Here is a 227,239-nt window from a genome sequence, read left to right as displayed (position 1 = left end):
GAACCTCCCGGACCCATGTGCCGGATGGTGCTGCCCATGAACCCGAACGCCGGGGTGACCGAGCTAAACGTGTCCTCGTCCCCTCCCACCATGATGCTTAGGGTGCCGTTTTCGGCGCCCACGGTGCCGCCACTGACGGGGGCGTCCAGGACCCGGACGCCATGTTCGCGAAGCATTCGTTCGCCAAAGGCCGCCACTGCCCCCGGCGAGACGGTCCCGTGCACGACGAGTATCGGCCGGGCAATGCCCCGGGCTGTCCAGCCGGCTATCAGGCCCTCTTCTCCCGGAAGCAACGATTCGACGTGGCTTAGGTCCGGCAACACCGTGAGAACGATGTCAGCGGCCGCCTCAAAAGGTGAGGTCGCAACGCGGGCGCCCAGGCCCACCAAGGCTTCGGCCTTCGAAGCAGTCCGGTTCCAGACTGTCAGCTCGCCGTAGCCCTCCAGCAGCCGGCGCGCCATGGGTTCCCCCATCGGCCCTAATCCCATCAGGGCAAGCGCTGTGTGGTCATGTTCAGGCATTGGGGATCCTTTAGCGATTAGGGCGTGCAGGACCAGCAATGTAGCTGCTGACGGTTTTCCGAATGGGGGAAGCCATGGTTGTCCTGTTTCTGTGACTGTATGGGATAGCGAACTGAGGGCAGGCGTTATTGGCTGGTCAGGAGATCAGCCGGCCACAGGATGAGCTGCGGGAAGATGGCCAGCATGACGATGGCAACCACCATGACCACGTAGAGCGGCACCGCGGCCTTCACGATCTTCTCCATCGGCAGCCCGCTGACATAGGACGCCGCGAACAGGCAAACACCGACAGGCGGCGTGACCAGGCCAACGGCAAGGGCAGCAACGAGGAAGACGACGAAGTGGATGGGATCCACACCGGAAGACACGGCCGCGGGCATGAGCACCGGTGTGCAAAGCAGGATGGCAGCGACTTTGTCCATCACGGTTCCGATGATGATCAGGATCAGGCCGATCAGTAGCATGACGATGGTGGGGTCAGTGCTGACGCTCAGCAACCAGCTGCTGACCTTTGCCGGCAGCCCGTCAATGGTGAAGATGTAAGAGGCGACGCCGGCGATCATGGCGATGAGCAGGATGGTGCCGGTGGTGAGGCCGGCGTCCACGATCATCCTGGGCATCTGGTGCCACTTCATGTCCCGGTAGACGTAGATGCCGACCAGCAGACTGTAGAAGACGGCGACGGCGGCAGCCTCCGTGGGCGTGACGAGCCCGCTGAACATGCCCACCAGGATGATCACGGGGCCGCCCATGGCCGGGATTCCCTCGAGGACGATCCTCAGGCCCTTCTTGAAAGGCGTCTTTGAGACCTCGCCGTAACCATGGCGTGCCGACAGGAAGAAATTCACGAGCATCAGGACGATGATCAGGACAATGGACGGTCCAAATCCTCCCGCGAGTGCCGCGCCTACCGAGACGTTCGCGGTCGAGGCGGCGATGATCATGAGGATGCTCGGCGGTATCAGTGAGGACAGGGTGGCGGTGACCATGGTCATCGCTGCCGCATAGGGCCGCGGGTACTTGTGGTCAGTCATGGCCTTGATCTCGATCCTGCCAAGGCTGACAATGTCGGCAACCGAGGAACCGGAGATGCCGCCGAAGATCGCGCTCGATGCAATGTTCACTTGGCCAAGGCCGCCACGGAAGCGGCCGAAGATGACTTCGGCGCCCCGGAAGATGCGGTCCGAAATACCCCCTCCGGACATGAGGTTGCCGGCCAGGACGAACAAGGGGACAGCAACCAGCAGGAAGCTGTTCATGGAGCTCATCATGGACTGCGGCAACAGCTCGAGGGGGATATCGAAGATCAGCAGCGTGGCGATGACGCCAATGCCGAGTGAGATTGAGAGCGGAACCCCCAACAGCAGCAGGAGCAGGAAAATGCCCAGCAGGGTCAGGCTCATGCGATCATCTCTCCTTCGAGGATCCTCTTACGCATGTACGGGGAGAAGTAGACGGTCGTGATATGGGCGACGATGGCGAGTGCCGCGCTGATCACAAGGGGCAGGGTTACCAGGAACATCTTGAGTCCCAGGGCAGGACTGGACTCTCCGGCGGCGTACTGCTGCAGCATCAGTTCCCACGTCTTGTAGGTCAGGACACTGAAGAACACGGTCCCGCAGACGGCGTAGAGATGCATGCTGACTTGCTTAAGCCAGGCTGGTCCCCACGCCACCGCGAAGTTCACCCGCGGGTGCACGGCGGCCCGGAAGCCTGCTGCCATCCCCAGGAAGGTGGTGTCCATGAACAGAAAACGGGTCAGTTCCTCGGTCCATGGCAGCGAGGCTCCCATTTGCCGGCTGACCATCTGGGCAGCAAGGCTGAGCAGCATCGCTGTGATCCCGACGAAGAGGAGAGCATCCACGGCCTTCCAGATCAGACCATGAGGTTCCGAGACTTCGCTGACCGGAAGCACTTTGATGCTATGTTCGGCCGCCTGGTGTTCGGCCGCCGGGTGTTCGGCCCCCCGGGTTGGGGTGGTTCCGTCATCATGCACTGAACCGGTCACCTTATCGTCCGAGGAATTCAAGGCTTGACTGGACGAATTCCTTGCCCACCTTGCCCTCAAGCTCGGGGTAGACCTTCTGCGCTGCCGCCTGGAACTTCTCCCTGGCTTCGGGCGTCAGCTCGTTGACCTTCACGCCTTCGCCCTTCAGCTTGTCGAGGGTTTTGGTGGCTTCGTCGTTGTCGTACTTTGTCTTGAAGTCAGCGGTCTCGTCTGCGGCTTCCTGCAAGACCTTCCGGGTGTCCTCATCGAAGGAGTCCCACTTCTTCTTGCTGAACCCGAGGACAAGGCCGTCGGAGATGTGGCCCGTCAGGGAGAGGTAGTCCTGGACTTCGAAGAACTTGTTGTTGACCGGAACTTCCAGAGGGTTTTCCTGGCCGTCGATAGTGCCGAGCTGCAGGGCGGTGTAAACCTCTTTGAAGTCCATCGGCGTCGGGTTGGCGCCCAGTGAGCCAAAGAACTTAACCCAGAGGTCATTCTGCGGTACGCGGAGCTTCAGGTCTTTGAAGTCCTCGGGCTGGGTGATGGGACGCACCGAGTTGGTGGTGTGCCGCGGAGTACGGGTCAGCATGGACACACCCTTGATGCCCAGCTTGTCCAGTGAGCCCAGCAGTTCTTTGCCCGGCTCGCCTTCAAAGTACTTCGTAACCTCCTCCGAGTCCTTGAAGAGGTAGGGAAGGCTGACGGCATTCATCTTCGGCTCGAAGGACGCGTACACCGAGGTGGACATGATGGTCGAGTCCAGCGTGCCGTTTCCAAGCAGGTTGACGGCGGCGTTCTGGTCTCCGCCGAAGAGGGTGCCGTCGGGGAACGTCTCGACCTTGACCTTGCCGTCGCTCAGCTCGGCAACCTTGTCGGCGAAGTGCTTTGCGCTGACGCCCATGGAAGAGGTTGCGGGGTCGCCGAGGCCGAGGCGGACGGTGGTGCTGGGCGCGCCGGCGCCGGGGGCCGCGCCCCCGCCGCAACCGGTGAGGGCAGTAGTAACGGTGAGTGCAACGGCCACAGCTGCGGCGGCCAGGATGCGCTTTGGCATCTGATTCTCCTTTGAATACTTGCTGAATCCTGGCCTATACGGACAGGGGTACTAATGCTTTGACGGCGGTGGTTATAGCGTCCTGGGCTGTGCGGATACGTTCGAGAAAGGCTGCTCTTGCTGCTTTCTCATCCCGCTTGCCCAGTGCCTTTCAGACGCGGCGGTGCTCGCGCAGGCTGTCTTCCCGCTGTGAATCATCCCGAAGTGGAACCGGTACACTTTTTTACCACAGGCGGGGCGCGGCTGTAAACCGTTAGGAGCGGATGACAGCTTGGAATTACTTCGAGAACTGCAGCCGTGCGACGCTGGACCGCTCGACCAGTTCGGCGGCTACGCGTATCACCGTAGGTTTTCCCGACGTCTTGCCCTGGGTATTGGACAAAGCGAGCTGCACGGAATGCCGGGCGAGCAGATCTATGGGCTGTCTGATGATTGTCAGGGCCGGGGTCATGAGTTCTGTCCAGGGTGAATCTTCAAAGACGATGACGGACAGCGTCCCGGGGATGTCGATTCCGGCATGGGAGAGGCGCCGCAAAACTTCCGTCACCTGGGCGGTATTTGCCACCACCAAAGCGGTGGGCGGCTCCTCGATGCCGAGCAGCGCCGACGCGGCATCTCCTCCCGCAGGCCCGCGGAACGCGGCGTGCCGGATGAGGAGCTCATCCGGCTCCAGGCCGGCTGTTTCCAGGGCTTGCCGATAGCCGGCAATCCGGTCCCTTCCGGTAGTGGACGAAGCCGGCCCCGAGATGATCCCGATGCGGCGGTGGCCGTGCGCCGCAAGCAGCGCCGTAGCAGACCGGGCAGACTCAAAGTTGTCGATGCTCACAACGTCAACTTCGGGGAGCGACGGTATTGATCGGTCGACAAAGACCACCTCAGTCCCCAGATCCTGAAGCTGCTTCCAAATCGCCAGGTTGTTGCCGGTCGGCGTCGCGATAATACCGCTGACCCTGCGTTCGATCAGTGTCGCCAGACGCTCTGACTCCAGGTGGTCATCCTCCTGCGTGGTCATCAGCAGCACCTGGATGCCGCGCGCGTGCGCCTCCTGCACCACCTGGTCGGCGAGTCGGGCGAAAAAGGGATTGGAGACATCGGCGAGCAGCAGCCCCAACGTAGTAGGCGGGCCAAACTTAAGCTCCCTGGCCGCCGTGCGGGGGTGGTAACCGAGATTCTTCATCACCTCGGTCACTCTGCCGCGGGTAGCTGCGGCGACCGGACCCGACCCCGGGTTCAGCACGCGGGAGACGACTGCAACGGACACCCCGGCCGCCTGGGCAACATCGCGGATGGTCGGTTGTTTCTGCACGCCTACTCCTTTGTCTGGCACTTCCTGGACATCTGGGAACTTTTTTCAGCTTAGGGCTTGACCTTGGGCCTACCCCTGTGACATAAAAGTGTACCGGTTCCACTTATTTTACCTTAGTTCGATTCCGCTTGTTCTGCAGCCTCACTACCAAGGGCGGAGCGAGCCGCAAGGTGAAAAAGTAAGAGCCCCAAAAGCTGCGGCTGATCCCACACCAGCCCGCATCCCTTCCGGAACAGCGCCGTATCCCTTGAAAGGCAACCCATGAATCTGCACCATCTCCTGACCCAGCGCGAGTCCGACGGAAAGCCCATCCGGGTCGGCCTGATCGGCGCCGGACGCTACGGGACAATGTACCTGGCCCAGGCAAACAACATTCCGGGCATCCACGTCGTCGCCATCGCGGACATCAACGTCAAGCGCGCTGAAGGTGCTTTCGAACTCGTTGGATGGCCCAAAGACCAGATCGCCCCCGACATAGCAACCGCTCTGAGGGACCGTTCAACCGCGATCGTGGCCAACGCTGATGAGCTTTTCGACGTCGACATCGACATCATCGTGGAAGCGACCGGCAACCCCATCGTTGGTGTCAAGCACGCGCTGCGCGCCATCGAAACGAAAAAGCACGTCATCATGGTCACGGTTGAAGCCGACGCCTTGGCAGGGCCCGCTCTTGCCAAGCGGGCAGAAGCAGCCGGCGTTGTCTACTCAATGGCATACGGAGACCAGCCGGCACTCATCATGGAACTTGTCGACTGGGCCCGCACCAGCGGATTCGACGTCGTCTGCGCCGGCAAGGGCGCCAAATTCCTCGAGCACTACCACGAGATGAACCCCGACAACGTCTGGGAAAACTGGGAATTCTCCAAGGAACTCACCGACTCCGGGCAGCTGAACCCCAACATGCACACCTCCTTCCGCGACGGCACCAAGGCCGCCATCGAAATGGCCGCCGTCGCCAACGGGGCAGGACTGGTACCCTCTGACGCCGGGCTGACGTTCACGCCGGGAGACGTCGAGGAAATCGCCTCAATCTGCCGCCCCGCCGACGTCGGAGGAGCCCTCGCACACGAAGGGACCGTCGACGTCATGTCCAGTGTCAAGCGCGACGGCACCTGGATACCCCACAACACCCAGGAAGGCGTATTTGTCGTCGTGAAGGCAACGAACGCCTACGTCTCCGGCTGCTTCAACGAATACCCCTGGCACCCGGACCCCACCGGCCAGTACGCCGCCCTGTACCGCCCCTACCACTACGTCGGCCTGGAACTGAACGTATCCATCGCCAACGCCGTCCTCCGCGGAATCCCCACGGGTTCACCCATCGGGTTCTTCGGCGACGTTGTCGCCACCGCCAAGAAAGACCTCAAAGCCGGTGAATTCCTTGATGGCGAAGGCGGATACACCGTGTGGGGCCAACTCGTCTCCGCGAAGCACTCTGTCACTACCGGCGCTCTGCCGGTAGCGCTGGCCCACCACGTGGAACTTCGCAATGACGTCGCCAAGGGCGGGATCGTCCGCTGGGAAGACGTCATCATGGACGACTCGCTCGCCCAGGCCCTCGAACTGCGCCGCGAAACCGAAGCCCTTGCCTTTGAAGCGGTTCCGGCACAATGATCGACCGGCGCTCATTCCTCTGGGCTGCCGGAGCCACTGACAGCCCGGCCACTGGAAACCTCGCCGCTCTCAGCTAAGCCCAAGGGAAACCCTGCGGATGTTCGCGCGGACCGACGGACTATGACCGCCGGTCCGCGCCGCGTCCCCCAAGGACCCTCCCACGCCCTCACGGCACCCGCAACACTAGGAGAACCTCACGATGACCATCGTCGTCACTGCAGCTTTTAGCCCCAAGGAAGGCGCCTTCGACCAGGTCGTCGCCGCCCTCTCCCCCGCAATCAGCGAAGTGCACCAGGAACCCGGCTGCCTGCTCTACGCGATCCATGAAGCCCCCAACAACCAGATCCTCATGATTGAGAAATGGGAATCAGCTGCGCTGCTGGACGCCCATGGCGAAGGTGAACCGGTCAAACGCCTGAACGCCTCCCTCGAAGGCCTGCTGGAAAAGCCTGTCGTAGTGACCCGGATGGTTCCGATTCCCGCAGGAACAGCACAACAGGGAGCGCTGTAGTGCATAGCCCTCTTGTCATCATGGGCGTGTCGGGCTCGGGAAAGACTACGGTCGGCGCGGCCCTGGCTGCCCGGCTCGGAGCAACCTTCAAGGACGCTGACGACCTGCACCCCTTGCCGAACGTAGAAAAAATGACAACTGGAGTACCGCTCACCGATGAAGACAGATGGCCCTGGCTTCGCCTGGTCGGCGCAGAACTCGCCGCCGAACACCCCCACGGGATCGTGCTTGCCTGTTCGGCCCTCAAACGCGCCTACCGTGACGCTATCCGCGCAGCCGCTCCTTCCGCCAGGTTCGTCCTCTTAAAGGTCGACCCTTCGGTACTGAAGGAGCGATTGGTCCAGCGCCCAGGACACTTCATGCCTGTATCCCTTCTCACCTCACAGCTGGAGACGCTCGAGGCCCTGGAAACGGCCGAAGCCGGAATGACCGTGACATCCGAAGGCGGCATTGAAGCACTCACCGATCAGATTCTCGCAAATCTGCGCCAAGGACATCTCGCAGTACCGGCCGGTACCTATCAGAACGACAGATGAGTTTCTCATCCGACGCCCTCGGGCGCCTTGGTACGTCAACTCAAGTACGCCCAAACCTGACGTCAGGAAGCCCCACAAACACTGTCAGGATAGGGTCCGAATCGTGTTCCCTAAAGCTTTCTGATGGACAGCTCAGATTCCCACCGGACACGTGGCAGCATTGCGTCCGCCCAGGCGTTTAGGCTTCCAAGGCGTTGGCCGAGTCAGACCGCGGCTCACACTTTGAAGTACTTCGCCTCCGGGTGGTGGAACACGAACGCGTCGGTGGACTGTTCGGGGTGCAGCATCAGCTCGTCGCTGAGGATCACGCCCATCCGTTCGGGCTTCAGCAGCTCCGTCACCTTGCGGCGGTCCTCCATGTCGGGGCACGCGGGGTACCCGAGAGAGAACCGCGCACCGCGGTACTCGAGCTTGAAGAGGCCGGCCTTGTCCTTCGGTTCCTCGGCGGCGAAGCCCAGCTCGGAGCGGATGCGCGCGTGCCAGAACTCCGCCAGCGCCTCGGTGAGCTGCATGACCAGGCCGTTGAGCTCGTAGTAGTCGCGGTAGTGGTCGCCGGCGAAGAGCTTGGCAGTCACCTCATCCACATTGCCGCCGGCGGTGACCAGCTGCACCGGCAGGACGTCAATCTGCCCCGATTCGCGCGGGCGGACGAAGTCTGCGAGGCACAGGTGCCGGTCGCGGCGCTGGCGCGGGAAGTCGAAACGCAGCCGCTCGGTGCCGATCGGACCCTCTGAACCACCGTCAGGGGCGAGGAGGCCCGCGGTGCCCAGGACGCCGTCGGGATCCGTGCCGTGGTGCAGCACCACCACCTGCTCCCCCTCGGAGACCACCGGGAAGTAGCCGTACGCCACGGAGGCGTCGAGCATGCCCTCGCCGAGGATGCGGTCCATCCAGTACCGCAGGCGCGGCCTGCCCTCGCGTTCCACCAGCTCCTCATACGAGGCGCCGTCCTCGCCGCGGCCGGGCTTGAGCCCCCACTGCCCCATGAAGGTGGCGCGCTCGTCGAGGAACGCCGCGAAGTCGTGCAGTGCCACGCCGCGGACGATGCGCGTGCCCCAGAACGGCGGCGATGGCACCACATTGTCAGTGACGACGTCGGACCGTCCGGGCATTGCCTCGGGTTCGGTCAGGGTGAGTGATGAGCCCTTGCGGTGGATCCGCTTCTTCAGCGCGGGCAGGCCGACTTCGGTGGGCTCTGCGCCGCGGGCCACCTTCACCAGCGGCTCCATGAGCGAGAGGCCTTCAAAGGCGTCCTTGGCGTAGCGCACCTCGCCGTCGAACTGCCCGGCGAGGTCGCTTTCGACGTAGGCGCGGGTCAGGGCTGCGCCGCCGAGGATGATCGGCCACCTCTTCGCCAGGCCACGGGACTGCAGCTCCGCGAGGTTTTCCTTCATCACCACGGTGGACTTCACGAGCAGGCCGGACATGCCGATCACGTCCGCGTTGTGCTTCTCGGCCGCGGCGATGATGTCGGCGATCGGCTGCTTGATGCCGAGGTTGATCACCTTGTAGCCGTTGTTGGTGAGGATGATGTCCACCAGGTTCTTGCCGATGTCGTGCACATCGCCGCGCACGGTGGCGATCACCATGGTGCCCTTGCCCGAGGAATCGGATTTCTCCATGTGCGGCTCGAGCAGCGCCACGGCGGTCTTCATGACCTCGGCGGATTGCAGCACGAACGGCAGCTGCATCTCGCCGGCGCCGAAGCGTTCGCCCACCACCTTCATGCCCTCGAGCAGCTGGTCGTTGATGATGGACAGCGGTGTCATGCCTTCGCTGCGTGCGAGGTCGAGGTCCTCTTCAAGGCCCTTGCCTTCGCCGTCGATGATGCGGCGCGCCAGGCGTTCGCCGGTGGGCAGCGCCGCAAGTTCCGCCGCGCGCTGGTCCTTGAGCGCTGCGGTGTCGACGCCGGCGAAGAGGTCCAGCATGACGTTCAGGGGGTCGTACGTGATGTTGCCGTCGGCGTCGTATTCGCGGCGGTCCCAGACGAGGTCCAGGGCAACCTTGCGCTGCTCCTCCGGCAGTGTAGCGAGAGGCACAATCTTGGCGGCGTCGATGATGCCGCTGGACAGGCCGGCCTCCACCGCCTCGTGCAGGAACACCGAGTTCAGGACCATGCGCGCTGCCGGGTTCAGGCCGAAGGACACGTTCGAGACGCCGAGCGTGGTGTGGATGCCGGGGTACTTGGCGTTGATCTGGCGGATGGCCTCGATGGTTTCGATGCCGTCCCGGCGGGTTTCTTCCTGGCCGGTGGCGATGGGGAAGGTCAGGGCGTCAACGATGATGTCCTCGACCCGCATGCCCCATTGGCCCACCAGGTCGTCGATGAGGCGGGAGGCGATGGCTACCTTGCCTTCGGTGGTGCGTGCCTGGCCGTGTTCGTCGATGGTCAGGGCGATCACGGCGGTGCCGTGCTCCTTCACGAGCGGCATGATGCGCCCAAAGCGGCTCTCCGGACCGTCGCCGTCCTCGTAGTTGACGGAGTTGATCACCGGGCGTCCGCCGATGTGTTCGAGCCCGGCCTGCAGGACCTGCGGCTCGGTGGAGTCGATGACGAGCGGGAGCGTGGAGGCCGACGCGAAACGCGAGACAATCTCCTTCATGTCCGCGACGCCGTCGCGTCCCACGTAGTCAATGCAAACATCGAGCAGGTGTGCACCGACGCGGATCTGCCCGCGGGCGATATCCACGCAGTCGTCCCAGCGCTCTTCGAGCATGGCCAGACGGAACGCCTTCGAGCCGTTCGCGTTGGTGCGCTCGCCGATGGCGAGGTAGGACAGCTCCTGGTCGAAGTTCACGTGCTGGTAGAGGGAAGCGACGCCGGATTCCCGCTCGGTGGGAACGCGGGAGCCGTCAGCGCCCCTCCCGCCGATGGCGACGGCGTCGGCAGTGCGGAAGGGCGCAAGACGTTCGACGACGGCGGCCATGTGTTCCGGCGTCGTACCGCAGCAGCCGCCCACTAGGCCCAGGCCGAATTCGCGCACGAACTGTTCGTGGGCGGTGGCGAGTTCGGTGGGTGAGAGCGGGTAGTGCGCGCCATTGGCGCCGAGCACCGGCAGGCCGGCGTTGGGCATGCAGGCGATGGCCACGGAGGACTGCTTGGAGAGGTGGCGCAGGTGCTCGCTCATCTCGTCCGGCCCGGTGGCACAGTTCAGGCCGATGGCATCGACGCCGAGCGGCTCGAGTGCGGTGAGCGCCGCGCCGATCTCGGATCCCATGAGCATGGTTCCGGTGGTTTCGACGGTCACCTCGACGAAGATCGGGAGCCGGACGCCGCGGGACACGATGGCCTGCTTGCAGCCGTTGACCGCGGCTTTGGTCTGCAGGAGGTCCTGGCTGGTTTCGATGAGGAAGGCGTCCGCTCCCCCGTCGATGAGGCCCTCGGCCTGCAGGGCGAAGGTCTGCTTGAGGTAGTCGTAGGTGGTGTGCCCGAGGCTGGGGAGCTTGGTGCCCGGCCCCATCGAGCCCAGGACCCACCGCATGCGTCCGTCTGTTTTTTCTGCCGCTTCGGCGCGTTCACGGGCGATCTCCGCGCCCTTCCGGGCGAGCTCCTCGATGCGGTCGTCGATGCCGTAGTCCGAAAGGTTGGACCAGTTCGCACCGAAGGTGTTGGTTTCGACAGCGTCGATTCCCACCGCGAAGTACGCGTCATGGATGTCCGCGAGTACATCCGGCCGCGTGACGTTGAGGATCTCGTTGCAGCCTTCCAAGCCCAGGAAGTCGCCCTCGAGCGAGAGTTCCCGGCCCTGCAGCATGGTGCCCATCGCGCCATCGGCAATGACGACCCGCTGGTTCACCGCGTCCAGCAGCTCCTGGGCGCGGACGGGACGGGGCACGGACTCAATATCAAGCGCAAAACGAGGCATCTAAACAGGTTACGGCCGGGGGCGGCAACGTTGCGCTGTGTGTCCATGTACTACGGCGGCGGGCGGGCTTCCGAGAATCCTCCTTAGCGGGTTTCCTCGGCTCACGGAATCGGGATTACGATCCCAGCACTCTTCCCGTAAGCGCCAGTTCTTGCCGTCCTTGGGCTTTTAAGGTCCCGATCACTTGCATCCGACCCGAGCGCTCCATGAGCCAGCCCGCGAGAACTCCAGCAGAAGAATTGTCCCCCAGCCAGCATCTTTAGACCCCTGTGCTGCTCCGGCACTCTCAGCGCGAAGATCCCCACCGCGAAAATTGTCATGTTTACGAATGCCCCCAGCGCTTCAATAGGGTCCTTCTCCGTCCTGGTCTTGTGCGGTCCAAGAACTCTTGAGTCGAGCAGTGACCTCGGATGATAGTTTCCTGCCTCAGAGCGGCGGCCGTGCGACGTCTAGCAGGATCCAAGCTGTCATCAGTCTGCTCTCGGAGAGATTTCGCCAGATTGAATGATTGATCAGCCAGAGCATAAGACCGTGATCGAGCACTGAAGAAACTCGTCACGCTGATTAAAAGACCGATCCCCGCCGCTCCCCCATCCCGCAAGCAGCCCCGGGGCGCAACGCTCGCGCGTCCATGTTTTAACTCCGTTTGTGAAGGCCTTCGGACGGGTCGCCAAAGCGTAGGCAAGCGCAGACGCAAGACCCCAAGGGTAGGCCGGAATAAGCCAGCGTTGTGTAGGTTCATTCAGTGGACCAACAGACTATTTCCCAGATCGTGACCGGTACCGTTGCAGTCGTGGCGGGCCTTGGTGGCGCCTCTTTAACGTCATTCATCAATCGTAAGAACACCAAGGACACCCTCAATGCGGCCCGTCTTACAAATGAGGAACAGTGGGAAAGGACGCAAGAGCGCGAGCACAGTGCCTGGGTCCGTGGACAAAAGCAGGAGGCATACGTCGAGTTCCTAACTACTGTTGACGCGGTATTCCAGCCGCCACTCCCTGACGCGCCTCGAGATTTTTGGACGTCAGAATTGCACGTCAGGAGCACGTTCAACAGGCTGAAACTTGTAGGTTCGATAGACGCAATCAACAGGGCCCAGCAGATCAAACTCTGCGCTACACAGGCAATAACTCATAATGACAACAGGCAACTGCTTCACGAGTTCCCGAACGCTAAACACCTCGAGGCCTTAAATGAAGCGGCCAACAAGAACATAATCCAGTACTCGGGCTTGGTGGAAGACTTTATTGACGCCGCACGGATTGAACTTGGGACTGAGATTTCGCCGGTTCCTGAACCCGCACCGCGCCTTGACTTCCACCCGCGCATGCCATATCCGGATGGTTTGAACTGCTCCCCGTCGTCGAACCTCTAGGAGGTCGGCAGCATCACCCTCTCGGGGGATCAGGTCCACAGCCTTCGTCTTGATCGATCGAAGGGCAGCCCTCACAGATTGAATGTCTTACTGCTTATTCGGTAGCGCTTTCAAGTTCGCGCAGCTCACGAGAAATCAACTGGGCGAGTCTCTTGATGCTGCTTCTGCTAATGACTTTCTGACTTTCTGACTCTGCGCGACTAAGTAGTCCACGAACCAAGGTGCGATCCCCACAATTTAGCTCTTGACTTGCCCACCGAATAAGGGTCTCAGCCCTGTGCCAGTGGCGCTCATCTGATTCGTCAAGGTTGACGGTCAGTGCACCCTCAAACGCTTGCCTTGCTTCATCAAACCGGCCCATTCGCATTAAAACGAGGCCGTGTCCTCGTAGTGCAAAAACTCTTTCCAGTCCCGAGTGCGCCCTACCCACGCCCTCCCGGAGTAGCGATTCAGCTTCTCGGAGATGACCGGCGCTTGAGAGTCCCGCGGCCACTGTTCGAAGCTGGTTCGTGGTCAGGCCGCCCCTGACGAGTTTTGATAGCTGCACTGCTTCGGAACACAATATTTCTCGCCGGCCATTTGAAACGGTATAGAGCGCAGCGGGAACTGTCCGTCGGCTCTCGATGTAAGAATCAGTGTCCTTATTCAACTCGTATGTAACTTTATTAAGTTCATCTACGACGGCATTGAGTCTTAGTTGCGTCTGCCTTCGGCTCTCAAGATTTTTGCTCCACACACTGTATATAGAGACCAAGAGTGCGATAACGCTAACTACAAATGGCGCCGCGTCCCCCATGATAGATACTCTCCTACGTTGATGAGCCGGAGCGGCGGACAGGTGCGCCTAGGTACCAGCATGAGTAAGCAGGATATATGGCTCATGCCCATTGCCAGCGCTGCATCGAGCTCGTGGATTCTGTAGTGGCTAACCTACCCTGCCGGGTAAACATGATCCACTGGAGATGTCGGCATCGCACTTTCTTGACTCGGATCCTTCCTCCAGCGGTTCCCCTCACAGAACAACCCCACCGAGACTTCAGCTGGCCAGGTCATCCCGCCCGTCATGCCCTTCCAGCAGGCAGGCTAAACCAAGTCTTGAGATGTGGACCTAGTCGCTGTTGTGCAGCTGTCTTTGAGACGGCCGTCGCCCGGTAGTTTTCTTCCCACGATGCGTACATCTCACCCGCGTTGTGTTCGGTTTCACGTCGGGCGGTTTCTGCTTCGATGGACTTCGCAAGGGGTGTCAGCTCTCGTTGAGTCGTCGCCCCCGGAAGCTTTTCTCCCCATGCTGGCTACATCTCGCCATGGTTATGTTCGGCTTCGCGTGGGACGAGTTTCTGCTTCGATGGCTCTTAGCAACGAATTGGGCCCAGGTGTTATTGCCTTCGACGTAGCTGGTCCCTCGCGGAAGTCCTGGAAAATTATCACTGATCGTAGCCACCCACCACTCATTCCATCGCTTCTTAGCAAGTGGCTTCTACTGATCGTTGGGCATTCTCGCACGCCTAAGGTTCGCTTGTCTGATACTGCTCGCATGGAACTTGCCGTCCTGGAGTTCGTACCAAAGAGTTGGCCTCAGCCAGCAATAGACAGCATCTTTGAAGATGGACAACATTGGGACGATCTGCCCGACAGCGAGCACCGAGTAAATCTGATCGAGAGTCGCTGCGTTGAGGTTGTACCGAAGCACGTCAGCGGATTCGAAGCACTCCCGAAAACTATGGGCAGCATCTGCGTCGGCGCACGTTTTTGACCACACCCAGTCGGGCGAGTAGAGAGCGTGCGCCAACTGGGCCAGGGCTAACAGCGCGAAAGCAATAGCAAGGGCAACTAAATAGTCGCTTCGCTGCTTAAGATCACCGTGTATCACAATGCCCCAAGCTCCGGCCAACACGCCAGCAGCTACTGCCATTGCCACGAGAATCTGGAGATAACTGTCACCATATTTAAGTAGCGGGGCGAGGGCTACGGCAGGGATTACAACGACAGCGCCGGCGACCATCATGCCAGCGATACGGATAAGCCAGTTCCTCTTCCACGCGGCACGGTCATCCCCACGCTGGCCCTCGGCATCCAAAGATTTGCCCATAAGAACACCTTTCAAGCAGGTCTGTGCCCATATTCGAAACCATCTGGACGAGTCGTTCCGTTTGCTCTTGTTGCATACAAAAAGCTGATCGAGAGGCTAGAACCGCTGGCCCTCGGGTGTCGCCATCTTCAAAGTCCAGCCGCTGGGGTCCATCTCCCTACGGCCGCCCCACCATCCCCCGTAGTTCCACGACTGTCCTTTGGCCATGTCTACGACTTCGAGAATTGAATCTGCGATCCTCTGACTAGAAATGTCTCCGAATATTTCTGCCCTGGCCTCCGGCTTATTTTCGATCGTTTGGAGCGCTGGCATGATCCTGTGCTGGTGATACGCGGCGCAGCTCGGATAGTAAGCAGCCGACGATGACACGTCTTCGTTAGACGCCAGCGACAAGCAGCACCAGAGGAAATCGAACTGACACAACGAGTCGAGGAAGACCTCGTCTGATTCTCCATCGTCAGCAATCTGCATGTCGGGTCGAAGGTCAGGACTGTGACGTAAAAGCGCGGCGGACATCGCAATGAGATTATCGCCCTTATCCGCTTCATCGGACCGCACCAGTAGGTTTGCCCTGGAAGCCTCCGTTAATGCATGCCGAATCCAGGACCTGTAGGAGTAGACATTGTCGCCTATTGACCTTAAAACAATGGTCGGCAGAGCCCCGTACAGGCCGTTCCGAACAGCGGCGGCACCGACGGCCATGACCCGGAGAATGATGTCTAGCCATTTAGCCTGGGCTCCTTGCTTACCTGCCGTTCTTCCTGGGGTGAGCAGATAACTTTCGTACAGGCTCGAAAGCACGTCCATGGCGAGCTTGACGGCGGCAATGTCGCCCACGATCACAGCTTCTACCGCAACTGCAGCAATCCTGTTGAGCGCTATCGTCCTCTGCTCCTCACCTTCTCCTCGGAGGTAAGCGTTTTTCGCCGCAACCAAGAACTTCCTGAGGGCACCAACGTTGCCGTCAGTCAGTGTCATGCTTACGGCGTCATTGAATGTGGCCGCGTCCATGGCCAGGTCGGGAACTATCATGGGCGAGGCTCCCGAGGTACCAACCATCTGCAGAGTTCTGTGGATAAGCGCGTCGACATCCTGACGAGATTCAGCACGTTGTTGGTTCCTGAAGTTAGCAAGAACGTTGCCCCACGTTCTGTGAGTGACCACGGCATTAGACGTTCCCTCGCGGGTGAATACAACCCCGCGATTGAAACGCGTAATGTTCAGGCCACTCGGGGCCTTGGCGATGCCGTCCTTTGCCATCACGGCAGGTATCCCGTCCGCCGGAGGCGCAATATAGATAACCGCCATCCGAGCAGGTGCGCCTGCCAGGTGCAGTGTGTGTACCTGAGCACGTATGTCGATTGGCGCATCGACATAGCCTCTGACAATTTCGGTGAGCGCAGCGGAATCAAACATCCCTTTCGTTGGAGCCAAGGACCCTGGGGCCGGCGTTCCATCGTCATTGGCACCGATGACCAAATACCCGCCCTGAGGTTGGTTCATCATGGCTGCGCAATCCTTGATGAAATCGAGCTTCTTCAACGGCTCATTGAGGTCCAGTTCCCTCTTGAAGTCCAAGGATGGGTGTTCCGCTCCAAAAGCAAGGAGCTCCGCAAGCTTTTCTTCTCCGACTTGGCCGTCATACGTAAAAGCTGGGGCTGGGCCACCTGGTGCTGGCGCTGTTTCGCTCATCAGTTCATCCTAGGAAGGATTTCCGCCGGATCGTGGAGGCTCGTGTCAGACGCGTCTGGAAAGCGGAAGGGCCGGCACTTTATGGGCCGACCCTTCCTGGTTTCCCTCTGCAAAGGAAGTCTGTTTCAACCTAGCTGAATTGGTGGTGCTGCCACCAAAGCTGGGGATCGTCGTTGTTCCTGGTCCCGCGGGGAATGGTTTTTGGGGTGGTGTCGGGTTGAGTGGCGGTCAGCCGCTGGTGAGTGGTTGCTGTCGTGTGTCCTGGGCGACGCACCGCCCCACTTTGGGAGGTTCCTGGCCGGCCTGCGGTGGGCGGCCCCTTGAGGTGCCCTGTTTCCTGCAGGCAGGGGGTTATGCGCCTTCGGTGGTGGTTTCCTTGCCACTGTGGATGATGATTGTTCGGTCTTAAATGCGGTGAATCCCCATGCCACATGCGGGGAAAACGGTCGTTGTATCCCCTAAACCTCCGCCACAGGCGCCGAGAACTGCGCCTCATACAACCGGGCATAAGCCCCACCAGCGGCCAGCAGTGATGGGTCCGTCCCCTGCTCCACGATTTGCCCGGTCTCCATCACCAGGATGAGGTCGGCGTCGCGGATCGTGGACAGGCGGTGCGCGATCACAAATGACGTCCGGTCCGACCGCAGGGCACCAGCACCTCGGTCCGGGTATCCACTGAAGATGTCGCCTCATCCAGGATCAGCACCGAGGGCCGGGCCAGGAACGCCCGCGCTATGGTCAGCAGCTGCTTCTCGCCGGCTGAAACGTTGGCTCCCTCGTCCTCCAGCACCGTGTCGTACCCCTCCGGGAGGGTGCGCCCGAACCGGTCCACATAAGTGGCCGTAGCCGCCTCCATGATCTCCGCCTCGGTAGCAGTGGGCCGGCCGTACGCGATGTTGTCCCGGATGGTCCCGCCGAACAGCCACGTATCCTGCAGCACCATCCCCAGCCGCGAGCGCAGTTCACGCCGCGGCACCGAGGTGATGTCCACGCCGTCGAGCGTTATCCGCCCGGCGTCGATCTCGTAGAACCGCATCATCAGGTTCACCAGCGTGGTCTTGCCCGCACCGGTCGGGCCCACAATCGCCACCGTCTGCCCCGGCTCCGCCACCAAAGACAAAGAAGAGATCAGAGGCTTGTCCGGCGAATACGAGAACGAGACGTCCGCGAACACCAGCCGCCCCCGCCCCGCCCCATCCGGCGAGGAACCCCCGGAAGCGGGATCCGGCGACTCCTCATCCTCATCCAGCAAAGAGAACACCCGCTCCGCAGAAGCAACCCCGGACTGCAGCAGGTTGGCCATGGACCCCAGCTGCGCCAGCGGCATGGTGAACTGCCGCGAGTACTGGATGAACGCCTGCACATCACCCAGCTGCATCGCCCCGGAAGCCACCTGCAGCCCGCCCACCACGGCAATCCCCACGTACAACGAAGACGGTTTCCGGATGCCGCGGGTGACGATGGCCTGAGGGTTGCCATGCGTCGGTCAGAAACAGTGGGAACTGACCTGCGACAGGAGCGAAGCCGGGTGCTGTTCTCACCCGGCTTCGCTCCTTCTGGCCTAGTTACTGGGTGGCGCCCCTAGCTTCGTCCTCGACGTCTTTAGGTGCCGTGAGATCCATCTCGAGCAGCGGCACTACTTTGGACTTGGTGATGTAGCGGTGACCGACCCATAGAACGATGAAGACAGGCAACCCGATGTACGAGGAAAGCACCTCCACGGACCGTCCAGCAAGCACAGCCTCGTAATTCTGTCCCGCGATAACCAGTATGAGCAGGGCGAATGCCAGCAGTGGCCCAATGGGGAACAGGGATGCTTTGTACGGCAGGTCGCTTACTTTGTTTCCCTGGGCCAGGAAGCCGCGCCTGAAACGGTAGTGGGAGACCGCGATTCCCGCCCAGACGATGAAGCCGCATAGGCCCGACATGTTCAGCAGCCAGGAGTAGGCTGCACCCTGGCCGACGATCGCGGAGAGGAACCCGAAGAGTCCCACGGCCGCCGTCGCGAGCAACGCCGCGATCGGCACACCGCGCGCATTGGTACGGCCGAAGATCTTCGGGGCCATGCCGTCATGGGCCATGGCGTAAAGCATCCGGGTGGAGGCATACAGTCCGGAGTTGCCCGCGGACAGGATTGCGGTCAGGATCACGGCGTTCATCAAGGCCGCCGCGAAGGCAATTCCGGCGCGATCGAAGACCAGGGTGAAGGGCGATGATGCAATATCGGACTCACCGGAGGCCAGCAGGCTCGGATCGGTGAACGGGATGAGGCAGCCGATGATAAAGATGGCGCCAATGTAGAAAAGCATGATGCGCCAGAAGACAGTGCGGATAGCCTTCGGCACCTCGCGGCGCGGGTTCTTGGCTTCGCCGGCGGCGACTCCAACGAGCTCGGTGCCCTGGAAGGAGAACCCGGCGACCATGAAGACCGAGATGATCGAGACCCAACCCCCGTGGAACACGTCGTCGCGGTTTTCCCAGTTGCTCAGTCCCGGGGAGTTGTCCCCGAGGATGCCGAAAATCATCAGCACGCCGGCGATCAGGAAGAGCACCACTGCGCTGACCTTGATCAGTGAGAGCCAGAACTCCGACTCACCAAAGGCCTTCGCCGAGAGGGCATTGAGCCCGGTCAGCACCAGCAGGAAGATCCCGGCCCACACCCATCCCGGGACCCCCGGAAACCAGAAGTCCATGATGATTCCGGCCGCGACCAGCTCTGCGGCCACAGTGATGGCCCAGTTGAACCAATAGTTCCAGCCGATCGCGAACCCAAAGGACGGGGAGACGAAACGGGTGGCAAAGGACTGGAACGAACCGGCAACCGGTATTTTGGCCGACATTTCGCCCAGTGACTGCATCAACAGGAACACCATCAGCCCGACCAGCGCGTAGCCGGCCAATGCGCCGCCGGGACCCGCCTGGGAAATGGTGCTGCCCGAGGCCACAAACAGCCCGGTACCGATCGCACCGCCGATGGCGATCATCTGCAGATGGCGGTGGTTTAGCCCGCGCTTGAGTTCGTTAGTGGATTCGCCGGAAGCGCGCTCTGCCGCTATCGCAACGGAAGACCCCTCTGTTCCAACGGGCTTGATTTCTGCGAGAGTTCCGCTCGGTGGTGTCATGCAGCACCGCCCTGGGACATCGTTGCGGGCCGGGTCTGGTACCCGGTGCCTATAGCGGCTCGACCGGTGCAGGCTTCTGCGACTGCACTTCTTTGCGTGTGGGAGCCAAGTCCCATGGTGCCTCCGAAAAGGTAGCTGCGGTGTATTTGGGCCTTCCTAAGCCCTCGGGCCGGGAAGGAGGTGATCAAGCTAACACACGCAAAGGAAGCGACATTTGGCGTGGGGAATGTTGCACGTCCCACGGGTCAAGTCCTTAGGCATAGGGGGCCGCAATCCAGCCTGAGCACAAGATTTGCTGATCTGACGTCGCCCGGGGGCTAAGCAGCTCTGATGATCTGGTATTGCGCGTCGACGGGCGGGAGTGGAGAATTCCACCGATGGCACAGGGGCAGTAGCCGAACCTCTGCCCGTCCCGAAACCGCTGCTCATTCGTCATGATGCGCCATTTCTGGGACGTCTTAAAAACACCGACCCACAGGTCAGACGCAGGCATCGCGCTGAAGAACAGTCCCCGAGCACAAGTATTTCTTATGCAAGCAGCAAGAATCATTCACGGATGCTTACGCACTGCTAGCTTCTTCAGGAATCCCCTCAACGGAAGGAACGGGCATGTCTGTAATCGCAATCCCTGAAGCGACAATCATCCGGGCAGAAGACCTCAAGGCGCTTCCCGCATGGCAGGCTCTGAAGGCAGCCGTCGTCGGGCTGCATCAGGTTCAAGTACAGGACGGTTCCGTTCCGGAACCCGCCGACCATGAGCAGGCCCGCCGGAATGTCGGCATCATTACGGACTCAATCAACGATCTGCGCCACCACCTCCCCCACGACACGGACTACCTTGAACTGCTCGTGCAGGACTTCCAACGGTGGGCGTCCGAGGGCTTCGTCGTACCGGATTTCCTCGACTCGTTGGTAGCCTTCCACCCCGAGCAGTGGCGCATCGACGGGCTGCCGCATCTGGTTCTGTTTCCCATGTACACGCAGAACGGCAGCACGAACCGCTACTTCGAGGCCGTCCTCATCGAGGTCATTTGGCCTTCATTCGTGGCTGACTTGGAGGCAACAAACTACTCCAACAAGCTGTTCGTCCCGATCAGCTTTATCGATTTCACGCCCGGCTACGACACAAACTCCGCAGTTCTCTTCCCCGAGAGCGTAGCGGTCCGGAGCACCCCTTCCTTCACGTGGGGAGGTATCTTCGCGGACCGCGAAGCTGCCCGGTTCCGTCGAGTCCTCAAAGCTGCTGCCGACATCACATCCCTGGACCTGCCGGCTGACGCCGCGGAACTCATCGACGACCAGCACCTCACGGAGAAGACCTTCGTGATGTGGGATCTGATCCATGACCGGACCCACATGCGCGGTGACCTGCCCTTTGACCCGTTCATGATCAAGCAGCGCATGCCCTACTTCCTCTACTCCCTCGAGGAGCTCCGTTGCGACCTGACCGCGTTCCGCGAGTCCGTCATCATCGAGAAGGACGAGAACGCTTCGGAGGATGCGCGCAAGCACGCCAAGCTGGTCCAGTACGCCGTCATCTTCGACCGCATCTTCCGCTTCGCGATTACCGGGAACCGGGTCCGTAACTACGACGCCGTGGGCGGCCAACTGCTGTTCGCCTGGATGCACCAGCACCGGGTCCTGCACTGGACCGACGGGAAGCTCAGCATCGACTGGAAGGACGTCGCCGGCGTCGTCGTCGAACTGGGAATCCGCATCGAGGAACTCTACTGGCGTTCCATCGACCGGCCGAAGACCGCACACTGGCTCGCTGCCTATGACCTCGTCTCGGAAACCCTCACCCCAAACCCCTCCTCCGTGTGGGCCAAGGGACCAGAGGCCCTTCCACTGGACGGTCCGCCCAAGGGTCTGACCGACCAGGTCCTGGACGACGAGTTCCCGCTGTCGATGTTCTATGAAGCGTTGGAGAAGAAGATGCGCCCCGTCATTGAATCAACTGCCGGGATCACCGGGCAGAGCCCTGTGAAGACCGACGGCGAGGCAGGCGCATGAGCCAGGACCTCTCGGGGCGTACGGTCGTCGTCGCCGGTTCGACAAGCGCCGCGGGCGCCGCGGTAGTCCGTGCCCTCTCGCAGGCAGGGGCACGCGTGGCCGCGGTGGACATCCTTGAGGACCGGGTGCAGGAGCTCGCGGCCGCGTACAACAACGTCACGGGCTACGTCTGCAACCTCGCGGACCTGCCGGCCGTTGAAGACCTGGCGACGTCGGTCCGGAACGATCTGGGTCCCGCGGACGGCCTGATCCATCTTGTGGGAGGGTGGCGGGGCGGTACCGGCATCACTGGCCAGACGGACGAAGACTGGGACTTTCTGCACACCAGCGTCCTCACCACACTGAGGAACACCAGCCGCGCTTTTTACGACGATTTGGCTGCCTCCCCTGCAGGTCGCCTGGCCGTCGTTTCCGCACAGTCCGCCTCCACGCCGACAGCGGGCGGCGCCGCCTATGCCGCCGTCAAGTCCGCCGCCGAGGCATGGACCCTGGCCGTGGCCGACGGATTCCGGAACCTGCAGGGAGGACATGAAAGCCCCCACTCCGCTCAGCACTCAGCCGCCCTGGTCTTCGTGGTCAAGGCCCTGGTCGATGACCGGATGCGCGCAGCCCAGCCGGAACGCAAATTTCCGGGCTACACCGATGTCAGTGTCCTTGCCGACGCTGTACAACGGATCTTCGATCTGGAGGCAGAACAGATCAACGGGCAGCGCTTGCCCCTCACGGCCGGCCACCTCGCGGGTGCACCGGCATGAGCGTCAGCGTTGAGACAAAAGCAGGCGTCCCACAGGTACTGGCGGGGCGCCTGCACGACCCCGCATACCGGGGCTTCGCCTCGGACAACTACGCCGGGGCGCACCCCGAAATCATCGAAGCAGTTCAGGCAGCCAACGAAGGCCATGTCACTGCATACGGCGAAGATGTCTACACAGCAGCGCTTCAGGTTCTCATCAAGTCCCACTTCGGGGCAGCTGCTACCGCCTATCCGGTCTTCAACGGAACAGGGGCCAATGTCCTTGCCCTGCAAGCCCTGCTCCCGCGTTGGGGCGCTGTCATCTGCGCAGCAACAGCGCACATCAATACCGACGAAAACGGCGCCCCGGAACGGATCGGCGGGATAAAGCTCCTCCCTGTCCCCACACCGGATGGCAAACTCACCCCGGAATTGATCGACGCCGAAGCCTGGGGGTGGGGAGACGAGCACCGGGCGCAACCGCTGGTCGTGTCGATCACCCAGACCACCGAACTGGGCACCTGCTACACGCCGGAAGAAATCCAACGGATTGCTGAACACGTCCATGCGAAGGGAATGAAACTGCACCTGGACGGAGCAAGGCTGGCCAACGCGGCCGCACATCTCGGGCTTCCTTTGCGGGCGTTCACCACTGACGTCGGTGTCGACGTCCTGTCTTTTGGCGGCACCAAGAACGGGCTGCTGTTCGGCGAAGCCGTCATCTGGCTCAACCCAGAGTCCGACCCAGGCATGAGCTACCTGCGCAAGATGAACATGCAGCTGGCCTCAAAGATGCGGTTTGTCTCTGCGCAACTCATAGCCCTGTTAACAGATGGGTTGTGGCTGCGCTCCGCCCGCCACGCCAACGAGATGGCTCAAAGTCTCAGCAAAGGAATCTCGGCCATTGACGGCGTCTCGCTAACGCAAGCCACACAATCGAATGGCGTCTTTGCCGTCCTTCCACCCGGGGCAGCGGGGAAAGTCCGGGAATCCTTCCGTTTTTATGACTGGGACCAGGCACGCGGGGAAGTCCGGTGGATGTGCTCGTGGGACACCACCGAGACCGACGTCCACTCTCTCGTTGCTGCAGTGAAGGCTGCCGTAGGCTCTCCGGCCGACGAAACGCCCAGATAAGGAGACGTAACTGCCATCCAGTGGCGGTACTTTCCAGCGGGCGCGGTCTCAAGAGGCCGCGCCCGTTCCCTAAACCTCCGCCACCGGAGCCGCGAACTGCGCCTCGTACAGCCGCGCGTAAGCTCCGCCCGCAGCCAGCAGCGAAGCGTGGGTCCCCTGCTCCACGATCTGGCCGGCCTCCATCACCAGGATGAGGTCGGCGTCCCGGATGGTGGACAGGCGGTGCGCGATCACAAATGAAGTCCGGTCGGACCGCAGCGCACTCATCGCCTTCTGCACCAGCACCTCTGTGCGAGTATCCACGGAGGACGTCGCCTCGTCCAGGATCAGCACCGACGGCCGGGCCAGGAACGCCCGCGCAATCGTCAACAGCTGCTTCTCGCCGGCCGACACGTTGGCGCCCTCGTCCTCCAGCACGGTGTCGTACCCCTCCGGCAGGGTCCGCACGAACCGGTCCACGTAGGTGGCCGTAGCAGCCTCCATGATCTCCGCCTCGGTAGCAGTGGGCCGGCCGTACGCGATGTTGTCCCGGATGGTCCCGCCGAACAGCCACGTATCCTGCAGCACCATCCCCAGCCGCGAGCGCAGTTCACGCCGCGGCACCGAGGTGATGTCCACGCCGTCGAGCGTTATCCGGCCGGCGTCGATCTCGTAGAACCGCATCATCAGGTTCACCAGCGTGGTCTTGCCTGCACCGGTCGGGCCCACAATCGCCACCGTCTGCCCCGGCTCCGCCACCAGAGACAAAGAGGAGATCAGAGGCTTGTCCGGCGAGTACGAGAACGAGACGTCCGAGAACACCAGCCGCCCCTGCCCGGCCCCGTCCGGCGAGAAACCCCCGGAAGCGGGATCCGGTGACTGCTCGTCCTCGTCCAGCAGCGAGAACACCCGCTCCGCAGAAGCAACCCCGGACTGCAGCAGGTTGGCCATGGACCCCAGCTGGGCCAGCGGCATGGTGAACTGCCGCGAGTACTGGATGAACGCCTGCACATCGCCCAGCTGCATCGCCCCGGACGCCACCTGCAGCCCGCCCACCACGGCAATCCCCACGTACACCAGGTTCCCGATGAACGTCATGGCCGGCATGATCAGCCCGGAGATGAACTGCGCGCCGAAGCTCGCGTCGTAGAGTTCCACGTTCTTCTGCCGGAACCGCTCCTCCACCTCGCGCTGCCGGCCGAACACCTTCACCAGCGCATGCCCGGTGTACGTCTCCTCGATCTGCCCGTTCAGCTCCCCCGTGTGCTTCCACTGCGCCACAAACAGCTTCTGCGAGCGCTTGGCAATCAGCGCCGTGATCCCCAGCGTCAGCGGCACGGTCACCAGCGCGATCAGCGCCAGCGTGGGCGAGAGGATGAACATCATCACCAGCACACCCACAACCGTCAGCACGGACGTGACCGCCTGGCTGATGGTCTGCTGCAGGCTCTGGGAGATGTTGTCGACGTCGTTCGTCACCCGGCTCAGCAGCTCACCGCGCTGGATGGAATCGAAATACCGCAGCGGCAGCCGGTGGATCTTCGCCTCGATCTCCTCGCGCAGCCCGAACACCGTCCGCTGCACCACCCCGTTCAGCACATACGCCTGCACCCACATGAACACCAACGCCAGCAGGTACAGCACCAGCGCCCACGTCAGCACACTGGACAGCGCCGCGAAGTCGATCCCCTCCGCCGGCGTCAGCGCCATCGGCGTAAGCATGTCCGCCTGCTGGTTCTGCCCCGCGGCCCGCAGCTGCGCGATCACCTGCTCCTTGGTCGCCCCGGCGGGCAGTTCGCGCGACACCACCCCGGCGAAAATCAGGTTGGTGCCCTCCCCCAGCAGCCGCGGCCCGATCACCGACAGCGCCACGCTCGCGATCCCCATCACCAGCACCAGCAGCAGCCACGCCCGCTCCGGACGCAGGGTCCCCAGCAGCCGCTTGGCCGACGGCCCGAAGTTCATCGCCTTCTCCGCCGGGACGTTCATCCCGGCGAACGGCCCGCCACGTCCGGGTCCGCCTGCCGGTCGGGGAATGCGTTCGACGACGGCGGGACCGGCTTTGGGGTCACCTGCGGTTCCGCCTGGCGCGGGGGTGTTGGGGGAACCAGCGCCCGACGGCGGCCGGTGCGGGGAGCTCATACCGTCTCCTCCGCAGACAGCTGGGAGGAGACGATCTCGCGGTACGTCTCCGAGGTCTCCAGCAGTTCACTGTGCGTTCCGTGCCCCACGATCCTGCCGCCGTCGAGCACTAGAATATGGTCGGCATCCACGATGCTGGACACGCGCTGGGCGATGATCACCAGCGTGGCGCCGGCGGTGCTGCGCCTGAGGGCCCGGCGCAGGCGCGCGTCCGTGCCGGTGTCCAGCGATGAGAACGAGTCGTCGAAGATGTACAGCTCGGGCCGTTTCACCAGTGCCCGGGCGATGGCCAGTCTCTGCCGCTGCCCGCCGGAGACGTTGGTGCCGCCCTGGGAGATGGGCGCATCGAGCCCGCCCTCCATCTCCTCCACGAAGTCCCGGGCCTGGGCGATCTCCAGCGCTGACCAGAGCTCGTCCTCGGTGGCATCCGGTTTGCCGTACTGCAGGTTGCTGCGCACGGTCCCGGTGAACAGGTAGGGCCGCTGCGGGACCAGGCCGATGTGCCCCCAGAGCAGGTCCGGGTGCAGCTCGCGTACGTCCACGCCGTCGATCCGCACGGAGCCGGAGGTGGCGTCGAACAGCCTCGGCATGAGGTTCACCAGGGTGGTCTTGCCGGAACCGGTGGCGCCGATGATCGCCGTCGTCTGCCCCGCCTTGGCAGTGAAGCTGATATTGGACAGGACGGGCTGGTCGGCACCCGGGTAGGCGAATCCGGCGTCCAGCATCTCCAGTTCCCCGCGGCGCACGGCGCTGCTCAGGGGATTGGTCGGCGGCCGGACGCTCGATTCGGTGCCCAGCACCTCGCCGATCCGGTCCGCCGAGACCGCGGCGCGCGGGATCATCACGGCCATGAAGGTGGCCATCATGACGGACATCAGGATCTGCATCAGGTAGCTCAGGAACGCGATGAGCGTGCCCACCTGCATGGAGCCGTCCTCGATCCGGAACGAGCCGAACCAGATCACCGCCACGCTGGAGACGTTCAGCACCAGCATCACCACGGGGAAGGCGAGTGCCATCAGCCGGCCGGCACGCAGCGCGGTGTCCGTGACGTCGTCGTTCGCCTGGGTGAAACGGGCAGTCTCGATGTCCTCCCGCACGAACGCCCGCACCACGCGGATGCCGGTGAGCTGCTCGCGGAGCCCCCGGTTCACGGTGTCGATCCGCTTCTGCATCTTCCGGAACAGCGGCACCATCCGGACGATGATGAACCCCACGGCGATCAGCAGCACCGGTACGGCGACGGCGATCAGCCAGGACAGCTGCACGTCCTGCCGGATCGCCATGATCACCCCGCCGATGGCGAGCATGGGCGCGGCCACCATCATGGTGGCACCCATCAGGACGAGCTGCTGGACCTGCTGGACATCGTTCGTGGAGCGGGTGATCAGGCTGGGCGCGCCGAACTTGGTCACTTCCTGCTCGGAGAACTGCCCCACGCGGGCGAAAATGGCGCCACGCAGATCCCTGCCTGCACCCATGGCGGCCTTGGCGCCAAAGTACACGGCAATCACGGCGCAGATGATCTGCAGCAGCGTGATCGCCAGCATCAGGCCGCCCAGGCTCAGGATGACCCCGGTGTCCCCCTTGGCCACACCCTCGTCGATGATGTCCGCGTTCAGGGTGGGGAGGTACAGCGACGCGATGGACTGCGCCAGCTGGAAAACGACGACGGCGATCAGCAGCTGCCGGTGCGGCCGCAGGTATTCGACAAGCAGTTTCCAGAGCATCCGGGCTCCAACCTGACACAGTGTCCACAAAGGTGGTGCGAAGGTCAGTTTACGTCCGCTGGCTGGGGATTCATCGGGGTGGGAGACGGGAAATCAGGCCGGTTCTCCCAGAGCGTAGCGGGGCGATCATGTTCCCGCCAAGAGCCCATCGCTGCGTCAAAATGCCGGGCTTAGTTGATGTCCTCGTCAACCCAGTCCATGGACTTCGTGACTGCCTTTTTCCAGAGCCGCAGTTGGCGTTCACGTTCGGCCTGGTCCATGTGCGGTTCCCAGCGCTTGTCCTCGGACCAGTTGGCTTTCAGTTCGCCCAGGTCCTTCCAGAAGCCGACGGCGAGGCCTGCGGCGTAGGCGGCGCCCAGGGCGGTGGTTTCCACCACTTGGGGACGGATGACCGGAACACCGAGGATGTCCGCCTGGAACTGCATCAACGCCTCGTTGGCCACCATGCCGCCGTCGACCTTCAACTCTGTGAGCGGCACGCCGGTGTCTGCGTTCACGGCGTCGAGCACCTCGCGGGTCTGAAACGCTGTGGCTTCCAGCGCTGCCCGGGCGATGTGGTTCCTGTTGACGAACCGGGTCAGGCCCACGATGGCCCCGCGGGCGTCCGACCGCCAATAGGGGGCAAACAGGCCGGAGAACGCCGGCACAAAATACACCCCGCCGTTGTCCGTCACCGCCGCGGCGAGCGTTTCCACCTCGGCGGCGTTCCCGATCATGCCAAGGTTGTCTCGCAGCCACTGAATCAGGGACCCGGTGACGGCAATGGAGCCTTCCAGCGCGTAGTGCGGTGCTGCGTCCCCCAGTTTGTACCCGACGGTGGTCAGCAGTCCGTTACTGGAGTGGACGATCTCCTCACCGGTGTTGAAGATCAGGAAGCAGCCGGTGCCATAGGTGTTCTTGGCCTCCCCCGCATTGAACGCCGCCTGGCCGAACGTGGCCGCCTGCTGGTCGCCGAGGATGCCGGCCACTGGAACTTCACGCAGCAGCTGGGACGTGTGGACGGTGCCGTACACCTCGGAGGAGGACCTGATGTCCGGCAACATGGACCGGGGAACACCAAAAATGTCCAGGATTTCGTCGTCCCACTGCAGTGTTTCCAGGTCCATGAACAGGGTGCGGGAGGCGTTGGTGACGTCGGTGACGTGGACGCCGCCGTCCACTCCGCCGGTGAGGTTCCACAAAACCCAGGAATCGGTGGTGCCGAACAGCAGGTCACCGGCGTCGGCCCGCTGACGTGCGCCGTCCACATTGTCCAGGATCCACTTGATCTTGGTGCCGGAGAAGTAGGTGGCGAGCGGCAGCCCCACCTTCGTCTTGAAGCGGTCAACTCCCCCGTCCATCGCCAGCTCGTCCACAATGTCCTGCGTCCGTGTGTCCTGCCAGACAATCGCGTTATAGACGGCCTCACCCGTGGTCTTGTCCCACACCACGGCGGTCTCACGCTGGTTCGTTATCCCGACGGCAGCGATATCGTGCCGCGTCACGTTCGCCTTCGATAGTGCGGAAGCAATCACCTCACGGGTATTGGTCCAGATCTCGGCAGGGTTGTGCTCCACCCACCCCGCCCTGGGGAAGATCTGCTCGTGTTCCCTCTGACCGGAGGACACGATGGCTCCCTGGTGGTCAAAGATGATGGCCCTGGTGCTGGTGGTGCCCTGGTCGAGGGCGATTACGTACTGGTTCATGGTGACGTCCTTGTCCGGTGATCGCTTTTCATACTAGGTGCAGCGGCTTTGCGGGCAGCCGGCCTAGGCAACCAGACTGTGTATTTCTACCCGGTGGAACCGCTTCAGTACGTCCTGGGCATGCCGGATCTCACCGGCGCGGGCCGCCGCGTCCCACTGCAGGGAATCGCCCAGTACCTCAGCTGCTTCGTTCAGGAGTTCGCCGGTGACAAGCCCCCGGAAGGCCAGGGAGGTCCTGCGGATGAGGACATCCACCAAGTGCCCCACCTGCTCATGGGCGGCCATGAACTCCAGCTCGCGCACGCTGAGCTCGTGGGTCGCACGCAGAAGCCGGTCCGGCCCGGCGTCGAGGTATGCCATGACTTCTTCCGCCCGTGTTCCGTAGCGGGTCAGCAGGCCGGCGGTGCGGTCCGCATCCCGTCCTGCGGTCAGGTGTGCCTTGATCCACTCCTGCTCCCCCGCTTCGTCGGCGGGGAAGCCGGCCCCGCCGCCGATAGCCAGCTGGGCTGTAGATACTTTTCGTGTCATGCCGAGTTCTGTCAGGACATCGTTGGTCATGTGTTCGGCCAGCGCGCGGAAGGTGGTCCATTTGCCGCCTACCAGGCTCAGTACGACGGCGCCCGTTCCGTTGTCCTTCGGACCGCGCCTTTCGATGCGGTAGTCGCGTGAGACGAAACCGGGCTGGGCGGCATCGTGCCGGGGCAGAGGCCGCACCCCGGAGAACGTGTACACGATCTGCTCCTGATTCACCGGAATGGCGGGAAACACGTGGCCGATCAGGTCGAAGAAGTACGCAATTTCATCCTCGGTGCAGACTGCGTCCTGCGCCATGTCGGCATAAACGTCGGTGGTGCCCACCAGGACCCGGTCTCCCATCGGGTAGATGAGAACGATGCGGCCGTCGGTGTGTTCGAAGAAGATTTCCCGGCCCCGGCACGCGTCCAGGAGTTCCTGGTTGTCCAGGACGATGTGTGAGCCTTTCGTGCCACCCATGAATGACGAGGCTGTTCCCATCGCGTCGTTGGTGAGGTCCACCCAGGCACCGGTGGTGTTCACAATGACGTCCGCGGTGAAGTCGAAGTCCTTCCCGGTCAGTTCGTCACGCAGGCGAACGGTGCCGCCCCTGCCGGTACCGGCGTTGGGCTCTGCGGTCATGGATTGCAGGGAAACGTAGTTGCTGGCCCGGGCGCTGCTGCTCTGGCCGATGGACGAACCGGCCCGGCCCGCCTTTTCGCCGTCCTGCAGCACGTCAAGGGTGAGGCGTTCGGGGTTGTGCACGGAAGCATCGAAATATGTGGCGGCGTACTTAACGTCGGGGCGCAGGCTGGGTAGTTCGGCCAGGGCGCGCTTGCGGCCGGCGAACTGGTGCCGCGGCACCGTGCCGCCGTCCCTGGAGAAGGAGTCATAGAGGCTGAGGCCGAGCTTGATGAGGAACGCGCCACGCTCCTTCGGCTTACCCTGCTGCTTGTGGGTGAGGAACCGCGCCGGCGCTGAAAGAACGCCGGAGAAGGTGCTGAAAATGGGGATGGTGGTTTGCAGCGGCTTCACATAGTGCGGAGCGATCCGCAGCAGCCGGTTGCGTTCCGCCACGGATTCCTGGACCAGGCGGAACTCGCCGTTCTCCAGGTAGCGGATGCCGCCGTGGATCATATGGGATGAAGCTCCGCTGGCGCCTTGGCAGTAGTCCCCGCGCTCAACGAGGGCCACGTCAACGCCCTGCAAGGCAAGGTCCCGGAAAGTGCCCACCCCGTTGATGCCGCCGCCCACCACCAGCACCCGCGCGTGCGGCCTAAGCCGCAGGTTCGTTACCGATTCCCGCCCGGCTGCACTGGCAGACGGACGGGCGGTTGGATCTTTGGGCACCAAAACGACTCCTTGAGAGTGTGGGATGCGGGCTGCCCTCCGGGCCGCCTTCACCTCTATTGTTTGAAGTATTGAAAATTGAAGTCAATGGCTGTGCACGAATGTGCAGAATGGACGTGTGATGGACCCTCTTCTTGACCCCAACCGGCATACGGAGGCCCTCAGGGCTGCACAAATGTACTACTTGCAGGACCTCACCATGGATGCAATCGCAAGGGAGCTCAGGACTTCGCGTTCCACGGTATCCCGGCTGCTGTCCGCCGCCCGCGGCACCGGCTTGGTCCAGATCCAGATCCGCAATCCCCTGGACACGGGCCCCGAACTTGCGGGGCGTATTCGCCAGCGGTATGACGTGGACGTGCATGTGGTTCCGGTACTCGAAACACTCAATGAGGCGGAGACCCTTGACCGCGTGGCCAAGCAGGCGGCGCGTACCATCGGACCGTTGGTCGATTCCAACGCGACCGTCGGCGTCGCCTGGGGTTCCACCCTCAGCGCTGTCAGCCGCCACCTGGCGAAGAAGAGCACGCACGGCAGCGTCATCGTTCAACTGAACGGCGCAGGAAACATGCACACGACGGGCATTACCTATGCGAGTGACATCATGCGCCGGTTCGGCACTGCCTATGACGCCAGGGTGGAGCAGTTTCCAGTCCCGGCGTTTTTTGACCACGCGGCCACTAAGACAGCCATGTGGAACGAGCGCAGCATCCAGCGGATTCTCGATCTTCAGGCGAAGATGACCATGGCTATCTTCGGAGTGGGTTCAGTGGATGCTGATTATCCCAGCCATGTCTACTCCGGCGGTTACCTGGACGAGGCGGACCTGAACATCCTTGCAACATCGGATGTGGTGGGAGACGTGGCGACGGTATTCTTTCGCGGCGACGGATCCTCCGACGGCATTGTCCTCAATGAGCGCTCCACCGGCCCTTCCCTTTCCCAGCTCAGGCAGGTCCGGCGCCGAATCTGTGTGGTATCCGGGGCTTCCAAGATCAACGGTCTGCGGGGCGCACTCGCGGCCGGACTTGCCACGGACCTGATCCTGGACGAGGCAACCGCCCGGCATCTGATCGCTTTGGACGACGACGCCTGATGAGCCGCTGCCGCGAAGACGCCTCGCCAGTGAGACAATGTCAAAGAATGTCGGAATTCCAACTTTTACTGGTCGGATTCCCCCATTTGGCGTTAAGATCGGAACAGGTCGCTTTTCAGCGGCTGCAAAGACTGCGAGAGGACACAACATGACGTGGCTGGACAGTGCCGCCCACGCCCGATGGCTCGAGGCGGAAACAGATCGCCTGATCAATTTCGCGGCGGGTTCAAAAGTTTCTACAGGCTTCGGTTGGCTGGACAACGACGGCGTGGTCTTTGCCGACAAGCCGACCCATCTCTGGATTACCGCCCGGATGGTCCACAGCTTCGCTGTGGGCGCCCTGATGGGACGCCCGGGTTGCGGGGCCCTCGCCGATCACGGCATTGCCGCGCTCAACGGAGCCTTTCACGATGATGAATTCGGCGGTTGGTACTCCGAGGTCGACGAAAACGGCCCGGTAAACGACACAAAGTCCGGTTACCAGCACTCCTTCGTGCTTCTCGCCGCTGCCAGCGCCGTTGCTGCAGGGCGCCCCGGAGCCCGGGAACTCCTCGACGAGGCGCTTCGTATCGCGGACACGAAGTTTTGGGACCACGAGGCCAACATGTGCTTCGACTCATGGAACCGTGACTTCACGGTAACCGAGGCCTACCGTGGCGGGAACGCAAGCATGCATTCAGTCGAGGCGTACCTCATCGTCGCCGATGTGACCGGGCAGAACCGCTGGCTCGAACGTGCCCTCCACATCGCCGAGGTGCTGATCCATAAGTTCGCGCGCAACAACAACTACCGGGTCTTCGAGCACTTCGACCCGGAGTGGAACCCGATGCCGGAGTACAACACGGACGACCGGGCGAGCCAGTTCAGGGCGTATGGCGGAACCCCCGGCCACTGGGTTGAGTGGGCGCGCCTGCTCCTCCACCTCCGTGCCGGGCTCGAGTCCCGCGATTTGGAAGTCCCGGCCTGGCTGCTCGAGGACGCACGTGGCCTGTTCGATGCCGCCATCCGCGACGCCTGGCAGCCGGACGGTCACCCCGGATTTGTCTACACCGTGGACTGGGAAGGCAAGCCCGTTGTCACCACCCGCATCCGCTGGGTCCCGGCCGAGGCCATCGGGGGCGCGGCCGCCCTCTACATAGCCACCGGCGAAAAGAAATATGCCGACTGGTACGAACGGATCTGGGACCACGCCCGCGACTGGTTCATCGACTACGAGCACGGCTCCTGGAAGCAGGAACTCGACGAAAACGGCAATGTCACGTCCACCGTATGGTCAGGCAAGGCGGACATCTATCACCTGTGGCACTGCCTGGTGGTCCCACGCCTTCCGCTGGCGCCGGGGCTTGCTCCGGCAGTCGCTGCAGGCCTGCTGGACGAACGGCTTAATGCAACCGCGCAAGTCAAGGAACCCGTCTCCCGCTGACATCCCCGTCTCACGCTGACATCGAGGTCCCGCGGAAGGCCCCTGACCAGGCCTTCTGCGGGACCGTGCCCGTTGGATGAATCCACCGGCTGCACTAATACAGACCTTCTGCCCGCGTTCCTGCAACCACCCCGGTTGCCCGGAACCGGGCCTTAACCATGCCGGGGCCCTGCCCCGGCCGACATAGGATAATGCGAATGACCAGCGAACAGACAACGACCTTTGATCTCTCGGCCGCCTTCAAGGCGTACGACGTCCGCGGCATCGTCGGGGAGTCCATTACTGCCGAAATCGTCGAAGCCGTAGGCGCCGCTTTCGTGGACGTCCTGCAGCTCCAGGGCAAGACCATCCTGGTGGGCGGGGACATGCGCCCCTCCTCGCCCGAGTTCAGCGAGGCCTTCGCCAACGGGGCAGCCACCCGCGGCGCGAATGTTGAGCTGCTGGGTCTGATCTCCACCGACGAGCTGTACTTCGCGTGCGGTTTCCTGAACCTTGCAGGTGCCGTCTTCACCGCCAGCCACAACCCCGCCGGCTACAACGGCATTAAGATGTCCAAGGCCGGCGCCGTTCCCATTTCGTCAGAGACCGGCCTTGAGGACATCAAGCGGCTCGCAGAGCAGTACCTCAACGCCGGCTCCATCCCCGCGGCGGGAGACGCCGGCCGGATCGGCGCACGGGACGTCCTCAAGGATTACGCCGAGTACCTTCGCACGCTGGTGGACCTCTCCGGTTCGCGTCCGCTCAAGGTGGTAGTGGACGCAGGCAACGGCATGGCCGGCCTGACAACCCCCGCCGTCCTGGGTGACGCGCTGCTTCCCAAGCTGCCGTTCGACATCGTTCCCCTGTATTTCGAGCTCGATGGCTCCTTCCCCAACCACCCTGCCAACCCGCTGGAGCCGGAGAACCTTCGGGACCTGCAGGCTGCTGTGATCGAGCATGGTGCGGACATCGGCCTGGCGTTCGACGGCGATGCCGACCGCTGCTTTGTGGTGGACGAAAAGGGCGCCTCCGTCTCGCCGTCGGCCGTCACCGGCATGGTTGCCCGGCGGGAAATTGCCCGGGCAAAGGCCCAAGGCGAGGAAACTCCGGCAATCGTCCACAACCTGCTCACCTCGCGCGCCGTGGCTGAGCTGGTGGAGCACGACGGCGGGCGTGCGGTCCGCACGCGTGTTGGCCATTCCTTTATCAAGGCAGTCATGGCGGAGGAAGGCGCGGTGTTCGGCGGCGAGCACTCAGCGCACTTTTACTTCCGCGACTTCTGGAACGCGGACACCGGGATGCTCGCGGCCATGCACGTCCTGGCTGCCTTGGCTGAGCAGGACGGTCCCCTGTCCGAGCTGGGCCGCGAATACGAGCCCTACGTCAGCTCCGGTGAGATCAACTCCGAGGTGGAGGACAAGGCGGGAGCCGTTGAGCGGGTCCGGGCAGAGTTCGCCGCAGAGGACATTTCGATCGACACCATGGACGGAAGCACCTTCACGGCAAACGACGGCAGCTACTGGTTCAACCTGCGCCCGTCCAACACCGAGCCCTTCCTGCGGCTCAACGTTGAAGCCACTGACCGCGCGGCCATGGAGCGCATCCGGGACCGCGTCCTGTCGATAGTGCGGGGCTAAGGCGCCGGCGCGGGGTCAGGCGACAGCGTCCAGCACGCCGCGGATGATCGTGGCGGCGGCTCCCAGGTAGGCAATGACAATGAGGACTATCTGGGCGATCCTGGGTGAAACGCGCTTGGCAAACAGTTCGCCGACTCCAAGACCAACCAGGCAGGCCACCGCGATCGCGGCCCACATCTGCCAGGGGATATCGGGAAACTGATCCGGTGTGGTTGCCGCCTTGGCCACCAGGGACAGCGAACCGATGGTGAAGAAGTACGGCTGCATCGTTGCTGCGAATGAGCGGTGCGGCCACCTGGTTGCCAGCGAGTAGATGCTGACGGCCGGCCCTCCGACGCCGGCAGAGGTGTTCATGAATCCGCTCAAAACCCCTGCGGTCCATAGGAACCGGCGTTTGGGAGGCAGTTGCGCTGACCGCATGACCAGGAGAACGGTCAGTCCTGCTGCCAGCAGGACACCGATCCCGATTTCCAGGACCGCGGCCGGCACCATCCTCACAGCGAACGAGGCGGGGATGATGCCGAGGACCGCGGCAGCGGTCAGCACGCCGTAGGTTTTCCAGTTCACGTCGCGGAAGACCCTGAAGATGATTGCGCCCGCGGTGACCGCGCCACACAGGTTGACCAGGATGACGCCTTCAACGGGCCCCAGAAGGAGAACAAGAAACGGCGCGGCCACCAAAGCGAAGCCCATTCCTGTGAAGCGCTGCATTCCTGCGCCCACAAAGACGGAAACCAGCACCAGGACAGTTGTGGTCATTACGGCTTCCAGGCCACGTACTGGACCTCCTCAAACTCCTCCATGCCCAGATCGGCACCTTCCCGGCCGAGCCCGGACTGCTTGACCCCGCCCATGGGAGCGTAGGCAACTGAGGGCAGGGGATCGTTCACGCCGACGATTCCTGCTTCGATCCGTTCCGGAAGGTCCCATCCGCGCCTGGCTGATTTTGTCCAGATATAGGCTGCCAGTCCCATTTCGGTGGCGTTCGCCTTATCGATGGCGTCCTGCTCATCCGAGAAGGTGACAACACCGGCCGCAGGACCGAAGACCTCTTCGGTGATCAGGCGTGCATCAGCCGGGACGTCTGCCAGGAGCGTCGGTGCAACGAAGGAACCGCCGGTTGGGACTTCTGTCCTGGTGGTGACGCGGCGGGCACCCCGGCCGATCGCGTCATCAATCAGGGCGTTGACTGCTGCTACCCGGTCCGCGTCGATGACAGGTCCAAGGTCCGGCACGTCAGAACCGTCGGTGGGGGCCCCGTGACCGATACTCATGGCATCGAAGCGTGCCCCCAGGCGCGCAGTGAACTCTTCAGCGACCCCTTCCTGCACCAGGAACCGGTTGGCGGCGACGCAGGATTGGCCGGTGTTCCGCAACCGTCCGAGAACCGCACCGTCCACGGCCAGGTCCAGGTCGGCGTCGTCGAAAACGATGTACGGGGCGTTTCCGCCGAGCTCCAGCAAAGGTCGGATAATGCGGCTGGACGCTTGTCCCATGATTTGAGCGCCGACACCGGTTGATCCTGTGAAGCTGACGGCCCTGACGGCAGGGTGCTCCATCAGGGCGGCCGTTGTTTCCCGCGAGGGTCCGTGAACCAGGTTGACCACCCCGGCAGGGAATCCGGCGTCGACAAGGACCTCGAACAGGCCAGTCGCTGCGAGGGGGGCTTTTTCCGAGACCCGGCCAACTACCGTGCAGCCGGCAGCGAGCATGGCAGCCAGCTTGCGGGCCTGGATGGATACCGGGAAGTTCCATGGCGTGAGGCTCAGTGCCACACCGATAGGCTTCCGCACCGACATGTGCCTGCGGCCGCCCATCTCGGGAGGGCGTATGGTGCCGGTGGCGCGGCGGGATTCTTCGGCGAACCAGCGGAAATACTCGACGGAGAAATCCACTTCGCCCTGGGCTTCGGGAAGTCTCTTGCCCGCTTCCAGGGCGAGCACGAGGGCGATCTCGTCCCTGCGTTCTGCCAGCAGGTCTGCAGCGTTTCGAAGAAGGTCTGCCCTGCCGCGTCCCGTGGACCGGGACCATGACGGGAAGGCAGCCGCGGCAGCGTCGGCTGCTGCAGCGGCGTCTGTTGCAGTTCCCCATGAGACCTGGCCGACGACATCGCCGTTGCCTGGATCAATGACGTCCTTGCCCTCGTCGCCGGCGTACCAGCTGCCGTTGACGAGGTGCTGGGCTTCTTTCAGGTTCACGTGTTTGTTCTCTTTTCTGGATTTCCAGGGCGTCGGGGCGGTCCCCCGGTATTTTGTTGACGGCCGTTGTTATGGGCGGGTAGGTGTTACGCCGTTGGCAGTAACACCTACCGCGTTATGCCTTCGTCGCTTATCCCTTGGAGGCTCCCGAGGTGATTCCGGCGACGAAGTAGCGCTGCAGGAAGATGTAAGCCACAACAACTGGAAGTGATGCCAGGATGACGCCCGAGAACAGCAGCGGGTAGTCGGTCTGGAACTCTCCCTGGAAGCTGAGCAGAGCCAGCGGCAGCGTCCTGTTTTCGGGTGACTGGATAAACAGCAGCGGATACAGCAGCTCGTTCCAGTGGATCACGAAGAGGAAGATGCCTGCCGCGGCCAGGGAGGGCGTGGAAAGCGGCATCACGATCGAAGAGTAGGTCTTCCACGGGCCGGTGCCGTCGATGGATGATGCCTCATACAGCTCCTTGGGAAGCGTCCTCATGAAGCCTCCCAGAATGAAGACAGCGATCGGCAGTGTTGAGACGACGTTTGCCAGGACGAGGCCGGCGAGGTTGTCAAGGAGCCCGAGGCGGCCGAAGAGTACGTAGAGCGGCACCATGTTGGCCTGTGCGGGGATGGCCATGCCCAGAACGAGGAAGCCGAAGATTGCAGCGGACCAGAATCCTTTGATCCTTGCCACGGCGTAACCGGCGAGGCTGGCGAGAAACAGGGTCAGGGGCACCGAGATGATGGTGACGATGGCGCTGTTCATAAACGACTGGCCCATGTCCTGGCCGCCGATAACCTCAGCGAAGTTGGCTGGGGCCAGGGACCGCGGGACGCTGAAGGGTCCTTCGAAGAGCTCCTGTGTGGACTTGAAGCTGCCGAAAATGACCACAGTCAGCGGGACGAGGATGATGACGGTATAGATGGCGAGGATACCGCGGCGTGATATTGAGGCGAGCATGACGCTATTCCTCCTTCTGGGTAAGGCGTAGGAGCCGCCGCTGGAGCCACGTGACGAGGGCAATCATGGCCATGAAGATAATGGACTGCGCAGCGGCGTAGCCGAAGTCCGAATTGGCGAAGGTGCTGTAGATGCGGGTGGAGAGGATATCCAGCGACTGCTTGGGCGGGTTGCCTGCAATGCCGAGGATCAGGTCAAAGGCCTTGAACGACTGAACCGTTGTGTAAGCCACCACGATTGCCGTTGCAGGGGCCACGAAGGGCCAGGTGATGGTTTTGAACTGCTCCCACTTGTTGGCGCCATCCATCTCAGCGGCCTCGTACAGCTCCCTGGGGATAGCCTGCAGGCCGGCGACATAGACCACCATCATCTGTCCGGCGTGGAACCAGACCTGGGTAACGGCGACCCAGTACAGCGCCTGCGCATCGTTGCCGAGGTAAGCGCCCTGCAGCCCCTCCAGTCCAATGGCTCCCAGCACGGAGTTCGCGAGCCCGAAGTTCGGATCGTAGATGAACTTCCAGATGAATGCCACGGAGACTGAGGAAAGGATCGTCGGGAAGAAGAAGATGGCCCTCAGTGCGACGCTGCTCCTGGAGTTTTTCGTCAGGAGCATCGCCAGTCCCAGCGAGAATGCTGTCTGTGCAATCACCACCACCAGCATGAACTTCAGGTTGTTCGCCATGGCGTTGGCGAACAGTGAATCGTTGGTGAACGCGCGGGCGAAGTTGTCCATGCCCACATAGTCAAAGGCCGCAGAGAAACCGTTCCAGTTGGTCAATGCGTACTGGAAGGCCTGCAGTGTCGGCAGGACCAGGAAGAACATGATGATGACGACAGCGGGCAATGGAAACAGGTAGAGAACGGGATTAACCCGGGTAGGCGACCGGCGCTTGCCTTTACCGTTCGACGGTGCGGGAGGGGATTTTTGCGCCTTGGCTACCTTGGCCTTCCCTCCGATATGGACGCTCATACCCGTTCATCCACGATCTTTTGGGCTGATTCTGCCGCCTGCTGGGGGGACGTACCGGAGATCACCGCAGTGGCGCTGGCTTCCACGGCGTTCCGGACGTCCAGGTTCTCGAACTGGAACCTCGGAGCCAGAGCCGTCTTCTTCTCCAGCCAAGGGCTCATGACGTTCAGGTCCTTGTTGGTGTACTTCACGCCCGAGACGGCGACGTGCTGTGCAGTCTCATTTGCGTAGTACGACGCGTTTTCCGGGTCGGACAGGAAGTCGACCCAGGCCATTGCGGCTGGCTGGACTTTGCTTGCCGAGTTGACACCGAGGATGAAGGTTGCGTTGTAAACACCTTCGTATTTGGGTGTTCCGGATTTGGTCGTCTGGGGGAACACCAGATCCATCGGGAACGTTGCGCCAAGTTTCCGTACTGCCGCGATGTGGTAAGAGCCGGTGGCGAGCATGCCGGCTTTCTGCTGGGCGAACAGGTTCTGTGCCGGCTCCACCGCCGTGCCGGTTGCGTTCGGCTGCAGGTAAGGGGCAAGTTCGCGGTACTGCTCAAGCATTGCGATGAACCAGTCATCGGTGACTTTGAGCTTTCCCTGCTCGATCTGTGCACACATGTCATCGACGGGTGCGTTGTTGATGACCATGCAGTTGAAGAGCTGGCCGCCGTTTCCGACGTCGCCCCCGGGCCAGGAAATGGGCGTTACGCCTGCGGACTTCAAAGACTCGCAGGTGCCCAGGAATTCATCCCAGGTTTTGGGAGCGGCGTTGGCGCCGGCCTTGTCAAACAGGTCCAGGTTCGCCAGCGGCATGGGGAAGACCACCTGGTAGGGCAGGCCAACAACCTTGTCCCCGTTCTTTCCTGCGGCCAGCAGCTCGTCCGTGTATTGAGATGCCGCCTTGGTGGACGTCAGGTCTGTGTAGATACCTGCCTCGTTGAAGTTCTTGAACTGCGATCCCCGGAAAGTGGCGAATGCATCACCGATTGAAGCACCCCTGACTTTCTGCAGGCCCTGGGCGTTGTAGTCATTCGAGGTGGAAATGTCCTGGGTGATGGTCGCCTTCGGGTTTGCGGCCACAAACCGTTTGATGAGCTCGTCAAATACGGCCTTGTCCTCGCCACGCCAGTGGGCGAAAGAAACCTCCCCGGTGATGTCTCCGGTGGCCGGGCCAGCGGCTCCTGCCGTGGTCGGCGAGACAGTCCCGCCGGGTCCTGCGCACGCGGCTGCGGCAACGCCGAAACCGGCAAGGCCGAACAGGCTGAGTGCACGTCTACGTGAAATCTGGCTCACGGTATTCTCCTCATTGAGTACTTTGATGCTGCTGATATGGGAAATGCATTCTTATGACACCGCCCGGCGGCGGGGGATCCACACCTGTGAATTGCGTGCTCCACCCCTGCCCAAACGCCAGGCCGGACCGTGGGCTTATGCGGTGGTCCGCTGGGCCGAAACCACTTCATCGACAACGTCGCAGAGATGGGTGAGCCGCTGCACGGCGTCCGTTTCCAGCGACTGGACTACGTCTTCAGATCCGATGCATGACAGCCACACTGCGCGGCCGGCAAGAAAACCGCTGGCCCCTTCAAGGCAGGCCCAGCGAACGGCCGTCGGGAAGATGTCCTCGGGGACGCCCGAAGACAGGACCACCCAGGGCCCATCCACTGCGCGGGTGATTTCGGCACATGCGGCGCGGACGTCGGACTCGGATGCCTGGCCGTGGAACGGGATCTCAGCCTTGTAGAGGTCCGCACCGAGTGAGCCCAGTTCCTTCGCCGCCTCGATGACTCCCTTGTCCCAGTCGAACTCGCCACCGTTGATCGGCTTACGGGAGAGCGGCTCAATGATACTGATGAGTCCTGCGGTGCGGCACCGCTCCACGAATTCCTTGACCATTGCGACCCTGCCTTCAGCAGGCTGGTCCGGACGGTAAAGGACGAGCAGTTTGAGCGCCTTGACGCCCAGTGCGGCGTACTTTTGGGGGTCAACCGAGCGGTCGATGGTGACTTCCCCCACCAGCTCACCGTGCGCGGACTCGAAGTGGTCTGCTGAGGCGATCAGCCCACACTGTTCCGCTACTACGCCGGCTTCAATGGCCTGATCCAGCGCAAACTGCTTGTCGATCAGTACCGCTGAGGCGTAGGGGGTGAGAATACGGGCCGCGTTCAACTTGAAGCTGGTCAGGTCGGCGTCGGTGACAGGCCCGTCCTGGTGTTCGGCAAACATATTGCGCATTGCTTCACGCTGGTCTACGGCGAGCATGGCGAACGCGCCTGACGGGCGCTGCAGGGGAGAAAGATTGGTGATAGTCATGGGCTGCTTCTTTCAGCTAGGCGGTGGGGTTGGCGGTAAGGACGGGGGTGATGGCCTGGCGGGGGATCATGGAGCGCCCGTCCAGGCCGGCGCAGGACGCGGAGGCGGTCCGCCCTGCAAAGATGGCGGCATCCACGAGCGGGAGCCCGGCGGCGACGGCGGCAAGGATGGCTCCGTGATAGACGTCGCCGGCGCCGAGCGTGGACACAATGTTGGCAGGCGTCGCGGGGACATGGACCGGGCTGCCGCCGCGGTCAAGGACCCAGGCTCCCTCTGACCCGGCCGTGGCGACAACGGCGGACGCGCCGTCGTCGATGGCCTTGTGCAGGAGAGCTTCAGGGGAAAGGCCTTCACCGTACTCGGCGCGGAGGCGTTCGATGGTGGGAACGTAGAGTGCGACACCCTTCGGGGTGAAGGAGGGAATAGCGTTTCCGGCGTCGACGCTGATCCGCAGGTTGGGTGCCTGGGCTACAGCGTTCCAGCCCAAGTGGTCGACGTGAACCCAGGCTGCGGCGCCCAGCAGTTCGTGAAAGTGGCTGCCTGCGGGGAAGGTGACTGCGGGCTGGGGCCTGGTGACGATGGCCCGGCTCTCGGTGGCCCGGCTGACCACAATCACGCTCGCACCGGTTTTGACGTTGGCGTCGCGAATAACGGCCGACGTGTCCACCCCTTCGGCTTCAAGCCCGCTGATGATGCGGTCGCCTTCCTCATCCACACCGACGACACCGGCGAAAGCAGTCTGGGCCCCGGCACGGGCTGCGGCCACAGCCGCTGTGGCTGCCGGCCCGCCGCCCGCAGTGACAAAGTCAGCAGCAACGGTGCGGCTGTCAGCGGTGGGGTATTCCTGCACCAGGGCGATGGAGTCAAGAGTGGCACACCCCACGAAGAGCAGGGTTTCAGATGACGGTCGGGGCACGTTCCACCTCGTTGTTGGTTCGGCTGGTAATGAAAAAATATACACACGCTATGTGTGAAAAACAACACATTCGGTATAGTGATGTTGGGGATGCAACGAATCCTCCCCCACTCAACGTAGAGAAACGGAGCAGCACATGTCTTTGCCTGCGGAAACGGTCCGAACCATTCGTTATGGCCTCATTGGAGCCGGCCACATGGCCCGCGAACACGTCCGGAACCTCGCCCTGATCCCGGGAAGCCGGATCACCGCAGTCTCCGATCCCACGCCGTCTTCCCTCGAAGAGACCGCCAGGGAGATCGGCTATGTGGTGCAGACCTTCCCCTCACACCAGGAACTGCTGGCCTCGGGCCTGGTGGACGCGCTGGTCATCGCCAGTCCCAACGACACGCATCTGTCCATCCTCAAGGACATTTTTGCCAGCGGGACCAACCTGCCCGTCCTCGTGGAAAAGCCAGTGTGCACCAGCGCTGACCAGGCGGACGAACTGGAAAAGCTGGCCGCAAACTACCCGGCGCCCGTGTGGGTGGCTATGGAGTACCGCTACATGCCTCCGGTTCAGGAAGTTATCCAGGCCGCACACGAGGGCAAACTCGGCAACATCTACATGCTTTCCATCGTGGAGCACCGTTTCCCGTTCCTCCATAAGGTGGATGCCTGGAACCGCTTCTCGGAACGGACCGGAGGCACCCTGGTGGAGAAGTGCTGCCACTTCTTCGACCTGATGCGCCTGATCCTGCAAGACGAGCCCACCCGCGTCTATGCCAGCGGCGGTCACGACGTAAACCACATGGACGAGGTGTACGACGGCCGCGTTTCGGACATGATCGACAACGCCTACGTCATTGTTGACTTCAAGGGCGGCAAACGCGCGATGCTGGAACTGTCCATGTTCGCCGAAGGATCCAAGTTCCAGGAACGTATCTCTGTGGTTGGCGATGCCGGAAAGATCGAAACTCTCATCCCTGTGGCTGCCAGCCACTGGATTGAGGGTGATGAATCTGAGGCCACTGTCGAGTTCAGCCCGCGTTCGCCGCTGGGGCCGGAAAAGCACGAGGTTCCGGTGGACGAAGCGGTTTTGGCCGCCGGTGCGCACCACGGTTCCACGTACTATGAGCACCTTGGCTACCGCAAGGCAATCCTGGGAGAAGGCCCCGTCGACGTAACGGTGGCGGATGGCCTGCAGTCGGTGCGGATGGGTCTTGCCGCAGAGCAGTCCATTACGGAAGGGCGTCCCATTGAGTTGCTCGGCGCGAGTGTTGGCGCGCGTAAGTAAGTAGAATCGTGTTGGATTTACAACATTCCGCCAGGTCGATGGTCGGCTCAGGGCAGGAAAGAGGGGGCCATGAGCATCGCACGGGACGAGGCGCCGCTGACACCACGTCAGCGGAATATCTTGGACGAGTTAGGGCGAAAAGGGTTCATCTCCACCGCAGATCTGGCGGGGACTTTCGCAGTGTCGGACATGACTGTCCGCCGTGACACCCGGGCCTTGTCCCAGTTGGGCTTGGTCAGGGTAGTCCACGGCGGGGTCAGCGCGGTCGAGGGTCACGGCCAAAACGCTGATTTCGCGGCACGTGTCCGGGAGGACGCCGCCGCGAAGCAGCGTATGGCCATGGCCTGCGTGGCCCTCATCGGGGAACGCGACGCAATCATCTTGGATGCGGGAACCACCACATACCAGATCGCGCAGGAACTGCCTGCGTCCTTTATGGGAACCGTCATCACGCATTCGGCTCCCGCAATCCAAAGGTGCCTGCAGCTGACGTCTGCCCGGACTATCTGCCTGGGCGGTGAACTGCTGCTGGACAGCCAGGCGTTCAACGGGCCTATGACGGTCAGCGCTGCCGAGGGGCTCCGGGCGAGGACAGCATTTATCGGGGTGAGCGGCATCCACGATGAAGCGTTTTACATCGAAAGGGACGTGGAGCGTGCCACCAAGCTGGCACTTATGGCCGCCGCAGAGCAGGTGGTCGTGGTGGCAACGCGTCAGAAAATGCTGCGGTATGCGCTCGCCCGGCTGACGGCCTTTGATGCAGTGGACATCCTGGTGACTGACGCAGCGCCACCGCCGGAGATTGCCGCGGCCCTGCAGGCGGCCGACGTGCAGCTGATCGTGGCGGCATGACGGTCCGGCTGCGGGTATGCCTCCCGGACCAGAGGCTGCTGGAGGCACTGGAGCCGATCGACGGCGTCGGATTCGTCCTCTGGGACCTCACAGGACCCGCACCCGAGGGGCGGCTGGACCTGCTGGTGCCCGGCTACATGGGCAACCCGCAGGCCCTCGCCGCGCTGGCGGGCATGGACATCGGGCTCATACAGAGCCAGTCCATCGGATACGACGGCGTGGCATCAGTCCTCCCCGAAGGTTGCACTTTCGCCAACGCAGCAAGCGTCCATGAGCCCTCGACGGCAGAGCTGGCCATAGGCATGATGATCGCCAGCCAGCGGGGAATCCCGGATTTCGTCCGCAATCAGGCCACGGGAAAGTGGGACAACAGCCCGCGCCCCAGCCTGGCCGACCGCCGCGTTCTGCTGGTGGGATACGGCGGCGTAGGCAAAGCCATCGAGGCCAGGCTGCTGCCCTTCGAGACCGAAATCACCCGGATGGCAAGCCAGGCACGTGAAGACGACGCCGGGACCATCTACGGAATCGACGACCTGTATGAACAGTTGCCGCTGCACGAGATTGTGGTGGTCAGCGTGCCCCTCAGCGAGCAGACCGAACAGTTGGTGGACGCCAGGTTCCTGGCTGCCATGCCGGACGGCGCCCTGCTGGTCAACGTAGCCCGCGGCGCAGTGGCTGACACTGACGCTCTGCTGGCCGAGACCTCCTCCGGACGCCTCCGTGCCGCCCTGGACGTCACTGACCCCGAGCCCCTGCCAGCCAGCCACCCCTTATGGAGCGCACCCGGAGTGCTGATCACCCCGCACGTCGGTGGAGCCAGCTCGGCCATGTTTCCGCGGATGGTCAAGCTGATCCGGAAGCAGATCGGGAATTTGCTTGAGGGCAAGGCGCCCGTCAACGCCGTCCTCTAAGGGCTTCCAAGAAACCCGGCATTGCGTTCCTCTACCGCATCGATGAGTGCCGAAGCATCACGGGCGCTGCGTTCAAGCGTGGAACGCCGCTCAATGTCCACTGACAGCCGCCGGCCCACCCGGAGGGTCACGACCTCGCGGCAGACGGATGCCGTCCGGGGGCAGGCAAGTGCCGCGTTGACGTAATCGGGGTCACAGCCCTACCATTGATGAAACGATTCAAGGGAAAGGGCTTTCCCAGCTCTTGAACCCTTCACGGTCACGTCGACCATCCGGAACTGACAGTTCCGGTTCTTTGCCAAAGACGACGAAGGAATTTATTACCATGAGCACCATCCCCGGCGAAAGCCGCCCCATCCCCGAAGCCGGCGCCGGCCAGCGGGATCCGAAGAAAGCCGCGATGAGCGGCTGGATCGGAAGCGCACTTGAGTACTACGACTTCGCCCTGTACTCACTGGCCGCGACGCTGATCTTCCCCACCATCTTCTTCCCGTCCGAGAACAAGACCGTGGCCATCATCGCCTCGCTGGCAACCTACGCAGTGGGTTATGTGTCCCGTCCGATCGGCGCGGTTGTCCTGGGCGCATACGGTGACCGGCACGGCCGTAAGCAGGTGCTCGTCTTCGCGATGCTGCTGATGGGCTTCGCGACCTTCGCCGTCGGCCTTCTGCCCACGTACGGACAGGTCGGCGTCCTGGCACCGATCCTGCTGGTCATCCTCCGCCTGATCCAGGGATTCGCCGTCGCCGGCGAACTGGGCGGCGCCAGCGCGATGATCGTCGAGCACTCCCCCGATGCCAGGCGCGGGTTCTTTGCAAGCTTCAGCCTGCAGGGCACGCAGGTGGGCTCCATCCTTGCCACTGCCGTGCTGCTTCCCCTCGCAGCCTTCCTCCCCGCCGACCAGTTCCAGTCCTGGGGCTGGCGCATCCCGTTCCTGCTCAGCGCCTTCGTGATCCTGGCCGGCTACATTATCCGCCGCCGCGTGCAGGAGCCGCCGGCGTACCTGGTGCAGACCGAAACGGGCAAGGCGAAGCCCCGGTTCCCCCTCGCTGACCTCGTCCGCAGCCACCCCTGGGTACTGGTCCGCTGTGTCATCATGACGTTCACCAATGTGATCGGCATGGCAACGCTGATCTTCGGCGTCTCCTACGCCACCCAGGAGGGCTACGGCAACGGCTTCACCAGCAGCGAATTCCTCTGGGTGACCCTCGTGGCCAACGTGGCCGCAGTCGTGACCATCCCGCTCTTCGGCGCACTGTCCGACAGGATCGGCCGGCGGATGCTGATGGTGGCCGGCGGCATCGGCGGCGGCGTGTTGGCCGGCGGATACCTGTGGGCCATCGAGCAGGGGAGCCTGGCACTGGTCTTCGTCTGCATCGTGATCGTCCAAGGCATCTTCTTCCAGATGTGGAACGCCACCTTCGCCACGTTCTTCCAGGAGCAGTTCCCCATGCGGATCCGCGTGACAGGGTTCGCGGTGTCGCAGAACCTGGGCCTCATGATCGCCTCGTTCTTCCCGAGCATCTTCACCGCCATCGCTCCCCCGGGGTCCACCAACGTCCCCCTGGTTATCGGGCTGACCACGTTCGGCATCTGCGCCGTCGCCGCCCTGGCCGCCCTGCTGTCCCCCGATACCAAGGGCAAGTCGCTTGATGACCTCGAGGCACACAAGGGTGATTCGCACACCTTGACCCGCCCCGAAGGCCAGGATTTCGGGCAGGTTCGCGAAGGCGCCCCGGCGAAAGCGCGGGTGTAGCGGCCCGATGCCACCCCGGGGCGGGCTAACTTAATTGCACCCCAGGCCAAGCGGTCGACGGCGGGACTTCCCGCCGTCGACCGCTTTCGCTAAGCACCGGCACCAACAAGGGGAGCCCCTCCCCCGCGGCGTCCAATCGTGGTCAAATGGGAACGTTGAACCGGCCGCCCGAGTCCGTCCACGGCCTCGGCCATATGGAAGGAAGCACATGAGCGATAGCCAGGAACACCCCCCTGTCCCCACCCCGGGAAGCGCCCAGGGCCTGGACAGCAAGGTTGAGGGTGGGTGCCCGGTTGCCCACGACAGCGCGACGTCGCGCGGCAGCGAGAGTGAGAACCCTGCCATCGACTCGCCGGAGCCCAAGGCGCACCGGCCGCGGACCGTCGCGGACTGGTGGCCGAACCAGCTCGATCTCACCGTTCTCCACGCCCACCAGCCGGCGGGCAACCCGCTCGGCTCCACGTACAGTTACCGCGAAGAATTCCAGAAACTCGACGTCGAGGCACTCAAACAGGACATCATCCAGGTCCTGACCACCTCCCAGGACTGGTGGCCCGCCGACTTCGGCCACTACGGCGGCCTGATGATCCGCCTGAGCTGGCACGCCGCCGGCACCTACCGCGTCCACGATGGCCGCGGCGGTGCAGGGGATGGCAGCCAGCGGTTCGCGCCGCTCAACAGCTGGCCGGACAACGCAAACCTGGACAAGGCCCGGCGGCTGCTGTGGCCCGTCAAGCAGAAGTACGGCCAGAAGCTCTCGTGGGCCGATCTGATTGTCCTGGCGGGCAACGTGGCCCTCGAATCCATGGGCTTCAAGACCTTTGGCTTCGCCTTCGGCCGGGAGGACGTGTGGGAGCCCGAGGAAATCTTCTGGGGGCCCGAGGACACCTGGCTCGGCGACGAGCGCTACATCGGCGAAGGCCAGATGGCGGAGGAGGTCGGCTCAACAGAGATGGGCCTGATCTACGTCAACCCCGAGGGGCCCATGGGCAATCCGGACCCGCTCAGGGCCGCGGCGTTCATCCGGGAGACCTTCAAACGCATGGCCATGAACGATGAAGAGACCCTGGCGCTGATCGCCGGCGGGCACACCTTCGGCAAGACCCACGGTGCCGCCATCGCCGACGATTACGTTGGCCCTGAACCGGAGGGTGCCGATCTTGAGAACCAGGGCCTGGGCTGGCTCAGCACGTACGGGACCGGGAAGGGACCGGACACGATCACCTCCGGCCTCGAGGTCACCTGGACTGACAAGCCCACCCAGTGGAGCAACCGCTTCTTCGAGATCCTGTTCGGGCACGAGTGGGAGCTCGTCAAGAGCCCCGGTGGCGCCCACCAGTGGGTAGCCAAGGACGGCCCGGACATCATTCCGGATGCCCACGACCCGGCGAAGAGGCACCGGCCAACGATGCTCACCACTGACCTGTCGCTGCGCGTCGACCCCGCCTACGAGAAGATCTCGCGGCGCTTCATGGAGAACCCGGACGAGTTTGCGCTCGCGTTCGCGAAGGCCTGGTACAAGCTCCTGCACCGCGATATGGGCCCCGTCGGCCCGCACATGCTGGGGCCCTGGGTCCCTGCCCCGCAGCTCTGGCAGGACCCCGTCCCGGAGGTGGACCACGAGCTGGTCAACGAGCAGGACATCGCCGGGCTCAAGGCCCAGCTCCTGGACTCGGGCCTGTCCGTCTCGCGGCTCGCCAGCACGGCCTGGACCTCCGCGTCCACTTTCCGCAAGACAGACAAACGCGGCGGAGCCAACGGCGCACGGATCAGACTGGAACCCCAGCGCGGCTGGGAGGCCAGTGAGCCCGAGCAGCTGGGGTCTGCGCTGCAGGCGATCGAGGCGGTACAGCAGCAGTTCAACTCCGCCCAGGCCGGGGGTAAGAAGGTCTCGCTTGCAGACCTGATCGTCCTCGGCGGCTGCGCGGCGGTGGAAAAGGCCGCGCAGGACGCCGGCTTCGCCGTCACCGTGCCGTTCCGGCCGGGCCGCACCGATGCTGCCCAGGACCAGACCGACGTCGAGTCCTTCCAGTACCTGCAGCCGAGGGGTGACGGGTTCCGCAACTACGTGCGCCCCGGGGGGAAGCTCCAGCCGGAGACTCTCCTGCTCGACAAGGCATACCTGCTGGACCTCTCCGCGCCGGAGATGACAGTACTCGTTGGTGGCATGCGCGCGCTCGGCACCAACCTCGGCGGATCCACCCACGGCGTCTTCACCGACAGGCCGCAGGTGCTGACGAACGACTTCTTCGTCAACCTGCTCTCCCCGGGGACCAAGTGGAAGGCCTCGGAGACGGAGGAGGACGTCTACGAGATCACCGACGCCGCCACCGGCGAGCGGAAATGGACCGCCACAGCGGTGGACCTGGTCTTCGGATCAAACTCCCAGCTCAGGGCGCTGGCTGAGGTCTATGCCAGCGACGACGCCCAGGAGAAGTTCGTCAACGACTTCGTTGCCGCCTGGGTCAAGGTCATGGAACTTGACCGGTTCGACCTGAAGTAGGAACTCTTCCTGAATACGGCGTCCGGGCCGGCGCGGTCCTGACCGTCCATCCGCATGACAAACGCCCCGCCCTCCATCTGCACGGAGGGCGGGCGTTTCGGCGTCGGGATGCCGGGAGGGTTGGTTTCAGAGATCGTCTTCGGGCCGGGCGGCGAGTATCCGGTTGGCCCTGACCTGCAGAATGCCGAGCGACTCCTGGATCAGGGGCGATGCGAGGCTGCCCTTGCGCACTGCAGCGACAATCCGGCGGGAGGGCTTCCCCTTGCCGGTAATGCGCAGTCGGACCACGTTTTCGGCACTGCGCAGGGGCGCCAGCCGCGGCAGCAGGCCCACGCCCAGCCCCGCACCAACGAAGGCAATCTGGGTTTCCCATTCAACGGCCTCGTGGGCAATCCGCGGTGTCACCCCGACGGCCGTGAACGCCGCGGTGAACAGGGAGTGGTAGGTGGAACCGGCGGCCTCCGTGATCCAGGGTTCCGACGCCAGCTCTTCGAGCGTCACCGTTTCCCGCGATGCCAACGGATGGTCGGAGGGAATGATCACGTCCAGCGGATCGTCGAGCAGAACGGTCTGCTCGAACCGCGGATCGTCCTCAAGATAGGTGTCGGACTGCATGGCCACGATGACCGCGAGGTCGATTCGCTCGGCAACCAACAAATCGAAGCAGCGGTCCGGGTCGGCCTCGAGGACCTGCACCTCCAGCTGGGGGCGTGTGGAGCGCAGGGTGGCGGCCAGCGGCGCGAGCAACTGGGCGGCCGCCGTCGAGAATCCCCCTAGCCCAAAACGGGACTGCACCTGGTCGCCGGCCGCCATGGCCGCGGCGCGCAAGCTCTCCCATTCCGCAACGAGGGTGTCCGAGCCCGCCACGAGATAGCGGCCCGTGGCGGTCAGCCGCACGCCCCGGCCGTCCTTCGTCAGCAGTTGCATTCCGAGCACGCGCTGGAGCTCCCGCAACTGCGCGGAGACGGCGGAGGGGGAATAACCCGTGAGCTCTGCTGTTGCGCCAACGGTGCCGCAGCGGGCAAATACCCGGAGTGTTATGAGCCGTGGATCGATCATGCACCTATTGTGCACGGTTATCTCCTGAATCTTGCGCTTTTGTTGCAGATCGATCGTCCCTAATCTCATGACTACAAGGTTTTCGACGACGGTTGCACCCCCAACCCGTGGTCTCCACAAAACGCACACTTATTACCCAGCCCTTCCGGGAGGAACACATGTCTGCTCCAGTGCACATGCCCCTTAATTCACGCGGCAAACTCGCTTCCTCATTGCCTGCCGAGCAGCTGGCGGAAATCACCGCATTGTTCGATTTCCGGCGCGTGGGATATTCCCTCGATGCCCCCTTCTACACCGATCCGACGATCTTCAGCATCGACATGCAGGCTATTTTCGGCCAGCACTGGATCTTTGCCGCCAGCACCGCCGAGCTCCCGGAGCCGGGCGACTACGTCACCGTCGACTACGGTCCCTACTCCCTGATCGTGCTCCGCAATGACGACGGCGGCGTGAACGTCCTGCACAACGTGTGCCGCCACCGCGGCGCCCGCGTCCTCACCGAACCCGCGGGGACAACCGGGAACCTGGTGTGCGGCTACCACTCCTGGACCTACTCCCCCGACGGCAATCTGATCCATGCCTCGGCGCCGGGGGAAACGAAGTTCGACAAGGGCTGCTTCGGCCTCAAGCGCGCCCACAGCCGGGTGTTCGCCGGACTCATCTTCGTCTGCATTGCTGACGAACCGCCGACGGATTTCGACGAAACCGGAAAGATCTTCGAGCCCTACCTCGCACCCCACGATCTGTCGAAGACGAAAGTCGCCTACCAGCAGAACATCATCGAGGAGGGCAACTGGAAGCTCGTCATGGAGAACAACCGTGAGTGCTACCACTGCGATGGCCACCCGGAACTCGCCTGTTCCCTCTTTCCCACCTGGGGCCTGACGGAGGGCCTTGTTCCGCCCCACCTCGAAGAGGTCTGGGACCGTAACAAGGAAGCACAGTCCTCGCTCGAGGAGCGTTGCCGCCGCTATGGCCTTCCCTATGAAGTTGTCGAGGAGCTCGACACCCGCATCGCGGGCATCCGCATCTCACGGGAGTCGCTCGATGGTGACGGCGAATCGTTCTCGCCCGATGGGCACAGGCTCTCCAAGAAGCTGCTCGGCGACTTGCCGGACTTCCGCCTCGGCCGCTGCTCGATGCACCTGCAGCCCAACAGCTGGTTCCATTTCCTCGGGGACCACGTCATCACGTTCGCCGTCTTCCCCGTCAACGAACACCAGACACTGGTACGCACCACCTGGCTGGTGGCTGACGACGCCGAGGAAGGCGTCGATTACGACCTGGAGAAACTCACCTACACCTGGAAGCAGACCAACCTGCAGGACAAGGCGTTCGTGGAGCTGTGCCAGAAGGGCGCCGGCAGCCCCGCCTACGAGCCCGGCCCGTACATGAAGAGCGAATACCAGGTCGAGGCGTTCATCAACTGGTACGTGCAGCGTGTGCAGGAGCACTTGGCATGATTGAACTCCGCACCGTCACGGCAATCCAGGAACCACAGCGCATCCGCGGTCTTGAGATGCCGTGGAACCGGGTGATGGGCAGCACCGAGGGACCCGCCAGCGCCGCCCGCGCGTTGGGTCCCTGGCATCCGCAGGAGTTCATGGCCGAATGTGTCGAGACCGTTCCCGAGGCCGGCGGCATGATGACCTTTGTGTTCCGCCGCTCCGACGGTGCGCCCCTGGCGTTCCGTCCCGGCCAGTACGTAAACGTCGCCTTTCCCGTGAACGGTGAGGACCAGGACGCGGTGGACCGCAGCTACTCGCTGTCCAGTTCGCCCACCCAGCCGTGGACCTTCAGCATCACCGTCAAAAGCGACCCCACGGGCCTGGTCTCACCGTGGGTGCACGGAAACGTCAAACCCGGCACCGTCCTCGAGATGCTCGGACCGGTCGGGGCATTCCACCTGCCCGACGCCGACCGACGGGCCCGGTACCTCTTGCTGGCCGCCGGCGCAGGCATCACCCCCATCATGTCGATGGTGCGGACCATCCATTCCCTGCCCGGACAGGCCGACGTCGTGGTGCTTTATCACGGATCAGCGGCCGGAGACTTTGCGTTCCACCAGGAGTTGGCCTACATCGCCTCCGTGGACTCGCGCGTCAGGGTCTTCTACTCCCTGGGCGACCGCAGCAAACCCGAGGGTTGGGAGGGGCTCACCGGAAGGCTGACGGCGGCCATGCTCGATGCGGTGGCCCCCGACGCCAACGGCCGCCAGGTCTACGCCTGCGGCCCCGAGGGTTACCTGAACACCGCCACCGAGCTCCTCGGGAAGGTCGGCGTCGACGACACCTCCATCAACGTGGAGTTCTTCTCGGGAGACCGCCAGACGCTCCTTGAATACCAGGCGGAGCTCGCGCTTGCAGTGGACATTGCGGAGGAAATCGCCGAGGAGATCGCCGATTCCGCCGAGGACTACTACGAAAGCCAGCCCACTGCGTTCGGGCTCTACGAGCCCGGCTACGACGCCGAGGGAACCCTGAAGGCCACGGGAATGCCGCTGGAAACCGTCGACCCGGACGCACCCTGTCCCGAAGCCCCCGACGGCGGCGCAGACGGTGTGCCGGAGGCCGGGTCCCCCGATGCCTCGAGCTTCGACACGGTGGGAACGGGAAGCCTCACCCTGTCCTTCATGCGCACCGGCATCAATGTGCGCATCGACCCCACCGAGCACATCCTCGGGGTGGCCCAGCGTGCGGGCGTCAGGATCGGCGCGAACTGCAAGGAAGGCATGTGCGGCTCCTGCAAGATCGTCAAGCTTTCCGGTGAGGTCGACATGAACCACCAGGGCGGGATCCGGGCACGTGAAATCGATGCAGGCAAGTTCCTGCCCTGCTGCTCCACCGCGCAGACCGACCTGGTGATCGATGCCTAGCCGCGCCCGCCTGCTCTAGGTCGGACAGCCTCAGGTTGACCCCCATTTGCTTCACGAATTTTCAATCTCCAACCCCATAGGAGCCATTCAATGTCAGGTAACAAAGCCGTTGCATACAAGGCGCCGGGGATCGTCGAAATCATCGATACCCCCTATCCCACCTTTGAACTGCAGGCCGGTCCCGGCGTCAACCCCGTCAATGTCGGCCGGAAGGTCCCGCATGGGGTCATCCTGCGCACCGTGAGCACCAACATCTGCGGCTCGGACCAGCACATGGTTCGCGGCCGCACCACCGCCCCTGCCGGGCTCGTCCTGGGGCACGAGATCACCGGGGAAGTCATCGAGACCGGGCCCGACGTCGAATTCATCAAGGTCGGGGACATCGTCTCGGTCCCCTTCAACATCTCCTGCGGGCGCTGCCGGAACTGCAAGGAAGGCAAGACCGGGATCTGCCTGAACGTGAACCCGGACCGTCCCGGGTCCGCCTACGGCTATGTGGACATGGGCGGCTGGGTGGGCGGGCAGGCGGAGTTCGTCCTGGTGCCGTACGCGGACTGGAACCTGTTGCGGTTCCCCGATCGGGATCAGGCCCTGGAGAAGATCATGGACCTGACCATGCTCTCGGACATCCTCCCCACCGGTTTCCACGGGGCCGTCACGGCGGGTGTCGGCGTCGGCTCCACCGTCTATGTTGCCGGGGCCGGGCCCGTAGGGCTTGCCGCGGCGGCCAGCGCCCAACTGCTGGGGGCTGCCGTGGTCATCGTGGGGGATCTCAATGAGGACCGCCTGGCCCAGGCCCGGTCCTTTGGCTGCGAAACCGTCAACGTGGCCAACGGCGACCCGGCTGACCAGATCGAGCAGCTTCTCGGCGTCCGCGAGGTCGATGCCGGTATCGACGCCGTCGGTTTCGAGGCCCGCGGACACGGACACGGCGCCGGGGCCCAGGAAGCGCCAGCCACCGTGCTCAACAGCCTGATGGACCTCACCGCCGCGGGCGGCTCCGTGGGCATTCCCGGCCTTTATGTCACCGGGGACCCGGGTGCCGCGGACGCGGCAGCCCAGAAGGGCAGCCTGTCCCTGTCCCTGGGCACCGGCTGGGCGAAGTCCCTCTCCTTCACCACCGGCCAGTGCCCGGTGATGAAGTACAACCGGCAGCTGATGATGGCCATCCTGCATGACAGGATCCACATCGCCAAGGCTGTCAACGCCACGGCCATTTCGCTTCAGGATGCCCCGCGCGGGTACGCGGAATTCGATGCCGGCGCCGCCACGAAGTATGTCCTGGACCCGAACGGCTACCTCAGCAGCAACTAGCTCCAGGTAAAGGAGCGGGTTCCCTCCAGGCAGGGCCCAAGCGGTCGGTGCACCATCCAGAACATGCGGGTGGCGCACCGGCCGCGCCGTCTTTAACTAAAGCACCGGGCGCCCAGTCACGATGCTCGGGCTCGGCCTCATCATTGACGGAGTCCTGCTCATCGGGCTCGGGGCAACGCACTAGCCCCCGGCGGGGTGTTCGTACCGGCGAGCTCGGGGTTCCTGATCGGCGGCGGTACACCCACCCCCATTGCCTCCGCCGCTGCCGCCGGGGTGGAATCGGCTTCCTTGGAATGACGGCGTACGTCAAACTCTGCCACCGCTCAGTACGCTTTGACCCGCTGTTCCACAACGAGATGGATCAGGGCGAAGACACCCTCATCCTCGATGGCGGCCAGGGCGGCGTCGAGCGCGGCCGGAACGTCCTTGTCCTCGGTGACGGTGATCCCGAAACCGCCGAACGCCTTGGCCATCAGGCCGAAGTCCGGATTCTTCAACTGGGTCCCGGAGACACGGGCCGGATAATGCCGCTCCTGGTGGGTGCGGATGGTGCCGTATTCCTGGTTGTCCATGACGATCACCAGGGGCGTGGCCCCGTACTGTGCAGCGGTGGCCAGCTCCTGGCCGTTCATGAGGAACTCCCCGTCCCCGGCGATCGTGACCACGCGGCGCCGGGGTTCGGCCAGGGAGGCTGCGATGGCCGATGGTACCGAATAGCCCATCGAGCCGTTACGGGCGCTGATCATGGACGCGTAGCGGCGGGTGGGAAAGTAGCGGTGGGCCCAGTTGGTGTGCTCACCCGCACCGAACGTCACCATCGCATCCTCCGGCAGCCTCGGAACCAGGTTGGCCATCAGAGTGTCCATCCTTGCCTGCCCTGCTGCCGGCAAAGCCGGCGAAGTCGGCGGCAGGGCAGCGAACCGCTCCTGCTCCCCCCGCATCCGGTTGGTCCAGGCCTTCCACTCTTCCTTCGCCGGCAGGTCGATTTCCACCAGGTCGCGGACGAAGGCCTCGGGCTTGGCCAGGATCTGCCGCGAAACGGGCCCTGAGCGGCCACGCAGTGAGGGGTCCACCGTGACCAGGAAGTTCTTTTTGTTCCAGTCCTGCCGGCAGACGAAGCCGTCCGTAATCACGTCGCCGGGCACTGTCCCCACAAACACCAGCAGGTCGGTTTCCTCCAGCAGATCGTACGTGGGGCGGGGACGGCCATAGCCAATGGGTCCTACATAAGACGGCGAATCGAAGGACACTGTCCCCTGCGTCCGCCATTCAGCGGCTGCCGGGATATGGTGCCTTTCCAGCCACCCTGTCAGCTGGTCGGCGGCTTCCTGCGTCCAGTCGTTGCCGCCGGTGACGAACAGCGGTTTGCGTGACTCCTGCAGGGCGGCTTTCAAGGCAACGGCATCGGTGCTGCTCATGCCGCCGGCCGCAACCGGGATAACGGGATGCAGGGCTGGATCGATCTGCTGGCGGATGATGTCTTCCGGCAGGCCCACCACCACGGGCCCCGGACGTCCGCTCATGGCCGCAAACATGGCCTCGGCCACAATCTCGGATGCCCGCTCCGCATGATCGAGGACCATGACGCGTTTTGCCCCGGTATCGAACCACGCCTTGATATCGAACTCCTGGAACGCCTCCCGGTCCCGGTGTGCGAACGGGATAAGGCCAACGAACAGCAGCATGGGTGTGGAGTCCTGCCAGGCCGTGTGCAGCCCAACGTGCGCGTTCGCTGCGCCGGGCCCCCGGGTCACCATGGCTATACCGGGACGCTGGTGCATCTTGCCGTCGGCCTCAGCCATGTATGCGGCGCCGCCTTCATGCCGGCAGACCACGGTTTCAATGTCCGAGTTATGCAGGCCGTCAAGGACGTCCAGGAAGCTCTCACCGGGAACTACGTAGCTTCGCTCGATGCCGTGGGCCACCAGGGTATCGACAATCACATGCCCGGCCGACGTGCGGCCGGGGAGGGCGTTGGCTGCGGTCAGGGTTTCTTCAGTTTCAGTTCTCATGTGCTTTTCTTGGCTATTCGGAGTGGTGGGGATTCGTTTACTTAAGGCTGGCGAGGCCTATTTGATGGGTGTCCGGTTGGCGATGACGGGGGCGCTGCCGGTGAAGCCTTCACGGGCCTGGGCGATTTCGCGGATGCGGTGGCGGCATGCGTACCAGCCGGCGACCATGAGGGCTGAGGCGATGGCGGTGACGAGCATGGTCAGGGGTGAGTCGATGAAGACCATGATCAGGACGCCGGCGAGGAAGAGCAGGGAGAGGTAGCTGGTGTAGGGGGCGCCGAACATGCGGAAGGAGGGGCGTTCGAGCCAGCCTTTGTCTGCCCAGCGTTTGAGTTGGATCTGGCAGAGGACGATGGTTGCCCAGGTCATGACGATGCCGACGGAGGCGACGTTCAGGACGATTTCGAAGGCTTGGGCGGGGACGAGGTAGTTCAGTGGGACGCCGAGCAGGGATACGGCGGCGGTGATGGCGATGCCGCCGTAGGGGACGCCTGCTTTGTTCATGCGGGAGGCGAATTTGGGGGCGGAGCCGTTCACTGACATGGAGCGCAGGATCCGGCCGGTGGAGTAGAGGCCGGCGTTGAGGGAGGACAGGGCGGCGGTGAGGACCACGAGGTTCATGATGACGTCGACGCCTTGGATGCCGATGGAGCCGAAGAAGGTTACGAAGGGGCTGACGCCTTTTTCGTAGGAGGTGTAGGGCAGCAGCAGGGCCAGGAGGATGACGGAGCCGACGTAGAACACGGCGATGCGGAAGACCACGGAGTTGATGGCTTTGGGCATGATCTTCTGGGGGTTTTCGGTTTCGCCGGCGGCGGTGCCGACCAGTTCGATGGAGGCGTAGGCGAACAGGACGCCCTGCATGAGGATGATCATGGGGAGCAGGCCGTTGGGGAAGATCCCGCCGTTGTCCGAGAGGAGGCTCAGGCCGACCTGCTGGCCGTCCACGGGGGTGCCGAAGATGACGAAGTACGTGCCGACCACCAGGAAGATGACCAGGGCGGCGACCTTGATCAGGGCGAACCAGAATTCCATCTCGCCGAAGACCTTGACGGAGACAAGGTTCAGTGCGAGGACCACCACGAGGGCGGTCAGGGCCCAGGCCCATTGCGGGACGTCCGCCATCCAGGGGATGTAGTTGCCGAAGAAGTTCATGTACAGGGCGGCTGCGGTGATGTCCACGATGGTGGTGGTGGCCCAGTTGATCCAGTAGAACCAGCCGGAGACGAACGCGGCTTTCTCGCCGAAGAATTCGCGGGCGTAGGAGACGAACGAGCCCGAGGAGGGCCGGTGGAGTACCAGTTCGCCCAGGGCCCGGAGGATGAGGAAGGCGAAGAAGCCGCAGACTGCGTAGGCGATGACCAGCGAGGGGCCTGCGGCGTTGAGGCGGCCGCCGGCGCCGAGGAACAGGCCGGTACCGATCGCCCCGCCAATGGCGATCATCTGGATCTGCCGGGGTTTGAGGTTCTTGTGGTAGCCCTGGTCTTCCGCGTGCAGGGCAGTCTCGGACGCGTGCGCATGGCCGCCGTCAATGATGTGGTCAGGGATGGCCTGCTTGAGTACAACCTCGTCGTTGGGGTTGATGGGCATGGTTGATCCTTTCGATCCGGGGAAGATCTAACTCGGGTGGGTTAAGAAGAAGTGAGATGCGTGTCGCGGTGACTCGCAGCGGCGGGGGTCAGAAAACGGACCAGCCGGTAAGGTCGGAAAGATCGGCGAGGGCTGCTGTTCCGGCCAGGGAGTTCCCCTTCGCATCGAGCCGTGGGGACCAGACGCAGATGGCGCAGACACCGGGGACGATGACCAGGATCCCGCCGCCCACCCCGCTCTTTCCGGGTAAACCCACGCGGTAGGCGAACTCACCGGCGGCGTCGTACATGCCGCACGTCAGCATGATCGAACCGATGCGTTTCGCCTCGCTGGCGGACACTACAGTTCCGTGCGTTCCCTGGCCATTGCGGGCAAGGAAGAGTCCGGCCTTGGCCAGCTCCACGCAGGTCATCATGATGGAGCATTGCCGGACGTAGTTTTCCACCACTGACTCCGCGGTCTGCTGCAGGTTGCCGAAGTCCTTCAGGAAGTGGGCCAGTGCAAGGTTCCGGCTGCTGCCGGCCAGCTCGCCGGCAGCAGCCGCCTCATCGATATAGGCCCCTGTGCTGGCCGCCTGGGCGGCGAGGAACCGCAGAAGCCGGGTGGCGGCGTCGGGCGTTTCCTTCATGAGGTGGTCTGTGACAACCAGGGCCCCGGCATTGATGAAGGGGTTCCGCGGGATGCCGTGCTCCACCTCCAACTGGACCAGGGAATTGAACGATGTGCCAGAGGGTTCGCGCAGTACACGGGACCACAGCGACCCAGACCTGTCGCCCTGGAGCGCCATGGCCAAGGTGAAGACCTTGGAGATGCTCTGGATGGAGAAGGGGACCTCAGCATCACCTGAGCTGAACACCTCGCCCGAAGCGGTGGCGACGGCGATGCCGAACCTGTCGAACGGGACCGCTCCGAGGAAGGGGATGTTGGCCGGGACAGATCCTGCTTCGCGCTGTGGCCTGTGGCTGCGGACGATGTCGTCCAGGAGCGGTCCCAACGGCGGTGCCTTGAGTGCTGTGGTCATGTGGTGCCCAACTGTTCTTTACGTGTTCCGGCCCATTCCTGGATATGGAGCAGGGCAACGAGCGTGTCCCGCGGGTTGCCCAAGGCCAACCCGGTCACGCGGGATGCCTTGCTGATCCGGTAATAGACAGTGTTTTTGTGCAGCCGCATCCGCCGTGCGCACTCGGCGACATCAAGGGACGCTTCAAAGTAGTTCCACAGGGTCTCCGCCAGTTCGCTGTCCTCATTCAGCAGCCGGGAAAGACTGCGGTGGCGAAAGGTGGAGGAGGAGAAATTCCTGACGGCCTCACGGAAAAGGATCTCGCCCTCGAAGTCGTCGATGGTGGCCACTGAGGTGTCCTCGGATGAGCCCACGCAGCTCAACAGAGCCTCGGTGATCCGGGTGATCGAGTGGATGGACAGCAGGTCCGGGACCACTGGGCCCACAGCTGCGAAGGGTCTCATACCCAGGTGTTTGCCGGCATCCCGTACGATCGATTCGGCCAGGCTCCGCACCCCGGTTTCAGCTGCCGAGGACTGCAGGCCCGGCACAATCACGGCGGTGTCGCCGTTGTATTGCCCCACTATCGCGGAGGCCTTGTAAGCAGCTGCGTGGATGGATGCCAGGTTCGCGAGTTCGCCGTGTTTCAACGCGGCGTCGTCCGCTTGGGCATCGGCATCCGATATTCCTATCAGGATCAGCGCAGCAGGACGGTCGGCAGGGATCTTCTCGCTGTGCGCACTTGCCGCAGCCTCCGCCGGACCTGAAAGAATCCGCACAATTCGGTCTTCGCGCATGTGGACGGACTGCTGGTTGCGGTACCGGATGAGCTCGGCGGAGGCCCGCGCCGCCGATCCGGTGAGCACGTAGTCAACGTCGGCGCCGAAACCGGCGCCGGTTTCCTGCAGCCAGATGTAGCCCATGATCCGGTCCCCCGCGAACAGCGTGATGGCCACGCGTTCCCGCAGCCCGTCCTGTGGCCGGGCCGGTACACGCACCGGCAGCCGGGTCCTGTGCAGTTCGCGGTAGGCGCCCAGGTCCTTCAGCAGCAGCTCGTATTTGCGCGGGCCGCGCCGGGCGAGGATGGAGGCCTTGCGGAGTTCGTCGATGTCGTTCGAAACGGTGGAGTACGCCAGCACTTTATTGGCGGCATCTTCGATGAGCACGTGGCTGGACGTGAGCCGGGCCGTGGTCTGGGCGATGGCAAACAGATCCTCTTCCAGCAGCGTCAGCACTTCGTGCTGATAGCTCGGTGGCTGGATACGGTCCTTGGCGATGGACAGCAACCGGTCCCAGTCGGCTCCCGGGTCCACCAGGAGCAGGCCCGTGCCGGCATCCCGAAGCAGCTCTTCAGCTTCTGCGAACTCTGCGCGCTCCCCCTTGACGGCGACCACCCGCGGCGGGTTCCTGAGGAGCCGCCGGAGAGCAGGCAAAGCCGAGCGTCCCCGGACGCCGATCAACAGGACAAAGGCCGCCCCGCCGTCGGCGGTTTCATCATCGGCATCCACGATCAGGAACCGTTCGATCGCCCCGTCCGCCGGGGCCGGACGAAGGATAAGGCTGGCGAAACCCAAGGGGACATCCGAGAGGATGTCGTCCACCGTAACCGCTGCCATCGGTTTCCTTCTGCTTGGAGCTGGCCCGGACGGCTCTGTCCGGTCACCCCATGCTATCCACGCAGGAAGCCGCAAAATATGTAAGAGAAACCAAAGGCAGTGGCAGCTTTTCGGGCAGCCGGCCAAGCCTGGAAGCTTGCCGGGCGTCTATGGCCACACGTGGCGGGGTGGCTGATCGGAGACCCCCGCGCGAGTTGAACTCCAGCGCGGGGGCTTCCGAGGCTTCGGGTTGGGAAAGCAAACCAATGCCGTAAATCAATGTACGGGTCCGCCAGGATGCCAAAAACCACCTGGGCCCATCGCCCAAAATCTTGAGGGAACCTTGAGCTGCCGGGCGTCCGGAGGCGGGCGGTCGGTCAACTCACCCCGCCGGACGCAGTGAGGTAATCATCCGCTTGATGTCCGCGTACTCCTCGGTTTCCGCGTACTTTTTGGCCTGCTCCAGATAGGGCAGTGACTCCGCCCCGGGCGTCACGTTGTTGTCCGGGCTGAAGAACGCGCCGAACATGGCGGCGGTGGGCGGCCAGGTGAAGAAGTGGAAGATGGCGCAGGTTGAGTCCCCGGTTGGCGGCTGCATCGTGGTGATGCCATAGGCCGCCGCGGGAGTATCGGCAGGTCCCGGGGCTGCATCGTTACCGCGGGTCTCGTAGACGTACCGGGGTGCGGCTCCGTTCTGCGCCAGGGCCGGAAGTTCCTGCGACTCCAACACTTCGTACGGGTATTTCTCCATGCACGTTGAACCCGTCGCCATGTTGGTCCGGAGCGTCGCCAGCGGCTTGCCGGCCGCGTTGGTCACCTCGGCGAACGCCCCGCCGCCCTCTGGCAGGTCCCCGGCCGGGTCCCGAACGCTCCAGGCTGCCGGATGGTCGAAGGTCAGCTCACCATCCGCGGTGGTGAAGCTAGTCCAGGATTCCGACGACGGCGCGGTACCGGTGGCGCTGGACGTCACGGCGGGTGCGCCGGTCGTCGTCGTCGCGGAAGCCGTAGCCGCAGCCGAAGCGGCAGCCGAAGCGGCAGCCGAGGCGGAGTTGGCAGCGCCGCCGGCGCTGCCCGTCGTCGTCGGCGTCGTTGCCTGCGGACCGCAGCCGGCAAGCAGGACAGCAACGAGAAATACTGTGGGGATCGCCGCACCTGACGCGGACGGACTGCGCATCACACCCTCCTTTGGGCCTGACTTTGGTCCTTAAATTGTGGGCCCGCGGCGTGTACAAGGCTCTTCAGCGGCGCCGATTGGCACCGAACTGTTGCGCGTCATAACAAAAGGCTCCACAGTTCCTGGATGGAGGCCCCTAGGGAGTCAGCCGGTACCCCACGCCACGCACCGTCTCCACCCAGCGCGGCGAGCGGGTGCTGTCCCCCAGGCGTTTCCGCAGGTTTCCCAAATGGACCTCTACTGCGCGCTCCTCGCCGGTGCTGACGTAGGACCCGGTGCTGTAGGGCTCGTTGCGGAGCCGGCGGACCAGGTCGGCTTTAGTCTGCACCACGCGCCCGTTTTCCATCAGCACCAGGAGCAAATCGAACTGGGTCCTTGTCAGATCAACCGCTTTACCGTGGATGGCGGCAGCCCGCGAACCCTCATGGAGGGTCAGCCCCCGGTGCTCAAAGTCGCAGCGCACGATCATCCCGGCCTGCAGTGCAGGCGCAAGATCCTGCTGGATGGGCGGGGCCGAAAGCTGCCCGAGGGGGTAATTGCCACCGGAAGACGGCGGGCCAGGGGCACTTTCTGCTGAGCCTGCGTTGAGGATCCGCGGCCGTCGCAGCATTGCCGCGATTCGGGCCCGCAGCTCCCGCGGGCGGAAAGGCTTGGTGAGGTAGTCATCGGCGCCTGCCTCGAAACCCATGAGGGCGTCGGCTTCCTCCACCCGGCCTGTCACCATGATGAGGTAGGCGTCGCTGAAGGTCCTGATGCGGCGGGCGGCCTCAATACCATCGAAGTCCGGCAGCCCCACGTCCAGGGTGACGATCACCGGGTTGTATTCGCGGACAAGCTCCACGCCCTCCTGACCGGAGGCTGCTGACTGCACGGCAAAGCCGGACTGCACCAGAACGTCAGCCAAACACGTCCTGATATCGTCGTCGTCCTCCACAACAACAGCAATTCCCCGCTCCACCATCCGTGCCCCCAAAGTTCTTCACGTTATTCATTTCCTGACGTTGTGCCTGCGTTGGCGGGTGGCCCACCGGACGGGTTTGAACAAGCATCCGGGCCCTGACTATCGAGGGCCACCGCACACAAGCAAACGCATTTTCCACGACAATTCGTAGGCATATGCGTTGTTGGATGGGTATTCGGCTTTATTTGCCGGAACCGCCTCATTGTTGAGCCTACACATCACCGCAGGTCACATTCCGGAAATTGATTATTTAGCGCGTTATTCTTGAGCTTTCGCCAGAATTGCGTATTTCTTGAGAATAGGTCGCGGAAACTTTCGTATTCAAGGGCTATTGCGCCGTGGGGCTGTTGTGACTGATGATCAACCTGTGCTCAATGGGGGCGCAATAACGTGCTCGCTGGGAGCAACACGCAAGGGGCATCACATGGCTTCTTTTCGCTTTTCAGTCTCACCTCCCGTCCGCATCATCAGGCCGCTTGCGGTCCTTGCGGCAACCACCCTTGCGGTGCTGGCGATAGTGCCTGGCACCCAGGCCGCGGACACCACGCCGCTGAACCAGGACCCCGGCCCCGCTGGAAGCTTTACATGGAAGGGCTTCAACTGGGAGAAGCGCTTTTGGGGCGGAGCCCCGCAGTACAACAAGGCATTTGATGCTGCCAATGTCAGCGGTCCGGACGCCAGCGGCTATGTGGCGCTCAGGCTGACCAACCCCACAGGCGAGGCGCCCGTAGGAGCCGAATTCCAGTCCACCCGCCAGGGCTTCGGCTACGGAACGTACAGCACCACGGTTGAGAAAGACCTGAGCATACTGCAGAAGGAAGTGGTGTGGGGCTGCCTGTTCACGTACGATCCCCTGGCTGAACCGGGGTACAACGAGATCGACCTCTGCGAGGCATCGGCGTGGGGAGGAGGCGCAGCCTATGGCGAATCCTGGCCCGTCAGTCAGGGCCACGGCTACTGGTTCGATGCCGGTAAACCGCCAGGCCAGGGAAACAACACCGTGACTTTTGACGTGACCTCCAGCCCCATCACCACGCACCGGATGGTCTGGGAACCGGGCCGGCTGACCTTCGAGACCTACGCCGGTGAAGGGTTTGTAGGTACGCTCCTGAAGCGCACCGTGCTGGAAGGCTCCACAGTTCCCGTGCCGGCCGGCGAGCGGGTGCACTTCAACCTGTGGGTGACCGGCGGAGGAGGCGGGGATCCTGCCCACGTGAAGCCTGAATCGGTGGTGGTCCGCGACTTCAGTTTCGCCCCCGCCGCTTCGGTCCAGCCTCCTGCGCCGGTAGCCGCGATATCCCTCACGGCGTCCAACGCCAAAATCAAGGGCCTGAACCGCACCACGCTCAAATGGGCGGGCGCCAGCGGTAGCAGCGTGACGCTCTGGATCAACGGGATCCAGAAAACCGTTGCCAATACAGGCAGCTACGTCAATGCCTTCAAGGGCGGCGGTACCACGGCCTACAAAGTCTGCGATCTGGCCGGATGCTCCAGCGTGGTGAGCGTCAGCACATAACGCGTCCCTGACGAGGAGGCAGTCCCGGGGACAGCAAAAAACGCAGGGTGGCCGGTTGGCTGCCCTGCGTTTGTTGCGCCTCCCGGACACAGTGCCCGGGTTTGCCTTGGTTAGGAGTTCCCGCCACGGACCGGAACGATCCGCTTGACGGCCATGCCGAGTGCCACCATGGCGAATGCTGCCAGTCCGACCCAAAAGAGGTCACCGGCGCCCGTCATGGCGAGGGTTCCGGAACCGATTCCGGCTGCCATCGGGGCTGCTGGGTTGTCATACATAGGTGTTACCAGGCTTTCTTGTTGTTGAAGGCTGCATCTGCGTAGGCCTTCGTGTGGACCACCTGCAGGAACAGGTCGATCACCAGCTCGTACATGGTGGCGGCGGCAAGCATGTACTTCCATCCACGAAGCCGCACTGTCACCACGCGTTCGATCACGAAGACACCGGTCACGGCAAGCCAGAACGGCTGCATGTGCAGCCCTGCCCCCGTGCCCAGTGCAAGCGCGATCGTACTCACATAGGCCACGCTCACCAGCAGACCCAGCACGGACAGGGCCTGCCGGCCCCAGTACGGCCGGGTCACGCGCGTCCAGCCATACTGGACGCAGTTCTCCACTGCACCCCTCTTCCACCTCAGGCGCTGCGCCCAGAGCTCGCGCCAGGTGGGCATCACCTCGGTGACCAGGCTGCAGTCCACCGGTGACTTGATCCGGTAGTGAAGCGTCAGCAGGGCGAAAGACAGCTCGTTGTCCTCGGTCAGGACTGAGGTGTCATACACGCCTCCACGACCATTTCCGGCGGGCAGGGTCCCGTCCAGCCGCCCGGCAATCACGTCGCGGAGGGTCCGCACCCTAAACAGCGCAGCTGTGCCGGTAACCACCAGGCACTTTCCTTTGAGCCGCCGGACGTCCCGGGCGTAACGGGCGTATTCATTCCGCTGCAGGTGGCCCACAAATCCCCCGCCGTCGCCGCCGCGGAAAACCCCGCCCACAGCACCGAGGCGCCGGTCTGCCTGGAGGTGGCCAACGGCACGCTCGATGAAATCAGGGGACAGCTGGGAATCGGCGTCCTGGACGAGGATGAGGTCTTCGGGCGCGGCTTCCGGAAGAAGGGTGGCCAGCACCTGATTGAGTGCCCCCGCTTTCTTATGGGTATTTCCCGCCGTGGAAACCACTTCAGCGCCGCCGTCCAGTGCAATCTGCGCCGTTGCGTCGGTGCAGTTGTCCGCCACGACAATGATCCTGTCGGGCACAAGGGACTGGCCCTTAAGTGATGTGAGTGTTTCGCCGATACCGGCTGCTTCATTATGGGCAGGAATCAGGACCGTAATCACCGGATCGCCCTGGCCCTTTTATTCCAAGGGCCCTGCGATGCAGCACAAAGTATTCCCATATCCCCCGCCGGAAGTTATCAACTAGCTATTGATTGCGAGTCTTCCAAGGAGAACTCAAAGCAACAGCAGAATTCCGGCACTAAACCAACAAGCTTCTGTCAAGACGGGCGCGCAAAATCAACGCGAAGCAGCATGCGGGGCCGGCGGCCCCGCAGCACCCCGCTCAGTCCTCGTCGGCAGCTTCCGGGTCCTCTTCGGGTTCGAACGTGTTCGGTTCATGGGTGGCACCCATGCCCACGCCGTCCGCACTGGTGGGGACGCCGTCGTCGTCCTTGCCTTCGGCGCCTTTCCCCGCCGTCTCCTTCACATCAGTGTCCTGCGCGTCGTCGTCGGGCAGGGATTCGGGTGAGTTGATGGTCATGGCCCCTCCTTCATTGGTGGGCAACTACGCTACCAGCGGCCGGATCGGATGGCTCCTGATCCTGCTGATTATTCTGAGAACAAAATTGATGCGATCTTGCGCCAACCCTTGGCCACCCATGCAGTTCCGGGTTCACTCTAAACACATCACCACAAATGATGGCGGGGAAGCAGGTCGGGTCATGGGAAACCAATCAGCTATGGATGAAGTAGTCGCAGAGGGAGGCGTGATCACCGATCACCACCCGCTCGATTTCCACAGCCTGGGGCTCGCCGGCTGCATCGACAGGCTTACCGGTCCCCTCCGTCAGCAAGGCACAGCAGTCCGCTGGGATACTCCGCACTGGGGCATAGAGATCCCGGCGGACTGCGCGTCTTTGCTCTACCAGTCGGCCCGCGAGGCCCTCAGTAACGCGTACAAATACTCGGACGCCTCCGAACTCAGCCTCCAGCTCACCGCCGTGGGCCACGGCGTACGGCTGGTAGTGTCCGACGACGGCACGGGCTTTGACAGCCGGCTCGCCGTCAGCGGGCGGCACCACGGTTACGGCCTGCGGCTGATGTCCGTAGCCGTCCATGATGCCGGCGGCACCATCGACATCCGTTCAGAACCAGGGCAGGGCACCACGGTAACGGTCACCCTGCCCCTGGACTGACACGGCGTCAGCGCGGTGAACCTACCGTGAAAGCTTGTCCGGATCAGGCTCCAGGTCACCGATGTGGCCCGGTGCATTGGCTGCCAGCACACGCTCCACGAAGGCGCCGTACTCGTCCATGTAGTGCCGCAGGAACTTGGCGGTGGATTCGTCCTTGATCTCGCCATCCTGGCCGAAGACCTCCGGCTTGAACTGAATATAGACTTCCGGGGCGTTCAGTTGGGGGGCGTCCAGGAAGCTCAGCACGCTGCGCATGGAGGACTGCATCACCGCAGTCCCGATGCCGCCCGGCGAGGCGCCGATGATGCCGGTGGGCTTGCGCGCGAAGGAGTTGGTCCCCCACGGCCGTGAGCCCCAGTCGATGGCGTTCTTCAGGGCTCCGGGGATGGAACGGTTGTATTCGGGGGACACAAACAGGATGCCGTCCGAGCCTTCGATGGCTTCCTTGAGGGCGCGCCCTGCCGGCGGGAAATCGGCGTCGTAGTCGTAACTGTAGAGCGGCAGGTCCTTGATGGGGATCTCGGTGAACTCGAGGTTCTCCGGGGCCAGTTTGATCAGGGCGGTGGCGAGCGTTCGGTTGATGGAGCCGGTGGCCAGGCTCCCAATGAAGTACCCGATTTTGTGCGTTGCCATGAGATATTCCTTCCCAAAACAGCCGGCAGGGCCGGCTGGCCAAAGAGCTTTTGTTGGTGAAGCGGCACGGTGCCTCCCCAGTCCAGCACAGAACCGTTCCAGCGGCCAGAGGACGCATTAAGGACCTTGACACCCCGTCAGCACGGGCGCTGAATGATGATCTGGGGGAATTCGCGCACACCACGGGAGCAGTTGTCATGAAGGAAAAACCAGGAACGTCGCAACGCATTCACGCCGAAGCTCCGGCCGAGGGGGACGAAGCCGCGGACCCCACCGACCTCCGCGTACACTCGCAGGAACCTGCCGAAGGCGCCGACCCGGACGAGCCACAAGGGGCCGCCGGCTGAGGCTCACCAGCCACCCGGGCTCAGGAAAGTGGTCCCTTGAGGCTGGCCATGAGCTCGAACCGGACGATATGCTAAGCATGCTGATGAATTGTTGATCCCTCATCAGATCCGGTTCGACTTAAAGGAGACCCGCTATGAGCACGAAGGTGGAAAAGCGCATTCTGGTGAACGTGCCGGTGAGCACGGCCTACAACCAGTGGACCCAGTTCGAAGAGTTTCCCCACTTTATGGGCGGGGTGAAGAGCGTCAAGCAGACAAGCGATGACCAGCTTGAATGGGTGGCGGAAATCGCCGGTGTCCGCCGGCAGTGGACCGCCAGGATTCTGGAGCAGGTCCCGGACCGCAAAGTTGCCTGGGCCGCCACCGAAGGCGCCACCAACGCCGGTGCCGTCGAGTTCGAGGATGTGGGCGGAGGCCAGACCTCCATCCGGCTCAGCCTCGAATACGATCCCGAAGGCATTATCGAGAAGGTCGGCGACAAGCTGAACGTTGTTGACCGCCAGGCCGAGGCCGACCTGAAGCGGTTCAAGGAGTTCATCGAGGACGCTGAGTACGCCAGCGGCGCATGGCGCGGGTCCCTGAACGAGGGCGCCACGGTGGGCACCCCCGGGGTGGAGGATGCCGCTGCATCACGCGGCGATTCGGGCAAGGCCGGCTTCTCCGGCAAGGTGGCAGCAGCAGCCGGAGTTGCCGCAGCAGCCGGTGCGGCGGCTGTCATGAGCGCCGGAACCACCAAGGATTCGCACGAGGCCCGGGACGAAACCGTCACGCCGGTGTCACCCGTAGCTGATGAGCCGACACCGATTCGGCACGTCCCCTCCGATTCGGTATCGGGAACCACTACTTCGGTATCGGGAACCACCACGGCGGCCGGCGCCGGAACGGGCTCGGTGGCCAGCTCCGTGGGCGGCGGCGAACGCTCCCCCGGGCATCCGTTCGACCAGACCAACGGCCTGGTGGACGTCGAGGGCGAATCCGACGAAACCGCTGAGGGCGAAACCCGCAGCGCTGCCCAGCGCCGCGAGGATGGCACGGTCTCAGGAAACATTCCGCCGCTGGGCGGAAACCTCGGCCAGCACTGACCTGTAGGCCTGTCCCGCTTTCGGCGTCAGGACGGGCCCGCTATCCAGGTTCGGACGGGCCTGGCCCGCACTGACGGCTCTGCCCCGCATCTGATGCGGGGCAGAGACGTTTCCCGTGCTGGGAGCCTTGCGGCCTAACCGCGGGCGCGCACCAGAACGACCTCAAACTCCTTGTCGTCCTCGACCATGAACTGGGCATTCACCACGGCCAGGGTGTTCCCGAACAGCGCAGCAGTGGTGGGAACGTTGAACTCGTCGCTCTTGATGACGTCCAGTACCCGGCCCGAGGAAAGGTCACCGGACAGCCGGATGCGGCTGACCTGGTTAATGAGGTTCTGAACAGCCCACAGCTGATTTCCCCTGACCACGATGCCATCCACGTTGGGCAGATCGAGCCCCTTGATCTCGGCGCTCGTACCCTTTTTCGGATTGACGGTGTACAGCTTGCTGTTGGCCGAATGCGCCACAATCAGGACGTCGCCGTCCTTGGCGGAGGCGATGCCGTTGAGGTTGAAGTCGCCAGGCAGTGCACCAGCCGGTTTCTCCACCGACAATGTCTTCACATCACCAAGCTTTCCGTGCCGGCCCACCGGGATGAAGTAGAGCTCGGCGGCCTTGGAGTTCGTGAACCAGGCGCCTTCCTCCGTCAGTGTGACGTCGTTGATGAAGGGGTTTCCCCGCTTCGTCAGTTCAACGGCCTTGACCTGCCGGCCAGTCTCCGTGTTGTAGATGTAGGCCTTGCCCGTGGGACCGCCCGCTACAAACAGCAGGTCCTTGCCGGTATCGGCCTTCATGCCCACCGCGAACCTGCCATCGTTTGGCGCGTCGATGAACAGCTTCGCCTTGCCGGTGCGGATGTCGCCGCGGAAGATATTGCCGGTGAACAGCTCCCCGGCGTAGAAGGTGTTCCCCTCGCCGGCGGCTATTCCCTCCGCGGATTTTGCGCCGGGGAGCACGATGACTGAGTCTGACTCCGGAGCTGCCGCGGCCGGAATGGCAGGCGCCAGCAGACCCATCAGTGCGATGAACCAGATGGAGGTACGGCGCTGTACTTTTCCTGAATTCTGCGATGTGCGGGCCATGATGTTTCCTTGAATCGGAATGATCCGCACGGACCCAAGCATGCGGCAGGCCCGCACGGTTGTCCTGCCATTTTAAGCGCCTCCGAAGTAGGCCCGCCAGTGCCTGAAACCCCCTATTGACGGGGCTGAAGGACCGTTTGTCCGCGGGTCACACTACGCCCGCCACTACCCCGACCCGGCGTCAGGCCGCGGTCTCTGCTTACAATCGAAGCCTCAACCGCCTACTGAGGGACCCATGAAGAAACTCGCCACCGTCCTGGTCGCTGCCGGCCTCGTGTTCTCCGCTTCGGCCTGCACGGCTCCGACCAAACTTTCCACCGCCGAGACCTGCGACCGGGTGAAGGCCGTCCTGTCGAACCCGGCGAACAACATCGGCAAGTCCGGGCTGACCCGACTCGCCAACCAGATCCGGCCCATCGAGGTGGTGGCATCGGACGAACTCAAGCCCGCACTCGGATCCATCATCGAGTTCACCGACGAATCAGCCAAGGAAGCCCCGGACGAGGCCAAGCTCTCCGGCATGGAGTCTGCCTACCAGAACGCCGGCACAGCCTTCACCCAGTTCTGCAGCTAGGGCCCACTCCAGCCGGTTTCCCAACGGAAACGCACGACGGCGGCCGGCCGGCCGCCGTCGTTATGCCTGCCTACTGCAGTGCGAGGATCAGGAACAGGCCCGTCAGGACTATAACGGTGGGTGTCATCACCAGACGCTCGGGTTTGCTGCGCGAAATTCCGTTCAGCGCGATGCCCAGCGCCAGATACGCCGTCAGCACCCAGCAGAAGACGTCCGTGAAACCCTGGTTCACCAGCGGAGGAGCCAGGTCTGCCTTGGCCAGCGCCACGTAGGCGAACAGGATGTACAGAACAATGGATGTGGCGCTGCCGATCCGCAGCCTGGTGGGGAGCACATTGTGCTGGCCGCCCCAGGCAAATCTTCCCCACGGGGCCCCTGCGATCAGTGCTCCCTGGAAGACCGCGAGTGCGGCCAGGAGTACACTCGCTGCTACGGCCGCAAACTGCGCTAACTGCATCGAGGGCCCCCATTCTCTGTTTCGCTGCAGGCTGTCTCCGCTGACTCTCATGTGACATCCGCCGCATGCCGGGACGATCAACCTGTCCCTACCGTTAAACCATTGGCGGAAGGAGGCCACGTGCTTATTGTCTTAACCGGAATCGACGGTTCGGGAAAATCCACGGCCGCCCGCGCCCTGGTGTCCGCAGTCCGCGCTGACGGCAGGCAGGCCTTGCTGCTGAGCAACCACGCGGGCCGCAGAACCATGTCCGTGCTGGGCGACCGCCTGGGCTTTCGCTGGCCGGACAGGCTTGCCGACGCCGTGGAAACCACCCTCCGCACCATCAACGTCCTGGCATCCCACGCCCGGGCCGGCCTCTTCGACGGACTGGTGGTGATGGACCGGCACCTCTATTGCCAGCTGGCACTGCGCGCAGCGAAGGGACTGCCTCGCGGCAAGTTGCTGCCGATGCTGCTGGCTGCCCTTCCCGCGCCGGACGCCGTCATTCACCTGGACGCAGATCCTGCCGTAGCGCACCAGCGGATCACCGCGCGCGGGACTGACAACGAAACCCTTGCGGAACTGGTGTCCTTCCGGGACGCTTACCGGTCCCTGCCCGAATACGCGCAGTTCACCGTCATCGACGCCGGCGCTCCCGAAGCCGAATTGCTGGCACGGCTAAAGAGCATCATTGACGGCGATACCCAGCCGAACGTCCCGGCAGGGCAAGACGTCCAGGCAGGGCACATTCCAGGCAGCCCGTTATAGGGAGCCCGCAACTCACATCAGTGCGTGCATTCCCCGGCTTCTCGGGCGGCCGAAGGACGCCGTACCCAGGAATTCGACGGCGACGAACGGCTCCGAGCCGACCACCCACTCGTCATGCCCGGGAGGCAGCGCGTAGGTGTCATGGGCATGGATGGTTGACCTCACGCCGTCGGACGTTTGAATCTCCAGGCTGCCGGAGACGCAGTAGCCGAGGTGGTTGTGCTCACAGAACTCGGTCAGTTCAGTGGGTTTGACCAGCTCGGACCAGCGCCAGCCCGGCGCCAGGATCAGGCGGGCTACGGAGTAATCGTCGACGGTGACGAGATCGAACTCGGCCTTGTCCGGACAACGCTTCTTGTCCGGGATGTCCAAGGACTTAACGGCCAGGGCTCTGATGAAATTTGCGGTCATGAAGGACACACAGCCTAGGGATTTTTTGCGGCGGGCGCGAAGGGGCGGAACATGGGTATGAGCGTGAATACCGGCATACGAAAACGTGGCGGAGACCGAAAATCGTGTACCTCTAACGGTATCCCTGCCGCGTCTGAAGTCAATGCACCGAATGTAAACTTTAGAATCCTCGACGCCGGCCCCGGCGGAATACTGCACGTGACGCCGAAGTTGTGCCTAGGGCGGGAAGCCGCTTCACTTGATTTGCCCTTAGCCGCCCAGCCTCCCGGAGGAAACGCATGAGCCCCCAACTGACCGTCAAACTTCAGCCAGGCACCGAAGCCCCGGATTTCAGTCTCCAGGATGCCTCCGGGAAGACCACCTCCCTTGCCCAGTACCGCGGCAAGAAGGTGATCGTCTACTTCTACCCGGCAGCGGCCACCCCCGGCTGCACCACCGAGGCCTGCGATTTCCGTGACAGCCTCTCTTCCCTCCAGGGTTCCGGCTACGAAGTGGTTGGTATTTCCCCTGACGCCCCGGAGAAGCTGGCCAGCTTCACCGGTGACTTCGACCTGACCTTCCCGCTGCTCTCCGACGAGGACCACGATGTTGCCCTCGCCTACGGCGCCTGGGGTGAAAAGCTGGTCAACGGCGAGATCACCGAGGGCATCGTCCGCTCCACCGTGGTGGTTGATCCCGAGGGCAAAGTGGCGCTGGCCCAGTACCAGGTCAAAGCACAGGGCCACGTAGCCGCCCTCAAGGAAGCGCTGGGCGTCTAGCGCGTCCGGCTGCCCCTTTCAGCTACCCCTTCAGGGAGTACACCATGGGCATTGAGGTCCGCCCGGCAACAGTGTTTGAAGACGTGGCAGCGGTGGTGGGCCCCAAGCGGCCCGACGCCAACGTGTGCTGGTGCCTGAGCTACCGCGTCCCGTCAAAGCTGAACCTGGAGCTGCACGGGACCGCGCGCGGCGACTTCGTCAGGGAGCTGGTGGGGCAGGATCCGCCGCCCGGGGTCCTCGCGTACGACGGCGACGACGTCGTGGGGTGGGCGGGCGTCCATCCGCGCTCCGACACGAGCTTTGCCCTCAACCGCAAAATCCCGCACGTCGATGACCAGGAGGTGTGGTCCGTCTGGTGCATCCGCGTGCGGCCCGGCCACCGGGGGAAGGGGATCTCCCATCAGTTACTGGAGGCCGCCGTCGAGTTCGCGCGCAGCTACGGCGCGCCCGCCATTGAGGGGTACCCGGTGGACAACAAGGGCAGCAAAGTGGACCTCACCATGGCCTACGTGGGCACGCGCAGGCTCTTCGAACGGGCAGGGTTCGTCAAGGCCGCGGACACGGATTCGGTGCTCAATGGCTTCCCGCGGGTCCTGATGCGGCGCGACCTGCGCTGAAACGGGTGCGTTGGTCAGGGCTTTTTCCGCCAGCGCCGGGGCCAGTCTTTGTCCATTAGCCACAGGACCACCAGCAGGGTGTCCATCACGATGAGCCCCGATAAGAGGTAGGCCCAGCCTGTAAACCAATGCACCGTAATCTCCTGACCTGGTATCCCCCAGCCACTCGATTGTGCATAAGTGTGCCACGGAATGGGTCAGCAGGGAACGGCTACTTCAGGAGCGCCACCAGGCGGCCGTGCACTTCGGTTTCGCGGTTGAGGAGGCGGGTCAGTTTTTCGACCTTCTCGGACATCTCGACGCCGACTGCGAGCCTGTCGCCCGGCCAGCTTGAGGCCTCCCAGGATTCCCCCAGCGCCCTGGCCAGGGAACGGTTCAGCGAGCGGACCTTCCAGGAATGGCTCAGGTAGTGCAGGGTGCTCCGGGAAAAGTGGCGCTCCCGGATCAGCTTCAGCGAGCGTGCCACGATGCCGGGCAGCGCCTCAGCGGATTCAGTTCTTTCCATCAGCCGTGCACCGTCCTCCGGCAAGTGTGGCAATACTTCATGGGTCTTCCCTTCGAGTGTGGCCACGGTTGCTCAAGTTCCCCTCAAGCGGGCCCAAAAATTGGGACAAGACCGGCCGCGGGAAGTGGCACCGGCCGTGGCAGGTGCAGGTGCTTAACCGGCACTGTGGTGCATGTGACAATGCTCGGCAGGCGTTAATACGGTAGAAGTAGAGCTATGCCTTCCATGCCCGAAACACGTCGAGCCGTTGTGATTGAAGACGATCCGGACATCCGCGGGCTTCTGGTGCGGGTTCTGGTCAAGCAGGGCTTCCTCGTGACCGAGGCCGCGGCGGGTCTGCCGGGCGTGGAACTCGTCCGCAGTGAACGGCCCGATCTTGTCACCCTGGACCTGAACCTTCCGGACATTGACGGCCTTGAGGTCTGCAAGCGCCTGCGGGAATTCTCCGATGCCTTCATCGTGATGCTGACCGCCCGCGCGGATGAACTGGACAAGCTCACGGGCCTGGACAACGGCGCCGATGACTACATCAGCAAACCGTTCAGCCCCCGCGAGCTCCAGTCACGGATCAATGCCCTCTTCCGCCGCCGCCGCCAGTCGCCCGCGGTGGACACCGCCGCGCGCAGCGAACTCGAACGCGCCACCGAGGTCCAGCAAAGCCTCCTGCCCAACGAGGACGTCCGGGTCGAAGGGTACGATCTCGCCGGTGCCTTCCGGCCTTCCCGCAGCGTGGGAGGCGACTTCTATGACTGGTACCGGACCCCGGACGGCCTGCACCTGACCTTTGCCGATGCCATGGGCAAGGGCATGGGGGCGGCCCTCATCGCCGCCACCGTCCGGGCCGTGATGCGTTCCATGGGCCACCGGCGGGACCTGGACGGCGCCTTCGCCTCCGCCAGCAAGGCCATCGCCACTGACCTGGACTCCTCCAACTCCTTTGTCACCCTGTTCCACGCCCGGCTGGACGCTGTCTCCGGCAACGTCAGCTACGTCGACGCCGGCCACGGACTGGCACTGCATGTCACGGCCGACGGCGGCGTGCACCGGCTGCCGTCCGGCGGTCCCCCGGTGGGAGCATGGGCGGGCACCACGTGGCCGAAGTCCACCCTGGATCTGGCTCCCGGCGATTCCCTGGTGGTGGTGAGCGACGGCGTCCTTGATGTCTTCGACTCCGTGGAGGCCTTCACCGCAGCGGTGCTCGCAGCGGTCCGCGGGAAGGAGTCCGCGCAGGCCGCCAGCAACGCGATCCTCGCGCTTGCGCCGGCCGAATCCGCCGAGGATGACGTCACCGTTGTGGTGGTCCGCCGCCTGCCCGAAACTGCCGCGGCATGACCCGCTTCTGGACCCGCCTGATAGTGGTCCTGACGGTCATCTTCGGCCTCAACTACGTGGCCTGGCGCTGGGCCGCCTCGCTGAACTGGGATGCCTGGTGGATCGCCGTCCCCCTGGTGGTAGCGGAAACCTACAGCCTGATCGACGTCATGCTCTTCGGCATGACGGTGTGGAAGCTGAAGATCCGCAAGGCGGCACCCGCACCTCCCCACGACGCCACCGTGGATGTCTTCATCACCACGTACAACGAAGACCTGGACATGGTGATGACCACCGCCCTGGCCGCCCAGAAAATCCGGCACCCGCACAGCACCTGGATCCTGGACGACGGCGCGCGCCCGGAGCTGAAGGCCCTCGCCGAAGAGCATGGTCTGGGCTACGTCACGCGCAGCGAGGACTGGACGGCCAACGTCCCGCGCCATGCCAAGGCCGGCAACCTGAACAACGCCCTGATGGTCACGCACGGCGAATTCCTGCTCATCCTGGACGCGGACCAGATCCCCGAACCGGACATCCTGGAAAAGACCCTCGGCTACTTCAACAACCGCCGCGTGGCATTGGTCCAGACCCCGCAGTACTTCAGTAACGTTCCCGCGGACGATCCGCTCGGCAGCCAGGCACCGCTGTTCTATGGCCCCATCCAGCAGGGCAAGGACGGCTGGAACGCTGCCTTCTTCTGCGGTTCCAACGCCATCCTGCGCCGCGAAGCCCTGATGCAGCTGGGCCTGGTGGGCTACGTCAAGGAAACCGAAAAGAGCATCCGCCGCGCCCTCGCCGCCTCCCGCTCCGCCATCCGGCAGGCCCGCAAATCGGCTGATATGGATACGCCCCTGGTTGCTGACGTACTGGACCAGGTGGAGGCGGCCACCAGGGAAGCCCAGGAACAGTTGGCAGCCGGTGAACCGCTCAGCGAAATCACCTACCGGGTCCGCCGGCGGGTTGACCTGGCCGTCCAGACCCTGGTCCAGGCAGACGTTTCGGCACTTCAGGCGGACCTCGAAGAGATCGCCGCCATGGAGCTCGCCCACGTAGGCGAGGCCGGCGTCCCCGTCGTCGCCGATGACGCCGTGCAGCGCATGTCCGCCCGGGACTGGTCCCCGCTGGGAGCCCTGGAATCGGTGCAGGCCGTCCTGGACGCTCTGAACGTGGAGCGCATCGACGAAGCCCAGCCGGTGATGCCGCTGGCCACCATCTCGGTCACCGAGGACATGGCCACCGCCATGCGCATGCACGCCATGGGCTGGGAGAGCGTCTACCACCACGAGGTCCTCGCCTACGGCCTGGCGCCGGAGGACATTGCGACTATGCTTACCCAGCGCCTCCGGTGGGCGCAGGGAACCATCCAGGTCTTGCTGCGCGAAAACCCGTTGGTGCAGAAGGGCCTGAAAATCGGCCAGCGGCTCATGTACTTCGCCACCATGTGGACCTACCTCAGCGGCTATGCGGCGGTCATCTACTTCGCCGCGCCCATCATCTACCTGCTCCTGGGCATCCTCCCCGTGACCAGCCTCAGCTGGGACTTCTTCATCCGGTTCATCCCGTTCATGATCGCCAACCAGTTACTGTTCGCCGTCGCCGGCCGCGGAATCCCCACCTGGCGCGGCCAGCAGTACAGCCTGGCGCTGTTCCCCACCTGGATCAAGGCGTGTTCGACGGCGGCCAAGAACGTCTGGTTCGGGCGGCCCCTCGGGTTCGCGGTCACCCCCAAGGCCCGCCAGAGCGGCGGCCCCAGCTGGAGCCTCATCCGCCCCCAGCTCGTGGTGGCGGGGCTGCTGGCGATTGCCGCCGTCGTCGGCATCATCCGGCTGGTTACCGGACTGGCCGAGCCGCTTGGCACGCTGGTTAACGTTGCCTGGGTTATTTTTGACCTGGTGGTCATGAGCATCCTGGTGCGCGCCGTTTTGTACAAGGGTTTCGAACCCGCTGTGGACATTAAAGCTGGAGAGAGGGAACCCGATGGAGTTTAGCCATGAGGTCAAGGATTCATACGCGGAGGTCAGGGCAGACGGGCGGCTCAATATGGTGTCCGCACCCAAGCTGCGGGAGTACGTCACCGATGTGATCGCGGGCGGTTCCAGCCGGATCGTGGTGAATCTCGAGAAGACAGGCTTTATGGACTCCTCGGGACTCGGCGCCCTGATCGGCTGCCTCAAGGCGGCCCGGCAGGCAGGCGGGGACCTCCGTATTGCGTCCGTGCAGCCCCAGGTGAAGATGGTGCTTGAACTGACCAGCATGGACCGCGTCCTGACGTCCTATGCCTCCCCGGAAGAGGCGTTCAGCAATGACTGACGTGCTGGCCCAGCGGAGCTTTCGCGGCCTGGCGGACCTGGACGCCATCGAGTCCGTCCACGACGAACTGGACGGCCTCTGGGAGGATGCCCCGTTCGTCCAGGACGTGGACCAGATGACGTTCGCCACTGCGGTGATCGAATCGGCCTCCAACATCGTCCAGCACGCCCAGCCGGCCAAGGCGCAACGGCCCGTGGAGCTGGGAGTGGAAATCAGCGTGCAGCCCACGCTGCTGCAGGCGCGGGTCAGTGCCTTCCACGCGAAGCCGCCGTTCGGACCCATGACACCCGGAACCCCCGGCGACGACTCAGAGTCCGGCCGCGGACTGGCCCTCATCCATGCCCTCGTCACCACGGTGACCTTTGAACGGCAGGACGGCACCAACACCTGGGTGCTCACCCGGACATCGCAGGACTAGGGGCGGGCCGGCGCCAAGGCGCCCTGCAGCTCCCAGCTGAACAGCACGTCGATGGTGGCGCCGCCGCCGGGCGTGTCACTGATTTCCAGGTCCCCGCCGTGGGCGTGCGCGATCCTTTGGCACGTCGCCAGGCCCAGGCCGGTGCCGGGGCCGTCGCCCGAACGGTGCAGCCTGACCAGGGGTTCCACGGCCCGCTTCCTGTCCGCCTGCAGGATCCCGACGCCGTTGTCCGCCACACTGACCGTCACCCCGCGCTCGCCTGGCGCCGCGCCGACGGTGACCCGCAGTTCACGCTCGGGGCTGCGGTAATTCAGCGAGTTGGCCAGGAGGTTCTGGAGCAGGGTCCGCAGCTGGGCCCGGTCTGCGAGCAGTTCCCCGTCGTCACAGTAGATGCCGCTCACCGGGCCCAGGTCCAGCCCCAGATCCTGTGCCGCCTCCGCTGTCACCGCCAGCAGGGAAACCCGCTCGCGGCGCAGGGCGCCGTCCACCTTGGCGTACGCCAGCACATCCTCGAGGGTCTTCAGCATGCGGTGCCCTCCCCCGCCGATGAGCTGCAGGTATTCGGCGGCAGGATGGCCCGGGGGGATGGCTGCATCGTCCTCCGCGAGTTCCACATATCCGAGGATGGTGGTCAGCGGGATGCGCAGGTCATGGCTCACCCGGCCGGCAAACTCGGCGAGCATCTCATTACTGCGTTCCAGTTCAGTCAGCGCGTCGCTGAGCTGCAGGGTGCGGTGCCGAAGCTCCAGCACCTCGACCACCTGGTGCGCCAGCACTTCCAGCATGCCGATCTGCTCGGCGGTGGGGTTGGCGGGATCGTCGCCGAAAACGCACAGCGAGCCCAGGACGAAACCTGAGGCAGTTTCCAGCGGAACGGAGGCGTAGAAACGGACTTCAGCAATCTCGCCGGAGACAAACGGGCTATCGGCGAACCTCGGATCCTTGGACGCATCGGCTACAACCGTTGTGTGCCCGCTGAGGAAAACCTTGGCGCACATCGAGTCCTCGCGGGAGCAGATCCCGGCGTCCAGCCCGGACGCCGCGATCTGCACCTGCTGGTCCTCCGTGATGATGTTGACCACACTGTAGGGCACACCACAGAGCCGGGCCGCCAGCCGGACAAGGTTCTCCAGCGCCCCGGCGGCGTCGGTTCCTGGCAGAATACCGGGACCTCCAGCGCGGGCAGGCGCCAGCCCGTAGTCCCTGATCCCTGCCGCGCGCTCCGATTCCGCGGCCCTCGCCCCATACATGACGGTTTCCATGCAGCCCTGTCCCCCTGTGATGTGCAACGCCCAGTCCTTCGCCGATAATATCGGGCCGGCGGTGACGTTGCAGATGAGTAGGCTAGATGGCATGGCTTTTGAAGAAACCCCCGCTGAGCGCCGCGAGGTCACCGTGCGCCGGGCCCCGAAGTATGTGCCGTTCCTGATCCTCGGCGCCCTGGTGGGATTTCTGGTGGCGGCCGGTGTCGCCTACGGACTGCCCGGGGACGAGGAATTTGACCGCGGGGCGGTCTTCGGATTTTTCCTGGTCACGTTTGGCGCAGGCGGGGCCATCCTGGGCGCCGTAGCTGCCCTGCTGCTGGACTGGCGGAGCGTTAAGCGCCAGCAACGCGCCGTGGTGGAGGCCGTCCCGGACTCCGAGCCCGACGACGACCCGCAGCCCTAGCTGCCAGTCACAAACCCCGCGGCGGAAAAGTCGTACCTCATCTCGTGAGATAATCGACCAGTGGCACGCGGCGATGGAAAACTTTCTCATGATCTTCTCCCTGGCGAAAAAGGCCCTCAGGACGCTTGTGGCGTTTTTGGGGTCTGGGCACCAGGTGAAGAAGTAGCAAAACTCACCTATTACGGGCTGTATGCACTACAGCACCGCGGTCAGGAGTCGGCTGGTATTGCCACCAGCGACGGCAAGCGGATCAACGTCTACAAGGACATGGGCCTCGTGTCCCAGGTCTTCGACGAGACCACGCTGAACACCCTGACCGGGCACCTGGCGGTGGGACACTGCCGCTACTCCACCACCGGAGCCAGCCACTGGGCCAACGCCCAGCCCACCCTCGGCGCCACCAGCACCGGCACGGTCGCCCTGGCGCACAACGGCAACCTGACGAACACGGCAGAGCTCAACGCCATGATCCAGGAACGTAACGGCGGCCAGCTCAGCGGCGAAATGAAGCAGGGCAACACCTCTGACACCGCCTTGGTCACGGCGCTGCTGGAAGGCGAAGAGGGCAAGACCCTCGAGGAAACAGCCATCGAACTGCTGCCGAAGATCAAGGGCGGCTTCTGCTTCGTCTTTATGGACGAAGGCACCCTCTACGCGGCACGTGACACCTACGGCATCCGCCCCCTGGTCCTGGGCCGGCTGGACCGTGGGTGGGTGGTTGCCTCCGAGCAGTCCGCCCTGGCCACCGTGGGCGCCAGCTTCATCCGGGAAATCGAACCCGGCGAATTCATCGCCATCGACGAGGACGGCGTGCGTTCCAAGCGCTTCGCGGAGCCGACGCCGGCGGGTTGCGTTTTCGAGTACGTGTACCTCGCCCGCCCGGACGCGGCCATCGCCGGCCGTTCCGTGTACGAGTCCCGCGTGGAGATGGGCCGCCAGCTCGCCCGCGAAAACACCCAGGAAGCGGACATAGTCATTCCGGTCCCGGAGTCCGGCACCCCCGCAGCGGTGGGCTACGCCGAGGAATCCGGCATCCCGTTCGCGCACGGCTTCGTCAAAAACTCCTACGTTGGCCGGACGTTCATCCAGCCGTCCCAGACGCTGCGCCAGCTGGGCATCCGGCTCAAGCTGAACGCGCTTGAGTCCGTGATCCGCGGCAAGCGCGTGGTGGTGGTGGATGACTCGATCGTCCGCGGCAACACCCAGCGGGCCATCGTCCGGATGCTCCGCGAAGCCGGCGCCGCTGCCGTGCACATCAAGATCTCGTCCCCTCCCGTCAAGTGGCCCTGCTTCTACGGCATCGACTTCGCCTCCCGTGCGGAGCTGATCGCCAACGGCGCCACCATCGAGGAAATCTCCCAGGCGATCGGTGCCGATTCCCTCGCGTACATCTCCGAAGACGGCATGATCGGCGCCACCCAGCAGCCGCGCGAACGTCTCTGCACCGCCTGCTTCACCGGCAAGTACCCCATCGCGCTCCCGGGCTCGGACAAACTGGGCAAGAACCTCCTGGAGCGCACCGACCTCGGCGGCCTGGCGCCGTCGCCCTCTGCCCTCCCGGGCACCACCGCCGCACTGGCCGTGGCCACCATCGGCATCGATGAGGACCCGGCAAACGACGAAGGCTCCGACGGCTGCGATCCCGGACCGGACGCTGAGTTTGAGGACCTGCTGACCGAAGAAGACCGCGTGCCCGAGATTCACCATGCAGCCACCTCCACCGGCGCCGACAAGAAAGAGTCCGTATGACTTCCGCTACTCCCGCCGCCGGCCACAGCTCACAGAACGCCGCAGGCATCACGTATGCCTCCGCCGGCGTTGACGTCGAAGCCGGCGACCGCGCCGTGGAACTGATGAAGGATGCCGTGAAGGCAACCCACAACTCATCCGTCATCGGCGGCGTGGGCGGCTTCGCCGGACTGTACGACGTCTCCCGGCTCCTGACCTACAAGCGTCCCCTGCTGGCTACCTCCACCGACGGCGTGGGCACCAAGGTTGCCATCGCCCAGGCCATGGACATCCACGACACCATCGGCTTTGACCTGGTGGGCATGGTGGTGGACGACATCGTGGTGGTGGGTGCCGAGCCGCTCTACATGACCGACTACATCGCCTGCGGCAAGGTTGTCCCGGAGCGCATCGCAGACATCGTCCGCGGCATCGCCGCAGCCTGCTCCGTGGCCGGCACCGCCCTGGTGGGCGGCGAAACAGCCGAGCACCCGGGCCTGCTGGGCGAGCACGAATACGACGTCGCAGGCGCCGCTACCGGCGTTGTCGAGGCCTCCGACCTGCTCGGCCCTGACCGTGTCCGCGCCGGCGACGTCGTGATCGGCATGGCCTCCTCCGGCCTGCACTCCAACGGCTACTCGCTGGTCCGCCGCGTCATCAACCACGCCGGCTGGGCACTGGACCGCCAGGTCTCCGAACTCGGCCGCACCCTGGGCGAGGAACTGCTGGAACCCACCCGCGTCTACGCCGCTGACTGCCTGGACCTGGCCCGCACGTTCCCGGTGAACAGCACCAACGCCGTTCACGGCTTCAGCCACGTCACCGGCGGCGGTCTCGCAGCCAACCTGGCCCGCGTGCTGCCGCAGGGCCTCGTGGCCACCGTGGACCGCGCCACCTGGGAACTGCCGGCCATCTTCAAGCTCGTTTCCGAACTGGGCAACGTACCGTTGGCCGATCTGGAGCGCACCCTGAATCTGGGCGTGGGCATGGTGGCCATCGTGTCCGCCGAAGCTGCCGACGCCGCCGTGGCCCGCCTGAACGACCGCGGCCTGCCGTCCTGGATCATGGGCACCGTCACCACGGATTCGGATTCGATCCTCAAGACCGGCCCGGACTACGTGCAGGGCGCCAAGGGCGTGGACGGCGGTGCCGTCCGCCTGGTCAACGCCTACGCCTAAAACCCCTCATCAAGCAGCCCGGGGCTTCGTGATGAAGCTCCGGGCTTCTTGCTGCCCCGTCTCCTCACTGTACTTCGATGACGCCCATCATGCCGAGGTCCTCGTGATCAAGGATGTGGCAGTGGAAGACGGAGCGCCCGCGGAAGTCCCTGAACGGCACCCTGACCTTTACCCGCCCGTTGGCCGGGATGTTCACCACGTCCTGCCAGCGCACAGCGTCGACTGCCTGGCCGTCCTGCTCGATGATCTGCATCGGCCACACATGCAAATGGAACGGATGGTCCATGGGGCTGGTGTTGGTCAGCGTCCATTCCTCGACATCCCCGGCCGTCGCCGTGATATCTGTCCTGGCCGCGTTGAATGTCCGCCCGTTGATGGTGAACCGCATCATGCCTGCGCCGCCCATCCCCATCCCGCCACCCATGCCCATCGCCATGACGATCTGCCGGCGGGCCGCAACAGCGGAAGTGCGCACGTCTCCCAGCCCCTGGTAATCGGGAACGGCCTCGGGGGGTTCCGCCCGCCCGCCGGACACACGGAGGGTGGCCAGCGCGGCGCCGTCGGGCTGGCCCGCAGGGTTCCGCGCGCCTGATCCTGCCCCCATCATTCCCGGCATGCTCCCGCGGTCCTGGTACAGGGCCCGCAGGACGGAGTCACCTGCTGCTGTGGTCACCAGCAGGTCGGCCCGGTTGCCCGGCATGAGCAGCACTTCTTCAACATTCTCCGGGGTCTGGAAGCGGCCGGAGTCCATGCCCAGGAGCTGCAGCTGCTGCCCATCGAGCCGGAGCCGGAGGTAGCGGGCCACGCACGTGTTGACGATTCGCCACCTTTCCCGTTCCCCTGGCCGGGCGCTGAATTGAGGGTTGCTCTGGCCGTTGACCAGGACCAATTCACCTTCCCGGCCCATCATCCGGTCCATTTCCGGGACTCCGGCGATGTTCCCCCTTCCGTCCAGCGTGATGTCCGAAACCACGAGCACCCGCTCAATGCTTGCCTCAATGGGCTCCGGGTCCTCAACGATGATGGCTCCGAAAAGGCCGGCGAAGATCTGGTCGGCCACCATTCCGTGATGATGCGGGTGGTACCAATAAACGCCCGGCGGATGATCCTCCGGAAGCCTGTACTCGTAGTCGAACGTGGCTCCGGGCTCCACCGCGATGAGGACGTTGTCCCCGTTGCCCTGCGGTGTGACATGGAGCCCGTGCATGTGGAGGTTGGTGGGGGCGGCGACTTTGTTGACGAGCTTGATCTTCAGGACATCGCCTGCGCGCAGGCGAAGAGTCGGGCCGGGAATGCTCCCGTTGTAAGCGAGGGCCGCGGCCTGCCGGCCCGCCAGCGGCAGCTCTCCCGGTGCGGCTTCGAGCCGAACCTGCAGCTGGCCGCCGGTGCTTCCTTCTTCCGGAGGCGTAGCCAGTTCATGTCCGCTGACCGGGCCGGACTGCGACGTCCCCAGCGTCCAGATCACCCCGGCCCCGCCCGCCACCGTTGCCGCCGCACCCAGTCCGCCCAGAAGAAGCGCCTTACGACGGCTGATGGGCTGCACTACGGACCCTCGCCAAGCACCCGAAGGTTTTCCCGGTACTGGTCCGCGGTCAGCTCTCCCTTCGCGAACCGCTCATCGAGGATCTGCCGGGCCCTGCTCCGACCCACCGGCGGTGGACCACCTGGCCCCTCAGGGCCTCCCGGGCCGAACCCGCCACGATAACCGCCGCCGAACATCCTGACAGCCAGCAGCACCAGCAGTGCGATGCCGATGAGCAGGAGCGGCACCCAGACCCACATCCACCACATGCCGTTTCCGTAACCCCACATCATGGCGGGCGCCTTTCGCCTCGCGGACAACCATTGCTCCGATTCTGAGCGCGGCGGGCAGCCGGGGGTAGGGTCCGAGGTCCCGCCCCATACCAAGTGCGCGGATGCGGGTTTTAGACCTCCAGCAGGCTGAAGACGCCGCCCTGCGGGTCTTTCAGCGTCGCAGTGGCACCGGGAGTCTCCGGATCGTCGTCTCCCGGTTCGATCAGCACCTCGGCACCCGCCGCCACAGCCTTGCGCACGGTGCCGGCAACATCGGAGACGCCGAAGTAGATCTGCCAGCGGGCAGGAGCGTCTGCAGCGACGATGCCGGCCACCTCCGCGCCGTTCACCATCAGCGTGGTGTAGGTGCCGCCGTCGTCCTGTGGGTACTCGGTCACCTCGTGGCCGAACAACTGCTGGAAGAATCCGACGGCGGCCTGCGGCTCGGGCGTGAGCAGTTCGGTCCAGGAGAGGGCACCTGGCTCGTTGTACCGCCCTGTGCCGGTGTGCGTGCCTGGCTGCCACACACCGGTAGTCCCGCCGCCCGGAGGGTCCACGAAGACCATCACGCCGGTGTCCCCCACTACCTCCGGACCGAACTGGACCTGGCCGCCGGCGTGCGGCGTTTCCGCGGCCACCGCGCCAGCGTCTTCCGCGGCGAAGTAGATGTTCCATTGGGCATCGGTGCCCACCGATTCCTGGTGCGGGTTCTGCGGCGCCACGACGGCTACCAGGTCCTCGGCGATGAAGGCCTGGGCATAGCTGCGGCCATCCGGGGTGGGCATGTCCTTGAAGGTCCAACCAAAGACAGCCGTGTAGAAAGCCTTGGCTGCGTCAACGTCCCGGGTCTGGACGTCAGCCCAGCACGGTTCGCCGTGGGAGTATCTGCGTGAAGTGGTGTTTCCGGGCATGTGGGAGTCCTTTCGCGGCGCACAAAGCATCAACACCTTCAGTCAACACCAAAAGGCCCGCCGCCTGCACCGGGTTCCGGTACAGGCGACGGGCCTGATAACTGAGGCCAGCACTGCGGATCCGCCGGGATCCGGTGTGCTGGAAAAGAAGCGCTGTACTGACGGACAAGCTGTGTGGTCCGGAGGTACTGCGGCGTCACGGGGCCGGTTGCCTTACGGCGACACGGGCCTGCGACAACTAGCCGATCCGACGGGTATCTACCTCGTCGTCGTCTTCTTCCAAATCGTCCGCGTACTTATCCACATAAGCTGAATAGTCCGGTTCAACCGGCTCATTCGCGAAATGGCTCGTGGCACGACCTTCTGGGCCTTTGAGCTCACGCTGAAGGGCCGAATAGTCAGTGTTCGGGGAATAGTACTTAATATCCCGAGCCTGCTTGGTAGCTTTTGCCTTTTGACGGCCGCGCCCCATGGCGTGACCCCCTTTTGTACTCGGACCGGAGGTGGTCACCTTGGCTATCGGTGAGGCCCCGGAATGTTTGGTCAATTTGTCGTACACCTAGATTACATGCTTTCGGCGCCCACTGCTCCCCGGCGCGGGCGTTCAAACGCCATGTCGGGTACCCTTTCCGCGGCGCACCGCGGGGTTCCCGGCTTTTTTGTTGGATAGAGTCTCTTCAACGGCTGCCGATCCGGGTGCGCGGAGCGGCGGCATGGCGAGTTGAAAACCCCAGGAGGGTATCCCGATGAACCAGCAGGACGCCGATGCCAGGCCGGCAGCTGAGGGCCCGCAGGGCGCCCCCGGCGGACCGCGGCCGGCCCCGCCCAGACCAGCCGCCCCGCCCACTGCAGGGCTGCCCAGGGTGGCCGCCCGGCAGTCCGGTGAGCAGTCCGCCCCCGCGCCGCACCCGGATGCCCCTGCCCGGAAGCCACGGCGGACCGGGTCCACGCTGCTGAAGGCTGTCTTCGTACTGGTTCTGGTGGGCGTCATCGGCGGACTGGTGTGGCTGGCCATGTGGCTGGGCAAGGACTCCGGGAAGACGGCCGACGGCGGCTCGGGCGTGGTGGAAATCTCACCCACTCCCCCGCCCACCCCGCTTGCGCTGCCCCGGGAAGGGGTTGCACCGGCCGACTTCCGCCTTGGTGACTGTTTCAAGGATTTTGACCCGGAGTCCCTGCGGTCCACCGTCGTGGCCTGCGATACCGCCCATTCAGCCCAGCTTGTGGCCGTGTTCCGTTATCCAACCAGCGGCTCATACCCGGGCCGGGAAGCCCTTGCTGCCAAGGCCCTGGAAGCCTGCCAGGCGGCGAGGCTGGCGCCGGCAGCCAACGAATACGTCCTGAACTTCCAGCGCGCCTACCCCAGCAGCACAAGCTGGGAATCGGGCGACCGCCGCGTGGACTGCTATGTCACGGCCGACGGCGGGAACGTCATCAACGCCAGCGCGCTGCCCTGAGGACAGCGCGGCGGCGTCAGTCAGCTGGGTGAGCCGGATACCGGCTGGCCAGTTGCTGGCCGGTCAGTTGACGTCGGACGGGTGCTTCGCCAGAGGTGTGACCGAGATGTCCATGAACGGGAAAAGGGGCAGGCCCGAGAGCATGGTGTGGAGTTCGTCGTTGCTTTCAGCGTCAAAAACTGAGTAGTTGGAGTACTCGCCCACAACGCGCCAGATGTGGCGCCACTTTCCCTGCTCCTGAAGATCCTGGGAGTAGGCCTTTTCCACTGCTTTGAGGGCCGCCGCCTCCTCAGAGGGCATGTCAACGGGAAGGTTGACGTCCATGCGTACAAGGAACAGCATCTTTTTCTCTTTTCTTGTTGGAGGGTTGAGCCGGGCGGGTCTTAGCCCAGGAAGCCCCAGAGCAGGATGGCGGCAATGTAGATGACGCCAACCCAGAACATCATGATCACGGTGTAGCCCATAATGTCCTTGAGCTTCAGCTTCGACAGTGCAAGGGCGGGCAGGATCCAGAAGGGCTGGACCAGATCGTTCCAGGCGTTGCCCAGCATGACGGACATGGAGGTCTGGGCGGTGGAAGCACCAATGGCGTTGGCCGCATCGATCATGAAGGGACCCTGGATCATCCAGTGCCCGCCGCCGGAGGGAGCGAAGAAGTTGATCAGGAAGGAGCTGATCAGTCCCCAGAACGGCAGGGTCTCCGGGGTGGAGATGCTGGTGAAGACACCTGAGATCGTGACCACAAGCCCGGACGCAGCCATGATCGCCATGATTCCCGCGTAGAAGGGGAACTGCAGGATGATGCCGGAAATTGTCTTGATTCCTTCGTTGAGTTGGCGCAGGTAGGCGTTGGGAGTGCCCAGCAGGAGGATGCCCAGGAACAGGATGAAGAAGTTGATCAGATTCAGGTCAACCCCGCCGCCCCGGATGAAGTGAACACCCACGTAGCCCATTCCCAGAATGCCGATTGCCCAGGCCAGGATCCGGCTGTTGTTCAGCTTCGAAGCAAAGGTGTCAGCGTCAGTCTCCAGCGTGACTTTGAGGGGTTCGGTGGAATGCAGGGCCCGGTCGATCTCCGTGACCGGCTGACCGGGCTTGGGGTGGAGCATGGCGTTGAGCAGGGGCAGGGTCACCAGGACCACGGCCGCAGTGATCATCATGGGTAACGAGAAAATGGTCTCGGCCAGCGGGATCAGCCCCATCTGCTTCTCCATGGGGTGTCCCGGCGTTGAGATCACCATGGGAATGGTGGCGGACAGGCCCAGGCCGTACATGGTGAAGCCGCTGTAGGCCGCGGCGATGATCAGCGGGTAGTGGACGCCCTTGACATGCATGGCCAGCTTCTTGGCGACGATGCCGCCGATCACCAGTCCGAATCCCCAGTTAAGGTAGGAGCCCACAGCACCCACCAACGTTGCCACGATGACGGCCGTCCGTGGTGTTTCCACCCGGCTGACGATCGCGTTGAGCAGCCGCTCCACCACGGGGGCGTTCGCCAGGACGTAGCCCATGGCCAGGATGACTGCCATCTGGGTGGTGAACGCAAGCAGCGACCAGAAGCCCTTGCCCCACGATTCCGTCACGTCCGCGATGCTCTGGCCTTCGATCACCACGGCAAGGATCACCGTCAGGATGGTCAGGATGATGGCGAAGACAAAGGGGTCCGGCAGGTAGCGCCGCATCAGCTCTGTGAAGAAGCCGGTCACCTTCTGCATGCCGGCGGCTCGCTTGAGCGCAGGCGTTTCCGCCCTGTCCAAAGTTTTACTCATGATTTCCTCTTTGAATCGAAAAGTTGGCGCGCGTCAGGTTCACGGGATACCTGGAAGCTGGCCGCTGGGGAGGCGAAGGAATCGCGCGGCGGACCGGAGCTCATGCTCCGCATCACAGCCGGGGGTAACCTGGCGCACACTCAAGATCGCAGAACCGTACGATAAGTGTCCAATAAACTTTCCTTAAGGATCCGATAACGGAACCCTTATGAATGGCTGGCGTCATGGATTTGAAACACCTTCGAGCCTTCGCAGTTCTCGCAGAAGAACTGCACTTCGGCCGCGCCGCCGAGCGGCTGGCGGTGGCACAACCACAGCTCAGCGTGTGGATCCGGCGGCTGGAACAGGATCTCGGCGTCGTACTTTTTGACCGGAGCTCCCGGGTTGTCCGCCTCACCGATGCAGGGCAGGCCGTTTACGGGCCCATCCTGAAAACGCTGGAGAGTGCCAGCCTCATTGAACGAGCGGCCATGCTCGGCTCCTCGGCGGTAGTGGGGCAGGTGGTGGTGGGCTACGCCGGCGCAAGCAGCCGGGACGTGGTCCCACCGCTGGCCAAGGCTGTCCGGGTGGCCGAGCCCGGTATCGAGCTAAAGCTGAGGTCGCTGGTCTACGGCGGACTGGCCCCCGGCGAGGTGGCGGCAGGCGCCATCGACATCGGGTTTTCACGGCTACCGGTCCGGGACAAGGATGTCCGGACGCGTATTTTTGCCTATGAGCGCATCCTGGTGGCCTTGCCCGAAGACCATCCACTGGCATCGGCGGACATTGTGCCGCTCGCCGGTCTTGCCGCTGAACCCTTCGTCGCGTTCCCGGCAACCATCGGCTCCAACCTCCGGAACGCCACTGCCCGCCTTGCCCTGGAGGCGGGATTCGCGCCGCGGGTGATGCAGGAGGCGCCGGATTCCTACGCCGTCCTGAGCCTCGTGGCAGCCGGGGTGGGCGTCACGTTGACGCTGTCGTCGGTGACGCACGTGAACCCGCCGGGCTTGGTCTACCGCGAACTTGCTGGTCCGCCGACGTACCTGGCCGTGGTGGTGGTCTGGCGTGACCGTGGAGTCAGCCGCGCCACGCAGGCGGTGCTGGACATCTTCGAGCAGGTCAGGCCGACGCCGGCTGACCCGCCCGGCCGCATACTCGACTGACGGAAACCCCACGAATGAGGCTGGCTACCCCTCCAAGTCAGGAGTTCAAAACACTGGGATGGTGGATCATCCGCAAAGGCGCCCCTGTTGTGGCGTCCGGCGACTAACGCGTTTCAGGGGCGGCAAGTCCCCCAGCCACCTAGGCCGCGACCGGCAGCACCAGCAGGTAGCCGGCCGGCAGTTCGCTGCTCCAGCGCCGCGGCTCCCGAACCACGAACTGGGTCGCCAACTGCTCCGGGGTGAGCAGGCTGTTGGGCGCTGGCGACGGACCCCACTGCCCGCTGCCGTGCGGGTAGAGCGGATCCTGGACGCGGACGCCGGTGACCGAGAACTCGGTGAACTGCCCGGGGTCCCCGACCGATTCGAACCCGCTCATCACCCATGCGTGGCGGCCGCTCCACATGACCAACCCCACCGGGCGGCCTGTGTCGGCAATAGCCCGCGCCGCGGTTTGGAGCGCGTCCTCGTAGTCGGGGACGCTGACGACGGAGTAGGGCCCCATCCCGACCTCTGTCAGCACCTGCGCCCAGCCGAGTGGGTTGGCACCATTGAACGAATTGGAAGACCGTGCCCGGGCCATATCCCACAAGTCACTCTGCTGAGCGCGGTCGGCCCAGGTACCTCCGCCTGTGTCGTCGATGAGGTTATGTGCCATCTGAATGCTCGCCGCAACACACCAGTCGAAGGTGTACTGCGGCACGAAGTCCCCCTCCTGGTAGAGGTTGAGGGCGAATGCCTGCGGCACCGGGGGCGGCGTGGGGGGCGGCGTGGGGGCCGGTGTGGCCGTGGGAACCTGTGCCGGAACGGGCTTCTGCTGCGGGGCGGCGTCGACGGCGGCTGGCTGGGCCGAGGAGGTCGGGGATGGTGGAACGGCGGTGGTCTCATCGAGGCCTGCCGCAGGCGAGCAGCCCGCAAGGAGGACCGCCAGGGCGGCGAGCCAGGCTGGAAGACGGGGCGGGGCACCGGTCATGATCGCAGTCTAGCGCGATGCGGCGGTGGGCCGGGATTGACGTCCCCTGACCAGGTCGTGCGGGCCGGCATACCCGACGACTGCCAGCGCCAGGATGGCGACCAGGCCGGCCAGCGCCCACCACGCCACAAGGTATTGGCTCCCTTGCAGTTCGGAGAGGAAGAACCGAGCGAAGCTGTTAAAGGCGGCGTGGAACAGGATGACTATAGGCAGGCTTGCCTGCGTGCTGTTATAGAGCCAGGCGAGCAGCACCGACAGCGCGAAGACATAGATCGCGAATGGTGCCAGGGGGCGCTGATCCGGATCGGATACGAATTCCGGCAGATGCCAAGGCAACCACACCAGTCCCACAATCAACGCGGCTACTAGGGCGCTCCGGCCGTGTTGCAGCCGCGGAAGCAGAAAACCCCGCCAGCCCAGCTCCTCGAAAATGCCCACGATGACGATCGTGACAGCGATTGATCCGGCCACCTGCAGAACGTCGGATGGCTCCCAGGTGGGGACCGGCGCTCCGGCCACCACTGCAGCGCCCAAGGCCAGGGCGGGGATGGCAAAAGGTACGCCCAAAGCCACGCCGTACCATGCGGGATGGACTCGCCACCGTCCCAGCTGGCGCAGGAGACCGGACAGGCCCGCGCGGCCACCTGCCAGGAATGCAACCAGGACCGCTGCCAGTCCGGGCCCAAACGGCACCAGGGGGCTGCTCTCCGGATTCATGAGCACCAGCGGCCAGATGCACCATGAAATCGCATAAGCCAAAACCAGGTAGAGCACAATTTCATGCCGGGCCGCCCACCTACGCGACCGGTGTCCCTTAACCGTCATCGCAGACCTCTTTTCCTAGGCCTTTGATCACGACAATCCTCGGCCGCCATGAGGTTGTCAAGGTTGAAAGGGCATCGGTGCAGGAGTGGCGTTCCGCGTAGTGAATCAGGTTCCTGGACTGGTGATGGACACTGCCCCGCTGCCAGCGCCCGGCTTGAGGCAGTCAGCAATCCGTTTGGCGTCGTCCTGGGTCCCCGTCCCGAACAGCTTGATGCTCAGGCGTGTGGAAGGCAGATCCGCTGATTCGATCGATTCTTCGATGAGCGGGTCTTCGAAGCAGTGGTCTATTGCGCCTCCGTCCCTCGGACCGAGTACTGATACATACCAGCGATCGGAAGTTCCTGGCGTGATGCCCGTTGTGCCGGATGCCGTCCCGCAGCTTCCCAGGGCAACGGGCAATAGGAAAAGACCCATCCAACGGCGCATCTGACGCTTCACTAAGCCCCCCGAACTCCCAGCCTCACCCAGAGCTTACGCTCGCCGCCGGTAGCGATGGCTAGGATTCAGGACATAACGGATCGCGGTCCGTCCACTTCGACGGGTAAAGGGCCTATTCCTTACGCCGCACCACCAGTCCCGTGCCGGCGGGAGCACCGCCGTCGGGCCCGGCCTGTGCCTCCAACCCTTCAACGGTGAGTTCATCGACGTCGGCCGCGGTGTCCACGAGGACAGTGTCACCGTCCGCGATGTCCCCGGACAGGATGGCCTTGGCCAGCCTGTCGCCGATCTCCCGCTGCACCAGCCGCCGCAGCGGCCGGGCACCGTAGGCCGGATCGAAGCCGGTCATGGCAAGCCAGGCGCGGGCGCCTTCAGTAACGTCCAGGCTGAGCCGGCGGTCCTGAAGCCGCTTGCCCAGCTCGGCCACCTGGAGTTCCACGATGTGCGCCAGCTCGTCCACCGTCAGGGCGTCGAACAGCACCACTTCGTCCAGCCGGTTCAGGAACTCCGGCTTGAAGGACGCGTTGACCGTGGCCATCACGGCGTTCCGCTTGGCATCGGGATCGAGCGTCGGGTCCACCAGGAACTGGCTGCCGAGGTTGGATGTGAGCACCAGAATCACGTTGCGGAAATCCACGGTGCGGCCCTGGCCATCAGTGAGGCGGCCGTCATCGAGCACCTGCAGGAGGATGTCGAAGACCTCCGGGTGGGCCTTTTCCACCTCGTCCAGCAGGATGACGGAGTACGGCCGACGGCGGACGGCTTCAGTCAGCTGGCCGCCCTCCTCGTAGCCCACGTAGCCGGGAGGGGCACCCACCAGCCGGGCCACGGAGTGCTTCTCGCCATACTCGGACATGTCGATCCGTACCATGGCGCGTTCGTCGTCGAACAGGAAGTCCGCCAGCGACTTGGCGAGTTCTGTTTTGCCCACGCCGGTGGGGCCGAGGAACAGGAACGAGCCGGTGGGACGGTTGGGGTCGCTGATGCCGGCCCGGGCGCGGCGGACGGCGTCGGACACGGCCGTAACAGCCTTGGACTGACCGATCAGCCGCTTGCCGAGTTCCTCTTCCATGTGCAGCAGCTTCTGGCTCTCGCCCTGCAGCATACGGCCGGCCGGGATACCCGTCCACGCGGAAATGACCTCTGCAATATCGTCCGCGGTGACCTGTTCAGCGACCATCTGGCTGGATTTGTCCGTGTTGGCTTCCTCCGCGGCTGCGGCTGCACTCAGTTCACGCTCCAGGGCAGGGATCTCGCCGTAAAGCACGCGGGAGGCCGTTTCCAGGTCGCCCTCGCGCTGGGCCTTGTCCGCGGCGGACCGGAGTTCGTCAAGCTTCGCCTTCAGGTCACCCACCCGGTTCAGGCCTGCCTTCTCGGCCTCCCAGCGCGCATTGAGTGCGGACAGTTCTTCTGTCTTGTCCGCCTTGTCCGCTCGGAGCGCTGCCAGCCGCTCCACGGAGGCTGCGTCGCTTTCGCCTTCAAGGGCAAGCTCCTCCATGGTCAGCCGATCCACCTGTCGCCGGAGCTGGTCTATCTCCTCCGGGGCGGAGTCGATCTCCATGCGGAGCCGGGATGCGGCCTCGTCCACCAGGTCGATGGCCTTGTCCGGCAACTGGCGGCCTGAGATGTAGCGGTTGGACAACGTGGCGGCGGCGACCAGCGCTGAGTCAGCGATGGTCACTTTGTGGTGTGCCTCGTAGCGTTCCTTCAGGCCGCGGAGGATGCCGATGGTGTCCTCCACGCTGGGCTCACCTACGTAGACCTGCTGGAAGCGCCGTTCCAGCGCCGCATCCTTCTCGATGTTTTCCCGGTACTCATCCAGGGTGGTGGCGCCGATCAGGCGCAGCTCCCCGCGGGCGAGCATGGGCTTGAGCATGTTACCGGCATCCATCGAGGATTCGCCGCTGGCACCGGCGCCCACCACCTGGTGGATCTCGTCGATGAAGGTGACAATCTGGCCTTCGGAGCTCTTGATCTCCTCGAGCACCGCCTTGAGCCGCTCCTCGAACTCGCCGCGGTACTTGGCTCCGGCCACCATTGAGGCGAGGTCCAGGGCGATCAGGGTTTTGCCCCGGAGGCTCTCCGGCACGTCCCCTTGGACGATGCGCTGGGCAAGGCCTTCCACCACGGCGGTCTTGCCCACACCCGGCTCACCGATGATGACGGGGTTGTTCTTCGTGCGGCGGCTCAGCACCTGGATGATGCGCCGGATTTCGTTGTCCCGCCCGATCACCGGGTCCAGCTTGCCGGACCGCGCCATCGCCGTCAGGTCAGTGCCGAACTTCTCCAGCGACTGAAAAGTGTTTTCCGGATCCGGGCTGGTGACTTTGCGGTCACCGCGGACACCCGGCAGGGCGGCGAGCAGCGCCTCATGGGAGGCACCGGCGTCGCGCATTAAGCGGCCGACGGCGTCACTCCCGGCGGAGAGGCCCAGTAACAGCACCTCGGTGGAGACAAACGTGTCGCCGAGCCTGTCCGCCTCGTTCTTGGCGTTCTGGATGGCCTGCAGGGCAGGCCGGGACAGCTGCGCCTGCTGAGTGGAACCGCCGGACGTGGCGGGCAGCGCCTTGATGGCTGTGCTTGCCTGGACACTCACGGCGTCCGGGTCAGCCCCGGTGGCGCGGAGGAGCGCAACAGCGACACCCTCCCGCTGATCCATCAGGGCCTTAAGAATGTGTGCGGGTTCCACCTGGGGATTGCCGGCCGTGGAGGCGTTCATGGCCGCAGTCGACAGAGACTCCTGGCTCTTGGTGGTGAATTTGACGTCCAAAGAGAGCTCCTTCCGGGTTTACGTAATCGCTAAGTTGAGTCTAGTACGCTCAACCCTGACGTGCGGTTTCTTTGGCCACTTTTTTGCCGACAGCGAACCCGTATGCCCGGGCAACGCTGGCTGGGCTGATGATCTCCCTTGCACTGTATCCCCGCCGGGGGAATCATCCTAGGATCGTTCTGTCCGGCGGCAACGGTGCCCCGGAACGTGAAGCGGAGGATTGCCGTGAAGAAATTTGTTGTGCTCTACATGGGACCAAAGGCAGCCCAGGAACAGATGCTGGAGAGCTCACCCGAAGCGGCGCAGGAGGGTATGAAGGCTTGGCTTCAGTGGGCGGACCGAGCGGGAGACGGGGTCGTGGATATGGGCAACCCCCTGATCGCCGGAAAGGAAGTCACTGCCACAGGAGTCTCAGAGATAAGCAGCACCAACCATATTGGCGGGTACGGCATCATCCAGGCAGACGACATGGAAGGTGCCCAGGCGCTGCTCGACGGGCACCCGCACCTGATGATGCCGGGCGGCAGCATCAGGGTCTACGAATCCCTGGATATGCCCGGAATGTAGCTTCCCTGGAGCCTCAGCCGGCGGCCGGCGTTTGCTCGATGTAGTTGATGACGAGGAACTCTCCGGCCGGAACCAGCTCCACATACCAGCGCGTTGTGGTATCCCAGCCCTCCCAGTTCTCCTGTCCGGCCACTGTGGGGCGGTAGACGGCGTCGAATTTCAGGAAGGTGCCGTTGTCAGTGGCGCTCGAGTCGATCTCCTGGAGCAGTTCAAAGGTGCCGCGCCCGCCCGTTTCCGGTTCCGCCTTACGGGCTGCGGCGAGGTTCTGCTGGTTGAGCGCCTTTACCGCCGCAAAGTACTCCTGCCAGGCGACGTCGGTGTGGGTGGTGAAAAGGTTGTTGGCGTAGGCCTCGGCATTTCTGGCCGCAAGTTCAGCCACGCAGTTTTCCGGGACCGCCGTCCCAGGGCTCCACGCGGTGACCAGTTCCGATCCTGCGTTCAGCCAGCCGCTGTAGGAGTTCAGGACACTGCCGATGGATTCGCGCGGCGTGCCCTTGGGGATCCGGACCGGCATGACGTCATCATTGCCCACGAAGGGGCACTCGGGCGGCAGGACCGAAACGGGCGTCGCCGGGGCGATGTCGGGCGGTGGAGGCGGGGACGGAAACAGGCTGCATCCGGTCAGGCCGGCCAGCAGCGCCAGGACGGCGGCCGCCGTCGTCATTTTCTTCATGATTCTCCCCCAATACCGCCGCCGCTTCCGGACGACGCTGACCAGCCTACCCGGAGCAGGGGGCGTACAAGTGAGAGAGCGTCGGGGCGCTCAGGCGGGGTAGATGGCCACGGCTCCGGCCTTGACCACGAAGTAGACCTGCATGCCGGGCGCCAGCCCGAGATCGGCGGCGGCGGCGGTCGTGATGTCGGCGGTCAGCAGCCCGCCATCCCCGGCGCGGACCCTGATGCCGTCGCCGTGCGGCTCCAGGTCCGTGATGGTGACGGCGAAGGAGTTCCGCGGGCTCCCGTGCGCCTCGCTGAGGAAGATGGAAACGGCCGACGGCGGGAAGACCGCCACGCCCGGCTGCCCGGTGGGGAGCGGGCCGGGGAGGTCGTCGTGCTGTCCGTAGAGGTTCAGGGCCCCGGCGCGGAGGCCATGTACGGTGATCTGTCCCGTCACGAAGTTGAGCCCGGCCAGCCCTGCTGCAAAACGGCTTCGCGGCCGCTGCAGAACGTCACGAGTGGGGCCTTCCTCGCTGATTTTGCCGTCCTCCAGGATGATCACGCGGTCGGCCAGCATCAGGGCGTCGAGGGCGTCGTGGGTGATGAAGATGGCGCGCCTTCCCGCCAGCACGCGCCGCAGCAGCCTCCGGAGCAACGGCGCTGCGTGGATATCCAGTGCGGCCATGGGCTCATCCAGCAGCAGGAGGCCGGGCTCGGCCGCGAGCGCCCGGGCCACTGCCACGCGCTGCGCCTGGCCGCCGGACAGCTCCGCGGGGCGCCGGGACCGGAGATCAGTTGCCTCGACTTCCGCCAGCCAATGTAAGGCTGACACGGCGGCGGCCCGTTTCGCAGCACCGCCGCTGCGGGGCCCGAAAGCCACGTTCTCCAGCACGCTCAGGTGCGGAAAGAGCAGCGGTTCCTGGGCCAGGAGTGCGGTGCCGCGCCGGTGCGGGGCCGTCCACTGGTTCCGCCCTTCGGTGAGATCAAAGAGCGTCTTGCCGTCCAGCCCGGACCTGCCCGAATCCGGCTGCAGCAGGCCTGCGATGACGTTCAGCAGTGTGGATTTCCCTGCGCCGTTCGGTCCCATGACCGCAACGGTTTCGCCGGGGCCCACCGTCAGGGAGACGTCGAAACCGCGGGCGGCCACGGCGGCCTCAACCATGAACGTCACCGGACATCACCGCCCCGGGCGGGCGCCGTCGTCGTCGTAATTTCCCGGCCGGCCCTGCCGGAACCGCGGTACGCGAGGGCCACCACGGCCACAGCGACGGCCACCAGGACCAGTGACAGCGCGACGGCGGCCTCGGCGTCCGTTTCCCGCTGCAGGTAGATTTCCAGCGGCAGGGTCCGGGTCACCCCCTGCAGGCTGCCCGCGAACGTGAGGGTGGCGCCGAATTCGCCCAGGCTGCGGGCGAAGGACAACACCGCGCCGGAGGCCAGGCCGGGCAGAACCAGCGGGAGGGTGACGCGGCGCAGGACCGTGCTGGGGCTGGCACCAAGGGTGGCGGCCACTGCCTCGTACTTTGGCCCCGCCGTGCGGAGAGAACCCTCGAGGCTGACCACCAGGAACGGCAGCGCAACGAACGTCTGTGCCAGGACGACGGCGGTGGTGGAGAATGCGATCTGGATGCCGGCCACTTCCAGGGTCCTGCCCAGGAGCCCCTGCCGGCCGAAGGTGTACAGCAGGGCAATGCCGCCCACCACCGGCGGAAGGACCAACGGCAGGAGGACCAGCGAGCGCAGGACCCGCTGGCCGCGGAAGCTGCCGCGGGCCAGGACGAGCGCAAGCGGAACCCCCAGGACGATGCACAGGACGGTGCTCGCGGCGGAGGTGCGCAGGCTCAGGCCGAGCGCTGCCAGCGACGATTCCGAGGTGACAAGCGGGATGAACCGGGCCCAGTTGACCCTGGCCACCATGGCCACGAGCGGCAGCACGACCAACAGCGCCCCTGCCGCGGCGACGGCGTAGATCCAGCCTGGGATGCCGGTGTACGTGGCTGGCCTGCGCGGCTTGACTGTTGGCGGTGTCACGGCGCGCCGAAGCCCGCGGCGGCCAGGACGGCCTGGCCTTCCGCACCGAGGACGAACGCAACAAAGGCGTCCGCCGCGGGTTTATTGCCTGCGCCCTTGACAGCGGCCAGGGGGTAGGTGTTGACGGCTTTGGCGGCCTCCGGGAACGGCACCTGTTCCACCGCGGCGCCCGCGCTCCGGGCGTCGGTGACGTAGACCAGCCCGGCGTCGGCCTCCCCCGAGCTGACCTTGCCCAGGACGTCAGTGACGGAGGATTCCTCGCTCACCGGTTTGAGGGCGGCGCCGGTTTCCTGCTCGATCGTCTTGGTGGCGGCACCACAGGGCACCTGGCTGGCGCACACCACTACCTTGACGCCCTGCCTGGCGAGGTCGCCGAAGCCCTTGATGCCTGCGGGGTTCCCCGCCGGGACAGCGATGGCGAGGGTGTTGGTGGCGAAATCCCGGGGTTCGCCGTCCACGAGGCCTTCGTCCGCCAGCTTGGCCATGTTCCGGGCGTCGGCCGAGGCGAACACATCGGCAGGAGCGCCCTGGCTGATCTGCGTGACGAGGTCTGCCGAGCCGGCGAAGCTGAGGGTGATGCGTGTTCCCGGATTGGTTGCTTCGAACTTCCCGGCCAGTTCCGTGAAGGCTCCCTTGAGGGAGGCGGCGGCAAACACGGTGAGAGTTCGTCGCTGACCGGCCGCGCCGTCGTCGTTCGTTCCGCCCTGTCCCGCCGGTGCCGCCGGTGCACATGCGGCGAGGGTCAGCACGATGAGCACCGCAGCGGCCCACGCCGCAAGGGCGTGCCTCATGCTGAGCCCTTGCCGTGCGGTGTTTCGATGATGACGGTGGTGGCTTTGACCACGGCGGTTGCCACCGAGCCAAGCTCAAGTCCCAGTTCGCGGACGGCTTCGCTGCTCATCAGCGACACCACCCGGAACGGCCCGCACTGGAGCTCCACCTGGGCCATGACCTTGTCCGCGGTGATGCCCGTGACCAGGCCGACGAACCGGTTGCGCGCCGAACTCCCGGCGCGGTGGGGATCGTCCGGAAGCTGCGCGAGCTTTTGGGCGTGCCGGGCGAGTTCGAGCCCGTCCACCGCCAGCCGGCCGGCATCGTCCTTGACCGGGGTGAGGCTGCCGTTCTCGGTCCAGCGCCTGATGGTGTCATCGCTGACACCAAGGAACCGGGCTGCTTCGGAGACGCGGATCGTGGGCATTTCATCATTCTAAGCCGCATTTGCGGTGTTGTCTTCGAGATGGCTCCGCAATTCCTGCTTTCCCCTGGCATAGGGGTCTTCGGTGGCGCCCGTCTCCCACAGTGCGCCTCTGGAACGGCGTGGACCTAAGTCCTACGCTATGGGGAGGGGAAGAGCCGCACTCGCTGAGGAGCGTTTGTGATGAAGTGGATCAAGCCTGGCAGCCCCGATTACGAGCCCGCCCGCAAGGTTTTCAATGCCATGATTGACCGGCGTCCGGCAGTCATCGCCCAGTGCTCAACCGACGCAGAGGTGGCCGAAGCCCTCCGCTACGGACGCGGGAATTCACTGCCGATCGCCGTCCGCGCCGGAGGCCACTCGGTGGCCGGAATGTCCACGAACGATGACGGCCTGGTGGTTGACGTCCGGCCGATGAAATCGATCGATGTGGACCCGGAGTCAGGCATCATCACCGCCGGAGCCGGCGTCACCTGGGGCGAATTCGACCGTGCCACCCAGCAGCATGCCTTCGCTGTGACCGGCGGGCGTGCCTCCACCACCGGGATCGCCGGCTTCACCCTGGGCGGCGGGTCCGGCTGGCTGGAGCGCTCCTTCGGATTCGCATGCGACAGCCTCGTCTCCGTCAACCTGGTAACGGCCGACGGCGAGCGGGTCACCGCGAGCGCGCGGGAGAATCCGGAGCTGTTCTGGGCGCTCCACGGCGGCGGCGGCAACTTCGGGGTGGCCACGTCATTCACATTCCAGGGGCATCGGCTGGGTCCGGTGGTGCATGCGGGGATGTGGCTGTGGCCCGGCGAGGACGCCACCGACGTTTCCCGGGCGTTCAGGGATCTCGCCTTGGCGGCCCCGGATGGGGTGGGCCTGGCACTCCTGTACGTGACAGCACCGGCCGAGCCGTTTGTGCCGGAGAAAATGGTCGGAAAGATGGCCGTCCTGGTGGCCTACGTGTACGCAGGCGAGACCGAAGAAGGCTCTGAACATGCCAGGCCATTCCGCGAACTCGGTCCCGCAGTGGACCTGGTGGGAGATACCCAGTACGCAGAGTTCAACGGCTCCCTGGACGACCCACCGGACCACTACAACTACTGGAGCGCGGACTACCATGACGAACTCCCGGACGAGGCTTTGGACCTTTTCGTGGAATCGGGCCGGAACCTCCCCGATGCCACGTCCCAGCAGCTCATTGCCCGGTGGGGTGGCGCGGTGGGAGGCAACGCCGCTGCCGCCACGCCTCTGATCAACCGGAATGCGGCCTGGGTGAGCCACCCGTACGGAATCTCCCCGACCCCCGAAGAGGGCGAGCGCGCCAAAGCCTGGGTGAGGGACTTCCGCGGCAAGATCGCCCCCTACGCCACGGGCGGCGTCTGGCTCAACTTCATCGGCCACGAGGGGCAGGACCGCATCCGTGCCGCGTTCGGGAACGGCAACTACGCCCGGCTGGCCCGGGTCAAGCGTGACTTCGATCCGCAGAACATCTTCCGCGGCAACCAGAACATCATCCCCGCGGGCTCGTGATCGGCCAACCGGCCCGCAGACCCCCGCCGCACTAGACTCCCTGCATGGCGATTTTCCTTGATCCGCCCCTTTGGCCTGCGCACGGAACGCACTTCTCGCATCTTGTTTCGGACACCTCGCTGGACGAACTCCATGCGTTCTGCGCCGCTGCGGGCATCCCGGAGCGGGCGTTCGACGGCGACCACTACGACGTCCCCGAGCGCCGGTTCGAGGACCTGGTGGCTGCCGGTGCCATTCCGGTGGAGGCCCGGATCCTGGTCCGCAAACTCATCGCCAGCGGGCTCCGCATCCCGGCCCGGCAGCGCAACAAGTCGCTGAAGGTGCCGCTGCTGAACCGCTGGGAGTCAATCATGCCCGGCCACGATGCACTCTTCCTTGACCTCCTGGACCGTTGGAGCGAGGAGCACCGCCGGTATCACGGCTGCACCCACCTGCTGGCTGTGCTCGAAGCCCTGGACCTGCTCACCGATCCCGCCGACCCGCCGCGGACTGTTCTGCTCGCGGCCTGGTTCCACGATGCCGTCTACAACGGGGTGGCCGGCCAGGATGAGGAGGAATCCGCCCGGCTCGCCGAGGATCGGCTGACCCACGCCGGGCTCCCGGCCGCGGACGTCGAGGAGGTGTCCAGGCTGGTGCGGCTGACCTCGGACCACCGTCCGGAACCTGGGGACGACGACGGCGCCCTCCTCAGCGACGCGGACCTGTCAGTTCTCGGCGGGGAGCCTGAGCCATATGCCCGCTATGTGGCCGCCGTCCGGGAAGATTACGCGCACATCGGCGACGCCGATTTCGCGGCCGGGCGCGCCGCCGTCGTCCGTCAGTTGCTGGACCTGGACCCGTTGTTCCACAGCGAGCGCGCACGGGAACTGTGGGCGGACGCCGCGCGGCGGAACCTGCAGGGCGAGCTGGCCTGAGGGTTCCGGCAGGCGAGCTAAGCCTTTACGGCCGCGGCTGCCGGTGCCAGACTGCTCCGATGAGCCTGCGCATCCAGTCCCTCTGCATCGATTCCACCGACCCCAAGATTCCCGCCGACTTCTGGGAAAAGGCCCTGGGCTGGCGCCGGACGTACGAGGCGGAGGACGAAATTGTGCTGGAGCCCCCTGCAGGCAGCCCGGCCGACGGTGTCAGCCCGGACTTGTTGTTCCTGAAAGTGCCCGAGCGGAAAGAGCTCAAGAACCGGCTTCACCTGGACCTCAGGCCGGAAGACCAGGCTGCTGAAGTTGAGCGGCTCGAAGGCCTGGGCGCCTCACGCATCTCAGTCGGCCAGGGGCCGGAGGTGACGTGGGTGGTGATGGCGGATCCCGACGGGAACGAGTTCTGCATCCTTCGGGCGGTGCAGGCCGAAGCTCAGCCCGCCGGCTAGCGGTAGCTGGCGATAAACGGCCTATCGGTGGGGACAATCTGTTTGCCCAGCGGCATCAGGCTGACCGGGATGAGTTTCAGGTTGGCGATCGCCAGCGGGATCCCGATGATGGTGATGGCCATGGCGAAGGCCGTCACCACGTGGCCGATCGCAATCCAGATGCCCGCCACGACGAGCCAGATCACATTCCCCAGCAGCGAAAACACTCCGGTGCCTCCTGGCTTGTCCACCACCATGCGCCCAAACGGCCACAGCGTGTATGCGGCGATCCGGAACGATGCGATGCCCCATGGGATGGTGACGATCAGCAGGCAGCAGATAACGCCCGCCATGAAATAGCCCAGGGCGAGCCAGAATCCACCGAAAACCAGCCAGATGATGTTGAGCAGTGTCTTCATCTGTCCATTGTGCCCTGCCGGGTCTGACAAAAACGTAGGGGTCTGCCCTGATTCGCCCCTGAAAAGGTCAGCCCTTGGCGGCCTTGATGAAGTCGCGGATCTTGGCCAGGTCCTTCACACCGCGGGAAACCTCGACGCCGGAGGAGACATCCACGCCCCACGCGCCCGCTGCAGCAGCCGCCCGGCTGACGTTCTCCGGATCCAGTCCCCCGGCGAGCAGCCATTTCCGGTCCTGAAGCTCTCTCACGTCCACCATGGAGGCGTAGTCCCAGGTCTCGCCGGAGCCCGGCACGGCGGCATCAATCAACAGGAGTTCCTCGCCCCAGTCGGCAAATGCGTCCGCCGTCGCTGCCATGGTGACTGCCCTGATCAGCTTCATGCCGGCGTCGTGCACTGTGGTGACATCTTCCGGGGTGAGGTCCCCGTGCAGCTGGATCCACTCCAGTCCGGCGGCACGGGCGATCGCCACGGCGTCCGCGACGGGTTCGTGCCGGAAGACCCCCACTGCCACCACGCCGTCGGGGATGTCCGCCTTCAGCCGGGCAACCTGGGACGGCGAGACCGCCCGGGGGCTGGCCGTCAGGACAAAGCCGACGGCGTCCGCACCGGCGTCGACGGCCTCTCGGACAGATTCGGGCGTACTGAGACCACAGACTTTGACGAACATTCCCGGCTCCTTCAGGCTGACTTCGTGTTGTCCCCCCGGAGGAGATTAGCAGGCACACGGCCCCGGCGCCTCTGCTGTCCAGCCATTCAGGCGCCGGACAGCACACGCTCCACCATGCCGCGCCCGGACTCCTCGAAAGCTGCGTCGCCGATCTGGTGGGCCCACACCACTGTGCCGACCGTCTGGTTCAGGTTCTCCAGACGCCACAGATCGGCTTCCGCCGGCCCCACAATCCTGCCCAGCCCTTCATGGAATGCCTCGGCCAGGCCCGGCCGGTGGACGAACTGCTGGTGCGTGAGGCGGACGAGGTCGTGGACCCACGGACGATTCTCGGCGCGGCCAAAGTCGATCACCTTGATTTGCCCCCTGTCCTGCAGCCAGTTCCTGGGCTGGTAGTCGCCATGTGTTGCCACCAGCGGGACGGAGCCTGGATTCAGGCCAGCCAGTTCGTGCTCGAGGCGCTTGAGGTCCGTCTCCGTCACCAGCCCGTGGGCGCGGTCCATCCACGCGCGGGTCTTGGTGGCCAAGGCCTTGGCGTAGTGGCGCGAGTCCCCGGCAGGCCGGTGGATCCTCCTCAGCAGCTCTCCCGCCTGGCGGTAGGTTTCCGGATCGTTCTCGGCCGGCGTCCCCTCGACCAGCGTTCCCGGCAGGAATTCCGTCACCAGGATCCCGGACTCTGCGGAAGCATGGCGCAGGGCAGGGACGCGGCCCTTGAGCCCCTCAAAGCCCAAGGCGTGGGCGGCAATTTCGCGGCGGATGTGGTGGCTCGTGGTGCTCGCCTTGACGATGAAGGCTCCCGCCGGCGTGACAACGTGGAGCACTGTGGTGTCCTGCAGGGGCCAGGAGTAATCCCGCACCAGCGCGAAGTCACCGAGCCACGCTGTCAGCAGCCGGGTCTGTTCTTCGGTGATCCCCTGTCGCACCCACCCAGCATGCCACGCCCTTGTCCTAGGGCGTCGGGGGTCCGGCAACAAACTAGGCTGGTCGGATGGAGATCATCCGCTTTGCAGAGCTCAGGAACGAACCGTGGCGCAACAAGGGCGGTGTGACGCGTGAGTTGGCGAGCCACCCGAAGGCCGCCTCGGCTCAGGACGGCGCCTGGGACTGGCGTGTCAGCATCGCCGACGTCACCAAGGCCGGCGATTTCTCCACGTTCCCCGGGATGGAGCGCGTACTGACTGTGATCGATGGCGAACTGCTCCTGCTGACCGTCGACGGCGCCGAGCATCCCCTCGAAAAGTACCGTCCTTTCAGGTTCTCCGGTGAAGCGGCAACCCACGGTGCACTCCCCACCGGGGACGTCCGCAACCTGAACGTCGTCACCCGAAGTGACACCTATAAGGGCTTCACGTCCATCATCGAGCTCTCCAAAAAGCGCGCGCACCCCGTCTTCGGAGGCCAGCTGGCCGTGCTGCTGCAGGGCCAGGCAACGGTCAGTCCGGGTGCCGCCGAGGATGCCGAGGAAGGGACGGACGCCGAAACCGAAGCACCCCCGGCACCGGAACCCGAGGCACTGGGCCGCTACGACGCCGTCGTCGGTTCCGATGTCCGCTCCCCCGAAATCCTGGGCCGCGGCTTCCTGGCCGTGGTCTCGATCGACCGCGTGACAGGGTAGCCTCGCCTGCGTTATCCGAGCCTTCCCACACTGGCCACTGCGGCTGGCCGACCCTAAACTCGGGCTATGACCACCTCTTTTAATGCGCTTCTGTCCACCCAGATCGGCAACGAGTTCGCGGCTTCGCAGCAGTACATTGCGGTGGCCACCTGGTTCGCCAACCAGGACCTCCCGCAGCTGGCCCGCTACTTCTACCGGCAGTCGGTGGAGGAACGGAACCACGCCATGATGATGGTGCAGTACATGCTGGACCGTGACATCGCCTTCTCCATCCCGGGTGTCCCCACCGTCCGCAATGACTTCTCCTCCGTCACTGAACCGCTGGCTCTTGCCCTGGAGCAGGAGAAGGAAGTGACCCGCGACATCGAGGCCCTCTTCCGGGCCGCCCGCGGCGAGGACGATGCCTTGGGCGAGCAGTTCATCCTCTGGTTCCTCAAGGAGCAGGTGGAGGAGGTCGCCTCCATGACCACCCTGCTGAACATCGCCGAACGCGCCGACAACCTGTTCGACATCGAGAACTTCATCGCCCGCGAAACCATCGGCGACGGCGGCCGCGACAGCTCCGCCCCCGCGGCAGCAGGCGGCGCCCTTTAAGCGCAACGCGGGGTCACTTCTGACCCTTTGGAGGCCTCATATCGGGCGTTAAGTGACCCCGCGTTGGGTGCATTTCCGACTCAGCACCCGCGGTGAGGTTGGCCACCCACCAACGTGGCCACCCGCCGCCGGGCGTTGCTAGGCTTGGATCCAAGGCTCCCCCAACGGGGTCTCCGGACGACGGTTCAGTACCCGGCACGCGACAAGACTGGCCAAAGGATCTGTCATGTCGTGGTTAATCCTCATTCTTTCCGGGGCGCTCGAGGCCGTCTGGGCCGCCGCGCTGCACCGGACCTTCCAGGCAAAAGGCCTGCGCCGCATCGCGCCCGCGCTCCTTTTCCTGGTCTCCGTCCTCGCCAGCATGGCCGGCCTGGCCATCGCCATGCAGGCCATCCCCACCGGCACCGCCTACGCCGTGTGGGTGGGTGTGGGCGTGGTGCTGACCTCCGCCTACGCGATCATCACCAAAGCGGAACGTCCGACGGCGGCGCGCCTGCTCCTGCTCACCGGCATCGCCGCGTGCGTGGTCGGCCTGAAAGTGGTGGCGTGATGAACCCGCGTTCCGTGGCGTGGCTCCTGCTGCTGGCCTCCGCCGTGCTCGAAGCCGTGTGGGCCACCGCGCTTGGCCTGTCCGACGGCTTCACCCAACCCCTGCCGACCCTTGTCTTCGCCGTGACGGCCACCCTCAGCATGATCGGCCTGGGCCTGGCCATCCGCAGCATCCCGCTCGGCACGGCCTACGCCGTCTGGGTGGGAATCGGCGCTGCCCTGACGGTGGGCTGGGCAATGGCCACCGGCGTCGAACCCTTCAGCGTCCTGAAGGTGCTGTTCATCGCCGGGATCGTGGGCTGCGCGGCCGGGCTGAAGGCACTGCCCGCCGGCACAAAGGCGCGGGAGGACCACCCGGTCTAGGCTTTTGCCATGGACTCGCCCGAGATTTCCCAGGCTGTGGCTGCCCTGCGTCTTCGAGTGGACGGCGGGCGGCGGACACTGCTGGGCATCACGGGGGCGCCCGGCTCCGGCAAATCCACCTTTGCCTCGTGGCTGCAGCAGCAGTTCGGGCCCGGGCAGGCAGTGGTGGTGCCGATGGACGGCTTCCACCTGGGCAACTCGATCATCGACGGTACACCGCTGCGGCAGCGCAAAGGGGCAATGGACACGTTCGACGTCGGCGGTTACCTGTCGCTGCTGCAGCGGCTGGTGCGCCGGGACGAGGCAGTGGTGTACGCCCCGGAGTTCCGGCGCACGCTGGACGAGCCAGTGGCCGCGTCCATTGCGATCCCGGCCTCCGTGCCGCTGGTGATCACCGAGGGCAACTACCTGCTGGCCGAGCCGCCGCAGTGGAAGGACGTCCGGGTACAGCTGGACGAGGTCTGGTTCATGAACACGCCCCCTGAGCTGCGGCTCGCCCGGCTGGTGGACCGGCATGTGGAATTTGGCATGGACCGGGCCGCGGCGGAGGCCTGGGCGTTGGGTCCGGACGAGGCCAACGCCGTGCTGATCGAGGCCACACGCCGGGGTGCGGACCGGATCATCCCCTGGCACTAGTGACCCCGGCGCGGAATACTGCTGCATGCGGCGGGGTTCTTGGCTGGGATAAGTCCTCAAGGAACGGAGCGCACTCATGACTGCACCACTGGTACACCTCGGCGACGGCCTCATGGTCAGTCCCCTGGGCTTCGGCGGAATGGCCCTCACCCCGGTTTACGGCGACGTTGACCCGGAAGAGGCCCTCAAGACCCTGCACCATGCGGTGGATGCCGGCGTCAGCTTTATTGACACCGCGGACATCTACGGCGGGGGCAGCAACGAGGAACTCGTGGGGAGGTTGCTCAAGGACCGGCGGGACGAAGTTCAGCTCGCCACCAAGTTCTCCCTGGTGGGGACGCCGACGGCGGGATACACGGACATCCGCGGGGACGCAGCCTACGTCCGGCAGGCCGTGGACGCCAGCTTAAGGCGCCTGGGCGCTGACGTGATCGACCTCTACTACATGCACCGCCGTGACCTCCGCGTTCCGATTGTGGAAACCGTGGAGGCCATGGCGGGGCTTGTGCAGCAGGGCAAGATCAAGCACCTTGGCCTGTCTGAGGTGACGGCGCAGGAGCTTGCCGAAGCCCAGGCCGTACACCCGATCGCCGCAGTCCAGAGCGAATGGTCCATCTGGAGCCGCGACGTGGAACGCAACGTTGTTCCTGCCGCGGCCGGACTGGGCGTGGGTTTTGTGCCGTATTCTCCGCTGGGCCGGGGATTCCTCACCGGCACCGTGGACGCTTCCAGCCTGGGCGCCCAGGACTTCCGACGCCGGATCCCCCGTTTCACCGAAGACGCCGCCGATGCCAACCAGGGTGTGGTGGCCGCCATCGCGGTGGTCGCCGCAGAACTGGCAGCGACGCCCGCGCAGGTGGCACTCGCCTGGCTGCTTGCGCAGGGCCGGCGAATGGGCCTGCCCGTTGTGCCCATCCCCGGCACGCGCAAAGCGCACCGGATCGATGAAAACCTGGGGGCACTGTCCCTGGACCTGACCCCGGCGCAACTCAGCACACTGGATCAGGCCGCGGACGCCGTCGTCGGCTCCCGCTCTGCCGATCCGAACTGGGTGTCCGAGGGCCGTGAATAAACTGGTCCCCATGGACACGCTCATTCACGACTTACAGGACATCACCATCCGCCGGATTTCTGTCAGCGAGATGGACAACAACGTGTATTTGCTGACTGCCAAGGAGTCCGGCGCGCAATTGCTGATTGATGCCGCGGATGATCTTCCGGCCATCCAGGGCCTGCTGCAGGACGCCGCCGCGGACACCGCCGCAACGCCCAAACTGGACCTGATCGCCACCACGCACCAGCACTGGGACCACGTCCGCGCACTGCCTGGCCTGGTGGAAGCGACAGGAGCGCGGACCGCGGCCGGGACCGATGACGCCCCGGAACTGCCGGTGAGGGTGGATGTTTTGCTGGACCACGGCGACGTCGGGAACTTTGACGGCTTCGACGTGACCGCCGTGCACCTGCGCGGGCACACCCCCGGCTCCGTGGCGCTGGTGTACCAGGACCCGGCCGGGCCTGCGCACATCTTCTCCGGGGATTCGCTGTTTCCCGGCGGCGTGGGCAACACCCAGAAGGATCCTGAGCGGTTCGACCAGCTGCTCACCGATGTGAGCGAGCGGCTGTTCGATGTGTACCCGGATGACACGGTGGTCCACCCGGGCCACGGCCAGCCCACGACGCTCGGCGCCGAACGCCCGCACCTTGCGGAGTGGCGCGCCCGCGGCTGGTAAAGCTTCCGCTACGTATTCGGACGGCCGCTCCCGGTAGCGGCCGTCCGTTTGCCTAGCGAATATCCGAAACCTTAGCGGCTGCGGCGTTCGTTCGATGCCGGAGCTGACGCGCGGCGGGGGCCTGCGCTGCGGGCCGGACGGCCTTCACCGGAGCGGCCACCGCCACCGTTGCCTGCGTAGGATCCACCGGAGGTGCCACCGGTGTTGGAGGACCAGACAGCTTTGTTGCCGCCGCTGGCTGCGCCGGCGCCAGCGGAACGCTGGCCGGAACCGCCCGTGCGTGAGCCACCGGTGCGGGCGCCTGCGCCTGCACCTGCTGCGGCACGCTGGCCGGTCGCGGGGCGGCCGCCACGCTGGCCGCCGGAGGAAGCCGGGCGGCCGGTTCCGCCGCGGGGAGCGTCGCTGCGGGTTACGCGGGAATCAGTGCGTCCATCCGCTGCACGTCCGTCTGAACCGCGGCCAGCCGATGCACGGCCACCTGCCGCGGGGACGTCGTTGCGGTGGGTTGCGGCTGCCGTGCCGCGGCCGCGGGAGTTCCGGCGTGCAGCGGCTGCTGCAATGGCGCGGTCCTCGTTCTGCTCGGCAACGCGGTCGAATGCTGCGCGGGCCTCGGTGCGGCCTTCGAATGCCACTGCGCGGCGCTCGGCGCGGGGACCATCAGTGCGGGGCTCGGCGGAAACCCGTCCGCGTCCGCCGCGTCCGCCACGGCCACCCGCGGTGGGTGCGGCCTGGGTGGTGCGGCGGGCGCGCTTACGCTCGGCGTTGGCACCGGTGGAGGTGCCGCCTCCCTGCTGTGCGGCTTTTTTGGCCAGCAGTGCTGCACGGGTGCGCGGATCGATCTTGTCAGCCATTTCGCCCACGAGTTCTGCAACCAGCGGGGAGTTGGCGGTGACGCGCTCGAAGTTGACCTCGACGCCGGCAGCCTTCATGAGCTTCTTGACGTCGCTCTGCTGCTCCGGGAGGGTCAGCGTGACAACGGTTCCGTCCGAACCCGCGCGGGCCGTACGGCCTGAGCGGTGCAGGTAAGCCTTGTGCTCTGTGGGCGGGTCAACGTGGATGACCAGCTCGACGTCGTCCACGTGGACGCCGCGGGCTGCGACGTCGGTGGCCACCAGGACGCGGACGTCACCGGAGGAGAACTCGGCCAGGTTCCGGTCACGGGCGTTCTGCGAAAGGTTGCCGTGCAGATCGACGGCCGGGATCCCGGCGTCGGTCAGGGTCTTGGCCAGCTTGCGGGCGTGGTGCTTGGTCCGCATGAAGAGGACGCGGCGGCCGGCGCCCGAGGCGAGCTCAACGATCAGCTGCTTCTTGACGGTCTGGTCGTTGACCACCAGCACGTGGTGCTCCATGGTGGTCACCGCTGCCTGCGGGTCATCCACGGAGTGCGTCAGCGGGTTGGACAGGTAGCGCTGGACGATCTTGTCCACGCCGTTGTCCAGGGTTGCGGAGAAGAGCAGTCGCTGGCCCTGGCTGGGGGTCATGTCCATGAGCTTCTTGACCACCGGGAGGAAGCCGAGGTCGGCCATGTGGTCGGCCTCGTCCAGGACGGTGATCTCCACGGCCTCAAGGGTCAGGATGCGCTGGCGGATCAGGTCCTCCAGGCGGCCCGGGCAGGCGATGACGATGTCGACGCCGGCGCGCAGTGCCTTTTCCTGGCGGGCCTGGGAGATGCCGCCGTAGATCACGGTGGTGTTCAGGCCCAGGGCCTTGGCCATCGGCTCGATGGTGGCGTTGATCTGGGTGGCCAGCTCGCGGGTCGGTGCGAGGACCAGGCCCATGGGGCGGCCGGGCTTGCGGAAGTGCTTGGCTTCCCGCTCAGCGAGACGTGCTACAAGCGGGATGGCGAAGGCGATGGTCTTGCCGGAGCCGGTGCGGCCGCGGCCCAGGACGTCGCGTCCGGCCAGGGTGTCCGGGAGGGTCTTGACCTGGATGGGGAACGGCTCGGTGATTCCCTGTGCGGTAAGGGAATCGGCAAGTTCTTTGGGCGTGCCGAGGGCAGCGAAAGTAGTCATGTAAGTAAAGGTCTTTCAGGCGGTATCCATACGGATATCGGCCCCCGACGCCGGTTGGCTCAGGGGTTCGCCGAAGAAAAGTCAGGTGATCAACCGGCCAGCTGCCATTTGTACAAAACGGCGGCCGGGACCAAATAGAACGCGTTCATCGACGCAGGATGTGCCTCTCACATGAAAAAATCCCACTCCCTGGCCACGGAATCCGGGGAATCCAGCAGGGGAACCGGTTGATGAACCGGAACAAAAGTGGGCATCACTGCACATCAAGTTCCACCAGTCTATCATCAGCGGGCAGACCACCTGTCCCGGCGCCGACGCGCCCCCGGATAATCCGGGCAGCCGTTGCCTTCGCGGGCCCGGCAGGGGCACCCTTGAGGCATGACGCAACAGGGTGCTGACCACCACCATCACAGAACGGACGACGGCGCCACCGGGCTTGGCGATAATGCGGAGCAGAGCTCCGCTGAAGCGTGGGACGAACGCTACCGCAGCGCACCGAAGCTCTGGAGCGGAAAGCCCAACCCGCAACTCGTCCGCGAGGCCGCCGGGCTTCACCCCGGCAAGGCCCTCGACGTGGGGTGCGGCGAAGGTGCGGACTCCATCTGGCTGGCCCAACAGGGCTGGACCGTCACCGCCGTCGACGTTTCCGACGTCGCCCTGGAGCGTGCGGCTGCACACGAGAAGACGGCGCTGGACCGTGAAAGCGTGCATGCGGAGGGTCCCGGCGCCATTTCCAGCCGCATCCGCTGGCAGCAGTGCGACCTGGAGGAATGGCAGCCCGGGGAAAAATACGATCTGGTGTCCTCGCAGTTCCTGCACTCACGAACCATGGGATGGCAGGAGCCGCTGCGCACGGCGGCGTCGGCAGTCAAGCCCGGCGGCACCCTGTTGATTGTGGGCCACCATCCGGACATGTTGCCGCCGTGGGGAACCCAAACCCGCACCACTCCGGATATGTTTTACACCCCCGCCCAGCTGGTTCAGGAACTCGGGCTGGACTCGCCGGAGTGGCAACTGGAGGTCACTACAACCCGGGACAGGCCGGTCACCGGCCCGGACGGCCGCGAAGCGATCATCGGCGATACCGTGCTCCGCGCCACCCGCCTTTCCTGACCAAAGCGTCGGCACCCTCAACTCACCGGAGGAAACACCATGGCAAGGCTCGTCGCGGAAATGACGATGTCGCTGGACGGGTTCATCGCCCTGCCGGACGACAGCATCGGCGGATTGTTCGACTGGTACGGGAACGGCCCGGTGGAGGTCCCCACGGCCAGGCAGGACATGACCTGGCACGTCAGCGAAGCCAGCGCGGAGCATCTCCGCCGGACCATGTCCGCCGGCGCACTCCTGGTGGGCCGGCGCATCTTCGACATCACCCACGGCTGGGAGGGCAACCATCCCATCGACTGCCCCATCGTGGTACTGAGCCACACCGTCCCGGACGGCTGGCCCCGCGATGGCGTCCCTTACACGTTCGTGACCAGCGGCTTCCAGGACGCCGTGGCGGAAGCCGAAAAGCTCGCCGGGGACAAGGACATTGGCCTCGCCGGCCCGGACATCATCCGGCAGGCGCTCGACGCCGGCCTGCTCGCCGAGATCCGGGTGAACCTGGCGCCGTGGCTTTTGGGGTCCGGCATCCGGTTCTTCGATCACCTGGCCAGCGCCCCGGTGAAACTCGAACGGACCCGGGTGATAGAGGGCGACGGCGTCACGCACCTGTACTTCAACGTCCTCCCCCGCCCGGACTACTGAGCCCGCCTGACCCCTGACCGAACCTTTCGCTGCCGGGCTATCCCGGAGCCCGCTCCGCAACCCGCGGCGCAATGGCCACCGCGGCGGCCGCGATCACCGCCGTCAGCGCGAAGACCCCGGCGAACTGTGCCGCCGTCGTCGTGAACGCCGCAAACACGATCCCGGTTGCGGCGAGCGCCAGCGCGCCGCCCAGCGAATCCGAAATGGACATGGCCGAGCTGTTGAAGCCCTCGTTTTCCTTGCTGGACAGGGCCAGCGTCATGACGCTGAGCCGCGGGTAGAGCAGCCCCATGCCGCCGCCGGCGAAGATCCAGCCGGCAATGGCGATAGCGGCGGGCCAGTGAAATGCCGTTGTCACCAGGGCCAGGAGGACGGCGCCCAGCACCAACACCGCGCCGGTCCACACAGCCGCCCGGTGGGTCAGTCTGGCGCCCAGGCGGCCCTGGATGGCGGCGGCACCGGCCCAGGCCAGCGCGCCGCCGGTGAGGGTCAGACCCGCGAACGTCGGCGGGAACGCGTACTCCTCGATCAGCAGGTACGGCAGATACACCTCGGCGCCGAAGAACGCCGCTCCGGCCAGGCCGCGGGTCAGGATCACGCTGGGCAGGCCACGGCGGGCGAGCAGGGTTCCACCGGGAACCAGTGGGCGCACCGCCACAAGGGCAACAACGACGGCGGCCGCGGCGAGGACTGCCGGTGCCGCCGGAAAGAGGGTGGCGCCCGCGGAGAGATTCAGCCCCAGGACCGCGAGCGCTGCGAGTCCGGCCCATCCCAGCCTGCCCACCGCCCACGGCGGGACGTCAGCGTCCGGGGACCGGCGGTCCAGGCCGCGGAGCACCGGGACAATCATGACGACGGCGGGAACCACCAGTCCCACCACCCCCAGGAAAACCCAGTGCCAGCTGAGGAGTTGTGCCACGATGCCTGCCGCGAACGGACCCACCAGTGACGGGATCACCCAGGCGGCCGAGAAGGCGGCAAAGATCCCCGGGTGGAGGGCGGCCGGGTAGACGCGGGCCACCACCACGTAAAGCGCCACCGTCAGTGCGCCGCCCCCGAGCCCCTGCACCAGGCGGCCGGTGACCAGCCAGGGCATGGACACGGCCGTGCCCGCGATCAGGAGACCCGCCACGAACAGGGCCACTGAGGCGAACAATGGTGCCGCGGGTCCGCGCCGGTCGGACCAGTTTCCCGCCGCCACCATGCCGATCACCCCGGTGGCCAGCGGCCCGGCGAAGGCCAGCGCGTACAGGCTGGCGCCGTCGAGCTCGCGGCTGACAACAGGCATGATGGTGGTCACGGCGAGCGACTCGAACGCGGCCAGGAACACCAGGGCGCAGGCGCCGATGGTGACCCAGCGGTACGGCCGCTTCAGGATGTTGGCGGCCGGCTCTGTCACAAGGTGAATGGAATCATGCACGCTACCGGATTGCCAGCGCTTCCTGCACGCTTTGGGCAACAGCGCCGGCGCCGGCCTCGCCCATGACGATCGTGTAGTGGTTGACGTCCGACACCGCGGCCAGGTCCTGGGCGTGGGTGGGCATGCCGTCGGGGGCGGGAAGTCCGGTGCTGCGGCCCCGCAGGTCAGGGGCGCAACGCGGGGTCACTCCACGCTCAATAATGGGCCTTAATCGGGCTTCGAGTGACCCCGCGTTGCAGGTGGAGGGCGGACGGGGGCGGACAGGCTCAGCCGCCGACGTATCTCCTGCGGCCGGCGCGGTAACCAAAGACCGCGGCCAGCGCGCCGATGCAGAGGAACAGCACACCGGCGGCGGCGAAGGACCCGGTGGCCTGGTGCAGCAGTCCCACCAGCAGCGTCCCCGTGGAGCCCACCCCGTAGCCCACGCCCTGCATCATGCCGGACAGGTGCGAGGCCGTGTGCCCGTCGCGGGTCCGCAGCATGATCATGGTCAGCGCCACGGCCGTGAGGCTGCCCTGCCCCAGCCCCAGCAACCCGGTCCACACCCAGATGAGATCGAGCGGGCCGAAGATGCTGAGGGCAAAGCCGCTGCCCGTCATCAGCGCCACCACAGCGTTGATGCCCCGCTGGTCCCAGAGTTTCGCGGCTAGGGCCGGGGCGAACAGGGAACCCAGCATCTGCAGCACGATGCAAACGGACACCATCACTCCCGCGGTGCCGCCGTCCACGCCGCGTTCCCGCAGGATCGGAGCGAGCCAGGCAAACACGCTGAAGGACATCATGGCCTGCAGCAGCATGAAGATCGTGACCTGCCACGCCACCGCCGACCGCCAGACGTTGAGGCCGTCTTTGACGTCCCCGCGCTGGGCCGGCTGCCGGGCCAGCGCCACGGGCAGGAAGAGAAAAAGTACGACGGCGGCGGGCAACGCCCAGAACCACAACGCCGCAGTCCACTCCCCCGTTGCCGTGAACACGGGGTAGGTGAACCCGGCTCCGAGCGCGGCGGAGGCGCAGATCGCGGTGGTGTACAGCCCGCCCATCAGCCCCAGCCGGTGCGGGAAGTCACGCTTCACCAGCCCCGGAAGCAGGACGTTGCAGAGCGCGATCGCAGCTCCGCAAGCCGCCGTACCCACCAGCAGTGCAGGGAGATGCCCCGCTCCCGGCAGCAGCCCACCGGCGTCAGCGGGCCGCAGCAGCAATCCTCCTGTCAGGACAGTCATCGCGCCGAGCAGCACCCGCTCAGGACCAAAACGCCTTGACAGGACCGGAGCCAGCGGAGCAAAGATGCCCAGGAGGGTGACCGGCACCGTTGTGAGCACTACGACGGCCCAGCCCGGCAGGCCGGCGTCGGCCATGATCTCGGGAAGTACTGCGGCGAAACTGGAAAAAACCGTGCGGAGGTTCAGTCCGATGAGCACCAGGCAAAAGCCCAGGTAGGCCAGTGCGCGTCTGTTGTTCACCGGCGGCGCAGGTGCCGCCTCGGCAGACGCCTGGACGTTCGTCGTGGCGTCGACCTGGAAATCCTGCCCGTCGGTGGGCTTAGCTGTTGTCACCTGACCCATTGTGTCAGTCCCCTCCTGCATCCTCGTGCCGGACGTTTATCCACATACGCACCTGCTGGGCTGGCTGCCGGCGTGGTGGGTTCCGCGCCCGCGGAGTGGGGGTGACCATACTGTCAACGTGCGACTGGCTCTTTCGCTGGACCCGCTTCGCTCTGCCTGTCCCAGGCGTCGGCGGGGCGTCCCTTATTCTGGAAGGGATGAGCGAATCCCCAGAATCCCCCCAGCCTCCGCATGTCCCGCGCCCTGTGACGCCCGGAACCCAGGCATCGTTTGGCACCTATGGCGGCAGGCCCGTGAGCTTTGTGCGCCGCGGCACCCGGCTGCAGGGACGGCGGCAAACAGCGTGGGAAGAGCACTCGGAGCGGTGGGCCCTGGATGTGCCCCGGCACGTCGCCAACACCTCGGTCCACCCTGACTATACGTTCGACGCCGAGGCAGAGTTCGGCCGCAAGGCGCCGCTGATCGTCGAGATCGGGTCAGGGCTGGGCGACGCGATCTGCCATGCCGCCGAACAGAATCCGGACACGGATTTCCTGGCCGTGGAGGTCTACACCCCGGGCCTGGCGAACACCATCATCAAGATCAACAGCCGCGGCCTGGGCAATGTGAGGGTTGTGGAGGCCAACGCCCCTGAAGTCCTCGCCACCATGCTCCCGGCGGGATCGGTCAGCGAATTGTGGATCTTCTTTCCCGATCCCTGGCACAAGTCACGGCACCACAAACGCCGGCTCATCCAGCCGGAGTTTGCCCAGCTCGCCGCCCGGGCACTCAGGCCGGGCGGTCTCTGGCGGATTGCCACTGACTGGTCCAACTATGCCGTCCACGTCCGCGACGTCCTGGCGGATTCGGAGGACTTCGAAAACCTTCACACCGGCGAACGCCATGGCCCGGAAAGCCCCCTCACGCAGGTATGGCAGTCCGGCGTCGAGTCCCTGGTGGGCGGTGCGCCCGTCCGCGAGGGCCGGGCGCCCGTCAGCACGGAGCACACCGGCCCCAACGAGGGCGTGGATGAAACCGGCGGCTGGGCGCCACGCTTCGAGGGCCGGATCCGCACCAGCTTCGAAGCCAAAGCCCACGAGGCGGGCCGGCTGATTTTCGACCTCTGCTACCGCCGGCGCTGACCGGAACCCGGGTCAGGCAACGCTGATGGAAGCCACAATCTCCTTGAGCATGCCCAACCGCGGCTCGATCTCCGGGTTCACATAGGGCCAGATCACGAGGACGCCTATGAAGCGGTTGTTCTCCCAGACGCCCACAGGGGCCGCAATCCGGGCGTCGCCGGCATGGTCGGTGAAGCCCACCACGACGGCGTACGACGCTTTGCCGGGGAGATTGAGTTCGCCTTCGGTCAGGATGGTCCCGCTGCGTTCCTCGATATAGAACTCGGACATCAGGTGCGCCCAGCCGTTGGCCTGTGGTGCGTCGGTGACCGAGGTGTCATCCTTGACGACCGTTACCAGGATTCCGCCCAGGAGGGCGTACTGCTCGCTGTTGGGTCCGGCTGCGGAGTCCTCCATGACCTGGGTGTGTTCGGGAAAGTCTGCCGTGTATCCCAAGGGGGATTCGATGTGCACTGACATGGTTGCTCCTTAGCAGTAAGTCTTTGGTGGGGCTGGCTGACGTTGGTGCCGGAAGTTGCTCCGGAAGGGGGTCAGAGCCTTTCGAGCTTGGTGTCGTTGGCGACCTTCACGTAGGTGGACACGTTAGTGGTGGCCTGGTTCTCGGTCTTGAACTCCACGTCCACCACCTTGCTGCTGAAGCCGGCCGTATTGGATGCTGTAGCCACGCTGTTGATCTGCACTGTGGCAGAGCCGGCCTCGTAGAGCTTGGCGGCGTCAGCAGCGGCGCCTGCGTCATTTCCGAGCGCCACGTTCCGCATGTAGCTGTCAACGAGGGGCTTGTTCTCCGTGTTGTAGTCCACCTCGATTTTCACACTGCTCTGCGTGCCGACGGTGACGTCAGAGTCCATCGTGTACGGCTTGACCTCAGGCCCGACAGACACGCCGGTGGCCACGGTGCCGTCCATGGACAGCGAAACCTTTTCGAGGTTGCTGTCCTTGTCGAAGCTCATCTCCACGCCGCCCTTGCCCGAAGCCTCAAAGACCTGGCCGTCGAGGTTCAGTTTGCCCTTAGCAGATACTTCTGCACTGGCAGTGGCGGAGCCATCCGTCATATTCCGCTCGTAGGCGAGGTCCAGTTGAGCGGAGCCGGAGGCAGGCCCGCCTTCGCCCTCTGCCTTGAAGCTCAGCGTTCCCTTGAGTTTGTCATCCTGGCCGGTGGAGCCGTTGTCCTTCGCGGCGTCGTTGACCGTGTCCATGATGTAGCCCGGCGTATTGCCCAAAGCATCCTTGACCTCGCCGGCGCTGTCCGGCGGAAGGTCGCTGTACATCTGTTCGCGGGCCGCCATGGCTTCTTCAACGCTGCCGAATTCGTACTCGCGGGAAGCTTCGCCGGACAGTGTGATTCCGGCCGTGCCGGTGGGGTCGTTGACACCCAGCCCCAGGTTTCCGTGGACCTTCAGGGTGGCTGAGCCATCGGCGTTCTCCACCAACTTGGTACCAACCCCTGCATCGCCGTGGGCCCAGGCAACACGGAGGTCAAGGGTGGCCTTACTCGTCTCCGTCAGGACGGGGGTGTCCTCCGCCATGAGTCCACGGAGGTGCTGTGCGGCCTGGTCCTGGGCGGCCTCCGGGATCCCGCCGTCCATGTCCATGAGGTCATCGGCGAAGGGACCGTCCTCACCTTCGCCTTCGATCAGGTACTGGCGGTCCTCCTCGGACAGGCCGGCCCACCACTTGGCCTGTTCCTCCGGGGTGGCCTTGAGGTTATCCTTGACGCTCTGTTCCAGCTCCTGCCGGTGGGCTTCGGCCGCGGCGGCCTGCTGGGCCATTCCTTCGAGCCAGGACAAACCTTTATTGCCCAGGTCCACAAATTTACCCAGGACGCTGGTGGATCCGCCGCCCCCGGACTTGTCCGAGGCCTTTTCCTGCTCGTCGGCATGCTGGAGGAGCAGCTTGGAGTTGTGGCGGAGACTGGACACCACGCGTTCCAGGCTGGGACGGTAGCTTCCGTTCCAGTCCTGGCGGAAACGCGCGCCATCGGCCCCTCTCCACGGCGCGGACTGTATCTGGCCCTGCAGGGAGCTGGCCCGGCTGCTGAGCAGCGTAGCTGCCGTGTCAACAGCCTTGGCCAGCTCGCGCAGCTGGCTCGTATCCGCGCCGTAAAAAGTCATCGTGTCTCCCCCGGAGATTCATAGGTGTTCAAGGTCTATCGCCGAACATATCGTCGCACGGCGGCCGGCGGCCCGCGATGGGGAACACTGCCCATGCCCACGTTTGCCCCTGCGCCATTCCGTGCCGGCTCCGGTCTGTTCGATGCAGGCTCCACGTGGGACGATGGTGGCTCGCACGGGCACACAATCCGCGCGTCCACGACCTGGCACAAAGGAAACCCGCCATCAAAAGAGAACTGAAGCAGGCCGCGGACGCGGCGGAGGACATCACCAACTCCCGCACCTTGGAGTTGTTGGCACGGGCGGGATTCGCGGCGAGCGGCATCCTGCACTTTTTGGTGGGGGCCATCGCCATCCGTCTCGCCATGGGCGGATCGGGGAACGCCGACTTCAGTGGGGCTGTGTCCGAGCTTGCCAGCCAGCCTGCCGGGCCGTTCCTTCTGTGGGCCAGCTTCGCGGCCTGCGTGGCCCTGGCCCTTTGGCAGGCCAGCGACGCGATCTTCGATTACAACCGGCTGCCCACCAAGGAAAAAGCGGGCAAGAAGGCCAAAGCTGCAGCCCAGGCCCTGGTGTTCGCCGGCCTGGCCCTCACCCTGGTCAGCTTCGCCATGGGCACCGGCTCCGGCGGGGATAACCGTCAATCCGCGAGCGACCTCACCGCGAACGTTATCAAGGCCCCGGGCGGAGTGGCACTGCTGGTCCTGGTCGGCGTGGGCATCGCGGTCACCGGGGTCATCTACGCCGTGAGGGGCTTCAGGAAGTCCTTCGAGAAGAACCTGACGATGCCCGCCTCCCCCAAAGCACGCACTGCCGTCACCGTCCTGGGAGTGGCCGGCTATGTCGCCAAGGGCATCGTCCTGCTGCTGACCGGCCTGCTGATTGCCATCGCCACGCTTCGCGCCCATCCGGAGGAGTCCACCGGCCTGGACGGAGGCCTCCGGGCGCTCCGCGACCAACCGTTCGGTCCTTACCTCCTCGCCGCTGTTGGTGCAGGACTGATCTGCTACGGGCTGTTCATGATGGTCAGGGCGCGCCTGGCGAACATGAACAAATAACCCAGGGGCACACCAGAGGCCGGGGCTTCACTGTCCCGGCCTCTGGGTGGCGGAGGCGCACGGCGGTTTAGGGAACCGTGATGACAGCGACTGCTTTCTGCCCCTCGTCCCGGAGTTCCACACTGGCGATGCTCGCAAGCTGCACCGGAGTGGCCCCGGTGACCCTGATCCGGCCGCTCGGCGTAGCGGTCCAGGCGCAGGCGCGGTCCTCCCCGCCGTCGCGGTCGCGGACCCACAGCGAGTAGGTTCCGTCCAGGGGCATGCTGCTTCCGTTCACGGCCAGCTCCGTCCCCCACGTTTTCCGGGCCAGATCGACGCTGAAGTGCAGGCCGCTTTCGGCCTGCACAGAGTAGCTGGCGTCCGGCTGCGGCGGCCGGTTCAGGAGCGGGGCCACGCCAATTCCCAAGGCGAGGCAAGCGGCGGCGACGGCACCCACCAGGGCCGTCCACCGGCGTCGAACTTTACGACGGCGGGCGGCCAGTTCGTCAAGCACCGTGTGCGGCACTGATCCACCCGGTTCCATGGGTGCGGCGGAGCGCATGCCTCCGGTCAGGGCCACGGCGTCCGGCACGGGAAGCGCGTCCAGCAGGGCAGGCAGGCGCTCCAGCCCGGCGAGTTCTTCCTGGCAGTCGGCACACTCCTGAAGATGTTCTTCGAAGCGGCGCAGGTCAGCGGCGTCGAGCCCGCCGAGAACGTAGGCGCCCAGCAGCTGATGCAGATCCGGGGCGTTCACCGTTCCACCCCCATTTCGTCCAGAATCGTCCGCAGCGCCCGGACGGCGTAGTACGCCCGGGACTTCACGGTTCCGGCAGGGACGTTCAGCTGCACCGCGGCCTCGTTCACGGTGAAGCGGCGGTAGTGAAGGGCCACGAGGACGTCGCGGTGTTCGGTGCTGAGCCGGAGCAGCGCTTCCTCCATCAGGACGCGGTTGAGCAGTTCGTCCACGCGTTCGACGGCGTCCGCCGGGTCAAGGAACTCCCTCCCCAGGGCCTCGGCGGGGCGTCGCTGGGCCTTCCGGTAGTTGTCGATCATGATGTTCCGCGCGGTCCTGAACAGGTAGCTGCGCAGGCTCCCGGTGATGTCCGGGGCCTGCTGCCAGACGCGGAGCACGGTCTCCTGGACCACGTCCTCGGCCAGCTGCGGGTCACGGGACGCGCTGAGGACGAAGCGGCGCAGGGCGGGGCCGTGCTCGCGGTAGATCGCGGCCACCACGTCCTCGTCCAGCGGCATGACCGCCCCTCCTGTTCCCACTCATCACCGCCAGCCCCAAAGCAACACTGTCCGGGGGCCAGCGCATCCCTGCCGATACAAACGTCTGCGCAGAGAAAACGGTTCACTGTGAACCATTGTTCTCCCGCACGCGTCGTATCGGTTAGCGTCCGGTGATCCGACGCCGGGCACGAGCCAAGGAGCGTTTACGTGAAAAAGCATCTGGGCATCGGACTTGCTGCGCTGGCCCTTGCGGCCGCGCTTTCCGGCTGCGGCGGCAGCCCGGAAACCACCACCGCGACCACTACAACGAGCCCCGCGGCCACCTCCGCCTCGCCCACAACGGGTGCGTTCGCGTCCGCCACGCCCGGCACCGCGTCGCCCACTGCGGCAGCCGCCGTCGACCTCAAAACAGCATCGTCAAGCGCCGGCACCATCGTGGTTGATGCCGCCGGGATGAGTGTCTATTACTTCACCAAGGACGTGAAGGATTCGGGCACCAGCGCCTGCACGGCAGCGTGCCTGACCGCCTGGCCGCCGGTCCTGACCACCGCGGCAGCGCCCACGGCTGAAGGCGTCACCGGAACGCTGGGCACCATCACGACGCCGGACGGGGCGAAGCAGGTGACCCTTAACGGCCTGCCGCTCTACTACTTCGCCCAGGACAAAAATCCGGGCGACATCCTCGGGCAGGGCGTGAACAGCGTCTGGTACCTGGCGAGCCCAACCGGCGACATGATCCGGACGGCCGCATCAGGATACTGAGGCGTGCTTTCACGCCCTGGCTGGGCGCTTTTACCGCCGCTGGGGCGCCCTCCTGAGCCTGCTGTCCTGCGGGCGGGCTTACTCCCGCTGACTTCCGGCGCAGGCTGCCGCCGCTGGCTATTCGCCGGGCGCCGGCGAAGCGGGCGGGGTGACCGGAAGCGGCAGCAAGGGCTGCTGGCCCGGGAGGCTGGGCGCCGCCTCGTCCAGCGGGCCGCCGTTGACGGGCCCGCCGTTGAGGGGTCCGCCGTCTCCCGGCGTAACGGCGCCCGGGGCGTCGGCGCCCGGTACCAGGTTTCCCGGTGCCAGGTTGTCCGGCAGGGTGATCCCCGACGGCGGCACAGTCCCCGGCGTCGCCGTCGCTGGAGCTGCCGGCCCGCCATTGGCGGTACCAGGTTCAGGCGAGGTCGCAGGCCCGGCGCCTGGCCCGGAGACCGCGGGCGCGCCGGAGTCCGGCGCAGTTGCCGAGCCGCCCGGCTGGGTGGGACCGGTCGACGGCGTCTGGCCGGCCTTGTCCGCTGATGCTCCGCCCGTCCCGGACACGAAGGACGTGACGGCGTAGTTCAGCGCGCCGATGGTATCGCGGATGCCCTGATCGGACGCCACGGCAACCGCTCCGCCCGCTGCCAGCGACACTGCCACGGAGAGGGTGGTCAGGGTGATCCGTCGCTTGGCGCGGCGCCGGGCGGCAAGCTCATCAACCGGACCCGCCGCGGGGGCATCAGCCCGAAGAGCGGCAGCGTCTTCGGAAGCCGGAACAGCAGCGGCAGCGGCAGCGATCGTGGGCATGGCGTCAGTCCGGGCGACCGCTGCCACCGCAGCCAGCGTCCGGGGTGCGCGCTCTGCCGGGGCCATCAGTGAGGCGACCGCCTCGGAGGGGACGGGCTGTCCCGCCGACAGGGAGCGGAGCCCAAGCAGGGCAGTGCGGAGGCCGCCGTCGTCGTCCATCCCGGCGTCGCGCAGCAGCCTGTCAACGGCCGCGCCGCCCTGGAAGCCGGCGGCGGAGCCTGCGTCGGAGCCTGCGGCCTTGCGGGAACCGGCAGTGTTGCTCGGGGAGCCTGCGGTGTCACTCATGATGTGCCTGGTTTCGTCGTAGCGTCTGATCCTTGAGATTTTGCAGCGCCCGGCGCTGCAACTGCTTGATGGCGCCCTGGGACTTGCCCATGATGCCGGCCACCTGTTCGATGGACAGGTCAGCCACCACCCGCAGCGCCAGGACTTCACGGTGGTCGTCGGCGAGGCCGTCAAGCAGGGCCGCTGCTCCCCCGTTCTGCCCCACCACGTGGTCTTCGGCGGACGCGGTGCTCCGGGCGTCGTGCAGGGGATCGTAGGGCGAAAAGTCCGGGCGTCGTTCCACCCGCCGGTAGTGGTCCACCATCCGCGCATGGGCGATGGAAAAGAGCAGCGACTTGGCGCCGGGCAAGCCGCCGGTCAGGTCACCGATCTTGGGGAAAAACGCCAGGAACACGTCCTGGGTGACAGCCTCGGGATCATCCACGCCGCGCGCCCGGAGGTAGCCAAGGACGGCGCCGGAGTAGGCACGGTAGGCAGCGCTGAACAGCACAGCCGGATCAGATTCGGCTGTGCCTTCCAATATTCGGATGTCTTCGTCGGCCAAGGTGTCAGTCACCGGCGGCTCCTCCATCCCGGGCAGCGGACGCGCTCATCCCGGTCTCCGGCCCGGCGTGCTCCGCTGCTGTGGGTTTGCTGGCTGGCAGCCATGTGGACTGCGGGATCCGGTCCATGTAGCCGGATTACCGCAGTCCACACTAGCTGGGCAGGTGTCAGCGGGCCGAAACGTCAGGCACGTCGACGCCGGGGACGGCGGGGACAGCCGGCACGGCAGGAACAGCGGGGACGGCCGGTACATCATCAACACTGGGAACGGCGGGAACCGCGGGAACGGCCGGAACTGCGGGCACCGTGGGAGCGTCGGCTTCGACGGCGGCTTCACCGTTGGCGGCACCCTCGGCGGCAGCTGCCGCGGCGGCCTTGGCAACAACATCGGCGCAGAAGCTCTCAACGTTGGCTTCGCCGTCGGCCTTGACAACCAGCGATGAGAACCCTTCGGAGGAAGCGGTCAGGCCACCGTTGTTGAGCGCGGTGCAGAGGCCCAGGGATGCGGCACCGGCAGCATCCACTGCAGCCTTCGCGGCGGCTGCGGTCCCGGCGCCTGCGGCAACCTTTCCGTCTGCTGCTTCAGCGGTAACCGAGGCGTCAGCGGTGACGTCAGTGCTCACATCGGCGTTTGCATCGCCGGCTGCTTCGGCTGCAGCATCCGCGGCTGCAGCGGCTTCGCCGGACAGCTTCGGGGCGGGAGCGCCGAGGAGTTCGTGGGCGGACTGCTGGGCGGCTTCCGGGAGAGCGCCGGAAACAGCTGCGACGCCGGTGCCACCGACGGCCAGGGCGCCTGCGGCGAATACTCCGGCGGCGACTTTGCTGGTGGCGAGAACGGTGAACAGGGGCATGGGAAACTCCAAAATATAGAAGACAAGTCAGATCCGGCTCCGTGGAACCAATCACTTCCTACATCGCCGGCGGCCACGGGAAAGTTACGGGTGCCGCGGAAATTCTTTTCCGGCTGCCCCGGGCCGCCCGCTGCTGGAGGGGCTGCCCACTACCATCGAGGCATGGCGACAACCCCCGAACAGCACAAAAACCGCCCGGACCTGGCAGGGCATGGTGGAGAGCAACCAGGCCCTGCTTGAGCGGAAGACGGGACACGGCGTCGGGTACTGGGCTGAGCGTGCACGCGCCGCCGGGCTGAAGAACGACGCCGAGCTCCGTGAGTGGATGCGCAGCGAACACTGCGTCACCGGCTATGCGCGTACGACGGCGGGCGGTCACCTTTTCGTGTGAAAGGTGACCGCCCGCCGTCGGTACTGTTGCTACGCGTCGGCCATTTCGTCGTCGTCAGCTTCCTCGAACTCAACGGCTGCAACGATTTCCTGCGTCTCCGGGTTGATCATGAACGCCTCATCGTCCTCTTCAACCATGAGGAAATCGCCGTGATCGGTGGCGAAGTGCCACGCCAGCGTCTTCTCTCCGTTGTGGAGGTAGTTCGGATCGCCCATGGTGATCTTCCGGAGTTCGTAGCCTGCAACATCGCACAGTTCACGGATGATGATTTCGAAGTCCGGGGCGTCCTCCAGTGCTTCGGCGTCCGCCCTGGCCTGGCGCTCCTCAAGGTCCGGGATAAGAGCGGCCTGACGCTCGATGTAGGCTGCGAGCCCGTCCTCGTCGAGCACCAGCAGCCCCTCCTGGCCAAGGAGCCAGGAAGCGTTGAGGGCCGTGATGTTCTCGGTTTCGAACAGTTCCTCGAACTCGCCGTCCAGCTCCTCCAGCGTGCGCACGCCGTCGGTGGACTCTTCTTCGGTGTCCAGGTCGCCGTCGAGGTAGCGCTCCTCGTCCTCTTCGGAGAGGGCGTCAAACGCTTCTACGGTGCGGTTGAAGAGGTCAAGGTGCGCCGTCGCACCCATGCCTGCGAGGCCTTCGCGGATGAGCGGGTCCACTTCGTCCCGGTCTGCGGTGAAAACGTACTGGGCGAAGCCGCCCTCCAGCGACTGGGTCACGTAGAAGTCCACGTAGTAGCTGCCCAGGGCGGCGGGGGCGATCTCGGCGGCGTCGAGCAGTTTCGCGTACATGGCGTTCACCACGTGGACGTTCGCATCGACAACTTCCTCGTTGCCGGCTTCGATGCTGGCGGTGGTCAGGACGACCGGGTGCTGGCTCGTGGTCATGGTGTTCCTCACTGCTGAAAGCTTGTGGTGTTCAGGACACTTTCACGCTACGTCGGCGGGAACGGCCGGATGTTGAGGCTGAAGTGAACGTCAGGCGAAGATTTCGGTGCGCGTTATCCACATGGCAAAAGGGCCGGCGCAGTGGTGCTCCTCCGGGCGAACTAAGATAGAGCAGATAACCATCGATCGGACACTGGTCCCCCGCGGCCAGCTGAAAGTAGCGCGCACCATGCCATCCCAACCGGACGAGAGTGCGGCACTGGCAATACAGACCCCCGCCATCAACGACCGCTCCCTCGCGGCCGGGCTGGCCTATGCCATGGGAAGCCGCGTTTCCGGGATCTCGTTCGACGCCGCCACCGGGCTGATGCTCGGCAAGGTCCGGGGAGGCTCGGATGTGCCGTACTCCACCACGGCCAAACTGGTCCGTAAGGCCGGCGGCTGGAGCTGCACCGTGGGCGTCTGCAGCTGCCCTGTCCGCAAGGACTGCAAGCATGTGGCTGCCCTGCTTTTCGCGGCTGAGGACAACCCTGCCATCCGCGTGCAGCTGCTCACTCCGGCCGATGTTTCCCGGCTCTCACGCCAGCCCGCCACCCTTGAACTGGCCGACTGGGAACAGGCGCTGAGCCCGCTCATCTCCCAGCCCGGCATCACGCCGTCGAGCAACGGCATCCCGCTGGCGCTCCAGTTCGACGTCGAGGAACCGGCGCCGCACTTCTCCTACACAGGCCGGCGCGATCCCCTTCGGAGCGTCCGCCAGCTCAAGGCCCGCCCCGTCATCATGGGTTCGAAAGGCAAATGGATCCGCGGCGACGTCTCCTGGAACACCCTGAGCTACCTGAATTTCCGCCGCGAATGCAACGAGCTGCATGTGGAGTGGATGCAGGAGTTCCTGGCCGCGCACACTGCCGCCGCCAACCGCCTGCACAACTCGACCGCCCTCTGGCTGGGACTGAACACTTTCGCGGGCAAAAACCTCTGGAGCCTGCTGGCCGACGCACAAAAGATCGGCCTCAACCTCGTCCACAGCCGCGGCACCGAACCGGTGCGGCTCGCCGGGTCTCCCGCCGCCGTCGGCCTTAACCTCAGTCGGTTCGGCACCCCGGTCACCCCGGCTGCCGCCGTCGGCACTGCAACAGCGGCCGACGACGGCGGGCTGGAGCTCGCCCCTACCGTCACCGTTGATGGGGTTGAGGTTGATCCGGCTTCCGTGGGGACCATCGGGCGCCCCGCCCACGGCATTTTCCTCACCTCCGGCGGGGACACGCTGCCCGGCGTCGACGCGGATCACGTGATTACCCTGGCGCCGCTGGAAAACGGCTTGAGCGAGGAACTGCTGGCGTTCGTGACGGCCGGCAGCACCCTGCAGATTCCTGCCAAGGACGAGACGCGCTTCCTTACCGGCTTCTACCCCAAGCTCAAGCAGGCCGCCCGGATCACGGCCAAGGACGAGTCGGTTGAGCTGCCCACACTGGCAGTCCCCACGCTTTCGCTGCTGGCCAATTACGGCGCCGACCACAAGGTCCGGCTGCATTGGGAGTGGCACTACAAGACCGGAAACCTGGTGACCGCCCAGCCGTTGTGGCGCCATCCCGGCGACCACGGCTACCGCGACGACCCCGCCGAGGCCCGCATCCTCGAAGGTATCGGCCAGCCGTGGAACGTTGTTCCTGCACTCGGCGAATCAGCCACCGGCGGCTGGGGCACGCCCCGCCTGGCTGCCTCAGTGGAGCTGAACGGCCTGGACACTCTTGCCTTCACCGAGGACGTCCTGCCCCTGCTCCGCCAGGCGCGCGACGTGGACGTGGACACCGCCGGCGACATCGCCGACTACCGGGAGGCCGAGGAAGCCCCCGTCATCTCCGTTTCCACCAAGGCCACCGAGCAGCGCGACTGGTTCGATCTTGGCATCCAGATCTCGCTGGAGGGCCAGCCGGTTTCGTTTGCAGCTGTCTTCTCAGCCCTTGCTGCGGGCCAGACCAAGATGCTGCTTCCCAGCGGCGCCTATTTCTCCCTGGACCTCCCCGAACTTCACCAGCTGCGCTCCCTGATCGAGGAGGCACGCTCCCTCCAGGACAACAAGGATGCCCCGCTGCAGATCAGCCGCTTCCAGGCGGGGCTCTGGGACGAGCTGGCGAACCTCGGCATCGTGGACCAGCAGGCCGCCGCATGGCGTGAGGCCGTTGGCGGGCTGCTCGAGGGCGGGATCAACGGGCTGCCGCTGCCTGCCACGCTCAACGCGGAACTGCGCCCGTACCAGCTGGAAGGCTTCAACTGGCTCAGCTTCCTCTACCGTCACAGCCTGGGCGGGGTGCTCGCCGACGACATGGGCCTGGGCAAGACCGTCCAGGCCCTCGCCCTCATGTGCGCGGCGAAGGAACAGGGCGGCGTCTCCGGCGGTACAGCGGCAGCCGATATGCCTGCTCCGGCGCCCGACGGCGGCACGGGTCCGGCGCCCGACGGCGGCACTCCCTTTTTGGTGGTTGCCCCCACCAGCGTCGTGGGCAACTGGGCGGCTGAAGCGGCACGCTTTGCGCCCGGGCTGACCGTCCGGACCATTGGTGAGACCTTCGCCAAGAACGGCCAGGACCCTGCACTTGAGCTTTCCGGGGCGGACATCGTGATCACGTCTTACGCCCTGTTCCGGATCGACTACGACTCCTACGCCTCCAAGACCTGGGCCGGTCTGGTGCTCGACGAAGCGCAGTTCGTCAAGAACCACCAGTCCAAGGCCTACCAGTGCGCGCGGAAGTTGCCCGCTGCCTTCAAGCTGGCCATCACCGGCACACCGCTGGAAAACAACCTGATGGAATTCTGGGCGCTGACCTCGATTGTGGCGCCGGGCCTGTTCGCCAGCCCCAAGCGGTTTGCTGAGTATTACCAGAAGCCTGTGGAGAAGAACGGCGACAAGGGGCAGTTGGACAAGCTCCGCCGTCGGGTCCGTCCTTTGATGATGCGCCGCACCAAGGACCAGGTCATCCAGGACCTGCCGCCCAAGCAGGAGCAGATCCTGGAGGTGGTGCTCAATCCGCGCCATCAGAAGGTCTACCAGACGCACCTGCAGCGCGAACGTCAGAAGATCCTGGGCCTGATCGAGGACGTGAATAAGAACCGGTTCACCATCTTCCAGTCCCTGACACTGCTGCGGCAGCTCAGCCTGGACGCCTCGTTGGTGGATCCGTCGCTGTCCGGTGTCCGGTCTTCCAAGCTGGACGTGCTGTTCGAGCAGTTGGAGGATCTGGTGGCTGAGGGCCACCGCGCCCTGATCTTCAGCCAGTTCACGGGCTTCCTCGGCAAGGTCCGCGAGCGGCTTGTGGAGGAGAAGATCGAGTTCTGCTATCTCGACGGCGGCACCCGCAACCGGACCGACGTCGTCAACGAATTCAAGAATGGCAGCGCCCCCGTTTTCCTGATTTCCTTGAAGGCCGGCGGGTTTGGCCTGAACCTGACCGAAGCCGACTACGTGTTCCTGCTGGATCCGTGGTGGAACCCGGCTTCCGAGGCCCAGGCCGTAGACCGGACGCACCGTATAGGCCAGGCCCGGAACGTCATGGTCTACAGGTTGGTTGCCAAGGACACGATCGAGGAAAAGGTCATGGCGCTGAAGGCCCGCAAGTCGCAGCTGTTCGCGGATGTCATGGAGGGCGACGCCCTCTCCGGCGGTTCCATCACGGCCGAGGACCTGGCAGGGCTTTTTAAGGACTGAGGAGCTCACGAATTGAGCCTTTTACGGGCTGAGCTTCCACGGCCTAACGTGAGCCAGTTACGGCGCAGGCTGGCCGCCGGCCTCTGTCCGCCGTGGCCGTAGGTTATCCACATAGGCATGAAGCCTCGGCGTTAATGTCAGTGCCTCGCGGGATGATTTGTGTATGGGAAGCAGAGCGGCGGTTGAGGCGGTGGGAGCCATCAAGGCCTCTGTCGCAGCGCTGGATCTTATTGTGTGCGGCATTGATTCCGCCCTTTATTGCGATGGCGATCCGCTGCGCCGCGAGGCCGATGGACTCCTGGATACCCTTGCGGAAGCCGCCCGGCTGAACGCCAAAGTAGCTGCCCTGACAGCCCATTCTGCCGCCGGGTTTGCCCGCGTTTCGCAGGCACTGGCTGCACCGGACGAATCCGGGCGTGCCCAGGAAATGGCAGTCGTGGCTGAGGTCGCCTGTGTTTTGACAGTCAGCGAACGGACCGCCGGGAACCTGCTGGCCGAATCCCAGGCCCTGACCACTGATTTGCCGTTGACCCTGTCCGCGCTGCAGGCCGGGGAAATTTCGTGGCAGCACGCCCGGGTGATGGTGGACGAGACCACCAACCTGGACCCCGCCGCAGCCAGAGCTCTGGAGGCGCATTTTCTGGACCCCGACGCGCCCAACCCGGCCCGTGGCCCGGCGGGGGAACTCGTCCCGTCCCGGTTCCGGCATAAGGCCCGGATCTGGCGGGAACGGCACCACCCGGTCAGCATCGAAAAACGCCACGCCCGCTCCGTTGCGGATCGGCGGCTGGAATACACCCCTGCCCGGGATGGCATGGCGTGGCTTTCGGCGTATCTGCCGGCGGATCAGGCTGCGGGGATCTGGAACCGGGTCACCGCCGCGTCCCGGGCATTGCAGGGCCCGGACGAGGACCGGACCATGACCCAGATGCGTGCCGACATCGCCGCGACCCTGCTCCTGGGCGGGGACTCGGACCAAGTCGCCGACGGTTTCCCGCCCTCGCCTCGGGCGCAGGTCCTGGTCACGCTGCCGGTCATGGCGTTGCTGGGTGCCACGGATGAGCCGGCGATGCTGGATGGGTATGGGCCGATCCCGGTCACGATGGCGCGCAGGCTTATTGCCGATGGTGCCGAGTCGTTCCGCCGGGTTCTGATCGATCCGAGGGATGGTGCGCCGTTGGAGGTCGGGCGGACCAGTTACCGGGTCACCAAGGCCCAACGCCAATGGCTCAGGATGCGGGATGGTAAGTGTCCGTTCCCTGGCTGCAGCAACCATTCCCTGGACAACGAAGCGGACCACCTCCTCGCCTGGGCCCACGGCGGCACCACCGGGATCAGCAACCTCGCCCAGCCCTGCCCTAAACATCACCGCCTTAGGCACACCGGCGGCTGGGAACCCGGACCAGCCACCAAAGACCACCCACCGGGCTGGATCTCACCCACCGGCAGACGCTACGCCAGCGAACAACCCGACTGGGAACCACCCCGGTTACCGGATATCGGCTCCACGAGTTGAGCTGGAGCGGCTCGAAGACCCGAGCTGGACACCAACTTCACCCTAACCGGCCTGAAGCCATGCTGGTGGGCTACGAGAAACCGGTTTCTCGCTTATGCTTTACCGAATCAGCCTTTTATTGGAGACTCCCGTGCGCCACGAAAAGAACGCCACCGCAGCGGTACTGACCGCTCTCAGCCCTGACGCCTTCACGACGCCTTACCGTGATCCGGTCTGGGACGGCCCCACGGATCCCGTTTTGGTTCCGGACCACCTGACCGGTGAGTGGGTACTCTTCTACACCCAGCGCCGGGCCACGGAACAGGGCCTGACCGGCGTGGAGTGGGTGCACGGGACGGAAATTGGGATTGCCCGTTCGTCTGACGGCGGCCTGAACTGGGCATATCAGGGCGCGGTTAGCGGACTGGCCCCGCCGGGAACTGAACTGCCCGCTACCCTGTGGGCGCCCGACGTCGTGCGTGTGGGTGACCAATGGATCATGTATTTGACAGTGCTCGGCGGGATGCGGACGGACTGGACCGGACAGGCCTCCATCGTTCAGCTTGCCAGCCGGGACCTGGTCTCCTGGGAGTACCTCGGTGCCGTCGAACTGGATTCGCCGAGAGTTATCGACGCTGCGGTGGCCCTGTGCGGGGACGGCAAGTATCGACTCTGGTACAAGGACGAGGCCCGCGGATCGAACACCTACAGCGCAGTGAGCAGCTCACCTGCCGACCCGTCGTCGTGGGCTTTGGAAGGGCTGGTTGTTTCCGGGCGGCCCCACGAGGGCCCCAAAGTCTTCCAGTTGACCGGGTGGTACTGGATGATCGTTGACGAGTGGCGGGGTCAGGCCATCTACCGCTCCGATGACGCGGCAGGCGGCTGGGTCCGGCAGGAACACCGAGACGGGCTCATCCTCACATCTCCGGAGACATACAACGGCGGTGCAGTGGTAGGCCGGCACGCGGACGTTGTCCCGGTGGCTGCTTCGGCTGATGGCAACGAACGCGCCGTCGTCGTCTATTTCACGCACCCGTTCTGGAACGGCGAGGACATCGAAGGGATGACCGCGGACCCGAAAACCCATCTCAGCCATGTGAGGGCCGCGGTGCTGGAAGTCCGGGACGGCAATCTGGTCTGCATCGGCGGCTGACGCCTCGGGCCTCGCATGTCCCCACAGCATGACAAAGGGCCGAACCTCGGAACTATAAGCCAGCTGCTGCTGACACCGGTCCGCGGTTCGGCCCTCGGCCTGACTCGTACCTCGGGCAGTGCGGCAACCGCCTACCCGGACGTCCTGGTGATACCTGGTTGGATCTTGTGGGTGTTACTTCCCATGGTGCCGAATGTATCCGGCCCTGGTCAGGCCCGCTGCGGAGAACCCAGCTCCACGGGGTCTTCGTCGGTCAGGTAGGCAAGCTCGGAGTGGGCTGCGATGTCGATACCGCGCATCTCGTCTTCTGGCTTGATCCGCAGGCCGATAATCCGGTCCAGGATCTTCGCCAGAATCCACGTGATACCGAACGAGTAGGCAAGCACAGTGACCGTGGCCAGCGCCTGGACGCCCAGCAGCTCAATACCGCCGCCGTAGAACAGTCCGTTGACGCCGTTGGGAGCTGCATCCGTTGCGAACAGGCCGATCAGCAGCGTGCCGAGGATGCCACCCACGAGGTGGACGCCGACGACGTCGAGGGAATCGTCATAGCCCAGGCGGAACTTGAGTTCGATGGCCAGGGAGCAGACGGCACCTGCGATGGCGCCGATAGCCAGCGCACCAAGCGGGCTGACCGCGCCACAAGCGGGCGTGATCGCAACCAGGGCCGAGATCAGGCCGGACGCTGCGCCCATGCTGGTCGCCGCACCGTGGCGGAGCCGCTCAACGAGGGCCCAGGCGAGAAGGCCGGCGGAAGCTGCCACTGCTGTGTTGAGGAATACCACCGACGCCGACTGGCCTGCCGAGAGTGCGGAACCGGCGTTGAAGCCGAACCAGCCCACCCAGAGCAGCCCTGCACCAACCAGGACCAGCGGCCGGCTGTGCGGCTTGGTGTGTTCCATCTTGGGCCAACCGGAGCTCTTGCCCAGGACCAGTGCCAGGGCCAGAGCCGCGGCGCCGGCGTTCATGTGGACCGCGGTGCCACCGGCAAAGTCAATGGCCTTGATGCCGCTGGCGATCCAGCCGCCGGTAACGCTGCCGTCGGCCGAAGAGAAGGCGAACACCCAGTGCGCGATCGGGAAGTAGACAATCGTTGCCCAGATTCCGGCAAAGAGCATCCAGGCGCCGAACTTCATGCGCCCGGCTGCCGCTCCCGCAACCAGGGCTGTAGTGACGCAGGCGAAGAACAGCTGGAAAGCTGCGAAGAGGATGACCGGGATGGATGCTGCCTCGTCTGCGGCGAGCAGCTGCCCCATTCCGGGGAACTCGGTGATGTCACCGATCAGCCCGAGGCCGCCGACTGAATTTCCGAAGGCCATTGAGTAGCCGAAGAGCGCCCACAGAACGGCCACCAGGCTGGCGCCGCCGAAGCACATCATCATCATGTTGAGAATGCGACGCGACCCCACCATGCCCCCGTAGAACAGGGCCAGGGCGGGGATCATCATACAGACCAGCGCCGAGCTGGCCAGAATCCAAGCGACATTTCCCGAATCCATGGGAAACCCCTTTCGTGATGCGAAGAGAGAACGGAAATTGCCCGTCAGAGCCGCTCCGGAGGAGGGACGCGGAGTCAGTACCACGTTCATCGGAGGGCAGCTATTGCCGTCTTGTTCCATCTTCATCGCCGCAGTCCGGCAGTGGGTTTCCGGCGCGTTAATTCAACGTTTCGGTCACTGGCAAGCGAGTTTCACACGTCACTCGGACGCACTGGGGTTTTCCGCCAAAGCCCGTTGAGGTGCGGCCCCGCTGGTGACATCCCCCGCTGGCTGGCCGGGGGCGGATCACTTGGCCCGGGGGGCGGTCACTTGGCGGAGACGGCCAGAAAGCGGATGGGCAGGTCCAGGAGTTCCAGTGGACCGTGCGGACCTTCGCCGTCGAGCAGGAGCGAGTCCCCTGCCTCCATCGCGTACTCGTAGGCACCGTGCCCGTAGATCATTTTGCCGGTGAGCATGTAGATGAATTCGGTGCCGGGGTGCTGGAAAAGCGGGAAGACGTCGGATGCATCGGTGAGGGTCACCAGCGTCGGTTCCAGCGCATCGGTGCGGCCCTTGAGCGTGCCAAGGACCCGGTATTCGTGGCCGTGCTGGGTACCGCTTCGCACCGTCAGGCTGCCTTGGCCGCTTTTGGTGAAGGTGGCATCGCGGTCAGTATCGGCGCCGCGAAAAAGTGCAGTGACCGGAATCTTCAGGCCGTCGGCCAGACGCTGCAAAGTGGTCAGCGAACAGGATGTGGTGGCCGTTTCGATCCGGGAGATCATGGCCTTGGACAGGCCGGTCCTGGCTGCCAGTTCTGCGGAGGACAGCCCGCCGGCTGTGCGGTAGTGGCGGACCTGGGCGGCGATGACCTGTTCCAGTTTCCCCGCGACTTCCAGTTTCCCCGCGACACTGGCACCAAGAGCGCTGTCACCGGCAACATCGACACCAGGAACGCCGTCCCCGGCGTCGGCTGGTGATTCGGTCGCGGGAGCATCGTCCGGGGCGTGATTGGTCATAGGAGCCATCATAGGTGGCACCGTAGCAGCCACAGCCCAAGCAACCGCCATAGTCAAAGCCCTGCGCATGTGCCAGAGTTTTAGTGGGCTTGCAGGGGAAGGACATGCGATGCGGACCGTGACCTATGGTGCGGCGTGCAGCCTCGACGGGTTCATTGCCGACAGCGACGGCGCCGTCGACTGGATCCACTTCAGCGCGGATGTGGAACAGTACATGAGCGAGTACTGGTCCGCGGTGGATGCCGTCCTCATGGGACGGAGAACGTGGGAATTCGCGGCGGCACAGGGCGTGGGCGATGAACCCGGTTCCGAAGCCGGCCCAGAACCCGAAGCCGGCAGCCTCGAGGGCAGCGGACTTCCGGCAGTCGCCACGTATCTTTTCTCCCGCACGCTTTCCCAGGCCCCGCCCGGCACGGAGCTCGTCACCTCAGATGCTGTCGATTTCGTCAAAACGCTCAAGCGTCAGCCGGGCAAGGGTATTTGCCTGATGGGCGGGGGCGAGCTCGCAGGCTCGCTGTTTGAGGCCGGCGTCATCGATCAGGTCAGCCTGAACGTGCATCCCGTCTTGTTGGGATCGGGTGTTCCCTTCTTCCGCGATCTCAAGGGCCGGATCGGGTTGGAACTGACAGAGTCGCGCGGGCTCGACGGCGGGTGTGTGCTGATGGTCTACCGGGTGAGGAACTGAAGCCCGCCCTTGCCGTGAGCGCCGCGGATCGGAAGGCCGCGCATCGGAAGCCTGTGGCTAGCCGATGACCCGGGCCTCCCCCAGCAGTCCCGCCAGCGAGTCCGCGAGAGCACCCGCGCCGGCCTCGGCGTCCCAATCCTCCACCAGCTCATCGGGAGAATGGGAGATGCCGGTAGGGTTCCGGATGAACAGCATGGCGGTGGGGATCTGCGAACTGAGGACGCCGGCGTCGTGCCCTGCGCCGGTGTCCAGGACAGGCGCGTCCGGCAGGAGTTCCCGGAGCCGGTCCCGCAGCGGGGCGTCGAAATTCACGGTGGGGCTCAGCGACTCCACGGTGAGGGTGGCGGTGCAGCCTTCCTCGGCCGCCATCACCTGCGCATTCAGCGCGATGGACTCCACCAGCGCGGCGGTCACCGAGTCGTCGGGGTGCCTGACATCGATCCAGAGATCCACGCGGGAAGCGATCACGTTGGTTCCGCCCGGCACGGGCTGCAGCCTGCCCACGGTGGCCCGCGCGTCGCGGTACTTCCGGGCCGTGTCGCGGATGCCCACCATGACCTTCGCCGCAGCGATCATGGGGTCCTTCCGGTCCTTCATCAGGGTGGTGCCGGCGTGGTTGCCCTCGCCGGTGACGGTGAGCTTCCAGCGGCCGTGGCCCAGGATCGATGAGCCAATGGCAACCGGCTGGTTCAGGTCGATCAGCCCCCTCCCCTGTTCAACGTGCAGCTCGACGAACAGGCCCAGCTGCGCCAGCGCCTGGTAGTCAGCACCGATAAGCCGGGGATCCTGGCCGTTCGCCGCGGCAACGTCCGCGTACGTGTTTCCGTCCGGGTCCTTGAGCCGCCGGGCCTTGTTCGGATCCAGTTCGCCGGTGAGCAGGCGCGACCCCAGGCATGCCACGCCAAAGCGGGACCCTTCCTCCTCGGGGAATACGGCGATGGCCAGCGGCCGCCTGGGACGCAACCCCCGGGCTTTGAGGAGGTCGACGGCGACCAGTGCCGAGGCGACCCCCAGCGGCCCGTCGTACTCACCTCCGCCCGGCACGGAATCGAGGTGGCTGCCGGTGACCACGGCGTCCTGCCTGGTGCCCGCTGCGGTGTCCCACCAGGCCCAGATGATGCCGTTCTGGTCGGTCTGGACGTCCAGCCCGCGGCGCGCGGCCTGTTCAATGAACCAGCTGCGAAGTTCCGTCTCAGCACTGGAGAACACCGGGCGGGAGTAGCCGCCCCGAGCACTGTCGCGGCCGACGTCGGCAATGTCCCTGAGCAGGCCGCTCACCGTTGCGGCGGCAGGCTCAGCGGCTGTTGGCAAGGCGGGGGACGCGTGCGGTGCAGCCTCCGGGGTGTGGCGGAAGGCGGAGGAGGTGGAGGCAGTCACGGGGGTCCGTTTCTCGAAGGGGTGCGGGGGCAGGATGAGTACTGGGGAAGTGCGAAATCAGCGGTTGCTGACCGCCGTCGTCGCCGTACGGAAACGCAGCGGCACGTTGGCTGCCCCGCTGGCCAGGTCCGCTGCCCACTGGCCGATCAACGGAGCGAACTTCGCGCCGTGGCCGGAGCAGGGCGAGAGGATGGTCAGGCCGTCCACCCGGTCGATGATGAAGTCCTCGGTGGGCGTGTTGGTGAACAGGCAGGTGGTCTCGGCGTACGGCTCGGGGTCAAGTCCGGGCAGGAGGCGGCGGACGTAGTCCACCACCCGGCTGCGGTTGGCCGGGTCCACTTCGCCGGTCTGCTCAGCGGCGCTGGGGATGAACTTGCCGCCGTTGTATTCGGCTACCTTCTGGCCGGCGAAGCCTGCGTCGCGCCCGCCCGGGAGGCCGTAGACCTGGATGTCTTCGCGCTTGTTGATGAACGTGGGCCAGTTGGCGGCACTGTCAGGATCGCGGTAGCGGAAGTGGAACGCCTGCTCCTGCCGCACGGTGATCTGGGGCAGCCCGGCGAGGAAGCCCGCAGGCAGCGCCAGCTTGCCCAGCAGCTCCGGCAGCCAGCCGCCGGCGCTGATCACTACGTGACCGGCGTCGAACGTTTCCCCCGTGGTGGAGGTCAGGCGGTAGCCGGCCGCGGTCTTGTCCAGCGACCGTAGCGGCCAGCCTGTCAGCAGGCGGGCACCGTGCTTCACGGCCTGTTCCACCATGGCGTTGACTGCCGTTTCGGCGTCGATCACTCCGGCACCGGGGTGCCAGAGGACCTCGGTGTCGAAAGCGAGCCCCGGCCAGCGGTCGCGGGCAGCGGCGGCGTCAAGGAGTTCGTGCTCGATTCCTTCGTCAGCCAGCACCGAGGCCAGCATCTGCGGATGGCGTTCAGTGCCGAAGTCCACGGCTCCGGAGGGAGTGATCAGCGGTGTACCTGCGATCTCAGCCAGCCCGTCCCACAGACTCTTCGACTCCGCCACAGCGTGCGTATAGAAATGGTCCGCGTAGGCGTAGCGGAAGATCCGCGCGGAGCCGTGCGAACTGCCATCGTGACTGGCCGGAACGTTGCGTTCCAGGATGGTCACCTGGTGCCCGCGGGCGGCGAGCTGCCAGGCGGTGGCGGCACCGGCCAGGCCGGCGCCCACCACCACATAGTCTGAAGAATCGGTCATGACGGGGTTCCTTTTCCGGGCGGGTACAGGTACTGCTTAGCGCGTGTTGCTTGACGCTGTTACTTGGCGCCCGGGATCCAGCTGGTGCCTGCCAGCGGGACGCGGGCCATGGCGGAGGCCTCAATGGTGAGCGCCACCAGGTCCTCGGGTTCGAGGTTGTGCAGGTGTGACTTCCCGCAGGCCCGGGCAATTGTCTGCGCTTCCATCGTAAGAACGCGGAGGTAGTTGGCCAAGCGGCGGCCGGCGGCTACCGGGTCCAGCCGGGAGGCGAGCTCCGGGTCCTGGGTGGTAATGCCGGCGGGGTCGCGGCCGTCCTGGAAGTCGTCGTAGAAGCCGGCAGCGGAACCGAGGGCCGCGTATTCGGCGGCGTACCGGGGATCGTTGTCGCCGAGCGCGATCAGGGCTGCGGTTCCGATCGCGACTGCGTCCGCGCCAAGGGCCATGGCCTTGGCGACGTCGGCGCCGGTGCGGATGCCACCCGAGACGATGAGCTGGACCTTGCGGTGGACTCCGAGTTCCTGGAGAGCCTGGACGGCCTGCGGGATGGCGGCCAACGTGGGGATGCCGACGTTTTCGATGAACACCTGCTGCGTCGCGGCGGTACCGCCCTGCATGCCGTCCACCACCACAACGTCCGCACCGGACTTCACAGCGAGCGCGGTGTCGTAGTACGGCCGGGAAGCACCGATCTTGACGTAGATGGGGGTCTTCCAGTCGGTGATTTCGCGCAGTTCGCCGATCTTGATTTCGAGGTCATCCGGGCCCGTCCAGTCGGGGTGCCGGCTGGCCGAGCGCTGGTCGATCCCGACCGGGAGGGTGCGCATTCCGGCGACGCGTTCGGTGATCTTCTGTCCCAGCAGCATGCCGCCGCCGCCGGGTTTGGCACCCTGGCCGAGGACGATCTCGATGGCGTCGGCCTTGCGGAGGTCGTCCGGGTTCATGCCGTAGCGCGACGGGAGGTACTGGTACACGAGGTGCTTGGACTGGCCCCGCTCCTCAGGCGTCATGCCGCCGTCGCCCGTGGTGGTGGAAGTCCCCACCTCCGAGGCGCCGCGGCCCAGCGCCTCTTTGGCGTTGGCGGACAGGGCGCCGAAACTCATTCCGGCGATGGTCACCGGCGTCTGCAGGTGCAGGGGACGGGTGGCGTGCCTGTCGCCGAGGACGACGTCGGTATCGCACTTTTCGCGGTAGCCCTCCAGCGGGTAGCGGGACATGGAGGCGCCGAGGAAGAGCAGATCGTCGAAGTGCGGGACCTTGCGCTTGGCGCCCCAGCCGCGGATGTCGTAGACGCCGGTTGCCGCGGCGCGCTGGATGTCGGCGATGGTTGCGCGGTCGAACGTGGAGGACTCGCGGAGGCCCAGTTCAGCGACGTTCTGCGGGAGCAACGCGGTGTCCTGTGCTGGAGCACTCTGGGGAAGGGAGGTGATGGTCATGGTGGCTCCTAGTACGCCGTCGAGTTGTGGACGCTGAAGTGGTAGAGGTTCCGGGCTGAGCCGTAGCGCTTGAAGTCGGCCGGGCTGTCGGTGCGGCCGGCGGCGGCGAGCAGCCCGGCGAGTTCGGCCAGGTGCTCTTCCTTCAGGGGCTTTTCGATGCAGTCGGCGCCGAGGGAGGCCACGGTGCCTTTGACGTAGATCCGGGCCTCGTAGATGGAGTCGCCCAGGGCTTCGCCGGCATCGCCGCAGACCACCAGGCGTCCGGCCTGGGCCATAAATGCGGACATGTGGCCGATGTTTCCGCCCACCACAATGTCCACGCCCTTCATGGAGATGCCGCAGCGGGCGCTGGCGTTGCCGTCGATGACCACCAGGCCGCCGTGGCCGGTGGCCGCCGCGGACTGGGAGGCGTCGCCCTTGACATGGACGCGGCCGGACATGATGTTCTCGGCCAGCCCGACGCCGGCATTGCCGTTGATGGTCACATCGCCCTTTTGGTGCATCCCGGCCGCGTAGTAGCCTGCATGCCCTTCCACGGTCACCGAGACGTCGGCGTTGATTCCCACCGCCAGGCTGTGCTTGCCCTCGGGGTTGGTGACGGTCCAGGACTGGCCGTCAACGGCGTTGTGCAGGGCCTGGTTGAAGGCGCGGACCGGGCTGCCGGCCAGGTCAACAACGAACGTTTCCTGCGTTGATCCAGTGCTTGCAGCGGTGCTGGTTTCGGGGCTGCTGGTTTCGGGCGCTGTCAGAGTGACCATGTGTAGACCTTTCCGGGTTCCGGTTCAAAGATGCGGGCGTTTTCGATGCCGGGCAGGGCGGCGAGGGCACGGTATTCGGAGGCCATCGCCACGTAGTCGTCCGTTTCGGCGATGATGGCCGGTTTGCAGGCGATGGGGTCCCGGACCACGGCCATGCTGTCCGCTGTGGTCACCACCAGGGTGTAGAAACCGTCGAGGACCTTGCCCAGGTTGACCAGGGCTTCCTCAAGCGTGTCGCCCTGCTGCAGGCGGGAGGCCACGTAGCGGGCGCCCACCTCGGTGTCATTCTCGGAGTCGAACACCACGCCTTCGCGCTTGAGGTCGCGACGGACGGTGGCATGGTTGGAGAAGGAGCCGTTGTGGACCAGGCAGAGGTCGTCGGCCACCGAGAAGGGGTGCGAGCCGCCCGCAGTTACAGCGGATTCGGTGGCCATCCGGGTGTGCGAGAGCCCTTGGCTTCCGGCCATGGCTTCGAGCCCGTGCTCGGCGGCAATCTCCATGGGGTGGCCGACGCTCTTCATCACCGCGACGTGCTCGCCGCGGCCAATGATGGTGGAGCCCGGGAGGGTTTCGCTGACCGCCTTCACCAGGAGATCAGTTCCGACGGCGGCGCTCACCAGGGTGGTATCTCCCACCACCCGGACCGCGGTACCGGCGTCCGAAGGCAGCATGCCGGCCACCGCGAGCTGGATCTCTCCGACAGGCAGGCCCTGGTCCTTGCCCAGCAGGCTGACGGTGGAGGTTCCTTCGGAGACCAGGCCCGGGGTGTCATAGACAGCCATGCCCGCGGAGTCCGGGCCACGGTCCACGATCTGGCACATCATCGAGGACAGGAGGCTGCCCATCTGGGGGTGCAGCAGGGGGTTGCGCAGCTGCAGCGCGGCGATTCCGCACATGTGGGGTTCCTTTGCTTGGTGGAGCTGGTGCTTTGCTTTGGTGGAGGTTCTTACTGGAGTCGGGTCAGATGGACGTCAGGTACGTGCGGATTTCCCAGTCGCTGACCTGGTTGTGCCAGCTGAGGAATTCCTCTTCCTTTGCATCGGCGTAGTACCTGCCGATCTCCGCGTCGCCGCTGAGGCTGGCCAGGATCACCGGATCCTTCCGGAGGGCTTCGACGGCGTGCAGGAGGGTGGCCGGCAGGAGGTGGGCATCAGGCTTGGACTCGCCCGGGCCGGAGGGCATTCCCGGATCGACGGCGCGTTCAACGCCGTCCAGGCCCGCTTCGATGGCGGTGGCGATGGCCAGGTACGGGTTGGCCGAGCCGTCACCGGAGCGGAGCTCGATCCGCTTGTTGTCCGGAACACGGATCATGTGGGTGCGGTCGTTGCCGCCGAACGACGCCTTCCGTGGCGACCACGTGGCACCCGAGGAACTGGTGGTGGCACCCGAGCGCTTGTAGGAATTCACTGTGGGCGCCAAAAACGCCTGCAGCGCAGGAGCGTGCTCAAGGATGCCGCCGATGAACGAATAGGCGAGCCCCGAAAGCCCAAGGCCGCGGCCGCCGTCGTCTGCACTGCTCCCGTCAGCCGGGAACAGCGCCTCGGCGCCGGACCACAAAGACAGGTGGAAGTGCAGCCCGGTGCCGGTCCTGTCCGTGAAGGGTTTGGGCATGAAGGTTGCGGTCATGCCCCGCTGTTCGGCGAGGATGTTCAGGATGTAGCGGAGGCTGACCACGCGGTCTGCGGTGGTGAGCGCGTCAGCGTAGTTGAAGTTCTGTTCGAACTGGCCGGCGGCGTCCTCGTGGTCGTTGGCGTAGTTGCCCCAGCCGAGGGAGTTCATCGCCTCCGAGATGGAGGTGAGGTGATCGTACATCCTGGTGACACCGCGGGCGTCGTAGCAGGGGCGGGGCGAATCGTCGCGGGCATCAGCGGTACTCAGCGTCCCGTCGTCGTTCCTGTTAACCAGGAAGTACTCAACCTCCGCGCCGATCTTGGCCTGCACGCCCTTCCCGGCCAAGCGGGCGAGCGTGTTCTTCAGGATGACCCGCGGGGCGTACGGCCAGGGCTTGCCGTCAACGTGCGGGTCGCAGTGGATGATGGCCAGGCCATCCTTGATGAAGGGCACGGGGGTGAAGGAGGCCAGGTCCGGGATGGCGATCAGGTCGGAGTCCTGGGGCTTCTGGCCAATCAGTCCGGCCGCATAGCCGGCGAACCCCATGGCCCCGGCCTCGAGTTCATCGGCGGCTTCAACGGGGACGAGCTTGGCGCAGGGCTTGCCGGTCATGTCCACGAAGGTGGCCAGGAGGAAGCGGACATCGTGGGCCTGGGCGATGTCCTTCAGGGAAATGTGGTCGGCTGGGGTGATGGATGGTGCGGATACAGCAGGGGTTGCGACACTTGTCATCGAAACATTCCTGTCCGGTTGGCGTTAGCTACTAGTAAACCTTGTTGCACCAGAGTAGCCAAACCGCCGTTACGGGCGTCCTGCAGGAATGTTAAATTCTTGTTTCACGGAAGGCTCCACCCTTGATGGGAACGCGGACCTCCACTAGGAAATGGACCCTATGAGGCGAGCCGCGCACGGGCAATAGCGCCAGGGCCCGCCACGTCCGATCCGCTTTCCGGCCGGTTGATCTCGGCCCAGACCGCATCCAGGGAGAGGCCCACTACCTCGGCGATCGCGGCGATGGTCGGGAAAGCGGGGGTGGCCACCCGGCCCGTTTCGATCTTCCGGAGGGTCTCGGGTGAGACGCGGGCATCGAGCGCGATCGAGAGCATCGAGCGCTCGCCCCTGGCGCGACGCAGGAGAGCGCCGAGGCGTTCCCCGCGCTTCACCTCTTCGGTTGTGAGTGGCAATCTGACCATGGCTCCAATTCTAATACCGGGATAATATGGCCGGTATAGTTATTGGTGCTGGGACTGCTACGAAAGGCGCTGCATGATCGAGATCCTGAACCCCACCGAACTGGCCCGCGCAAAGGAAACAGGCGCCCTGGTGGCCAACATTTTGCAGACACTGAAGGGCCGCAGCACGGTGGGCACGAACCTCCTGGACATCGACCGGTGGGCCAAGGACATGATCGTCCAGGCCGAAGCGGACTCCTGCTACGTCGACTACGCGCCATCCTTCGGACGCGGGCCCTTCGGCCACTACATCTGCACCGCCGTCAACGACGCCGTCCTCCATGGGCTGCCACGGGACTACGCACTGGCCGACGGCGATCTGCTGACTCTCGATCTTGCCGTCGCCAAAGCTGGAATCGCCGCGGACTCCGCCATCAGCTTCATCGTGGGCGAATCAAAGCCCGCGGAGAGCGTGGCGTTGATCAGCACCACTGAACGCGCCCTGGCCGCAGGGATAGCGGCCGCCGGACCCGGAGCGCGCATCGGCGACATCTCCTACGCCATCGGCGCCGTCCTCAGCGAAGCGGGGTATCCCATCAACACCGAGTTCGGCGGCCACGGCATCGGATCAACCATGCACCAGGACCCGCACGTTCCGAACACCGGACGGCCAGGCCGAGGCTACAAGCTCCGCCCCGGGCTGCTGCTGGCGCTGGAGCCATGGGTCATGGTGGACACGGCCCAACTCGTCACGGATGCGGACGGGTGGACGCTCCGAAGCGCGACGGGGTGCCGGACAGCCCACAGCGAGCACACCATTGCGATCACCAGGGACGGAGCGGAAATCCTCACCCTGCCGCAGTAGACCAGCGCGATCCAGCCTGCAGATTGGGACCTAGATCAGGCCCTGGGCGAGCATCGCGTCCGCTACCTTGACGAATCCCCCGATGTTGGCGCCGAGCACATAGTTGCCAGGCTCCCCGTATTCGTCAGCGGTGGCGGCGCAGCGGTGGTGGATTCCCACCATGATCTCCGTCAGGCGCTGCTCGGTGTGCTCGAAGGACCAGGAGTCGCGGCTGGCGTTCTGCTGCATCTCCAGCGCCGAGGTGGCCACACCGCCCGCGTTGGCAGCTTTGCCCGGCCCGAACAGCACGCCGGCGTCCTGGAACACCGAAACCGCGTCACGGGTGGAGGGCATGTTGGCGCCTTCCCCGACGGCAAGGAGGCCGTTGCGGACCAACCTCGCGGCAGCATCGCCGTCGAGCTCGTTCTGCGTGGCGCACGGCAAAGCCACGGTGGCATTGACGTCCCACACGGAGCCTGCCTCCACGTAGGCAACGCCGGAACGGCGCAGTGAATAGTCCTTGAGGCGTCCGCGTTCCGTTTCCTTCACCTGGCGGAGGAGCCCGACGTCGATTCCAGCCTCGTCCACGATGTAGCCGGAAGAATCGGAACAGGCCACCACCAAGGCGCCGAGTGTCTGGGCCTTGGCGATGGCGTTGATGGCTACGTTGCCGGAGCCGGAGACCACGACGCGCTGGCCGTCGAATGACGTTCCGCGGGTCTTGAGCATCTCTTCGGTGAAGATCACGGTGCCGAAGCCGGTGGCCTCGGGCCGGACCAGCGAGCCGCCCCAGGAAATGCCTTTGCCGGTCAGGACACCGGATTCGTAGCGGTTGGTGATGCGCTTGTACTGGCCGAAGAGGTAGCCGATCTCGCGTCCGCCCACACCGATGTCACCGGCGGGAACGTCCGTGTATTCGCCGATGTGGCGGTACAGCTCGGTCATGAACGACTGGCAGAACCGCATCACTTCGGCGTCGCTGCGGCCGCGGGGGTCAAAGTCCGAACCGCCCTTGCCGCCGCCGATGGGCATGCCCGTCAGCGCGTTCTTGAAAATCTGTTCGAAGCCCAGGAACTTCACAATTCCGAGGTAGACGGAGGGGTGGAAGCGCAGGCCGCCCTTGTAGGGGCCAAGGGCGGAGTTGAATTCAACCCGGAAGCCGCGGTTGATCTGCACGCGGCCGGAGTCGTCGGTCCACGGCACGCGGAAGATGATCTGCCGTTCGGGCTCGCACAGCCGCTCCAGTATGGCGGCTTCGAGGAACTCCGGGTGCCGGTCGTGGACGGGTCCAAGGCTCTCGAAAACCTCGGTCACTGCCTGGTGGAATTCAGCCTCGCCGGGGTTCCGCGCCAGCACGGTATTCCGGATGGCTTCGAGCCGCGAGTCCACACTGTCTCCTCAAATTCATTGAATGTTCAACACACCATGGTAGCAACGATTAGTACCGCCGGACTTCCTGTAGCCTGCCCCGCAGCCCTTGATGACCCTGCCAATGCCTGTCAGCGGGCATCTTCCCGTGGCATACTTCCCTAACCACGAGCCGGCACCATCAGCCGGCCACAGGCAGGAGGAGCGGATCCATGCAGGGCCAGGTCAACGTGGACGAACCGGCATATCAGCATGTCCTGGACGCGCTGAACCGCGAGCCGGCCCCGGCGGAAGCCGATCCGGGCAGCGCCTTCAGGCAACGCCTTGACCGTCACTTCCCCGAGCTCTGCGGGCTCTTCCACGGCCTCTACAGAACGCGGGAGGACTGGCTGGACCAGCTCACCGCCCTGGTGGTCCAATGCGCCCGCTCGTGGCAGGAACGTCCGGCCGCGCTGAAGGCCGTCGACGCCGCACGGGAGGGGAACAGCAGTTGGTTCCTGTCCAACAACATGCTCGGCGGGGTCTGCTACGTGGACCGGTACGCGGACAGCCTGGACGGCGTCCGTGCCCGGATCCCGTATTTCAAGGAGCTGGGCCTCACCTATCTCCACCTGATGCCGCTGTTCCTGGCGCCGGAGCCGCATTCTGACGGCGGTTATGCGGTTTCCAGCTACCGCCAGGTCAACCCGAAACTGGGCACCATGGAGCAGTTGCGTGAGCTGGCGGCGGAGCTCCGGAACAACGGGATCAGCCTCGTGGTGGACTTCATCTTCAACCACACGTCCAATGAACATGAGTGGGCCCGGCGGGCGGCGGCGGGCGATCCGGAGTACAGCGACTACTTCTGGATCTATCCGGACCGCACCATGCCCGACGCCTTTGAGCGGACCGTGCGGGAGATCTTCCCGGACGACCACCCCGGATCCTTCGTCCCGCTGCCGGACGGGCGCTGGGTGTGGGCCACGTTCCATACCTACCAGTGGGACCTGAACTACGCGAACCCGGCGGTGTTCCGGGCGATGGCGGGGGAAATGCTGTTCCTCGCCAACCAGGGCGTGGATATCCTCCGGATGGATGCGGTGGCCTTCATCTGGAAGCAGCTGGGCACGCCGTGCGAGAACCTCCCCGAAGCCCACCTGCTCCTGCGGGCGTTCAATGCCGTGTGCCGGTTGGCCGCGCCGTCGCTCCTCTTCAAGTCGGAGGCGATTGTGCACCCGGACGAGGTGGCGCTCTACATCGATCCCGCCGAATGCCAGCTGTCCTACAACCCGCTGCAGATGGCCCTCATCTGGGAGTCGCTGGCCACCCGGGACGTCGCGTTGCTGTCCCAGGCCCTGGAACGGCGGCACAACATTCCTGCCGGCACCTCGTGGGTGAACTACGTCCGCAGCCATGACGATATCGGCTGGACCTTCGCCGACGAGGACGCTGCCGAGCTGGGAATCAACGGCTTTGACCACCGGCGGTTCCTCAATGCCTTCTACGTCAACCGCTTCCCCGGGAGCTTTGCCCGGGGCGTGCCGTTCCAGGACAACCCCCGCACCGGGGACTGCCGCATCTCCGGGACCACCGCCTCGCTGTGCGGGCTGGAGGACGATCCGGAGCACGCCATCGGAAGGATCCTGCTGGCCCACTCGGTCGCCTTCAGCACCGGCGGCATCCCGCTGCTCTACCTGGGCGACGAGGTGGGGCAGGTCAATGACAACCAGTACGCGCTGGAGGAAGGGCACGACGCCGACAGCCGCTGGGTGCATCGGCCCCACTACCCTGCGGAGCAGTACGCCCGCAGGGGCAACCCCGGCACCCCCGAGGGCCGGATCTTCAGCGGCCTGCGCCGCATGACCGAGGTCCGGGCCTCCACTCCTGAACTGGCCGGGACCCGGCTTATCGGTTTCCGCACCAACTCTCCGGGCGTCCTGGGCTTCCAGCGTCCGGGCAGCACGGTTTCGGCCGGTGCACGTCCGGCGAGTACCGTCCTGGTGCTGGCAAACTTCAGCGACGGCGTCCGGCAGCTTCCGGCGGTGACGTTTTCCGGGTTCGGGGCTTCCGCCGTCGAACTTCTCACCGGAACGGCAGTAAGGCTCGACGACGGTGTGACGCTCGCGCCGCACCGGTACCTGTGGCTCCGGGTTACTCCTTCCTGACGGCGCCAAAGGCCCCCGAATGTCCGAATGGCGACACTGATTCACGGCCAATTGGGGGGATTGGGCGGGCCGTGAAAGCATACGGACCATGGCCCAGAAGATTGCGTACCAGGGTGAGCCCGGCGCCAACTCCAATATCGCGTGCATGCAGATGTTCCCTGAGCTGGAAAGCGTTCCCTGCGCCAGCTTTGAGGACGCCTTCGAGCTGGTAGCCAGCGGCGAGGCGGAACTGGCGATGATCCCCATCGAGAACTCGATCGCCGGCCGCGTGGCGGACATCCACATCCTGCTGCCGCAGTCGCGCCTGCAGATCGTGGGCGAGTTCTTCCTGCCCATCCACTTCGACCTGCTGGGCATTCCCGGCAGCAGCATCGAGGCGGCCACGGAGGTCCACAGCCATATCCATGCCCTGGGACAGTGCCGGCGGCTGATCCGTGAAGCGGGGCTTCGCCCGGTCATTGCCGGCGACACCGCCGGTTCAGCCCGGGAGGTGCGGGAGTGGAATGACCCCACGAAACTCTCCCTCGCTCCCCCGCTGGCCGCCGGGATCTATGGCCTGGAGGTGCTGGCTTCCCGGGTGGAGGACGACCCTTCGAACACCACCCGGTTTGTGGTCCTGGCGCCGGAAAAAGAGCTGCCCGGCAGGGATGAACTGGCCGGGCCGGCCGTCACGAGCTTCCTGTTCCGTGTCCGGAACGTCCCGTCTGCGCTGTTCAAGGCCCTCGGCGGGTTCGCCACGAACGGCGTGAACATGACGCGGCTGGAAAGCTACATGGTGGGCAACGAGTTTGCCGCCACCATGTTCATGGCCGACGTGGAAGGCCACCCCGAGGATTTGGCGCTGAGCCTGGCCCTGGAGGAACTCGCGTTCTTCACCACGGAAGTACGGATCCTCGGTGTGTACGCCGCCGCCGATTACCGGCTGGGCCAGGAAGCAACCGTCTAGGCGGCGCTGCAAAAGGCACGGGGCCCCCGCTTACGCCCCGGGTTTGTCCGTCCCGCTTTCACGCGGAGGTTCCACCACTGGCATGCTTCCCGTCGCTGTCGGAACGGGCGGAGTGAGCACCGAGGCGTAGTCGTGCTGGGTTGAGTACGTCAGGAAGCCCAGATGCGCCTCGTAACGGTCCAGGACGTCGTCGATGACCTGCTGGTGGGACAGCCCCATGAGGTCGTAGCCCTCCGAACCGGTCTGGGCGAAGACTTCCACCCGGTAGTACACGTCCGTTTGCCGGGACATCCGTCCGCCGAACATCGGCACCGGCGCCTCCACCACTTTGACCTGGTAGTGGAAGTCGCGGTGGTCCGGGATGCTGACCACCAGCGCGTGGCTGGAAATGGCCGTGTGCTCGTCCGGGATCAGGTCCAGGGTGGCCTGGTAGCCCTGCTTGGTGAACTCCCTGACCACATCCGCCAGTGCAGGCTGCACCGTGCGTTCCATGAACTGGGCCACCTGCTTCTTCGACGGATACGAACGCATCCCTGCCAGCCGCTGGCGCCAGGTGCGGTCCGGCACGTGGCCGCCATGGGCCGCCGTCGACTGCCGCCGCAGGACCTGTCCTTCACGTTCGGCTCGCTCCATGCGCAGTGCCTTGGAGAAGGACGCCATCACCAGCCAGGCGATGACCGTCACCGGCAGGGCGAAGATCAACGTGGCATACTCCATGGTGGTCACGCCTCCGGCCACCAGCATGGCGATGGTCAGCAGCGCGGTGAGGACCGCCCAGAAGATCCGCAGCCATTTGGCGCCGTCCTGTGACGGGTCCGGGATGGAGGAGGAGAAGTTGGACATCACCATGGCACCGGAGTTGGCGCTGGTGAGGTAGAACAGCATCCCGGACAGCGTACCCAGGCCAATCAGGAACCCCGCCCCGGGGAACATCTCCAGCAGGGCATACCAGCCCTGTTCCGGGCTGTCCATGGCGAGTTGGGCGAACTCCGTGTTGCCGTTCAGGACCTCATGCATGGCACTGTTGCCGAAGATGCTGACGATCAGGAAATCACACAGCACCGGGGCAGTGATGGCGGCAATGACGAACTCCCGCAAGGTCCGGCCGCGGGAAATACGGGCCAGGAACAGCCCCACGAACGGACCCCAGGCGAGCCAGAAAGCCCAGAAGAACAGGGTCCAGCCGGCCATCCACTCCGAGCCGCCCTCCTCGTAGGCGAAGGTCTGCAGGGTGCGGTCCGGCAGCGTGAACACAAACCGGCCGATGTTCTCCACCATGGAGTTCAGCAGGAAGGACGTCTGGCCGGTCACCAGGATGTACAGCAGCATGGCCGCTGCGCTCCATATGTTCAGCTCCGAGATCCAGCGGATCCCTTTGTCCACCCCTGACGTACACGCCGCAATGGTCAGTACGACGGCGACAATCACCAGTGCGATCTGCAGGGCCAGGCCCTGCGGCAGGCCGAAAAGCATGGCGAACCCGACGTTCAGCAGCACCACGCCGATGCCCATGGACGTGGCAACGCCGAAGACCGTTCCCACCAGGGTCACGATGTCGATGGCGTCGCCCATTCCGCCACGGACGCGTTTGCCCAGCAGCGGATAGAGGGCTGCGCGGATGGACAGCGGCATGCCCCAGCGGTAGGCGAAGTAGCCCATGGCCATGCCCAGCAGCGCGTACATGGCCCAGCCGGCCACCCCGTAGTGGAACATGGTCCAGACCACGGCGTCCTGGGCGGCGGCAGGGGTCTGGCCCTCGCCCACCGGCGGCATCATGTACTGGGTGATGGGTCCGGTCACGGAGTAGAAGAGCATGTCGATGCCCACCCCGGCGGCGAACAGCATGGCCACCCAGGTGAAGAGTTTGTATTGCGGGCGGGAGTGGTCCGGGCCGAGGCGGACAGACCCTTCCTTGGACAGGGCCACCCACAGCACGAACACAATCACCACCGTGACAGTGAGGACGTAGAACCAGCCGAGGTTTTCCGCGATCCAGGCGACTACCGTCTTCATGGTCGCGGCCGCCCCGGTGGGCATTACCATCGCCCACACGGAGAAGGCGACGATGATGGCTGAGGAGATCACGAAGACGCGCCAGTTGACCCTCGGCCCGCGTTCCTCGATCAGTTCGGCGGGTGCCTTGCTGAGTTCCTGGCTGGAAACGGGCGGGCGGTTTTCGAAGTCCTGGCCGTTACGCCGCCGGTCCGTGCCGCCGAGCTGGCTCCGGGGGATCAGTGCCTTCGGCGGGTCCGCGGAGCGGGGTGCGTCTTTTTCTTCAGCCATGAGGTCCTCCTCCGATTGGCAACGGGCTCGGGCGGCCGCCAAGGGGGCTGACCGTCGGCGGCCCCGGTCCGGGACGGAGGGGAGGCCGTGCACAGTAGGGCATTTTGCGAGCGGGCTGCATGCCTATGCTAGTACACGGCCACCACAGTACGGCAACCGGTTGCCTTCAGTGGACCGGGGGTCAGGCCTCCTTCGGCTGGCGGACCTGCAGGAGCGGTGCGAAGAACGCGCCCAGTTCCGCCGTCGCCGTCAGCGGGAGGACATTGGCCACGTACTGGTCCGGGCGCACCACCACCACCACGCCGCCACGGTCCAGGCCACGCAGCTCGAAAATGTCAGCCTTTGGATCCGTGGCATAGACCTTTTCGTAATCCCGGAGCTGGAACGGCCCCACGAGCGGCTTGAACACCGCGGGGACGGCATTGATGTCGATTGCCGTGTGCGGCTGCTGGTAGACCACCTTGACGTCGAACCACGCGTCAAGGTCAGCGCCCGCCGGCGTCGCGGCGAGCGGTGAGTCGGCCGCGTTCGCAATCCACTCGGCGAAGGCGTTAACGGCCGACTGCGTTCCGGCGCCGGGCAGTGCCGTGTCGGCAAAGACGTAGATCCGCCACCGGCCGTCAGCAGTGGCGTGGTGCCCAAGGTGGATCGGGTTGGTGTCACCAACGCGCACCACCGGCGCCGACTTGAAGCGCTTGCCGATGGGGAACCCCGCCGCAAGCTCCTGGTGCGCGGGTTCGGCGGTAAGCATCGACGGCGCATACTGCGTCATGAAGCCGGCGGGGAACTCGGCCGTACTGACGTAGAAGTCCTCGAGTTCGGAGGGGTTCGCGAACTCCTCGGGCTTCTTCGCCATCATGGTGGACCATTCCTTATCGAAGTCGATGAGGTTCTTCGCCACCACCTGGCGCTCTTCGGAGTACGTGGACAGCAGGCTCTCCGGGCTGCGTCCTTCAAGGACGTGGCCCAGCTTCCAGCCGAGGTTGAAGCCGTCCTGCATGGAGACATTCATTCCCTGGCCCGCCTTGGCGCTGTGTGTGTGGCAGGCATCCCCGGTGATGAAGACGCGCGGCGTGCGGGTCCCCCGCTGGTCCGGAAGGACGTCGTCGAACCGGTCTGTGAGGCGATGGGCGACCTCATAGACGCTGTGCCAGGCGACATTGCGGACGTCCAGAGTGTAGGGGTGCAGGATCTGGTTGGCGTGGGCGATGATCTGCTCGATGGTGGTGGCGCGCACGGAGCCGTGGTCGTGCTGGTCGACCTCCCCGAGGTCAACGTACATGCGGAAGAGAAAACCGCCCTCGCGGGGGATCAGCAGAATGCTGCCGCCCGAGCCGGACTGGATGGCGCACTTGGTCCGGATGTCCGGGAAGTCCGTGTTGGCGAGCACGTCCATGACGCCCCAGGCATGGTTTGCAGCGTCGCCCGCGAGGGTGCAGCCGATCGAGTCACGCACCTTGCTGCGCGCACCGTCGGCACCAATCACGTACTTGGCACGGACAACGCGGTCCTGGCCCTCGTTGGGTCCCACCGCGTGGGCGAGCGTCACCGTGACGGGGTACTCCCCCTCAGTGCCGACCTCGAGCCCGCGGAACGCGTAGCCGTAGTCGGGGGACATCCGGGCGGGCGAGTTGGCCATGACTTCGGCGAAGTAGTCCAGTACCCGCGCCTGGTTCACGATGAGGTGCGGGAATTCGCTGATGCCCATTTCGTCGTCGACCGTGCGTGCACCCCTGACGATCCGGGAGTGGTCAGCCGGGTCCGGCTTCCAGAATGCCATCTCCGTGATGCGGTACGCCTCGGCAATGATCCGCTCGGCGAAGCCGAACGCCTGGAAGGTCTCGACGCTTCTGGCCTGGATGCCGTCGGCCTGGCCGATGACGAGCCTGCCGGGGCGGCGCTCGACGATCCGGGTGGTGATGTCCGGGAACTGGGAGAGTTGCGCGGCGGCGAGCATGCCCGCAGGGCCTGTACCCACAATGAGGACGTCGACCTCCTCCGGAAGATCCGCGGGCCGATTGATGCCTGCTCCGGCTGCCGGCTTGACCCGGGGGTCCCCGGATACGTATCCGTGATGGTGGAACTGCACGGGCTTTCCTCACTTCACTGTGTGGCTGTCTGGGATCGACTGGCTGTTCTATATCAGAACAACACGTTCGATAAATGAAATCTTAACTTCGATTTCAACTGTACGTCAGATGTGACGGGGGCGACAAGAGCCCATCGCCCCGGCCAAATCTCCGGGGTTTGCCCGCCGGGATTCCCGGGAATTTTGAGGGGTTGACGCGTTCGCCCGACTGAGTATAGTGATCGTATACGATTTCGTACTCGACGAGGAGCAGCTGTTGGAACAGGTCACCGACCACATCTTGGCCTCGGCCCGCAAAGTCATCGCGGTGCATATCAACTACCCCAGCCGCGCCGCCCAGCGGGGACGTACGCCGGCCCAGCCGTCCTACTTCCTGAAGCCATCCTCCTCCCTTTCCCTCAGCGGGTCACCGGTGGAACGCCCCGCCGGCTGCGAACTTCTTGGCTATGAAGGCGAGATCGCCCTGGTGATCGGCAAACAGGCACGGCGGGTGGGGATCGAGGGCGCCTGGAGCCACGTCGCAGCGGTCACCGCCAGCAACGATCTCGGTGTCTACGACCTCCGCTACGCGGACAAAGGCTCCAACCTCCGGTCCAAGGGGGGCGACGGTTTCACTCCGGTGGGCCCGGCACTTATTCCGGCAGACGACGTCGACCCCGCCAACCTGAGGATCCGCACCTGGCACAACGGCGAGGTGGTCCAGGACGACACCACAGCAGACCTGCTCTTCCCGTTCGCGCGGCTGGTGGCGGACCTGTCCCAACTGCTGACCCTCGAAGAAGGCGACCTGATCCTCACCGGCACCCCCGCCGGCGCCTCCGTTGCCAAACCGGGAGACGTGCTGGAGGTGGAAGTCAGTACCGCTGACGGGCGCCTGAGCACCGGCCGCCTGGTCACCACGGTGGTGGAAGGCACGACGCCGTTCGCCGGGTTTGGTGCCCAGCCCCAGGCAGACGACGTCCAGCGTGAGGAGGCGTACGGTTCGCGCGAGGCCGCCGGTCTGGCACCCGAGGCTTTGGCACCCGAGGCAAGTGCCGCCGTCGGGCCTGTCCTCTCCCCCGAACTGAAGGCAAAGCTGGAGAGCGTCTGCACCGCCACCCTGTCCTCCCAGCTCCGCAAGCGCGGCCTGAACAACGTCAGCATCGACGGCCTGACCTCCACCCGGCCGGACAAGCGGATCGTGGGCCTGGCCCGGACGCTGCGCTACGTACCCAACCGCGAGGACCTCTTCACCACCCACGGCGGCGGCTTCAACGCCCAGAAGCGGGCCATCGACTCTGTGAACGAGGGCGAGATCCTGGTCATGGAGGCCCGCGGCGAAAAGGGCACCGGCACCATCGGCGATATCCTGGCCCTTCGCGCAGAGGTCCGCGGCGCGGCAGCCATCATCACCGACGGCGGCGTCCGCGACTTCTCCGCCGTGGCCGCCATGGAGATGCCTACCTACTATTCCAACCCGCACCCCGCCGTCCTGGGCCGCCGGCACATCCCGTGGGACACCGACATCACCATCGCGTGCGGCGGCACCACCGTGCAGCCCGGCGACATTATCGTGGCCGATTCGGACGGCATCCTTGTCATCCCGCCGGCGATGGCCGAAGAGCTCGCGGATGACTCGATCGCCCAGGAGCGCGAGGAAACATTCATCGCCGAGATGGTGCAGCAGGGCCACAGCGTGGACGGGCTCTACCCGCTGGGCAAGGACTGGCGCGCGAAGTATGAGGAATGGGAAGCAGGCAAAGCCCGTGACTGAAACAGCTGTGGCGGCCGGTAATACAGGCAGCAAGTCGGAGCAGGCCTACCGCGCCGTGAAGGCACGGATCGTCGAAGGCGCCTACACCCCCGGCTACCGGCTTGTCCTGGGCACCATTGCCAAGGACCTTGGCTTCAGCGTGGTGCCCGTCCGCGAGGCCATCCGCCGGCTCGAAGCGGAAGGCCTGGTGACCTTCGAACGCAACGTGGGCGCCACCGTGGCCGGCATCGACCCCACCGAATACCTCTACACCATGCAGACCCTGAGCATTGTGGAGGGAGCGGCCACCGCCATCTCGGCTCCGCTGATCGGCGAGCAGGACATCGAGCGGGCCCGCAGCATCAACGAGGAAATGCGTGAATGCCTCAAGCACTTCGATCCCGTCCGCTTCACCCAGCTGAACCAGGACTTCCACAGCGTCCTGTTTGAACGCTGCCCCAACCCGCACATCCTGGACCTGGTCCACCGCGGCTGGAACCGGCTGGCCTCGCTGCGGTCCTCCACCTTCCGGTTTGTCCCCGGCCGCGCCCACGATTCCGTGGACGAACACGAGGCGCTGCTCCGGCTCATCGAAACAGGGGCGGACGCAGATGCCATCGAGAAAGCCGCCCGCCTGCATCGTTCCACCACCCTGGACGCCTACCTCGCCCAGGCAGCCCCCGCCGAAACCAACGCCGAAACCAACGCGGGGTCACTCAACGCCCGATATTAGGCCTCCAGAGGGCCAAAAGTGACCCCGCGTTGCTCCTCAGTGACACAGTAAGGATCAAAACAATGTCGTTTACAGCCGAACAGACCACGAAGCATTACGTGCCGCAGGATCTTCCCACCCACATCCAGCACTACATCAACGGCCAGTTCGTCGACTCGGTGGGCGGGGCGACCTTCGATGTCCTGGACCCGGTTTCGAACCAGAACTACGCCACCGCCGCGGCAGGACAGAAGGAGGACATCGACCTCGCTGTCGCCGCGGCCCGTGAAGCGTTCAAGAACGGTCCGTGGCCGAAGATGAAGCCCCGCGAACGGGCCCGCATCCTGAACAGAATCGCCGACGCCGTCGAGGCCCAGGAGGACCGGCTCGCGGAACTGGAAACGTTCGACACCGGCCTGCCTATCACCCAGGCCAAGGGCCAGGCCCTGCGCGCGGCGGAGAACTTCCGCTTCTTCGCGGACCTGATCGTTGCCCAGTTCGACGACGCCATGAAGGTCCCCGGCTCCCAGATCAACTACGTGAACCGCAAGCCGATCGGCGTTGCCGGGCTCATCACCCCGTGGAACACCCCGTTCATGCTCGAGTCCTGGAAGCTCGCCCCCGCATTGGCCACCGGCAACACCGTGGTCCTCAAGCCCGCTGAGTTCACGCCGCTGTCCGCTTCGCTGTGGGCCACGATTTTCAAGGACGCCGGCCTGCCGGACGGTGTGTTCAACCTGGTCAACGGGCTCGGGGAGGAAGCCGGCGACGCCTTGGTCAAGCACCCGGACGTTCCGCTGATTTCCTTCACCGGCGAGACCACCACGGGGCAGACCATCTTCCGCAACGCGGCCGCCAACCTCAAGGGCCTGTCCATGGAACTCGGCGGCAAGTCCCCCTGCGTTGTGTTCGCCGACGCCGACCTCGACGCCGCCATCGACTCTGCCCTGTTCGGTGTCTTCTCACTCAACGGCGAACGCTGCACCGCCGGCTCCCGGATCCTCGTGGAACGTGCCATCTACGACGAGTTCTGCGAGAGGTACGCCGCCCGGGCGAACAACATCGTGGTCGGCGACCCGCATGATCCCAAGACCCAGGTGGGTGCGCTGGTGCACCCGGAGCACTTCGAGAAGGTCGCCTCCTACGTGGAAATCGGCAAGTCCGAAGGCCGGCTGCTGGCCGGCGGCGGACGGCCGGAAGGCCTGCCCGAAGGCAACTACATCGCACCCACCGTGTTTGCCGACGTCGCCCCGGACGCCCGGATCTTCCAGGAGGAGATCTTCGGTCCCGTCGTCGCCATCACCCCGTTCGAGAACGACGACGAGGCGCTGGCCCTGGCGAACAACACCAGGTATGGCCTGGCCGCCTACATCTGGACCCAGAACCTGACCCGGGCGCACAACTTCTCCCAGAACGTCGAGGCCGGGATGGTGTGGCTGAACAGCCACAACGTCCGTGACCTGCGCACCCCGTTCGGCGGCGTCAAAGCCTCCGGCCTGGGCCACGAAGGCGGCTACCGCTCCATCGATTTCTACACCGACCAGCAGGCCGTGCACATCACCCTCGGCACCGTCCACACCCCCAAGTTCGGCGCCTGAGCGCCACCCATCCACCTCAAAGAAGAGAGCACACCATGACCAACGTCGTTCCCACCCCCACCGTCCCGGCCCCGGACATTGTCCGCTGCGCCTACATGGAGATCGTGGTCACCGATCTCGCCAAGTCCCGTGCGTTCTACGTGGACCTCCTGGGCCTGCACGTCACGGAGGAGGATGAGAACAACATCTACCTGCGCTCCCTCGAGGAGTTCATCCACCACAACCTGGTACTCCGCAAGGGACCCATCGCCGCCGTCGCAGCCTTCGCCTACCGCGTGAAGTCCCCCGCCGAAGTGGACGCCGCAGAGGCCTACTACAGGGAACTGGGCTGCCGCACCGAACGCCGCAAGGAAGGCTTCACCAAGGGCATCGGCGACTCCGTACGCGTCGAGGACCCGCTGGGGTTCCCCTACGAATTCTTCTACGACGTGGAGCACGTGGAACGCCTCACCCAGCGCTACGACCTCTACTCCGCCGGCGAACTGGTCCGCCTGGACCACTTCAACCAGGTCACACCGGACGTTCCCCGCGGCCGCAAATACCTGGAAGACCTGGGCTTCCGCGTCTCGGAGGACATCCAGGATTCCGACGGCGTGACGTACGCGGCGTGGATGCACCGCAAGCAGACCGTGCACGACACCGCACTGACCGGCGGCAACGGCCCGCGGATGCACCACATTGCGTTCGCCACGCACGAGAAGCACAACATCATCCAGATCTGCGACAAGATGGGCGCCCTGCGCATCAGTGACAGGATCGAACGCGGTCCCGGACGGCACGGTGTGTCCAACGCGTTCTACCTCTACATCCTGGATCCGGACGGCCACCGCGTGGAGATCTACACCCAGGACTACTACACCGGCGATCCGGACAACCCCGTGGTCACCTGGGACGTGCACGACAACCAGCGCCGCGACTGGTGGGGCAACCCGGTGGTCCCGTCCTGGTACACCGAAGCCTCCCTGGTCCTGGACCTGGACGGCAACCCGCAGCCCGTCATCGAACGCGAGGAAAAGAGCGAAATGGCAGTGACCGTGGGAGCCGACGGATTCTCCTACACCCGCAAGGACGGGTCCCCGGAAGGGGACCGGACCGGCTTCAAGCTCGGAGCGCAGCTGTAGCCATGCTGGATGCGACGACGATCGAGGCCATCGCGGACGAACTGCTGGAGGCCGGCCGGAACCGGAAACCGGTCCCCCGGCTGACCGCCCGGTACCCGCAGATGACGGTGGAGGACTCCTATGCCGTGCAGCAGCTCTGGCGGCGGCGGAACGAGGAGGCCGGCCGGACCCTGGTGGGCCGGAAGATCGGCCTCACGTCCAGGGCCATGCAGGCCGCCACCGGCATCACCGAACCTGACTACGGTGCCATCTTTGATGACATGGTCCTGGAGACCGGCTGTTCGGTGGAGTGGGACAAGTACACCCATCCGCGGGTGGAGGTGGAGTTGGCGTTTGTGTTGAAGGACGGGCTGAAGGGCCCGGGGTGCACCATTTTCGATGTCCTGAAGGCCACCGATTACGTGGTTCCGGCCCTGGAGATCCTCGATTCGAGGATCGAGATGGAGGGCCGGACCATCGTGGACACCATCTCGGACAACGCGGCCATGGGTGCCATGGTGATCGGCGGCAACCCGGTTAAACCCGACGCCGTGGACCTCCGCTGGGTCGCCGCCATCCTCTACAAGAACCAGACCGTGGAGGAAACCGGTGTTGCCGCCGGGGTCCTGGACCACCCGGCCAACGGGGTGCACTGGCTGGCCAACAAGATCGCAGCCCACGGGGACAGCATGAAAGCCGGCGACATCATCCTGGCCGGCTCCTTCACCCGTCCCCTGTGGGTGGACAAAGGCGATACCGTCCACGCAGACTACGGACCACTGGGAGTTGTGACATGCCGCTTCGAATAGAAGACACCTTCCGCGACGCCCTGGCCGCGGCGGACCGTCCCCTGGCCGGAATGTGGGTGTGCTCCGGCAGCCCGCTCATCGCCGAACTCTGTGCCGGCTCAGGGCTGGACTGGCTGCTGGTGGATGCCGAGCACAGCCCCAACGGGCTCGAATCCATCCTCGCCCAGCTCCAGGCCATCCACGGATATCCGGTCCACACGTTGGTGCGGCCGCCCGTGAACGACACCGTGGTGATCAAGCAGTACCTGGACCTGGGCGTGCAGAACCTGCTGATCCCCATGGTGAACTCCCTGGCGGAGGCCGAAGCCGCGGTGGCCGCTACCCGCTACCCTCCCCACGGGGTCCGCGGCGTGGGGTCCGCCCTGGCGCGGGCCGCGCGCTGGAACCGGGTCCCGGACTACCTGGCCCGGGCCGGGGAGACCATCAGCGTCACGGTCCAGATCGAATCCGGCGCCGCCGTAGACGCGGTGGAAGAGATCCTGAAGACGGACGGCGTGGACGCCATCTTCCTTGGGCCCTCCGACCTCGCCGCGTCAATGGGGCTGCTGGGCCAGCAAGACCACGAGGAGGTGCGTGCTGCCGTCGAGCATTGCCTCAAAGCCGCGAAAGCGGCAGGGAAACCCGCCGGCGTCAACGCGTTCAACCCGGACACCGCCCAGCGGTATCTCGACGCCGGTGCCGACTTCATCCTGGTGGGCGCCGACGTCGCCTTGCTGGCGCGGGGCTCTGAGGCCCTCGCCGCCCAGTACATCAAGGCCTCCGACGGCGGCTCCCCTGCCAGCTACTGAGTCGCCTCAGATGAGCATTGCCTGCCGCACACTGGCGGCCGATCCGGCGCCGCCCGCCCCCGATGAGGAGACCCTGCCCGCAGAAAGAACGTGGTAACTGTCGGAAGCATGGAGGGCAAACCCGATGTGCTGCTCCACCAGGAGGATGCTCATGCCGTCGCGCTGGGAGAGATTGACGATGGTCGCCTCGATCTCGGCCACAACGTTGGGCTGGATCCCTTCCGTGGGTTCGTCCAAGATCAGCAGGCGCGGATCGGTGATCAGGGCCCGGGCAATGGCCAGCTGCTGACGCTGGCCGCCGGACAGCAGCCCCGCCCGCCGTGCCAGCAGCGGCCGGAGCGCGGGAAACATCTCGAGGGCCTCCGCCACCCGCTCAGCACCGTGCTTCCGCCCGTCCGCCACGAGCTGCAGGTTCTCCATGACGGACAGCTGCCCGAATGACTGCTGGCCCTGCGGCACATAGGCCATGCCGCGCGCCACCCGCTGGTGCGGGCGGAGGGCAGAGATGTCCTCCCCGTCCAGCGTGATGCGTCCCGCCATGGGTTTGAGAAGCCCGACGACGGCGCGCAGCAGCGTCGATTTGCCGGCACCGTTGTGGCCCAGGACTGAGACAACGGCTCCGTCGTCCACGGTCAGGCTCACCCCGGAAATCACCTGGGTGCGGCCGTAGCCGGTCTGCAGATTCTCGATGTTCAGCATCAGTGGCCTTCCGTTCCCGAGGTGCCCGAGGTGCCCGAGGTGCCCAGGTAGACGTCCTGCACCTTCGGGTCCGCCTGCACCTGCGCCACGCTTCCCTCGCTGAGGACCTTTCCGGCGGCAAGGACTGAGACCGACGTCGCGAATTCCCGGACGAAGTCCATGTCGTGCTCAATGACCAGGGTGATCCGGCTGGCGGCGATGCGCCGCAGCAGCTCGCCTGTTTCACTCCGCTCATCCTGGCTCATCCCGGCGATCGGTTCATCCAGCAGGAGCACGTCTGAGTTCTGCACCAGCAGCATGCCTATCTCCAGCCATTGCTTCTGTCCGTGGGCAAGGATGCCCGCTTGCTTGTCCGCCGCCCCCTCCAGTCCGATGATTTCCAAGGCCTCCTCCACGGCCGGCTCCACGGACGTCCGGCGGCGGAGCATCTTCAGAGGACCGCGGCCCGAGCCAGCGGCGATGTCGAGGTTCTGAAGCACTGAAAGGTTCTCAAACACGCTGGCGGTCTGGAACGTGCGTCCCACGCCCAGCCGCGCGATCTGGTGCACTTTGCGGCCCAGGATCTCTGTTCCGGTGTGGTTCACTGACCCCGACGCCGGTACCAGTCCGGTGATGGCATCGATGACGGTCGTTTTTCCTGCACCGTTGGGGCCGATCAGGAACCGCAGGTCGCCCTGCATCACGTTGAGGTTGACGTTGTCCACGGCGAGGAATCCGTCAAAGGAGACCGAGAGGTCGCGGACTTCAAGGTATTTGGGCCGGCCGTGGCGCAGTCCACCGGCCTGTGGCTCCCCCTCGGGAAGCAGAGTGGGGGTAGTCATCTGCTGACCTCCTCGGACGTGGTGGCTTTGCGGCGGGCTCCAGGATCCGGGGCTGCGGGAGTTGGGGACACAGGATCTGGCGCTGCAGGGCTTGGGGCCGCGGGCCCGGCTGCTGCGGGCTCCACTGCCGCTTCGTGCGTCGCTGCTGCGGGCGGGGTCCGGCGCCGCCGGCGCACCAGCGCCGGCAAGGACGCAAGCCCGCCCGGCATGAAGCCGATGACCAGGACGAACAGCAGCCCCTGGAAGTACACCCAGAAGGAAGGGAAGGTGGAGGACAGGCTGGACTGGGCTGCGGCGACGCCCACAGCGCCAAGGACCGGCCCCAGCAGGGTGGCGCGGCCGCCGATTGCTACGCCGATCAGGAAGGCGATGGACGGGATCACGCCCACATCCGCCGGTGAAATGATCCCGACCAGCGGAACGAACAGCGCCCCTGCAATGCCTGCCAGAACAGCTGCAACCACATAGATGACAGTCTTGACGGTCGCGGGATCGTAACCAAGGAACCGGACCCGCTCCTCCTGGTCCCGGACTGCCACCAGCAACTCGCCGAGCCGGCTGTGCATCAGCTGCCGTGCGGCGGCGAGGGAGAGCAGCAGGACTATCGCCGCGATCAGGTACAGCATGAGCTTGTTGTTCGGGTCCTTCAGGTCGAAGCCGAAGAAAGACCGGAACCCGTTGAGGCCGTTGGAGCCGCCGGTGGTGGCCTGCTGGCCAATCAGGAACACCGCAAAGGCAGCCGCCAGGGCCTGGCTGAGGATCGCGAAATAGGCACCTTTGACGCGGCGCTTGAAGATCGCCAATCCCAGAACCAGTGCTACCAGCCCCGGTACCAGGGCCACGGCAAGGAGCGTCACCGCGGGGCTGCGGAACGGTTCCCACCAGCCCGGCACCTCGCCGCTGCCGTAAAGGGACATGAAGTCCGGGACGCCGGAGCCGCCAAAGAGTGAGGCGTCGGCCAGCTTCATGTGCATGGCCATGATGTACGCGCCAAGACCGAAGAACACCCCCTGGCCCAGGGTCAGCATCCCGCCGCGTCCCCACGCCAGGCCGATGCCGACCGCCACGATGGCAAAGCACAGGAACTTCCCGAGCAGGGCCAGGTTGAACGCGGGAAGTACCGCGGGTGCAACCCCGAGGAGCAGGACCGCGCCGAGGGTGAATCCGGCCGCGGTTCCCATCCGTCCGTGCAACAGGCTTTTCATGCCAGGCTCCTCGTTTTGAGGCTGAAGATGCCCTGCGGCCGGAGCTGGAGGAACACCACAATCACGATCAGGATCAGCACCTTGCCGATGCTGGCCGTCGTCGAATACTCGAAGACGGACTGCAGCACTCCGAGGGAAAACGCAGCGATGACGGCTCCCTTGATCTGGCCGATGCCGCCGGCCACCACCACCAGGAAAGCATCCACGATGTAGTTGGTGCCCAGGTACGGGCTGGTGGAGCCAATCAGGGTGACGGCGACGCCGGCGATGCCGGCCAGGCCAGACCCGATGAAGAAGGTCAACTGGTCGCTGCGCCTCGTGGACACCCCGGAGGTTTCCGCGAGGTCGCGGTTCAGGACAACAGCCCGGATCCGGCGCCCCAGCGGCGTGGCCTTCAGGAGCAGGACCAGTCCGGCCAGGCACACCAGCGAGAGCCCCAGGATAAAGAGACGGGTCAGCGGGATGGGGGCGCCGAGCAACTCGATGTTCCCCTGCAGCCAGGCCGGCGCCCGGACATCCACGCTGGGTGCGCCGAAGATGTCACGTGCGGCCTGCTGCAGGATCAGCGCCACCCCGAAAGTGACCAGGAGGGTGTCCAGGGGCCGGTGGTACATGCGGCGCAACAGCACCGCTTCGAGCACCAGCCCCAGGACACCTCCCACCAGGAAGCCGGCGGGAATGGAAACCAGCAGCGATACGCCGGCGTCGGAGATGGCCCGCTGAACCACGAAGGCCGTGTACGCGCCGGCCATCATGAACTCACCGTGGGCCATGTTGATGACCCCCATCTGGCCGAACGTCAACGAGAGTCCCAGTGCTGCCAGCAGCAGCACCGAGCCGAGACTGAGTCCGGCGAACATCTGCCCTATCAGGAGTTCCATTCCAGCAGGCCTTTCATCGATTTTCTGGAGCGTCCGCTACTTGGCCAGGTCCTTGGCCCAGTCGTAGGTGGCCAGGAACGGATCCGGTTCAACTGCCTCGGGTGATGACCACACCGTGTCGATCAGGCCGTCTGCGTTGATCTTGCCGATGCGCGGGGTTTTGGTGATGTGGTTGTTCTCCCCGTTGACGGTGACCAGGCCTTCAGGCGCCTCGAAGGTCACCCCATCCGCTGCGGCCTGTACCTTGTCGACCTCAAATGATCCGGCCTTCTCCACCATGGCTTTCCACAGGTAAAGCGAGGTGTAGGCAGCTTCCATGGGGTCGCTGGTTACCCGCTCGGAGCCGAACTTGGCCTTGAACGCGGCAACGAACTTCTTGTTGGCCGGGGTGTCCAGGGTCTGGTAGTAATCCCAGGCAGTCAGCTGTCCCTGTACGTTGTCCAGGCCGACGCCGGGGACTTCCTCCTCGGCGATGGAGACGGAGACCACCGGCATGGTGTCCGCCGTCAGGCCGACGCTCTTGTACTGGCGGAAGAAGGCAACGTTGCTGTCGCCATTGAGGGTGTTGAAGACCGCATCGGCCTTGGAGTCGCGGACCTTGTTGACGATGGTCGAAAATTCGGTGGAGCCAAGCGGTGCGTATTCTTCCCCGAGGACTTCGATGCCTTTGGCCTCGGCGTAGGCCTGGATGATCTTGTTGGCTGTGCGCGGGAAGACGTAGTCACTGCCAACGAGGAAGAGTGACTTGGTCCCCTGCTCGGCCAGGTAGTCCAGGGCCGGAATGATCTGCTGGTTGGTGGTGGCTCCGGTGTAGAAGATGTTCTTCGAGGACTCGAGGCCCTCGTACTGTACTGGGTAGAAGAGCAATGCGTCGTTGGCCTCAAACACGGGGAGCATGGCCTTGCGGCTTGACGAGGTCCAGCCGCCGAACACGGCGGCGGTGCAGTCCTGCTGGATCAGCTTTCCGGCACGCTCGGCGAACTTGGTGGGTTCGCTGGCGCCGTCTTCACTGATGACCTCAAGCTTTTTGCCCAGGACACCGCCGGAAGCGTTGATCTCCTCGGCAGCCAGGGTCAGGGAGTCGAAAACAGTGCTCTCGCTGATGGCCATGGTGCCCGAGAGCGAGTTGATGAACCCCACTTTGACGCTGCTGCCTGAAGTGTCAACGCAGGACGTACCACTGCTGGCGGTGGAGCCTGCGGACGCCGGATCCGCGATCTGGCTGCCGCAGCCTGCCAGGACAGTGGCCATGGCGGCTGCCGCCAGGGGAAGGAAAGCGCGTTTGGTGACCGAAACCCTCATATGTACCTGCTTCTCACTCCGCCGCTGCGCTGGGCAGCGGCTCGCCTCCGAGGCCCGTCAGAAGTGACCCCTTGCGATGAATCTAGGAGCGGATTGTTTCGGCACCGGCGGAGTTGGTTTCGAGTCAGTTTCCGGACTGTTGCCACGGCTGGCCTGAGACGATGGTGCACACCGTAAGGGCGGGAGGAACCGCGGAAAAGCGGGGGCTAAGAGTTAACCTGCGGGAAACCTGCCGCCGCGTAACTTTGGCCTGGACGCCGGACACAATCGGGTCGACGCACCAAAATCCGTCCTGACCTGCGGCTATACGGAGGGTCCATCAGGGGAAGGGCCGTCGGCGCTTCCTGGACTGATCAACCGTGGGTTACCCCAGCGCTGGCGCCACGGATGTGCCGCCACTGAATTGCCGGCGGGCCCAGCGCGCCAGCTTCTTGCCTTTGCCCTTCCACCAGCTGTCCTCGTCCTTGTCGTGGTGCAGGCGGAAGATGATCGCCACCATCACGAACATCGACATGCAGACATCCATCCAGGACCAGGACAACGCGTCAATCAGGACACTCATGCCCGTAGCGATGATGGACGGGATGGCCAGCGTCCGGAACACGGTACTGGCAAGGTAGCGCCGGTGCGACCTCGGCACAGACAGCGCCCGCACCATGTCGAAGCAGACGCACACCACCACGACGGTCTGGCCGATGGCCAGCAGGATCAGCCCGGCGGTGGACCCTGCGAACATTTGGACTGAAGAACCGAACACGTGAAAACCCCCAGAGGCTCGAACTTGCGCTGTGAGACCCAGCTGCAGTTCCATTCAAGACAAAGGGGGCGGAGCCGTCACGAGTAGTGAGTACTCTACTTTCGGTTGAGGTTAATTGCCCGGAGCTTCCCCGGCGCCGTCCAACGAGGCCAGGGCCGCGCGGAGCCGGGTATCGGCGTCGTTCGCGACCTCCTGGACGGCGGGGCTGTCGCTGAGTTTTGCCATGGTCTGCGGATCGATGGCCTGGATGGTGGTCCGGGCAGCGTCCGGGCCGCGGCGGACCACCACGTTGCACGGCAGCAGCGCCCCCATGTCAGGCTCGGCGGACAGCGCCCGGTTTGCCAGGGCAGGGTTGCAGGCACCGAGGATCACATAGTCGCCCAGTGCGTCTGCTGCCTCGACGCCGAGCTTGGTCTGGAAAGTGGCACGGACGTTGATCTCGGAGAGGATCCCAAATCCCTGCACAGCAAGGGCTTCGCGGGTGCGCTGCACGGCATCCTCCCATTCCAGCGGTACTGTCACGGTATGCGTGTAGTTCATGGCTGCTCCTGAACGGTTGATGTAACTGCCTACATCGCCAGCATACCCCTATGGGTATTCGACCTCATAGTGCTCACATCACCCAGCCCGCTACGTGCCCAGCGCCCTGGGGCGCCAGATCACCACAGCCTGGGACCGTGCGCGGGGCCGCTGCCCGCGGGCAAGGCTCACCACATCGCCGGCCGCACCGGCGGCAAAGATCCGCTGGTCAAGCGGACGACGGCGGCCCAGTTCCTCGGTCAGTTCACTCACCCTGGACTGCAGTGCAGCCACCTGGTTCTCGAGTTCCAGGATCCGCTTGATGCCTTCCAGCGAGACGCCTTCATGGGACAGCCGCTGGACTTCACGCAGCATGTTCACGTCCCGCTGCGAGTAGCGGCGGGACTTCCCCGGCGCGCGGCTGGGCGAAACGATGCCCAGCCGGTCGTACTGCCGGAGGGTCTGCGGGTGCATGTCCGCCAGTTCAGCCGCCACGGAGATCACGAAGATCGGCTGGTCAGCGCTGATGTCCACGGTCTGCTCCGTTGCCTACAGCCGGGCCTTGGCGGCCAGGCCGCTCCGGACGTCGGCATCGGCGGTGGCTGCGGCGAAAGCCTTCACGGCCGCCTCGGCTTCCTTGTTCAGGTTCTTGGGAATAGCGACGTCGATAGTCACCAGGAGGTCACCGGTGGCCTTGGACGTCTTCACGCCGTGGCCCTTCACCCGAAGAGTGCGGCCGGACGGGGTGCCTGCCGGAACACGGACCCGGACCTTCTCGCCGTCCAGGGTGGGGACTTCGATGTCGGCGCCCAAAGCGGCTTCCGGGAAGGTGACGGGAACGTGGATGCGGAGGTTGTCGCCGTCGCGCGTGTAAAAATCGTGGGGCTTGACGGAAACGGCCACCACCAGGTCGCCGTTGCCGGCGGGGCCGGGCTGGCCCTTGCCGCGGACGCGTACTTTCTGGCCGTCCTTGATACCGGCCGGAACACGGACGTCAATGACTTCGCCGTTGGGCTCCCGCAGGCCGATGGAGGTGCCGCGGATGGAGCCAGCGAAGGAAATGGTGGTGGAAGCGGTGCGGTCCGCGCCCTTCTGGGGGGTCCGCTGGAAACCGGGCTGGGCCCCGAAACCGCCGCCGAACAGGTCAGCGAACTCCGGCGGAATGCCACCGGCCGTGCTGAAGCCGCCTGCGTGGCGTCCGGTGCTGCCGGTGAACAGGCCACCGAACATGTCCTCGAACCCGCCGTTGCCGGCACCTGCACCCCCGGGAGCGAACCGTGCGCCGCCACCCATGGCACGGATGGCGTCATACTGCTGGCGCTCATCGGAATCTGACAACACGGAATAGGCCTCGGAGATGTCCTTGAACTTCTTCTCCGAGGCAGCGTTCCCGGCGTTGGTGTCCGGGTGGTGCTGGCGGGCAAGTTTCCGGTAAGCCTTCTTGATATCGGCGTCGGAAGCGTCCTTGGCGATACCAAGGATCGCGTAAAAGTCCTTGTCCACCCAATCCTGGCTAGCCAATGGCGTTTCCTTTCAAAAGTACAAAAGCGTTAAGGCGAGATTACCGCCAAGCGACGGACGCATAAGGGGCCCGGGAGTGGCATCGGGCCTGCCGAAGCTGGGTGGCCAAGGATCGCAGATCCTGGCCACCCAGCGTAGGGGCGGGGCCCCTTATCCGTTCGGCGCGTTCATGAGCAGACTAAGCCGGAACGGCCACAATGACTTGCGCGGCGCGGAGCACGCGGTCGCCGGACCGGTAGCCGGAGCGGAGGACCTGGCTGACGGTGTCAACCTCGATGTCCTCGCCGGGCTGCTGGATGAGGGCCTCGTGGACTGTGGGATCGAACTCCACGCCGGTCTCATCGATCCGGACCAGGCCGTACGTCTTCAGCGCGTTCTCCAGCTTGGTGGCGATCGCGGCGAACGGGCCGTCGGCCAGGTCACCGTGCTGGCGGGCAGCATCGACGTCGTCCAGTACCGGCAGCAGGGAGTTCAGGACGCCAATGACGGCCATCTCCCCTGCCACGGCGCGGTCACGTTCGACGCGCTTGCGGTAGTTGACGTACTCGGCCTGGAGGCGAAGAAGGTCATTCTTCAGCTCCGCGGCTTCAGCGTGGCCTGCTCCCTGGGCTACGGATTCCTCGGCCGGCACCTCGACGCCGTTGAGGATTTCCTCGGCCTGGGCCAGGGCGTCGCCGTCGGTGTCCACAGGCTCGGCGGCGGGGGCATCAGCGTGGTGCCCGCCCTCCGGGTGCCGTGCCTTCCCGGTCACCGGGTCAACCTTGCGGCTGTCCCGGATGACCGGTTCCTGGTGGCCTTCGCCCTGCTGGCGATCCTGCTGCTCCTGGTTTGCGGATGAGTTGTGCTCTTCCTCGTTACCGTGGTGCGGCATGGCTACTTCTTCGCTTCGTCTTCGTCGATGATCTCGGCGTCGACGATGTCTTCGTCAGCCTTCGTGCCCTCAGGGCCCGCTGCGCTTTCGGCACCTGCAGCACCGGTGGCGCCATCAGGAGAACCTGCCTGGGCGTAGATGGCCTCGCCGAGCTTGCCCTGGGAAGCCTGCAGCTTCTCGAACGCGGTCTTCACTTCGGCGTCATCGGTGCCTTCGAGTGCCTTCTTGAGGGCGTCGACGTCGGCCTGGACCTCGTTCTTGACTTCTTCGGGCAGCTTATCGGCGTTGTCCGCGATCAGCTTGTCCACGGAGTAGGCGAGCTGCTCGGCGGTGTTGCGGGTGTCGGTCGCCTCGCGGCGGGCCTTGTCCTCGGCTGCGTGCTCCTCGGCGTCCTTGACCATGCGGTCAATGTCTTCCTTGGACAGCGCGGTGCCGCCGGTGATGGTCATGGACTGCTCCTTGCCGGTGCCCTTGTCCTTCGCCGAGACGTGCACGATGCCGTTGGCGTCGATGTCGAAGGTGACCTCGACCTGCGGGACGCCGCGCGGAGCCGGTGCGATGCCGGTCAGCTCGAACGTGCCCAGCGGCTTGTTGTCGCGGGTGAACTCACGTTCGCCCTGGAAGACCTGGATGGCCACGGACGGCTGGTTGTCATCCGCGGTGGTGAAGGTCTCGGAGCGCTTCGTGGGGATAGCGGTGTTGCGCTCGATCAGGTGCGTCATGACGCCGCCCTTGGTCTCGATGCCGAGGGAAAGCGGGGTGACGTCGATCAGCAGGACGTCCTTGCGCTCGCCCTTGAGGACACCGGCCTGGAGTGCAGCACCGACGGCCACGACCTCATCAGGGTTGACGCCCTTGTTCGGCTCCTTGCCGCCGGCGAGTTCCTTGACGAGCTCGTACACGGCGGGCATACGGGTGGAACCGCCCACGAGGACGATGTGGTCGATCTCGGAAAGCTTGATGCCGGCTTCCTTGATGACGTCCTGGAACGGCTTCTTGGTGCGGTCCAGCAGGTCCTTGGTGAGGTCCTGGAACTTGGCGCGGGTCAGCTGCTCGTCCAGGTGGACCGGGCCGTCGGGGGTGACGGACAGGTACTGGAGGGAGACGTTGGTGCTGGTGGAGGAGGAGAGTTCCTTCTTGGCCTGCTCCGATGCCTCGCGGAGGCGCTGCAGGGCGATCTTGTCCTTGGAGAGGTCGATGCCCTTGACCTTGAGCTGCTTGAGCAGGTAGTCAACAACGCGCTGGTCCCAGTCGTCGCCGCCGAGGTGGTTGTCACCGGCGGTGGAGCGGACCTGGATGGTGGAGAAGTTGTCTTCGTCCTTGCCCACTTCGAGCAGGGAGACGTCGAACGTTCCGCCGCCGAGGTCGAAGACAAGGATGAGTTCGTCTTCCTTGCCCTTGTCCAGGCCGTAGGCCAGTGCTGCCGCGGTGGGCTCGTTGACAATGCGGAGGACGTTCAGGCCTGCGATTTCGCCGGCCTCCTTGGTGGCCTGGCGCTGGGCGTCGTTGAAGTAGGCCGGAACGGTGACGACGGCGTCGGTGACCTTCTCGCCCAGGTACGACTCGGCGTCGTTCTTCAGCTTCATGAGGATACGGGCGGAGATTTCCTGCGCCGTGTACTTCTTGTCGTCGATGGAGACTGACCAGTCAGTGCCCATGTGGCGCTTGACGGAGGCGATGGTGCGGTCAATGTTGTTGACGGCCTGGCGCTTGGCGATCTCGCCGACCAGGACTTCGCCGGACTTGGAGAATGCAACGACCGACGGCGTGGTGCGGCCACCCTCGGCGTTGGCAATAACGGTGGGCTCGCCACCTTCGAGAACGGAGACGACGGAGTTGGTGGTTCCGAGGTCGATACCTACTGCACGTGACATGTGTTGCTTCCTTCTTTCCTGTGGAAACTTCGTACCGCCCACTCATTGAGCGTTCTGGACTCAACTCTACCTGCGGCCGGAAAGGTGTCAACCCAAAGTTGAGCGAACTTGACTCAACTTTGGGTAATGCCGTGATTCCCAAGCCACGAAATCCGCGGAATTCCGGGGTTTTTGGGGCAGGCAAAACCAGGCGGCGAAGTGTTCGCTGAGCGTGAACGGCCCCCTCAGGACTCCCTGTCCTCGTCCACTTGCGTCTCGCGGGCCTCTTCGGGGGTCCGGTCCGCGCCCTCCGTGTGGCCGGAAGCAGCGGCATACTGGTCGCCTTCGCCGTCCAGTCCGGGTTCGGTGCTGGCTTTCCGGCGGTCATCCTCGGGTGCGGTCTCAGTCATGGGCTTGCCTCTCCGTTGAGTTTCCGCGTGCGTCGCGGACGCACTGGCAGTCTACTCAGCGGCGCCCGGCAGAGACAGAGGTCCGCGAACCACCATGCTCCCCCATCAGGAACGGAGGCCCGCCACCCTCGCGAGCACCGCAAGATGGTGCTCAAACAGTTCGTCGCGGGCGCTGAACGTGTCTGCGCCGTACTGGCCGAACACCTCAAAGCTCACCGCTCCAAACAGTGACGTCCACACGAGGGCTCCGTTCGCCAGAACCTCGTCAGGCACGTCAAGCCCCAGCTCCGTGCGGATCGCCGCCAGGTCGGCGGAAAGGGCGGAAGGCACGACGGCGGGACCCGGCTCCGGGATCAGCGCGCCGGCCCGCCAGGCAGAGTTGATAATGCCCACCAGCCTGAAGATCACGCGCGTGCCGGGCATCGTGGTCTGCCCGGCGGGGGCCCGATAGCCGGGCACCGGACTGCCAAACAGGAGTCCGTAGCGGGCAGGCTCCTTGAGGGCCCATTCCCGGACTGCCCTGCCGAGCTCCAGGAACCGGCCGGCGAAGTCATCCTCCGGCACTGCATCCACCGTGGCGTCGACGGCGTCGCCCAGCTCATCGTAGGCATCGACCAGTAGGAGCGTGAGGAGTTCGTCGCGGCTGGCCACGTAGCGGTAGACGGCGGAGGAAACCACCCCAAGGTCCCTGGCGACAGCGCGGAGGGACAGGGCCGCCGCACCATCCGTTGCCAGGTGCGCGCGCCCCAGGCGGACAATATCCGCGATGGTCCGGGCGCGGGCCCGCCCCCGTGGCGTCCGCTGCGTGGGGATGGTTTCCGTGCTGGCGCCTGGTTGGGTCATGGCTTCAGCATGCTGCATAAGTCAGAGCACCGTCAACATCTGAGAGCAGTGCTCTTGACTGTGGCAAAAACGAAGCGCAGACTAAAAGGAGAGCGCTGCTCTCATGGTGGGAGTTATTGCTGATGGAGGAAAAGGTCATGGACGAAGTACACGTAGTTACCGGGGCAGGACCGGTGGGCTGGACCGTCGCCGGGCAGCTCGCGGAAGAGGGAAAGAAAGTCCGGGTCCTGACGCGCTCCGGCGGCGGGCCCGGGCACCCCCGGGTGGAGCGGGTCAGGGCGGACGTCCGGGATCCTGCCCAGGTGCGGTCCGCATTGGCCGGTGCAGCTGCCGTCTACCACTGCATCCACGGCTCCTCCTACAGTGCGAAGGCATGGCAGGCAGAACTCCCGCTGGCCGAACAGACGGTGCTGGCCGCGGCAAGGGTGGCGGGCGCCGTCGTCGTCTTTCCCGAAAGCCTTTATTCGTACAGCACGCCCGGGAGCACCATGACTGAGGCGGGCCCCAGGAACGCGGCGGGTGGCAAACGAGGGGTCCGGACCAGGCTGCTGGAGGCAAGGGCCGCATCAGCCACCAACACCGTGAGCATGGTGTCCAGCGACTTCTTCGGCCCGCGGGTGCGGGGTGCACATGCGGGCGAGCGCCTGGTCCCCGCCGTACTGGCGGGCAGAAAGGTCTGGGTTGTCGGCAACGCCGACCTGCCGCATTCGTTCACCTACGTGCCGGACCTGGCGGCGGCGATGATCCTCGCGGCGCGCACGCCCGCGCTCTGGAACAGGGTGTGGCACGCGCCCACAGGCCCGGCCCTCACCCAGCGGCAGCTGGCGTCCGCATTCACCGGGGCCGCGGGGGGGCGTGCCCCGAGGATCGGAACCATGCCGGGCTGGGCCTTCCGGGCAACGGGAATATTCTCCCAGGACATGCGGGAGCTGGCGGAAACGCTCTATCAGTTCGAGAAGCCCTTTGTGATGGACTCCGCCGAAAGCCAGGCAGCCCTTGGCCTGCGTCCCACCCCACTTCCCGAAGCAGCAGCGGCGACGGTGACGTGGTGGCGGGCGCAGGGTTGAGTGTCCGGCCGGGAAACGGGCAGTCCTACCGGTGGCCCGCGCCCTCCAGGTCGGTTTCAAGGCTGCCACGGCCGTCCCGCTGAACCGCAGCATCCAGCTCAGGCCTGCCGGGCTTGCTGGGCCACCAGATGCGCGGGCCGATGTCGTAGGCAAGGGCGGGCACCAGCAGCGAGCGCACCAGCACGGTATCCAGCAGCACGCCGAACGCCACAATGAACGCCAACTGCACCAGGAACATGATGGGGATGATGCTGAGCGCGGCGAACGTGGCGGCCAGCACCACTCCGGCCGAGGTGATCACGCCGCCGGTGACGCCGAGCCCGCGCAGGATGCCGGGGCGCGTACCGTGCTTCAGCGACTCTTCGCGCACACGGCTCATCAGGAAGATGTTGTAGTCCACGCCGAGGGCCACCAGGAAGACAAAGCCGAACAGCGGAACAGTGGCATCTGCGCCCGGGAAGCCCAGGATGTTGTTGAAGACCAGGGCCGAGACGCCCATGGCCGCGCCGTAGGACAGGACCACCGAGAGCACCAGAAGCACCGGAGCCAGCACGGACCGCAGGAGCAGCATCAGGATGACCAGGATGACCACCAGGACAATGGGGATGATGATCACCAGGTCACGCTGGGCTGTGGTGTTGGTGTCCAGCGCAGTTGCGGTGACGCCGCCAACCAGCGCATCGGCGTCGACCGTCTTGACTTGCTCACGCAGGACCTTGACGGCGTCCTCGGCCTCAATCGAGTCCGCGGCGTAGTTCAGGGTGGCGTTGATCAGCACCTTTCCCTCGCGGACATCCGGCGAGCCTGGCGCACCGGGAGCTCCGGTGATGGGGACGCTGCCGGCGGCCAGGAGGTACGCGTCTCCCACGCCGTCGGCCGCCTTGACCTTTTCCAGTACCTCGTCAGCCTTGCTTTCGTCTGCGACCACGACGGCGGGGCTGCCGCTGCCGGCGTCGAAATGGCGGGCGAGGGCGTCCTGGCCGTCAACGGCGTTGGAGGCAGAGAGGATAACGTCCGTCTGCGGCACGCCGTTGGCCTTGAGCTGGAGGATTCCGGCAGAGGCAACGAGCAGCAGGAGGACCGAGGCTACCCAGACCGTCCGGGGGCGGCGCGAAACCAGGGAACCGGTGGCCCGCCAGAGGCCCTTCTGCCCTTCCAGGCCCGTGACCAGTTCGGGTTCACGCTGGTCCGCCGGAACAAGCTTGGGTACGAATGGCCAGAAGGCGGCCCGCCCCAGGAGCGCCATCAGGGCCGGCAGCAGGGTCAGCGCTGCGAAGAGTGCGCAGAGGATGCCGGCAGCAGCCACGGGGCCGAGGCCCTTGTTGGAATTCAGGTCCGAGAAAAGCAGGCAAAGCAGGGCAATGATGACCGTGGCGCCTGAAGCGAGGATCGGCTCGAACGAGGCCTTCCAGGCGGTCAGCACCGCGGAGGTCCGGTTGGTGGTGTGGGTGAGCGCTTCGCGGAACCGCGCTACGTAGAGCAGGGCGTAGTCCGTGGCGGCACCGATCACCAGGATGGAAAGAATTCCCTGGCTTTGGCCGTTGAGCTGGATCCACTCGAGCTTGGCCATCCCGAACACCAGCAGGATCGCGGCGCACAGCGCGAACACCGAGGTCAGGAGCACCGCGATGGGCAGCAGGAACGAGCGGTAGACAATCAGCAGGATCACGAAGACAGCACCCAGTGCCACCAGGAGCAGGATTCCGTCAATCCCGGCAAACGCGCTGGTCAGATCTGCCGCCAACCCCGCAGGTCCGGTCACAAAGGTCTGCATTCCTTCCGGTGCACCTTCGGCGATGAAGTCACGCAGCTCCTGGACGGATTCCTTGACTTCACCCGAGGATTCGATGGGGGCGATGAACTGTACGGCTTTCCCATCCTCGGACGGGATGGGGCCAATCACCGAGCTCCCCAACCCCAGGTCCTCAAGTCCGGTCTTCAGCGAGGCAAGCCCGCCGAGCTCGGCGGGGCTGATGGCGGCGTCGTTCTCAATGACGATGACCGCAGGAACCTCGTCGGAATTACGGAACTTGCTTTGCCACTCCTGCGCCGCCGTGGCCTCGGCGCTCGCGGGCAGGAACGAAGCCTGGTCATTGGATGAGACCTCGTCGAGCCGCCCGAAGGTGGGGCCGCCCACCCCCGCAATGGCCAGCCAGGCCAGGACCAGCACGGCGGGTATAAGCCAGCGCAGCCAGAACGGAACCCGCGCTTTGTGTTGGGGAGAAGATTTCATGATTCCTTCAGAGCTCGGAGTTGGTGAGGGGATACAATTGGTTCCATCATAGAGTATCTCCACCATGGAGATAAGTCGTAGGCGAAAAGGGTGCAGTAATATCCCTCAGGGCACTAAACAGCAAGAGGAGGAACGCGCACATGGCAGAAGAAGCGTTCCAGCGCCCGCCAAACAGTGCTCCTCATGCTTTGGTGCGGCTTCTCCAGGACTTCACGCTTGAGGCCAACCGGTACGTGGACACTGCCGGCGGGCGGAATGACATGCACCGCACCGACCTCAACGCCCTTGCCGTGATCATGCGGCATTCGGCCAAGGGAACTGTGGTCACGCCGGGCATCCTGCGCAAGGAACTCCATCTCAGCTCACCCGCCACTACGGCCCTGATCGACCGGCTGGTCCACTCCGGACACGTCATCCGGGAACGGCTCGGCACCGACCGCAGGCAGGTCCAGCTCCGCATGACCCCCAAGGCGTACCAGGACGGAGGCGCCATGTTCATGCCGCTCTCCCGCCACATGGGCACTGCCATGGCCGCCTTCGGCGAGGACGAACTTGAGACGGTCACGCGATTTATGACCGCCATGGTGGAGGCCACCATCGCGGCCCGCCAGGAAGCGTCCGACGACGGTCCCTCCTCCGCCGCGCCGCTCTCCTAGGCTGGAAACCACGCGGCCGCTCCTCCCCATCGGGCCGCGGCGGCGGTAGCGTTTGGTTATGAGTGCGCAGCAGCCTGAAGATGACGATGTGTACACGCACGGCCACCACGAGTCGGTGGTCCGCGCCCACGCCTCAAGGACTGCGGAGAACTCCGCGGCCTTTGTCATTCCACATCTGGCTCCCGGTGTCAGCGTGCTCGACGTCGGCTGCGGACCAGGCAGCATCACCTGCGATTTCGCGGTGCTGGTTTCCCCGGGCAAGGTGACGGGGCTGGACCGTTCGCCGGACATCATCACCCAGGCCACGGCGCTTGCCGCAGAGCGCGGCGTGGCGAACGCCGAGTTTGTGGCCGGCAATATCTATGACCTCGACTTTGAGGACGAAACGTTCGATCTGGTGCACGCCCACCAGGTCCTGCAGCACCTCACCGACCCGGTGGAAGCACTCCGCGAGATGCGCCGCGTAGCGAAGCCGGGCGGGATCGTGGCAGTGCGCGACGCCGATTTCCACGGCATGAGCTGGTACCCCGCCATCCCCGAGTTGGACGAGTGGATGGAGCTCTACCAGCGGATTGCCCGGCGCAACGGGGCCGAACCCGACGCCGGCCGCCGCCTGGTCTCCTGGGCCCAGTCCGCAGGTTTCACCGACGTTGCCCCCACCAGCAGCAACTGGCTCTACGCCACAGGGCAGCAGCGGCGCTGGCAGGCCCGCGTCTGGGGCGAGCGTGTGCTGCACTCAGCATTCGCGGAGCAGGCGCTTGAGTACGGTTTCGCCAATCCCGCGGACCTCGCCCGGATCTCGGCCGGCTGGCACCGCTGGGGGTCCACCGACGACGGCTGGTTCCTCATTCCCAACGGCGAGGTCATCGCCCGCGCCTGAGGCCCTCCGGATCAGGGTCCGTTTTCCACATAGCCCGGTTGTGGCGGTCCGGGAGCAGCGGGGCGCGAATAGCCTCGAAGCATGATCATTCAAGCAGGCTTCGACCTCGAATTGCTTGCCCGTCTGCTGATTGCACCCACGGGTAATGTCCAGCCCAAGCTCGTGGTAATCGAGCTGGACGCAGACATGCAGCTGGCGGACATACAGGTAGTGAGCCACCAATTCGAAGGACAGTTGGAGCCGCACGCCGAAACCATCCTGGATCAACTGGACCCGGACGGGACGCGCTATTTTGCCATCGCCCATGCCGGGGCCTGGCCGGAGTGCCCTGGGGTCGACTCGCCCATTCTTGAACAAGCGCACGCACTGAGAACACGTGCCCGTCAGCGCGGATTCGTCATGATCGGGCATTTGGGCCTCGAACGGACCGAATACATGTCCAATGGTCCGCACTACTACTTTGACCGCTACCACCTGGGCCTCCCGTGCACCATGGACCACTGGGTCCATTCAAGGCACGGCCACTGTGACTGAACCGCCAGCTCCACGTCGGGATTGTGGGCATTCCAGCCGGTGTCATCCCGTGGTGAAGCCTGCGGCGGGTTGCGCACTAAACTTGTCTGGTGCAAATCTCCCTTTGGCTGGCCCTGGTTGGCGCCGGCACACTGATCAGCTTCACGCCCGGCGCCGGGGCCATCAACACCATGAGCAACTCGCTGACGTCCGGCTTCAAGCGCTCCATCTGGGGAATCCTGGGCCAGCAGGCAGCCCTGGTGGTCCATGTGGTGATCGTGGCGCTGGGTGTGGGGGTTCTGGTGGCAAGTTCCCCGGTGGCGTTCAACGTGATCCGCTATGCCGGCGCCGCCTATCTGGTGTATCTGGGAATCCGGCAGTTCCTGAGCAAGCCGGACCTGGATCAGGAGCAGGCCGCTGCGCTGGGAAACGAGCCGGCGTGGTCAATGTTCCGGCGCGGCCTCTGGGTGAACCTGTTAAACCCCAAGGCGATCGTTTTCTTCCTCGCCTTCATGCCGCAGTTCATCCGCCCGGAACAGCCGCTCCTCCCGCAATACCTGGTCCTCACTGCCACCGTGGTGGCCATCGACATCCTGGTCATGTGGTACTTTTTCGCCCTGGCTGCCAAGTCGTTCCAGCGCTTCACCCACAACGCCCACGGGCAAAGAATCCTGAGCCGGATCTTCGGCGTACTTTTTATCGGAGTAGGCATCCTGCTGGCCTTGATCCATTAGGCAGCGGCAGCATCAACCCGGAGTTTACGGTATCTACAAATCCATTGACAAAAGTTGTAAATCTCGCTGAAACGCGGCTAGCCAAGAGCGTCATCCATCCTTCATGCTTAGCTTCATGAACTCATCGCCGAGCCCATACCGCATCATCGCCGTGTGCACCGGCAACATCTGCCGGTCACCCATGGCCGAGCTGATGCTGGCCGCAGCGCTCCGCGCGGAAGGCCTGGACCATGCGGTGTCCGTGGACTCGGCAGGGACCACGGGTTACGAGGCAGGACGGCCGATCGATCCCCGTGCCGCCCGCAGGCTGGCCATCACCAAACTGGGTTCAGAGGCCCATGTTGCCCGCGAATGGCAGGCGTCATGGTTCCGCGAGCGGGACCTGATCCTGGCCCTGGATATCGACCACTACGCCTGGCTGCGCGATGCGGCGCCGGACCTGGAATCCATGAACAAAGTACGCATGCTCCGCAGCTTCGATCCCGCGGTGGCCGGCAGTGATTTGCTGGACCAGGGCATCGAGGATCCCTGGTACGGCGGCCATGCCGATTTTGACAACGTGTGGCAGCAGATCCACAGCGCCGTTCCCGGCTTGGTGGAGTTCGTCCGCGCGGCGCTCCAGCAGGCGTCACCGCCCTCCCACCGGACGTCACCGAGGCAGCAGCTGATCCAGTAGCGGTACGCTCTATTTCATGATCCCCGCACCTGTAATCATCGCCATTGACGGGCGATCCGGCGCAGGGAAGACCACTCTTGCCATCGAACTGGCCGCACTGCTGCGGAACCACCACAAGGTGGCGCTCTTTCATCTCGAGGACATTTACCCCGGGTGGAACGGCCTCACGGCAGGGATCGAACGCTACGTTTCGACAGTGCTCACGCCCTTGAGCCGCGGTAACCACGCCAGGTGGATCAGCTGGGACTGGGCCAACCATTACGACGGCGACGCCCGCGTCACTGCCCCGGCTGAGATTGTCATCGTGGAGGGCGTCGGGGCCGCCGCCCAGGAGGCCCGGCCACTGCTCAGCGCCGTCATCTGGGCCGATTCGCCGGACAGCGTCCGCCGGGTACGGGCGCTTCAACGCGACGGCGGAACGTACGAACCTTTTTGGGACCAGTGGGCCGCCCAGGAGGAAGCGTGGCTGGCGGAGGACGACGTCCCTCACGAGGCTGATATCCGGGTGCTCAACAAGGCAGATGGGTCAGCCCCGCCAGACGTGCTGCAGGCCCTCACCTACCTGCCCGCCCTCGGTCCGGTGCTGATCCCGGAGCTTGCGGCCCGCCGCGGCCTCAAGCTGCGGGCGGAGCGGCTTGAATCCCGGCCGGACGCCCCCGCCCTCTTCAGGACGCTTTACGGCAGCTCCGGGAACGCTGTGTGGCTGGACTCCTCCAATGCCTCCGCGGTCACCGGCGGGATTCCCCCCGCCACGGCTGACCAGTCCCCCGCCGACGCCGCGCCCTCCCCTGCCAGGGAACGCAGCCGCTTCAGCATCCTCGCGGACGACGCCGGGACGTTTGGCCAGGCGGTCACCCACCGCTGCGGTGAAAGCCTGATGACCGCCGGCTCAGCCACCGCCCGCGTGCGCGGCCCGTTCTTTCGCTGGCTCGATACGGTCTGGGGACGCAGGGCCCTCCGCAGCCCGGACGGCTACCCCGGAGATTTCACCCTGGGCTGGCTGGGCTGCCTGGGTTATGAGCTCAAGCGCGAAACCGGGGGGACGGACGTGACCGCACCCACCCCCGACGCGGCACTGATCTTCGCAGGCCGGGCAATCGTGCTGGATCATGCCGAAGGAACGGCCTGGCTCCTCGCTTTGGAAGCCCCGGATGCCGACGAGTGGCTGGAAGCCGCCCGCACCGCCGTGGCCGCAGCGGCAGCCCCTGCTCCGGATCCCCTCCACACAGGAGTGCCCGGCGGCATTGCGTTCAGCGGCCGGGACACCGAGGACGCCTACAAATCCAAGATCGCTGCGGCCCAGCACGAAATCCACGAGGGGAATTCGTACGAGGTCTGCCTCACCACCACCATGACGGCCCGGGTGCCTGCCGCCGAGGCCGCGCCGTGGCCGGTGTATCTGGCGCTGCGGCAAAAAAACCCGGCGCCGTTCGCCAGCTACCTCAGGTTCGGCGCCCTCACCGTGGCCAGCACGTCACCGGAGCGGTTCCTGAAGATCACGTCCGACGGCGGCATGCGCGCCGAACCGATCAAAGGCACCCGCCGCCGGGGTGCTGATCCGGAGAGTGACAGGCAGCTGCGTGAGGAGCTGTCGTCGTCGCTGAAGGACCGCGCTGAGAACATCATGATCGTGGACCTCCTGCGGAACGACCTCAGCCACTTCGCCGAACCCGGCACCGTCACCGTCAGCCGGCTCTGCGAGATCGAAAGCTACGCCACCGTCCACCAGATGGTCAGCACCATCGATGCGCAGCTGTTGCCCGGCTCGCCAAGGGCAGAAGCGGTGGCCGCGTGTTTCCCCGCCGGCTCCATGACCGGCGCCCCGAAGATCAGCACCATGGCCATCCTTGACCGGCTGGAAAACGGGCCGCGTGGACTGTACTCCGGCGCTATCGGCTACTTTTCGCTGAACGGCGCCACGGACCTGGCCGTTGCCATCCGCACCCTGGTGACCACCACGGAGCCCGGGGAAGGCACCACTGAGCCGTCGGCGCTCCTGGCCCTCGGCGTCGGCGGCGCCATCACCGCGGATTCCGTGCCGGAGGAGGAATACGACGAAATCCGGGTGAAGGCCTACGGCGTACTCTCCACGCTGGGCGCAGAGTTCCCCGCCGGCTGACCAGGACTACTGGACGGTTGCCGTCAGCCGCGCCACGTTGTCCACGTACCGGGCTGCCAGCGGACGCCGCACCCATTCCTCAAGCAGGAGTTCGCTGGAAATGCCGCGGTAGGTGTTCTCCACGGCCCGCATGCTGTTGACGATGTCCGCGCCCAGCAGCATCACCGAGACCTCCATGTTCAGCGAGAAGGACCGCATGTCCATGTTGCTCGAGCCCAGGACGGCCACTTCGTCGTCGATGGTGAAGTGCTTGGCATGCAGCACAAACGGCGCCTGGTAGAGGTAGATCCGGACGCCTGCCTCCAGCAGTGCCTCGTAGTACGAGCGCTGGGCGTGGTGGACCAGGAACTGATCGCCCTTTTCGGAGACGAACAGCTCCACGTCCACACCGCGCTGGGCTGCCGTGGTGATGGCGTAGAGCAGGGAATCGTCCGGCACGAAGTACGGGCTGCAGATGGAGATCCGGTGCTGCGCCGAGTAGATGAGGGTGTTGAACAAGCGCAGGTTGTTTTCGGTGATGAATCCGGGGCCGCTGGGCACCACCTGGGCGGTGACGTTGCCCGGTTCCGGGTTGGCGGGGAGCTGCAGCTGGTATTCCAGGGACTCGTCGGTTTCGCTGAGCCAGTCGGTGGCGAAGACAACGTTCAGTGTGGTGACGATCGGCCCGCGCATGCAAGCCATCAGCTCCACCCATTCGCGGCCGGCTTTGCGGTGCCGTTTGTTGTTGTATGACGGCTCGATCAGGTTCTGCGAGCCCGTGAAGGCTATTTCGCCGTCGATCACCATGATCTTGCGGTGGTTGCGCAGGTCCGGCCGGCGCCACTGGCCCTGGGTGGGCAACAGCGGGAGCATCCGCCTCCACTGCATTTTGCCTGCCTTGAGCCGCTTCAGGAAGTTGCGGTATCCCGCGACCCGCAGGGTGCCGATGTGATCGAAGAGGACCCGGACTTCCACGCCGCGTTCGGCAGCCTCCTCGAGGGCGGTCAGCAGATCATTGGTGATGTGGTCCGTGCTCATGATGTAGAACTCGGCGTTGACGAACTTCTTGGCTTTCCGCACGGCCTCGGTCATGGCCAGGATCGAATCGGGATAGCCGGGGATGAGTTCGACGGAGTTGCCGTCCACCATGGGCAGTGAGCCCAGCCGGCGGTTCAGTTCACCGGCGGACTTCACCCATTCCGGGCCGGGGTAGTCACTTTCGACGTCGGCGAGCGCCGAGATGCCCGAACGCACCCGGGTGTTGACGATCTCCTGCTGCTGCCGCCGGCGGCTGGAGAGCTTGAAGTTGCCGAAGAGCAGGAAGAGGATCAGGCCAACGAACGGGACGAAGAAGATGCCCAGCAGCCACGCCATGGCGGTGGTGGGACGCCTGTTGCCGGGAATGATGCCAACGGCCAGGACCCTGATCACCAGGTCGGCCAGGCCGAGCAGCACCACAACCCATCCCGGGGCCGTACCCAACAGCGAAACTGGCCACAGCACTCGATTTAACCCCCGCAGTAAGCACCCCGGCGGACGGATTCCGGCCGGGGCAATGACCCCCAGCTTATCTGCGGCGGGCCCGACTAAGCTGGAGCCATGACTTCTCCTGCCACTGTGGTGCTTGTTTTCCTGGACCCGGAGCTTCCGGCCGGCCGGCTGGCTGATGCTACGCAGCCGCAGCTGCTGGCCACGGACCAGGGTGCCACGCGCGGCGACGGCGTCTTCGAGTCGATGCTCTCTGTGGGCGGCACGGTGCGGAAGCTGCAGGCCCATCTGGACCGGCTGGGCGGCTCGGCCGAGGTCCTCGATCTGGTGATTCCCGGCCAGGACCGGTGGCGCGCGGCCATCGAAACCGGGCTGGCAGAACACCGGAGCCAGCACCCAGCGCCTGCAGAGTCCGGGGACGAACTGGTGGTAAAGCTCATAGCCACCCGCGGCGTGGAAGGCGCGGACTCACCCACGTGCTGGGTCCAGGTCTCTCCCGTCGGCGCCGCCGGACGCCGCCAGCGCGAGACAGGCATCGACGTCATCCTGTTGGACCGCGGCTACGACAGCGACGTCGCCGAAGGCGCGCCGTGGCTGTTGCTCGGCGCCAAAACGCTCTCCTACGCGGTGAACATGGCGGCCCTCCGCCACGCCCGCACGCAGGGCGCAGACGACGTCATCTTCACTTCCTCGGACGGCCGGGTCCTGGAGGGCCCCACCTCCACCGTTCTGCTGGCCCACCTGGAGACAACCGACGACGGCGAAGGCGGTACGCGCATCATCCGCCGCCTCATCACGCCGCAGCTGGACAGCGGCATCCTCCCCGGAACCTCCCAGGGAGCCCTGTTCACAGCCGCCAAAGCTGCCGGCTGGGAACTCGGCTACGGTCCGCTGGAACCGCAGGACCTGCTCGACGCCGATGCAGTGTGGTTGATTTCCAGCATCAGGCTGCTCGCACCGGTCAACCATATCGACGGCAAGGAAATCGGAACACCGGCCCTGCAGAAACAGCTGACTGCCGAACTCAACGCCCTGTACGCCGGGATTCAGTAGCACCGTCCCGGGTTTCAGCGCTTCCTGGCCGGCAGGGCCGTTGGGAGGCACTGCCAGTACCGGTATCAGCAGGGACTCCCTCAGTGGCCGCCGATGCTGTTTGCTGGAGAGCAAGCCAGGGAGAGGAACCACGATTCGAACGACGGCTGGCGCCCTTGGTAGGCTGGAAACTGCCCAGTACGCGGATGTGCGCATGGGTTTGGCACCGTAACGGGATTCCGGCAGCTTGATGTTCACCATCGGCAGTCCGGGCGGCGAGGCCCCCGGCCCGCACTCCGCCCCATGTACTCCGCCACTGACCGGCACGCCCGGGAAACTGCGGCTGACCGTGTCAGCTCCACCTGATCGGGTCCTGAATCCTCTCCCCGCACCGACTGAATCATTCGAACAATCAACACTGGAGAAGAATGCTTACCGTTAACGCTTACGCTGCACCGTCCGCAACCGGGGATCTCGTTCCCACCACGATCGAACGCCGGGACGTCGGACCCCATGACGTGCTCATCGACATTAAGTTCGCCGGCATCTGCCATTCCGACATCCACACTGTCCGCGGCGACTGGGGACCCCAGAGCTACCCGCTGGCCCCCGGCCACGAAATAGCCGGCATCGTCACCGAGGTGGGTACCGACGTGACCAAACACAAGGTGGGCGACCGTGTGGGCGTCGGCTGCATGGTCAACTCCTGCCGTGAATGCGCCAACTGTGTCAAGGGCGAAGAACAGTACTGCCTGGCCGGAAACGTGGGCACCTACGGCGCAGTGGACCGCGACGGCACCATCACCCAGGGCGGATACTCCACCCACGTCGTCGTGACCGAGGACTTCGTGGTGCGAATCCCCGAAGGCATCGAGCTCGACGTCGCCGCTCCCCTCCTGTGCGCAGGCATCACCACATACTCCCCCTTGCGGCACTGGGGTGCCGGCCCCGGCAAGAAGGTCGCCGTCGTCGGACTCGGCGGACTCGGCCACATGGCCGTCAAGCTCGCCCACGCCATGGGCGCCGAGGTCACGGTCCTCTCCCAGTCGCTGAAGAAGCAGGAGGACGGCCTCCGCCTGGGCGCCGACCACTACTTCGCAACCAGCGACGAGAACACCTTCACCGATCTGGCCGGCAGCTTCGACCTGATCATCAACACCGTCAGCGCGTCGATCGACATCAGCTCCTACCTGCAGCTGCTGACCCTTGACGGTGCCCTGGTGAACGTCGGTGCACCGGCGGAACCGCTCCCGGTGAACGCGTTCGCCCTCATCATGGGCCGCCGGTCCTTCGCCGGTTCAATGATCGGCGGCATCCGCGAAACCCAGGAGATGCTGGACTTCTGCGCCCAGCACGGTATCGGGTCCGAGATCGAGGTCATCCCGGCCGGCAAGATCAACGACGCCTATGAGCGGGTCCTCGCCTCGGACGTGCGCTACCGCTTCGTGATCGACACCGCGACCCTGAGCTGATCCTATGAGCTGACGCTCAAGCGGCCAATCTCAAGCGGCCGATAACGGAGGCGGGCACCGGCCAAGTGCCCGCCTCCGTTGCTGTCCCTTTCCCGCCCAGGTATAGCCTTGGCGGGGAGGAACAGAAATGGCAGTTCGAAGTGCAGGAATCCTGTTGTACCGGCACGGCCCGGCAGCCGGGCTTGAAGTCTGGATAGCCCATATGGGCGGACCGTTCTGGGCGCGCAAGCCGACCCAGTCGTGGTCAATCCCCAAAGGCGAATACGGGGCAGGGGAAGATCCGCTGCTGGCCGCTTTGCGGGAGTTCACAGAGGAGATCGGTACACCCCCGCCGCCCGTGGACTACCTGCCACTGGGCGGGTTCCGGCAGCCGTCAGGGAAAATCATCACCGTGTTCGCAGCGGAGTCCGATTTCCGGCCCGAACAGATAGTGAGCAACACTTTTCCGCTGGAATGGCCCAGGGGATCAGGCAGGATCCAGGAGTTCCCGGAGGTGGACGACGCCCGGTGGGTTGCCGAACCCGACGCCCGGATCAAACTGGTGAAGGGCCAGCTTCCGGTTCTGGATGCCCTCCTGAAGCATCTGGGTGACTGGTCCGGGCCCATTGACTGACTGCTGAATACTCGAAGCGTTCCAGCACCGCGCTGCCGCCACTGGCTGATACTCCAATGACCCGGCCGGTGAATCCGCCGGCCACCTCCGTAGACAGATAGCGGCCGTCGAGCCGGGCCAGCACCGTCAGCTTCCCGTCCGCACGGAACCCCAGCGACACTTCATCCGGCCCGAAGTTCTTCCCGGGCTGGCCTGCCGACGGTGCCTCGGCGCAGGCGATCTCCAACTCCAGGGGCGAACCGCCCAGGCGGCGTTCCGCCGTCGCGATTTCCTGCTGCAGCGGGCCAATCCGTGCCAGCGCCCGCACGGTGCCACCGTCAACCTGGACGGCGTACCAATGCGAACCGTCAATCCTGAGCACCAGTTCAGCGGCTCCTTCCACCGGCCTGAGAGTGGCGCGCGCTACCCACGTTTCATCGCGCACCCGGGTGGCGAGCAGCGGCACGGTCCCTGCAGCACCGTCTTCACCCACGCCGGAGAGGTGGCGGCCTGAACCGGGGGCATGCCGGCTGAACGACGCCGGATCGTTGCCCGGTGAAACCCATCTCAGGTGCAGCGCAGCGGACGAAAAGTCATCCGTGAAGGACGTGTCCGGCGCCGGGATACGAAAGCGTTCCTCCTCGAAGCGGGGCCAGCCGTCCTCCCAGTCAATGCCGGCAAGGAACGTCTCCCGGCCGAGCACGTGATAGCCGGGGCTGGAGCCGCGGATCCGCACGCCCAGGTGGACTGCAGCCCAGCCGCCGTCGGGGCCCTGCACAAGGTCCGCGTGCCCCACGTTCTGAACGGGGGTACCCAGGCTGCGGTGGCTGAACACGGGGTTGTCAGGGTGCGGCTCGAATGGCCCGGTGGGGGACGTGCTCCGGCTGATGGACACCGAGTGGCCCCGCTCAGTGCCGCCTTCGGCGATCATCAGGTACCACCAGCCACCAGTCCGGTAAAGGTGCGGACCCTCCGGGTGCGCCAGGCCCGATCCCTGCCAGAGTTTTCGGGGGCTCTCCAGCAGCCTGCCCTCCTCCGGATCCAGCCGGGCCTGGACCACGCCCGAGCCGCCTGCGCCGGGGCCAAAACCCAGCCAGGTGAGGTAGCAGTTTCCCTCGTCGTCCCACGCAATGTCTGGATCGATGCCCGGTGTGCCCGCAATCGGGACCGGTTCGCTCCATGGCCCGGCGGGATCGGCGGCATGGAACAGCAGGTGCCCGCCGCCGAAATCGCTCATGTTGGTGGTCACGAACCAGAACTGTCCGTTGTGGTGGCGGAGCGTGGACCCGAAAATGCCGCCCGACCTGCGCCTGTCCCCGGCCACGAACTGGCTCCGGCGGGTCAGGATGTTTCCGATCTGCTCCCACTGGACCAGATCGCGGCTGTGGAAAATCGGCGCCCCGGGAAAATACTCAAAGCTCGAAGTCGCCAGATAGAAATCGTCCCCCACACGGCAGATGGTGGGGTCCGGGAAGAAACCGGGGATGACGGGTGTCAGGGAGCCCGGTGTGAGGCCCCTGCTCCCGGGGTTGCTGTCTGTCACTGAGCTTCTTCTGCCCTCCGCCGGGGGCCTGGGCGAACCACCAGGCCGGGAGACTTCACCGTAACTGCCCGCGCAGGTGCGAAAGGAGCCTGGTTCCAATGGCTGAAACGACGAAAGCCGGCCGGAAGAATTTGCCCGCGGAATTTGGCCAAGTGCTGGTCAGGCCCTGTTGGGCCGGGAGCCCGGGCCGTAAGGTGTGGTGCATGAACTCGCACACGGAGCCGAACATCAACCTGACGTTTGACGAATGCTGGGAACTGCTCGCCAACGACGCTGTGGGCCGCCTGGCCCTGGTCGTTGACGGCCACCCCGAGATCTTTCCGGTGAACTATGCCCTGGACCGCAGGAGCATCGTCTTCCGGACCTCCGCCGGCACCAAACTGTGGGTGGCCTCATCCGAGCGGCCTGCGGCCCTGGAAATCGACGGCTACGACCCTCACACCGAGGAAGCCTGGAGTGTTGTGGTGCGGGGCGACACGGCGCTGATCGAGGACCAGGCTGAAAAGGATGCCGTTGATGCCCTCAGCCTGGAGCCCTGGCAGCCGGGAAGCAAGGAGCACTACATCCGGCTGAACGCCCGGGCCCTGACCGGGCGCCGCTTCAAAGTCAATAAGCCCGATGTGTGGAACACGAGGCTTTCGGACCGGCGCAGGGCGTCGTTCGAGTAGCACCAGTCCATAACGCCATGCACCGCAGGCAGTTCGCGCGCCTGCGGAGGGCCGGGCCGGTGGCGGGTCAGTCGGTGGCGGGTCAGTCGGTGGCGGACTGCACCGGCTGCGTGAGACTGGATTCCAGGCCGCAAAGCAGGATGGTCAATCCCTGGTCCAGCTCTTCCGCTCCGTCGTAGTCGGCCAGGACAGGTGCAAGGGCCCGGAGCCGGGGGAAGTCCTTGGCCGGCAGCCTGTGCAGTCCGAGCCGGAGCAGCACCTCGTTTTCCTCCGGATCCACAATGAACTCCTGGAGCTCATTGAGGATATGCCCGTACAGGAAGCCGTAGTAGGCGCGGTAAACGTGCAAAGCGTCCGCTGGTTCGAACCCGGCGTCGACCAGGAGCGAGAGGATCTGTTCCAGCGGCCGCAGGGTTCCCAGCGGCCGCAGCCCGAGCGGCGTGGACAGCGGCCTGGTCACGAGCAGCGGGACGACGTTGGGGTGCCGCAGGGCCAGGAGCCGCAGATCGTGGGCGATCCTGCGCAGCTGAGCCTTCCAGTCCGGGTCGTGGGGGAAGATCTCAAGCTCGTTGAAGACAAGCTCTGAGACACCGTCCAGCAACGCTGCCCGGTTTTCGGCGTACCGGTAGAGGCTCATGGGATCGCAGTTCAGCTCCTGCCCCAGCCGCCGCATGGTCAGTGCATCGAGGCCCTCGGTGTCCACCAGGTCCAGCGCGCCTGCCAGCACAATTTCCTTACTCAGCCGGAGCTTCTGAGCGGAAGCTTCGGTTACGGGATCCTTCGGGGAAGCCATGGAAATTCCGTCCTGTGTAGGTGTTGCCCACATGGCCAGCAAATAATAAAGACGCTTGCTGAATCTGTAGTCTACGGCTACAGTCTACATTGTAGGGAAGCTGCTGAAAACAGTTTCCCCGTCACCCGTATCGACACCCCGGACTCCCAGTGCAAGGCGTTCAGGCACGGCTGCTGTAGCCGAACGGCAGCCACATAACGCACCTCGCGGAAGAGAGCCTCCATGGCACATTCCCAGTACGACACATTCCTTTCCGAAGCCACCTCTTGCGACACCGAATTTGAAGTCACCCTCGACAAAGACCCCCTCTACGGCCTCTACACCAGCTGGTGTTACATCAACCAACGCCCGATCCGGAACGAAACCGCCTTCTGGGCAGCCATGAAGGACCGCATCCGCCCCGACCGGAACGGCCTGCGGATGAAGGGTCCGGCCGCTGCCGACTACATCCTGACCAGTTACCCGGGCCTGGTCTAGCCAATGAACGCCCCAGCCTGTTCATACCTTCCCCGGGGCGCCTTGCAGCCCCGGGGAAGTCTTCCGTGGTGCGCGGATTGCGACACGGACCAGCACCTGAGTGTCGGATCCGTAGTGGTACTTGACGCCCGTAAGGACACCTTGGCTGCTGACATCAACTGCAGCCGCTGCCAGGGCTCAAGGGTCCTGGCAACCACAGCAGCTTTCGTGGCGGCCCTTCTCGCCCGGGCGTAGGCAGCAGTGACCCAGGAAAACCTGATGCTTTCGGATCTGACGGTGCCGCTGGTCCGGGGAGTCTGGATCCGGCTGCTCCGCCGCACCGACGCCGCCGGCATGAGCCAGGCGTACAGCCGGAACCGCGATCACCTGGCACCGTGGGAGCCCGCGCGCGATGAGGCGTTCTTTTCGCCTGGCCACCAACTGAACATCATCCAGGCCAAACTCGCCCAGCTTTCGGTGGGCCAGGAAATTCCGTGGGTACTGGTGGACGGCGCCGAGTCCGCGAAAATCATCGGCGCCGTGACGCTGACCGGGATCGTCCGCGGCCCGTTCCTCAATGCCAACCTCGGGTATTGGGTGGATGCCGGCCTGGGCCGCCAGGGCATCGGTTCGGCGGCCGTCAGGTTTGCCGCCAACCAAGCCCGGGAAAGCCTGGGGCTGCACCGGGTCCAGGCAGCCACACTGCTCCACAACGAGCCCTCACGCAGGATCCTCCGGAGCAACGGATTCCAGGAAATCGGGGTTGCCCCGGAGTACCTGAAGATCGCCGGCCGCTGGCAGGACCACCTGCTGCACCAGCTGATCCTTGACGCCTGAAGCAGCGCTGATGCGGGACCGCCAATGGACTGCCGGATTTCGCCTAAGCTGGCCCTGAGACCTCCTGGATCCGCAGCATGGAAAGGCACACCATGGGCAACGACGCTCACATTCCCGTCATCCTCGGCGGCGCCCGCACCCCCTTCGGCCGGTTCCGCGGCGGGTTGTCCTCCCTCACCTCCAGCCAGCTGGGTGCCCACGCCATCCGGAACGCCCTGGAGCGCTCGGGAGTGGCGCCGGAGCAGATCCAGGCAGTGATTGTGGGGCAGGTGATCCAGGCCGGCGCAGGCCAGGGGCCGGCGCGGCAGGCGAGTCTCGCCGCCGGCATCGGCTGGGATGTGCCCACGGTGACCATCAACAAGCTCTGCCTGTCCGGCCTGACAGCCGTGATTGACGCTGCCCGGATGATCCGCGCTGGTGAGGCGGATTTCATCGTCGCAGCAGGCCAGGAGTCCATGACCAACGCCCCGCACCTGTTGCCCCGGCTCCGCAGCGGCGTGGCGATCGGCGATGCCCCGTTGCTGGATTCCCTGAATTTTGACGGCCTGCAGGACCCTGTTTCCGGTGAACTGATGGGGTCCGCCACCGACGCCCGGAACGCCCAACTCGGCATCAGCCGGCAGGAACAGGACACTGTTGCAGCCCGTTCGCACCAACGTGCCGAGGCTGCCAGGGAGGCCGGCATCCTGGCGGCGGAGATCGCCCCGCTGGAGGTGCCGCAACGCCGCGGACCCGCCGTCGTCATTGATGCTGATGAAGGGATCCGTGCCGGCACCACCGCTGAGGCCCTGGCGGCGCTGAAGCCCGCGTTCTCCAAAGACCCGTCAGCCACCATCACTGCCGGTTCCTCGTCTCCACTCTCCGACGGCGCCGCTGCCGTGGTGGTGGCCAGCAAGGCTGCGGCGAAGGCGGCCGGCCTCACGTGGATTGCGGAGATCGGCAGCCACGGTCAAACCGCGGGGCCGGACGGCTCCCTGCACTCCCAGCCGTCCCGCGCCATCGAGCGGGCGCTGAAACTGGAGGGCCTGGGCGTCGATGACCTGGACCTCATTGAGATCAACGAAGCGTTCGCGTCGGTGGTGCTCCAGTCGGCCAAGGACCTCGGGATCGACGCCGGAAGGATCAATGCCGACGGCGGTGCCATCGCCTTGGGCCACCCAGTGGGCGCTTCCGGGGCCCGCCTCGTGCTGCACCAGGCACTCGCGCTGAAACGGCGCGGAGGCGGGACCGGTGTGGTGGCATTGTGCGGCGGCGGCGGCCAGGGCGATGCCCTGATTCTCAGAGCCTGAGCGTTTTCAGAGCCTCAGCATTCTCAAGCCTGAGGCCGGTCCGCGGGCGTCAGGTCGGGATAATGCGGAACAGGAAACGCTTCCGCACCATGATCCACAGCAGCCCGAGGATCACGGCGTAGGCGGCGGTGTTGACCAGGACATCCCCCTGGCGCAGCACCGGGATGTTGGCGATCACCGCGATGAGGACCACGTGAACGACGAACACGTAGAGCGTGGCCTGGCCCAGCGGGATGAGGAACCAGCCCAGGGCACGCTCCACCGGCTTCCAGTAGGCGGTGAGGAACGCGTACGAGGCGACCACCAGGACCAGGACATTGAGCAGGCGTCCGGGGGCAAGGTAGGTCCGCGCAAACCAGGAATCGTACATGGCCCGGTAGGCGCTGTCCGGAATGACGGCCAACCGGATGTCAAAGCCGTTGGCCAGGTACGGATTGCCCCAGGACAGGAACGCGAAAACGGCTGCACCTGCAGTACAGACCACTACTGCCCAGGGGTTCGCCGTCAGCCACGCCACCACTTTCCGCCGGTGGAACCCCGCCACCAGGCCGATCACGAACAGCACCTGCCACACCAGCAGGGGAAACGAGTCCTCGAACTGGGAAGGCAGCAGGCGGAAGCGGGTGGTTGCGCCCAGCGCATAGATGCCCAGTGTCGCCCCCAGCACCCACCAGGCTTTGCCGCGGTTGAGCGCAGCCAGAATCAAAGGGCTGGCCAGCAGCAGGATGACATACAGGCCCATCACATTGAACTGCCACGGCCCGAACTGCAGGAGCAAAATGGCGGGAAGAAGCTGCGGCGGCACCGGAAACTGGAAGAGCGATTCCATGCCGGCATACAGATCGTAAGTCCGCCCGGCAGAGTCATGCCCGGCACCGCCTGTCCCTTGGTCCGTGTACGACGTGAGGGAATCGGTCTGGAAAATCGGCGACAGCGAGACCAGGAAGATGCCCAGCAGCACCACCAGGGCCGTGACATAGAGCTTTCCGGCGCGGCGCGCCGTCAGGTCCACTACCGTGCCGAAGTCGTCCTTGACCCGCGGCCCGTAAACCATGCCTACAACCAGCCCGGAGAACAGTACGAAGAGCTCGGCGCCGGAGACAAAGCCCACCGCCTCCTGCGTCAGCAACTGGAAGAGGGACGTCATCCCCAGGTGGTTCACCACCACAAACACGATGGCCAGGCCGCGCAGCAGGTCCACCCGGGAGTCCCGCTTCGAAGGATCGGTGTAGCCCCACGCCCCTACCGCAGCGACTCTGCGGGGGATCTGCCACAGCGCCACGAGCAGAATGAGCAGGGCCGCTCCAACGCTCCAGGCGGCGGCACCGGTCAGGGTATTGGCCTTGGAGTAAGCCTGCCCGGCCTGGACATCGGTGACCGGTCCGGTGACCAGGCCTGAGGCATCGAGCCGGGCCCGCGCTGCTGCCGCCACATCTGGGTTCCCGGTGATGCTCCAGTCGATGCTGGCAACCCCGCTGTCCCGGGTGCTGACCCGCTCGTCCCAGACAACGGCCGCCGTCCTGCTGAAGCGCTCAGACGTGGCCACGTCAAGAGCCTGGTCCCACCAGGCGCCCTTGATCCCGGCTTCCCCGGCGCCGCCGGTGGACGGGCTGTAAAAGGCGGCCGTCTGCAGGAGGAACGGCTTGTCCCGCTGCTCAACGTAGCTTGCGTAGAAGTCCTCGTTTCCGGCGCCGGCCAGCATCCCCGCCAGCTCCCCGGACGCAGGCACGGTGTTGACGGCAGCCTTCCCGGCAGTGTCATCGTGGTAAGCCGAAAGACCCACCCATTCGACGGCGTCGTCCCCGGGATAGTAGGGCGCATACGCGGCGTCCGCGCCGTCCCAGGCGCCGTCGCCGTTGGTGTCCAGCAGGGCGAAGCCCTCGCTGCCGGCGGCAGGGGCGTTGCGGTTCCGTTCGAAAGGGTAGTCCCGCCCAAGGTAGGGCTCCCAGACCATGACCGTGCCGGCGTCGTCCGTTGCCTTGAATTCGGCCGCAACGGCCCGGAAGGCAGAGCGATATGCGGCGGGCTGTTGCCCCCAGTCCACCCAGCTGCCATTCATGTCCGGGGCAAAACGCACCAGCAACTGGCCCTGGAAAACCGACGAAATGCTGGCGACTTCAGCAGCAAAGGCTTGGGCCGCCGCCGCGTCGAGTTGCTCGAGCGGAACGGTGGGTTTGACGGTGAACATGGCATGGGAGCCCACAGCGGCAGCCTGGTCCAGGAACTGCCGGAGGTTGGTCTCTTCTGCGTCGCGGAACGGGATGGAGATGTCGTGGCCGAAGACCGCGGGGGTAGCCCCCAGCCGTTCGGCAAAGGATTCGGCCGAGTCCTGGCCCCATTCGAGGACAGCGCCCAGCAGGGGCTTGCCCTCCTCCGGAGCCGGTTCGGGCCCGGTGGCTGCGGCAGCACCGGCAGGCAGGAGGCTGAACAGGAGGAGCAGCGCCGCGAGGAACGCTGCAGGCAGCGGGCTGCGGAAACCGGGCGCGGCCGACGGCGGCACGCGTCTGAGTACGGTGGCTTTTGGCATGCTGGTGTGGACCCTCCCCCAGGACGGCTTATCAGTGATGGCGGCCAGTGCCCCCAGCGAAGACTCTATCGTCCCGGCAGGTCCGGGCCGCCGGGCGCGTTCCGGCCGGCCGGTTTGTCATGACCGGCCTTAGCCGGCCAGGATCACCAGCGGCACCAGGCGCTCCGCACACGAGACCCGGACCAGGGCCTGAGGCCCGGACGCCACCCTGTTATTGACTCCGGTGTCGTCGCACCAGTCCACGCCGTAGGGGTAGGCCGACACCCCGGCCTGCCCGGCGGCCATTGCTGCCGGAACAGTGAACACGAAAGTGAAGCCGCCGTCGTCGGTCATGGGGGCCAGTTCCTCCAGCACGTTGACGCCGGCAGCGTCCCGGACCGTCACCTGGACCCTGGCGTCCGCACCGTAGCGTGCATCGCACCTGGTGTCCTGCGCGCGGACCGTGACCTCGTCTCCGGGCCGGGCTTCGGCCGGCGAAACGGTATACGTGGGCGGCATGCAGGGCGGCGGACCTGCAAGGTCCCGGCAACCGGCCAGCCCGGCTACTGCCGCCAGGATCGAAGCGCTGCACAGTGCCGCGGCAGTCAACCGCATGCCGGTTCCCTTCGCGCGCGGCGTCCTCGTATCTCCCCCGCTGCTGTCCCCCATGGCCTGATTGTCCCGCCCGGATGCTGGCCGGAGAAGCACGCGCAGGTTACGAAAATCCGGATTGGTTACGGAACATGACGACGGCGGCGGTGCGGCCGGGTGGGCCGGATGTTACGTTTTTGGGGAGTAATGAGAACCGGCGCCAAGCCCTGACTGGCCGGTCGGCAACCCTCCCTTTCGCGGCGGGGTGCCTCAGGTGAATACTCGGCATATCGACCCATTCGAGCTGCAAGCGTGAAAGAAGGAGTTCCGTCGTGTCTGACGCCCCCGCCCCTGAAGAGAAACTGTTGTACCGGCTCATTACGGGACCGGATGACAGGTCCTTCTGTGAACGGATTTCCACCGCCCTGGCCGAAGGGTATGTCCTGCACGGCAGCCCGGCCGCAACGTCCAACGGCGGCAAGGTGATAGTTGCGCAGGCCCTCATCCTCCCGGCAGCCATCGCAAGCGCTGACGCCGCCGTCGCCACCGCTGTGGACGATCTCGATTTCGACGGCGAGGGCCACGCATGAGCTACGCCGGAGACCTCACCCCCCAGGAAGCCTGGGCCAAGCTGGAACAGGGCGCCATTCTGGTGGACGTCCGCACCGAAGGCGAATGGGCACACATCGGCATCCCGGACACCAAAGCCACCGACAACGATCCCCTGTTCATTCAGTGGACGTTCCCGGGCGGGATCCCCAACCCGGATTTCCTCACCGACCTCACCCAACAGGCACCGGAGGACCCAGCCACCGAGCTCGTGTTCCTCTGCCGTTCGGGCCAGCGGTCCATCGCCGCAGCCATCGCCGCGACGCAGGCCGGCTTCACCTCCTTCAATGTCCTGGAGGGTTTCGAAGGCGAGCCGGACCGCTACGGCGAGCGCACCGTCAACGGCTGGAAGAACCGCGGCCTGCCCACCAACCTCGGAAGCAACTAAGTGACCTTCAACAAAGATGCCGCCGGCTGGAGCCCTGACACCCAGGCGGTCCGCGGCGGACTGGACCGTACCAATTTCCAGGAGACCACCGAGCCGGTGTTCCTGAACTCAGGCTTCGTTTACGAATCCGCAGCCGCAGCCGAACGCGCCTTCACCGGTGAGGACGAACGATTCGTCTACTCCCGCTACGGCAACCCCTCCGTGGCCACGTTCCAGGAGCGGCTCCGCCTGCTGGAGGGCACGGAAGCCTGCTTTGCGACGGCGTCGGGCATGTCCGCCGTTTTCACCGCCCTGGGTGCATTGCTGGCAGCCGGGGACCGGGTTGTGGCCGCACGCTCACTGTTCGGCTCCTGCTTTGTGATCCTGAACGAAATCCTGCCGCGCTGGGGCGTGGAGACGGTGTTCGTGGACGGCCCTGACCTGGACCAGTGGCGCGAAGCCCTGTCCGAGCCCACCACGGCCGTCTTCTTCGAATCGCCGTCGAACCCGATGCAGGAGATCGTGGACATCGCAGCGGTGAGCGAACTCGCGCACGCAGCCGGGGCCACCGTGGTGGTCGACAACGTTTTTGCCACTCCCCTGTTGCAGCGCTGCGGCCAGTTCGGCGCGGACGTGATTGTCTACTCCGGCACCAAGCACATCGACGGCCAGGGCAGGGTCCTGGGCGGGGCCATCCTGGGCACCAGGGAATTCATCGACGGCCCGGTCAAGCAACTGATGCGCCACACGGGACCTGCGCTGTCCGCGTTCAACGCCTGGGTGCTCACCAAGGGCCTGGAAACCATGTCGCTCCGGGTGAACCACTCCTCCGCGTCCGCGCTGCGGCTCGCCGAATGGCTTGAACAGCAGCCGGCCGTCAGCTGGGTCAAGTACCCACTGCTGAAGTCGCATCCCCAGTACGAGCTGGCCGCCAGGCAGATGAAGGCCGGCGGCACCGTCCTCACGCTGGAACTTGCGACGACGGGTGGCCGCTCGGGCAAGGACGCCGCCTTTGCGCTGCTGGATGCGCTGCGGATCATCGACATCTCCAACAACCTCGGCGATGCCAAATCCCTGATCACCCACCCGGCCACCACCACCCACCGTGCCATGGGCCCCGAAGGCCGCGGCGCCATCGGGCTCAGCGACGGCGTGGTGCGGCTTTCGGTTGGCCTGGAGGACGTGGACGATCTCATCGGCGACCTGGAACAGGCGCTTCAAGCAGGTCTGACCCGGCGGGGACTGAGCAGGCAGGATCCGGGCAGGCGCCCTAGCGGCGGGAAGCCCCTTTAGCGGCGGGAAGCCAGCGCTGACGAGAGGGCGGACGCTGACGCGGCACTGCTGTTGATCCGCCAGTCGGTCTCCTTGTTCAGGTTGAACCACACGATCCCGGAGACGTCAGGCTGTGCCCTCAGGTAGGAGACAAGCGCCGTGTTCCAGTCCGGCTTGCTGCCGCCGGTCTCGGTGCTTGCTGTTTCGGTGATGACAATCTGTTTGCCGGGGGCGATCGTCCGGAGCTCCGCCAGATGGGGACCGAACACGGCTGCGGGCAATTGCCAGGAACTCCATACCTGGGTTGTTCCCCAGTTGTAGGCGTCCAGGCCCACGGTGTCCACATACGCATCGCCCGGATACAGCCCGGCGGTTTCAACCGATCCGCCTCCGTTGGGCGCCCACACCCAGTTCACATTGGCTGCTCCGGCCGCGCTGACGAGATCGTGCACGTGCCGCCATGCCTGAATGTATTCCCCGGGGCCATTGCCGTTGACCGCTTCAGCCCACGGGTACCAATTGCCGTTCATTTCGTGGGCAAACCGAAGCATCATCGGCTTGCCCCAGGATGCAAGCGCGGCCGCCCACTGGCTGATGTACGGGTCGAAGTCTCCTGCGGTGATGCGTGCCAGAGCATAGCCCGGCTGGGTTACGCCGGCGCCGGCGATCCACGGTTCCCAGGTGACCAGCGGCATCGCGCCGCGCTGCACCACCGATTCGAGTTCGGAAACCGGCGGGGCCTGCCGGAAGTCCTTGTAGGACAGGACGATGCCCGGGCTTTCCCCCACGAGTGCCGCCACGGCATCAAGCTCAGCAGTGGCCGCGGCTCCCCCTGGGGTGGCGACGCCGAACCGAAGGAACGCCGCGCTGACAGGCGGCACACCGGCCAGGACGCTGAACGTTGTGGTGACGGACGTCTTGCCGGCAGCCGCCGTCAGTGCCACAGGACCCTGCGCGGCGGCCGCTATGGTGGCCACCGCGCTGAAGGATCCGCCCTTGCTGGTCTGAAAAGGTACTGGCGCCGAGCCGCCCGTCACGGTGCCCGAGGACGATCGCGGAAACCCTGATCCACTGAGCGTCACGCTGCTGCCGGGCGGACCGGCTGAGGGTGTGAGGGTGACGGCCGGGGCCGGGGCTGCCGTGGCTGCGGTTGCCCCCACGCCGACGCTGACAGCGGCCAGCCCTATTCCCAGCAGCGCGCTGCGTCGCGTCGGATGTTCCATGCATCGTCCCCCTTGTATGCGATGCGTACCTCGACGCGCCGTTGGCCAATACTATTCAGCAGCCGGGGCAAAGGGAATGGTTCGGGCAGGGCGAATCGTGCTACCCGTCACCAAGGACGGTGAGGCGGACCTCCACCTCATCCCCGGCGCTGACGTGGGCGGCAGCTCTGGCGGTCTTCTTCACCGGGAGCAGGAACGAGCCGCTGGCGCTATCGGGAAAGACCGAGGTCTGCCAGGTGTGTCCGGAGATTTCCGCCGTGACTTTGACCGATCCGAAGGCCTTCCGGAAAGCCGTTCCCTGTTCCCGGAGTTCCTCGGCAACGTCCGGTGGCACCGTCAGGAAGTGCCACCCGGCCTCGCCGGGATGGAGCCACAGTTCGGCCCGGAACGTATACGACGACGTCACGGCCGCCAGTATCGCATGCCGCCTGCGCGGACGCACCCCTCCTCGTGGGCAACGGTCAGGATCCGGGCTCGCGGAGGTGCCTGGCCGCCGTCTCACGGACCGCGGCGGACAGCTGGTTCAGCAGGGGTGAGTCGATTTTCCAGCGCTGCCAGTACAAGGAAACGTCAAGCGGATGCTCCGGAGCCAGCTCCACGAGGTCCCCGCTCCGAAGGTCTCCCTGGCACTGCTGTTCCGGCAACAGTCCCCATCCCAGTCCCAGCCGGATGGCCTGCGCGAACTCTGCCGAGGACGGAACGTAATGCCGCGGCGCAGCCAGGACCGCACCTGTCACCGCCATGAAGAATTCATCCTGCAGGTGGTCCTTGCGGTCAAAGTCCACCACCGGCACCCGGCTGCCGGCGGCAAGTTCCGGGCCGGCAGGCCACCAATGGCTGATGTACCCGGGACTGGCCACGGCCCGGTATCTCAGGGCACCCAGCGGTTCCACGGTGCAGCCCTGTACCGCTTCCGGAGTGGCGGTGACCGCGGCCATCACCAGGCCGGTCCGCAGCAGCTGCGTGGAATGCTGTTCGTCCTCGCGATGGAGCTCAAAGGAGGCGCCGAGGCCCGGGGGCAGGCTTGCCAGCGCGGGCAGGAACCACGTGGACAGCGAGTCGGCGTTCACCACCAGGGGGATGGGCCTGCTCTGTTCGCCGTCGCCGCCCCCGAGTTCCTGCCGGGCATCCCACTCCAGTTGCCTGACCTGCCGGGCGAACCGCAGGACCGCCTCACCCGCCGGAGTGGGCCGGGCGGGGTTGGTCCGCTGCAGCAGGATCTGCCCGGCCGCATCCTCCATCGCCTTGAGCCGCTGGGAGATGGCCGACGGCGTGACGTACAGGGTGCGGGCGGCCGCCTCCAACGTGCCGCCGTCCACCACAGCCGCAAAGGTCCGGAGCTGCTCCAACTGAAAGGTCTTCATTAGCTTTCCTTAATAGAGCTAAGAATCATTAGCTGGTGTAATTGTAGACGCCGCCGTAGGTTGGAAAACATGGAATTTTCTGCTCTCGTCCCTGCTGTCGCCCTGGGCTTCGGCACCAGCCTCGCCCTCATCGTGGCGATCGGCAGCCAGAACGCGTTCGTGCTGCGGCAGGGCATCCGCGGTGAGCACGTCGCCGCCGTCGTACTCGTCTGCAGTGTCTCCGATGCGGTGCTCATCGCCGCGGGGATTGCCGGCGTCGGGGCGTTGATGGAGGCGAGTCCTGTGGTGGTGAATGTGGCGCGCTATGCCGGGGCCGCGTTCCTCGTGGGATACGGCGTACTGGCGGCCCGCCGGGCCATCCGTCCGGGTGCGCTGACGGCCTCCGGCAAAGAACCCGCCCTCCGCGCGGGGCCGGCCATCACTACCGTGCTCGCCCTGACCTGGCTCAACCCGCACGTCTACCTGGACACCGTGCTGCTCCTCGGTTCCGTCGCCAATCAGCAGGTGGAGGAGTTGCGGTGGTGGTTCGGCGGCGGTGCAATGGCGGCCAGCCTCGGGTGGTTCTGCGCCCTGGGTTTCGGAGCCCGGGCTTTGCGTCCGTTCTTCGCGCGGCCGACTTCGTGGCGCATTCTGGACGGCTTCGTGGCCGTTGTCATGCTGGCGCTGGGGGTCCGTCTGGCGTTGGGGGCTTGAGCCCCGCTGTTCATCCCTCCCGCTAACCTCCCTGTTGACCGTGGGGCCCGGTGCGGCGTAGCTTCGTGGTCACCACCGCGATGCCGCTGGGCCACCGCATCCGCCTGCCCCGGGAGCGCGCCATGACTGGAAGAGAAACACCGCAAGGCCTCAGGCCCTATCGCAAGGCGGGAGCGGTTATCGTCGCCGCAAGCACCTGCTGGGGTATCGGAATTTCCTTCGTGGGGATGGTGCACGCCACCAGGGACCCGGCCGCCAGGCTGGCCATGCTCCAGCGCAGCCGGGGGCCCTGGGTACTGGGCCAGTTCCTTGCAGCCGCGGGCACCATGGCCGTGCCTGTCGGGTTCGTCCGGTTTGCCCAGGCCGTCCGGTCCGGCCCCACGAAAACCCTGGCCACGGGAGCGGCGGCCGCACTCGTTGCCGGCGCCCCTTTGTTTGTCGTGGCCCTCGCGGACCGCGCCACCGACCTCGAAAAGTTCGCCTACCGGCGCGGCGCCAACTGGCCGTTCCTCACCTACTCGGGACTGCATGTGGGCGCGCTGGCTGCCTTGGGCGCGGGGCTGCTGCTTTCGCCGCTCAAGCCTTGGAGCGGCCTGACCTCAGCCGTGGGCGCCCCCGTTTTCGGTGCCATCCTGGCCGGTACGAAGGACATCCCGCCATTTGTTTTCTACCTGGTGGAAGGGGCGATCGGAGCGCAGCTGATGCGCTACGAAGAGGTGTCAGCTGCGGCCGGCCCCGCGCAGGAGGGCATGTCCCCCGAGAATCAGGACTGACGGACCCTGAGCAGTTCCGGGGCGTCATCCACCTCCGGCACGCCGGAGGTTCCGCGCATGGTGACGCCGACGGCGTAAGACACCACGGTGCCCAGCCCGCCGTCGTCGGGGTCTGATTTTTCCAGGGCGGAGTCCCGCGCCCGGCGCTGCTCAGCCGAGCCGGTGCCCCGGGCAATAATGTCCTCGACACCCTGCCGGGCCAGGGCAAGCTCGCCCTGTTCCTCGAGGACGGGCGCCAGATAGTCCACCAGCGAGCGCACCACATCGACGGCGGGCGCTGGCCGGAAGGTTCCGAAGTCCAGCAGTTCGCCACGCAGCCCGCTGCTGCTCGCCTGCCAGGCCGCCATCCGGAGCAGCACTGTGGGAACCGGCGCCGGATCGACGCCCTCGCGCCATTCCCGGCTGGCCGACTCCACCAGCGCCCGCACCAGAACCGCGATCAGGGCGGCGTCCTCCGCGCGGAGGCAGACATCGGCCACCCGGACTTCCACCGTGGGATGGTTCCGGGAGAGACGGGCATCGAAGTAGAGCATGCCTTCATCCAGCATCACCCCGCTGTCCAGCAGGCGCGTCACCACGCGGCGGTAGGCGGAGTAGGTGCCGTAGATGGCGGCGGGCCCGGAGGTTGGCCACCGGTTCCAGGCCTGGGTGCGGTAGCTTTCGAACCCGGTGGGCACCCCGTTCCAGAACGGCGAGTTGGCACTCAGGGCGGTGAGGACGGCCAGCTTGTCCCGGATCCGGTCCAGGACCGCAACGCCCTCTTCAGGTGATTCGATAAAGGTGTGGACGTGGAAGCCGCAGGTCAGCTGCTCCTGCGCGGTCAGGCCAAAGCGCTCCAGCATGCGCGCGTACCGGGCGTCCGGGGTGGTGTGGCTGGTGGACGCCAGCGGGGACGTTGCCAGCGCAGCTACCCGCGCGCCGTGTTTTCGCGCGGCCTCGTCCGCGAGGCGCCGTCCTGCCCGGATCTGCGGCAACAGCTCGGCGTACTCCAGGCACGGACGTGTCTGGGTCTCGATCTGTTCCAGCTTGAGCTCGGCACTCAAGCCCATTTCGTCGTCGTCGTAAGCGGTTTTGTCCTGGGCACCCAGGACCTGCGGATCCTCCGGAGCATCATCAGCGGCAAGCCGGCGGCCGGACAGCAGGGCATCCGCCAAGGCAAGCGGCTCCCCCGTCTCCGGATCAACGATCAGGAGTTCTTCCTCGACGCCGAATGTTCGCATGCTTATATTGTGCTTCAACCGACGCCCGGTTCGCCGGGTTACGGCCCATCATGACGAAGCGCTAATCCTGGAAGTACTCCACCTTGGCGCCGATGGCGTTGAGCCGCTCGGCCAGATCCTCGTAGCCGCGCTCAATCACGTAGATGTTGCGCAGCTCCGAGACGCCGCGGGCGGCCAGCATGGCAAGCAGCAGGCAGGCTGCCGGGCGGAGGGCCGGCGGGCAGCCCACCTCGGCGGCGCGCCATTTCGTGGGGCCGTTGACGTAGATCCGGTGCGGATCCAGCAGCTGGACCTGGCCGCCGAGCTTGTTCAGCTCCGTGAGGTAGATGGCCCGGTTCTCATAGACCCAGTCGTGGATCATGGTCTGGCCATGGGCATTGGCAGCGATGACCGCAAAGAACGGAAGGTTGTCGATGTTCAGTCCGGGGAACGGCATGGGGTGGATCTTGTCTTCCGGCGCGCGCAGCTCCGAGGGCTTGGTGGTCACGTCGACGAGCCGGGTGCGGCCGTTCCGCGCCATGTACTCCCCGGAGACCTCCAGCTGCTGGCCCATCTGCTCCAGCGTGGCCAGCTCGATCTCCATGAACTCGATGGGCACGCGCCGGATGGTCACTTCGGAGTTGGTCACGATGCCGGCGGTAATGAGGCTCATCGCCTCAATGGGGTCCTCGGACGGGAAATACTCGATGTCGGCGTCGATGAACGGCTGCCCGGTGATCTTCAGGGTGGTGGTGCCCACGCCGTCGATCCTGACCCCCAGCATCTCGAGGTAGAAGCAGAGGTCCTGGACCATGTAATTGGGGCTGGCGTTGCGGATGACGGTAGTGCCGGCACGGTGGGCGGCCGCCATGATGGCGTTCTCCGTGACCGTATCGCCGCGTTCGGACAGGACGAACGAGCGGTCCTGCGTGTCAGGTTTCGGAGCCTGCACGGTGTAGAAGCCGGCAGTGGCTTCAACCGACAGTCCGAACTGGCGCAGCGCCTGCATGTGCGGCTCCACCGAGCGGGTGCCGAGGTCACAGCCGCCGGCATACGGCAGGAGGTACTCCGCGGATTCATCCAGCAGCGGACCGAGGAGCATGAGCACGCTGCGGGTGCGGCGAGCGGCGTCAACGTCCATGGCGGCAAGATTAAGTTCGGCCGGCCGGCGCAGCTGGAGGTCGGTGTCATTGAGCCACGTGCATTCGACGCCGATGCTGGTCAGCACCTCGACGATCCGGTTAACCTCTTCGATCCGGGCGAGGCGGCGCAGGACCGTGGTGCCGCGGTTGATCAGGCTGGCGCAGAGAAGCGCCACGCCCGCATTCTTACTGCTGTTGACGTCCACCGCGCCGGAAAGGGTCCGGCCGCCTTCGATCCGCAGGTGCGTCATCTGCGGCCTGCCCACGTTGACGATGCTGCGGCCAAAGATGGTTTCGAGCCGTTGGATCATTTTGAGGCTGAGATTCTGCTTGCCCTGCTCCATCCGCGCCACAGCACTTTGGCTGGTTCCCATGGCCGCCGCCAGCTGTCCCTGGGTCCAGCCCTTCTCTGTGCGGGCGTCCCGCAGGGTGGCGGCAATATGTTCGGCAGCTTCCTGAGTCATAGCTAAAAAATATCACAAATGAGTTATTCGGCACCGGAAATGCCCGGTAGAGGCGAGAATCATCACACATTATCCATCTCATGCGATATCTCCGGGAACTTTTGACGCCTTGACCCTGTCCACCCGGCAGTGGAGACTGAAAATACCGGCATCGCACGCCCTGCATACCAGCCCCAGGGACTGCGCCAGCGTCAAGGCCCTGCGGCGGCGGCAACAGTGGAGGTCCGCGATGCACGAAAACTCGAGGTACGGGTACTCGATGCAGGGACATGCGGCCGCAACTTTCCGTGCCGCGCTGCTCGCGGCGCTCTGCCTGCTGCTGGCCGCGTGGGCCCTGGCAATGGCTCCGGCGGCCAGCGCCGCACCGTCACCGGGCGACGGCGCCGAGCAGGCCCTGGGCAACGACATCTCCTGGCCCCAGTGCGGCAAGGCCTTCCCCAAAGCTCCGGCCTTCGGCATCGTGGGTGTGAACAACGGCCTCGCCAACGCCACCAACCCTTGCCTCGCCGAACAGCTCCGCTGGGCTGAGGCCATCAGTGTGAACCCGACAGACCAGCCATCAGTTGCCCTTTACGTCAACACCGCCAACCCGGGCCTTGCCGGCTCATGGTGGCCCGCCAGCAACGATTACCCGGCCGGCCAGACAGTCGCCAACCCCTACGGAACGTGCGAAACCAAGGATGTGGGTGCGGCCTGCGCCTATATGTACGGCTACGCCAAGGCCTATGACAACGCGCACATCCGCGGCATTGAGCGGCCCGGGGACTACCTCTGGTGGCTGGACGTGGAAACGGACAACAGCTGGTCCACCGACAGGAACTCCAACCGCGCAGTCCTCGAAGGCATGACAACGTTCTATCAAAGCATCGGGGCCGACGTCGGAATCTACTCCTCCGGGTACCAGTGGGGGCTGATCGTGGGGATCGTCGACGGGTCCAGCAACCTCTACGGCCTGCCCAGCTGGCTGGCAGGCGCCCGCACGGCAGCAGGGGCGGAAGCCAACTGCTCAGATGCGCCGCTGACGGCCGGCGGTGACGTAGCCCTGACCCAGTTTGTGTCGCAGGGCTTCGATTACGACTACTCGTGCGAGTAGCCAACCCGCGCGATCAGCTGAGTCGTGCGGTCAGCGCCAGACGAAGTTCCAGGTCCCCAGGCCGGCAGCTGACACGACGGCGGCGGCCGCAATCAGCACGCCGCCCAGTAAAACCCAGATGTCCAGGACCGAGTAGGTGGATTCCCGCGCCCAGGTCCTCTGCGCGCTGCCAAAACCGCGGGCTTCCATGGTGACCGCCAGGCGGGAGGCCCGCCGGATGGCCTGGACCAGCAGCCCGAAGCTCTGGCCCAGTGTTGCGCGCAACCGTTGCAGCGGACTTCCGTGCGAGCCCACGCCCCGGGCCCGCCGCGCCATCCCGATGGTCTGCCATTCCTCAGCCATGAGCCCCACGAGCCGCATCGCCGCCAGGGTGCCGAGCACAAAGCGGTGCGGCAGTTTTGCCTTCTGGGCCAGCGCATCGGCGAGGTCGGTCGGGTCAGTGCAGCTCATCAGCAGGATGGCCGGAAGCGCGATCGCCAGCCCGCGGAGCATAAAACCAAGCCCCAGCTGCAGCGAACCTTCGCTGATGGACCAGATCCCGGCATCGAGCAGCACGGCGCCGCTGTCCGCCGCAACGATCGCTGTGCTCCAGCCGCCCAGGGCCGCCGCGAGGATCAGCGGCCAGCCCCGCTGCCACAACAGGCCCAATGTCAGCCCGGCCAAGGGAAAGAGCGCCAACTCGGCCACCAGTGCCGTGGTGGCGGAGACCCAGTCGATGGAAAGGGCCAGCACCAGGGTGATCAGGAAGACCGCCGTGAACTTCGCCAGCGGGTTGGCCCGGGTGAGGACGGAGTGGTTGCCTCGCAGGTTCAGTTCGGCCCTCATGAGGCGCCGGCTTCCAGGCGGGCCCCGCCGATTGAGGCGGGCCCCAGGTGCAGTTCCGTACCGCCCAGGACCGCGCTGAACTCCTGATCGTGCGTCACCGAGACCACTGCCGTTCCGGCATCGAGAAGTTCAGACAGGAAGGACGCGAGCTCCGCCCAGGTGTTGGCATCCTGGCCGAAGGTCGGCTCGTCCAGTACCAGCACCTTGGGGTGCGCTGCCAGGACCGTAGCCACGGAGAGCCGCCGCTTCTCGCCGCCGGACAGTGTGTACGGATTCGCGTCCACCAGGTGCGTCAGGCGGAGCCGTTCGAGCAGCTCATCCACCCGTTCCTCCCCATGCCCGAGGTGACGCGGGCCGAACATCAGCTCATCCAGCACACGCCCGGTGACGAACTGGTGCTCGGGTTCCTGGAAGACCGTTCCGATGCGCGAAATCAGACGGTTCGCTTTCCATCTGAAGGGGTCGATCCCGGCTCCCAGGCTCAGATCCACGGCGGCGGAAACCTTGCCGCGGACCGGCGCGAGCAGTCCTGCGAGGGTCAGCGCGAACGTGGACTTCCCGGCCCCGTTGGGACCGGTCACCGTCAGTGCCTGGCCGGCCCGGACCTGTGCCGTCACGCCCTCCTGGACCGGCACCGGCGGGATGGTCCTGAAGCCCCGGCGGCGCGGACGCCCGCGGGAGACGGCCAGGTTTTCGGCGGCGAGCAGCAGGTCGCCGGAGCCGGCGGAAGTGCGGCTGCGCGTATCGGGGAGGTACCCCGGCACCCAGACACCGGCCCCGATCAGCATCTCCCGCGCCTCGGCGAGGACCTGGTCCGGCGGACCGTCCAGCAGGACAGCCGAAGCGTTGGCCGAGCCGGGCTGCAGCACCACAATCCGGTCCACCAGGTCCTTCCAGACGGACACCCGGTGTTCCACCACCACCAGCGTTGCGCCGGTCTTGTCCAGGCAGCGGCCCACGGCGTCACGGACTTCGAGCACCCCGGCGGGATCGAGGTTGGCCGTCGGTTCGTCGAGCAGGATCAGCCCGGGCCGCATCGCCAAAATGCCGGCGAGCGCCAAGCGCTGCTTCTGCCCGCCGGACAGGGCCGACGTCGGGTGGTCCAGCGGAAGCCGCGTGGCACCACGCCGTGCGGCACCTTCCTCGCCGTCGGCACTTCGCAGCCCGACGTCGTCGAGCGCTTCATGGACCCGCCGCCAGATCTCGTCCCGCGGAACGGCCAGGTTTTCGGCGCCGAAGGCGACGTCGTCGCCGAGGCGCGAGAGGACCACCTGGGTTTCCGGGTCCTGCTGCATCAGCCCGGATCGTCCGCGCTGCCCGCGGGGGGCAGCGCCGTCGATCAGGAGCGAACCGGTCTCATCGGCGTCGTCCCCTTCATCCCCCAGCACCCCGGCCAGTGCGTGCAGCAGCGTGGATTTGCCCGCGCCGGAAGGGCCCAGCAGGAGCACCCGCTCGCCCGGAGCGATGTCGAGGTCGAGCCCCTGGACTGCAGGGGCTGACCTGCCGGAGTGGCGCCAGCCCCAACCGCGCGCGGTCACCGCGGCGGGGCGCACCAGTGCCGCGGTGCCGGCGTCGGAAGCGGTCATCAGCTGAAGACAGGCTCCGAAGCTGCCTTTCGTGAGGCGAAGGAGCTGAGCACGCCGGTCCGGGCCAGGCCGCGGGTGGCGATCCAGGACAGCGCGCCCGCAATCACGGCGCCGGAGATAGTGCAGAACAGGATGTAGGCGAGCTTGTCACCGGGTTCGTAGGCGATGTTCCAGCCCCACGGGAGGAAGGAGTCGTTCAGGCCGCAGAACAGACCCGCGCCGGCGCCGGCCAGCAACGCGACGATCAGGTTGTACTTCTGGTGCAGGAACGAGCCGAACCTGAACTTGCCGTACACCAGCAGGAAGAACACCAACTCGGCGCCCAGGCCCTGGAGGAGTCCGGAGATCAGCACCGTGGCGCCGTACTGGGAGCCCATGATGAGTTCGCCGGTGGCGGCGACGGTTTCGCAGAAGATCGCCGCGCCCGGCTTGCGGATGATAAGCATGCCCAGCACCGCGGGGATCATCCAGCCGCCGGCCAGCAGGCCTGTCAGCGGGGGGTAAACGGCGTTCATCGGCGCGGACACAATGCCGGCGCCCTGTGACCATGCCCAGAAAATCACGCCGCCGGCGATCGCGATAAGCGCGGCCACCACAATGTCCACGACGCGCCAGGTGTTGCCGGTCTTCTTATTCAATGCTGCAGTGCTCATATGTGGTCCTCCTGAGGAACAGGAGGGGAAAGTGCACCCGGCCCGCGGCGTTGCCGCCGTCGCCGGACACTTCGAGAACTCGACTCCCTTGCGCCGGTACTAACCGGATCAGGTTCGAGGGTCTGCGGCTGTCCGCACTCTCAGCGCCCACCCTTGGTTTCCCTGGCAATGCCAGTGATGCCCGACGGCGGCGCTCCCCTGTCGTAAATAAATCTGCCCTGTTGGGCGTGGTCCAGTTTACACCGCCGGGCCGGTAGATTGTGGGCCATGACCTCTGACTCCTCGTCCGTGACAGCCTTTGATCCCGACTCCGCCGAGGACCAGCCCCGCGCCGCCCTCGAGGCACTGATAGCGCGGATCGATAGTGAGATCTCCGAGCTGCAGTTCCCGCGTTTCACCAAGGATGACTCCCTCAACCTGGGGCTCCTGCTGGTGGAGCTGGGGAAGAGCCGGAAGCTGACCATCGCCATCGACATCACCAAGGCTGACCAGGTCCTGTTCCATGTGGCGCTGGACGGAGCCACGCCGGACAACGAGCACTGGATACGCGCGAAGCAGCGCACCGCCGCACGGTATGAGATTCCCTCATTACTCGTCGGGCTGCGCGGCCGGCTGGGTGGCGGGCGGCTCGAGGACCAGGGCTGGTACGACGAGTCCACGTACGCGGCCCACGGCGGTTCCTTCCCCGTCTACGTCGCCGGGGTGGGTGCCGTGGCCACCGTGACGGTTTCGGGCCTGCCCCAGCAGGAGGACCACGATCTTGTGGTGGAGGCGCTGCGGGAGATCCTGGCGTCCATGCGAACCGGGAGCTGAGGGCTCCGGCAGCTGTGGGCTCAGGGAGCTGAGCGGCCCCGTTCTCTGAGGGCTCTGGCAGCTGAGGGGCGCCGGGCACGCGGATGCGGCTAGGCTAAGGTCAGTCCGTTTTCCGCCCGCTAGGAGTTACACGAATGAACCTTTTCATCAAGCTGCTTGGCACCGGAGTCAGCCTCGGCGCAGGATTTCTCGGCACCAAGGTAGTCAACGCCGTGTGGGAGAAGTCCACCGGCCGCAAACCGCCCACAGGCAAGCACGAGGACACTCCCACCACCCTGCGGTCAGCCCTGACGTTTGCACTCATCTCGGCCTCGGTCAGCACCATCATCCAGGTGCTCGCCAACCGCGGCACCCAGCGCGCCATCACCCGGTTCGCCAAGTCCCAGGACATCGTCTAGCAGTAGCACCGCCGGCAGCTCGGCCGGCAATCAGTCCGGCCGGCTGTCAGGCTGGATGTGTCAGCCCGGCCGGGCCGGCAGCCAGTCCGTCAGGCTGGCTGTCAGTCCGGACGGCCGGCGTTGGACCCTTCGTCCCGGGCCGACTGTGCCGCCTTCTGAACCACGGCTTCCAGTTCATCGGAACTGAGCAGCTCCCGGTGCAGGTGCTTGGTGCGGTAACCGGCGCGGCCCACCATGTGCGCGGACACCGGCACCGTGAGGAGCTGGAAGATCCATGCCACCAGCAGAACCGGCCACACCCACCAGGTGCGCATCTGAAGGCCTATGGATGCCAGCAGCAGGAACAGGCCCAGGACCTGCGGTTTGGTGGCCGCGTGCATCCGGCTCATCAGATCCGGAAAACGCAGGAGACCGACGGCGGCGGCCAGGGACATGAGAGCGCCCACCACCATAAAAACGGCCGATGTGGTGTCGATGATGTTGTCCACCAGGCTGGCTTCAGGATTCATTGGGCTGCTCCCGCCGGCCCGCCACGAAGCGCGCCACTGTTGCCGAGCCGATGAAGCCCACAATGGACAGCGCCACCAGCAGCATCAGGTTGTTCAGGTGCCGGTTGACCGCCATATCGATGCACAAAGCGGCACCGAGGATGGCAAGCAGGACATCCGAGGCCAGCACGCGGTCCAGCAGTGAGGGTCCGCGGGCAATCCTGATGATGGCTCCCGCGGCGGCCAGCGAGAGAATGACTGCTGTGACAGCCAGGACGGTCTGCATCATGCTGCGGCCTCCTGCCGGATGGTTTCGAGTTCTTCCGGTGTGCCCATGATCCGGATCAGTCCTGCCTCGATGGCCCTGACTTCCTGGCGCAGTTTCTCCACCTCGTCAGGGGTGTTGATGTTGAGTGCGTGGAGGTACAGGGTGGAGGTGGAGCGGTCCACTTCCACCACCAGGGAACCGGGGATCAGGGAAATAACGTGACCTGTGGCTGTGACCATCAGGTCCTGGTGGCTGCGCAGTTTGACCGCGACGACGGCGCTGATCACCTTCGGCCCGCGGACAGCGGCCAGGTACATCACGTCGATGCTGGCGGCCACCACCTTGGCCAGGAACTGCAGGGCGAACGGCACTGCGTGGAGGACATTGAAGCGGCCGCTCAGTTCCACCGGGGGCAGGTAAAACATCCGCGCCACCAGCACTGCCAGCAGCGCCCCGAAAAGCAGGTTTCCCGGGCTGAAGTCCTGCCACAGGGCGCCCCAGACTAGGACCAGCCACACGAGCAGAGGAAGCTCCTGCCGCAGGGAAATCCGGCGGCGGCTCACTTTCCGCCTCCGGCCTTCAGCGCAAGCGCAGGAACAGGGGCGTCCTCGCCCAGCACGGCCTGGATATATGAGGTCCGGTCCAGCATTTCCTGGGCGGCCTGGTCAGCGACGCCGAAAAGCGGGCCGGCAAAAACGGTGAATGATACGCCGAGCAGCACCAGTCCCAGCGTCGGGCCCACCATGGTCCGCGGCAGCAGCGTAACGTTCGTGCGGCCTGCCCTGCTTCCCGTATCCGAATCCTTGGGCGCGGCCAGCAGGACGGGGTCCGGGTACTCGGCGTCAGTGGGCTTGCGCCAGAACGCACGGTTCCAGACCCTGGCCACCGCCAGGAGTGTCAGGAGGCTGGTCACCACACCGCCGATCACCAGGGCGTAGGCCAGCGGGGTGCCCAGTTCGATGCCGGCCTGGATCAGCCCCACCTTGCCCAGGAACCCGGAGAACGGCGGGATGCCGGCCAGGTTCATGGCCGGCACAAAGAAGAGGATGGCCAGCACGGGCGATAACTTGGCCAGTCCGGCAAGCCGGTCCACGGAGGAACTGCCGCCGCGGCGTTCAATGAGCCCCGTGACCAGGAACAGGCTGGTCTGGATGGTGATGTGGTGGGCCACGTAGAACACTGCGGCGCCCAGCCCGGCCACGGAGGACATCGCCAGGCCGAAGACCATGTAGCCGATGTGGCTGACGAGCGTAAAGGACAACAGACGCTTGATATCGCTTTGGGCCAGGGCACCCAGGATGCCCACCACCATGGTCAGGAGCGCCGCCACCATAAGGGGCGTGTTCAGGCTGTCGCCAGGAAACAGCAGGGTTTCGGTGCGCACCATCGCGTACACGCCGACCTTGGTCAGCAGGCCCGCGAACACGGCCGTGACCGGTGCCGGCGCGGTGGGGTAGGAGTCAGGCAGCCAGAAGGACAGCGGGAACACGGCGGCCTTGATGCCGAAAGCAACCAGGAGCATCACGTGCAGCAGGGTCCGGGTTCCCTCGTCCAGGTCCGCGAGCTTGATGGCAAGATCGGCCATGTTCACGGTCCCGGTAGCGCCGTAGACCATGGCGATGGAGATCAGGAACAGCACCGAGGACACTACGGACACCACCACATAAGTGACGCCGGCGCGGATCCGGGGTCCGGTCCCGCCCAGGGTCATCAGGACGTAGCTTGCCGTCAGCAGGATCTCGAACCCGACGTACAGGTTGAAAAGGTCCCCTGAGAGGAACGCGTTGGACACCCCGGCCACCAGGATCAGGAAGGTGGGGTGGAAGATCGACACCGGTGCGTCCTGGTCGCCGTCGGCCATGCCCTGCCCGGTGGCGTAGATCAGCACCGCCAGGCTCACGGCAGAGGACACCACCAGCATGAGGGAGGAGAACTGGTCCACCACCATGACGATGCCCCAGGGCGGCAGCCAGCCGCCGATGTTCACAGCGGCCGTTCCGCCATCCCACACCGACGCCAGCAGCACGCACTCGAGCAGCAGCGTCAGGGACAACACGCCGATGCTGACGGCGCGCTGGGCACGGGAATGCCGGATCAGCAGGAACGCCAGGGCCGCGCCGAGGATGGGAAGTACGACGGCGAGCGGGGCGAAGCTTGCGATGTTCACTTCACACCTCCTTCAGGGCCGGGGGTGACGTTGCGTGATCCGGGCTGCTCTTCGGCAGCAGCATCCGCGGCAGGAATCTTTCGGGCGCCGGCTTTGATGGACGTGCCTGCTTCAGGGGCGTCCCGGGGCACGGCGTGGTCGGAGAGGGAGCTTCCGTCACCGCCGAGCATCGTCAGGGGAAACTCGGAGGTCTCGGCCGGTATCTCGGCGTCGTCCTCGGCATCAAAGCTGGGCGTCTCGGCGACCCTGAGGTCCTCGAGGTCGTATTCGATCTCGTCCTGGCGTGCGAGGACCCAGGTCCGGTAGATGATGCCGAGCATAAAGGCCGTCACAGCAAAGGAGATCACGATCGAGGTGAGGATCAGGGCCTGCGGAAGGGGGTCCGCGTAGTCCTGGGCGGCCGTGTCCTTGTCATAGAGCGGGGCCAGCCCGGCGTAGCCGCCGGTGGCCAGGATCAGCAGGTTGGTGGCGTTGGCCAGGAGCATCAGCCCCAAAAGTACCCGGGTGAGGCTGCGTTCCAGGATCAGGTAGATGCCGCAGGCGTACAGCGCGCCCATGACGATCAGCAGGGTCAGGTTGACACTCATCCTTGGCCCTTCGCAGTGGTTTCGACGGCAGCGCCCACGGTCTCCGGCCCGTCCGTCGGTTGCCGGTCCGAACCCTGCACGGCAGGCTCTGCGCCTGCCGGCAGTCCGTCTGCAGACGGCTCTCCTTCGGGCGAGGCGCCGTCCTCTTCAAAGTGCTCGTCAATCTCGGCGCCCAGCGAGCGCAGGACGTCCAGCACGAGGCCGATCACCACGGTGTATACGCCGATATCGAAGATGGTGGACGTGACGAACTTGATGTCGCCGAACACCGGCAGCCACAACTCGATGATGGCGCTCTGGAACACCTGGCCGCCCAGCAGCAGCGGCACCACGCCGGACGCCGCCGCCGTGGCGAGCCCGATCCCCAGCAGGGTTCCCGCTCCCACAGGAGTTGCCTCGCGAAGTTCGAAGCGGCCCCCCGCCAGGTAGCGGATGGCCAGGGCAAGCCCCGCCGTCAGGCCGCCGGCGAAACCGCCGCCCGGCAGGTTATGGCCGGCCAGCAGGAGGTAGAGGGAGAAGATGATCAGAGAGTGGAAGACCAGCCGGGTCACCACTTCAAAGATGATGGAGCGGCGTTCGGGCGCAAGGGTCCGTCCCGCCACGATCCAGGCATCCCGTGCGGACGCCGCGAACTTACGGCTGATGGCCAGCGCTGCAGCTTCGCGGGACCCCGGATCCACCCCGACCTGGCGGCCTACGCTGCCCTCGGCCACGGTGGCGGAAACCTGGATCCGGTCACCGCGTCCGCGGACGAAGATCAGGCTGGCAACGCCTGTGGCCGCCAGCGCCAGGACCGATATTTCACCGAAGGTGTCCCAGGCCCGGATATCCACCAGTGTCACGTTGACGATGTTCAGCCCGCCGCCGCCTTCGTAGGCGAGGCGCGGGAATTCCAGTGAAACCGGCACGGCCACCCGCGCTCCCATGGCGTAGATGGCTGCGAAGACCATGGTGACGCCGAACGCCAGGCCGATCACCACACGGACCACGCGGTACTTTCCGCCGGTCCGGTCCCTGAGCTCGGCCGGAAGGCTGCGCATGGCCAGGACAAAGGCGACCAGAATGATGGTTTCCACCAGCATCTGGGTGAGGGCCAGGTCCGGGGCGCCCTGGAGCGCAAACATCAGCGCGATGCCGTATCCAGTCACCGAAACCATCAGCACGGCCAGGAACCGCTTGTTTGCCTTGACTGCAGCGAGGGCGCCGATCACGATTCCGGCCCCCACGACAGCCTGCAGCGGCGAGTACGGGTCGATGAAGTACAGGTCCCCGGGCAGCGGCTTGCCCGCCAGCAGCATGACCGTCAGCGGGAGGGCAAACGCCATGGAGAGAATGACAGCCAGGTAGAAGTAGAGTGAACCGCGCTGGGTCCGGCCCGTGATCCACACCGCGGTGTCATCCAGCGCTCCGATGGTGAGCTGGTAGGCCCGGTCAGCATCGACCCAGCCGGGCACGAGGTCCTGCGCGCGGGCCACTGCGGTCCGGCCTAAGTGCATCGCCAGGCCGAGGGCGAACGTGAGGGCCGTGAGTCCCAGCGCGGGGGTGAAGCCGTGCCACAGCGCAAGGTGGCCTGCCTGCCCGGCCGGTGTCCCGGCGTCGGGCGCGGTGGACGCGAACAGCGCGGCGTAAGGCTGGATCCAGGAGTCCACGGGTGCCGGCCACAGTCCGTAGACGATGCTGAGGAGGCTGAGGAGGGCGGGGGCCGCCAGGAACGAAGGCCGCACGGCCTTGAACTGCGTGGGCTCAACTCCTGGCTTCGCAGCGAAGGCACCCCACATGAACCGGGCGCTGTAGGCGAAGGTCAGGATGGAGCCCAGGACAATGCCCGCGAGAACTGCCGCGCCCCACGGCCCGCCCTGTGCATGGTGGACGAAGGCTTCGAGTACCGATTCTTTGGCTACGAACCCTGCAAGCAGCGGCACACCGGCCATGGAGGCGGCACCGACGGCAGCCACGATGCCCAGTGCCCGCGACGAGCGGAAAACGCCGGACAGTTTGCGGACATCGCGCGTCCCGGACTGGTGGTCGATGATGCCCACCACCAGAAACAGGGTGGCCTTGAAGAGCCCGTGGGCCAGGAGCATCGCGAGTCCTGCGAGGGCGGCATCCGGTGTGCCGAGCCCCACCACCATGGTCAGGAAACCGAGTTGGCTGACGGTGCCGTACGCCAGGATGAGCTTGATATCGGTCTGGCGGAGCGCACGGTAGCCGCCCACCAGCATGGTGGCCAGCCCCAGGCCCAGCACGATGGGCTGCCAGTATGCGGTCTCCGAGAAGCCAGGTGCCAGCCGGGCCACGAGGTAGATCCCGGCCTTCACCATTGCTGCTGCGTGGAGGTATGCACTCACCGGTGTGGGCGCCGCCATGGCCCCCGGGAGCCAGAAGTGCAGGGGAACCAGGGCGGACTTGCTCATGGCACCCACCAGGATGAGGACGACGGCGGCCGCCACCATGTCCGCGGAAGGTCCACTGACAAGGGTGGGAGCCTGCGCCAGGATGGCCGAGATCCGGTACGTGCCGGCGCTGAAACCCAGCATGACCAGGCCCACAAGCATGGCCAGCCCGCCCGCCGTGGTGACCATCAGGGCCTGGAGGGCCGAGCGCCGCGCGGCCAGCCTGGTCCGGGCGAAGCCGATCAGCAGGTAGGACAGGATGGTGGTGAGTTCCCAGAAAATGAAGAGCAGGAGAAGGTCGTCCGCCACAACCAGGCCGAACATGACCCCCGCGAAAGCGAGCAACTGGGCGCCGAAGCCACCGAGGTTTTCGTCCTTCTTCTTGAAATACCGGGCGCAGTAGACGAGCACCAATGAACCGATACCCAGAACCAGCAGGGACATGACCCAGGCCAGGGCGTCCATCCGGAAAGCCAACTCAAGCTTGAGCCCGGGAATCCACGGGATGACTTCAGCAACTGCGCCGGACCCGGAATACACGGCACCATGCTGGAGCAACAGCCAGAGGAAGGACGCTGCAGGGACAGCGGCCAGGGCGTAGAAAGCGCTGCGGCCCCACACCCTGAACAAATACGGCGCCACAGCAGCCACCGCAAAATGCACGGCAAGGACTGTGATCACTGGTATCTCCGCGTTCGTCAGGGATTCGATTGTCAAAAGTTAGGGCTGGCGGTCAATTCGTTGGATTCGGTGGCCACAGTTTATCAAGGCCCCTCCGACAATTTTCCCCAGCCGTCACGCCGCGGTCCTGGATTTCCCGGGTGTCCGGCCTCAGGTGGACTCCTTGTTCGCCACGGGCGGATAGCATTCAGCCTATGAACACCGCCAGCGCTCCCGAGGCCATGCAGCCGCCATCGGAACTCGCCTCCGGAAGCGAGGCCACCGGCAGGGGCAGGGTCATCGCCTGGGCAGCCTGGGACTGGGGTTCGGCGGCATTCAATGCAGTGATGACCACCTTCGTTTTCACGGTATATCTGACATCCAACGCCTTCGGCGGGGAGGACCAGGCCTCTGCAGTCCTTGGCGGTGCGCTGGCCATCGCCGGCCTGGCCATCGCCGTGCTCGCCCCGGTGACGGGTCAACGTTCTGATGCGGGGGGCCGTCGCAAGCTGTGGCTGGGGGTCAACACGGCCGCCGTCGCCATCCTGACCGCCTTGTGCTTCTTCGTCTTCCCGCGCCCGGAGTTCCTTCTGCTGGGGGTTGCCCTGATTGCACTGGGCAACGTGTTCTTTGAGTTCGCGGGCGTGAACTACAACGCCATGCTCACCCAGATCTCCACGCCCAGGAACATCGGGAAGGTCAGTGGCTTCGGCTGGGCCATGGGGTACCTGGGCGGCATCGTGGCGCTCCTGGTCGTGCTGCAACTGTTCGTCCAGCCGAGCTTCGAATGGTTCGGTGCCTCTACCGAGGACAGCCTCAACATCCGCCTGGTGGCAGTGTTCTCTGCCCTGTGGTTCTTCATCTTCGCCCTGCCGGTCCTGTTCGCGGTTCCGGAGCTTCCGCGGCCGGCGCAGGTCAAGCCGCTGGGGTTCATGGCGTCCTATGCACTGCTGGTCCGCCGGATCAAGGCGATCTACGCCACGAGCCCGCACACCATCTACTTCCTGCTCGCCAGCGCCGTCTTCCGCGACGGCCTGGCCGCGGTTTTCACGTTCGGCGGCGTCATTGCGGCCGGCACCTTCGGCTTTGAGCTGTCCCAGGTCATTTTCTTCGCGATCTTCGGCAACGTGGTGGCGGCAGTCGGGGCCGTAATCGGCGGATTCCTGGACGACAGGGTGGGCCCGAAGGCAGTGATCATGGGCTCCTTGGTGGGGCTGCTGATCGCCGGCACCATGATCCTGGTCCTCGGCAACGGCGAATACGTCTTTTTCGGAACGGCGTGGGCCGGCAGCACCACGTTCTGGGTGTTCGGACTGTTCCTGTGCCTTTTCGTGGGCCCGGCCCAGTCCTCGTCGCGGGCGTACCTGGCGCGGCTGGCACCCCACGGTGAATCCGGCGAGCTTTTTGGGCTGTACGCCACCACCGGCCGCGCCGTCAGCTTCCTGGCGCCTGCCCTCTTCACCCTCTGCATCGCGATTGCCACACCCCTGGTCGCTGCCGGCGAGGCCCAGCGCTGGGGGATCCTTGGCATCATGGTGGTTCTGTTCGCAGGCCTGCTGGTCCTGCTGCCGGTGAAGTCGCCGGACGAGGCCGCCATCGCCGTGGTTCCATCCGCCTGACGCGAACAAACCCTCGGGTCCCGCGCAGCAGCCCCTGCGCGGCGCGCAGCCACCTTAAACCGCTGTGCGGAGACTAGGCTTGAACCATGAACGTGGACGAGACAGACCTCCCCGGCCTGGGCCGGCGGAAGGACTTTATGACAGCTTCGGGGCGCCGCATCGGCGTTGTGGAGCTCCGGGAGGGCCAGACGGAACTCATCGTTTCCACCTGGGACGATCCCGATACCTGCCAGGCCTCGATTCCCCTCACCGGGGATGAGGCCGCCACCCTGGGCAATCTCCTGGGCGGACAGCATCTGGCAATGAAACTGTCCGAGGAGCACCGGGAAATTCCGGGCATCGTGACCCGGCAGTTCTCCATCGCTGCGGACTCCCCGTTCCAGAACCAGCCCATGGGCAAAGCCTGCATCCGCACCCGCTGCGGGGTCTCGATCGTGGCGATCATGCGGGAAGGCGAGGTGGTCCCGTCACCGGGCCCCGACCTCGTGCTTCACACCGGTGACCTGCTGGTAGCTGTCGGCACGCAAGAAGGCCTTGACGCCGCGGCCGATATCCTCCGCAACGGATAACCGTCATGGACCCGCTGGCCCTGACCCTCATTGAACTGGGGGCCGTTGTGTTCTGCCTTGGCCTCCTGGCCAGGCTGGCCGGACGGATCGGAATGTCACCCATCCCCCTGTATCTCGTTGGCGGGCTCGCCTTCGGCGCAGGCGGCGTGGTCAAGCTCGAAGGTATGCAGGAATTCGCACATCTCTCCGGTGAGATCGGTGTGATCCTCCTGCTGCTTATGCTCGGTTTGGAATATACGGCTGCGGAACTTTTCACCGGCCTGCGCAGATCCTGGCAGGCCGGTGTTCTTGACCTCGTGCTGAATTTCGTGCCGGGGGCCGCTCTGGCTTTCCTGCTCGGCTGGGGTCTCGTGGGCGCCATGGTCATGGGCGGCGTGACTTACATTTCGTCTTCCGGAATTGCCGCCAAGGTCATCACGGACCTGGGCCGGATCGGTAACCGCGAAACCCCGGTGGTGCTGTCCATCCTGGTGTTCGAGGACCTGGCCATGGCCTTGTACCTTCCGATCCTGACGGCCACGTTGTCCGGCGTGAGCTTCCTGGGCGGGCTGACCACCGTGGGCATTTCCCTGGCCGTGGTCACCGTGGTCCTGGTCGTGGCCCTCCGGCACGGCCACCACGTGTCCAAGGCCGTGCACAGCGAAAACTCCGAAGTCTTCCTGCTCAACCTGCTCGGCGCCGCATTGCTCGTGGCCGGCGTCGCGTCGGCCATGCAGGTCTCGGCGGCGGTTGGCGCGTTCATGCTCGGCATCGCCATCTCCGGGGCCACAGCCCACAGCGCCACCCGGATCCTTGAGCCGCTGCGGGACCTTTTTGCAGCCATCTTTTTTGTTGCCTTCGGGCTCAACACTGACCCGTCGTCCATTCCTCCCGTGCTGGGCTGGGCGCTGATCCTGGCCGTCGTCACTGCAGCCACCAAAATGGTCACCGGCATCTGGGCCGCCAAACGGGCCGGCATTGCCCGGCCCGGCCGTTTCCGTGCCGGCGCTGCACTGATTGCACGCGGCGAGTTCTCGATCGTCATCGCGGGGCTGGCCGTGGCCTCCGGCGTTGTGCCGGACGAGCTCGCTGCCATGGCCACCGCATACGTCCTCCTGATGGCCATCATCGGTCCGCTGGCCGCCCGCTACGTGGAGCCGGCCGTGAAGGCGTTCCCCTGGCCGGTCCGCGTAGCCCCCCAGACCTAGCGTCCCCCGCACCCACCCTGCCTGCCCGTCCCGCACCCACCACACATCCAGTGGCTACGTCCCGGCTCTTTGGCGGCCGGTTGGGCGCCTGGGGAGTCTCATGACCGGGAGTCAGCGCCAAGATCCCACCCCTCGATGAGACGTCAGACCTCGGTGCGGTGGAAATTCAGGTGGCTGCGGCTGGCTGTCGGCCCGCGCTGGCCCTGGTAGCGGTTGCCGTACTCACCCGAACCGTAGGGGAATTCGGCGGCCGAGGTCAGCCGGAAGAAGCACAGCTGGCCGATCTTCATTCCCGGCCACAGCTTGATGGGCAGGGTGGCCATGTTAGACAGCTCCAGGGTCACGTGCCCGGAAAATCCGGGATCGATGAACCCTGCGGTGGAGTGGGTCAGCAGGCCAAGGCGGCCCAGCGAAGACTTGCCTTCGAGCCGGGCGGCAATATCGTCGGGCAGGGTGACTGTTTCATAGGTGGAGCCCAGGACGAACTCGCCGGGGTGGAGGATGAAAGGCTCACCAGCCTCAACCTCTACGAGCCGGGTCAGCTCCGGCTGCTCCTCCGCAGGGTCAATATGCGCGTACTTGTGGTTGTCGAAAAGCCGGAAGAACCGGTCGATCCGCACGTCCACCGAGGATGGCTGAACCATCACGGGATCGTACGGTTCAAGAACAATCCGTTGGGAGTCAATTTCGGCACGTATGTCGCGGTCAGAGATCAGCACGCCTCCCAAATTACTATGCGTTGTCCACAGCGCCCATTCTTTCGTTGTTGCTGTCACCCAGTGGGGCTAATGTTGCCTCAGATGTAAGCCGCCGGATGGTCTCCCGGTTGGTCCAACTGCACAAAGCTGGGGATGAATGTGAGAAAATTTGCGGCGCCCGCCGTTGTGGCTGTCCTGTGCGCGCTCTCGCTCGTGTCCCCGGCCGCCGGCTTTCACGCCGGCCTCCCCGACAAGAAGCCGGCAGCCCAGGCTGCGGGAGCAACGGGTCCGAGCGCAGTCACGCTGGGTCCGGCGGCTGCAGCGGGCGACGACGGCGGTGCAGCGGGCGCTGACGGCGGCGGATCGCCGCTCGCCCCGGCCGTGGAACCGTTGATCACCCCGGCGTCGCCGGCCGTTGGCCAGGACACGTCCCCGACCACCACGGAGCCGTTGGCGGCCCCCACCGCATTGGCAAGCACCAGCGAACAGGTTGCGCCTGAGCCGCCGTCCATCCCGCCGCTTTGGGCGCCGGAAGCCGAACTGTCCCAGCCGGTAAACAGGTCTGCGGCGGAATCCGGGGTTGCCACGGAGTCACTCAGCACTGAGGCCCTGGTGCCGGACAGCAACTCGGCCGCCATCCTCACGGTTTTCAATAAGATCAACGAATACCGGGCAGCGAACAGCCTGGCGCCCGTCAAGTACCACGCCACTGTGGCAGGCATGGCCCAGGAATGGTCCAACAACATCGCCACCCGCGAAGTCATCGAACACCGTGCAAGCTTCTGGACGGATCCCCGTGCCCTCAGCCCCAGCAGCGCCGGCGAGGTCATCGCCGTCCGTTGGGACAGGGAAGCCGCCCAGTTGGTGGAATGGTGGAAGACCTCCCCCGGCCACAATGCCATGCTGCTGGACCCGCGGTTCAACGTCATGGGCGCCGGTATCACCTATACCGACGGCAACTGGCAGACCACCCCTAACCGCTACACGCTCTGGGGCGTGGTGAACTTCTTTGGCTACACCAACCTCCCGGCAGGCACCGTCACGTCGCCCGGCGGCAGCTCAACCGGCGGGAACGCGTTCCCGCCGGTTGAGGCGAGTCTCTGCGACCCGGCCGTCAGGCACATGCCGCCCACATCGGATCTGAGCAGCGCGGCCATTACCAGCGCCGCCGACCTCGTCTCCATCACCACCGGCGGCGAACTCATCAACCGGCCCTCGACCGGGAACCGGACCTACGGCCCAGCCAGGGTCATACACTCCTTCTTCAGCGGCGCCAAGGAAGTCTTTGTCACCGACTGGGACCGCAACGGCGCCTACGACATCCTTGCCCAGTGGAATGACGGCCGTCTCACGCTTCATCCGGGGGCCGCCGGCGGAGGCTTCGGGGCTCCGGTCACACTCGGCCAGTCCGGTTGGGCCGCCATGACCCTGGCCGTCGGCGGCTGGTGCGCCAACAACCGGCTGCCCCAGCTCGTAGCCCTCGACACCAGCGGCAACCTCTGGCTCTACCCCAACGTTGGCCTGACCGACATGTCCTCGCGCACGCTGATGGCCAGCGGGGTTGCCGCCACCAGGCTGAGCATGGTGGATTACGACGCCGACGGCTTCCAGGACCTCCTGGCGATAAGGGGCGACGGCGTTGTGCAGCTTTACCGGGGAGCGGGCGCCGTGGCGCCCCGCGCCGAAGCCCGGCCCACTGTGGCCACCGGCTGGGGCGACGTCACCGGGATCAGGCCGCTGCGCGACGTCACCGCGCTGAATTCCACCGGGGTGGCCTTGCGCCGGGCCAACGACGTCGTGCAGTACTGGGACCTGAGCGGCGGAACCCTGGCGGCGGCGTCGAACATTTCCGGAAGCTGGGCTGGCCAGAGGCTGGCACAGTAACCCAACGGGCCTAAGCGGCCGAGCGCAGCTCCAGCACATCCTTGAGGCGCATCAGCTGGGCCACTTCGGCCTTCATGGTGCGCTGGAAGCGGATGTTCATGAGGCCGAGCAGGCCTTTGGGCTGGTATTCGAGCGCGAACCGGACCCTGGTCCCGCCCTGTTCCGTGCTCAGGTAGTAGCCGCCCGCGGGCTGCGCAGGGCCGGCAATCACCTTGAATTGGATCTCCGCCCCGGGCCTGGCGTGCGTGATTTCGAAATCTGCCTGGACAGGCAGGCCTGCCCGCCCGGTCATCGTCTGCTGGTAAACGGCACCCTTGGTCCCGGCTACGCCGGAAAGCAGGGCGATGGTGCGGATGCCCCGGCGCCACTGGGGCAGGTTCATTCCGTCGATCAGGAAGTTGTAAACCGCCATGGCGTCACGGCGGATAAGCACTTCGTGCTCTGCAAATGCCATGGGAGTCCTTCGGTCAGCGGCAGGTCGGCGTTGGTAGCCCGCCCCACCCCCATGACACTGCAGCTAACGGGTTCAGAGTAGCCATCCGGCCCGGCCCGGACCTAGCCACAGGCGGTGGCGTTATGGAACAGTTATTGGATGACGCGGCCGCTTGGGGCTGCTCTCCCGGACACGGCCCGCACAGGCGTCGCACGTTGCAGGGGAGGCCGCGCATCTGCGCTAAGCTAAGTTCTGCCCCGATCACATGGGGGCGACGCGGCTGTAGCTCAATGGTAGAGCGCTAGCTTCCCAAGCTTGATACGCGGGTTCGATTCCCGTCAGCCGCTCCAGCGCCACCGGTCCCCACGTCAGTCACCTATCCGTTCCTGGCCTTCCTCACCCCTCGCTCCACTGCCTTTTTCAGCGCGGCCAGCCGGGCGGCTTCCAGCTTCCGGTAGGCACCGTCTTTGGCGGCGGAAAAGATGCGCCCGAGACCCTTCGGCTCGTACTGCGCGGTCACAGTCATCCGCGTGCTGTCAGCGACCGGATACAGGACGTAGGAACACGTTATGGTTTCGCCGCCGCCCACGGCTGTCTCGGTCCAGGACCGCTCCGACACCTGGTCCTGAAACTCGAGGACGTGTCCTTCCTGGCCGGGCACGGCCGCCCGGGCCCGCGCATCCACGCAGAACGCATAAACCTCTAGACGTCCGCAGGGGATGAGGACGGTGCTTTCAACCGTGATGGTTCCCATGGTGCTGTTCCCGTAATTCCGCAAGGCCTGCCCGGCGCAGTGCCCAGAGCGTCATTTTCACACCGGTAGGGTGCCGGCACAATGATCGCCGCGCTGAACGCTCCGTGCCGGATTCACGCCGGATTCCGGGCGCCGGTTTCCCGCGGCCCGTTAGGTGCCGGCGTGTATGGTCGGAAGTCAGGAACCTCTTCGGTTCCGCTACAGGAGCAATCATGGCTGACAAGTCCCCCCGTCAAGCAGCATCCGCAAAATCAGGTAAATCCATCAAGGAAAAGCGCGCCGACAAGAGGGCCGCTTCCTCGCCGGCCAGCTCCGTGGACGCCACGCCCAGCAAGGCCGCCAAAAAGAAGTGAATGAGCAGCAGACCCAGCTGAGCCTGGGCGTCCTGGCCTCCACGCGGAAACCGGACGAACTCCGTCTCCCCATCCATCCTCTGCATTTCGAGCGGATTGCCCCCGAACTGCGCCGGCGCATCATCCTGGAGCAGGGCTACGGCGAGCGGTTCGGCGTCTCCGATGACCACCTTTCAACCCTCGTGGGCAAAATGGCCACCAAGGAAGCGCTCCTGGCGGAGGCCGACGTCGTCCTCCTGCCCAAACCGCAGCCGGAAGACCTCGCAGAGCTGCGCGACGGCCAGGTCCTGTGGGGCTGGCCGCACTGCGTCCAGGACCGTGCCATCACCCAGCTGGCCATCGACAAGAAGCTCACGCTGATTGCGTTCGAGGCCATGAACCACTGGGCCAGCGACGGCGGTTTCGGCCTGCACGTGTTCCACAAGAACAACGAGCTCGCAGGGTACTGCTCGGTCCTCCATGCCCTGGCGTTGACCGGTTCAACGGGCGACTACGGACGAAGGCTCAGTGCAGTGGTGATCGGCTTCGGCGCCACGGCACGCGGAGCCGTGACCGCGCTTAACGCCCATGGCATTCATGACGTGCAGGTGCTGACCAACCGCGGCGTTGCCGCCGTGGGAGCCCCGATCCACTCGGTGAACATCGTGCAGTTTGATCACGACGCCGAGGCCCCCTTCCTGAGCCAGGTCATCACCGAGCGGGGCCGGGTTCCGCTGGCGCCGTTCCTGGCCGAGAGCGACATCGTGGTCAACTGCACGCTGCAGGACCCCAACAACCCGCTGACTTATCTGCGGACCGAGGACCTGGCGGCATTCAGCCCCGGCAGCCTGATCGTCGACGTTTCCTGCGACGAAGGCATGGGCTTCAGCTGGGCGCGTTCCACCACCTTTGCCGAGCCCATGTTCACGATCGGCGACCACATCAACTACTACGCGGTGGACCACAGCCCGTCCTACCTCTGGAACTCCTCCACCTGGGAAATCAGCCAGGCGCTGCTGCCGTTCCTCGAGACGGTCATCAGCGGACCGGCGGCCTGGGACGGCAACGAGACCATCTCCCGGGCCATCGAGATCCGCGACGGCGTGGTCCGGAATAACGATGTGCTGGAGTTCCAGAAGCGCGGGGCGGAGTACCCCCACCCCGCACTGTAATTCCTGCGGCAGCGGTGGTGGGCGCCCGTCATTCTGCTGGCGGGCTGCACCGCCGTCGCCCTCCGCCACCAGCCGGCCCCGTTAGGCGGCCGCCGCCCGGCTCACGATGCGCACCGGGTGCCGCCGGTCTTTCAGGTTCACCCTGAGCCCCAGCGCGCCCTTGCGGGCAAGTACGACGCCCACTGTCAGGGCGGCGAGCGCCGGCACCCCGCCGGAAACGAAGAGGGCAACGTGGGGATCCACGTTTTCGGCAATCCAACCGAGCATGGGCCCGCCGATGGCCTGGCCGCCGATCAGCACCATGATGTACAGGCTCATGACGCGGCCGCGGATGCCCATGTTGGAGCTGATCTGGACCAGCTGGTTGGAGCCGGTGAGGAACATCAGGCACCAGAAGCCGGACATCACCATCACCACTCCGAACCAGACCATGGACGGGGCGAACGCGGCCAGGCACAGCATCACGCCGTACATTCCCGCGCAAAACACCACGGACCGCAGCCGCAGCTGCCGGCGCCGGGTGGACGCGACAGCACCGGCCAGGGCGCCCAGGGCCACAAGGGCGTTCAGCAGGCCGTAGCCGCCGGCGCCGACGTCGAACACCCGGTCCGCGAAGGCAGCCAGCAGCACGGGCAGGCTCATGGCGAACACTGCGATGAACCCTGCCATCAGCCACGGCCAGTAAATGGTGGGCTTGCTGAGGGCGTACTGCAGCCCTTCGCGCAGCATGCCCTTCTTCTTGGGCGCCGGCCTGCTGATGAACAGCCGGTCCTTGCGCAGGAGCAGCAGCATGGTCACCGTGGAGCAGCACGCCAGCGCATTCGCGGCAAAGGCCCAGCCTGCGCCGACGGCGGTGAGCAGCAGTCCCGCCAGCGCCGGGCCGATCAGCCCGCCCAGCTGGAAGGTGGTGGAGTTGACGCTGATGGCATTGCGCAGGTATTTCGGGCCCACCAGCTCGTTGACGAACACCTGCCGCGCAGGCTGGTCCAGCACGGTGACCAGGCCCAGCACCAGCGCAATGACGTACACGTGCCAGACTTCCACCGCGCCGCTGAGGGCAAGAACGGCGAGTGCCGCCGCCAGCACGCCGGCCATGGACTGGCACAGGATGAGGATCTTCCGCTTGGCGAACCTGTCAGCCATCATCCCGCCCCACGGGCCGAGGAGCAGCGACGGCAGGAACTGCAGCGCCACCGTGATGCCAACGGCGGTGACGGAGCCGGACAGTTCCAGCACCAGCCAGTCCTGGGCGATCCTCTGCATCCAGAGCGCGATCACAGCAACGAAGTGGCCGATCGCAAAGATCCGGAAGTTGGGGACCTTCAGGGAGATGAAGGTGTGCCGCCAGGGGAGGCGTTCACTGACGACGGCGATGGGCTGGGTTTGGGATGAAGCGGAGTCGATGACGGGCTGGCTGACGGTTGCCGATGAAAGCGGTGGGGGTGCCACAGAGATGTCCTCAGGGAAGCGGGCGGTCCGGGATGACTCCAACGCTAAGCTGATCAGGAGCGATTATGCAGGTCTATCGAGACTATAACTAGCATTGCAATACGTAATAAGATCCGATTTCAGGCCCCGGCAGCCCAAGGAGACCCCGTGTTCGAACCCGCCCAGCTCCGCTCCTTCCTTGCCGTGGCGGAGACGCTGAGCTTTACCAAGGCCGCCGAACGGCTGGGACTGGCACAGCCCACCGTCAGCCAGCACGTCCGCAAGCTGGAGCAGGCCGCCAAGCGGGTCCTCATCACCAGGGACACCCGCGACGTCCGCCTGACTGACAACGGGGATGCCATGGCCGGCTTTGCCCGCACCATCCTGTCGGCGCACGATGCCGCGGCCCGGTACTTCTCCGGGTCGGCGATGCGCGGACGGCTGCGCTTCGGCACCGCCGATGACCTTGCCATCACAGGACTTCCCCGGATTCTGCGCGAGTTCCGGCAGGTCTATCCCCAGATCAACCTCGAGCTGACGGTCGGCCAAAGCGACCAGCTGTACCGGAAGCTCAACGCGGGCCAGCTGGACCTCGTGTTCGTCAAGTGGGTGGCGGGAGTCAAGGACGGCACAGTGGTCCAGCACGATTCCTTCTCCTGGGTGGGGCTGGAGCAGACGTCCCTTGAACCGGGGGATCACGTGCCGCTGATCGCCTACCCCTCCCCCAGCCTGAGCCGGAAACTGGCCATCGATGCCCTCGAATCCCACGGCCGGACGTGGCGGATCACCTGTACCACGCGGCAGATCAGTGGGGTCCTGGCGGCACTCCGGGCCGGTATCGGGATCGCTGTTATGCCGACGTCGCTCGTTCCCGAAGATCTGAAGATCATTACCCGCCGGTTCGATCTGCCGCCGGTGGGCGACGTTGATTTCACCCTGATCCGCAACCCTCTGGCCAACGCTGAGGTGATCGATGCACTGACCCAGGCCATCGTGGGCAGGACCCTCAAGAAGTCAGCCTGACAGTGCCCGAGACCCCGGCGGGGGTTGCTCAAACCATTGTAGAAAAAGCCCGCCTCGCCTATGCTGGTTTATCCATGGGGTCAAGCAGTGGCCGGTTCAAACCGTACGAGCGCGCCCTGCAACCCATGGGCTGGCCGCGCTCGGGATAGGCAGCCAATGACGACAGCCGAGAACACCCATTTTTACCCCGCCTTAACGCGCACGCACCACCCGGTGCGTCCTCTGGTCACCCACCATTCGGGTCACAGCTCGATCACTTCCAGGGCGGAGCCCGAGTTCGTCAGCAAGCCGACGTGCGATAAGTGCGGCACGGACGAGTTTATCTATCTGGAGTCGTACATTCCACCGGTTTACCGGCGTGACGGGGCGGTCAGGACACTGGGCGAAGTCGCCTACACCTGCACCCGTTGTGAAGAATTTTCCGCCCACAGCGTTCCCGCCTCGTGGGCTCCCCCGGGCTGGTATCTGGGGTGACTACTAAGGTCTCCTGCCGCGCCGCAGCTATTAGCTGAAGCGCAGCCCCATCCGACAACAGCGAAAGGCCCGGCGGCTGAACAAGGTGGCAGCCGGGCCTTTCGCTGTGTCATCGGTGATCTGACGAAACAGTGTTCACGCTCAGATCAGGGCATCGGAAAGGTGGTTCGGAGTTCCGAAGCGGTGGGCTGTGATGCTGATGGCCTGCTCGTGCAGGAACGGCAGCAGTTCAACGTGCCCCGCTTCGGTGACCGGGTGGGAGTACACGGCCAGGTCCGGCCGGCCGTCCGTTGCCTCTGCCAGGGCGGTGGCGTCCCCGCCGATCAGCCGGATCCGGGCGCCGGACAGCTTGCCCGCCGCGGCGACCCGGGCTGCGGTTGCCAGCCATTCGGCGTCGGACTCCACTGCAACGTTGATGTCCAGTCCGGTGAACACGGCGCGCAGCTGGGCAGGAAGCTCGACGGCGGCGGAGACCGTCAGTGCCGAACCGGCCAGGATGCCGGCGGCCACGGTCCGGGCCAGGTGTCCCAGCGGGGCACCTTCGGAGAGCCGGATGGTGACCGGAAGGGGACGGTAGCGGAAGATGTTCCGCTCCGCGCTCAGGCCGGAGACGTCCTTGGCGGTACCGAATTCATCGGCCCAGGCCTGGGCGTCCGAGGCCAGTGAGCGCTGCAGGGACTCAAGCTCGGCCGGCTGCAGGGCGCTGGCTGCGGCGTTGAGGATCCGGCGGACCCCCGGATTGGCGGGCGTTGCCGAGGATGTGGCTTCGCTGCTGACCCAGTGGCCGAGGCCGGCCAGGTAATTGGGTCCGCCCGCCTTGGTGCCGGCGCCCACTGCGGACTTCTTCCAACCGCCGAAGGGCTGGCGCTGCACGATGGCCCCGGTGATGCCGCGGTTCACGTACAGGTTTCCGGCCTGGATGCTGTCGAGCCAGATGCCCAGCTCGTCAGGGTTCAGGGAGTGCAGGCCGGCGGTGAGGCCGTATTCGATCTGGTTCTGCATAGCGATGGCCTCTTCCAGGGTGTCAGCGGTCATCACGCCAAGGACCGGTCCAAAGAACTCGGTGAGGTGGAAGTAGGACCCGCGGCGGACGCCATGGCGCACGCCCGGGCTCCACAGGCGGCCGGTGCCGTCCAGCTTCTTCGGTTCCACGGCCCAGTTTTCGCCTTCGCCGAGGGAGGTGAGCGCGTTGAGGAGCTTGCCGTTGGCGGGCTCGATGATCGGGCCCATCTGGCTGGTGGGGTCCTCCGGGTAGCCAACCTTCAGTGAGGTGACGGCGTCCACCAGTTGGTTGTGGAAGCGCTTGGACCTGGCAACGGAGCCCACCAGGATCACCAGTGAGGCTGCGGAGCACTTCTGGCCGGCGTGGCCGAACGCGGAGTAGGCCACGTCCTTGGCTGCCAGATCCAGGTCGGCACTGGGGGTGACGATGATGGCGTTTTTGCCGCTGGTCTCGGCGAGGAGCGGCAGGTCCTTGCGGAAGGAGCGGAACAGCTCGGCGGTCTCGTAACCGCCGGTGAGGATCACACGGTCCACGGCTGGGTGCGAGATCAGCTGCTTGCCCAGTTCCC

The 227,239-nt window shown here is 65.3% G+C and carries 209 protein-coding genes, 1 tRNA gene, 1 pseudogene and 3 riboswitches (2 of these 214 cut by a window edge); of the genes and pseudogenes, 95 read left to right on the top strand and 116 right to left on the bottom strand.

Translation table 11 applies throughout. The annotated features are described in order from the left end of the window. The 5 genes from AC1MCA_RS12670 to AC1MCA_RS12650 form a co-directional block, all read right to left on the bottom strand. A protein-coding gene (locus tag AC1MCA_RS12670) for an NAD(P)-dependent oxidoreductase (protein ID WP_479797771.1) crosses the window boundary here: on the bottom strand, nt 1–521 show its 5' portion. It extends 391 nt beyond the left edge of the window; 521 of the gene's 912 nt are visible here — the first part of the coding sequence; its start codon is at nt 519–521; the stop codon falls past the left edge of the window. Nucleotides 522–646: 125 nt separating this feature from the next. Next, nucleotides 647–1,924 carry a TRAP transporter large permease gene (locus AC1MCA_RS12665; RefSeq protein ID WP_479797768.1) on the bottom strand — a complete coding sequence of 426 codons (1,278 nt, stop codon included), beginning with the start codon at nt 1,922–1,924 and terminating at the stop codon, nt 647–649. Then, nucleotides 1,921–2,517, bottom strand: coding sequence for a TRAP transporter small permease (locus tag AC1MCA_RS12660; RefSeq protein ID WP_479797766.1), 597 nt, complete (start codon nt 2,515–2,517; stop codon nt 1,921–1,923). Before AC1MCA_RS12660 ends, AC1MCA_RS12665 begins: the two co-directional genes overlap by 4 nt. A gap of 13 nt (nt 2,518–2,530) precedes the next feature. Continuing rightward, nucleotides 2,531–3,559: a DctP family TRAP transporter solute-binding subunit gene (locus AC1MCA_RS12655; protein ID WP_479797764.1), complete on the bottom strand. Its 1,029-nt coding sequence runs from the start codon at nt 3,557–3,559 to the stop codon at nt 2,531–2,533. A 277-nt stretch (nt 3,560–3,836) separates the two neighbouring features. After that, nucleotides 3,837–4,865, bottom strand: coding sequence for a LacI family DNA-binding transcriptional regulator (locus AC1MCA_RS12650; RefSeq protein WP_479797762.1), 1,029 nt, complete (start codon nt 4,863–4,865; stop codon nt 3,837–3,839). 261 nt (nt 4,866–5,126) lie between these two features. Between AC1MCA_RS12650 and AC1MCA_RS12645 the strand changes: the two genes are divergently transcribed. The 3 genes from AC1MCA_RS12645 to AC1MCA_RS12635 all read left to right on the top strand — a co-directional run bounded on the left by AC1MCA_RS12645 (nt 5,127) and on the right by AC1MCA_RS12635 (nt 7,526). After that, a complete protein-coding gene (locus tag AC1MCA_RS12645) occupies nt 5,127–6,479 on the top strand; it encodes an NAD(P)H-dependent oxidoreductase (protein WP_479797760.1) in 1,353 nt (450 codons plus the stop codon). Between the two features lie 199 nt (nt 6,480–6,678). Beyond that, a complete protein-coding gene (locus tag AC1MCA_RS12640) occupies nt 6,679–6,990 on the top strand; it encodes a putative quinol monooxygenase (RefSeq protein ID WP_079598191.1) in 312 nt (103 codons plus the stop codon). Next, nucleotides 6,990–7,526, top strand: a complete 537-nt coding sequence (locus AC1MCA_RS12635) for a gluconokinase (protein WP_479797756.1) — start codon at nt 6,990–6,992, stop codon at nt 7,524–7,526. Before AC1MCA_RS12640 ends, AC1MCA_RS12635 begins: the two co-directional genes overlap by 1 nt. Nucleotides 7,527–7,741: 215 nt before the next feature. On the opposite strand, the gene metH is transcribed toward AC1MCA_RS12635, so the two are convergent. Beyond that, entirely contained in the window at nt 7,742–11,392 is a 3,651-nt protein-coding gene (metH, locus tag AC1MCA_RS12630; protein ID WP_479797752.1) for a methionine synthase, read from the bottom strand. Between the two features lie 745 nt (nt 11,393–12,137). Between metH and AC1MCA_RS12625 the strand changes: the two genes are divergently transcribed. Next, nucleotides 12,138–12,767: a hypothetical protein gene (locus tag AC1MCA_RS12625; RefSeq protein ID WP_479797751.1), complete on the top strand. Its 630-nt coding sequence runs from the start codon at nt 12,138–12,140 to the stop codon at nt 12,765–12,767. A 1,477-nt stretch (nt 12,768–14,244) separates the two neighbouring features. Here the strand turns inward: AC1MCA_RS12625 and AC1MCA_RS12620 are convergent. The 4 genes and pseudogenes from AC1MCA_RS12620 to AC1MCA_RS12605 form a co-directional block, all read right to left on the bottom strand. Then, nucleotides 14,245–14,856, bottom strand: coding sequence for a hypothetical protein (locus tag AC1MCA_RS12620; RefSeq protein WP_479797749.1), 612 nt, complete (start codon nt 14,854–14,856; stop codon nt 14,245–14,247). A gap of 96 nt (nt 14,857–14,952) precedes the next feature. Continuing rightward, complete coding sequence (locus AC1MCA_RS12615; protein ID WP_479797747.1) at nt 14,953–16,548, bottom strand: AlbA family DNA-binding domain-containing protein; 1,596 nt, start codon at nt 16,546–16,548, stop codon at nt 14,953–14,955. Nucleotides 16,549–17,006: 458 nt separating this feature from the next. Then, a pseudogene (locus AC1MCA_RS12610) lies at nt 17,007–17,977 on the bottom strand (ABC transporter ATP-binding protein); the annotation flags it as partial. A 136-nt stretch (nt 17,978–18,113) separates the two neighbouring features. Further along, nucleotides 18,114–19,670, bottom strand: a complete 1,557-nt coding sequence (locus AC1MCA_RS12605) for an amino acid permease (protein WP_479797745.1) — start codon at nt 19,668–19,670, stop codon at nt 18,114–18,116. 609 nt (nt 19,671–20,279) lie between these two features. Here AC1MCA_RS12605 and AC1MCA_RS12600 point away from each other — a divergent pair. From AC1MCA_RS12600 to AC1MCA_RS12590, 3 genes are read left to right on the top strand one after another with little or no spacing between them, the layout of a single operon-like run. Continuing rightward, nucleotides 20,280–21,683 (top strand): DUF6421 family protein, encoded by a 1,404-nt coding sequence (locus AC1MCA_RS12600; RefSeq protein WP_479797743.1) that lies wholly within the window; start codon nt 20,280–20,282, stop codon nt 21,681–21,683. Next, nucleotides 21,680–22,438 carry an SDR family NAD(P)-dependent oxidoreductase gene (locus AC1MCA_RS12595; RefSeq protein WP_479797742.1) on the top strand — a complete coding sequence of 253 codons (759 nt, stop codon included), beginning with the start codon at nt 21,680–21,682 and terminating at the stop codon, nt 22,436–22,438. The genes AC1MCA_RS12600 and AC1MCA_RS12595 overlap by 4 nt, the downstream gene beginning before the upstream one ends. Then, entirely contained in the window at nt 22,435–23,550 is a 1,116-nt protein-coding gene (locus AC1MCA_RS12590) for a threonine aldolase family protein (protein ID WP_479797740.1), read from the top strand. The genes AC1MCA_RS12595 and AC1MCA_RS12590 overlap by 4 nt, the downstream gene beginning before the upstream one ends. 69 nt (nt 23,551–23,619) lie before the next feature. On the opposite strand, the gene AC1MCA_RS12585 is transcribed toward AC1MCA_RS12590, so the two are convergent. From AC1MCA_RS12585 to AC1MCA_RS12570, 4 genes are all read right to left on the bottom strand, one after another. Further along, nucleotides 23,620–25,671 (bottom strand): ABC transporter ATP-binding protein, encoded by a 2,052-nt coding sequence (locus AC1MCA_RS12585; protein WP_479797737.1) that lies wholly within the window; start codon nt 25,669–25,671, stop codon nt 23,620–23,622. Continuing rightward, entirely contained in the window at nt 25,668–27,401 is a 1,734-nt protein-coding gene (locus AC1MCA_RS12580; RefSeq protein ID WP_479797735.1) for an ABC transporter ATP-binding protein, read from the bottom strand. The genes AC1MCA_RS12585 and AC1MCA_RS12580 overlap by 4 nt, the downstream gene beginning before the upstream one ends. Nucleotides 27,402–27,571: 170 nt before the next feature. Next, nucleotides 27,572–29,086, bottom strand: a complete 1,515-nt coding sequence (gene glpK / locus AC1MCA_RS12575; RefSeq protein ID WP_479797733.1) for a glycerol kinase GlpK — start codon at nt 29,084–29,086, stop codon at nt 27,572–27,574. Nucleotides 29,087–29,149: 63 nt separating this feature from the next. After that, nucleotides 29,150–30,952, bottom strand: coding sequence for a glycerol-3-phosphate dehydrogenase/oxidase (locus AC1MCA_RS12570; protein ID WP_479797729.1), 1,803 nt, complete (start codon nt 30,950–30,952; stop codon nt 29,150–29,152). A gap of 118 nt (nt 30,953–31,070) precedes the next feature. On the opposite strand from AC1MCA_RS12570, the gene AC1MCA_RS12565 reads away from it, so the two are divergent. From AC1MCA_RS12565 to AC1MCA_RS12555, 3 genes are all read left to right on the top strand, one after another. Next, nucleotides 31,071–32,045, top strand: coding sequence for a sugar-binding transcriptional regulator (locus tag AC1MCA_RS12565; RefSeq protein WP_479803379.1), 975 nt, complete (start codon nt 31,071–31,073; stop codon nt 32,043–32,045). Between the two features lie 148 nt (nt 32,046–32,193). After that, nucleotides 32,194–33,468, top strand: coding sequence for an AGE family epimerase/isomerase (locus AC1MCA_RS12560; RefSeq protein ID WP_479797727.1), 1,275 nt, complete (start codon nt 32,194–32,196; stop codon nt 33,466–33,468). Between the two features lie 197 nt (nt 33,469–33,665). Continuing rightward, complete coding sequence (locus AC1MCA_RS12555) at nt 33,666–35,084, top strand: phosphomannomutase/phosphoglucomutase (protein ID WP_479797725.1); 1,419 nt, start codon at nt 33,666–33,668, stop codon at nt 35,082–35,084. A 15-nt stretch (nt 35,085–35,099) separates the two neighbouring features. On the opposite strand, the gene AC1MCA_RS12550 is transcribed toward AC1MCA_RS12555, so the two are convergent. The 7 genes from AC1MCA_RS12550 to AC1MCA_RS12520 all read right to left on the bottom strand — a co-directional run bounded on the left by AC1MCA_RS12550 (nt 35,100) and on the right by AC1MCA_RS12520 (nt 42,417). Then, on the bottom strand, nt 35,100–35,843 hold the full coding sequence (locus AC1MCA_RS12550) for a sulfite exporter TauE/SafE family protein (RefSeq protein ID WP_479797723.1): 744 nt from the start codon (nt 35,841–35,843) through the stop codon (nt 35,100–35,102). Further along, nucleotides 35,843–37,282, bottom strand: a complete 1,440-nt coding sequence (locus tag AC1MCA_RS12545; protein ID WP_479797720.1) for an NAD-dependent succinate-semialdehyde dehydrogenase — start codon at nt 37,280–37,282, stop codon at nt 35,843–35,845. The genes AC1MCA_RS12550 and AC1MCA_RS12545 overlap by 1 nt, the downstream gene beginning before the upstream one ends. Nucleotides 37,283–37,412: 130 nt before the next feature. After that, nucleotides 37,413–38,228, bottom strand: coding sequence for a carbohydrate ABC transporter permease (locus AC1MCA_RS12540; RefSeq protein ID WP_479797719.1), 816 nt, complete (start codon nt 38,226–38,228; stop codon nt 37,413–37,415). Between the two features lie 4 nt (nt 38,229–38,232). Continuing rightward, nucleotides 38,233–39,198 (bottom strand): carbohydrate ABC transporter permease, encoded by a 966-nt coding sequence (locus AC1MCA_RS12535; protein ID WP_479797717.1) that lies wholly within the window; start codon nt 39,196–39,198, stop codon nt 38,233–38,235. Further along, nucleotides 39,195–40,481 (bottom strand): ABC transporter substrate-binding protein, encoded by a 1,287-nt coding sequence (locus AC1MCA_RS12530; RefSeq protein WP_479797715.1) that lies wholly within the window; start codon nt 40,479–40,481, stop codon nt 39,195–39,197. Before AC1MCA_RS12530 ends, AC1MCA_RS12535 begins: the two co-directional genes overlap by 4 nt. A 135-nt stretch (nt 40,482–40,616) precedes the next feature. Then, nucleotides 40,617–41,501, bottom strand: coding sequence for an aldolase (locus AC1MCA_RS12525; RefSeq protein WP_479797713.1), 885 nt, complete (start codon nt 41,499–41,501; stop codon nt 40,617–40,619). 16 nt (nt 41,502–41,517) lie between these two features. After that, nucleotides 41,518–42,417 carry a carbohydrate kinase family protein gene (locus AC1MCA_RS12520; RefSeq protein WP_479797711.1) on the bottom strand — a complete coding sequence of 300 codons (900 nt, stop codon included), beginning with the start codon at nt 42,415–42,417 and terminating at the stop codon, nt 41,518–41,520. Nucleotides 42,418–42,553: 136 nt separating this feature from the next. Between AC1MCA_RS12520 and AC1MCA_RS12515 the strand changes: the two genes are divergently transcribed. The 5 genes from AC1MCA_RS12515 (at nt 42,554) to katG (ending at nt 49,715) form a co-directional block, all read left to right on the top strand. After that, entirely contained in the window at nt 42,554–43,693 is a 1,140-nt protein-coding gene (locus AC1MCA_RS12515; protein ID WP_479797709.1) for a Gfo/Idh/MocA family protein, read from the top strand. A 69-nt stretch (nt 43,694–43,762) separates the two neighbouring features. After that, a complete protein-coding gene (locus AC1MCA_RS12510) occupies nt 43,763–44,545 on the top strand; it encodes a DeoR/GlpR family DNA-binding transcription regulator (RefSeq protein WP_479797707.1) in 783 nt (260 codons plus the stop codon). Then, complete coding sequence (locus AC1MCA_RS12505) at nt 44,542–45,456, top strand: 2-hydroxyacid dehydrogenase (RefSeq protein WP_479797705.1); 915 nt, start codon at nt 44,542–44,544, stop codon at nt 45,454–45,456. The genes AC1MCA_RS12510 and AC1MCA_RS12505 overlap by 4 nt, the downstream gene beginning before the upstream one ends. 325 nt (nt 45,457–45,781) lie before the next feature. After that, the gene (locus AC1MCA_RS12500; protein WP_479797703.1) at nt 45,782–47,212 is read left to right on the top strand and encodes an MFS transporter; all 1,431 of its coding nucleotides are present in this window, start codon (nt 45,782–45,784) and stop codon (nt 47,210–47,212) included. A 208-nt stretch (nt 47,213–47,420) separates the two neighbouring features. Beyond that, nucleotides 47,421–49,715, top strand: a complete 2,295-nt coding sequence (gene katG / locus AC1MCA_RS12495) for a catalase/peroxidase HPI (protein WP_479797701.1) — start codon at nt 47,421–47,423, stop codon at nt 49,713–49,715. Between the two features lie 126 nt (nt 49,716–49,841). Here the strand turns inward: katG and AC1MCA_RS12490 are convergent, their stop codons facing one another. Then, complete coding sequence (locus AC1MCA_RS12490) at nt 49,842–50,774, bottom strand: LysR family transcriptional regulator (RefSeq protein ID WP_479797699.1); 933 nt, start codon at nt 50,772–50,774, stop codon at nt 49,842–49,844. A 158-nt stretch (nt 50,775–50,932) separates the two neighbouring features. On the opposite strand from AC1MCA_RS12490, the gene AC1MCA_RS12485 reads away from it, so the two are divergent. The 3 genes from AC1MCA_RS12485 to fdhA all read left to right on the top strand — a co-directional run bounded on the left by AC1MCA_RS12485 (nt 50,933) and on the right by fdhA (nt 54,963). Next, on the top strand, nt 50,933–52,237 hold the full coding sequence (locus AC1MCA_RS12485) for an aromatic ring-hydroxylating oxygenase subunit alpha (protein ID WP_479797697.1): 1,305 nt from the start codon (nt 50,933–50,935) through the stop codon (nt 52,235–52,237). Further along, nucleotides 52,234–53,649, top strand: a complete 1,416-nt coding sequence (locus tag AC1MCA_RS12480) for a ferredoxin reductase (protein WP_479797695.1) — start codon at nt 52,234–52,236, stop codon at nt 53,647–53,649. The genes AC1MCA_RS12485 and AC1MCA_RS12480 overlap by 4 nt, the downstream gene beginning before the upstream one ends. A gap of 90 nt (nt 53,650–53,739) precedes the next feature. Continuing rightward, complete coding sequence (fdhA, locus tag AC1MCA_RS12475; protein ID WP_479797693.1) at nt 53,740–54,963, top strand: formaldehyde dehydrogenase, glutathione-independent; 1,224 nt, start codon at nt 53,740–53,742, stop codon at nt 54,961–54,963. Nucleotides 54,964–55,286: 323 nt separating this feature from the next. Here the strand turns inward: fdhA and AC1MCA_RS12470 are convergent, their stop codons facing one another. The 6 genes from AC1MCA_RS12470 to AC1MCA_RS12445 form a co-directional block, all read right to left on the bottom strand. Beyond that, nucleotides 55,287–56,975: a thiamine pyrophosphate-dependent enzyme gene (locus AC1MCA_RS12470; RefSeq protein WP_479797691.1), complete on the bottom strand. Its 1,689-nt coding sequence runs from the start codon at nt 56,973–56,975 to the stop codon at nt 55,287–55,289. Nucleotides 56,976–57,032: 57 nt separating this feature from the next. Further along, a complete protein-coding gene (locus tag AC1MCA_RS12465) occupies nt 57,033–58,565 on the bottom strand; it encodes an amino acid permease (RefSeq protein ID WP_479797687.1) in 1,533 nt (510 codons plus the stop codon). Between the two features lie 88 nt (nt 58,566–58,653). Further along, entirely contained in the window at nt 58,654–59,586 is a 933-nt protein-coding gene (locus AC1MCA_RS12460; protein ID WP_479797685.1) for a glutaminase, read from the bottom strand. Beyond that, on the bottom strand, nt 59,583–61,181 hold the full coding sequence (locus tag AC1MCA_RS12455) for a PucR family transcriptional regulator (RefSeq protein WP_479797683.1): 1,599 nt from the start codon (nt 61,179–61,181) through the stop codon (nt 59,583–59,585). Before AC1MCA_RS12455 ends, AC1MCA_RS12460 begins: the two co-directional genes overlap by 4 nt. Nucleotides 61,182–61,542: 361 nt before the next feature. Continuing rightward, nucleotides 61,543–62,334 (bottom strand): hypothetical protein, encoded by a 792-nt coding sequence (locus AC1MCA_RS12450; protein WP_479797679.1) that lies wholly within the window; start codon nt 62,332–62,334, stop codon nt 61,543–61,545. Nucleotides 62,335–62,470: 136 nt separating this feature from the next. After that, the gene (locus tag AC1MCA_RS12445; protein ID WP_479797676.1) at nt 62,471–63,295 is read right to left on the bottom strand and encodes a response regulator transcription factor; all 825 of its coding nucleotides are present in this window, start codon (nt 63,293–63,295) and stop codon (nt 62,471–62,473) included. A 424-nt stretch (nt 63,296–63,719) separates the two neighbouring features. Here AC1MCA_RS12445 and AC1MCA_RS12440 point away from each other — a divergent pair, with 424 nt between their 5' ends. Continuing rightward, on the top strand, nt 63,720–64,811 hold the full coding sequence (locus AC1MCA_RS12440) for a LamG domain-containing protein (protein WP_479797674.1): 1,092 nt from the start codon (nt 63,720–63,722) through the stop codon (nt 64,809–64,811). 110 nt (nt 64,812–64,921) lie between these two features. On the opposite strand, the gene AC1MCA_RS12435 is transcribed toward AC1MCA_RS12440, so the two are convergent. The 3 genes from AC1MCA_RS12435 to AC1MCA_RS12425 form a co-directional block, all read right to left on the bottom strand. Continuing rightward, nucleotides 64,922–65,086 (bottom strand): hypothetical protein, encoded by a 165-nt coding sequence (locus AC1MCA_RS12435; RefSeq protein ID WP_354149470.1) that lies wholly within the window; start codon nt 65,084–65,086, stop codon nt 64,922–64,924. Between the two features lie 5 nt (nt 65,087–65,091). Beyond that, nucleotides 65,092–66,141, bottom strand: coding sequence for a glycosyltransferase family 2 protein (locus AC1MCA_RS12430; RefSeq protein ID WP_479797672.1), 1,050 nt, complete (start codon nt 66,139–66,141; stop codon nt 65,092–65,094). 223 nt (nt 66,142–66,364) lie between these two features. Further along, nucleotides 66,365–66,562 carry a hypothetical protein gene (locus AC1MCA_RS12425; protein WP_479797670.1) on the bottom strand — a complete coding sequence of 66 codons (198 nt, stop codon included), beginning with the start codon at nt 66,560–66,562 and terminating at the stop codon, nt 66,365–66,367. Nucleotides 66,563–66,743: 181 nt separating this feature from the next. Here AC1MCA_RS12425 and AC1MCA_RS12420 point away from each other — a divergent pair, with 181 nt between their 5' ends. Next, nucleotides 66,744–67,217 carry a sensor histidine kinase gene (locus AC1MCA_RS12420; RefSeq protein WP_108598405.1) on the top strand — a complete coding sequence of 158 codons (474 nt, stop codon included), beginning with the start codon at nt 66,744–66,746 and terminating at the stop codon, nt 67,215–67,217. Between the two features lie 21 nt (nt 67,218–67,238). Here the strand turns inward: AC1MCA_RS12420 and AC1MCA_RS12415 are convergent, their stop codons facing one another. After that, a complete protein-coding gene (locus tag AC1MCA_RS12415; RefSeq protein ID WP_479797664.1) occupies nt 67,239–67,850 on the bottom strand; it encodes an NADPH-dependent FMN reductase in 612 nt (203 codons plus the stop codon). Nucleotides 67,851–68,047: 197 nt separating this feature from the next. On the opposite strand from AC1MCA_RS12415, the gene AC1MCA_RS12410 reads away from it, so the two are divergent. Beyond that, complete coding sequence (locus tag AC1MCA_RS12410; RefSeq protein ID WP_479797661.1) at nt 68,048–68,197, top strand: hypothetical protein; 150 nt, start codon at nt 68,048–68,050, stop codon at nt 68,195–68,197. 134 nt (nt 68,198–68,331) lie between these two features. Next, nucleotides 68,332–69,279, top strand: a complete 948-nt coding sequence (locus AC1MCA_RS12405; protein ID WP_479797656.1) for an SRPBCC family protein — start codon at nt 68,332–68,334, stop codon at nt 69,277–69,279. 134 nt (nt 69,280–69,413) lie between these two features. Here the strand turns inward: AC1MCA_RS12405 and AC1MCA_RS12400 are convergent, their stop codons facing one another. After that, on the bottom strand, nt 69,414–70,361 hold the full coding sequence (locus AC1MCA_RS12400; RefSeq protein ID WP_479797652.1) for an SMP-30/gluconolactonase/LRE family protein: 948 nt from the start codon (nt 70,359–70,361) through the stop codon (nt 69,414–69,416). A gap of 235 nt (nt 70,362–70,596) precedes the next feature. Between AC1MCA_RS12400 and AC1MCA_RS12395 the strand changes: the two genes are divergently transcribed. Further along, entirely contained in the window at nt 70,597–70,935 is a 339-nt protein-coding gene (locus AC1MCA_RS12395; protein WP_479797648.1) for a hypothetical protein, read from the top strand. Nucleotides 70,936–71,005: 70 nt separating this feature from the next. On the opposite strand, the gene AC1MCA_RS12390 is transcribed toward AC1MCA_RS12395, so the two are convergent. After that, nucleotides 71,006–71,392: a hypothetical protein gene (locus tag AC1MCA_RS12390; protein WP_479797643.1), complete on the bottom strand. Its 387-nt coding sequence runs from the start codon at nt 71,390–71,392 to the stop codon at nt 71,006–71,008. 120 nt (nt 71,393–71,512) lie between these two features. Here AC1MCA_RS12390 and AC1MCA_RS12385 point away from each other — a divergent pair, with 120 nt between their 5' ends. Further along, on the top strand, nt 71,513–72,142 hold the full coding sequence (locus tag AC1MCA_RS12385; protein WP_479797639.1) for an AAA family ATPase: 630 nt from the start codon (nt 71,513–71,515) through the stop codon (nt 72,140–72,142). A 12-nt stretch (nt 72,143–72,154) separates the two neighbouring features. Here the strand turns inward: AC1MCA_RS12385 and AC1MCA_RS12380 are convergent, their stop codons facing one another. Beyond that, nucleotides 72,155–72,553 carry a cupin domain-containing protein gene (locus tag AC1MCA_RS12380; protein WP_479797636.1) on the bottom strand — a complete coding sequence of 133 codons (399 nt, stop codon included), beginning with the start codon at nt 72,551–72,553 and terminating at the stop codon, nt 72,155–72,157. Nucleotides 72,554–72,831: 278 nt separating this feature from the next. Between AC1MCA_RS12380 and bcp the strand changes: the two genes are divergently transcribed. Then, the gene (bcp, locus tag AC1MCA_RS12375; protein WP_479797632.1) at nt 72,832–73,311 is read left to right on the top strand and encodes a thioredoxin-dependent thiol peroxidase; all 480 of its coding nucleotides are present in this window, start codon (nt 72,832–72,834) and stop codon (nt 73,309–73,311) included. A 44-nt stretch (nt 73,312–73,355) separates the two neighbouring features. Next, nucleotides 73,356–73,928 carry a GNAT family N-acetyltransferase gene (locus AC1MCA_RS12370; protein WP_479797628.1) on the top strand — a complete coding sequence of 191 codons (573 nt, stop codon included), beginning with the start codon at nt 73,356–73,358 and terminating at the stop codon, nt 73,926–73,928. A gap of 211 nt (nt 73,929–74,139) precedes the next feature. Here AC1MCA_RS12370 and AC1MCA_RS12365 read toward each other — a convergent pair whose 3' ends face one another. Next, nucleotides 74,140–74,433 carry a hypothetical protein gene (locus tag AC1MCA_RS12365; RefSeq protein ID WP_479797626.1) on the bottom strand — a complete coding sequence of 98 codons (294 nt, stop codon included), beginning with the start codon at nt 74,431–74,433 and terminating at the stop codon, nt 74,140–74,142. Between the two features lie 216 nt (nt 74,434–74,649). On the opposite strand from AC1MCA_RS12365, the gene AC1MCA_RS12360 reads away from it, so the two are divergent. The 4 genes from AC1MCA_RS12360 to AC1MCA_RS12345 are packed head-to-tail and all read left to right on the top strand — an operon-like array spanning nt 74,650 to nt 78,472. Then, nucleotides 74,650–75,765: a PP2C family protein-serine/threonine phosphatase gene (locus tag AC1MCA_RS12360; protein WP_479797623.1), complete on the top strand. Its 1,116-nt coding sequence runs from the start codon at nt 74,650–74,652 to the stop codon at nt 75,763–75,765. Continuing rightward, on the top strand, nt 75,762–77,732 hold the full coding sequence (locus AC1MCA_RS12355; protein ID WP_479797618.1) for a glycosyltransferase family 2 protein: 1,971 nt from the start codon (nt 75,762–75,764) through the stop codon (nt 77,730–77,732). The genes AC1MCA_RS12360 and AC1MCA_RS12355 overlap by 4 nt, the downstream gene beginning before the upstream one ends. Then, on the top strand, nt 77,722–78,054 hold the full coding sequence (locus AC1MCA_RS12350; protein WP_108598633.1) for an STAS domain-containing protein: 333 nt from the start codon (nt 77,722–77,724) through the stop codon (nt 78,052–78,054). Before AC1MCA_RS12355 ends, AC1MCA_RS12350 begins: the two co-directional genes overlap by 11 nt. Beyond that, complete coding sequence (locus AC1MCA_RS12345) at nt 78,047–78,472, top strand: ATP-binding protein (protein ID WP_479797613.1); 426 nt, start codon at nt 78,047–78,049, stop codon at nt 78,470–78,472. The genes AC1MCA_RS12350 and AC1MCA_RS12345 overlap by 8 nt, the downstream gene beginning before the upstream one ends. On the opposite strand, the gene AC1MCA_RS12340 is transcribed toward AC1MCA_RS12345, so the two are convergent. Next, complete coding sequence (locus tag AC1MCA_RS12340; protein WP_479797608.1) at nt 78,469–79,734, bottom strand: GAF domain-containing sensor histidine kinase; 1,266 nt, start codon at nt 79,732–79,734, stop codon at nt 78,469–78,471. The two genes, AC1MCA_RS12345 and AC1MCA_RS12340, sit on opposite strands and share 4 nt — an antisense overlap. Before the next feature lie 91 nt (nt 79,735–79,825). Here AC1MCA_RS12340 and AC1MCA_RS12335 point away from each other — a divergent pair, with 91 nt between their 5' ends. Genes AC1MCA_RS12335 through purM form a run of 3 tightly spaced genes read left to right on the top strand, consistent with a single transcriptional unit; the run spans nt 79,826 to nt 83,046 of the window. After that, entirely contained in the window at nt 79,826–80,140 is a 315-nt protein-coding gene (locus tag AC1MCA_RS12335) for a hypothetical protein (protein WP_479797606.1), read from the top strand. 60 nt (nt 80,141–80,200) lie between these two features. Continuing rightward, nucleotides 80,201–81,889: an amidophosphoribosyltransferase gene (gene purF, locus AC1MCA_RS12330; protein ID WP_479797602.1), complete on the top strand. Its 1,689-nt coding sequence runs from the start codon at nt 80,201–80,203 to the stop codon at nt 81,887–81,889. Then, a complete protein-coding gene (gene purM / locus AC1MCA_RS12325) occupies nt 81,886–83,046 on the top strand; it encodes a phosphoribosylformylglycinamidine cyclo-ligase (protein WP_479797597.1) in 1,161 nt (386 codons plus the stop codon). Before purF ends, purM begins: the two co-directional genes overlap by 4 nt. A gap of 64 nt (nt 83,047–83,110) precedes the next feature. Here the strand turns inward: purM and AC1MCA_RS12320 are convergent, their stop codons facing one another. The 4 genes from AC1MCA_RS12320 to AC1MCA_RS12305 form a co-directional block, all read right to left on the bottom strand. Then, complete coding sequence (locus tag AC1MCA_RS12320) at nt 83,111–84,589, bottom strand: multicopper oxidase family protein (RefSeq protein WP_479797594.1); 1,479 nt, start codon at nt 84,587–84,589, stop codon at nt 83,111–83,113. After that, nucleotides 84,589–84,861 (bottom strand): SHOCT domain-containing protein, encoded by a 273-nt coding sequence (locus AC1MCA_RS12315; protein ID WP_479797592.1) that lies wholly within the window; start codon nt 84,859–84,861, stop codon nt 84,589–84,591. The genes AC1MCA_RS12320 and AC1MCA_RS12315 overlap by 1 nt, the downstream gene beginning before the upstream one ends. A 110-nt stretch (nt 84,862–84,971) precedes the next feature. Then, on the bottom strand, nt 84,972–85,751 hold the full coding sequence (locus AC1MCA_RS12310) for a VOC family protein (protein WP_479797589.1): 780 nt from the start codon (nt 85,749–85,751) through the stop codon (nt 84,972–84,974). Between the two features lie 238 nt (nt 85,752–85,989). Beyond that, nucleotides 85,990–86,223, bottom strand: a complete 234-nt coding sequence (locus tag AC1MCA_RS12305) for a DUF3073 domain-containing protein (RefSeq protein ID WP_108598626.1) — start codon at nt 86,221–86,223, stop codon at nt 85,990–85,992. A gap of 274 nt (nt 86,224–86,497) precedes the next feature. Here AC1MCA_RS12305 and AC1MCA_RS12300 point away from each other — a divergent pair, with 274 nt between their 5' ends. Further along, entirely contained in the window at nt 86,498–87,208 is a 711-nt protein-coding gene (locus AC1MCA_RS12300) for a septum formation family protein (RefSeq protein WP_479797585.1), read from the top strand. 63 nt (nt 87,209–87,271) lie between these two features. Here AC1MCA_RS12300 and catC read toward each other — a convergent pair whose 3' ends face one another. Next, the gene (gene catC, locus AC1MCA_RS12295; RefSeq protein WP_479797579.1) at nt 87,272–87,550 is read right to left on the bottom strand and encodes a muconolactone Delta-isomerase; all 279 of its coding nucleotides are present in this window, start codon (nt 87,548–87,550) and stop codon (nt 87,272–87,274) included. Nucleotides 87,551–87,591: 41 nt separating this feature from the next. Next, nucleotides 87,592–88,977, bottom strand: a complete 1,386-nt coding sequence (locus AC1MCA_RS12290; protein WP_479797575.1) for a short-chain fatty acid transporter — start codon at nt 88,975–88,977, stop codon at nt 87,592–87,594. Nucleotides 88,978–89,201: 224 nt separating this feature from the next. Between AC1MCA_RS12290 and AC1MCA_RS12285 the strand changes: the two genes are divergently transcribed. Beyond that, nucleotides 89,202–90,119: a LysR family transcriptional regulator gene (locus AC1MCA_RS12285; protein WP_479797570.1), complete on the top strand. Its 918-nt coding sequence runs from the start codon at nt 89,202–89,204 to the stop codon at nt 90,117–90,119. Nucleotides 90,120–90,258: 139 nt separating this feature from the next. Here AC1MCA_RS12285 and AC1MCA_RS12280 read toward each other — a convergent pair whose 3' ends face one another. From AC1MCA_RS12280 to clpB, 3 genes are all read right to left on the bottom strand, one after another. Continuing rightward, a complete protein-coding gene (locus AC1MCA_RS12280; protein ID WP_479797568.1) occupies nt 90,259–91,089 on the bottom strand; it encodes a hypothetical protein in 831 nt (276 codons plus the stop codon). A 9-nt stretch (nt 91,090–91,098) separates the two neighbouring features. Beyond that, nucleotides 91,099–91,914 carry a CPBP family intramembrane glutamic endopeptidase gene (locus AC1MCA_RS12275; RefSeq protein ID WP_479797566.1) on the bottom strand — a complete coding sequence of 272 codons (816 nt, stop codon included), beginning with the start codon at nt 91,912–91,914 and terminating at the stop codon, nt 91,099–91,101. Between the two features lie 550 nt (nt 91,915–92,464). Next, the gene (gene clpB, locus AC1MCA_RS12270; protein WP_479797564.1) at nt 92,465–95,122 is read right to left on the bottom strand and encodes an ATP-dependent chaperone ClpB; all 2,658 of its coding nucleotides are present in this window, start codon (nt 95,120–95,122) and stop codon (nt 92,465–92,467) included. 225 nt (nt 95,123–95,347) lie between these two features. Here clpB and AC1MCA_RS12265 point away from each other — a divergent pair, with 225 nt between their 5' ends. Next, a complete protein-coding gene (locus AC1MCA_RS12265; protein WP_108599983.1) occupies nt 95,348–95,689 on the top strand; it encodes a YciI family protein in 342 nt (113 codons plus the stop codon). A 13-nt stretch (nt 95,690–95,702) separates the two neighbouring features. Here AC1MCA_RS12265 and AC1MCA_RS12260 read toward each other — a convergent pair whose 3' ends face one another. The 5 genes from AC1MCA_RS12260 to AC1MCA_RS12240 form a co-directional block, all read right to left on the bottom strand. After that, on the bottom strand, nt 95,703–96,362 hold the full coding sequence (locus AC1MCA_RS12260) for a hypothetical protein (RefSeq protein ID WP_479797561.1): 660 nt from the start codon (nt 96,360–96,362) through the stop codon (nt 95,703–95,705). 90 nt (nt 96,363–96,452) lie between these two features. Next, the gene (locus AC1MCA_RS12255; protein WP_479797559.1) at nt 96,453–97,517 is read right to left on the bottom strand and encodes a sulfate/molybdate ABC transporter ATP-binding protein; all 1,065 of its coding nucleotides are present in this window, start codon (nt 97,515–97,517) and stop codon (nt 96,453–96,455) included. Further along, a complete protein-coding gene (locus AC1MCA_RS12250) occupies nt 97,514–98,377 on the bottom strand; it encodes an ABC transporter permease (protein WP_479797557.1) in 864 nt (287 codons plus the stop codon). The genes AC1MCA_RS12255 and AC1MCA_RS12250 overlap by 4 nt, the downstream gene beginning before the upstream one ends. Next, nucleotides 98,374–99,168 carry a molybdate ABC transporter substrate-binding protein gene (modA, locus tag AC1MCA_RS12245; protein WP_479797555.1) on the bottom strand — a complete coding sequence of 265 codons (795 nt, stop codon included), beginning with the start codon at nt 99,166–99,168 and terminating at the stop codon, nt 98,374–98,376. Before modA ends, AC1MCA_RS12250 begins: the two co-directional genes overlap by 4 nt. Beyond that, entirely contained in the window at nt 99,165–99,575 is a 411-nt protein-coding gene (locus AC1MCA_RS12240; RefSeq protein ID WP_108599978.1) for a TOBE domain-containing protein, read from the bottom strand. Before AC1MCA_RS12240 ends, modA begins: the two co-directional genes overlap by 4 nt. Nucleotides 99,576–99,755: 180 nt before the next feature. On the opposite strand from AC1MCA_RS12240, the gene AC1MCA_RS12235 reads away from it, so the two are divergent. Genes AC1MCA_RS12235 through AC1MCA_RS12225 form a run of 3 tightly spaced genes read left to right on the top strand, consistent with a single transcriptional unit; the run spans nt 99,756 to nt 102,453 of the window. Next, nucleotides 99,756–101,090 (top strand): FAD-binding oxidoreductase, encoded by a 1,335-nt coding sequence (locus AC1MCA_RS12235; protein ID WP_479797553.1) that lies wholly within the window; start codon nt 99,756–99,758, stop codon nt 101,088–101,090. Nucleotides 101,091–101,134: 44 nt separating this feature from the next. Further along, nucleotides 101,135–102,004, top strand: a complete 870-nt coding sequence (locus AC1MCA_RS12230; protein WP_479797551.1) for a DUF4031 domain-containing protein — start codon at nt 101,135–101,137, stop codon at nt 102,002–102,004. Nucleotides 102,005–102,063: 59 nt separating this feature from the next. Continuing rightward, nucleotides 102,064–102,453 carry a VOC family protein gene (locus AC1MCA_RS12225; RefSeq protein WP_479797549.1) on the top strand — a complete coding sequence of 130 codons (390 nt, stop codon included), beginning with the start codon at nt 102,064–102,066 and terminating at the stop codon, nt 102,451–102,453. Here the strand turns inward: AC1MCA_RS12225 and AC1MCA_RS12220 are convergent. The 3 genes from AC1MCA_RS12220 to AC1MCA_RS12210 form a co-directional block, all read right to left on the bottom strand. After that, nucleotides 102,450–102,851 (bottom strand): YccF domain-containing protein, encoded by a 402-nt coding sequence (locus AC1MCA_RS12220; protein ID WP_479797547.1) that lies wholly within the window; start codon nt 102,849–102,851, stop codon nt 102,450–102,452. The two genes, AC1MCA_RS12225 and AC1MCA_RS12220, sit on opposite strands and share 4 nt — an antisense overlap. Before the next feature lie 67 nt (nt 102,852–102,918). Then, nucleotides 102,919–103,518, bottom strand: a complete 600-nt coding sequence (locus AC1MCA_RS12215) for a phosphoribosylanthranilate isomerase (protein ID WP_479797545.1) — start codon at nt 103,516–103,518, stop codon at nt 102,919–102,921. An 86-nt stretch (nt 103,519–103,604) separates the two neighbouring features. Next, the gene (locus AC1MCA_RS12210; protein ID WP_479797542.1) at nt 103,605–104,441 is read right to left on the bottom strand and encodes an aminoglycoside phosphotransferase family protein; all 837 of its coding nucleotides are present in this window, start codon (nt 104,439–104,441) and stop codon (nt 103,605–103,607) included. A 65-nt stretch (nt 104,442–104,506) separates the two neighbouring features. On the opposite strand from AC1MCA_RS12210, the gene AC1MCA_RS12205 reads away from it, so the two are divergent. The 7 genes from AC1MCA_RS12205 to AC1MCA_RS12175 all read left to right on the top strand — a co-directional run bounded on the left by AC1MCA_RS12205 (nt 104,507) and on the right by AC1MCA_RS12175 (nt 109,008). Further along, nucleotides 104,507–105,133: a HutD/Ves family protein gene (locus tag AC1MCA_RS12205; RefSeq protein ID WP_108599973.1), complete on the top strand. Its 627-nt coding sequence runs from the start codon at nt 104,507–104,509 to the stop codon at nt 105,131–105,133. A gap of 66 nt (nt 105,134–105,199) precedes the next feature. After that, nucleotides 105,200–105,727 (top strand): ferritin, encoded by a 528-nt coding sequence (locus tag AC1MCA_RS12200; RefSeq protein ID WP_479797537.1) that lies wholly within the window; start codon nt 105,200–105,202, stop codon nt 105,725–105,727. 152 nt (nt 105,728–105,879) lie between these two features. After that, nucleotides 105,880–105,944: riboswitch (guanidine-III (ykkC-III) riboswitch) on the top strand. Nucleotides 105,945–105,953: 9 nt separating this feature from the next. Beyond that, nucleotides 105,954–106,277 (top strand): DMT family transporter, encoded by a 324-nt coding sequence (locus AC1MCA_RS12195; protein ID WP_479797532.1) that lies wholly within the window; start codon nt 105,954–105,956, stop codon nt 106,275–106,277. Then, nucleotides 106,277–106,639, top strand: a complete 363-nt coding sequence (locus AC1MCA_RS12190) for a DMT family transporter (RefSeq protein ID WP_108599970.1) — start codon at nt 106,277–106,279, stop codon at nt 106,637–106,639. Before AC1MCA_RS12195 ends, AC1MCA_RS12190 begins: the two co-directional genes overlap by 1 nt. 9 nt (nt 106,640–106,648) lie before the next feature. Next, the gene (locus AC1MCA_RS12185) at nt 106,649–107,275 is read left to right on the top strand and encodes a nucleoside/nucleotide kinase family protein (protein ID WP_479797527.1); all 627 of its coding nucleotides are present in this window, start codon (nt 106,649–106,651) and stop codon (nt 107,273–107,275) included. A gap of 76 nt (nt 107,276–107,351) precedes the next feature. Next, nucleotides 107,352–108,347 carry an aldo/keto reductase gene (locus AC1MCA_RS12180; RefSeq protein WP_479797525.1) on the top strand — a complete coding sequence of 332 codons (996 nt, stop codon included), beginning with the start codon at nt 107,352–107,354 and terminating at the stop codon, nt 108,345–108,347. Nucleotides 108,348–108,357: 10 nt separating this feature from the next. After that, complete coding sequence (locus AC1MCA_RS12175) at nt 108,358–109,008, top strand: MBL fold metallo-hydrolase (RefSeq protein ID WP_479797522.1); 651 nt, start codon at nt 108,358–108,360, stop codon at nt 109,006–109,008. A gap of 71 nt (nt 109,009–109,079) precedes the next feature. Here the strand turns inward: AC1MCA_RS12175 and AC1MCA_RS12170 are convergent, their stop codons facing one another. Further along, nucleotides 109,080–111,020: a DEAD/DEAH box helicase gene (locus AC1MCA_RS12170; protein ID WP_479797520.1), complete on the bottom strand. Its 1,941-nt coding sequence runs from the start codon at nt 111,018–111,020 to the stop codon at nt 109,080–109,082. A gap of 378 nt (nt 111,021–111,398) precedes the next feature. On the opposite strand from AC1MCA_RS12170, the gene AC1MCA_RS12165 reads away from it, so the two are divergent. Further along, nucleotides 111,399–112,133, top strand: a complete 735-nt coding sequence (locus tag AC1MCA_RS12165) for a class I SAM-dependent methyltransferase (protein ID WP_479797517.1) — start codon at nt 111,399–111,401, stop codon at nt 112,131–112,133. Nucleotides 112,134–112,172: 39 nt separating this feature from the next. Next, complete coding sequence (locus tag AC1MCA_RS12160) at nt 112,173–112,772, top strand: dihydrofolate reductase family protein (RefSeq protein WP_479797513.1); 600 nt, start codon at nt 112,173–112,175, stop codon at nt 112,770–112,772. Between the two features lie 37 nt (nt 112,773–112,809). On the opposite strand, the gene AC1MCA_RS12155 is transcribed toward AC1MCA_RS12160, so the two are convergent. From AC1MCA_RS12155 to AC1MCA_RS12145, 3 genes are all read right to left on the bottom strand, one after another. Then, the gene (locus AC1MCA_RS12155) at nt 112,810–114,171 is read right to left on the bottom strand and encodes an MFS transporter (RefSeq protein ID WP_479797510.1); all 1,362 of its coding nucleotides are present in this window, start codon (nt 114,169–114,171) and stop codon (nt 112,810–112,812) included. A gap of 22 nt (nt 114,172–114,193) precedes the next feature. Then, nucleotides 114,194–114,379 (bottom strand): hypothetical protein, encoded by a 186-nt coding sequence (locus AC1MCA_RS12150; RefSeq protein ID WP_479797505.1) that lies wholly within the window; start codon nt 114,377–114,379, stop codon nt 114,194–114,196. Between the two features lie 79 nt (nt 114,380–114,458). Then, entirely contained in the window at nt 114,459–115,754 is a 1,296-nt protein-coding gene (locus tag AC1MCA_RS12145; RefSeq protein WP_479797501.1) for an MFS transporter, read from the bottom strand. A gap of 197 nt (nt 115,755–115,951) precedes the next feature. Here AC1MCA_RS12145 and trmB point away from each other — a divergent pair, with 197 nt between their 5' ends. Further along, a complete protein-coding gene (trmB, locus tag AC1MCA_RS12140; RefSeq protein ID WP_479797499.1) occupies nt 115,952–116,875 on the top strand; it encodes a tRNA (guanosine(46)-N7)-methyltransferase TrmB in 924 nt (307 codons plus the stop codon). A 12-nt stretch (nt 116,876–116,887) separates the two neighbouring features. Here the strand turns inward: trmB and AC1MCA_RS12135 are convergent, their stop codons facing one another. Together AC1MCA_RS12135 and AC1MCA_RS12130 are read right to left on the bottom strand one after the other, a co-directional pair. Further along, nucleotides 116,888–117,334 carry a hypothetical protein gene (locus tag AC1MCA_RS12135; protein ID WP_108598416.1) on the bottom strand — a complete coding sequence of 149 codons (447 nt, stop codon included), beginning with the start codon at nt 117,332–117,334 and terminating at the stop codon, nt 116,888–116,890. 71 nt (nt 117,335–117,405) lie between these two features. After that, nucleotides 117,406–118,986 (bottom strand): WXG100 family type VII secretion target, encoded by a 1,581-nt coding sequence (locus AC1MCA_RS12130; RefSeq protein ID WP_479797494.1) that lies wholly within the window; start codon nt 118,984–118,986, stop codon nt 117,406–117,408. A gap of 236 nt (nt 118,987–119,222) precedes the next feature. Between AC1MCA_RS12130 and AC1MCA_RS12125 the strand changes: the two genes are divergently transcribed. After that, a complete protein-coding gene (locus AC1MCA_RS12125) occupies nt 119,223–120,041 on the top strand; it encodes a DUF1206 domain-containing protein (protein WP_479803376.1) in 819 nt (272 codons plus the stop codon). A 67-nt stretch (nt 120,042–120,108) separates the two neighbouring features. Here AC1MCA_RS12125 and AC1MCA_RS12120 read toward each other — a convergent pair whose 3' ends face one another. Both AC1MCA_RS12120 and AC1MCA_RS12115 read right to left on the bottom strand, forming a co-directional pair. Beyond that, on the bottom strand, nt 120,109–120,774 hold the full coding sequence (locus AC1MCA_RS12120) for an anti-sigma factor (protein WP_479797491.1): 666 nt from the start codon (nt 120,772–120,774) through the stop codon (nt 120,109–120,111). Continuing rightward, a complete protein-coding gene (locus AC1MCA_RS12115; protein WP_108598412.1) occupies nt 120,771–121,271 on the bottom strand; it encodes a sigma-70 family RNA polymerase sigma factor in 501 nt (166 codons plus the stop codon). The genes AC1MCA_RS12120 and AC1MCA_RS12115 overlap by 4 nt, the downstream gene beginning before the upstream one ends. Before the next feature lie 189 nt (nt 121,272–121,460). Between AC1MCA_RS12115 and AC1MCA_RS12110 the strand changes: the two genes are divergently transcribed. Beyond that, nucleotides 121,461–122,015 (top strand): COG4315 family predicted lipoprotein, encoded by a 555-nt coding sequence (locus AC1MCA_RS12110; RefSeq protein ID WP_479797485.1) that lies wholly within the window; start codon nt 121,461–121,463, stop codon nt 122,013–122,015. Between the two features lie 117 nt (nt 122,016–122,132). Here the strand turns inward: AC1MCA_RS12110 and AC1MCA_RS12105 are convergent, their stop codons facing one another. The 3 genes from AC1MCA_RS12105 to AC1MCA_RS12095 form a co-directional block, all read right to left on the bottom strand. Next, nucleotides 122,133–123,086 (bottom strand): hypothetical protein, encoded by a 954-nt coding sequence (locus tag AC1MCA_RS12105; RefSeq protein ID WP_479797480.1) that lies wholly within the window; start codon nt 123,084–123,086, stop codon nt 122,133–122,135. Next, a complete protein-coding gene (locus AC1MCA_RS12100) occupies nt 123,079–123,642 on the bottom strand; it encodes an RNA polymerase sigma factor (RefSeq protein ID WP_479797474.1) in 564 nt (187 codons plus the stop codon). Before AC1MCA_RS12100 ends, AC1MCA_RS12105 begins: the two co-directional genes overlap by 8 nt. Before the next feature lie 154 nt (nt 123,643–123,796). After that, nucleotides 123,797–124,480, bottom strand: a complete 684-nt coding sequence (locus AC1MCA_RS12095) for a protein tyrosine phosphatase (protein WP_479797472.1) — start codon at nt 124,478–124,480, stop codon at nt 123,797–123,799. Nucleotides 124,481–124,691: 211 nt separating this feature from the next. On the opposite strand from AC1MCA_RS12095, the gene AC1MCA_RS12090 reads away from it, so the two are divergent. After that, nucleotides 124,692–124,871 carry a hypothetical protein gene (locus tag AC1MCA_RS12090; RefSeq protein ID WP_479797470.1) on the top strand — a complete coding sequence of 60 codons (180 nt, stop codon included), beginning with the start codon at nt 124,692–124,694 and terminating at the stop codon, nt 124,869–124,871. Between the two features lie 29 nt (nt 124,872–124,900). Here the strand turns inward: AC1MCA_RS12090 and AC1MCA_RS12085 are convergent, their stop codons facing one another. After that, complete coding sequence (locus tag AC1MCA_RS12085) at nt 124,901–125,752, bottom strand: DMP19 family protein (protein ID WP_108600912.1); 852 nt, start codon at nt 125,750–125,752, stop codon at nt 124,901–124,903. Between the two features lie 229 nt (nt 125,753–125,981). On the opposite strand from AC1MCA_RS12085, the gene AC1MCA_RS12080 reads away from it, so the two are divergent. The 3 genes from AC1MCA_RS12080 to AC1MCA_RS12070 all read left to right on the top strand — a co-directional run bounded on the left by AC1MCA_RS12080 (nt 125,982) and on the right by AC1MCA_RS12070 (nt 132,106). After that, entirely contained in the window at nt 125,982–129,458 is a 3,477-nt protein-coding gene (locus AC1MCA_RS12080; RefSeq protein WP_479797467.1) for a DEAD/DEAH box helicase, read from the top strand. Nucleotides 129,459–129,621: 163 nt separating this feature from the next. Then, nucleotides 129,622–130,974, top strand: a complete 1,353-nt coding sequence (locus AC1MCA_RS12075; RefSeq protein WP_479797465.1) for an HNH endonuclease signature motif containing protein — start codon at nt 129,622–129,624, stop codon at nt 130,972–130,974. 130 nt (nt 130,975–131,104) lie between these two features. Beyond that, the gene (locus tag AC1MCA_RS12070; RefSeq protein WP_479797463.1) at nt 131,105–132,106 is read left to right on the top strand and encodes a family 43 glycosylhydrolase; all 1,002 of its coding nucleotides are present in this window, start codon (nt 131,105–131,107) and stop codon (nt 132,104–132,106) included. Nucleotides 132,107–132,315: 209 nt separating this feature from the next. Here the strand turns inward: AC1MCA_RS12070 and AC1MCA_RS12065 are convergent, their stop codons facing one another. Further along, nucleotides 132,316–133,605: an ammonium transporter gene (locus tag AC1MCA_RS12065; RefSeq protein WP_479797461.1), complete on the bottom strand. Its 1,290-nt coding sequence runs from the start codon at nt 133,603–133,605 to the stop codon at nt 132,316–132,318. A gap of 305 nt (nt 133,606–133,910) precedes the next feature. Beyond that, complete coding sequence (locus AC1MCA_RS12060; RefSeq protein WP_479797459.1) at nt 133,911–134,600, bottom strand: helix-turn-helix domain-containing protein; 690 nt, start codon at nt 134,598–134,600, stop codon at nt 133,911–133,913. Nucleotides 134,601–134,709: 109 nt separating this feature from the next. Here AC1MCA_RS12060 and AC1MCA_RS12055 point away from each other — a divergent pair, with 109 nt between their 5' ends. Further along, complete coding sequence (locus AC1MCA_RS12055) at nt 134,710–135,285, top strand: dihydrofolate reductase family protein (protein WP_479797457.1); 576 nt, start codon at nt 134,710–134,712, stop codon at nt 135,283–135,285. Between the two features lie 57 nt (nt 135,286–135,342). On the opposite strand, the gene AC1MCA_RS12050 is transcribed toward AC1MCA_RS12055, so the two are convergent. The 7 genes from AC1MCA_RS12050 to AC1MCA_RS12020 all read right to left on the bottom strand — a co-directional run bounded on the left by AC1MCA_RS12050 (nt 135,343) and on the right by AC1MCA_RS12020 (nt 142,860). Continuing rightward, nucleotides 135,343–136,596, bottom strand: a complete 1,254-nt coding sequence (locus AC1MCA_RS12050) for an allantoate amidohydrolase (protein WP_479803374.1) — start codon at nt 136,594–136,596, stop codon at nt 135,343–135,345. A gap of 123 nt (nt 136,597–136,719) precedes the next feature. Beyond that, nucleotides 136,720–137,865: an FAD-dependent oxidoreductase gene (locus AC1MCA_RS12045; protein ID WP_479797455.1), complete on the bottom strand. Its 1,146-nt coding sequence runs from the start codon at nt 137,863–137,865 to the stop codon at nt 136,720–136,722. Between the two features lie 59 nt (nt 137,866–137,924). Next, the gene (locus AC1MCA_RS12040; protein WP_479797453.1) at nt 137,925–139,298 is read right to left on the bottom strand and encodes an FMN-binding glutamate synthase family protein; all 1,374 of its coding nucleotides are present in this window, start codon (nt 139,296–139,298) and stop codon (nt 137,925–137,927) included. Nucleotides 139,299–139,306: 8 nt separating this feature from the next. Further along, nucleotides 139,307–140,056 (bottom strand): protein glxC, encoded by a 750-nt coding sequence (locus AC1MCA_RS12035; protein ID WP_479797451.1) that lies wholly within the window; start codon nt 140,054–140,056, stop codon nt 139,307–139,309. Further along, the gene (locus AC1MCA_RS12030) at nt 140,044–140,952 is read right to left on the bottom strand and encodes a class II glutamine amidotransferase domain-containing protein (protein ID WP_479797449.1); all 909 of its coding nucleotides are present in this window, start codon (nt 140,950–140,952) and stop codon (nt 140,044–140,046) included. The genes AC1MCA_RS12035 and AC1MCA_RS12030 overlap by 13 nt, the downstream gene beginning before the upstream one ends. Before the next feature lie 64 nt (nt 140,953–141,016). Next, nucleotides 141,017–142,399, bottom strand: coding sequence for a type III glutamate--ammonia ligase (glnT, locus tag AC1MCA_RS12025; RefSeq protein WP_479797447.1), 1,383 nt, complete (start codon nt 142,397–142,399; stop codon nt 141,017–141,019). A gap of 158 nt (nt 142,400–142,557) precedes the next feature. Continuing rightward, nucleotides 142,558–142,860 (bottom strand): helix-turn-helix domain-containing protein, encoded by a 303-nt coding sequence (locus tag AC1MCA_RS12020; protein WP_479797445.1) that lies wholly within the window; start codon nt 142,858–142,860, stop codon nt 142,558–142,560. Nucleotides 142,861–142,933: 73 nt separating this feature from the next. On the opposite strand from AC1MCA_RS12020, the gene map reads away from it, so the two are divergent. Then, nucleotides 142,934–143,704, top strand: a complete 771-nt coding sequence (gene map, locus AC1MCA_RS12015; RefSeq protein WP_479797444.1) for a type I methionyl aminopeptidase — start codon at nt 142,934–142,936, stop codon at nt 143,702–143,704. A gap of 30 nt (nt 143,705–143,734) precedes the next feature. Here the strand turns inward: map and gdhA are convergent, their stop codons facing one another. After that, the gene (gene gdhA, locus AC1MCA_RS12010; protein ID WP_479797439.1) at nt 143,735–145,072 is read right to left on the bottom strand and encodes an NADP-specific glutamate dehydrogenase; all 1,338 of its coding nucleotides are present in this window, start codon (nt 145,070–145,072) and stop codon (nt 143,735–143,737) included. 191 nt (nt 145,073–145,263) lie between these two features. On the opposite strand from gdhA, the gene AC1MCA_RS12005 reads away from it, so the two are divergent. Both AC1MCA_RS12005 and AC1MCA_RS12000 read left to right on the top strand, forming a co-directional pair. Next, a complete protein-coding gene (locus tag AC1MCA_RS12005) occupies nt 145,264–147,195 on the top strand; it encodes an alpha-amylase family protein (protein WP_479797433.1) in 1,932 nt (643 codons plus the stop codon). An 88-nt stretch (nt 147,196–147,283) separates the two neighbouring features. Continuing rightward, nucleotides 147,284–148,141 carry a prephenate dehydratase gene (locus AC1MCA_RS12000; protein ID WP_479797429.1) on the top strand — a complete coding sequence of 286 codons (858 nt, stop codon included), beginning with the start codon at nt 147,284–147,286 and terminating at the stop codon, nt 148,139–148,141. Nucleotides 148,142–148,171: 30 nt separating this feature from the next. Here the strand turns inward: AC1MCA_RS12000 and betT are convergent, their stop codons facing one another. Then, on the bottom strand, nt 148,172–150,424 hold the full coding sequence (gene betT, locus AC1MCA_RS11995) for a choline BCCT transporter BetT (protein WP_479797424.1): 2,253 nt from the start codon (nt 150,422–150,424) through the stop codon (nt 148,172–148,174). Between the two features lie 181 nt (nt 150,425–150,605). Further along, nucleotides 150,606–152,513, bottom strand: coding sequence for an FAD-binding monooxygenase (locus tag AC1MCA_RS11990; protein ID WP_479797420.1), 1,908 nt, complete (start codon nt 152,511–152,513; stop codon nt 150,606–150,608). 256 nt (nt 152,514–152,769) lie between these two features. Between AC1MCA_RS11990 and AC1MCA_RS11985 the strand changes: the two genes are divergently transcribed. From AC1MCA_RS11985 to AC1MCA_RS11960, 6 genes are all read left to right on the top strand, one after another. After that, nucleotides 152,770–154,266, top strand: a complete 1,497-nt coding sequence (locus AC1MCA_RS11985; protein WP_479803372.1) for a fumarylacetoacetate hydrolase family protein — start codon at nt 152,770–152,772, stop codon at nt 154,264–154,266. Further along, nucleotides 154,259–154,978: a GntR family transcriptional regulator gene (locus AC1MCA_RS11980; RefSeq protein ID WP_479797416.1), complete on the top strand. Its 720-nt coding sequence runs from the start codon at nt 154,259–154,261 to the stop codon at nt 154,976–154,978. Before AC1MCA_RS11985 ends, AC1MCA_RS11980 begins: the two co-directional genes overlap by 8 nt. Before the next feature lie 62 nt (nt 154,979–155,040). Further along, nucleotides 155,041–156,555 carry a 5-carboxymethyl-2-hydroxymuconate semialdehyde dehydrogenase gene (gene hpaE, locus AC1MCA_RS11975; protein ID WP_479797412.1) on the top strand — a complete coding sequence of 505 codons (1,515 nt, stop codon included), beginning with the start codon at nt 155,041–155,043 and terminating at the stop codon, nt 156,553–156,555. A 35-nt stretch (nt 156,556–156,590) separates the two neighbouring features. After that, nucleotides 156,591–157,676: a 3,4-dihydroxyphenylacetate 2,3-dioxygenase gene (gene hpaD / locus AC1MCA_RS11970; protein WP_479797409.1), complete on the top strand. Its 1,086-nt coding sequence runs from the start codon at nt 156,591–156,593 to the stop codon at nt 157,674–157,676. Between the two features lie 2 nt (nt 157,677–157,678). Next, a complete protein-coding gene (gene hpaH, locus AC1MCA_RS11965; protein ID WP_479797406.1) occupies nt 157,679–158,464 on the top strand; it encodes a 2-oxo-hept-4-ene-1,7-dioate hydratase in 786 nt (261 codons plus the stop codon). Beyond that, nucleotides 158,449–159,252: an HpcH/HpaI aldolase family protein gene (locus tag AC1MCA_RS11960; protein WP_479797402.1), complete on the top strand. Its 804-nt coding sequence runs from the start codon at nt 158,449–158,451 to the stop codon at nt 159,250–159,252. Before hpaH ends, AC1MCA_RS11960 begins: the two co-directional genes overlap by 16 nt. A gap of 6 nt (nt 159,253–159,258) precedes the next feature. Here AC1MCA_RS11960 and urtE read toward each other — a convergent pair whose 3' ends face one another. From urtE to AC1MCA_RS11895, 13 genes are all read right to left on the bottom strand, one after another. Next, nucleotides 159,259–159,951, bottom strand: a complete 693-nt coding sequence (urtE, locus tag AC1MCA_RS11955; RefSeq protein ID WP_479797399.1) for an urea ABC transporter ATP-binding subunit UrtE — start codon at nt 159,949–159,951, stop codon at nt 159,259–159,261. Further along, entirely contained in the window at nt 159,951–160,772 is an 822-nt protein-coding gene (gene urtD, locus AC1MCA_RS11950; protein ID WP_479797395.1) for an urea ABC transporter ATP-binding protein UrtD, read from the bottom strand. Before urtD ends, urtE begins: the two co-directional genes overlap by 1 nt. Next, nucleotides 160,769–161,977 carry an urea ABC transporter permease subunit UrtC gene (urtC, locus tag AC1MCA_RS11945; RefSeq protein WP_479797392.1) on the bottom strand — a complete coding sequence of 403 codons (1,209 nt, stop codon included), beginning with the start codon at nt 161,975–161,977 and terminating at the stop codon, nt 160,769–160,771. Before urtC ends, urtD begins: the two co-directional genes overlap by 4 nt. Then, on the bottom strand, nt 161,974–162,858 hold the full coding sequence (gene urtB / locus AC1MCA_RS11940) for an urea ABC transporter permease subunit UrtB (RefSeq protein WP_108597562.1): 885 nt from the start codon (nt 162,856–162,858) through the stop codon (nt 161,974–161,976). Before urtB ends, urtC begins: the two co-directional genes overlap by 4 nt. A 36-nt stretch (nt 162,859–162,894) precedes the next feature. Further along, the gene (gene urtA / locus AC1MCA_RS11935; RefSeq protein ID WP_479797385.1) at nt 162,895–164,160 is read right to left on the bottom strand and encodes an urea ABC transporter substrate-binding protein; all 1,266 of its coding nucleotides are present in this window, start codon (nt 164,158–164,160) and stop codon (nt 162,895–162,897) included. A gap of 364 nt (nt 164,161–164,524) precedes the next feature. Then, nucleotides 164,525–164,896, bottom strand: a complete 372-nt coding sequence (locus AC1MCA_RS11930; RefSeq protein WP_479797381.1) for a hypothetical protein — start codon at nt 164,894–164,896, stop codon at nt 164,525–164,527. Between the two features lie 132 nt (nt 164,897–165,028). Continuing rightward, nucleotides 165,029–165,457, bottom strand: a complete 429-nt coding sequence (locus AC1MCA_RS11925) for a DUF302 domain-containing protein (RefSeq protein WP_479797376.1) — start codon at nt 165,455–165,457, stop codon at nt 165,029–165,031. A 90-nt stretch (nt 165,458–165,547) separates the two neighbouring features. Next, nucleotides 165,548–165,970, bottom strand: a complete 423-nt coding sequence (locus tag AC1MCA_RS11920; RefSeq protein WP_108597558.1) for a heat shock protein transcriptional repressor HspR — start codon at nt 165,968–165,970, stop codon at nt 165,548–165,550. 15 nt (nt 165,971–165,985) lie between these two features. Then, nucleotides 165,986–166,957 carry a DnaJ C-terminal domain-containing protein gene (locus tag AC1MCA_RS11915; protein ID WP_479797372.1) on the bottom strand — a complete coding sequence of 324 codons (972 nt, stop codon included), beginning with the start codon at nt 166,955–166,957 and terminating at the stop codon, nt 165,986–165,988. Between the two features lie 178 nt (nt 166,958–167,135). Beyond that, nucleotides 167,136–167,828 (bottom strand): nucleotide exchange factor GrpE, encoded by a 693-nt coding sequence (locus tag AC1MCA_RS11910; RefSeq protein ID WP_479797367.1) that lies wholly within the window; start codon nt 167,826–167,828, stop codon nt 167,136–167,138. Nucleotides 167,829–167,830: 2 nt separating this feature from the next. Then, nucleotides 167,831–169,702, bottom strand: a complete 1,872-nt coding sequence (gene dnaK / locus AC1MCA_RS11905; protein WP_479797363.1) for a molecular chaperone DnaK — start codon at nt 169,700–169,702, stop codon at nt 167,831–167,833. 224 nt (nt 169,703–169,926) lie between these two features. Beyond that, on the bottom strand, nt 169,927–170,091 hold the full coding sequence (locus AC1MCA_RS11900) for a hypothetical protein (RefSeq protein ID WP_479797359.1): 165 nt from the start codon (nt 170,089–170,091) through the stop codon (nt 169,927–169,929). A gap of 105 nt (nt 170,092–170,196) precedes the next feature. Beyond that, nucleotides 170,197–170,934: a TetR/AcrR family transcriptional regulator gene (locus AC1MCA_RS11895; protein ID WP_479797357.1), complete on the bottom strand. Its 738-nt coding sequence runs from the start codon at nt 170,932–170,934 to the stop codon at nt 170,197–170,199. 137 nt (nt 170,935–171,071) lie between these two features. Between AC1MCA_RS11895 and AC1MCA_RS11890 the strand changes: the two genes are divergently transcribed. Continuing rightward, the gene (locus AC1MCA_RS11890; RefSeq protein ID WP_479797353.1) at nt 171,072–172,001 is read left to right on the top strand and encodes an NAD-dependent epimerase/dehydratase family protein; all 930 of its coding nucleotides are present in this window, start codon (nt 171,072–171,074) and stop codon (nt 171,999–172,001) included. A gap of 25 nt (nt 172,002–172,026) precedes the next feature. Here AC1MCA_RS11890 and AC1MCA_RS11885 read toward each other — a convergent pair whose 3' ends face one another. Beyond that, entirely contained in the window at nt 172,027–174,234 is a 2,208-nt protein-coding gene (locus AC1MCA_RS11885; RefSeq protein WP_479797350.1) for an MMPL family transporter, read from the bottom strand. Between the two features lie 140 nt (nt 174,235–174,374). On the opposite strand from AC1MCA_RS11885, the gene AC1MCA_RS11880 reads away from it, so the two are divergent. The 6 genes from AC1MCA_RS11880 (at nt 174,375) to pabB (ending at nt 179,812) form a co-directional block, all read left to right on the top strand. Continuing rightward, complete coding sequence (locus tag AC1MCA_RS11880) at nt 174,375–174,890, top strand: MarR family winged helix-turn-helix transcriptional regulator (RefSeq protein ID WP_479797348.1); 516 nt, start codon at nt 174,375–174,377, stop codon at nt 174,888–174,890. 58 nt (nt 174,891–174,948) lie between these two features. Beyond that, nucleotides 174,949–175,770, top strand: a complete 822-nt coding sequence (locus AC1MCA_RS11875; RefSeq protein ID WP_479797344.1) for a methyltransferase domain-containing protein — start codon at nt 174,949–174,951, stop codon at nt 175,768–175,770. A gap of 81 nt (nt 175,771–175,851) precedes the next feature. Continuing rightward, the gene (locus AC1MCA_RS11870) at nt 175,852–176,304 is read left to right on the top strand and encodes a hypothetical protein (RefSeq protein ID WP_479797340.1); all 453 of its coding nucleotides are present in this window, start codon (nt 175,852–175,854) and stop codon (nt 176,302–176,304) included. Between the two features lie 89 nt (nt 176,305–176,393). Beyond that, a complete protein-coding gene (locus AC1MCA_RS11865) occupies nt 176,394–177,017 on the top strand; it encodes a LysE family transporter (protein ID WP_479797336.1) in 624 nt (207 codons plus the stop codon). Nucleotides 177,018–177,132: 115 nt separating this feature from the next. Then, nucleotides 177,133–177,693 carry a low molecular weight protein-tyrosine-phosphatase gene (locus AC1MCA_RS11860; RefSeq protein ID WP_479797331.1) on the top strand — a complete coding sequence of 187 codons (561 nt, stop codon included), beginning with the start codon at nt 177,133–177,135 and terminating at the stop codon, nt 177,691–177,693. Nucleotides 177,694–177,709: 16 nt separating this feature from the next. Then, nucleotides 177,710–179,812: an aminodeoxychorismate synthase component I gene (gene pabB / locus AC1MCA_RS11855; protein WP_479797328.1), complete on the top strand. Its 2,103-nt coding sequence runs from the start codon at nt 177,710–177,712 to the stop codon at nt 179,810–179,812. A gap of 6 nt (nt 179,813–179,818) precedes the next feature. Here the strand turns inward: pabB and cls are convergent, their stop codons facing one another. Continuing rightward, entirely contained in the window at nt 179,819–181,291 is a 1,473-nt protein-coding gene (gene cls, locus AC1MCA_RS11850) for a cardiolipin synthase (RefSeq protein ID WP_479803370.1), read from the bottom strand. 99 nt (nt 181,292–181,390) lie between these two features. On the opposite strand from cls, the gene AC1MCA_RS11845 reads away from it, so the two are divergent. From AC1MCA_RS11845 to AC1MCA_RS11835, 3 genes are all read left to right on the top strand, one after another. Further along, a complete protein-coding gene (locus AC1MCA_RS11845; protein WP_479797326.1) occupies nt 181,391–182,332 on the top strand; it encodes an aminodeoxychorismate lyase in 942 nt (313 codons plus the stop codon). Between the two features lie 407 nt (nt 182,333–182,739). Beyond that, nucleotides 182,740–183,783 (top strand): NAD(P)-dependent alcohol dehydrogenase, encoded by a 1,044-nt coding sequence (locus AC1MCA_RS11840; RefSeq protein ID WP_479797324.1) that lies wholly within the window; start codon nt 182,740–182,742, stop codon nt 183,781–183,783. Nucleotides 183,784–183,910: 127 nt separating this feature from the next. Next, complete coding sequence (locus AC1MCA_RS11835; RefSeq protein WP_479797321.1) at nt 183,911–184,396, top strand: NUDIX hydrolase; 486 nt, start codon at nt 183,911–183,913, stop codon at nt 184,394–184,396. Here the strand turns inward: AC1MCA_RS11835 and AC1MCA_RS11830 are convergent. After that, nucleotides 184,317–185,918: a glycoside hydrolase family 43 protein gene (locus AC1MCA_RS11830; protein ID WP_479797317.1), complete on the bottom strand. Its 1,602-nt coding sequence runs from the start codon at nt 185,916–185,918 to the stop codon at nt 184,317–184,319. The two genes, AC1MCA_RS11835 and AC1MCA_RS11830, sit on opposite strands and share 80 nt — an antisense overlap. Before the next feature lie 203 nt (nt 185,919–186,121). Here AC1MCA_RS11830 and AC1MCA_RS11825 point away from each other — a divergent pair, with 203 nt between their 5' ends. Then, entirely contained in the window at nt 186,122–186,586 is a 465-nt protein-coding gene (locus AC1MCA_RS11825) for a pyridoxamine 5'-phosphate oxidase family protein (protein ID WP_108598370.1), read from the top strand. A gap of 82 nt (nt 186,587–186,668) precedes the next feature. On the opposite strand, the gene AC1MCA_RS11820 is transcribed toward AC1MCA_RS11825, so the two are convergent. Then, nucleotides 186,669–187,379, bottom strand: a complete 711-nt coding sequence (locus tag AC1MCA_RS11820; RefSeq protein ID WP_479797312.1) for a TetR/AcrR family transcriptional regulator C-terminal domain-containing protein — start codon at nt 187,377–187,379, stop codon at nt 186,669–186,671. Between the two features lie 222 nt (nt 187,380–187,601). Between AC1MCA_RS11820 and AC1MCA_RS11815 the strand changes: the two genes are divergently transcribed. From AC1MCA_RS11815 to AC1MCA_RS11805, 3 genes are all read left to right on the top strand, one after another. After that, nucleotides 187,602–187,856: a hypothetical protein gene (locus AC1MCA_RS11815; RefSeq protein WP_479797310.1), complete on the top strand. Its 255-nt coding sequence runs from the start codon at nt 187,602–187,604 to the stop codon at nt 187,854–187,856. Between the two features lie 258 nt (nt 187,857–188,114). Continuing rightward, entirely contained in the window at nt 188,115–188,672 is a 558-nt protein-coding gene (locus tag AC1MCA_RS11810) for a GNAT family N-acetyltransferase (RefSeq protein WP_479797306.1), read from the top strand. A gap of 92 nt (nt 188,673–188,764) precedes the next feature. Further along, nucleotides 188,765–189,961, top strand: coding sequence for an acetyl-CoA C-acetyltransferase (locus tag AC1MCA_RS11805; RefSeq protein WP_479803368.1), 1,197 nt, complete (start codon nt 188,765–188,767; stop codon nt 189,959–189,961). Between the two features lie 49 nt (nt 189,962–190,010). On the opposite strand, the gene opgC is transcribed toward AC1MCA_RS11805, so the two are convergent. Together opgC and AC1MCA_RS11795 are read right to left on the bottom strand one after the other, a co-directional pair. Further along, the gene (gene opgC, locus AC1MCA_RS11800) at nt 190,011–192,488 is read right to left on the bottom strand and encodes an OpgC domain-containing protein (protein WP_479797302.1); all 2,478 of its coding nucleotides are present in this window, start codon (nt 192,486–192,488) and stop codon (nt 190,011–190,013) included. Nucleotides 192,489–192,617: 129 nt separating this feature from the next. Further along, nucleotides 192,618–193,136: a hypothetical protein gene (locus AC1MCA_RS11795; protein ID WP_479797297.1), complete on the bottom strand. Its 519-nt coding sequence runs from the start codon at nt 193,134–193,136 to the stop codon at nt 192,618–192,620. A 125-nt stretch (nt 193,137–193,261) separates the two neighbouring features. After that, a riboswitch (SAM riboswitch) is annotated at nt 193,262–193,377 on the top strand. Nucleotides 193,378–193,390: 13 nt separating this feature from the next. Between AC1MCA_RS11795 and AC1MCA_RS11790 the strand changes: the two genes are divergently transcribed. Genes AC1MCA_RS11790 through AC1MCA_RS11780 form a run of 3 tightly spaced genes read left to right on the top strand, consistent with a single transcriptional unit; the run spans nt 193,391 to nt 195,327 of the window. Continuing rightward, complete coding sequence (locus tag AC1MCA_RS11790) at nt 193,391–193,648, top strand: DUF1737 domain-containing protein (protein WP_479797294.1); 258 nt, start codon at nt 193,391–193,393, stop codon at nt 193,646–193,648. Continuing rightward, a complete protein-coding gene (locus AC1MCA_RS11785) occupies nt 193,645–194,055 on the top strand; it encodes a rhodanese-like domain-containing protein (protein ID WP_479797290.1) in 411 nt (136 codons plus the stop codon). The genes AC1MCA_RS11790 and AC1MCA_RS11785 overlap by 4 nt, the downstream gene beginning before the upstream one ends. After that, on the top strand, nt 194,056–195,327 hold the full coding sequence (locus AC1MCA_RS11780) for an O-succinylhomoserine sulfhydrylase (protein ID WP_479797287.1): 1,272 nt from the start codon (nt 194,056–194,058) through the stop codon (nt 195,325–195,327). Here AC1MCA_RS11780 and AC1MCA_RS11775 read toward each other — a convergent pair. From AC1MCA_RS11775 to AC1MCA_RS11765, 3 genes are all read right to left on the bottom strand, one after another. Beyond that, nucleotides 195,324–196,529, bottom strand: a complete 1,206-nt coding sequence (locus tag AC1MCA_RS11775; protein WP_479797284.1) for a glycosyl hydrolase — start codon at nt 196,527–196,529, stop codon at nt 195,324–195,326. The two genes, AC1MCA_RS11780 and AC1MCA_RS11775, sit on opposite strands and share 4 nt — an antisense overlap. Nucleotides 196,530–196,629: 100 nt before the next feature. Next, nucleotides 196,630–196,935, bottom strand: coding sequence for a DUF1905 domain-containing protein (locus AC1MCA_RS11770; protein WP_479797281.1), 306 nt, complete (start codon nt 196,933–196,935; stop codon nt 196,630–196,632). 55 nt (nt 196,936–196,990) lie between these two features. Further along, complete coding sequence (locus AC1MCA_RS11765) at nt 196,991–197,893, bottom strand: LysR family transcriptional regulator ArgP (protein WP_479797277.1); 903 nt, start codon at nt 197,891–197,893, stop codon at nt 196,991–196,993. A 69-nt stretch (nt 197,894–197,962) separates the two neighbouring features. Here AC1MCA_RS11765 and AC1MCA_RS11760 point away from each other — a divergent pair, with 69 nt between their 5' ends. Both AC1MCA_RS11760 and AC1MCA_RS11755 read left to right on the top strand, forming a co-directional pair. Then, nucleotides 197,963–198,586, top strand: coding sequence for a LysE/ArgO family amino acid transporter (locus AC1MCA_RS11760; protein WP_479797274.1), 624 nt, complete (start codon nt 197,963–197,965; stop codon nt 198,584–198,586). A 65-nt stretch (nt 198,587–198,651) separates the two neighbouring features. Then, the gene (locus tag AC1MCA_RS11755) at nt 198,652–199,359 is read left to right on the top strand and encodes a hypothetical protein (RefSeq protein ID WP_479797271.1); all 708 of its coding nucleotides are present in this window, start codon (nt 198,652–198,654) and stop codon (nt 199,357–199,359) included. Here AC1MCA_RS11755 and AC1MCA_RS11750 read toward each other — a convergent pair. After that, nucleotides 199,350–200,579, bottom strand: coding sequence for a glutamate--cysteine ligase 2 (locus AC1MCA_RS11750; protein WP_479797266.1), 1,230 nt, complete (start codon nt 200,577–200,579; stop codon nt 199,350–199,352). The genes AC1MCA_RS11755 and AC1MCA_RS11750 overlap by 10 nt on opposite strands. Before the next feature lie 61 nt (nt 200,580–200,640). Further along, nucleotides 200,641–202,164 (bottom strand): UDP-N-acetylglucosamine 1-carboxyvinyltransferase, encoded by a 1,524-nt coding sequence (locus AC1MCA_RS11745; protein WP_108598382.1) that lies wholly within the window; start codon nt 202,162–202,164, stop codon nt 200,641–200,643. 229 nt (nt 202,165–202,393) lie between these two features. Between AC1MCA_RS11745 and AC1MCA_RS11740 the strand changes: the two genes are divergently transcribed. Next, entirely contained in the window at nt 202,394–203,257 is an 864-nt protein-coding gene (locus AC1MCA_RS11740) for a glycoside hydrolase family 25 domain-containing protein (protein ID WP_479797261.1), read from the top strand. 30 nt (nt 203,258–203,287) lie between these two features. Here AC1MCA_RS11740 and AC1MCA_RS11735 read toward each other — a convergent pair whose 3' ends face one another. The 3 genes from AC1MCA_RS11735 to AC1MCA_RS11725 are packed head-to-tail and all read right to left on the bottom strand — an operon-like array spanning nt 203,288 to nt 206,321. Beyond that, nucleotides 203,288–204,082, bottom strand: a complete 795-nt coding sequence (locus AC1MCA_RS11735; RefSeq protein ID WP_479797258.1) for an energy-coupling factor transporter transmembrane component T family protein — start codon at nt 204,080–204,082, stop codon at nt 203,288–203,290. Then, nucleotides 204,079–205,668 (bottom strand): ABC transporter ATP-binding protein, encoded by a 1,590-nt coding sequence (locus tag AC1MCA_RS11730; protein WP_479797253.1) that lies wholly within the window; start codon nt 205,666–205,668, stop codon nt 204,079–204,081. The genes AC1MCA_RS11735 and AC1MCA_RS11730 overlap by 4 nt, the downstream gene beginning before the upstream one ends. Next, nucleotides 205,668–206,321, bottom strand: a complete 654-nt coding sequence (locus tag AC1MCA_RS11725; RefSeq protein ID WP_479797250.1) for an ECF transporter S component — start codon at nt 206,319–206,321, stop codon at nt 205,668–205,670. Before AC1MCA_RS11725 ends, AC1MCA_RS11730 begins: the two co-directional genes overlap by 1 nt. Nucleotides 206,322–206,388: 67 nt before the next feature. Next, nucleotides 206,389–206,531: riboswitch (TPP riboswitch) on the bottom strand. A 57-nt stretch (nt 206,532–206,588) separates the two neighbouring features. On the opposite strand from AC1MCA_RS11725, the gene AC1MCA_RS11720 reads away from it, so the two are divergent. Further along, nucleotides 206,589–207,134 carry a heme-degrading domain-containing protein gene (locus AC1MCA_RS11720; RefSeq protein ID WP_479797246.1) on the top strand — a complete coding sequence of 182 codons (546 nt, stop codon included), beginning with the start codon at nt 206,589–206,591 and terminating at the stop codon, nt 207,132–207,134. Between the two features lie 134 nt (nt 207,135–207,268). Beyond that, entirely contained in the window at nt 207,269–207,532 is a 264-nt protein-coding gene (locus AC1MCA_RS11715) for a DUF4235 domain-containing protein (protein WP_108598066.1), read from the top strand. Between the two features lie 101 nt (nt 207,533–207,633). On the opposite strand, the gene mnhG is transcribed toward AC1MCA_RS11715, so the two are convergent. The 6 genes from mnhG to AC1MCA_RS11685 are packed head-to-tail and all read right to left on the bottom strand — an operon-like array spanning nt 207,634 to nt 214,116. Then, a complete protein-coding gene (gene mnhG / locus AC1MCA_RS11710; protein ID WP_479797242.1) occupies nt 207,634–208,041 on the bottom strand; it encodes a monovalent cation/H(+) antiporter subunit G in 408 nt (135 codons plus the stop codon). Next, complete coding sequence (locus tag AC1MCA_RS11705; RefSeq protein WP_479797239.1) at nt 208,031–208,309, bottom strand: MrpF/PhaF family protein; 279 nt, start codon at nt 208,307–208,309, stop codon at nt 208,031–208,033. Before AC1MCA_RS11705 ends, mnhG begins: the two co-directional genes overlap by 11 nt. Next, on the bottom strand, nt 208,306–208,851 hold the full coding sequence (locus AC1MCA_RS11700) for a Na+/H+ antiporter subunit E (RefSeq protein WP_108598063.1): 546 nt from the start codon (nt 208,849–208,851) through the stop codon (nt 208,306–208,308). Before AC1MCA_RS11700 ends, AC1MCA_RS11705 begins: the two co-directional genes overlap by 4 nt. After that, entirely contained in the window at nt 208,848–210,455 is a 1,608-nt protein-coding gene (locus AC1MCA_RS11695; RefSeq protein WP_479797233.1) for a Na+/H+ antiporter subunit D, read from the bottom strand. Before AC1MCA_RS11695 ends, AC1MCA_RS11700 begins: the two co-directional genes overlap by 4 nt. Next, nucleotides 210,452–211,042, bottom strand: a complete 591-nt coding sequence (locus AC1MCA_RS11690) for a Na(+)/H(+) antiporter subunit C (RefSeq protein ID WP_479797229.1) — start codon at nt 211,040–211,042, stop codon at nt 210,452–210,454. Before AC1MCA_RS11690 ends, AC1MCA_RS11695 begins: the two co-directional genes overlap by 4 nt. Further along, complete coding sequence (locus AC1MCA_RS11685) at nt 211,039–214,116, bottom strand: Na+/H+ antiporter subunit A (protein WP_479797225.1); 3,078 nt, start codon at nt 214,114–214,116, stop codon at nt 211,039–211,041. The genes AC1MCA_RS11690 and AC1MCA_RS11685 overlap by 4 nt, the downstream gene beginning before the upstream one ends. Before the next feature lie 194 nt (nt 214,117–214,310). Between AC1MCA_RS11685 and AC1MCA_RS11680 the strand changes: the two genes are divergently transcribed. From AC1MCA_RS11680 to AC1MCA_RS11670, 3 genes are all read left to right on the top strand, one after another. Then, complete coding sequence (locus AC1MCA_RS11680) at nt 214,311–215,714, top strand: MFS transporter (RefSeq protein ID WP_479797222.1); 1,404 nt, start codon at nt 214,311–214,313, stop codon at nt 215,712–215,714. An 86-nt stretch (nt 215,715–215,800) separates the two neighbouring features. Then, nucleotides 215,801–216,283, top strand: a complete 483-nt coding sequence (locus AC1MCA_RS11675) for a cation:proton antiporter regulatory subunit (RefSeq protein ID WP_108598058.1) — start codon at nt 215,801–215,803, stop codon at nt 216,281–216,283. A gap of 5 nt (nt 216,284–216,288) precedes the next feature. Continuing rightward, nucleotides 216,289–217,470 carry a cation:proton antiporter gene (locus AC1MCA_RS11670; protein WP_479797217.1) on the top strand — a complete coding sequence of 394 codons (1,182 nt, stop codon included), beginning with the start codon at nt 216,289–216,291 and terminating at the stop codon, nt 217,468–217,470. Between the two features lie 143 nt (nt 217,471–217,613). Here AC1MCA_RS11670 and dcd read toward each other — a convergent pair whose 3' ends face one another. Beyond that, entirely contained in the window at nt 217,614–218,189 is a 576-nt protein-coding gene (dcd, locus tag AC1MCA_RS11665; RefSeq protein ID WP_108598069.1) for a dCTP deaminase, read from the bottom strand. 132 nt (nt 218,190–218,321) lie between these two features. On the opposite strand from dcd, the gene AC1MCA_RS11660 reads away from it, so the two are divergent. Next, entirely contained in the window at nt 218,322–220,052 is a 1,731-nt protein-coding gene (locus tag AC1MCA_RS11660; RefSeq protein ID WP_479797211.1) for a CAP domain-containing protein, read from the top strand. A 10-nt stretch (nt 220,053–220,062) separates the two neighbouring features. On the opposite strand, the gene AC1MCA_RS11655 is transcribed toward AC1MCA_RS11660, so the two are convergent. Further along, entirely contained in the window at nt 220,063–220,506 is a 444-nt protein-coding gene (locus AC1MCA_RS11655; RefSeq protein ID WP_479797208.1) for an SRPBCC family protein, read from the bottom strand. A gap of 255 nt (nt 220,507–220,761) precedes the next feature. On the opposite strand from AC1MCA_RS11655, the gene AC1MCA_RS11650 reads away from it, so the two are divergent. Continuing rightward, nucleotides 220,762–220,835, top strand: a tRNA-Gly gene (locus AC1MCA_RS11650). Between the two features lie 26 nt (nt 220,836–220,861). Here AC1MCA_RS11650 and AC1MCA_RS11645 read toward each other — a convergent pair. After that, nucleotides 220,862–221,239 (bottom strand): SRPBCC family protein, encoded by a 378-nt coding sequence (locus tag AC1MCA_RS11645; protein ID WP_479797204.1) that lies wholly within the window; start codon nt 221,237–221,239, stop codon nt 220,862–220,864. A 212-nt stretch (nt 221,240–221,451) separates the two neighbouring features. Here AC1MCA_RS11645 and AC1MCA_RS11640 point away from each other — a divergent pair, with 212 nt between their 5' ends. Next, nucleotides 221,452–221,592 carry a hypothetical protein gene (locus AC1MCA_RS11640; RefSeq protein WP_181365140.1) on the top strand — a complete coding sequence of 47 codons (141 nt, stop codon included), beginning with the start codon at nt 221,452–221,454 and terminating at the stop codon, nt 221,590–221,592. Then, a complete protein-coding gene (locus tag AC1MCA_RS11635) occupies nt 221,589–222,743 on the top strand; it encodes a N(5)-(carboxyethyl)ornithine synthase (RefSeq protein WP_108599122.1) in 1,155 nt (384 codons plus the stop codon). The genes AC1MCA_RS11640 and AC1MCA_RS11635 overlap by 4 nt, the downstream gene beginning before the upstream one ends. An 81-nt stretch (nt 222,744–222,824) precedes the next feature. On the opposite strand, the gene AC1MCA_RS11630 is transcribed toward AC1MCA_RS11635, so the two are convergent. Then, nucleotides 222,825–224,192: an MFS transporter gene (locus AC1MCA_RS11630; RefSeq protein WP_479797196.1), complete on the bottom strand. Its 1,368-nt coding sequence runs from the start codon at nt 224,190–224,192 to the stop codon at nt 222,825–222,827. A 147-nt stretch (nt 224,193–224,339) separates the two neighbouring features. Between AC1MCA_RS11630 and AC1MCA_RS11625 the strand changes: the two genes are divergently transcribed. Further along, nucleotides 224,340–225,194 carry a LysR substrate-binding domain-containing protein gene (locus AC1MCA_RS11625; RefSeq protein ID WP_108599121.1) on the top strand — a complete coding sequence of 285 codons (855 nt, stop codon included), beginning with the start codon at nt 224,340–224,342 and terminating at the stop codon, nt 225,192–225,194. 615 nt (nt 225,195–225,809) lie between these two features. Here AC1MCA_RS11625 and AC1MCA_RS11620 read toward each other — a convergent pair. Next, on the bottom strand, nt 225,810–227,239 hold the 3' portion of the coding sequence (locus AC1MCA_RS11620) for a bifunctional proline dehydrogenase/L-glutamate gamma-semialdehyde dehydrogenase (RefSeq protein ID WP_479797194.1). 2,077 nt of this gene lie beyond the right edge of the window; only the last 1,430 of its 3,507 coding nucleotides appear in the window; the start codon falls outside the window, past its right edge; it ends in the stop codon at nt 225,810–225,812.

Source organism: Arthrobacter sp. BK1, from assembly GCF_056680055.1.
The sequence above is the reverse complement of the archived record's forward strand: the minus strand, read 5'-3'. Positions and strand labels throughout refer to the sequence as shown.

Bases quoted from the DNA above. Each gene is read 5' to 3' on its own strand.
- AC1MCA_RS12665 (WP_479797768.1), bottom strand. From the start codon at position 1,924: ATGAGCCTGACCCTGCTGGGCATTTTCCTGCTCCTGCTGCTGTTGGGG.
- AC1MCA_RS12655 (WP_479797764.1), bottom strand. From the start codon at position 3,559: ATGCCAAAGCGCATCCTGGCCGCCGCAGCTGTGGCCGTTGCACTCACC.
- AC1MCA_RS12645 (WP_479797760.1), top strand. From the start codon at position 5,127: ATGAATCTGCACCATCTCCTGACCCAGCGCGAGTCCGACGGAAAGCCC.
- AC1MCA_RS12640 (WP_079598191.1), top strand. From the start codon at position 6,679: ATGACCATCGTCGTCACTGCAGCTTTTAGCCCCAAGGAAGGCGCCTTC.
- metH (WP_479797752.1), bottom strand. From the start codon at position 11,392: ATGCCTCGTTTTGCGCTTGATATTGAGTCCGTGCCCCGTCCCGTCCGC.
- AC1MCA_RS12620 (WP_479797749.1), bottom strand. From the start codon at position 14,856: ATGGGCAAATCTTTGGATGCCGAGGGCCAGCGTGGGGATGACCGTGCC.
- AC1MCA_RS12615 (WP_479797747.1), bottom strand. From the start codon at position 16,548: ATGAGCGAAACAGCGCCAGCACCAGGTGGCCCAGCCCCAGCTTTTACG.
- AC1MCA_RS12605 (WP_479797745.1), bottom strand. From the start codon at position 19,670: ATGACACCACCGAGCGGAACTCTCGCAGAAATCAAGCCCGTTGGAACA.
- AC1MCA_RS12600 (WP_479797743.1), top strand. From the start codon at position 20,280: ATGTCTGTAATCGCAATCCCTGAAGCGACAATCATCCGGGCAGAAGAC.
- AC1MCA_RS12595 (WP_479797742.1), top strand. From the start codon at position 21,680: ATGAGCCAGGACCTCTCGGGGCGTACGGTCGTCGTCGCCGGTTCGACA.
- AC1MCA_RS12590 (WP_479797740.1), top strand. From the start codon at position 22,435: ATGAGCGTCAGCGTTGAGACAAAAGCAGGCGTCCCACAGGTACTGGCG.
- AC1MCA_RS12585 (WP_479797737.1), bottom strand. From the start codon at position 25,671: ATGAGCTCCCCGCACCGGCCGCCGTCGGGCGCTGGTTCCCCCAACACC.
- AC1MCA_RS12580 (WP_479797735.1), bottom strand. From the start codon at position 27,401: ATGCTCTGGAAACTGCTTGTCGAATACCTGCGGCCGCACCGGCAGCTG.
- glpK (WP_479797733.1), bottom strand. From the start codon at position 29,086: ATGAACCAGTACGTAATCGCCCTCGACCAGGGCACCACCAGCACCAGG.
- AC1MCA_RS12565 (WP_479803379.1), top strand. From the start codon at position 31,071: ATGGACCCTCTTCTTGACCCCAACCGGCATACGGAGGCCCTCAGGGCT.
- AC1MCA_RS12560 (WP_479797727.1), top strand. From the start codon at position 32,194: ATGACGTGGCTGGACAGTGCCGCCCACGCCCGATGGCTCGAGGCGGAA.
- AC1MCA_RS12555 (WP_479797725.1), top strand. From the start codon at position 33,666: ATGACCAGCGAACAGACAACGACCTTTGATCTCTCGGCCGCCTTCAAG.
- AC1MCA_RS12550 (WP_479797723.1), bottom strand. From the start codon at position 35,843: ATGACCACAACTGTCCTGGTGCTGGTTTCCGTCTTTGTGGGCGCAGGA.
- AC1MCA_RS12540 (WP_479797719.1), bottom strand. From the start codon at position 38,228: ATGCTCGCCTCAATATCACGCCGCGGTATCCTCGCCATCTATACCGTC.
- AC1MCA_RS12535 (WP_479797717.1), bottom strand. From the start codon at position 39,198: ATGAGCGTCCATATCGGAGGGAAGGCCAAGGTAGCCAAGGCGCAAAAA.
- AC1MCA_RS12525 (WP_479797713.1), bottom strand. From the start codon at position 41,501: ATGACTATCACCAATCTTTCTCCCCTGCAGCGCCCGTCAGGCGCGTTC.
- AC1MCA_RS12515 (WP_479797709.1), top strand. From the start codon at position 42,554: ATGTCTTTGCCTGCGGAAACGGTCCGAACCATTCGTTATGGCCTCATT.
- AC1MCA_RS12510 (WP_479797707.1), top strand. From the start codon at position 43,763: ATGAGCATCGCACGGGACGAGGCGCCGCTGACACCACGTCAGCGGAAT.
- AC1MCA_RS12505 (WP_479797705.1), top strand. From the start codon at position 44,542: ATGACGGTCCGGCTGCGGGTATGCCTCCCGGACCAGAGGCTGCTGGAG.
- AC1MCA_RS12500 (WP_479797703.1), top strand. From the start codon at position 45,782: ATGAGCACCATCCCCGGCGAAAGCCGCCCCATCCCCGAAGCCGGCGCC.
- katG (WP_479797701.1), top strand. From the start codon at position 47,421: ATGAGCGATAGCCAGGAACACCCCCCTGTCCCCACCCCGGGAAGCGCC.
- AC1MCA_RS12490 (WP_479797699.1), bottom strand. From the start codon at position 50,774: ATGATCGATCCACGGCTCATAACACTCCGGGTATTTGCCCGCTGCGGC.
- AC1MCA_RS12485 (WP_479797697.1), top strand. From the start codon at position 50,933: ATGTCTGCTCCAGTGCACATGCCCCTTAATTCACGCGGCAAACTCGCT.
- AC1MCA_RS12480 (WP_479797695.1), top strand. From the start codon at position 52,234: ATGATTGAACTCCGCACCGTCACGGCAATCCAGGAACCACAGCGCATC.
- fdhA (WP_479797693.1), top strand. From the start codon at position 53,740: ATGTCAGGTAACAAAGCCGTTGCATACAAGGCGCCGGGGATCGTCGAA.
- AC1MCA_RS12470 (WP_479797691.1), bottom strand. From the start codon at position 56,975: ATGAGAACTGAAACTGAAGAAACCCTGACCGCAGCCAACGCCCTCCCC.
- AC1MCA_RS12465 (WP_479797687.1), bottom strand. From the start codon at position 58,565: ATGCCCATCAACCCCAACGACGAGGTTGTACTCAAGCAGGCCATCCCT.
- AC1MCA_RS12460 (WP_479797685.1), bottom strand. From the start codon at position 59,586: ATGACCACAGCACTCAAGGCACCGCCGTTGGGACCGCTCCTGGACGAC.
- AC1MCA_RS12455 (WP_479797683.1), bottom strand. From the start codon at position 61,181: ATGGCAGCGGTTACGGTGGACGACATCCTCTCGGATGTCCCCTTGGGT.
- AC1MCA_RS12450 (WP_479797679.1), bottom strand. From the start codon at position 62,334: ATGCGCAGTCCGTCCGCGTCAGGTGCGGCGATCCCCACAGTATTTCTC.
- AC1MCA_RS12445 (WP_479797676.1), bottom strand. From the start codon at position 63,295: ATGGTGGAGCGGGGAATTGCTGTTGTTGTGGAGGACGACGACGATATC.
- AC1MCA_RS12440 (WP_479797674.1), top strand. From the start codon at position 63,720: ATGGCTTCTTTTCGCTTTTCAGTCTCACCTCCCGTCCGCATCATCAGG.
- AC1MCA_RS12435 (WP_354149470.1), bottom strand. From the start codon at position 65,086: ATGTATGACAACCCAGCAGCCCCGATGGCAGCCGGAATCGGTTCCGGA.
- AC1MCA_RS12425 (WP_479797670.1), bottom strand. From the start codon at position 66,562: ATGACCATCAACTCACCCGAATCCCTGCCCGACGACGACGCGCAGGAC.
- AC1MCA_RS12420 (WP_108598405.1), top strand. From the start codon at position 66,744: ATGGGAAACCAATCAGCTATGGATGAAGTAGTCGCAGAGGGAGGCGTG.
- AC1MCA_RS12415 (WP_479797664.1), bottom strand. From the start codon at position 67,850: ATGGCAACGCACAAAATCGGGTACTTCATTGGGAGCCTGGCCACCGGC.
- AC1MCA_RS12410 (WP_479797661.1), top strand. From the start codon at position 68,048: ATGAAGGAAAAACCAGGAACGTCGCAACGCATTCACGCCGAAGCTCCG.
- AC1MCA_RS12405 (WP_479797656.1), top strand. From the start codon at position 68,332: ATGAGCACGAAGGTGGAAAAGCGCATTCTGGTGAACGTGCCGGTGAGC.
- AC1MCA_RS12400 (WP_479797652.1), bottom strand. From the start codon at position 70,361: ATGGCCCGCACATCGCAGAATTCAGGAAAAGTACAGCGCCGTACCTCC.
- AC1MCA_RS12395 (WP_479797648.1), top strand. From the start codon at position 70,597: ATGAAGAAACTCGCCACCGTCCTGGTCGCTGCCGGCCTCGTGTTCTCC.
- AC1MCA_RS12390 (WP_479797643.1), bottom strand. From the start codon at position 71,392: ATGCAGTTAGCGCAGTTTGCGGCCGTAGCAGCGAGTGTACTCCTGGCC.
- AC1MCA_RS12380 (WP_479797636.1), bottom strand. From the start codon at position 72,553: ATGACCGCAAATTTCATCAGAGCCCTGGCCGTTAAGTCCTTGGACATC.
- bcp (WP_479797632.1), top strand. From the start codon at position 72,832: ATGAGCCCCCAACTGACCGTCAAACTTCAGCCAGGCACCGAAGCCCCG.
- AC1MCA_RS12370 (WP_479797628.1), top strand. From the start codon at position 73,356: ATGGGCATTGAGGTCCGCCCGGCAACAGTGTTTGAAGACGTGGCAGCG.
- AC1MCA_RS12365 (WP_479797626.1), bottom strand. From the start codon at position 74,433: ATGGAAAGAACTGAATCCGCTGAGGCGCTGCCCGGCATCGTGGCACGC.
- AC1MCA_RS12360 (WP_479797623.1), top strand. From the start codon at position 74,650: ATGCCTTCCATGCCCGAAACACGTCGAGCCGTTGTGATTGAAGACGAT.
- AC1MCA_RS12355 (WP_479797618.1), top strand. From the start codon at position 75,762: ATGACCCGCTTCTGGACCCGCCTGATAGTGGTCCTGACGGTCATCTTC.
- AC1MCA_RS12350 (WP_108598633.1), top strand. From the start codon at position 77,722: ATGGAGTTTAGCCATGAGGTCAAGGATTCATACGCGGAGGTCAGGGCA.
- AC1MCA_RS12345 (WP_479797613.1), top strand. From the start codon at position 78,047: ATGACTGACGTGCTGGCCCAGCGGAGCTTTCGCGGCCTGGCGGACCTG.
- AC1MCA_RS12340 (WP_479797608.1), bottom strand. From the start codon at position 79,734: ATGGAAACCGTCATGTATGGGGCGAGGGCCGCGGAATCGGAGCGCGCG.
- AC1MCA_RS12335 (WP_479797606.1), top strand. From the start codon at position 79,826: ATGGCTTTTGAAGAAACCCCCGCTGAGCGCCGCGAGGTCACCGTGCGC.
- purM (WP_479797597.1), top strand. From the start codon at position 81,886: ATGACTTCCGCTACTCCCGCCGCCGGCCACAGCTCACAGAACGCCGCA.
- AC1MCA_RS12315 (WP_479797592.1), bottom strand. From the start codon at position 84,861: ATGATGTGGGGTTACGGAAACGGCATGTGGTGGATGTGGGTCTGGGTG.
- AC1MCA_RS12310 (WP_479797589.1), bottom strand. From the start codon at position 85,751: ATGCCCGGAAACACCACTTCACGCAGATACTCCCACGGCGAACCGTGC.
- AC1MCA_RS12305 (WP_108598626.1), bottom strand. From the start codon at position 86,223: ATGGGGCGCGGCCGTCAAAAGGCAAAAGCTACCAAGCAGGCTCGGGAT.
- AC1MCA_RS12300 (WP_479797585.1), top strand. From the start codon at position 86,498: ATGAACCAGCAGGACGCCGATGCCAGGCCGGCAGCTGAGGGCCCGCAG.
- catC (WP_479797579.1), bottom strand. From the start codon at position 87,550: ATGCTGTTCCTTGTACGCATGGACGTCAACCTTCCCGTTGACATGCCC.
- AC1MCA_RS12290 (WP_479797575.1), bottom strand. From the start codon at position 88,977: ATGAGTAAAACTTTGGACAGGGCGGAAACGCCTGCGCTCAAGCGAGCC.
- AC1MCA_RS12285 (WP_479797570.1), top strand. From the start codon at position 89,202: ATGGATTTGAAACACCTTCGAGCCTTCGCAGTTCTCGCAGAAGAACTG.
- AC1MCA_RS12280 (WP_479797568.1), bottom strand. From the start codon at position 91,089: ATGACCGGTGCCCCGCCCCGTCTTCCAGCCTGGCTCGCCGCCCTGGCG.
- AC1MCA_RS12275 (WP_479797566.1), bottom strand. From the start codon at position 91,914: ATGACGGTTAAGGGACACCGGTCGCGTAGGTGGGCGGCCCGGCATGAA.
- AC1MCA_RS12260 (WP_479797561.1), bottom strand. From the start codon at position 96,362: ATGAAGAAAATGACGACGGCGGCCGCCGTCCTGGCGCTGCTGGCCGGC.
- modA (WP_479797555.1), bottom strand. From the start codon at position 99,168: ATGAGGCACGCCCTTGCGGCGTGGGCCGCTGCGGTGCTCATCGTGCTG.
- AC1MCA_RS12240 (WP_108599978.1), bottom strand. From the start codon at position 99,575: ATGCCCACGATCCGCGTCTCCGAAGCAGCCCGGTTCCTTGGTGTCAGC.
- AC1MCA_RS12235 (WP_479797553.1), top strand. From the start codon at position 99,756: ATGAAGTGGATCAAGCCTGGCAGCCCCGATTACGAGCCCGCCCGCAAG.
- AC1MCA_RS12230 (WP_479797551.1), top strand. From the start codon at position 101,135: ATGGCGATTTTCCTTGATCCGCCCCTTTGGCCTGCGCACGGAACGCAC.
- AC1MCA_RS12225 (WP_479797549.1), top strand. From the start codon at position 102,064: ATGAGCCTGCGCATCCAGTCCCTCTGCATCGATTCCACCGACCCCAAG.
- AC1MCA_RS12220 (WP_479797547.1), bottom strand. From the start codon at position 102,851: ATGAAGACACTGCTCAACATCATCTGGCTGGTTTTCGGTGGATTCTGG.
- AC1MCA_RS12215 (WP_479797545.1), bottom strand. From the start codon at position 103,518: ATGTTCGTCAAAGTCTGTGGTCTCAGTACGCCCGAATCTGTCCGAGAG.
- AC1MCA_RS12205 (WP_108599973.1), top strand. From the start codon at position 104,507: ATGGAGATCATCCGCTTTGCAGAGCTCAGGAACGAACCGTGGCGCAAC.
- AC1MCA_RS12200 (WP_479797537.1), top strand. From the start codon at position 105,200: ATGACCACCTCTTTTAATGCGCTTCTGTCCACCCAGATCGGCAACGAG.
- AC1MCA_RS12195 (WP_479797532.1), top strand. From the start codon at position 105,954: ATGTCGTGGTTAATCCTCATTCTTTCCGGGGCGCTCGAGGCCGTCTGG.
- AC1MCA_RS12190 (WP_108599970.1), top strand. From the start codon at position 106,277: ATGAACCCGCGTTCCGTGGCGTGGCTCCTGCTGCTGGCCTCCGCCGTG.
- AC1MCA_RS12185 (WP_479797527.1), top strand. From the start codon at position 106,649: ATGGACTCGCCCGAGATTTCCCAGGCTGTGGCTGCCCTGCGTCTTCGA.
- AC1MCA_RS12180 (WP_479797525.1), top strand. From the start codon at position 107,352: ATGACTGCACCACTGGTACACCTCGGCGACGGCCTCATGGTCAGTCCC.
- AC1MCA_RS12175 (WP_479797522.1), top strand. From the start codon at position 108,358: ATGGACACGCTCATTCACGACTTACAGGACATCACCATCCGCCGGATT.
- AC1MCA_RS12170 (WP_479797520.1), bottom strand. From the start codon at position 111,020: ATGACTACTTTCGCTGCCCTCGGCACGCCCAAAGAACTTGCCGATTCC.
- AC1MCA_RS12165 (WP_479797517.1), top strand. From the start codon at position 111,399: ATGACGCAACAGGGTGCTGACCACCACCATCACAGAACGGACGACGGC.
- AC1MCA_RS12160 (WP_479797513.1), top strand. From the start codon at position 112,173: ATGGCAAGGCTCGTCGCGGAAATGACGATGTCGCTGGACGGGTTCATC.
- AC1MCA_RS12145 (WP_479797501.1), bottom strand. From the start codon at position 115,754: ATGGGTCAGGTGACAACAGCTAAGCCCACCGACGGGCAGGATTTCCAG.
- trmB (WP_479797499.1), top strand. From the start codon at position 115,952: ATGAGCGAATCCCCAGAATCCCCCCAGCCTCCGCATGTCCCGCGCCCT.
- AC1MCA_RS12135 (WP_108598416.1), bottom strand. From the start codon at position 117,334: ATGTCAGTGCACATCGAATCCCCCTTGGGATACACGGCAGACTTTCCC.
- AC1MCA_RS12130 (WP_479797494.1), bottom strand. From the start codon at position 118,986: ATGACTTTTTACGGCGCGGATACGAGCCAGCTGCGCGAGCTGGCCAAG.
- AC1MCA_RS12115 (WP_108598412.1), bottom strand. From the start codon at position 121,271: ATGCCGCTGGACGAGGACGTGGTGGCCGCGATCTACCGCGAGCACGGC.
- AC1MCA_RS12105 (WP_479797480.1), bottom strand. From the start codon at position 123,086: ATGAGTGACACCGCAGGCTCCCCGAGCAACACTGCCGGTTCCCGCAAG.
- AC1MCA_RS12095 (WP_479797472.1), bottom strand. From the start codon at position 124,480: ATGCCCCTGTTCACCGTTCTCGCCACCAGCAAAGTCGCCGCCGGAGTA.
- AC1MCA_RS12090 (WP_479797470.1), top strand. From the start codon at position 124,692: ATGGTGGAGAGCAACCAGGCCCTGCTTGAGCGGAAGACGGGACACGGC.
- AC1MCA_RS12085 (WP_108600912.1), bottom strand. From the start codon at position 125,752: ATGACCACGAGCCAGCACCCGGTCGTCCTGACCACCGCCAGCATCGAA.
- AC1MCA_RS12080 (WP_479797467.1), top strand. From the start codon at position 125,982: ATGCCATCCCAACCGGACGAGAGTGCGGCACTGGCAATACAGACCCCC.
- AC1MCA_RS12075 (WP_479797465.1), top strand. From the start codon at position 129,622: ATGGGAAGCAGAGCGGCGGTTGAGGCGGTGGGAGCCATCAAGGCCTCT.
- AC1MCA_RS12065 (WP_479797461.1), bottom strand. From the start codon at position 133,605: ATGGATTCGGGAAATGTCGCTTGGATTCTGGCCAGCTCGGCGCTGGTC.
- AC1MCA_RS12060 (WP_479797459.1), bottom strand. From the start codon at position 134,600: ATGACCAATCACGCCCCGGACGATGCTCCCGCGACCGAATCACCAGCC.
- AC1MCA_RS12055 (WP_479797457.1), top strand. From the start codon at position 134,710: ATGCGGACCGTGACCTATGGTGCGGCGTGCAGCCTCGACGGGTTCATT.
- AC1MCA_RS12045 (WP_479797455.1), bottom strand. From the start codon at position 137,865: ATGACCGATTCTTCAGACTATGTGGTGGTGGGCGCCGGCCTGGCCGGT.
- AC1MCA_RS12040 (WP_479797453.1), bottom strand. From the start codon at position 139,298: ATGACCATCACCTCCCTTCCCCAGAGTGCTCCAGCACAGGACACCGCG.
- AC1MCA_RS12035 (WP_479797451.1), bottom strand. From the start codon at position 140,056: ATGGTCACTCTGACAGCGCCCGAAACCAGCAGCCCCGAAACCAGCACC.
- AC1MCA_RS12030 (WP_479797449.1), bottom strand. From the start codon at position 140,952: ATGTGCGGAATCGCCGCGCTGCAGCTGCGCAACCCCCTGCTGCACCCC.
- glnT (WP_479797447.1), bottom strand. From the start codon at position 142,399: ATGACAAGTGTCGCAACCCCTGCTGTATCCGCACCATCCATCACCCCA.
- AC1MCA_RS12020 (WP_479797445.1), bottom strand. From the start codon at position 142,860: ATGGTCAGATTGCCACTCACAACCGAAGAGGTGAAGCGCGGGGAACGC.
- map (WP_479797444.1), top strand. From the start codon at position 142,934: ATGATCGAGATCCTGAACCCCACCGAACTGGCCCGCGCAAAGGAAACA.
- AC1MCA_RS12005 (WP_479797433.1), top strand. From the start codon at position 145,264: ATGCAGGGCCAGGTCAACGTGGACGAACCGGCATATCAGCATGTCCTG.
- AC1MCA_RS12000 (WP_479797429.1), top strand. From the start codon at position 147,284: ATGGCCCAGAAGATTGCGTACCAGGGTGAGCCCGGCGCCAACTCCAAT.
- betT (WP_479797424.1), bottom strand. From the start codon at position 150,424: ATGGCTGAAGAAAAAGACGCACCCCGCTCCGCGGACCCGCCGAAGGCA.
- hpaE (WP_479797412.1), top strand. From the start codon at position 155,041: ATGTCGTTTACAGCCGAACAGACCACGAAGCATTACGTGCCGCAGGAT.
- hpaD (WP_479797409.1), top strand. From the start codon at position 156,591: ATGACCAACGTCGTTCCCACCCCCACCGTCCCGGCCCCGGACATTGTC.
- hpaH (WP_479797406.1), top strand. From the start codon at position 157,679: ATGCTGGATGCGACGACGATCGAGGCCATCGCGGACGAACTGCTGGAG.
- AC1MCA_RS11960 (WP_479797402.1), top strand. From the start codon at position 158,449: ATGCCGCTTCGAATAGAAGACACCTTCCGCGACGCCCTGGCCGCGGCG.
- urtE (WP_479797399.1), bottom strand. From the start codon at position 159,951: ATGCTGAACATCGAGAATCTGCAGACCGGCTACGGCCGCACCCAGGTG.
- urtD (WP_479797395.1), bottom strand. From the start codon at position 160,772: ATGACTACCCCCACTCTGCTTCCCGAGGGGGAGCCACAGGCCGGTGGA.
- urtC (WP_479797392.1), bottom strand. From the start codon at position 161,977: ATGAAAAGCCTGTTGCACGGACGGATGGGAACCGCGGCCGGATTCACC.
- urtB (WP_108597562.1), bottom strand. From the start codon at position 162,858: ATGGAACTCCTGATAGGGCAGATGTTCGCCGGACTCAGTCTCGGCTCG.
- urtA (WP_479797385.1), bottom strand. From the start codon at position 164,160: ATGAGGGTTTCGGTCACCAAACGCGCTTTCCTTCCCCTGGCGGCAGCC.
- AC1MCA_RS11930 (WP_479797381.1), bottom strand. From the start codon at position 164,896: ATGTTCGCAGGGTCCACCGCCGGGCTGATCCTGCTGGCCATCGGCCAG.
- AC1MCA_RS11925 (WP_479797376.1), bottom strand. From the start codon at position 165,457: ATGAACTACACGCATACCGTGACAGTACCGCTGGAATGGGAGGATGCC.
- AC1MCA_RS11910 (WP_479797367.1), bottom strand. From the start codon at position 167,828: ATGCCGCACCACGGTAACGAGGAAGAGCACAACTCATCCGCAAACCAG.
- dnaK (WP_479797363.1), bottom strand. From the start codon at position 169,702: ATGTCACGTGCAGTAGGTATCGACCTCGGAACCACCAACTCCGTCGTC.
- AC1MCA_RS11900 (WP_479797359.1), bottom strand. From the start codon at position 170,091: ATGACTGAGACCGCACCCGAGGATGACCGCCGGAAAGCCAGCACCGAA.
- AC1MCA_RS11895 (WP_479797357.1), bottom strand. From the start codon at position 170,934: ATGACCCAACCAGGCGCCAGCACGGAAACCATCCCCACGCAGCGGACG.
- AC1MCA_RS11890 (WP_479797353.1), top strand. From the start codon at position 171,072: ATGGACGAAGTACACGTAGTTACCGGGGCAGGACCGGTGGGCTGGACC.
- AC1MCA_RS11885 (WP_479797350.1), bottom strand. From the start codon at position 174,234: ATGAAATCTTCTCCCCAACACAAAGCGCGGGTTCCGTTCTGGCTGCGC.
- AC1MCA_RS11880 (WP_479797348.1), top strand. From the start codon at position 174,375: ATGGCAGAAGAAGCGTTCCAGCGCCCGCCAAACAGTGCTCCTCATGCT.
- AC1MCA_RS11875 (WP_479797344.1), top strand. From the start codon at position 174,949: ATGAGTGCGCAGCAGCCTGAAGATGACGATGTGTACACGCACGGCCAC.
- AC1MCA_RS11870 (WP_479797340.1), top strand. From the start codon at position 175,852: ATGATCATTCAAGCAGGCTTCGACCTCGAATTGCTTGCCCGTCTGCTG.
- AC1MCA_RS11860 (WP_479797331.1), top strand. From the start codon at position 177,133: ATGAACTCATCGCCGAGCCCATACCGCATCATCGCCGTGTGCACCGGC.
- pabB (WP_479797328.1), top strand. From the start codon at position 177,710: ATGATCCCCGCACCTGTAATCATCGCCATTGACGGGCGATCCGGCGCA.
- AC1MCA_RS11845 (WP_479797326.1), top strand. From the start codon at position 181,391: ATGACTTCTCCTGCCACTGTGGTGCTTGTTTTCCTGGACCCGGAGCTT.
- AC1MCA_RS11840 (WP_479797324.1), top strand. From the start codon at position 182,740: ATGCTTACCGTTAACGCTTACGCTGCACCGTCCGCAACCGGGGATCTC.
- AC1MCA_RS11835 (WP_479797321.1), top strand. From the start codon at position 183,911: ATGGCAGTTCGAAGTGCAGGAATCCTGTTGTACCGGCACGGCCCGGCA.
- AC1MCA_RS11825 (WP_108598370.1), top strand. From the start codon at position 186,122: ATGAACTCGCACACGGAGCCGAACATCAACCTGACGTTTGACGAATGC.
- AC1MCA_RS11820 (WP_479797312.1), bottom strand. From the start codon at position 187,379: ATGGCTTCCCCGAAGGATCCCGTAACCGAAGCTTCCGCTCAGAAGCTC.
- AC1MCA_RS11815 (WP_479797310.1), top strand. From the start codon at position 187,602: ATGGCACATTCCCAGTACGACACATTCCTTTCCGAAGCCACCTCTTGC.
- AC1MCA_RS11810 (WP_479797306.1), top strand. From the start codon at position 188,115: ATGCTTTCGGATCTGACGGTGCCGCTGGTCCGGGGAGTCTGGATCCGG.
- AC1MCA_RS11805 (WP_479803368.1), top strand. From the start codon at position 188,765: ATGGGCAACGACGCTCACATTCCCGTCATCCTCGGCGGCGCCCGCACC.
- opgC (WP_479797302.1), bottom strand. From the start codon at position 192,488: ATGCCAAAAGCCACCGTACTCAGACGCGTGCCGCCGTCGGCCGCGCCC.
- AC1MCA_RS11795 (WP_479797297.1), bottom strand. From the start codon at position 193,136: ATGGGGGACAGCAGCGGGGGAGATACGAGGACGCCGCGCGCGAAGGGA.
- AC1MCA_RS11785 (WP_479797290.1), top strand. From the start codon at position 193,645: ATGAGCTACGCCGGAGACCTCACCCCCCAGGAAGCCTGGGCCAAGCTG.
- AC1MCA_RS11775 (WP_479797284.1), bottom strand. From the start codon at position 196,529: ATGGAACATCCGACGCGACGCAGCGCGCTGCTGGGAATAGGGCTGGCC.
- AC1MCA_RS11765 (WP_479797277.1), bottom strand. From the start codon at position 197,893: ATGAAGACCTTTCAGTTGGAGCAGCTCCGGACCTTTGCGGCTGTGGTG.
- AC1MCA_RS11760 (WP_479797274.1), top strand. From the start codon at position 197,963: ATGGAATTTTCTGCTCTCGTCCCTGCTGTCGCCCTGGGCTTCGGCACC.
- AC1MCA_RS11750 (WP_479797266.1), bottom strand. From the start codon at position 200,579: ATGCGAACATTCGGCGTCGAGGAAGAACTCCTGATCGTTGATCCGGAG.
- AC1MCA_RS11745 (WP_108598382.1), bottom strand. From the start codon at position 202,164: ATGACTCAGGAAGCTGCCGAACATATTGCCGCCACCCTGCGGGACGCC.
- AC1MCA_RS11740 (WP_479797261.1), top strand. From the start codon at position 202,394: ATGCACGAAAACTCGAGGTACGGGTACTCGATGCAGGGACATGCGGCC.
- AC1MCA_RS11735 (WP_479797258.1), bottom strand. From the start codon at position 204,082: ATGAGGGCCGAACTGAACCTGCGAGGCAACCACTCCGTCCTCACCCGG.
- AC1MCA_RS11730 (WP_479797253.1), bottom strand. From the start codon at position 205,668: ATGACCGCTTCCGACGCCGGCACCGCGGCACTGGTGCGCCCCGCCGCG.
- AC1MCA_RS11725 (WP_479797250.1), bottom strand. From the start codon at position 206,321: ATGAGCACTGCAGCATTGAATAAGAAGACCGGCAACACCTGGCGCGTC.
- AC1MCA_RS11720 (WP_479797246.1), top strand. From the start codon at position 206,589: ATGACCTCTGACTCCTCGTCCGTGACAGCCTTTGATCCCGACTCCGCC.
- AC1MCA_RS11715 (WP_108598066.1), top strand. From the start codon at position 207,269: ATGAACCTTTTCATCAAGCTGCTTGGCACCGGAGTCAGCCTCGGCGCA.
- mnhG (WP_479797242.1), bottom strand. From the start codon at position 208,041: ATGAATCCTGAAGCCAGCCTGGTGGACAACATCATCGACACCACATCG.
- AC1MCA_RS11705 (WP_479797239.1), bottom strand. From the start codon at position 208,309: ATGATGCAGACCGTCCTGGCTGTCACAGCAGTCATTCTCTCGCTGGCC.
- AC1MCA_RS11690 (WP_479797229.1), bottom strand. From the start codon at position 211,042: ATGAGTGTCAACCTGACCCTGCTGATCGTCATGGGCGCGCTGTACGCC.
- AC1MCA_RS11680 (WP_479797222.1), top strand. From the start codon at position 214,311: ATGAACACCGCCAGCGCTCCCGAGGCCATGCAGCCGCCATCGGAACTC.
- AC1MCA_RS11675 (WP_108598058.1), top strand. From the start codon at position 215,801: ATGAACGTGGACGAGACAGACCTCCCCGGCCTGGGCCGGCGGAAGGAC.
- AC1MCA_RS11670 (WP_479797217.1), top strand. From the start codon at position 216,289: ATGGACCCGCTGGCCCTGACCCTCATTGAACTGGGGGCCGTTGTGTTC.
- AC1MCA_RS11660 (WP_479797211.1), top strand. From the start codon at position 218,322: ATGAATGTGAGAAAATTTGCGGCGCCCGCCGTTGTGGCTGTCCTGTGC.
- AC1MCA_RS11655 (WP_479797208.1), bottom strand. From the start codon at position 220,506: ATGGCATTTGCAGAGCACGAAGTGCTTATCCGCCGTGACGCCATGGCG.
- AC1MCA_RS11645 (WP_479797204.1), bottom strand. From the start codon at position 221,239: ATGGGAACCATCACGGTTGAAAGCACCGTCCTCATCCCCTGCGGACGT.
- AC1MCA_RS11640 (WP_181365140.1), top strand. From the start codon at position 221,452: ATGGCTGACAAGTCCCCCCGTCAAGCAGCATCCGCAAAATCAGGTAAA.